Source organism: Enterococcus sulfureus ATCC 49903, from assembly GCF_000407605.1.
Taxonomy (GTDB): Bacteria; Bacillota; Bacilli; order Lactobacillales; family Enterococcaceae; genus Enterococcus_G; species Enterococcus_G sulfureus.
The window spans coordinates 57,672-288,357 of the sequence record NZ_ASWO01000003.1 but is presented as its reverse complement, the minus strand read 5'-3'; the positions used below and the strand labels follow the sequence as shown (position 1 = coordinate 288,357).

The 230,686-nt window shown below is 37.5% G+C and carries 250 protein-coding genes, 2 tRNA genes, 1 pseudogene and 1 other annotated feature (2 of these 254 only partly in view); of the genes and pseudogenes, 66 read left to right on the top strand and 187 right to left on the bottom strand.

Translation table 11 applies throughout. The features are described 5' to 3' along the window. The 4 genes in view from plsX to I573_RS05290 are tightly spaced (at most 57 nt apart) and all read right to left on the bottom strand, a layout consistent with a single transcriptional unit that may run on beyond the window. Positions 1-829, bottom strand: the 5' portion of a protein-coding gene (gene plsX / locus I573_RS05305) for a phosphate acyltransferase PlsX (protein WP_016185965.1). Its footprint begins 221 nt before the window's first position; only the first 829 of its 1,050 coding nucleotides appear in the window; its start codon is at positions 827-829; the stop codon falls past the left edge of the window. A gap of 48 nt (positions 830-877) precedes the next feature. After that, positions 878-2,905, bottom strand: coding sequence for an ATP-dependent DNA helicase RecG (gene recG, locus I573_RS05300; protein ID WP_016185966.1), 2,028 nt, complete (start codon positions 2,903-2,905; stop codon positions 878-880). A gap of 57 nt (positions 2,906-2,962) precedes the next feature. Further along, positions 2,963-4,630, bottom strand: a complete 1,668-nt coding sequence (locus I573_RS05295) for a DAK2 domain-containing protein (RefSeq protein ID WP_016185967.1) — start codon at positions 4,628-4,630, stop codon at positions 2,963-2,965. A gap of 36 nt (positions 4,631-4,666) precedes the next feature. Further along, a complete protein-coding gene (locus I573_RS05290) occupies positions 4,667-5,029 on the bottom strand; it encodes an Asp23/Gls24 family envelope stress response protein (RefSeq protein WP_016185968.1) in 363 nt (120 codons plus the stop codon). A gap of 263 nt (positions 5,030-5,292) precedes the next feature. Between I573_RS05290 and rpmB the strand changes: the two genes are divergently transcribed. The 3 genes from rpmB (at position 5,293) to glnA (ending at position 9,700) form a co-directional block, all read left to right on the top strand. After that, the gene (gene rpmB, locus I573_RS05285) at positions 5,293-5,481 is read left to right on the top strand and encodes a 50S ribosomal protein L28 (RefSeq protein WP_016185969.1); all 189 of its coding nucleotides are present in this window, start codon (positions 5,293-5,295) and stop codon (positions 5,479-5,481) included. A 127-nt stretch (positions 5,482-5,608) separates the two neighbouring features. Then, on the top strand, positions 5,609-8,197 hold the full coding sequence (locus I573_RS05280) for a YfhO family protein (protein ID WP_016185970.1): 2,589 nt from the start codon (positions 5,609-5,611) through the stop codon (positions 8,195-8,197). A gap of 162 nt (positions 8,198-8,359) precedes the next feature. Beyond that, entirely contained in the window at positions 8,360-9,700 is a 1,341-nt protein-coding gene (glnA, locus tag I573_RS05275; protein ID WP_016185971.1) for a type I glutamate--ammonia ligase, read from the top strand. 171 nt (positions 9,701-9,871) lie between these two features. Here glnA and truA read toward each other — a convergent pair whose 3' ends face one another. The 35 genes from truA to thiD all read right to left on the bottom strand — a co-directional run bounded on the left by truA (position 9,872) and on the right by thiD (position 29,002). Next, on the bottom strand, positions 9,872-10,615 hold the full coding sequence (gene truA, locus I573_RS05270; RefSeq protein ID WP_016185972.1) for a tRNA pseudouridine(38-40) synthase TruA: 744 nt from the start codon (positions 10,613-10,615) through the stop codon (positions 9,872-9,874). 61 nt (positions 10,616-10,676) lie between these two features. Then, on the bottom strand, positions 10,677-11,474 hold the full coding sequence (locus I573_RS05265) for an energy-coupling factor transporter transmembrane component T family protein (protein WP_016185973.1): 798 nt from the start codon (positions 11,472-11,474) through the stop codon (positions 10,677-10,679). After that, complete coding sequence (locus I573_RS05260) at positions 11,464-12,330, bottom strand: energy-coupling factor ABC transporter ATP-binding protein (RefSeq protein ID WP_035020581.1); 867 nt, start codon at positions 12,328-12,330, stop codon at positions 11,464-11,466. Before I573_RS05260 ends, I573_RS05265 begins: the two co-directional genes overlap by 11 nt. Then, a complete protein-coding gene (locus I573_RS05255; RefSeq protein WP_016185975.1) occupies positions 12,306-13,145 on the bottom strand; it encodes an energy-coupling factor ABC transporter ATP-binding protein in 840 nt (279 codons plus the stop codon). The genes I573_RS05260 and I573_RS05255 overlap by 25 nt, the downstream gene beginning before the upstream one ends. Positions 13,146-13,419: 274 nt before the next feature. After that, a complete protein-coding gene (rplQ, locus tag I573_RS05250; RefSeq protein ID WP_016185976.1) occupies positions 13,420-13,800 on the bottom strand; it encodes a 50S ribosomal protein L17 in 381 nt (126 codons plus the stop codon). Positions 13,801-13,825: 25 nt separating this feature from the next. Then, complete coding sequence (locus I573_RS05245) at positions 13,826-14,764, bottom strand: DNA-directed RNA polymerase subunit alpha (protein WP_016185977.1); 939 nt, start codon at positions 14,762-14,764, stop codon at positions 13,826-13,828. Positions 14,765-14,843: 79 nt separating this feature from the next. After that, on the bottom strand, positions 14,844-15,233 hold the full coding sequence (gene rpsK, locus I573_RS05240; RefSeq protein WP_016185978.1) for a 30S ribosomal protein S11: 390 nt from the start codon (positions 15,231-15,233) through the stop codon (positions 14,844-14,846). A gap of 27 nt (positions 15,234-15,260) precedes the next feature. Continuing rightward, on the bottom strand, positions 15,261-15,626 hold the full coding sequence (rpsM, locus tag I573_RS05235; protein WP_016185979.1) for a 30S ribosomal protein S13: 366 nt from the start codon (positions 15,624-15,626) through the stop codon (positions 15,261-15,263). A gap of 18 nt (positions 15,627-15,644) precedes the next feature. Next, on the bottom strand, positions 15,645-15,761 hold the full coding sequence (gene rpmJ / locus I573_RS05230) for a 50S ribosomal protein L36 (RefSeq protein ID WP_002288710.1): 117 nt from the start codon (positions 15,759-15,761) through the stop codon (positions 15,645-15,647). 32 nt (positions 15,762-15,793) lie between these two features. Then, complete coding sequence (gene infA / locus I573_RS05225; protein WP_002288695.1) at positions 15,794-16,012, bottom strand: translation initiation factor IF-1; 219 nt, start codon at positions 16,010-16,012, stop codon at positions 15,794-15,796. A 183-nt stretch (positions 16,013-16,195) separates the two neighbouring features. Beyond that, positions 16,196-16,840 (bottom strand): adenylate kinase, encoded by a 645-nt coding sequence (locus I573_RS05220; protein WP_016185980.1) that lies wholly within the window; start codon positions 16,838-16,840, stop codon positions 16,196-16,198. A 58-nt stretch (positions 16,841-16,898) separates the two neighbouring features. Then, entirely contained in the window at positions 16,899-18,194 is a 1,296-nt protein-coding gene (secY, locus tag I573_RS05215) for a preprotein translocase subunit SecY (protein WP_016185981.1), read from the bottom strand. Then, on the bottom strand, positions 18,194-18,634 hold the full coding sequence (gene rplO / locus I573_RS05210; protein WP_016185982.1) for a 50S ribosomal protein L15: 441 nt from the start codon (positions 18,632-18,634) through the stop codon (positions 18,194-18,196). The genes secY and rplO overlap by 1 nt, the downstream gene beginning before the upstream one ends. A gap of 46 nt (positions 18,635-18,680) precedes the next feature. After that, complete coding sequence (gene rpmD, locus I573_RS05205) at positions 18,681-18,860, bottom strand: 50S ribosomal protein L30 (protein WP_016185983.1); 180 nt, start codon at positions 18,858-18,860, stop codon at positions 18,681-18,683. A 14-nt stretch (positions 18,861-18,874) separates the two neighbouring features. After that, the gene (rpsE, locus tag I573_RS05200) at positions 18,875-19,375 is read right to left on the bottom strand and encodes a 30S ribosomal protein S5 (RefSeq protein ID WP_016185984.1); all 501 of its coding nucleotides are present in this window, start codon (positions 19,373-19,375) and stop codon (positions 18,875-18,877) included. A gap of 20 nt (positions 19,376-19,395) precedes the next feature. Next, the gene (gene rplR, locus I573_RS05195; RefSeq protein ID WP_016185985.1) at positions 19,396-19,752 is read right to left on the bottom strand and encodes a 50S ribosomal protein L18; all 357 of its coding nucleotides are present in this window, start codon (positions 19,750-19,752) and stop codon (positions 19,396-19,398) included. A 61-nt stretch (positions 19,753-19,813) separates the two neighbouring features. Next, positions 19,814-20,350: a 50S ribosomal protein L6 gene (gene rplF / locus I573_RS05190; protein ID WP_016185986.1), complete on the bottom strand. Its 537-nt coding sequence runs from the start codon at positions 20,348-20,350 to the stop codon at positions 19,814-19,816. A gap of 30 nt (positions 20,351-20,380) precedes the next feature. Beyond that, a complete protein-coding gene (rpsH, locus tag I573_RS05185; protein WP_016185987.1) occupies positions 20,381-20,779 on the bottom strand; it encodes a 30S ribosomal protein S8 in 399 nt (132 codons plus the stop codon). Positions 20,780-20,814: 35 nt separating this feature from the next. Continuing rightward, complete coding sequence (locus I573_RS05180; RefSeq protein ID WP_016185988.1) at positions 20,815-21,000, bottom strand: type Z 30S ribosomal protein S14; 186 nt, start codon at positions 20,998-21,000, stop codon at positions 20,815-20,817. A gap of 18 nt (positions 21,001-21,018) precedes the next feature. Beyond that, positions 21,019-21,558 carry a 50S ribosomal protein L5 gene (gene rplE / locus I573_RS05175; RefSeq protein WP_016185989.1) on the bottom strand — a complete coding sequence of 180 codons (540 nt, stop codon included), beginning with the start codon at positions 21,556-21,558 and terminating at the stop codon, positions 21,019-21,021. 28 nt (positions 21,559-21,586) lie between these two features. After that, complete coding sequence (gene rplX / locus I573_RS05170; protein WP_016185990.1) at positions 21,587-21,898, bottom strand: 50S ribosomal protein L24; 312 nt, start codon at positions 21,896-21,898, stop codon at positions 21,587-21,589. A 35-nt stretch (positions 21,899-21,933) separates the two neighbouring features. Beyond that, positions 21,934-22,302, bottom strand: a complete 369-nt coding sequence (gene rplN, locus I573_RS05165) for a 50S ribosomal protein L14 (RefSeq protein ID WP_016185991.1) — start codon at positions 22,300-22,302, stop codon at positions 21,934-21,936. Between the two features lie 58 nt (positions 22,303-22,360). Then, on the bottom strand, positions 22,361-22,627 hold the full coding sequence (gene rpsQ, locus I573_RS05160; protein ID WP_016185992.1) for a 30S ribosomal protein S17: 267 nt from the start codon (positions 22,625-22,627) through the stop codon (positions 22,361-22,363). A gap of 23 nt (positions 22,628-22,650) precedes the next feature. Continuing rightward, positions 22,651-22,839, bottom strand: a complete 189-nt coding sequence (gene rpmC / locus I573_RS05155; RefSeq protein ID WP_016185993.1) for a 50S ribosomal protein L29 — start codon at positions 22,837-22,839, stop codon at positions 22,651-22,653. Continuing rightward, positions 22,829-23,263 (bottom strand): 50S ribosomal protein L16, encoded by a 435-nt coding sequence (gene rplP, locus I573_RS05150; RefSeq protein WP_016185994.1) that lies wholly within the window; start codon positions 23,261-23,263, stop codon positions 22,829-22,831. Before rplP ends, rpmC begins: the two co-directional genes overlap by 11 nt. A 2-nt stretch (positions 23,264-23,265) precedes the next feature. Next, complete coding sequence (gene rpsC, locus I573_RS05145; protein ID WP_016185995.1) at positions 23,266-23,922, bottom strand: 30S ribosomal protein S3; 657 nt, start codon at positions 23,920-23,922, stop codon at positions 23,266-23,268. Positions 23,923-23,937: 15 nt separating this feature from the next. Then, positions 23,938-24,285 carry a 50S ribosomal protein L22 gene (rplV, locus tag I573_RS05140; protein WP_016185996.1) on the bottom strand — a complete coding sequence of 116 codons (348 nt, stop codon included), beginning with the start codon at positions 24,283-24,285 and terminating at the stop codon, positions 23,938-23,940. A 20-nt stretch (positions 24,286-24,305) separates the two neighbouring features. After that, positions 24,306-24,584: a 30S ribosomal protein S19 gene (rpsS, locus tag I573_RS05135; RefSeq protein ID WP_016185997.1), complete on the bottom strand. Its 279-nt coding sequence runs from the start codon at positions 24,582-24,584 to the stop codon at positions 24,306-24,308. A gap of 42 nt (positions 24,585-24,626) precedes the next feature. Next, positions 24,627-25,460: a 50S ribosomal protein L2 gene (gene rplB / locus I573_RS05130; RefSeq protein WP_016185998.1), complete on the bottom strand. Its 834-nt coding sequence runs from the start codon at positions 25,458-25,460 to the stop codon at positions 24,627-24,629. Positions 25,461-25,501: 41 nt separating this feature from the next. Continuing rightward, positions 25,502-25,789 carry a 50S ribosomal protein L23 gene (gene rplW / locus I573_RS05125; protein WP_016185999.1) on the bottom strand — a complete coding sequence of 96 codons (288 nt, stop codon included), beginning with the start codon at positions 25,787-25,789 and terminating at the stop codon, positions 25,502-25,504. After that, positions 25,789-26,412: a 50S ribosomal protein L4 gene (gene rplD, locus I573_RS05120; protein WP_016186000.1), complete on the bottom strand. Its 624-nt coding sequence runs from the start codon at positions 26,410-26,412 to the stop codon at positions 25,789-25,791. Before rplD ends, rplW begins: the two co-directional genes overlap by 1 nt. 29 nt (positions 26,413-26,441) lie before the next feature. Next, on the bottom strand, positions 26,442-27,071 hold the full coding sequence (rplC, locus tag I573_RS05115) for a 50S ribosomal protein L3 (protein ID WP_016186001.1): 630 nt from the start codon (positions 27,069-27,071) through the stop codon (positions 26,442-26,444). Between the two features lie 25 nt (positions 27,072-27,096). Then, positions 27,097-27,405, bottom strand: a complete 309-nt coding sequence (rpsJ, locus tag I573_RS05110) for a 30S ribosomal protein S10 (RefSeq protein ID WP_016186002.1) — start codon at positions 27,403-27,405, stop codon at positions 27,097-27,099. Between the two features lie 248 nt (positions 27,406-27,653). Next, positions 27,654-28,199 (bottom strand): ECF transporter S component, encoded by a 546-nt coding sequence (locus tag I573_RS05105; RefSeq protein ID WP_016186003.1) that lies wholly within the window; start codon positions 28,197-28,199, stop codon positions 27,654-27,656. Continuing rightward, complete coding sequence (gene thiD / locus I573_RS05100; RefSeq protein WP_016186004.1) at positions 28,196-29,002, bottom strand: bifunctional hydroxymethylpyrimidine kinase/phosphomethylpyrimidine kinase; 807 nt, start codon at positions 29,000-29,002, stop codon at positions 28,196-28,198. The genes I573_RS05105 and thiD overlap by 4 nt, the downstream gene beginning before the upstream one ends. A 102-nt stretch (positions 29,003-29,104) precedes the next feature. Here thiD and I573_RS05095 point away from each other — a divergent pair, with 102 nt between their 5' ends. Continuing rightward, complete coding sequence (locus I573_RS05095; protein WP_016186005.1) at positions 29,105-30,514, top strand: aminotransferase-like domain-containing protein; 1,410 nt, start codon at positions 29,105-29,107, stop codon at positions 30,512-30,514. Next, positions 30,511-31,248 carry a nitroreductase family protein gene (locus tag I573_RS05090; RefSeq protein WP_016186006.1) on the top strand — a complete coding sequence of 246 codons (738 nt, stop codon included), beginning with the start codon at positions 30,511-30,513 and terminating at the stop codon, positions 31,246-31,248. The genes I573_RS05095 and I573_RS05090 overlap by 4 nt, the downstream gene beginning before the upstream one ends. A gap of 32 nt (positions 31,249-31,280) precedes the next feature. Here I573_RS05090 and tuf read toward each other — a convergent pair whose 3' ends face one another. The 4 genes from tuf to rpsL form a co-directional block, all read right to left on the bottom strand. Continuing rightward, positions 31,281-32,468 carry an elongation factor Tu gene (gene tuf, locus I573_RS05085; RefSeq protein WP_016186007.1) on the bottom strand — a complete coding sequence of 396 codons (1,188 nt, stop codon included), beginning with the start codon at positions 32,466-32,468 and terminating at the stop codon, positions 31,281-31,283. A 150-nt stretch (positions 32,469-32,618) separates the two neighbouring features. Next, positions 32,619-34,703: an elongation factor G gene (gene fusA, locus I573_RS05080; protein WP_016186008.1), complete on the bottom strand. Its 2,085-nt coding sequence runs from the start codon at positions 34,701-34,703 to the stop codon at positions 32,619-32,621. 76 nt (positions 34,704-34,779) lie between these two features. Further along, positions 34,780-35,250 (bottom strand): 30S ribosomal protein S7, encoded by a 471-nt coding sequence (gene rpsG, locus I573_RS05075; protein WP_016186009.1) that lies wholly within the window; start codon positions 35,248-35,250, stop codon positions 34,780-34,782. 69 nt (positions 35,251-35,319) lie between these two features. After that, positions 35,320-35,733, bottom strand: coding sequence for a 30S ribosomal protein S12 (gene rpsL / locus I573_RS05070; RefSeq protein WP_016186010.1), 414 nt, complete (start codon positions 35,731-35,733; stop codon positions 35,320-35,322). A 319-nt stretch (positions 35,734-36,052) separates the two neighbouring features. On the opposite strand from rpsL, the gene rpiA (I573_RS05065) reads away from it, so the two are divergent. Then, the gene (rpiA, locus tag I573_RS05065) at positions 36,053-36,745 is read left to right on the top strand and encodes a ribose-5-phosphate isomerase RpiA (RefSeq protein ID WP_016186011.1); all 693 of its coding nucleotides are present in this window, start codon (positions 36,053-36,055) and stop codon (positions 36,743-36,745) included. An 86-nt stretch (positions 36,746-36,831) separates the two neighbouring features. Beyond that, positions 36,832-37,518, top strand: a complete 687-nt coding sequence (locus tag I573_RS05060; protein WP_016186012.1) for a 2,3-diphosphoglycerate-dependent phosphoglycerate mutase — start codon at positions 36,832-36,834, stop codon at positions 37,516-37,518. Between the two features lie 174 nt (positions 37,519-37,692). Here the strand turns inward: I573_RS05060 and I573_RS05055 are convergent, their stop codons facing one another. From I573_RS05055 to I573_RS04995, 13 genes are all read right to left on the bottom strand, one after another. Further along, a complete protein-coding gene (locus tag I573_RS05055; protein WP_016186013.1) occupies positions 37,693-38,880 on the bottom strand; it encodes an iron-containing alcohol dehydrogenase in 1,188 nt (395 codons plus the stop codon). A gap of 92 nt (positions 38,881-38,972) precedes the next feature. Continuing rightward, positions 38,973-39,677 carry a purine-nucleoside phosphorylase gene (deoD, locus tag I573_RS05050; protein WP_016186014.1) on the bottom strand — a complete coding sequence of 235 codons (705 nt, stop codon included), beginning with the start codon at positions 39,675-39,677 and terminating at the stop codon, positions 38,973-38,975. A gap of 13 nt (positions 39,678-39,690) precedes the next feature. Further along, entirely contained in the window at positions 39,691-40,509 is an 819-nt protein-coding gene (locus I573_RS05045) for a purine-nucleoside phosphorylase (protein ID WP_016186015.1), read from the bottom strand. Positions 40,510-40,519: 10 nt separating this feature from the next. Beyond that, complete coding sequence (gene deoB / locus I573_RS05040) at positions 40,520-41,686, bottom strand: phosphopentomutase (RefSeq protein WP_016186016.1); 1,167 nt, start codon at positions 41,684-41,686, stop codon at positions 40,520-40,522. A 92-nt stretch (positions 41,687-41,778) separates the two neighbouring features. Then, on the bottom strand, positions 41,779-42,732 hold the full coding sequence (locus tag I573_RS05035; protein ID WP_016186017.1) for an ABC transporter permease: 954 nt from the start codon (positions 42,730-42,732) through the stop codon (positions 41,779-41,781). Further along, positions 42,732-43,883: an ABC transporter permease gene (locus I573_RS05030; protein ID WP_035020569.1), complete on the bottom strand. Its 1,152-nt coding sequence runs from the start codon at positions 43,881-43,883 to the stop codon at positions 42,732-42,734. The genes I573_RS05035 and I573_RS05030 overlap by 1 nt, the downstream gene beginning before the upstream one ends. Next, entirely contained in the window at positions 43,876-45,411 is a 1,536-nt protein-coding gene (locus I573_RS05025) for an ABC transporter ATP-binding protein (RefSeq protein ID WP_155855538.1), read from the bottom strand. The genes I573_RS05030 and I573_RS05025 overlap by 8 nt, the downstream gene beginning before the upstream one ends. A gap of 178 nt (positions 45,412-45,589) precedes the next feature. Beyond that, positions 45,590-46,684 carry a BMP family lipoprotein gene (locus I573_RS05020; protein ID WP_016186020.1) on the bottom strand — a complete coding sequence of 365 codons (1,095 nt, stop codon included), beginning with the start codon at positions 46,682-46,684 and terminating at the stop codon, positions 45,590-45,592. Between the two features lie 74 nt (positions 46,685-46,758). Then, a complete protein-coding gene (locus I573_RS05015; protein WP_016186021.1) occupies positions 46,759-47,163 on the bottom strand; it encodes a cytidine deaminase in 405 nt (134 codons plus the stop codon). Positions 47,164-47,176: 13 nt separating this feature from the next. Continuing rightward, on the bottom strand, positions 47,177-47,839 hold the full coding sequence (gene deoC / locus I573_RS05010; protein ID WP_016186022.1) for a deoxyribose-phosphate aldolase: 663 nt from the start codon (positions 47,837-47,839) through the stop codon (positions 47,177-47,179). Positions 47,840-47,865: 26 nt separating this feature from the next. Beyond that, positions 47,866-49,167 (bottom strand): pyrimidine-nucleoside phosphorylase, encoded by a 1,302-nt coding sequence (locus tag I573_RS05005; protein ID WP_016186023.1) that lies wholly within the window; start codon positions 49,165-49,167, stop codon positions 47,866-47,868. Between the two features lie 134 nt (positions 49,168-49,301). After that, positions 49,302-50,318 (bottom strand): LacI family DNA-binding transcriptional regulator, encoded by a 1,017-nt coding sequence (locus tag I573_RS05000; RefSeq protein WP_016186024.1) that lies wholly within the window; start codon positions 50,316-50,318, stop codon positions 49,302-49,304. Between the two features lie 101 nt (positions 50,319-50,419). Next, positions 50,420-51,022, bottom strand: coding sequence for a class I SAM-dependent methyltransferase (locus tag I573_RS04995; protein WP_016186025.1), 603 nt, complete (start codon positions 51,020-51,022; stop codon positions 50,420-50,422). 140 nt (positions 51,023-51,162) lie between these two features. On the opposite strand from I573_RS04995, the gene coaA reads away from it, so the two are divergent. Together coaA and guaA are read left to right on the top strand one after the other, a co-directional pair. Further along, positions 51,163-52,086, top strand: a complete 924-nt coding sequence (coaA, locus tag I573_RS04990) for a type I pantothenate kinase (RefSeq protein ID WP_016186026.1) — start codon at positions 51,163-51,165, stop codon at positions 52,084-52,086. Between the two features lie 98 nt (positions 52,087-52,184). Beyond that, positions 52,185-53,750, top strand: a complete 1,566-nt coding sequence (gene guaA / locus I573_RS04985; RefSeq protein WP_016186027.1) for a glutamine-hydrolyzing GMP synthase — start codon at positions 52,185-52,187, stop codon at positions 53,748-53,750. A 147-nt stretch (positions 53,751-53,897) separates the two neighbouring features. Here guaA and I573_RS04980 read toward each other — a convergent pair whose 3' ends face one another. After that, positions 53,898-54,749, bottom strand: coding sequence for a helix-turn-helix domain-containing protein (locus I573_RS04980; protein WP_245555066.1), 852 nt, complete (start codon positions 54,747-54,749; stop codon positions 53,898-53,900). 270 nt (positions 54,750-55,019) lie between these two features. Between I573_RS04980 and I573_RS04975 the strand changes: the two genes are divergently transcribed. After that, positions 55,020-55,910: an aldo/keto reductase family protein gene (locus I573_RS04975; protein WP_016186029.1), complete on the top strand. Its 891-nt coding sequence runs from the start codon at positions 55,020-55,022 to the stop codon at positions 55,908-55,910. A gap of 39 nt (positions 55,911-55,949) precedes the next feature. On the opposite strand, the gene I573_RS04970 is transcribed toward I573_RS04975, so the two are convergent. The 3 genes from I573_RS04970 to I573_RS04960 form a co-directional block, all read right to left on the bottom strand. Beyond that, positions 55,950-56,906 (bottom strand): S41 family peptidase, encoded by a 957-nt coding sequence (locus I573_RS04970; protein WP_245555065.1) that lies wholly within the window; start codon positions 56,904-56,906, stop codon positions 55,950-55,952. 149 nt (positions 56,907-57,055) lie between these two features. After that, positions 57,056-58,504: a catalase gene (locus I573_RS04965; protein WP_016186031.1), complete on the bottom strand. Its 1,449-nt coding sequence runs from the start codon at positions 58,502-58,504 to the stop codon at positions 57,056-57,058. 147 nt (positions 58,505-58,651) lie between these two features. Beyond that, positions 58,652-59,161 carry a DUF4865 family protein gene (locus tag I573_RS04960; protein ID WP_016186032.1) on the bottom strand — a complete coding sequence of 170 codons (510 nt, stop codon included), beginning with the start codon at positions 59,159-59,161 and terminating at the stop codon, positions 58,652-58,654. Between the two features lie 107 nt (positions 59,162-59,268). Between I573_RS04960 and I573_RS04955 the strand changes: the two genes are divergently transcribed. After that, positions 59,269-60,042, top strand: a complete 774-nt coding sequence (locus I573_RS04955) for a LysR family transcriptional regulator (protein ID WP_016186033.1) — start codon at positions 59,269-59,271, stop codon at positions 60,040-60,042. Positions 60,043-60,071: 29 nt separating this feature from the next. Here the strand turns inward: I573_RS04955 and I573_RS04950 are convergent, their stop codons facing one another. The 4 genes from I573_RS04950 to I573_RS04935 are packed head-to-tail and all read right to left on the bottom strand — an operon-like array spanning position 60,072 to position 63,903. Further along, positions 60,072-61,271, bottom strand: a complete 1,200-nt coding sequence (locus I573_RS04950) for a M20 family metallopeptidase (protein ID WP_016186034.1) — start codon at positions 61,269-61,271, stop codon at positions 60,072-60,074. Positions 61,272-61,289: 18 nt separating this feature from the next. Next, positions 61,290-62,129, bottom strand: coding sequence for a MetQ/NlpA family ABC transporter substrate-binding protein (locus I573_RS04945; RefSeq protein ID WP_016186035.1), 840 nt, complete (start codon positions 62,127-62,129; stop codon positions 61,290-61,292). A gap of 15 nt (positions 62,130-62,144) precedes the next feature. Then, positions 62,145-62,828, bottom strand: a complete 684-nt coding sequence (locus tag I573_RS04940) for a methionine ABC transporter permease (RefSeq protein WP_016186036.1) — start codon at positions 62,826-62,828, stop codon at positions 62,145-62,147. A 1-nt stretch (position 62,829) separates the two neighbouring features. Continuing rightward, positions 62,830-63,903 (bottom strand): methionine ABC transporter ATP-binding protein, encoded by a 1,074-nt coding sequence (locus I573_RS04935; protein ID WP_016186037.1) that lies wholly within the window; start codon positions 63,901-63,903, stop codon positions 62,830-62,832. 636 nt (positions 63,904-64,539) lie between these two features. Here I573_RS04935 and I573_RS04930 point away from each other — a divergent pair. Both I573_RS04930 and I573_RS04925 read left to right on the top strand, forming a co-directional pair. Continuing rightward, positions 64,540-64,620: transfer RNA gene (locus I573_RS04930), tRNA-Tyr, on the top strand. Between the two features lie 6 nt (positions 64,621-64,626). Continuing rightward, positions 64,627-64,698: transfer RNA gene (locus tag I573_RS04925), tRNA-Gln, on the top strand. A gap of 56 nt (positions 64,699-64,754) precedes the next feature. Here I573_RS04925 and I573_RS04920 read toward each other — a convergent pair. The 4 genes from I573_RS04920 to I573_RS04905 form a co-directional block, all read right to left on the bottom strand. Then, positions 64,755-65,705, bottom strand: a complete 951-nt coding sequence (locus tag I573_RS04920) for a nucleoside hydrolase (protein WP_016186038.1) — start codon at positions 65,703-65,705, stop codon at positions 64,755-64,757. Between the two features lie 79 nt (positions 65,706-65,784). After that, positions 65,785-66,192: a hypothetical protein gene (locus I573_RS04915; protein WP_016186039.1), complete on the bottom strand. Its 408-nt coding sequence runs from the start codon at positions 66,190-66,192 to the stop codon at positions 65,785-65,787. A gap of 1 nt (position 66,193) precedes the next feature. After that, positions 66,194-66,655: a LytTR family DNA-binding domain-containing protein gene (locus I573_RS04910; protein WP_016186040.1), complete on the bottom strand. Its 462-nt coding sequence runs from the start codon at positions 66,653-66,655 to the stop codon at positions 66,194-66,196. A gap of 116 nt (positions 66,656-66,771) precedes the next feature. Further along, on the bottom strand, positions 66,772-67,554 hold the full coding sequence (locus I573_RS04905) for a TraX family protein (RefSeq protein ID WP_016186041.1): 783 nt from the start codon (positions 67,552-67,554) through the stop codon (positions 66,772-66,774). Positions 67,555-67,724: 170 nt separating this feature from the next. On the opposite strand from I573_RS04905, the gene I573_RS04900 reads away from it, so the two are divergent. Further along, entirely contained in the window at positions 67,725-68,762 is a 1,038-nt protein-coding gene (locus I573_RS04900; protein ID WP_016186042.1) for a M42 family metallopeptidase, read from the top strand. 42 nt (positions 68,763-68,804) lie between these two features. Here the strand turns inward: I573_RS04900 and I573_RS04895 are convergent, their stop codons facing one another. Genes I573_RS04895 through I573_RS04880 form a run of 4 tightly spaced genes read right to left on the bottom strand, consistent with a single transcriptional unit; the run spans position 68,805 to position 72,421 of the window. After that, a complete protein-coding gene (locus I573_RS04895; RefSeq protein WP_016186043.1) occupies positions 68,805-69,737 on the bottom strand; it encodes a siderophore ABC transporter substrate-binding protein in 933 nt (310 codons plus the stop codon). Positions 69,738-69,753: 16 nt separating this feature from the next. Continuing rightward, on the bottom strand, positions 69,754-70,512 hold the full coding sequence (locus I573_RS04890; protein WP_016186044.1) for an iron ABC transporter ATP-binding protein: 759 nt from the start codon (positions 70,510-70,512) through the stop codon (positions 69,754-69,756). Next, positions 70,509-71,462: an iron chelate uptake ABC transporter family permease subunit gene (locus tag I573_RS04885; RefSeq protein WP_016186045.1), complete on the bottom strand. Its 954-nt coding sequence runs from the start codon at positions 71,460-71,462 to the stop codon at positions 70,509-70,511. The genes I573_RS04890 and I573_RS04885 overlap by 4 nt, the downstream gene beginning before the upstream one ends. After that, positions 71,459-72,421, bottom strand: a complete 963-nt coding sequence (locus I573_RS04880) for an ABC transporter permease (RefSeq protein ID WP_016186046.1) — start codon at positions 72,419-72,421, stop codon at positions 71,459-71,461. The genes I573_RS04885 and I573_RS04880 overlap by 4 nt, the downstream gene beginning before the upstream one ends. Before the next feature lie 179 nt (positions 72,422-72,600). Here I573_RS04880 and I573_RS04875 point away from each other — a divergent pair, with 179 nt between their 5' ends. After that, entirely contained in the window at positions 72,601-73,473 is an 873-nt protein-coding gene (locus I573_RS04875) for an alpha/beta hydrolase (protein WP_016186047.1), read from the top strand. Between the two features lie 43 nt (positions 73,474-73,516). Here the strand turns inward: I573_RS04875 and fghA are convergent, their stop codons facing one another. Next, positions 73,517-74,341, bottom strand: coding sequence for an S-formylglutathione hydrolase (gene fghA / locus I573_RS04870; RefSeq protein ID WP_016186048.1), 825 nt, complete (start codon positions 74,339-74,341; stop codon positions 73,517-73,519). Beyond that, positions 74,331-75,470, bottom strand: a complete 1,140-nt coding sequence (locus tag I573_RS04865) for an S-(hydroxymethyl)glutathione dehydrogenase/class III alcohol dehydrogenase (RefSeq protein ID WP_016186049.1) — start codon at positions 75,468-75,470, stop codon at positions 74,331-74,333. The genes fghA and I573_RS04865 overlap by 11 nt, the downstream gene beginning before the upstream one ends. Positions 75,471-75,655: 185 nt before the next feature. Between I573_RS04865 and I573_RS04860 the strand changes: the two genes are divergently transcribed. Continuing rightward, positions 75,656-76,213 (top strand): hypothetical protein, encoded by a 558-nt coding sequence (locus I573_RS04860; protein ID WP_016186050.1) that lies wholly within the window; start codon positions 75,656-75,658, stop codon positions 76,211-76,213. A gap of 14 nt (positions 76,214-76,227) precedes the next feature. Here I573_RS04860 and I573_RS04855 read toward each other — a convergent pair whose 3' ends face one another. From I573_RS04855 to I573_RS04845, 3 genes are all read right to left on the bottom strand, one after another. Continuing rightward, positions 76,228-76,875, bottom strand: a complete 648-nt coding sequence (locus I573_RS04855) for a DUF998 domain-containing protein (protein ID WP_016186051.1) — start codon at positions 76,873-76,875, stop codon at positions 76,228-76,230. A 21-nt stretch (positions 76,876-76,896) separates the two neighbouring features. Then, a complete protein-coding gene (locus I573_RS04850) occupies positions 76,897-77,919 on the bottom strand; it encodes a helix-turn-helix transcriptional regulator (RefSeq protein WP_016186052.1) in 1,023 nt (340 codons plus the stop codon). Between the two features lie 158 nt (positions 77,920-78,077). Continuing rightward, positions 78,078-79,301 carry an L-lactate MFS transporter gene (locus I573_RS04845; RefSeq protein ID WP_016186053.1) on the bottom strand — a complete coding sequence of 408 codons (1,224 nt, stop codon included), beginning with the start codon at positions 79,299-79,301 and terminating at the stop codon, positions 78,078-78,080. A gap of 246 nt (positions 79,302-79,547) precedes the next feature. Between I573_RS04845 and I573_RS04840 the strand changes: the two genes are divergently transcribed. Both I573_RS04840 and I573_RS04835 read left to right on the top strand, forming a co-directional pair. Beyond that, on the top strand, positions 79,548-80,909 hold the full coding sequence (locus I573_RS04840) for a hypothetical protein (protein ID WP_016186054.1): 1,362 nt from the start codon (positions 79,548-79,550) through the stop codon (positions 80,907-80,909). 74 nt (positions 80,910-80,983) lie between these two features. Beyond that, entirely contained in the window at positions 80,984-81,937 is a 954-nt protein-coding gene (locus tag I573_RS04835; RefSeq protein WP_016186055.1) for a Gfo/Idh/MocA family protein, read from the top strand. Between the two features lie 34 nt (positions 81,938-81,971). Here I573_RS04835 and menC read toward each other — a convergent pair whose 3' ends face one another. From menC to menB, 6 genes are read right to left on the bottom strand one after another with little or no spacing between them, the layout of a single operon-like run. Beyond that, the gene (gene menC, locus I573_RS04830) at positions 81,972-83,063 is read right to left on the bottom strand and encodes an o-succinylbenzoate synthase (RefSeq protein WP_016186056.1); all 1,092 of its coding nucleotides are present in this window, start codon (positions 83,061-83,063) and stop codon (positions 81,972-81,974) included. A 4-nt stretch (positions 83,064-83,067) separates the two neighbouring features. Then, on the bottom strand, positions 83,068-83,862 hold the full coding sequence (gene menH, locus I573_RS04825; RefSeq protein ID WP_016186057.1) for a 2-succinyl-6-hydroxy-2,4-cyclohexadiene-1-carboxylate synthase: 795 nt from the start codon (positions 83,860-83,862) through the stop codon (positions 83,068-83,070). Then, positions 83,855-85,549, bottom strand: a complete 1,695-nt coding sequence (menD, locus tag I573_RS04820; RefSeq protein ID WP_016186058.1) for a 2-succinyl-5-enolpyruvyl-6-hydroxy-3-cyclohexene-1-carboxylic-acid synthase — start codon at positions 85,547-85,549, stop codon at positions 83,855-83,857. The genes menH and menD overlap by 8 nt, the downstream gene beginning before the upstream one ends. Further along, positions 85,524-86,867 (bottom strand): isochorismate synthase, encoded by a 1,344-nt coding sequence (locus tag I573_RS04815; RefSeq protein ID WP_016186059.1) that lies wholly within the window; start codon positions 86,865-86,867, stop codon positions 85,524-85,526. The genes menD and I573_RS04815 overlap by 26 nt, the downstream gene beginning before the upstream one ends. Continuing rightward, complete coding sequence (menE, locus tag I573_RS04810; protein WP_016186060.1) at positions 86,848-88,293, bottom strand: o-succinylbenzoate--CoA ligase; 1,446 nt, start codon at positions 88,291-88,293, stop codon at positions 86,848-86,850. Before menE ends, I573_RS04815 begins: the two co-directional genes overlap by 20 nt. Further along, the gene (gene menB, locus I573_RS04805) at positions 88,293-89,108 is read right to left on the bottom strand and encodes a 1,4-dihydroxy-2-naphthoyl-CoA synthase (protein ID WP_016186061.1); all 816 of its coding nucleotides are present in this window, start codon (positions 89,106-89,108) and stop codon (positions 88,293-88,295) included. Before menB ends, menE begins: the two co-directional genes overlap by 1 nt. A 110-nt stretch (positions 89,109-89,218) precedes the next feature. Here menB and I573_RS04800 point away from each other — a divergent pair, with 110 nt between their 5' ends. The 3 genes from I573_RS04800 to I573_RS04790 all read left to right on the top strand — a co-directional run bounded on the left by I573_RS04800 (position 89,219) and on the right by I573_RS04790 (position 90,471). Then, a complete protein-coding gene (locus I573_RS04800) occupies positions 89,219-89,581 on the top strand; it encodes a PaaI family thioesterase (RefSeq protein WP_016186062.1) in 363 nt (120 codons plus the stop codon). Positions 89,582-89,703: 122 nt separating this feature from the next. Beyond that, positions 89,704-90,282: a zeta toxin family protein gene (locus I573_RS04795; RefSeq protein WP_281168755.1), complete on the top strand. Its 579-nt coding sequence runs from the start codon at positions 89,704-89,706 to the stop codon at positions 90,280-90,282. Positions 90,283-90,285: 3 nt separating this feature from the next. Continuing rightward, a complete protein-coding gene (locus tag I573_RS04790) occupies positions 90,286-90,471 on the top strand; it encodes a hypothetical protein (protein ID WP_016186064.1) in 186 nt (61 codons plus the stop codon). A gap of 151 nt (positions 90,472-90,622) precedes the next feature. Here the strand turns inward: I573_RS04790 and I573_RS04785 are convergent, their stop codons facing one another. Then, positions 90,623-91,177: a cysteine hydrolase family protein gene (locus I573_RS04785; protein ID WP_016186065.1), complete on the bottom strand. Its 555-nt coding sequence runs from the start codon at positions 91,175-91,177 to the stop codon at positions 90,623-90,625. A gap of 26 nt (positions 91,178-91,203) precedes the next feature. After that, positions 91,204-91,596 (bottom strand): hypothetical protein, encoded by a 393-nt coding sequence (locus I573_RS04780; protein WP_016186066.1) that lies wholly within the window; start codon positions 91,594-91,596, stop codon positions 91,204-91,206. Positions 91,597-91,661: 65 nt separating this feature from the next. On the opposite strand from I573_RS04780, the gene I573_RS04775 reads away from it, so the two are divergent. Then, positions 91,662-92,261 (top strand): PhzF family phenazine biosynthesis protein, encoded by a 600-nt coding sequence (locus I573_RS04775; RefSeq protein WP_016186067.1) that lies wholly within the window; start codon positions 91,662-91,664, stop codon positions 92,259-92,261. Between the two features lie 262 nt (positions 92,262-92,523). Here the strand turns inward: I573_RS04775 and I573_RS04770 are convergent, their stop codons facing one another. The 3 genes from I573_RS04770 to I573_RS04760 all read right to left on the bottom strand — a co-directional run bounded on the left by I573_RS04770 (position 92,524) and on the right by I573_RS04760 (position 93,832). Next, the gene (locus I573_RS04770) at positions 92,524-92,706 is read right to left on the bottom strand and encodes a hypothetical protein (RefSeq protein ID WP_016186069.1); all 183 of its coding nucleotides are present in this window, start codon (positions 92,704-92,706) and stop codon (positions 92,524-92,526) included. A gap of 373 nt (positions 92,707-93,079) precedes the next feature. Next, positions 93,080-93,604: a helix-turn-helix domain-containing protein gene (locus I573_RS04765; RefSeq protein ID WP_016186070.1), complete on the bottom strand. Its 525-nt coding sequence runs from the start codon at positions 93,602-93,604 to the stop codon at positions 93,080-93,082. A 3-nt stretch (positions 93,605-93,607) separates the two neighbouring features. Continuing rightward, complete coding sequence (locus I573_RS04760) at positions 93,608-93,832, bottom strand: helix-turn-helix domain-containing protein (RefSeq protein WP_016186071.1); 225 nt, start codon at positions 93,830-93,832, stop codon at positions 93,608-93,610. 245 nt (positions 93,833-94,077) lie between these two features. On the opposite strand from I573_RS04760, the gene I573_RS04755 reads away from it, so the two are divergent. Both I573_RS04755 and I573_RS04745 read left to right on the top strand, forming a co-directional pair. Further along, positions 94,078-94,323, top strand: a complete 246-nt coding sequence (locus I573_RS04755; protein WP_016186072.1) for a hypothetical protein — start codon at positions 94,078-94,080, stop codon at positions 94,321-94,323. Between the two features lie 354 nt (positions 94,324-94,677). After that, positions 94,678-95,028 carry a hypothetical protein gene (locus I573_RS04745; RefSeq protein ID WP_016186073.1) on the top strand — a complete coding sequence of 117 codons (351 nt, stop codon included), beginning with the start codon at positions 94,678-94,680 and terminating at the stop codon, positions 95,026-95,028. Between the two features lie 325 nt (positions 95,029-95,353). Here the strand turns inward: I573_RS04745 and I573_RS11465 are convergent. The 5 genes and pseudogenes from I573_RS11465 to I573_RS04715 all read right to left on the bottom strand — a co-directional run. Beyond that, a pseudogene (locus tag I573_RS11465) lies at positions 95,354-95,431 on the bottom strand (IS6 family transposase); the annotation flags it as partial. 1,498 nt (positions 95,432-96,929) lie between these two features. After that, positions 96,930-97,229: a GNAT family N-acetyltransferase gene (locus tag I573_RS11595; protein ID WP_245555067.1), complete on the bottom strand. Its 300-nt coding sequence runs from the start codon at positions 97,227-97,229 to the stop codon at positions 96,930-96,932. Next, positions 97,222-97,452, bottom strand: a complete 231-nt coding sequence (locus tag I573_RS11590; RefSeq protein WP_016186078.1) for a GNAT family N-acetyltransferase — start codon at positions 97,450-97,452, stop codon at positions 97,222-97,224. The genes I573_RS11595 and I573_RS11590 overlap by 8 nt, the downstream gene beginning before the upstream one ends. A gap of 178 nt (positions 97,453-97,630) precedes the next feature. Beyond that, complete coding sequence (locus I573_RS04720; protein WP_016186079.1) at positions 97,631-98,440, bottom strand: hypothetical protein; 810 nt, start codon at positions 98,438-98,440, stop codon at positions 97,631-97,633. Between the two features lie 293 nt (positions 98,441-98,733). Further along, positions 98,734-99,162 (bottom strand): GNAT family N-acetyltransferase, encoded by a 429-nt coding sequence (locus I573_RS04715; RefSeq protein ID WP_016186080.1) that lies wholly within the window; start codon positions 99,160-99,162, stop codon positions 98,734-98,736. Between the two features lie 227 nt (positions 99,163-99,389). Here I573_RS04715 and I573_RS04710 point away from each other — a divergent pair, with 227 nt between their 5' ends. The 4 genes from I573_RS04710 (at position 99,390) to I573_RS04690 (ending at position 102,196) form a co-directional block, all read left to right on the top strand. After that, complete coding sequence (locus I573_RS04710) at positions 99,390-99,632, top strand: hypothetical protein (protein ID WP_016186081.1); 243 nt, start codon at positions 99,390-99,392, stop codon at positions 99,630-99,632. A 494-nt stretch (positions 99,633-100,126) separates the two neighbouring features. Beyond that, positions 100,127-100,291 carry a hypothetical protein gene (locus I573_RS11460; RefSeq protein ID WP_155855537.1) on the top strand — a complete coding sequence of 55 codons (165 nt, stop codon included), beginning with the start codon at positions 100,127-100,129 and terminating at the stop codon, positions 100,289-100,291. Between the two features lie 224 nt (positions 100,292-100,515). Beyond that, on the top strand, positions 100,516-101,037 hold the full coding sequence (locus I573_RS04695) for a sigma-70 family RNA polymerase sigma factor (RefSeq protein ID WP_016186084.1): 522 nt from the start codon (positions 100,516-100,518) through the stop codon (positions 101,035-101,037). Beyond that, positions 101,024-102,196, top strand: coding sequence for a hypothetical protein (locus I573_RS04690; protein ID WP_016186085.1), 1,173 nt, complete (start codon positions 101,024-101,026; stop codon positions 102,194-102,196). The genes I573_RS04695 and I573_RS04690 overlap by 14 nt, the downstream gene beginning before the upstream one ends. A gap of 71 nt (positions 102,197-102,267) precedes the next feature. Here I573_RS04690 and I573_RS04685 read toward each other — a convergent pair whose 3' ends face one another. Continuing rightward, complete coding sequence (locus tag I573_RS04685) at positions 102,268-102,558, bottom strand: bacteriocin immunity family protein (RefSeq protein WP_016186086.1); 291 nt, start codon at positions 102,556-102,558, stop codon at positions 102,268-102,270. Positions 102,559-102,896: 338 nt separating this feature from the next. After that, a complete protein-coding gene (locus I573_RS04680) occupies positions 102,897-103,271 on the bottom strand; it encodes a nuclear transport factor 2 family protein (protein ID WP_016186087.1) in 375 nt (124 codons plus the stop codon). A 229-nt stretch (positions 103,272-103,500) separates the two neighbouring features. Between I573_RS04680 and I573_RS04675 the strand changes: the two genes are divergently transcribed. From I573_RS04675 to I573_RS04645, 7 genes are all read left to right on the top strand, one after another. Beyond that, positions 103,501-104,211 carry an amino acid ABC transporter permease gene (locus I573_RS04675; RefSeq protein ID WP_016186088.1) on the top strand — a complete coding sequence of 237 codons (711 nt, stop codon included), beginning with the start codon at positions 103,501-103,503 and terminating at the stop codon, positions 104,209-104,211. Next, positions 104,204-104,938: an amino acid ABC transporter ATP-binding protein gene (locus I573_RS04670; RefSeq protein ID WP_016186089.1), complete on the top strand. Its 735-nt coding sequence runs from the start codon at positions 104,204-104,206 to the stop codon at positions 104,936-104,938. The genes I573_RS04675 and I573_RS04670 overlap by 8 nt, the downstream gene beginning before the upstream one ends. A gap of 27 nt (positions 104,939-104,965) precedes the next feature. After that, entirely contained in the window at positions 104,966-105,841 is an 876-nt protein-coding gene (locus I573_RS04665) for a transporter substrate-binding domain-containing protein (RefSeq protein WP_016186090.1), read from the top strand. A 30-nt stretch (positions 105,842-105,871) separates the two neighbouring features. After that, on the top strand, positions 105,872-107,053 hold the full coding sequence (locus I573_RS04660) for a M20 family metallopeptidase (protein WP_016186091.1): 1,182 nt from the start codon (positions 105,872-105,874) through the stop codon (positions 107,051-107,053). Between the two features lie 55 nt (positions 107,054-107,108). Next, complete coding sequence (locus I573_RS11645) at positions 107,109-107,441, top strand: hypothetical protein (RefSeq protein WP_016186092.1); 333 nt, start codon at positions 107,109-107,111, stop codon at positions 107,439-107,441. A 380-nt stretch (positions 107,442-107,821) separates the two neighbouring features. Beyond that, positions 107,822-108,370 (top strand): DUF3885 domain-containing protein, encoded by a 549-nt coding sequence (locus tag I573_RS04650; RefSeq protein WP_016186093.1) that lies wholly within the window; start codon positions 107,822-107,824, stop codon positions 108,368-108,370. Positions 108,371-108,390: 20 nt separating this feature from the next. Continuing rightward, positions 108,391-108,651 carry a hypothetical protein gene (locus tag I573_RS04645; protein WP_016186094.1) on the top strand — a complete coding sequence of 87 codons (261 nt, stop codon included), beginning with the start codon at positions 108,391-108,393 and terminating at the stop codon, positions 108,649-108,651. 119 nt (positions 108,652-108,770) lie between these two features. On the opposite strand, the gene I573_RS04640 is transcribed toward I573_RS04645, so the two are convergent. The 7 genes from I573_RS04640 to I573_RS04610 form a co-directional block, all read right to left on the bottom strand. Then, the gene (locus tag I573_RS04640; RefSeq protein ID WP_016186095.1) at positions 108,771-109,937 is read right to left on the bottom strand and encodes a pyridoxal phosphate-dependent aminotransferase; all 1,167 of its coding nucleotides are present in this window, start codon (positions 109,935-109,937) and stop codon (positions 108,771-108,773) included. Beyond that, a complete protein-coding gene (locus tag I573_RS04635) occupies positions 109,927-110,748 on the bottom strand; it encodes a carbon-nitrogen family hydrolase (RefSeq protein WP_016186096.1) in 822 nt (273 codons plus the stop codon). Before I573_RS04635 ends, I573_RS04640 begins: the two co-directional genes overlap by 11 nt. Before the next feature lie 285 nt (positions 110,749-111,033). Then, the gene (locus I573_RS04630; RefSeq protein WP_016186097.1) at positions 111,034-111,867 is read right to left on the bottom strand and encodes a dihydrodipicolinate synthase family protein; all 834 of its coding nucleotides are present in this window, start codon (positions 111,865-111,867) and stop codon (positions 111,034-111,036) included. A gap of 15 nt (positions 111,868-111,882) precedes the next feature. Continuing rightward, a complete protein-coding gene (locus I573_RS04625; protein WP_016186098.1) occupies positions 111,883-112,419 on the bottom strand; it encodes a dihydrofolate reductase family protein in 537 nt (178 codons plus the stop codon). Continuing rightward, positions 112,416-112,730, bottom strand: coding sequence for a hypothetical protein (locus I573_RS04620; protein WP_016186099.1), 315 nt, complete (start codon positions 112,728-112,730; stop codon positions 112,416-112,418). The genes I573_RS04625 and I573_RS04620 overlap by 4 nt, the downstream gene beginning before the upstream one ends. Positions 112,731-112,744: 14 nt before the next feature. Beyond that, on the bottom strand, positions 112,745-113,005 hold the full coding sequence (locus I573_RS04615) for a DUF2087 domain-containing protein (protein ID WP_016186100.1): 261 nt from the start codon (positions 113,003-113,005) through the stop codon (positions 112,745-112,747). 105 nt (positions 113,006-113,110) lie between these two features. After that, positions 113,111-113,647, bottom strand: coding sequence for a GNAT family N-acetyltransferase (locus tag I573_RS04610; protein WP_016186101.1), 537 nt, complete (start codon positions 113,645-113,647; stop codon positions 113,111-113,113). A gap of 105 nt (positions 113,648-113,752) precedes the next feature. Here I573_RS04610 and I573_RS04605 point away from each other — a divergent pair, with 105 nt between their 5' ends. Further along, entirely contained in the window at positions 113,753-114,748 is a 996-nt protein-coding gene (locus tag I573_RS04605; protein ID WP_016186102.1) for a YhdH/YhfP family quinone oxidoreductase, read from the top strand. An 80-nt stretch (positions 114,749-114,828) separates the two neighbouring features. After that, entirely contained in the window at positions 114,829-115,230 is a 402-nt protein-coding gene (locus I573_RS04600; protein WP_016186103.1) for a GNAT family N-acetyltransferase, read from the top strand. A gap of 174 nt (positions 115,231-115,404) precedes the next feature. On the opposite strand, the gene treC is transcribed toward I573_RS04600, so the two are convergent. Together treC and treP are read right to left on the bottom strand one after the other, a co-directional pair. Then, positions 115,405-117,024 (bottom strand): alpha,alpha-phosphotrehalase, encoded by a 1,620-nt coding sequence (gene treC, locus I573_RS04595; RefSeq protein WP_016186104.1) that lies wholly within the window; start codon positions 117,022-117,024, stop codon positions 115,405-115,407. A gap of 28 nt (positions 117,025-117,052) precedes the next feature. Then, positions 117,053-119,011 (bottom strand): PTS system trehalose-specific EIIBC component, encoded by a 1,959-nt coding sequence (treP, locus tag I573_RS04590; RefSeq protein WP_016186105.1) that lies wholly within the window; start codon positions 119,009-119,011, stop codon positions 117,053-117,055. Positions 119,012-119,321: 310 nt separating this feature from the next. Between treP and treR (I573_RS04585) the strand changes: the two genes are divergently transcribed. Further along, on the top strand, positions 119,322-120,044 hold the full coding sequence (gene treR, locus I573_RS04585) for a trehalose operon repressor (RefSeq protein ID WP_016186106.1): 723 nt from the start codon (positions 119,322-119,324) through the stop codon (positions 120,042-120,044). Positions 120,045-120,111: 67 nt separating this feature from the next. After that, positions 120,112-121,089, top strand: a complete 978-nt coding sequence (locus tag I573_RS04580; RefSeq protein WP_016186107.1) for a choloylglycine hydrolase family protein — start codon at positions 120,112-120,114, stop codon at positions 121,087-121,089. 45 nt (positions 121,090-121,134) lie between these two features. On the opposite strand, the gene I573_RS04575 is transcribed toward I573_RS04580, so the two are convergent. Next, positions 121,135-121,950 carry a Cof-type HAD-IIB family hydrolase gene (locus tag I573_RS04575; RefSeq protein ID WP_035020592.1) on the bottom strand — a complete coding sequence of 272 codons (816 nt, stop codon included), beginning with the start codon at positions 121,948-121,950 and terminating at the stop codon, positions 121,135-121,137. A 360-nt stretch (positions 121,951-122,310) separates the two neighbouring features. Between I573_RS04575 and I573_RS11455 the strand changes: the two genes are divergently transcribed. Beyond that, positions 122,311-122,478 carry a hypothetical protein gene (locus I573_RS11455; RefSeq protein ID WP_016186109.1) on the top strand — a complete coding sequence of 56 codons (168 nt, stop codon included), beginning with the start codon at positions 122,311-122,313 and terminating at the stop codon, positions 122,476-122,478. Between the two features lie 148 nt (positions 122,479-122,626). Here I573_RS11455 and I573_RS04570 read toward each other — a convergent pair whose 3' ends face one another. The 5 genes from I573_RS04570 to I573_RS04550 form a co-directional block, all read right to left on the bottom strand. Beyond that, positions 122,627-123,376, bottom strand: coding sequence for a glycerophosphodiester phosphodiesterase (locus I573_RS04570; protein ID WP_016186110.1), 750 nt, complete (start codon positions 123,374-123,376; stop codon positions 122,627-122,629). A gap of 109 nt (positions 123,377-123,485) precedes the next feature. Continuing rightward, positions 123,486-123,833: a P-II family nitrogen regulator gene (locus tag I573_RS04565; protein ID WP_016186111.1), complete on the bottom strand. Its 348-nt coding sequence runs from the start codon at positions 123,831-123,833 to the stop codon at positions 123,486-123,488. A gap of 17 nt (positions 123,834-123,850) precedes the next feature. After that, the gene (locus tag I573_RS04560; RefSeq protein WP_016186112.1) at positions 123,851-125,068 is read right to left on the bottom strand and encodes an ammonium transporter; all 1,218 of its coding nucleotides are present in this window, start codon (positions 125,066-125,068) and stop codon (positions 123,851-123,853) included. Positions 125,069-125,313: 245 nt separating this feature from the next. Continuing rightward, the gene (locus tag I573_RS04555) at positions 125,314-125,991 is read right to left on the bottom strand and encodes a DUF4956 domain-containing protein (protein WP_016186113.1); all 678 of its coding nucleotides are present in this window, start codon (positions 125,989-125,991) and stop codon (positions 125,314-125,316) included. Then, on the bottom strand, positions 125,981-126,703 hold the full coding sequence (locus tag I573_RS04550) for a polyphosphate polymerase domain-containing protein (RefSeq protein ID WP_016186114.1): 723 nt from the start codon (positions 126,701-126,703) through the stop codon (positions 125,981-125,983). The genes I573_RS04555 and I573_RS04550 overlap by 11 nt, the downstream gene beginning before the upstream one ends. A gap of 145 nt (positions 126,704-126,848) precedes the next feature. Here I573_RS04550 and I573_RS04545 point away from each other — a divergent pair, with 145 nt between their 5' ends. Genes I573_RS04545 through I573_RS04535 form a run of 3 tightly spaced genes read left to right on the top strand, consistent with a single transcriptional unit; the run spans position 126,849 to position 129,184 of the window. Further along, on the top strand, positions 126,849-127,892 hold the full coding sequence (locus tag I573_RS04545) for a GtrA family protein (protein WP_016186115.1): 1,044 nt from the start codon (positions 126,849-126,851) through the stop codon (positions 127,890-127,892). A 14-nt stretch (positions 127,893-127,906) separates the two neighbouring features. After that, positions 127,907-128,809, top strand: coding sequence for a phosphodiester glycosidase family protein (locus tag I573_RS04540; protein WP_016186116.1), 903 nt, complete (start codon positions 127,907-127,909; stop codon positions 128,807-128,809). Positions 128,810-128,824: 15 nt separating this feature from the next. Continuing rightward, on the top strand, positions 128,825-129,184 hold the full coding sequence (locus I573_RS04535; protein WP_016186117.1) for a hypothetical protein: 360 nt from the start codon (positions 128,825-128,827) through the stop codon (positions 129,182-129,184). 38 nt (positions 129,185-129,222) lie between these two features. On the opposite strand, the gene I573_RS04530 is transcribed toward I573_RS04535, so the two are convergent. Further along, on the bottom strand, positions 129,223-130,398 hold the full coding sequence (locus I573_RS04530) for an MFS transporter (protein WP_016186118.1): 1,176 nt from the start codon (positions 130,396-130,398) through the stop codon (positions 129,223-129,225). A 614-nt stretch (positions 130,399-131,012) separates the two neighbouring features. Here I573_RS04530 and I573_RS04525 point away from each other — a divergent pair. The 5 genes from I573_RS04525 (at position 131,013) to I573_RS04505 (ending at position 135,226) form a co-directional block, all read left to right on the top strand. Beyond that, complete coding sequence (locus I573_RS04525; RefSeq protein WP_016186119.1) at positions 131,013-131,642, top strand: SipW-dependent-type signal peptide-containing protein; 630 nt, start codon at positions 131,013-131,015, stop codon at positions 131,640-131,642. 29 nt (positions 131,643-131,671) lie between these two features. Continuing rightward, positions 131,672-133,426: a hypothetical protein gene (locus I573_RS04520; protein ID WP_016186120.1), complete on the top strand. Its 1,755-nt coding sequence runs from the start codon at positions 131,672-131,674 to the stop codon at positions 133,424-133,426. Between the two features lie 109 nt (positions 133,427-133,535). Beyond that, positions 133,536-134,186, top strand: coding sequence for a hypothetical protein (locus I573_RS04515; protein WP_016186121.1), 651 nt, complete (start codon positions 133,536-133,538; stop codon positions 134,184-134,186). Between the two features lie 12 nt (positions 134,187-134,198). Beyond that, the gene (locus I573_RS04510; protein WP_016252703.1) at positions 134,199-134,717 is read left to right on the top strand and encodes a signal peptidase I; all 519 of its coding nucleotides are present in this window, start codon (positions 134,199-134,201) and stop codon (positions 134,715-134,717) included. Positions 134,718-134,821: 104 nt separating this feature from the next. Continuing rightward, the gene (locus tag I573_RS04505) at positions 134,822-135,226 is read left to right on the top strand and encodes a hypothetical protein (RefSeq protein ID WP_016186123.1); all 405 of its coding nucleotides are present in this window, start codon (positions 134,822-134,824) and stop codon (positions 135,224-135,226) included. 32 nt (positions 135,227-135,258) lie between these two features. Here I573_RS04505 and I573_RS04500 read toward each other — a convergent pair whose 3' ends face one another. The 6 genes from I573_RS04500 to I573_RS04475 form a co-directional block, all read right to left on the bottom strand. Then, positions 135,259-135,735 (bottom strand): S-ribosylhomocysteine lyase, encoded by a 477-nt coding sequence (locus I573_RS04500; protein ID WP_016186124.1) that lies wholly within the window; start codon positions 135,733-135,735, stop codon positions 135,259-135,261. Between the two features lie 71 nt (positions 135,736-135,806). Continuing rightward, positions 135,807-136,118, bottom strand: coding sequence for a hypothetical protein (locus I573_RS04495; protein WP_016186125.1), 312 nt, complete (start codon positions 136,116-136,118; stop codon positions 135,807-135,809). A 21-nt stretch (positions 136,119-136,139) separates the two neighbouring features. Further along, positions 136,140-137,663, bottom strand: coding sequence for an ABC-F family ATP-binding cassette domain-containing protein (locus I573_RS04490; RefSeq protein WP_016186126.1), 1,524 nt, complete (start codon positions 137,661-137,663; stop codon positions 136,140-136,142). A gap of 145 nt (positions 137,664-137,808) precedes the next feature. After that, positions 137,809-138,774: a beta-galactosidase small subunit gene (locus tag I573_RS04485; protein ID WP_016186127.1), complete on the bottom strand. Its 966-nt coding sequence runs from the start codon at positions 138,772-138,774 to the stop codon at positions 137,809-137,811. Continuing rightward, positions 138,758-140,599 carry a glycoside hydrolase family 2 gene (locus I573_RS04480; protein ID WP_016186128.1) on the bottom strand — a complete coding sequence of 614 codons (1,842 nt, stop codon included), beginning with the start codon at positions 140,597-140,599 and terminating at the stop codon, positions 138,758-138,760. Before I573_RS04480 ends, I573_RS04485 begins: the two co-directional genes overlap by 17 nt. Before the next feature lie 21 nt (positions 140,600-140,620). Next, a complete protein-coding gene (locus tag I573_RS04475; protein WP_016186129.1) occupies positions 140,621-142,054 on the bottom strand; it encodes a glycoside-pentoside-hexuronide (GPH):cation symporter in 1,434 nt (477 codons plus the stop codon). 140 nt (positions 142,055-142,194) lie between these two features. On the opposite strand from I573_RS04475, the gene I573_RS04470 reads away from it, so the two are divergent. After that, entirely contained in the window at positions 142,195-143,097 is a 903-nt protein-coding gene (locus I573_RS04470; RefSeq protein WP_016186130.1) for an AraC family transcriptional regulator, read from the top strand. Between the two features lie 35 nt (positions 143,098-143,132). Here the strand turns inward: I573_RS04470 and rpoC are convergent, their stop codons facing one another. Both rpoC and rpoB read right to left on the bottom strand, forming a co-directional pair. Further along, positions 143,133-146,789, bottom strand: coding sequence for a DNA-directed RNA polymerase subunit beta' (gene rpoC, locus I573_RS04465; RefSeq protein WP_016186131.1), 3,657 nt, complete (start codon positions 146,787-146,789; stop codon positions 143,133-143,135). Positions 146,790-146,863: 74 nt separating this feature from the next. After that, positions 146,864-150,463 carry a DNA-directed RNA polymerase subunit beta gene (rpoB, locus tag I573_RS04460; protein WP_016186132.1) on the bottom strand — a complete coding sequence of 1,200 codons (3,600 nt, stop codon included), beginning with the start codon at positions 150,461-150,463 and terminating at the stop codon, positions 146,864-146,866. A gap of 363 nt (positions 150,464-150,826) precedes the next feature. Here rpoB and I573_RS04455 point away from each other — a divergent pair, with 363 nt between their 5' ends. Further along, positions 150,827-151,795 (top strand): biotin--[acetyl-CoA-carboxylase] ligase, encoded by a 969-nt coding sequence (locus I573_RS04455; RefSeq protein WP_016186133.1) that lies wholly within the window; start codon positions 150,827-150,829, stop codon positions 151,793-151,795. Between the two features lie 40 nt (positions 151,796-151,835). Here I573_RS04455 and menA read toward each other — a convergent pair whose 3' ends face one another. From menA to pplA, 3 genes are all read right to left on the bottom strand, one after another. Further along, a complete protein-coding gene (gene menA / locus I573_RS04450; protein ID WP_016186134.1) occupies positions 151,836-152,792 on the bottom strand; it encodes a 1,4-dihydroxy-2-naphthoate polyprenyltransferase in 957 nt (318 codons plus the stop codon). Positions 152,793-152,802: 10 nt separating this feature from the next. Then, positions 152,803-153,909: an FAD:protein FMN transferase gene (locus I573_RS04445; RefSeq protein WP_016186135.1), complete on the bottom strand. Its 1,107-nt coding sequence runs from the start codon at positions 153,907-153,909 to the stop codon at positions 152,803-152,805. A 120-nt stretch (positions 153,910-154,029) separates the two neighbouring features. Then, a complete protein-coding gene (pplA, locus tag I573_RS04440) occupies positions 154,030-154,977 on the bottom strand; it encodes an extracellular electron transfer flavoprotein PplA (protein ID WP_016186136.1) in 948 nt (315 codons plus the stop codon). Positions 154,978-155,217: 240 nt separating this feature from the next. Here pplA and I573_RS04435 point away from each other — a divergent pair, with 240 nt between their 5' ends. From I573_RS04435 to I573_RS04420, 4 genes are all read left to right on the top strand, one after another. After that, on the top strand, positions 155,218-157,161 hold the full coding sequence (locus I573_RS04435; protein WP_016186137.1) for an NAD(P)/FAD-dependent oxidoreductase: 1,944 nt from the start codon (positions 155,218-155,220) through the stop codon (positions 157,159-157,161). A gap of 85 nt (positions 157,162-157,246) precedes the next feature. Next, the gene (locus tag I573_RS04430; protein WP_016186138.1) at positions 157,247-157,672 is read left to right on the top strand and encodes a NusG domain II-containing protein; all 426 of its coding nucleotides are present in this window, start codon (positions 157,247-157,249) and stop codon (positions 157,670-157,672) included. Between the two features lie 13 nt (positions 157,673-157,685). Continuing rightward, complete coding sequence (locus tag I573_RS04425) at positions 157,686-158,246, top strand: Gx transporter family protein (RefSeq protein WP_211213395.1); 561 nt, start codon at positions 157,686-157,688, stop codon at positions 158,244-158,246. Between the two features lie 20 nt (positions 158,247-158,266). Next, positions 158,267-159,247 (top strand): polyprenyl synthetase family protein, encoded by a 981-nt coding sequence (locus tag I573_RS04420; protein WP_016186140.1) that lies wholly within the window; start codon positions 158,267-158,269, stop codon positions 159,245-159,247. A 31-nt stretch (positions 159,248-159,278) separates the two neighbouring features. Here I573_RS04420 and gor read toward each other — a convergent pair whose 3' ends face one another. The 16 genes from gor to I573_RS04340 form a co-directional block, all read right to left on the bottom strand. Then, entirely contained in the window at positions 159,279-160,628 is a 1,350-nt protein-coding gene (gene gor / locus I573_RS04415) for a glutathione-disulfide reductase (RefSeq protein ID WP_016186141.1), read from the bottom strand. Between the two features lie 117 nt (positions 160,629-160,745). Then, on the bottom strand, positions 160,746-161,987 hold the full coding sequence (locus I573_RS04410) for a peptidase U32 family protein (RefSeq protein ID WP_016186142.1): 1,242 nt from the start codon (positions 161,985-161,987) through the stop codon (positions 160,746-160,748). Between the two features lie 21 nt (positions 161,988-162,008). Next, on the bottom strand, positions 162,009-162,926 hold the full coding sequence (locus I573_RS04405) for a peptidase U32 family protein (protein ID WP_016186143.1): 918 nt from the start codon (positions 162,924-162,926) through the stop codon (positions 162,009-162,011). Between the two features lie 174 nt (positions 162,927-163,100). Next, positions 163,101-165,587: an ATP-dependent Clp protease ATP-binding subunit gene (locus I573_RS04400; RefSeq protein WP_016186144.1), complete on the bottom strand. Its 2,487-nt coding sequence runs from the start codon at positions 165,585-165,587 to the stop codon at positions 163,101-163,103. 5 nt (positions 165,588-165,592) lie between these two features. After that, the gene (locus I573_RS04395; RefSeq protein WP_016186145.1) at positions 165,593-166,060 is read right to left on the bottom strand and encodes a CtsR family transcriptional regulator; all 468 of its coding nucleotides are present in this window, start codon (positions 166,058-166,060) and stop codon (positions 165,593-165,595) included. A gap of 189 nt (positions 166,061-166,249) precedes the next feature. Beyond that, on the bottom strand, positions 166,250-168,427 hold the full coding sequence (gene pknB / locus I573_RS04390; protein ID WP_016186146.1) for a Stk1 family PASTA domain-containing Ser/Thr kinase: 2,178 nt from the start codon (positions 168,425-168,427) through the stop codon (positions 166,250-166,252). Further along, positions 168,420-169,163, bottom strand: a complete 744-nt coding sequence (locus I573_RS04385; protein WP_016186147.1) for a Stp1/IreP family PP2C-type Ser/Thr phosphatase — start codon at positions 169,161-169,163, stop codon at positions 168,420-168,422. Before I573_RS04385 ends, pknB begins: the two co-directional genes overlap by 8 nt. A 15-nt stretch (positions 169,164-169,178) precedes the next feature. Further along, positions 169,179-170,525 (bottom strand): 16S rRNA (cytosine(967)-C(5))-methyltransferase RsmB, encoded by a 1,347-nt coding sequence (rsmB, locus tag I573_RS04380; RefSeq protein ID WP_016186148.1) that lies wholly within the window; start codon positions 170,523-170,525, stop codon positions 169,179-169,181. Next, positions 170,522-171,466: a methionyl-tRNA formyltransferase gene (gene fmt / locus I573_RS04375; RefSeq protein ID WP_016186149.1), complete on the bottom strand. Its 945-nt coding sequence runs from the start codon at positions 171,464-171,466 to the stop codon at positions 170,522-170,524. The genes rsmB and fmt overlap by 4 nt, the downstream gene beginning before the upstream one ends. Beyond that, on the bottom strand, positions 171,459-171,950 hold the full coding sequence (gene def / locus I573_RS04370; protein ID WP_016186150.1) for a peptide deformylase: 492 nt from the start codon (positions 171,948-171,950) through the stop codon (positions 171,459-171,461). Before def ends, fmt begins: the two co-directional genes overlap by 8 nt. An 11-nt stretch (positions 171,951-171,961) precedes the next feature. After that, entirely contained in the window at positions 171,962-174,349 is a 2,388-nt protein-coding gene (priA, locus tag I573_RS04365; protein WP_016186151.1) for a primosomal protein N', read from the bottom strand. A 143-nt stretch (positions 174,350-174,492) separates the two neighbouring features. Further along, positions 174,493-174,798 (bottom strand): DNA-directed RNA polymerase subunit omega, encoded by a 306-nt coding sequence (rpoZ, locus tag I573_RS04360; protein WP_016186152.1) that lies wholly within the window; start codon positions 174,796-174,798, stop codon positions 174,493-174,495. A gap of 5 nt (positions 174,799-174,803) precedes the next feature. After that, complete coding sequence (gmk, locus tag I573_RS04355; RefSeq protein WP_016186153.1) at positions 174,804-175,418, bottom strand: guanylate kinase; 615 nt, start codon at positions 175,416-175,418, stop codon at positions 174,804-174,806. Positions 175,419-175,547: 129 nt separating this feature from the next. Then, positions 175,548-176,435, bottom strand: coding sequence for a YicC/YloC family endoribonuclease (locus tag I573_RS04350; RefSeq protein ID WP_245555064.1), 888 nt, complete (start codon positions 176,433-176,435; stop codon positions 175,548-175,550). A gap of 6 nt (positions 176,436-176,441) precedes the next feature. Next, a complete protein-coding gene (locus I573_RS04345) occupies positions 176,442-176,657 on the bottom strand; it encodes a YdbC family protein (protein ID WP_016186155.1) in 216 nt (71 codons plus the stop codon). Between the two features lie 18 nt (positions 176,658-176,675). Beyond that, positions 176,676-177,389, bottom strand: coding sequence for a class A sortase (locus tag I573_RS04340; RefSeq protein WP_016186156.1), 714 nt, complete (start codon positions 177,387-177,389; stop codon positions 176,676-176,678). 173 nt (positions 177,390-177,562) lie between these two features. Here I573_RS04340 and I573_RS04335 point away from each other — a divergent pair, with 173 nt between their 5' ends. After that, positions 177,563-178,333: a hypothetical protein gene (locus I573_RS04335; RefSeq protein WP_016186157.1), complete on the top strand. Its 771-nt coding sequence runs from the start codon at positions 177,563-177,565 to the stop codon at positions 178,331-178,333. A 27-nt stretch (positions 178,334-178,360) separates the two neighbouring features. Here the strand turns inward: I573_RS04335 and cydC are convergent, their stop codons facing one another. The 13 genes from cydC to I573_RS04270 all read right to left on the bottom strand — a co-directional run bounded on the left by cydC (position 178,361) and on the right by I573_RS04270 (position 191,246). Beyond that, positions 178,361-180,106: a thiol reductant ABC exporter subunit CydC gene (cydC, locus tag I573_RS04330; protein ID WP_016186158.1), complete on the bottom strand. Its 1,746-nt coding sequence runs from the start codon at positions 180,104-180,106 to the stop codon at positions 178,361-178,363. Continuing rightward, positions 180,099-181,820 (bottom strand): thiol reductant ABC exporter subunit CydD, encoded by a 1,722-nt coding sequence (gene cydD / locus I573_RS04325; protein ID WP_016186159.1) that lies wholly within the window; start codon positions 181,818-181,820, stop codon positions 180,099-180,101. Before cydD ends, cydC begins: the two co-directional genes overlap by 8 nt. Positions 181,821-181,822: 2 nt before the next feature. After that, entirely contained in the window at positions 181,823-182,833 is a 1,011-nt protein-coding gene (cydB, locus tag I573_RS04320) for a cytochrome d ubiquinol oxidase subunit II (protein ID WP_016186160.1), read from the bottom strand. After that, positions 182,833-184,254, bottom strand: coding sequence for a cytochrome ubiquinol oxidase subunit I (locus I573_RS04315; protein WP_016186161.1), 1,422 nt, complete (start codon positions 184,252-184,254; stop codon positions 182,833-182,835). The genes cydB and I573_RS04315 overlap by 1 nt, the downstream gene beginning before the upstream one ends. A 275-nt stretch (positions 184,255-184,529) precedes the next feature. Then, positions 184,530-185,237 (bottom strand): LutC/YkgG family protein, encoded by a 708-nt coding sequence (locus tag I573_RS04310; protein WP_016186162.1) that lies wholly within the window; start codon positions 185,235-185,237, stop codon positions 184,530-184,532. After that, on the bottom strand, positions 185,221-186,708 hold the full coding sequence (locus tag I573_RS04305; RefSeq protein ID WP_016186163.1) for a LutB/LldF family L-lactate oxidation iron-sulfur protein: 1,488 nt from the start codon (positions 186,706-186,708) through the stop codon (positions 185,221-185,223). The genes I573_RS04310 and I573_RS04305 overlap by 17 nt, the downstream gene beginning before the upstream one ends. A 12-nt stretch (positions 186,709-186,720) precedes the next feature. After that, complete coding sequence (locus I573_RS04300) at positions 186,721-187,479, bottom strand: (Fe-S)-binding protein (protein ID WP_016186164.1); 759 nt, start codon at positions 187,477-187,479, stop codon at positions 186,721-186,723. 242 nt (positions 187,480-187,721) lie between these two features. Continuing rightward, the gene (locus I573_RS04295) at positions 187,722-188,243 is read right to left on the bottom strand and encodes an NADPH-dependent FMN reductase (RefSeq protein WP_016186165.1); all 522 of its coding nucleotides are present in this window, start codon (positions 188,241-188,243) and stop codon (positions 187,722-187,724) included. A gap of 136 nt (positions 188,244-188,379) precedes the next feature. Then, a complete protein-coding gene (locus tag I573_RS04290; RefSeq protein ID WP_016186166.1) occupies positions 188,380-188,955 on the bottom strand; it encodes a Type 1 glutamine amidotransferase-like domain-containing protein in 576 nt (191 codons plus the stop codon). After that, the gene (locus tag I573_RS04285) at positions 188,945-189,367 is read right to left on the bottom strand and encodes a phosphate-starvation-inducible PsiE family protein (RefSeq protein ID WP_016186167.1); all 423 of its coding nucleotides are present in this window, start codon (positions 189,365-189,367) and stop codon (positions 188,945-188,947) included. Before I573_RS04285 ends, I573_RS04290 begins: the two co-directional genes overlap by 11 nt. Before the next feature lie 12 nt (positions 189,368-189,379). Then, positions 189,380-190,333 (bottom strand): cation diffusion facilitator family transporter, encoded by a 954-nt coding sequence (locus I573_RS04280; protein ID WP_016186168.1) that lies wholly within the window; start codon positions 190,331-190,333, stop codon positions 189,380-189,382. A 114-nt stretch (positions 190,334-190,447) separates the two neighbouring features. Then, the gene (locus tag I573_RS04275; RefSeq protein WP_016186169.1) at positions 190,448-190,915 is read right to left on the bottom strand and encodes an RpiB/LacA/LacB family sugar-phosphate isomerase; all 468 of its coding nucleotides are present in this window, start codon (positions 190,913-190,915) and stop codon (positions 190,448-190,450) included. 61 nt (positions 190,916-190,976) lie between these two features. Further along, positions 190,977-191,246, bottom strand: coding sequence for a hypothetical protein (locus I573_RS04270; protein WP_016186170.1), 270 nt, complete (start codon positions 191,244-191,246; stop codon positions 190,977-190,979). A gap of 245 nt (positions 191,247-191,491) precedes the next feature. On the opposite strand from I573_RS04270, the gene I573_RS04265 reads away from it, so the two are divergent. Beyond that, the gene (locus I573_RS04265) at positions 191,492-191,983 is read left to right on the top strand and encodes a methylated-DNA--[protein]-cysteine S-methyltransferase (RefSeq protein WP_016186171.1); all 492 of its coding nucleotides are present in this window, start codon (positions 191,492-191,494) and stop codon (positions 191,981-191,983) included. 61 nt (positions 191,984-192,044) lie between these two features. Here I573_RS04265 and I573_RS04260 read toward each other — a convergent pair whose 3' ends face one another. The 19 genes from I573_RS04260 to I573_RS04175 all read right to left on the bottom strand — a co-directional run bounded on the left by I573_RS04260 (position 192,045) and on the right by I573_RS04175 (position 205,890). After that, on the bottom strand, positions 192,045-192,482 hold the full coding sequence (locus I573_RS04260) for an NUDIX hydrolase (RefSeq protein ID WP_016186172.1): 438 nt from the start codon (positions 192,480-192,482) through the stop codon (positions 192,045-192,047). Further along, positions 192,475-193,620 carry a 5-methyltetrahydropteroyltriglutamate--homocysteine S-methyltransferase gene (locus I573_RS04255; RefSeq protein ID WP_016186173.1) on the bottom strand — a complete coding sequence of 382 codons (1,146 nt, stop codon included), beginning with the start codon at positions 193,618-193,620 and terminating at the stop codon, positions 192,475-192,477. Before I573_RS04255 ends, I573_RS04260 begins: the two co-directional genes overlap by 8 nt. 53 nt (positions 193,621-193,673) lie before the next feature. Then, positions 193,674-193,868 (bottom strand) — a binding site (T-box leader). Between the two features lie 39 nt (positions 193,869-193,907). Beyond that, complete coding sequence (locus I573_RS04250; protein WP_016186174.1) at positions 193,908-194,873, bottom strand: Gfo/Idh/MocA family protein; 966 nt, start codon at positions 194,871-194,873, stop codon at positions 193,908-193,910. Beyond that, positions 194,866-195,537, bottom strand: coding sequence for a ribose 5-phosphate isomerase A (rpiA, locus tag I573_RS04245; RefSeq protein ID WP_016186175.1), 672 nt, complete (start codon positions 195,535-195,537; stop codon positions 194,866-194,868). Before rpiA (I573_RS04245) ends, I573_RS04250 begins: the two co-directional genes overlap by 8 nt. A gap of 128 nt (positions 195,538-195,665) precedes the next feature. Beyond that, the gene (locus tag I573_RS04240; protein ID WP_016186176.1) at positions 195,666-196,490 is read right to left on the bottom strand and encodes a MurR/RpiR family transcriptional regulator; all 825 of its coding nucleotides are present in this window, start codon (positions 196,488-196,490) and stop codon (positions 195,666-195,668) included. A 45-nt stretch (positions 196,491-196,535) separates the two neighbouring features. After that, on the bottom strand, positions 196,536-198,062 hold the full coding sequence (locus tag I573_RS04235; protein ID WP_016186177.1) for a metal ABC transporter solute-binding protein, Zn/Mn family: 1,527 nt from the start codon (positions 198,060-198,062) through the stop codon (positions 196,536-196,538). A gap of 3 nt (positions 198,063-198,065) precedes the next feature. Beyond that, the gene (locus I573_RS11450) at positions 198,066-198,182 is read right to left on the bottom strand and encodes a putative metal homeostasis protein (RefSeq protein WP_016186178.1); all 117 of its coding nucleotides are present in this window, start codon (positions 198,180-198,182) and stop codon (positions 198,066-198,068) included. Between the two features lie 22 nt (positions 198,183-198,204). Beyond that, on the bottom strand, positions 198,205-198,354 hold the full coding sequence (gene rpmG / locus I573_RS04230; protein WP_016186179.1) for a 50S ribosomal protein L33: 150 nt from the start codon (positions 198,352-198,354) through the stop codon (positions 198,205-198,207). Position 198,355: 1 nt separating this feature from the next. Continuing rightward, positions 198,356-198,724, bottom strand: coding sequence for a hypothetical protein (locus I573_RS04225; protein ID WP_016186180.1), 369 nt, complete (start codon positions 198,722-198,724; stop codon positions 198,356-198,358). Continuing rightward, positions 198,721-198,888: a 50S ribosomal protein L32 gene (gene rpmF, locus I573_RS04220; protein ID WP_016186181.1), complete on the bottom strand. Its 168-nt coding sequence runs from the start codon at positions 198,886-198,888 to the stop codon at positions 198,721-198,723. Before rpmF ends, I573_RS04225 begins: the two co-directional genes overlap by 4 nt. Positions 198,889-198,900: 12 nt before the next feature. Continuing rightward, a complete protein-coding gene (rpsN, locus tag I573_RS04215; protein WP_016186182.1) occupies positions 198,901-199,170 on the bottom strand; it encodes a 30S ribosomal protein S14 in 270 nt (89 codons plus the stop codon). 147 nt (positions 199,171-199,317) lie between these two features. Further along, positions 199,318-200,673, bottom strand: coding sequence for a PTS cellobiose transporter subunit IIC (celB, locus tag I573_RS04210; RefSeq protein WP_016186183.1), 1,356 nt, complete (start codon positions 200,671-200,673; stop codon positions 199,318-199,320). A gap of 19 nt (positions 200,674-200,692) precedes the next feature. Then, complete coding sequence (locus tag I573_RS04205; RefSeq protein ID WP_016186184.1) at positions 200,693-201,190, bottom strand: hypothetical protein; 498 nt, start codon at positions 201,188-201,190, stop codon at positions 200,693-200,695. A 23-nt stretch (positions 201,191-201,213) separates the two neighbouring features. Further along, positions 201,214-201,564 (bottom strand): PTS cellobiose transporter subunit IIA, encoded by a 351-nt coding sequence (locus I573_RS04200; protein WP_016186185.1) that lies wholly within the window; start codon positions 201,562-201,564, stop codon positions 201,214-201,216. A gap of 3 nt (positions 201,565-201,567) precedes the next feature. Continuing rightward, on the bottom strand, positions 201,568-203,550 hold the full coding sequence (locus I573_RS04195) for a BglG family transcription antiterminator (RefSeq protein WP_016186186.1): 1,983 nt from the start codon (positions 203,548-203,550) through the stop codon (positions 201,568-201,570). 14 nt (positions 203,551-203,564) lie between these two features. Next, positions 203,565-203,879 carry a PTS cellobiose transporter subunit IIB gene (locus I573_RS04190; protein ID WP_016186187.1) on the bottom strand — a complete coding sequence of 105 codons (315 nt, stop codon included), beginning with the start codon at positions 203,877-203,879 and terminating at the stop codon, positions 203,565-203,567. A gap of 184 nt (positions 203,880-204,063) precedes the next feature. Continuing rightward, positions 204,064-204,708 (bottom strand): FusB/FusC family EF-G-binding protein, encoded by a 645-nt coding sequence (locus I573_RS04185; RefSeq protein WP_016186188.1) that lies wholly within the window; start codon positions 204,706-204,708, stop codon positions 204,064-204,066. Positions 204,709-204,721: 13 nt separating this feature from the next. Beyond that, a complete protein-coding gene (locus I573_RS04180) occupies positions 204,722-205,486 on the bottom strand; it encodes a DUF6681 family protein (RefSeq protein WP_016186189.1) in 765 nt (254 codons plus the stop codon). After that, entirely contained in the window at positions 205,483-205,890 is a 408-nt protein-coding gene (locus tag I573_RS04175; protein WP_016186190.1) for a hypothetical protein, read from the bottom strand. Before I573_RS04175 ends, I573_RS04180 begins: the two co-directional genes overlap by 4 nt. Before the next feature lie 201 nt (positions 205,891-206,091). Between I573_RS04175 and I573_RS04170 the strand changes: the two genes are divergently transcribed. Further along, entirely contained in the window at positions 206,092-206,472 is a 381-nt protein-coding gene (locus I573_RS04170; protein ID WP_016186191.1) for a hypothetical protein, read from the top strand. A 34-nt stretch (positions 206,473-206,506) separates the two neighbouring features. On the opposite strand, the gene I573_RS04165 is transcribed toward I573_RS04170, so the two are convergent. The 7 genes from I573_RS04165 to ispE form a co-directional block, all read right to left on the bottom strand. Beyond that, positions 206,507-207,487, bottom strand: coding sequence for a ribose-phosphate diphosphokinase (locus tag I573_RS04165; RefSeq protein ID WP_016186192.1), 981 nt, complete (start codon positions 207,485-207,487; stop codon positions 206,507-206,509). Between the two features lie 110 nt (positions 207,488-207,597). Then, on the bottom strand, positions 207,598-208,971 hold the full coding sequence (gene glmU / locus I573_RS04160) for a bifunctional UDP-N-acetylglucosamine diphosphorylase/glucosamine-1-phosphate N-acetyltransferase GlmU (protein ID WP_016186193.1): 1,374 nt from the start codon (positions 208,969-208,971) through the stop codon (positions 207,598-207,600). 114 nt (positions 208,972-209,085) lie between these two features. Next, on the bottom strand, positions 209,086-209,910 hold the full coding sequence (gene purR / locus I573_RS04155) for a pur operon repressor (protein WP_016186194.1): 825 nt from the start codon (positions 209,908-209,910) through the stop codon (positions 209,086-209,088). Between the two features lie 154 nt (positions 209,911-210,064). Then, the gene (locus I573_RS04150) at positions 210,065-210,910 is read right to left on the bottom strand and encodes a metal ABC transporter permease (RefSeq protein WP_016186195.1); all 846 of its coding nucleotides are present in this window, start codon (positions 210,908-210,910) and stop codon (positions 210,065-210,067) included. Beyond that, entirely contained in the window at positions 210,883-211,563 is a 681-nt protein-coding gene (locus I573_RS04145; RefSeq protein ID WP_016186196.1) for a metal ABC transporter ATP-binding protein, read from the bottom strand. The genes I573_RS04150 and I573_RS04145 overlap by 28 nt, the downstream gene beginning before the upstream one ends. A gap of 18 nt (positions 211,564-211,581) precedes the next feature. Further along, the gene (locus I573_RS04140; protein ID WP_016186197.1) at positions 211,582-212,517 is read right to left on the bottom strand and encodes a metal ABC transporter substrate-binding protein; all 936 of its coding nucleotides are present in this window, start codon (positions 212,515-212,517) and stop codon (positions 211,582-211,584) included. 200 nt (positions 212,518-212,717) lie between these two features. Then, on the bottom strand, positions 212,718-213,569 hold the full coding sequence (ispE, locus tag I573_RS04135; protein ID WP_016186198.1) for a 4-(cytidine 5'-diphospho)-2-C-methyl-D-erythritol kinase: 852 nt from the start codon (positions 213,567-213,569) through the stop codon (positions 212,718-212,720). A 273-nt stretch (positions 213,570-213,842) separates the two neighbouring features. Between ispE and treR (I573_RS04130) the strand changes: the two genes are divergently transcribed. Continuing rightward, a complete protein-coding gene (treR, locus tag I573_RS04130) occupies positions 213,843-214,556 on the top strand; it encodes a trehalose operon repressor (protein WP_016186199.1) in 714 nt (237 codons plus the stop codon). 35 nt (positions 214,557-214,591) lie between these two features. Here treR (I573_RS04130) and rny read toward each other — a convergent pair whose 3' ends face one another. The 7 genes from rny to yfmF all read right to left on the bottom strand — a co-directional run bounded on the left by rny (position 214,592) and on the right by yfmF (position 223,184). After that, positions 214,592-216,154, bottom strand: a complete 1,563-nt coding sequence (rny, locus tag I573_RS04125) for a ribonuclease Y (protein ID WP_425387043.1) — start codon at positions 216,152-216,154, stop codon at positions 214,592-214,594. A 321-nt stretch (positions 216,155-216,475) separates the two neighbouring features. After that, positions 216,476-217,510 (bottom strand): recombinase RecA, encoded by a 1,035-nt coding sequence (gene recA / locus I573_RS04120; protein ID WP_016186201.1) that lies wholly within the window; start codon positions 217,508-217,510, stop codon positions 216,476-216,478. 93 nt (positions 217,511-217,603) lie between these two features. Continuing rightward, positions 217,604-218,851 (bottom strand): competence/damage-inducible protein A, encoded by a 1,248-nt coding sequence (locus I573_RS04115; protein ID WP_016186202.1) that lies wholly within the window; start codon positions 218,849-218,851, stop codon positions 217,604-217,606. Positions 218,852-219,002: 151 nt separating this feature from the next. Continuing rightward, positions 219,003-219,581: a CDP-diacylglycerol--glycerol-3-phosphate 3-phosphatidyltransferase gene (gene pgsA / locus I573_RS04110; RefSeq protein ID WP_016186203.1), complete on the bottom strand. Its 579-nt coding sequence runs from the start codon at positions 219,579-219,581 to the stop codon at positions 219,003-219,005. Between the two features lie 19 nt (positions 219,582-219,600). Then, positions 219,601-220,500, bottom strand: a complete 900-nt coding sequence (locus I573_RS04105) for a helix-turn-helix domain-containing protein (RefSeq protein WP_016186204.1) — start codon at positions 220,498-220,500, stop codon at positions 219,601-219,603. A gap of 109 nt (positions 220,501-220,609) precedes the next feature. After that, entirely contained in the window at positions 220,610-221,926 is a 1,317-nt protein-coding gene (gene yfmH / locus I573_RS04100; RefSeq protein ID WP_016186205.1) for an EF-P 5-aminopentanol modification-associated protein YfmH, read from the bottom strand. Further along, a complete protein-coding gene (gene yfmF / locus I573_RS04095) occupies positions 221,913-223,184 on the bottom strand; it encodes an EF-P 5-aminopentanol modification-associated protein YfmF (RefSeq protein WP_016186206.1) in 1,272 nt (423 codons plus the stop codon). The genes yfmH and yfmF overlap by 14 nt, the downstream gene beginning before the upstream one ends. A 152-nt stretch (positions 223,185-223,336) precedes the next feature. Between yfmF and mscL the strand changes: the two genes are divergently transcribed. Beyond that, positions 223,337-223,789: a large conductance mechanosensitive channel protein MscL gene (mscL, locus tag I573_RS04090; RefSeq protein ID WP_035020590.1), complete on the top strand. Its 453-nt coding sequence runs from the start codon at positions 223,337-223,339 to the stop codon at positions 223,787-223,789. Positions 223,790-223,993: 204 nt separating this feature from the next. Here the strand turns inward: mscL and I573_RS04085 are convergent, their stop codons facing one another. Both I573_RS04085 and I573_RS04080 read right to left on the bottom strand, forming a co-directional pair. Continuing rightward, positions 223,994-224,239 (bottom strand): Veg family protein, encoded by a 246-nt coding sequence (locus I573_RS04085; RefSeq protein ID WP_035020532.1) that lies wholly within the window; start codon positions 224,237-224,239, stop codon positions 223,994-223,996. Between the two features lie 334 nt (positions 224,240-224,573). Further along, positions 224,574-224,903, bottom strand: a complete 330-nt coding sequence (locus I573_RS04080) for a sigma-70 family RNA polymerase sigma factor (RefSeq protein WP_016186209.1) — start codon at positions 224,901-224,903, stop codon at positions 224,574-224,576. Positions 224,904-225,071: 168 nt separating this feature from the next. On the opposite strand from I573_RS04080, the gene I573_RS04075 reads away from it, so the two are divergent. The 7 genes from I573_RS04075 (at position 225,072) to hxlB (ending at position 230,637) form a co-directional block, all read left to right on the top strand. Continuing rightward, complete coding sequence (locus I573_RS04075) at positions 225,072-226,055, top strand: LacI family DNA-binding transcriptional regulator (RefSeq protein WP_016186210.1); 984 nt, start codon at positions 225,072-225,074, stop codon at positions 226,053-226,055. Positions 226,056-226,227: 172 nt separating this feature from the next. After that, positions 226,228-226,986 carry a sugar phosphate isomerase/epimerase family protein gene (locus I573_RS04070; RefSeq protein ID WP_016186211.1) on the top strand — a complete coding sequence of 253 codons (759 nt, stop codon included), beginning with the start codon at positions 226,228-226,230 and terminating at the stop codon, positions 226,984-226,986. Then, a complete protein-coding gene (locus I573_RS04065) occupies positions 226,970-227,212 on the top strand; it encodes a hypothetical protein (RefSeq protein WP_016186212.1) in 243 nt (80 codons plus the stop codon). The genes I573_RS04070 and I573_RS04065 overlap by 17 nt, the downstream gene beginning before the upstream one ends. 14 nt (positions 227,213-227,226) lie before the next feature. Continuing rightward, complete coding sequence (locus tag I573_RS04060) at positions 227,227-228,498, top strand: hypothetical protein (RefSeq protein WP_016186213.1); 1,272 nt, start codon at positions 227,227-227,229, stop codon at positions 228,496-228,498. A 20-nt stretch (positions 228,499-228,518) separates the two neighbouring features. Next, entirely contained in the window at positions 228,519-229,481 is a 963-nt protein-coding gene (locus tag I573_RS04055) for a sugar kinase (protein WP_016186214.1), read from the top strand. Further along, positions 229,478-230,104, top strand: coding sequence for an orotidine 5'-phosphate decarboxylase / HUMPS family protein (locus I573_RS04050; protein ID WP_016186215.1), 627 nt, complete (start codon positions 229,478-229,480; stop codon positions 230,102-230,104). Before I573_RS04055 ends, I573_RS04050 begins: the two co-directional genes overlap by 4 nt. After that, complete coding sequence (gene hxlB, locus I573_RS04045) at positions 230,101-230,637, top strand: 6-phospho-3-hexuloisomerase (protein WP_016186216.1); 537 nt, start codon at positions 230,101-230,103, stop codon at positions 230,635-230,637. Before I573_RS04050 ends, hxlB begins: the two co-directional genes overlap by 4 nt. Before the next feature lie 34 nt (positions 230,638-230,671). Here hxlB and I573_RS04040 read toward each other — a convergent pair whose 3' ends face one another. After that, positions 230,672-230,686, bottom strand: partial view of an NYN domain-containing protein gene (locus I573_RS04040; RefSeq protein WP_016186217.1) — the final stretch only. Its footprint extends 513 nt past the window's final position; only the last 15 of its 528 coding nucleotides appear in the window; the start codon falls outside the window, past its right edge — the gene reads right to left on this strand; its stop codon occupies positions 230,672-230,674.

Here is a 230,686-nt window from a genome sequence, read left to right as displayed (position 1 = left end):
AGTCCATTTTGCCTTTTAAACCACGTAAACTATCTTTTAATAACAAAGCCCCTAGTTTACCTTTAAGGCCCGCATCTAAAATCGAGTCTTTCAAAACAGCCATTAAATTCAAAGCTGTTCCCTCGATTGTTTTCAATACTGCATTTCCCGTGAACCCGTCTGTTACAACAACGTCTGCTACGCCATTTAACAATTCACGTGCTTCAACATTTCCGATAAAATTGAGATCGGATTCAGCCTTTAATAGTTCATATGTTTTTTTCGTCAATTCGCTTCCTTTTGTTTCTTCGGTTCCATTATTTAATAGACCGATACGTGGATTTTTAATTCCACGAACATGAGAAGCATAAAATGAGCCTAAAATGGCATATTGTACTAAATGTTCTGGCTTGTTTTCAGCATTTGCACCAAGATCTAACATATCAAATCCAGCATCGCTTGTCATCACCGGTAACGTTGACATCAATCCAGGACGATCGACGCCTTTGATCCGACCAATGATAAATAGTCCCGCAGCAAGTAACGCACCTGTATTTCCTGCACTAAAGATGGCATCTGCTCGCCCTTCTTTTACTGCTTGAGCAGCTAAAACCATTGAAGCTTGTTTTTTCTTACGAATCGCTTTTACGGGTTCGTCTTCGCTATAAATTTTTTCATCAGTATGAATAATCTTCACATTGGTTTCATCTGTTACATATTTACGGATTTCCGATTCTTTACCATATAATTGGAATTCGATCATCGGAAAATCTTTTTTCGCTAGCATTACGCCTTCAACGATTGCTTGTGGCGCGTGATCGCCACCCATTGCATCGACAGCAATTCTCATGTCTGACGCACTCCTTTCTATAAACCTTATCTAGTATAGCATAATTTATTAATCAAATGACCCATTTTGCTGTTGATTTTGTACTAAATATGCATGAAGCATGGCGTATTCTGGCAAGACGTTCCAATTGCTCTGTTTAAAGATCGCACTAGCTTCTTGTTGTGCAACTTCGAGTATATGTGCATGTTCAACAAGATCTGCAATCATAAATTCGGGTATTCCAGATTGACGATTCCCAAATACTTCTCCTGGTCCACGTAAAGCTAAATCACGCTCACTGACGATAAATCCATTCGTAGTCTCGGTCATGATTTTCATCCGCTCTTTTCCAATATCATTTTTAGGCTGAGCCACTAAAATACAATAAGATGCTGTTTGACCTCGTCCAACACGTCCGCGTAATTGATGTAGTTGCGCTAAGCCAAAACGATCCGCATCCATAATGATCATGACAGAAGCATTTGGTATGTTTACCCCCACTTCGATCACGGTAGTCGAAACTAAGATTTGCGTTTCATTTTCTTTGAAAGCTTCCATGATTTGATCTTTTTCGCTTGGTCGCATTTTCCCATGCAATAATCCTACAGCAAAGTCAGGAAAAGCTTGCTGCAACTCTTCGTAAATCGCTTGAGCATTTTTGACATCTAAGGTTTCAGATTCTTCAATCAATGGACAAATCACATACATCTGATGGCCCTTTTTCAACTCACCTCGAGCAAATGCCAACGCATCAGACAACTGTGGCGGTTTGATCCATCTCGTCTCGATCGGAATACGTCCTTTAGGCAATTCATCAATAATCGACACATCCATCTCACCATAAGCCGTAATCGCCAGTGTTCTTGGAATCGGTGTCGCCGTCATAAACAAGACATCTGGCTTCAATCCTTTTTCACGTAAAATCTTACGTTGGTTGACACCAAAACGATGCTGTTCGTCTGTGATCACTAATCCTAGATGAGAAAAGGCGACGTCGTCTTGAATCAAAGCATGTGTCCCGACAACAACATCGATTGTACCATTTGCTAATCCAGCGAGAATCTCTTGACGTTCCCGTGTTTTAGTTGAACCGGTCAATAAGGCCACTGTCAGCGATGTTTGTTCAAATAAATGAGTTAAACTCTCCATATGCTGCTGTGCTAAGATTTCTGTCGGTACCATAAGTGCACCTTGAAACCCAGCTGTTTTAGTCGCATAAAGCGCAATCGCGGCAACGATCGTTTTTCCGCTTCCCACATCACCTTGCAACAAACGCTGCATATGTTTTGGGCTTTTAAGATCTGCACAAATTTCGTTGGTGACTTTTTTTTGTGCAGTCGTTAATTCGAATGGTAGTGTTTGGATAAACGCTTTTAATTCATTTGGTTCATAATGAATCGCAAGGCCTTCTTTTGCATCGCGTTCTTTTGCTTTTAATCCTTGGATATTCATCTGGAATAAAAAGAACTCTTCAAAAATCACTCGTCGCTTTGCTTGCTCATACTCTTGATGTGTTTTAGGTACATGCATGGCACGCACTGCTTGAGATCGAGGCAATAAACGGTATTTATCAATTAAGGATTGAGGTAAAATTTCTTCAATTTGTTGTTCATATAACTCAAGTGCCTTTACAATCAAGTCCTGTAAGGTTTTTTGACGAATCGTTTTGTTGACATGGTACACTGGGGCAAAATCTGATTGCTGGCCACTCCCTAAGATCTTCATTCCAGCTAATGAGGCACGTGCAGCATCCCATTTCCCATACACCACCAATTCCTCAAAGGGTACGACTTTATCTTTTAAATACGCTTGATTAAAAAAGGATACTTGAAACACTTCATCATTTTGTTTCATTTTAAATTGCAAACGATTTTTTTTATAGCCAAATCGGCTGACTACAGGTGGGGTCACTACAATGCCCTTTAATGTCACTTTTTCTTGATCCATAATTTCTGTAAGTTGTCGTTCTTGTACGTCTTCATACCGAAATGGATAATACGTGATCAAGTCTTCGACAGTAAAAATCCCTAGACTAGCCAGTGTTTCTGCTCGTTTTGCGCCTACACCCGATAGCGTCGTTACTGATTGCGTAAACATATACTCCTCCTAAACAAAAAAGCTTAGACGAGCCTATGACCAGTCTAAGCTTTTGTATTATTCAGCAGCAAACAAATACGGATAAACCGGTTGTTGCCCTTCATGGATTTCAACTTCTACATCTGCAAACTTCGCTTGCATCGCTTCAGCCATTTTTTCGGCTTCTTTCATTGAACCATCTTCACCGATGATCAAGGTTAAGATTTCTGTATCATCTGTGGCCATACGAGTCATCGTTTCAATACATGTCGTGTACATATCAGGATTAGATACTACGATTTTACCATCGATCATCCCTAATACGTCACCATCTGCAATCGTGATGCCATCGATTTGTGTATCACGAATCGCATGTGTCACAGATCCACTGATAATATCTTCTGCAGCTTGAGTCATCACTGCTTTATTTTCTTCTAATGAACTGGCTTCGTTAAACGCAAGCATCGCAGCCATCCCTTGAGGAATCGTGCGTGTTGGAACAACCACTACTGGAAGTTCAGCAACATCAGCTGCTTGATCCGCTGCCATAAAGATATTTTTATTATTTGGTAATAAAATTACTTTATCTGCGTTCACTTCATCGATCGCTTTTAAAATATCTTCTGTACTTGGATTCATGGTTTGACCGCCGCTAATTACATAGCGTACACCTAGACTAGTGAACAATTCTTTGACACCGTCTCCTGCTGCAATCGCGATCACGGCATACGGTGTGCGTGGCGCTTTTGGTTGTGGCGCTTCTTCTTGTTCTAGAATCGTTTCATGTTGGACACGCATATTGTCGACTTTGATTTTGATCAATGAACCAAATTTTTGCCCGTAATTCATGACCTCACCAGGATGTTCGGTATGCACGTGTACTTTAATGATTTCATCATCGTTTACAACTAATAATGAATCACCTAATTCATTTAAATAGCCGCGGAACGTATCGTAATCAAATTTATCCGTAACTGTTGGTCCTTCACCGATTTTCACCATGATCTCAGTACAATAACCAAACGTGATGTCCTCAGTTGCCATATGGCCTTGTACACTACGATGATGTTCGGCATTGACCATCTCATCCATAACTGCTGGTGATTTTTCAACTGCTTCTGCTTTAAATTCACCTGTCAAAGCGCCTAAAAATCCTTCATAGATAAAGAGTAAGCCTTGACCACCGCTATCGACAACTCCTACTTCTTTTAAAACAGGAAGTAAATCTGGAGTTTTTTCTAGTGCTCGTGTAGCTCCAGTAACGACCGCTTGCATTACCGCAACACAATCATCAGTTTCTTTGGCTTTTTTCTCACCAAATTCTGCTGCAATACGTGCGACAGTTAAAATCGTCCCTTCAACTGGTTTCATTACGGCTTTATACGCTGTTTCCACACCACGTGTAAACGCTTTTGCTAATTCTTCAGCAGATAATGTTTGAACAGTTGGGATTTCTTTTGCAAATCCACGGAACAATTGCGATAAAATGACACCAGAGTTCCCTCTAGCTCCCATTAATAGTCCTTTTGATAATCGTTTTGCTAGTTCTCCTACTTCTTCTGAAACAGAATCGCTAACGGCCTTCGCTCCGCTCGTCATTGATAAATTCATATTGGTTCCTGTATCTCCATCTGGTACGGGAAATACATTCAATGAATTGACATATTCTGCGTTTGCATGTAGACGATTGGCGCCGGCTTGTACCATTTCTTGGAACTGACCTGCGCTAATATTCGTTACTTTCACTGTACTAAATCCTCCTTAAGATCGACAACTACTCTACTAGTCGGGTAACACACGGACTCCTTGAACAAATACGTTCACCGAATTCGCACGCACTCCTAACATGGTTTCCAAATTATATTTCACTTTTTCTTGTACATTGCGTGACACTTCAGAAATTTTTGTGCCATAGCTGACGATCGTGTAGACGTCTACTGCAATCCCATTTTCTTGTTGGCGTACCACTACACCACGTGAATAGTTTTCTTTACGTAAAATTTCATTGATATTGTCTTTAATTTGATTTTTGCTTGCCATACCGACGATCCCAAAAACATCTGTTGCAGCTCCGCCGACAACTGTTGCGATCACCTCATTTGAGATTTCGATAATTCCTGATGCAGTTTTAATTTTAACAGCCATTAGATAGCCTCCTTAACAGGTTTTTCGCCTATTTCTACTATAGTATTTTACCATAGTTATAGGGTAAATAAAAGAACGATCCCGAAGTTCAAGTTCGACCGATTGTGACAAAAACAAACAACTGCTTAAATTTACAACGATTTCACAAAAAAGTCAATCTAGACTCAGTTTTTTCTTGCATTAGAGTGTAAAATGTGGTAAATTCATTTGGTATGAGCCGAATTATAGCGCTCCACATCAAGGCAAAAGGAGGAAATAAACACATGGCTAAAGTTTGCTACTTTACAGGACGTAAGACTAAAAGTGGAAACAACCGTTCTCACGCAATGAATGCGACTAAACGCACAGTAAAACCTAACTTACAAAAAGTTCGCGTGATGATCGACGGAACACCTAAAAAAGTTTGGGTGTCAACTCGTGCTTTGAAATCTGGAAAAGTTGAGCGCGTTTAATCTAATCCACATGAACTAACAACCGTTCGCTTATGGACGGTTTTTTTCTTTGTCCAAATATCCATATTCCCCCCTTTTTTCTTCTTATGGTACACTAATCTTATCGAATTTTCATTGGAGGTTTTTTATGTCTATAACCGCATATCTTCGCTACAATTGGCGTTATTTACTCGCAAGTTTTGCACTCCCTTTAGTTATTATGATGTTCATTTATTTAAGTATCGGGATCTATCCGGGAAGTGATCGCAGTATCTTAGCCAGTGATGCTTTTGCACAATTTTCGAATTTTCATGCAAGTTTCCGCAATATGCTTTTAGGAAAGCAAAGTCTTTTTTACACATGGAGTGGCTCTTTAGGATTAAATTATCTATCGTTGATTTCCTATTATTTAGGTGGTTTTTTCACCCCTCTTGTGATTTTCTTTCCAAATCAATACATGCCAGATGCACTCTATGTCATCACGCTATTAAAAATCGGTAGCGCAGGTCTTTGTTTTTGGTTATTTGCCAATCATACGTTCCAATTAAATCGTTGGAATCAATTGATCTTGTCGCTTTGCTATGCATTAATGTCTTTTGCTATTGCCCATTCTGAAATCATCATGTGGTTAGATACATTTACATTTTTACCATTAATCATCTGGGGGATTCATCGCCTGATCGAGCAACAAAAACCACGTCTTTTATTTTATAGTTATCTTTGTTTATTCATTAGCAATTTTTACATGGGATTTATGGTCGCGCTCTTTTCAGGAATGTATTATCTGGCACTTTTATTTACAGAATGGCCTCAAAGCAAGAAATCTATTCTTCCCTATACATTAAGTGCTCTGCTTGCCAGTGGTGCTTCATTGATCATGGTTTTACCTGCTATTTTAGATTTAAGAACCAATGGAGAAGAATTTACAAAAATCACATCATGGAAAACAGAAGCTACCGGGGTATTTGATTTCTTCATCAAAAATATGGTCGGTGTCTATGATACGACAAAATATGGATCGATCCCATTTATCTATGTCGGCTTGTTTCCGTTAACACTTGCGGTCTTCTTCTTTTTGACACGAGCAATCTCTAAACGTCAAAAACTTAGTTTCGGTGCCATCGCTTTACTACTCTTAATTAGTTTTTATTTCCAACCGTTTAATTTATTTTGGCAAGGAATGCACGCACCAAATATGTTTTTATTCCGTTTTGCTTACCTGTTATCATTTTTAGTCATTACACTAGCAGGTTTTGGTTGGGAACGTTTGACCAAACATGAGTTACCTACTTATCTATTTAGTATCTTGCTTTTACTATTAGGCTTCACATTTGCATATGGAGCCGTTGATAAAACAACACATGCATACTTAACGATCACTTCATTTGCATTGACGATCATTTTTTTACTCGTCTATTTTGTGTGCATGAGTGGGACCTCTTTAAAATTACTTTCACGTAAGCAATTGTCGATTCTATTGTTATTAACGATCGGTGTGGAAGTCAGTCTAAATGCAAATGCAATGGTCCATGGTATTTTGGAAGATTGGAACTACGCTTCACGTAGCTTGTATACCGATCCTCAACCTTCGATCCAATCGCTTGTCGATCAGACCAAACAAGCATCAGACACCTTTTACCGTTTAGAAAATCTTGACCCAGTTTCTTCAAATGATAGCTTTGCTTACAATTATGCTGGAATCAATATGTTTTCTTCTATTCGCAATCGTCATTCGTCAACCTATTTAAATGATTTAGGTTTTCGCTCGCGCGGCACTAATTTAAATATTCGCTACAATAATAACACGCTACTAATGGATGCCTTCACAGGAATCAAATACAATATCGCATCGAGTGGCTTTGACAAATTCGGCTTTAAAAAAATAGCGCAAAAAGGAGCGTATACGCTCTATCAAAATGAATACGCGCTACCATTAGGTTTTACAATACCTGAAACGCGTAAAGAACCAAAAATCATTGCCAACGATAATCTACAAAATCAAACGAATCTGATGAACTATCTTTCTGGCTTAGACCAAACATACTTTGCCTTTGAGCCAATCCAAATGATTCAATCGAATAATACGACAATCAGTACGGTTGGCGAACAAGTAACGTATAAAGAGATCACACCTAATGTGGCCAAAGAACTGACTTATGAAGTCACGATCCCTGCACATACACAAGCTTATTTAAGTCTATTTCCAACTGATTTTAATCAGCTGCAGAGCTCTTCAGCATCCATTACTGTCAACGGAAAACAACGAAAAACACAGATCAATATCAATGGACAATATTATGATCTAGGCTACTACGACCAAACACAGACTGTAACGTTCACTCTAAGTTTATATGGGACAGATCAAGTGACTTTCCAAACACCTAAAGTGATCACCTTAAATACCGATGCCTATACACAAGCAATCGAAGAGATCAAAACAGATGGTGTTGCGTTTAAAACAGGAAATCGTAGTGCAAAAGCAACCGTAACTGCCGATGAAGCAAAAACTTTAGTCACGACTATCCCCTACGATAAAGGATGGAGCGCTACATTGGATGGAAAAAAAGTAGCGGTGACAGAATTTGAAGATGGACTGATTAGTCTGAAAATCCCTAAAGGAGAACACAAAATTGTGTTACGTTATTTCCCACCAGGACTAAAAATGGGGATTTTCTTCTTTATCAGTTGTCTATTGCTTTTCTTTTTCTATCAGCGTTACCTTCAAAAAAACCACTAAATAAGCCAAACCGAGCGAGTTTTTTCATTCGCTCGGTTTTTTTCATGACTTTTTTCAAAAAAAGAGTTTACAAGACTAAAGTTCTCATGTTATATTTCTTTACATGAAAGATCGATTAAAATGAGCCATTAGAAAATTACGGAAAAAGGATGGGAAGTTATTATGCCAAAAGTAAATACGACAGCAGCAGAAATCAAAGAGATCGTGAAAAAAGAACATGTACGCTTTTTACGTTTAATGTTTACTGATATTATGGGAACAATCAAAAATGTAGAAGTTCCAGTTTCACAATTAGATAAAGTATTAGACAACAAAATGATGTTTGATGGTTCATCAATCGAAGGTTTCGTACGTATCGAAGAAAGTGATATGTACTTACGCCCTGACCTAGATACTTGGATGATCTTCCCATGGGAAAATGAACACGGCAAAGTCGCTCGTTTGATCTGTGATATTTACAATCCAGATGGTACTCCTTTTGCTGGAGATCCTCGTGGAAACTTAAAACGCGCCTTAGCTAAAATGGAAGAACTTGGCTTTACATCATTTAACTTAGGACCTGAACCTGAATTTTTCCTTTTCCGTTTAGATGAAAACCGTAATATTACAACTGAATTAAATGACCAAGGTGGTTATTTTGACTTTGCACCAACTGACTTAGGTGAAAACTGTCGCCGTGATATCGTATTAGAATTAGAAGATCTAGGCTTTGAAGTAGAAGCTTCTCACCATGAAGTGGCTCCTGGACAACATGAGATCGATTTTAAATATGCCAATGCAATCGAAGCATGTGACAATATCCAAACCTTCAAATTGGTCGTAAAAACGATTGCACGTAAACATGGCTTACATGCAACATTTATGCCAAAACCTTTATATGGAATCAACGGATCAGGAATGCATTGTAATATGTCTTTATTTAAAGGCAACGAGAATGCTTTCTTTGATCCAAAAGGCGAGATGCAATTAAGCGAAACAGCTTACCAATTTTTAGCTGGTTTAATGAAACATGCCAAAGCGTATACTGCAGTTTGTAACCCAACAGTTAACTCTTACAAACGTTTAGTTCCAGGTTTTGAAGCACCTGTATACATCGCTTGGTCTGGTCGCAACCGTTCACCATTGATTCGTGTACCAGAATCTCGTGGTCTATCTACTCGTTTAGAATTACGTTCAGTGGATCCAAGTGCGAATCCATACTTGGCACTAGCTGCATTATTAACAGCTGGTTTAGATGGAATCGAAAATAAATTAGAAGCTCCAGCACCAGTTGACCGTAACATCTATGTGATGACGGAAGAAGAACGTGAAGCAGTAAATATCTTTGACTTACCTGGTACACTACGTTCAGCCTTAAAAGCGCTACGTAAAGATGATGTCATTGTTGAAGCATTAGGAAGTCATATTTTTAACAACTTCTATGAAGCAAAAACGATCGAATGGCAATCCTTTAGACAAGCGGTTACTGAGTGGGAACGTGAGCAATACTTAGAATTATATTAATAAAAAAGGGGGTGTGACAGAATTCTGTCACACCCCCTAAAAACGAATGAACGGTGTTCCAAAAGTAGCTCCTAAGGAAACAAGCCGAATAATTACCGAAATAGATGATCCTATTACCGGAATTATTCGGCTTGTTTCTTGGAGCTGATCACTTCTGTCACAGCCTCTTTTTTAGTCGTATTTAACTTCTTTTAAATATAACCCTTCAGGATGAGCAGTCGGTCCTGCTAGATTACGATCTTTGGCGGCAATAATTGCTGGAATGCTCGTTTCATCCATTCGGTGGTTGCCAATTTTTAATAGTGTGCCCACCATAATGCGAATCATTTTATATAAAAATCCGTCCCCACGAAATGTAAAGACTAATTCCTGTGTTTCTTCTTTCCATGTCACACTTGCCTCATAGATTGTCCGCACTTTATCCTCGATCGAACTTCCCGAAGCACAAAATGAGGTAAAATCATGCGTTCCTAAAAAATCAGGTAATGCGCGTTCAATTTTTGCTAACTCGATATCATATGGGAAATAACTCGCATAAAAACGAGTGAACGGACTTCTTGGTTTTCCAAGTTGCACGCGAAATTGATACGTTTTTTCTTTGACTAAATAGCGGGCATGGAATGCTTCATCTACTTCTTCTACTTCAATCACCGCAATATCTTCTGGTGTTTGTGTATCTAATCCAAAACGCATTTTTTCTAATGGACGTGGATAAGGAAAATCAAAATGAATCACTTGACCTAATGCATGAACTCCTGCATCTGTTCGTCCAGAACCATGAATTTCAATTCGTTTACTAGCCATTTTGGTCAATGTTTTTTCGATCTCTTCTTGAACGGTACGTGCATTTTGTTGACGCTGAAATCCGTGGAAATTCGTACCATCATACGCGATAATTGCTTTATATCTTACCATAATTCTTCACTCCTACAAAAAAAGCAACTGCATCTAAGCTTGGCAGTTGCTTTCGTTTTTTCTAATTTTTTAACCAAACCAATCCGATTGTCACAAATACAAACACGATCACAGTGAGTGTATCTTTTACTTGCCAATGTAAAATACGATATTTCGTGCGACCATCGCCGCCTTGATATCCTCTTGCTTCCATTGCGGTGGCTAAGTCTTCCGCACGATTAAAACTACTTACAAATAGCGGAATCAATAAGGGTACGATGGCTTTCATTTTCTGCACGATACTACCTTCACCAAAATCGACCCCACGCGCACGTTGCGCATTCATGATTTTTTCTGTCTCATCCATTAATGTCGGAACAAACCGCAAGGCAATCGATAACATCAAAGAAATTTCATGCACAGGAAATTTAATTACTTTTAATGGACGTAAAATCGCTTCGATCGCATCAGATAAAGCGAGTGGCGGTGTACTTAATGTCAGTAAAGTTGAAATAAAAATAATCAACACGAAGCGACAAAAAATAAAAATCCCATTTATTACACCAAACTCCGTCAAACGAAAAATTCCCCATTGCCAATAGACTTCTCCACCGGAAGTAAAGAACATTTGAAGGGCTACTGTAAAAATAATCAGCCACAATAGCGGGCGAACTCCTCGTAAGAAAAAGCCCAAGTTGATCTTAGACAGTAAAATAGCAATAAATGTAAAGACGGCTAAAAATAAATAGCTTTGCCAGTTATTAGCTAAAAATATAATCCCGATAAAATAAAAACTCATCAGTAATTTTGTTCTAGGATCTAAACGGTGAATAATCGAATCGCCTGGAATATAGCGGCCAAAAATCAGTTTATTCATCATGGGCAAGCCCCTCCTTCGTCAAAATCACTTTAGCTAATGCTTCAGCAGTCAACGGAAGTTCATTAAATGTCCAACCTTTTTCTTGAAGACGTTTGGCAAATGCTGCCGCTGTCGGTACACCTAATTGCTTTTCTTCTAACCATGCAACGTCTTGAAAGACATCATTGGGTGTTCCTTGTTTGACAACGCGTCCTTTTTCTAAAACGGTCACATAATCCGCAAAATCTGCTACATCGTCCATCAAATGGGTTACCAGTACAATCGTCAACTGTTTTTCTTTTTGTAGATGGGCAAACATCGCCATCATCTCACGACGTCCTTGTGGATCAAGACCTGCCGTTGGTTCATCCAACACTAAGACTTCTGGTTCCATAGCGAGTACACCTGCAATGGCGACACGTCGCATTTGTCCGCCAGATAAATCAAACGGTGATTTTTTCAAGGTTTCAAGCGGCAAACCGACCAATTCGATATATTCTTCTGCTAACTTAGCTGCGTCTTCTTCGGATACACCAAAATTTTTAGGACCAAACATAATATCTTTTGCAACGGTCTCTTCAAATAACTGTGATTCAGGAAATTGAAATACGATCCCTACTTTTTTGCGTAATGGTTTTAAATTTTTATTATTTGTTGTAGGCGTAATGACACGATCACCAATCGTCACCGTACCTTTTGTTGGCTTTAACAATGCATTCAAATGCTGTAAGATCGTGGATTTTCCCGAACCGGTATGGCCAACAAGCGCGTGATAACTGCCGTCTTTGATTTGAAAATCTAAATCAAATAAAACGCGTTGTTCAAATGGACTATTCGGTTGATAGGTAAAATCTACTTGTTCAAAACGGATGTCCATAACCATTCCACCATCCCTTCTTCGGTCAAATACTGACTAGGTACTTCTAATCCTTGTGCTTTTAAAGCTAATTTTAGTTTTTCAGGAAACGGTAAATCTAACCCCAGTTCAATTAATTCTGGCCCAGCTGAAAAAATCTCTTCTGGTGTTCCTTCTTTGAACAAACGCCCTTGTTTCATGACCAATACTCGATTGGCATTTGCTGCTTCATCGATATCGTGGGTAATCGAAATTACGGTCAATTGATTTTTTTCTTTGATTTTTTTTACTGCTTCGATTACTTCAAAGCGACCTTCAGGATCTAACATACTCGTTGCTTCGTCCAAAATAATGACATCTGGCCGTAATGCTACGACACCTGCAATGGCCACACGTTGCTTTTGTCCACCAGAAAGACGTGCGGGTTCTTTAGTCGCAAAGGGTGTCATACGTACTTGTTCTAAAGCTTCTTGAACACGCGTGACCATATCCTCACGAGGGATCCCTTGATTTTCCATCCCAAAAGCAATATCATCTTCGACCGTAGCCCCAACAAATTGATTGTCAGGATTTTGAAAGACCATTCCAACCGCTCGGCGAATCGCCCAGATATTTTCTTCTGCTAATGTTTGTCCTTTAACACGGACTTCACCATTTTCTGGCAATAACAGGCCGTTGATTGTTTTTGCTAAGGTTGATTTTCCTGAACCATTATGCCCGATGATGGCCACCCATTCTCCTTCATTGATCGTCAAAGAAACTTGATCTAAAGCTGGTTTTTCATCATCTGGTTGATATCGAAACGTTAAGTCTTTTAATTCCACAATCGGTTCCATATTATTCCCCTCACTATTTGGTCTACTTTCAAACACTACCAAAAAAAGCGCTCAAACGCAATGATTCCCACACGTTTTGCGCTTTTAGTTTTTTTCACTTTCCAAAAGCTGTCAAGACAGCTACTCGAGAGTAAAAAAAAACACTTACACTTTATGATGAGTGCATACCCCCTAGTCAAACTAGGGGGTAGCGCTGAGCTAGACTCGGAAAGTCTGAACTTTCCAACATCATAACACTCTTGTATGCATCTCTAAAGTGATGATAAGTGTGATTTTAAACAAGTTCTAGGATAACCATTTTAGCAGCATCTCCGCGTCTTGGTTCTGTCTTCAAGATACGAGTATAGCCACCTTGGCGATCTGTGTAACGAGGTGCGATATCATTGAATAGCTTTTGTAAAGCTGATTCAACTACGATCCCTTCGTTTTCTTCACGAACACTTGCTACTTCATTACGAACGAATGCCGCAGCTTGGCGACGTGCGTGTAAATCACCACGTTTACCTAAAGTGATCATTTTTTCTGCAGTTGAGCGAACTTCTTTCGCACGAGCTTCAGTCGTCACGATACGTTCGTTAATGAATAAATCAGTTGTTAAATCACGCAACATCGCTTTACGTTGACTAGACGTGCGTCCTAATTTACGATAACTCACTTGGTTTCCCCTCCTTCAAAAAGGTTTAATCGTCTTTGCGTAACCCTAGACCAAGGTCATGTAATTTCGCTTTCACTTCTTCAAGTGATTTGCGTCCTAAATTACGTACTTTAATCATTTCAGGTTCAGACTTATTAGTTAATTCTTGTACAGTATTAATTCCTGCACGTTTTAAACAGTTATAAGAACGTACAGATAAATCTAGTTCTTCAATCGTCATTTCTAACATTTTTTCTTTTTGCGTTTCTTCTTTTTCTACCATGATTTCAGCATGTTTAGCCTCATCAGTAAGATTCACGAAAATGTCTAAATGTTCAGTCATGATTTTTGCAGCTAGACTCATTGCATCTAATGGTTCAATTGAGCCATCTGTCCAAATTTCCATTGTTAGTTTGTCAAAATCATCTCTATGACCGACACGAGTGTTTTCTACTTGGTAGTTTACACGACGTACTGGTGTATAGATAGAATCAACAGGTAACACACCGATTGGCATGTCTTCTTTTTTGTTTTCGTCTGCTTGAACATATCCACGTCCAGGTCTCACGGTTAAGCGAGCATTGAAAGTAGCACCTTCAGAAACAGTACAAATATACATATCTTTATTTAAGATCTCTACATCACTGTCAACAAGGATGTCGCCAGCAGTTACTGTAGCAGGACCTGCAATATCGATTTCAAGGGTTTTTTCATCTTCGCCATACATTTTTAATGCTAGGCCTTTGATATTCAAGATGATTTGCGCCACGTCTTCTCGAACACCTTTTACTGTGGAGAATTCGTGCAATACGCCATCAATTTGAATATTCGTGATTGCTGCCCCTGGCAAAGAAGACAATAAAATACGACGTAAAGAGTTACCTAATGTCGTACCGTATCCACGTTCTAACGGTTCAACGATAAACTTGCCATAATCTTTTTCTTCATCAATCTTTGCAATTCTTGGTTTTTCGAATTCGATCATTCTTATCTCTTACCCCTTTCAAAACGAAAAGTGTCTTGTTCAATGACGTAATACTTAAAACTCAAATGAGAAGCACTCATTAAACACGACGGCGTTTTGGAGGGCGGCACCCATTATGAGGAACTGGAGTCACGTCACGGATTGCAGTCACTTCTAAGCCTGCTGCTTGTAATGAACGGATTGCTGCTTCACGTCCTGAACCAGGACCTTTTACAGTTACCTCTAATGTTCTTAATCCATGTTCCATTGCTACTTTAGCTGCAGTTTCTGCTGCCATTTGAGCGGCAAAAGGAGTTGATTTTCTGCTTCCTCTAAATCCTAATGCACCAGCTGATGACCATGCTAACGCGTTACCATGAGTATCAGTGATCATTACGATTGTATTATTGAATGTTGAGTGGATATGTGCAATCCCAGCTTCAATATTCTTTTTGACACGGCGTTTACGATTCACTTTTTTTGCTACCATGAAGATTTAACCTCCTTCACTTAAAAATTATTTTTTCTTGCCTGCAACTGTTTTAGAAGGGCCTTTACGAGTACGTGCATTATTTTTCGTGTTTTGTCCACGAACTGGTAATCCACGACGGTGACGGATTCCACGGTAAGAACCGATTTCCATCAAACGTTTGATGTTTAAGTTAACTTCACGACGTAAGTCACCTTCAACTTTTAATTTATCGATTTCAGCACGGATAGCGTCAGTTTGTTCGTTTGTTAAATCACGTACACGAATTTCTTCTGAAACACCAACGTTAGCTAAAACTTTTTTCGCAGTCGTGTTACCAATACCATAAATATAAGTAAGAGAAACGACTACACGTTTATCACGAGGAATATCTACTCCTGCAATACGAGCCATAGTTTGTTACACCTCCGGTTATCCTTGACGTTGTTTATGTTTTGGATTTGCTGGGCAAATCACCATAACGCGTCCTTTACGACGAATTACTTTACAATGTTCACACATTGGTTTTACTGATGGTCTTACTTTCATGATAATACCTCCTGTGTTTTTACGGAGTACAATTATTTAAAGCGATAAGTAATACGGCCACGGTTCAAATCATACGGTGATAATTCAACCGTTACTTTGTCTCCAGGTAGAATACGAATGTAGTGCATTCTGATCTTACCAGAAACTGTTGCTAGAACTTGATGTCCATTTTCCAATTCGACTTTAAACATTGCATTCGGCAAAGTTTCGACGACTGTACCTTCGACTTCAATCATATCTTCTTTTGCCACGCACAGTACCTCCTTGTACTTTTTCGCATTTTCACACGATAAAACGGCGGAATGCAATGCTTCCACCTAATATTCTCAAAAACTTCTCGTTAAAGAAGTCGGACTGACACATTATAACATGCCAGGTTAATTATATCAAGAGAAAGTCACTCAGCCTTCAAGTCGGTTACGGGCAATCGATCGTTATTCGATGATCTTTTGTACATCTGCAAACACAGCATCGATTTCACGATTCCCATCAATAGACTGTAATAAACCTTCTTCTTTGTAATAATTCAATATTGGTTCACTACTTTTAATATTGACAGCTAGACGATTCTTGACCGTCTCAGGCTTATCATCTTCTCGTTGATAAAACTCGTGCGCTCCGCATTTATCACAAGTACCTTCCACTTTTGGAGGATTGAACTCACGATGATACGTTGCACCACAATTGCGGCACATAAAGCGACCAGTTAAGCGATCAACTAAAATTTCTTCAGGTACATGGATATCAATTACAGCATCTAGTTTCTTTCCAAGTTCTTTTAGCATCTCATCTAACGCTTTTGCTTGGTCTAACGTGCGAGGAAAGCCATCTAATAAGAAGCCATTCGCAGTGTCTGCTTCATCTAAACGTTCTTTAACGATCCCATTGGTTACTTCGTCAGGTACTAGATTTCCTTGATCCATGTAAGATTTTGCTTTTAAACCTAGCGCTGTTTCATTGGCCATAGCCGCACGAAACATATCGCCGGTTGAAATGTGAGGCAAGTTGTAAGCTGCAACGATACGTTCCGCTTGCGTTCCTTTACCTGCACCGGGAAGTCCCATTAAAACGAGGTTCATTCTGTTTCCTCCTAAGTCATTGAATAGTGTTGAGGAAATCCTCAACACCTCAAGAACCTTAATTCAAAAAACCAGTATATTGACGTTTTAGCATTAACCCTTCAAGCTGTTTTGCAGCTTCAAGTGCAACTCCGACAACGATCAACAAACTTGTTCCGCCTAAACCGATTGATTGTGGTAAGTTCCAGATCATTTGCGCTAAAATCGGTAGCAAGGCTACTAATCCTAGGAAAATGGCTCCGACAGTACTTAAACGCATCAATAATGAAGAGACGTATTCTTCTGTTCCTTTACCAGGTCGAACGCTTGGAATATAACTTCCTTGCTTTTGCAAGTTTTCGGATAACTTTTCAGGATTGACCTGAACAAAAGCATAGAAGAATGTAAAGGCCACGATCAACACGGTATAAATCGCTGCTCCAGGAACAGTGTTATAACTGAAGATCGTTTGGACGATAACAAACCAAGATTCATTTTGATAAGAACTGCCTAATGCTTGAATGATCGCACTAGGTGTTGTAATAAATGAACTAGCAAAAATTACAGGGATAACTCCGGCTGCATTTACTTTCAAAGGAAGGTAACTACTTGTTGGAGCACCAGTAATTCGTTTGGTATATTGGATTGGAATTTTACGCTCTGCTTGTTGGAAGAACGTCACTAGCGTTACGATTACCAATACAGCAATGATCAGTAAGACAACGAAGATCGTTGATTTCCATAAGTCAGATGAAGGCACATTGATGAAATAATCTTCGTAAAGACCTTTCACACTTACAGGTAAGCGTGAGATGATCCCAGCAAAGATAATCATCGATACCCCATTTCCGATTCCTTTTTCCGTGATTTGTTCCCCTAACCACGTCACAAACATTGTGCCGGCAGTTAAGATGATCCCAATGGTAACAAATGTTTGCCAACTAGGATTTGAGACAAAACCGAATTGAGTGTAGAAGTTAAACCCAGCAGTTAGTGTCATCGATTGTAGGAAACCTAGAACCAATGTCAGGTAACGTGTTGCTTGATTTAATTTTTTACGACCAACTTCACCCTGTTTCGACCATTCCACAAAACGTGGAACAATATCCATTTGCAACAATTGAACAATAATTGATGCGGTGATATAAGGAGAAACTCCCATCGAAAAGATCGAGAAGTTTTGAAGCGCACTACCACTCACCAAATTTAGCATGTTCAAGAATGGTAGATCGGCGATATCTTTTAACTTATTTGCATCGACACCGGGCACAACGACATGTGCACCGATACGAAAAACAAATAGGATAAATACTGTAAACAAAATTCTTGAGCGAATATCTTTTACTTTAAAAGCATCCTTCAAAAGTTTCAGCATTAGATCACCTCGATTGATCCACCAGCAGCTACGATAGCTTCTTCTGCTGTTTTAGAGAATTTAGCTGCTTTGACAGTTAATTTTTTCGTTAACTCTCCATTACCCAATACTTTAATTCCAGCTTTTGCGTTTTTCACGATTCCAGCTTCAACTAAAGCAACTGGTGTAACTTCAGCTCCATCTTCAAAACGATTTAAAAGATCTAAGTTCACAACTGCGTATTCTTTACGGTTCACGTTTGTGAATCCACGTTTTGGTAAACGACGGAATAAAGGAGTTTGTCCCCCTTCAAATCCTAAACGTACACCGCCACCTGAACGAGCTTTTTGACCTTTTTGTCCGCGTCCTGCTGTTTTACCGTTACCAGATGAAGTACCACGTCCTACGCGGTTGCGTACTTGGCGAGATCCTTCTGCAGGTTTTAATTCATGAAGTTTCATGGTTTGGCACCTCCTTAATCAAACTACTAACTCTAAATCTATATAATTAAACTTCTTCTACGTCCACTAAGTGAGAGATTGTGTTAACCATACCTTTGATTGCATCATTAGCTGGTTTAACGACAGTGCTGTTCACTTTACCAAGACCTAACGCTTTAACAGTTGCGCGTTGGTTTTGAGGACGTCCGATAACACTGCGTCTTAAAGTAATTTTTAATTCAGCCATTATTGTTGTCCTCCTTAACCGATAATTTCGTCAACTGATTTGCCGCGAAGTGCTGCCACTTCTTCGACACGTTTTAATTGTTTTAATCCATCAATTGTTGCGCGAACAACGTTGATAGGTGTGTTTGAACCTAATGATTTAGATGTGATATCAGCTACCCCAGCTAATTCTAATACGGCACGAACTGGTCCACCAGCAGCAACTCCAGAACCTTCTACTGCAGGTTTCATTAAGATGCGGCCACCACCAAATACGCCGATAGCTTCATGAGGGATAGTAGAACCAACCATTGGTACTTCAACTAAGTTTTTCTTAGCATCTTCAACAGCTTTACGGATCGCTTCTGGTACTTCTTGAGCTTTACCAGTACCGAAACCAACGTGGCCATTTTTATCACCGACAACAACTAAAGCTGCGAAACGTAAACGACGTCCACCTTTTACAACTTTTGTTACGCGGTTGATACCGACAACGCGGTCTTCTAATTCCAAGTGTTTTGGATCAATATAAACCATGAATGGTGTTCCTCCTTCTCCTAAAATTCTAGTCCATTTTCGCGAGCTGCTGTTGCTAATGCTGCTACGCGGCCATGGTAAAGGTATCCACCACGGTCAAAGACTACTACTTTGATACCTTTTGCTGCTGCACGTTCAGCGATTAATTTACCGACAGCTTGCGCTTGTTCAGTTTTTGTTCCACCTGAAATTTCTTTATCCAAGGCAGAGGCACTTGCTAGCGTTACACCCGCTACGTCATCAATTACTTGCGCGTAGATGTTCTTGTTAGAACGGAAAATGTTCAAGCGTGGGCACTCAGCAGTACCAGAGATTTTGTTACGTACACGACGATGTCTCTTTTGACGTGTTTTGTTTTTATCTGGTTTTGTAATCACAATTGTCACCTCTTAATTTTTATCGGCCTAAGCCGTGAATCGTAAACGCTGTGGTTTACGATTATTTACCAGTTTTACCTTCTTTACGGCGTACAAATTCACCAACATAGCGAATTCCTTTACCTTTGTAAGGTTCTGGAGGACGAACGCCACGGATGTTAGCTGCTAATTCACCAACAACTTCTTTGTTCGTACCTTTAACGATTACTGAAGTATTTGATGGTACTTCAATCGTGATGCCTTCTGGGGCAACGATTTCAACCGGATGAGAGTAACCAACGTTCAATACAAGTTTGCTTCCTTGTAATTGAGCACGGTATCCAACCCCGATTAATTCTAAAGCTTTTTGGAAACCTTCGCTTACACCAACAACCATGTTATTGAAGTTTGCACGAGTAGTTCCATGAATAGTTTTCATTTCTTTACTATCATTTGGACGAGTAAAAGTAACTTCGTTTCCTTCGATGTTCATTTGAATATCAGAAGAGAAAGTACGAGTTAATTCACCTTTAGGTCCTTTAACTGTAATGTCGTTACCTTCTTGCTTGATTTCAACACCAGCAGGAAGAACAACAATCTTATTACCGATACGACTCACTTAGAGACACCTCCTTGTGTATTATTTAAATTACCATACGTAAGCGACAACTTCGCCGCCAATGTTTTTAGCTCTTGCTTCTTTATCAGTGATAACACCTTCAGAAGTTGAGATAATTGCGATACCTAAACCGTTTAATACTTTTGGTACTTCGTCAGATTTAACGTAAGCACGTAGACCTGGTTTAGAGATACGTTTCAAGTTAGTGATAACACGTTCACCGTTTTTACCGTATTTCAAGAATACGCGGATCACGCCTTGTTTGTCATCTTCGATATATTCAACATCGCGGATGAAACCTTCTTTTTTCAAGATTTCAGCGATATCACGTTTGATTTTTGAAGCAGGTACTTCTAATACATCGTGTTTTACCATGTTGGCATTACGAATGCGTGTTAGAAAATCTGCAATTGGATCTGTCATGACCATTAGATGATTTACCTCCTTTATGCGAGTTTACTTGTTTACCAGCTAGCTTTCTTCACGCCGGGAATTTGACCTTTGTAGGCAAGTTCGCGGAAGCAAATACGGCAAAGTTTAAATTTACGATAAACTGAATGTGGACGTCCACAACGTTCACAACGTGTGTACTCTTGTACAGCATGTTTAGCCGGACGTTTGTTTTTAGCAATCATTGATTTTTTAGCCACGTAGTTCGCCTCCTTTTTTTATTTTTGGAATGGCATGCCTAATTGTGCTAACAACTCACGAGATTCTTCATCTGTGTTTGCTGTTGTTACAATAACGATATCCATTCCACGTACTTTATCTACCAAATCGTAATCTACTTCTGGGAAGATCAATTGTTCTTTAACTCCCAAAGTGTAGTTTCCGCGTCCGTCGAATGCTTTTTTGCTGACACCGTGGAAATCACGTACACGTGGTAAAGAAACAGATACTAATTTATCTAAAAATTCGTACATTCTTTCGCCGCGTAGCGTTACTTTCGCACCGATTGGCATTCCTTCACGTAGACGGAATCCAGCGATAGATTTTTTAGCTTTTGTAATTAAAGGTTTTTGACCTGAAATTAATTGTAATTCTTCTACAGCTTTATCTAAGCTTTTAGTGTTAGATACAGCATCACCCACACCCATGTTGATAACGATTTTATCAACTTTTGGTGTTTGCATGATTGAACTATAGTTAAATTTTTCCATCAATGATGGGACAACTTCTTTTGAATATTTTTCTTTAAGGCGGTTCATTTAGCAAGCTCCTCCTTCCTTGATTTGATTATTTATCTAAAACTTCACCGGTTTTTTTAGAAACACGGACTTTTTTACCGTCTACTTCTTTATAGCCGACACGTGTAGCTTCACCGTTAGAAGGATCAATGACCATCACATTAGAAACATGAATTGGTGCTTCGATTTCAACGATTCCGCCCTGAGGAGCAGCTTGAGAAGGTTTTTGGTGTTTTTTCACGATGTTAACACCTTCGACAATAACTTTATCTTTCTTAGGCATTGCAGCTAGTACTACGCCTTCTTTGTTTTTGTCTTTACCAGTGATAACTTTAACTTTATCGCCTTTTTTCACGAACATGAGTGTTTCGCACCTCCTTTGGGTATAAGTGACAATTATAATACTTCTGGTGCTAGTGAAACGATCTTCATGAAGTTGTTTTCGCGTAATTCACGAGCAACTGGGCCAAAGATACGTGTTCCACGTGGGCTCTTATCGTCACGGATAATAACCGCAGCATTTTCATCAAATTTAATGTAAGAACCGTCTGTACGACGAGCGCCTGATTTGGTACGAACGATAACGGCTTTAACGACGTCACCTTTTTTGACAACACCACCTGGCGTTGCTTGTTTAACCGTAGCAACGATGATATCGCCGATGTTCGCTGTTTTGCGACCTGAACCACCAAGGACCTTGATTGTCAAGATTTCGCGAGCACCAGAGTTATCAGCAACTTTTAAACGACTTTCTTGTTGGATCACGATGTGTATCCTCCTTTCAGATTTTGCAATTCAATCTATATAGGAAAACTTCGTGTGATTAGATAATCACTGCCTTTTCGACAACTTCTACTAGACGGAAACGTTTCGTAGCTGATAATGGACGAGTTTCCATAATTTTCACGATATCGCCAACTTTTGCTTCGTTGTTTTCATCGTGTGCTTTGTATTTCTTAGAATAGTTCATACGTTTACCGTAGATAGGGTGGTTTTTTTTCGTTTCAACTACTACTGTAATTGTTTTGTCCATTTTATCAGACACCACGCGACCTTGGTAAACTTTACGTTGATTTCTTTCTTCAGTCATACCTAGATGGCCTCCTTCCACAATTAATTAGCTTGTTGACGCACTACAGTTTTAATGCGTGCAATCGACTTACGAACTTCTTTAATACGTGCAGTGTTTTCTAGTTGGCCAGTAGCTAATTGGAATCTTAGATTAAACAATTCTTCTTTTAATTGTTTTTCTTGATCTAGCATTTCGGCAGTGGTTAATTCTCTGATTTCTTTAACCTTCATTCGATTCACCACCCATTTCTTCACGTTTTACGATTTTCGTTTTCATTGGTAATTTGTGAGAAGCAAGGCGTAGCGCTTCGCGTGCTACTTCTTCAGGTACACCAGCGATTTCAAACATGATTTTTCCACGTTTAACTGGAGATACCCAACCTTCAGGTGCCCCTTTACCAGAACCCATACGTACCCCAATCGCTTTGGCAGTATAAGATTTATGAGGGAAAATTTTGATCCATACTTTCCCACCACGTTTCATGTAACGAGTCATTGCAATACGAGCCGCTTCGATTTGGCGGTTAGTAATCCAATGAGAATCAACAGCTTGTAAGCCATATTCACCAAATGCAACTTCTTTGCCGCCTTTAGCTTCTCCGCGCATTTTTCCACGGAATTCACGACGGTGTTTTACACGTTTAGGTACTAACATGCTTATTTCCCTCCTTTCTCAGTGTTTTTTTTAGTTGGAAGAATTTCTCCACGATAGATCCACACTTTAACTCCTAGTTTTCCGTATGTTGTATCTGCTTCTTCCCATGCGTAATCAATATCCGCACGTAATGTGTGCAATGGAACTGTTCCTTCAGAGTAACCTTCGCTACGAGCGATATCCGCACCGTTTAAACGACCTGATACTTGAGTTTTGATTCCTTGCGCGCCAGCACGCATAGAGCGTTGGATGGCTTGTTTTTGAGCACGACGGAAAGCAACACGGCCTTCTAATTGACGTGCAATTCCTTCAGCTACTAATTTAGCATCTAGATCTGGTTTTTTGATTTCCACGATGTTGATGTGTACTTTTTTACCAGTTAATTTGTTTAATTCTTTTCTTAGGCTTTCAACTTCAGATCCGCCTTTACCAATAACCATACCTGGTCTAGCTGTGTGGATTGAAACGTTCACGCGGTTTGCAGCGCGTTCGATTTCAACCGTTGACACGGCAGCATCAGCAAGTTTAGACGCGATGAATTTACGAATTCTTAAATCTTCGTGTAGAAAATCAGCATACTCTTTTTCAGCATACCATTTTGCATCCCAGTCGCGGATGACGCCTACACGCATTCCAATTGGATGTACTTTTTGACCCACTGAATGTCCCTCCTCTTATTTTTCTGATACGACTACCGTAATATGACTAGTACGTTTGTTGATTGGTGAAGCTGAACCTTTTGCACGTGGACGGAAACGTTTCATAGTTGGTCCTTCGTTAACAAATCCTTCAGATACTACCAAGTTTTCAACATCTAAGTCGAAGTTGTTTTCTGCATTAGCAATTGCTGACATTAGAACTTTTTCAATAATTCCTGCAGCTTTGTTCGGTGTGAACTTTAAGATTGCGATGGCTTCAGCAACGTTTTTTCCTCGGATTAAATCCATCACTAAACGTGATTTGCGAGGAGAAACGCGAACTGTTTTCGCAACAGCTTTAGCTGATGTAATTTGTTCTGCCATTCTGATATCCTCCTCTCAAATTAGCGTTTAGTTTTCTTATCGTCACTTCCGTGTCCACGATAAGTTCTTGTAGGTGCAAATTCACCTAATTTATGTCCTACCATATCTTCTTGAATGTAAACTGGTACATGTTTACGTCCATCATAAACAGCAATCGTAAATCCGATGAAGCTTGGGAAGATTGTTGAACGACGAGACCAAGTTTTGATAACTTTTTTCTTTTCGGCACCTTGTTGTGCGTCGACTTTTTTCATCAAATGATCATCGACAAAAGGTCCTTTTTTTAAACTACGACCCATGGTGTACCTCCTCTCAAAATATGCGACACATGGTCAATAAAATTATTTAGCGTTACGACGACGAACGATAAGTTTGTCTGATTTCGCTTTTTTGTTACGAGTTTTGTATCCAAGAGCTGGTTGACCCCATGGAGATACTGGCGCTTTACGTCCGATTGGAGCTTTACCTTCACCACCACCGTGTGGGTGATCGTTAGGGTTCATTACGCTACCACGTACAGTTGGACGTTTACGCATCCAACGAGAGCGACCCGCTTTACCAATGTTGATTAATTCGTGTTGTTCGTTACCTACAGCACCGATTGTTGCACGACAAGTTGCTAAGATCATGCGCACTTCGCCTGAGTTCAAACGAATCAATACGTATTTACCTTCTTTACCAAGTACTTGAGCACTTGTACCAGCAGAACGGATTAATTGTCCGCCTTTACCTGGTTTCATTTCGATATTGTGGATAACAGTACCCACTGGAATGTTTGCTAATGGTAACGCGTTACCAACTTTGATATCTGCTTCTGGTCCAGAAACGACAGTCATGCCAACTTCTAGTCCTTTAGGTGCTAAGATATAAGCTTTCACTCCATCTTCGTAATGAACTAACGCAATGTTAGCAGAACGGTTTGGATCATATTCGATTGTTTTAACTGTAGCAACAACGTTATCTTTATTACGTTTGAAATCGATCAAACGGTATTGACGTTTGTGACCGCCACCTTGATGGCGAACAGTGATACGTCCGTTGTTGTTACGACCGGCATTATTTTTCAACGGCGCCAATAATGTTTTTTCTGGTTTTGAAGTTGTAATCTCTGCAAAATCAGAACTTGTCATATTACGACGACCATTTGAGGTAGGTTTGTACTTTTTAATAGCCACGTCTGTTTTCCCTCCTATTAAAGTTTAGTTAGTTTCTTTGCTTATTCAGCAGAGAATAATTCGATGTCTTTAGAAGCTTCTGTTAAAGTAACAACAGCTTTACGACGTTTTTTTGTGTATCCTGCATATTTACCCATACGTTTAAATTTAGGACGCACGTTGATGATGTTTACGTTTTTCACGTCAACACCAAATGCTGCTTCAACAGCTTGTTTTACTAAAGTCTTGTTTGCGCGTACGTCTACTTCGAAAGTGTATTTCTTTTCGTCCATCGCTAACATAGATTTTTCAGTAATTACTGGTTTTTTAATAATGTCTAGTAAGTTCATTATGCAAGCACCTCCTCAATTTGAGTAAGAGCAGTTTGAGTTGCTAACACTTTAGTGCTTGACACAACGTCTAATACACTTACGTTATCAGCAGATACTACAGAAACGTTTGGTAAGTTACGTGCAGCTAAAGCAGCGAAGTCATTACCATTTTCTAAAACTACTAATACTTTAGTGTCAATAGACAAGTTAGCAAGAACTTGTTTGAATTCTTTTGTTTTTGGAGCGTCAAAGCTTAATGCTTCGATTGCTACCAAGTTATTTGATGCAACTTTTTCTGATAATACAGATTTGATTGCTAAGCGACGAACTTTTTTAGGAAGTTTGTAGCTGTATGAACGTGGTGTTGGTCCAAAGACAACTCCACCTCCACGCCATTGTGGTGAACGGATTGAACCTTGACGGGCACGACCTGTTCCTTTTTGGCGCCATGGTTTACGGCCACCACCACGAACAGCGCTACGGTTTTTCACAGCGTGTGTTCCTTGTCTTAATGAAGCGCGTTGCATGATGATTGCATCAAAGACAACTGTTTCATTAGGTTCGATTCCGAAGATTTCTTCGTTTAAAGTAATTTCGCCATTTTGGCTTCCATCTTGTTTAAATAATGCTACATTCGGCATTCCTTAGTTCCTCCTTTCTTCCTATCTAATTATTTAGCTTTCACAGCTGATTTAATTGTAATCAATGATTTTTTCGCTCCAGGAATGTTACCTTTAATTAGGATAACGTTACGTTCAGCGTCAACACGTACAACTTCCAAGTTTTGGATAGTCACGCGGTTTCCACCCATACGTCCTGCAAGACGTTTGTTTTTGAACACACGGTTAGGTGCTACAGGACCCATTGATCCAGGACGACGGTGGTAACGAGAACCGTGAGACATAGGTCCGCGGCTTTGTCCGTGACGTTTGATAACGCCTTGGAATCCTTTACCTTTAGTTGTTCCTGTCACGTCAACAATATCTCCAGCTTGGAATACGTCAACTTTTACTTCTGATCCTACTTCTAAGCCCTCTAGCTCAACATCCTTGAATTCGCGAATGAAGCGCTTAGGAGCCGTGTTTGCTTTTGCAACATGACCTTTCGCAGGTTTGTTACTTAAAACTTCACGTAAATCTTGGTATCCTACTTGAACAGCTTCGTAGCCGTCATTTTCCATTGTTTTCAGTTGTAATACTACGTTAGGAGTAGCTTCTACAACAGTTACTGGAATAAGTTCACCAGATTCAGTAAAGATTTGAGTCATCCCCACTTTTTTCCCTAAGATTCCTTTGGTCATGATTACACCTCCATCTTATTTTTAATTATAGTTTAATTTCGATGTTTACGCCTGATGGTAAATCAAGTTTCATCAATGCATCAACAGTTTTTGGTGTTGGATTCACGATATCGATTAAACGTTTATGTGTACGCATTTCGAATTGTTCACGAGAATCTTTGTATTTATGAGTCGCACGGATTACAGTGTAAAGACTGCGTTCAGTTGGTAATGGAATTGGACCAGACACGTCAGCTCCAGTTCTTTTTGCAGTTTCTACGATCTTTTCCGCAGATTGATCTAAAATACGATGTTCATACGCTTTTAAGCGGATACGAATTTTTTGTTTTGCCATTGTTTTCCCTCCTTCGCCTATTTTGAAAAGTAGACATAGCTCCACGAAAATTTTCCGTCACGCTCGTCCATGGCAAAGCGTCCGGGCGTGTCGCAACCTCTCGTTTCTTAGCCGGCAGAACAAATTGTTCTACCAATATTACTAGCTCTACAGCTAAGCAACACCTCTACGATTATAGTATGGATGAACTTAAATAGCAAGTATTTTTTCATGAAAAACGGAACTTTTTCAAAAAAGTTCCGTTTTGCTTAAATTTTACGTTTTGTTATTCGAGAAAAGGCTTGAGATAAAGGAAAATAGACAATCCCAACAACTAAAATCGTCAAGCCGACATTCGTAAACGTCGCCGGCAGTTTCACAAGTGCTGTCTTAAAGGCAAGATCAAATGTTGGTACCCCCACCCATAATTGCACGATTGTATTTTTGATTTGGGTCATGATAATTTTCGCTACACCTGCACTTAATCCAATCACTACGATTTGCCACACACGAGTAGGATGCTTTTTAAAACTGTTAAATGCCAAATAAGTCGCACCTCCGACAATAAAGGCTTCAATCAAAAAATACGGTGCTTCAGTCGCATAACCATTCAGCAAGTCAAACAAGAAAAAACCGATCCCACCTGCTAAAGAACCGCTCGTGTATCCTAATAGCAAAATAGACAAAACAAGCACCGCATTACCTAAATGAACGAATGCTCCAGTTGGTAAGGGAATTTTTATAGTTGTAGCCACAAAGGTCAATGCAGCAAATAAGGCAATAAATACAATATTTTGCGTTGTTGGTTTAGTCATCTTGATACCTCACGAAAGTAAGCATGATGATCTAAATGCCCTACATGTTGATTGAAACGTTCACCATGTAAAATCCCTTGATAAACAACTTCTTTTGCTTTGACTACTGCATCGAAGTACTCCAACCCTTGTGCAACTCCGGCAGTGATTGCTGCTGAAAAAGTACAGCCAGCTCCATGATTGTTATTAGATGCTATTTTTTCATTCGCTAATTCTTCAAAAGAATCGCCATCATAATACAGATCGATCGCAGCGTTCCCCTTCAAACGTTTACCGCCTTTTACCACAACACGCGCAGCACCTTGATCAAGAATACGTTTTGCCGCTTCCTTCATTTGCGCTAACGTCTCTAACTCTCCAAGACCAGACAAGATACCTGCTTCAATCAAATTTGGTGTTACAATAGAAGCTTTGGGCAATAAATAGTGCTTGATCCCTGCTACACTCTTTGGTTGTAAGATTTGGGCAGTCCCTTTACACGCAATAACTGGATCAATCACGACATGTTCTGTATAGGTGGGAGTCAACTTGTGATGAATTTGTTCGATGATCGTTTCATTTCCCAACATCCCTGTTTTAATCGCCGCAACAGCTCCACCATTTAATGAAGAAAGCAATTGCTTTTCAACTAACGATACGGGCAGTTCTGTGACTTCATGTTGCCAAGTATCAGGATCCATCGTCACAATTGTCGTAATCGCCGCTTGTCCAAATAAACCATATTCTTCAAAAATTTTCAAATCTGCTTCTAAACCTGCTCCGCCAGTTGCATCTGAGCCTGCAATCGTTAATACTCGTTTCATACACTCACCCTTTCTGATAAAAAGCATACCGCAACATAACAGTTGACGAAAAGAGCCAATTGGCTTATTTTTAAACCAACCAATTGACAAAGGAGTGAAGACATGACAAAAAAGCCTTTATATCGAAACATCATGGAGTATTATATCCATGAGATCGAAACTGGTCAGTTACTGCCTGGCGAACGTTTATTACCTGAAAGAGCGATCGCAAAATATTTTTCTGTAAATCGTTCAACAGTCGTTCGTGCTTTAGATGAATTACAAAGTTTAGGTTGGATCACTAGAAAACAAGGAAGTGGAACAAAAGTCGCTGATGGCCAACTCGGAAATCGACGTTCACCTTTATCTTGGCTACAAAATACGCAATATGTGAAGCAAAAACAAGAAGATCCTTATTTGACCAAGCTAAAACAACAAAAAAATTTACCCGATACATTAGATTTATTTAGTGGTGATTTACCCGACACACTGATCCCCGATTTTTCTTTTCCTGCGATGTCTTGGGAGACGATCTTAAAACAAGAACAACAAACAACTACTGCCGGGTATGCTCCTTTACTAGATACTTTATTGACACATGTGCACCAACGTATTTCGCCTGCACTCAAGATAGACCAACTCATGATTACATCCGGCGCAACACAAGGATTATCCTTGATTTTACAAACTCTTCTAGCACCAGGATCTTGTGTGGCTACAGAGGATCCCTCATTTTTATTTGCGTTACCCTTTTTCGCCACATTGAATATCCATCTAAAAGGATTGCCACAAGATTCAGAAGGAATCTTACCCACAGCATTAGAAAATTTATGTCAACAACAAAAAATCGACTTGCTTTACCTTAATCCTACACATCAAAATCCAACTGGCCGTACGATGTCTTTAAATAGAAGGAAACAGATCGTGAAAATTTGTCAGATGTACCATATTCCTATTGTGGAAGATGATGTATTTGGGGAACTAAACTTTACTACACCACCGACAAAATTTATCGAACTTGCTCCAGAGCAAGTCATTTATCTAGGTTCTTTATCTAAATTATTTTCTCCATTGATTCATATCGGATGGATCATTGCACCAAAACGTTTGATCACCTCTTTTTTGCAAACAAAAGAAAAAACAGAGTTAACCACGGATATTTTTCCACAATTATTCGCAACTGTCGCATTAAATGATCCTTCTTATACACCAAAACAAATACAGTTACTTGAACAACTCGAAAAGAGAAGTCAGCAATTCACGCATTTTTTAGACACCTTCTCTGAGTGGGAGTATCAAAAAATCGAGGGCGGGATCTATTACTGGATCACGTATACAAAACGTAAACTGACCCGTAAAGATTGGCAACTTTTTTTGGACCAACAGATCTTACTTGCTCCCGCTTTTTTATTCAGTCATGATACAATAGCCTGTAGAATCAACTATACTCGAATGAACACTCAAGATTTCAAGATTTTTCAGACGCGTTTTTCTGATATCACTACCCAATTAGGAAAGGATGATCTTATATGAACGAAACAATCAAACTACTTACCTCACACCGAAGCTATCGACAATTTGACGAAACCTATACGTTATCGTCTGAAGAATTAGACCAAATCTTAGCTGCCGCTAGACAAGCACCAAGCTGGATGAACGGCCAATTTTATTCGATTATTGTACTAACTGATCCTAAGATACGCCAAGAATTCGTCCGTCTAAATCCAGGTAATCCACATATTGAAAAAAGTTCGGTCTTTTTATTGTTTGTAGCCGATCTTTATCGCACTGCTGAAGTAGCAAAACAAAAGCAAACAGCTTACAACATCGACGGCTTAGATCCATTGATTACAGCGACTACCGATGCCGCATTGGCGTTAGAAAATGCCTTAGTCGCAACGGAATCCCTTGGTCTCGGCGCGGTTCCTGTTGGAAGTGTACGCAATTATTTACCTGAGATCAAATCACTTCTTACGCTACCTGATTATGTCTTACCGATTGCAGGATTAAGTATTGGAAAACCGATCGTGGAGATGAAGGTCAAACCTCGACTTCCAAAAGAAACTGTAGTGCATTATAACCAATACACCCCATTAGATTACCAACATATCGAACATTATGATGACACGATGCGTAAATTCGGCGAAGCTCGCGAAACCAAGGATTGGACGCAGAAATTTGCTGACTATTTCGCAAAAGAACCAAATCGTGGTGTAGATGACTTCACTAAAACTCAAAAAATCGCACAAAAAAAGACTGATGAATAAATTCATCAGTCTTTTTGATTGTAAAGTTAGAATTAAGCGTGGATTGTAGAAACAACGCCTGAACCAACAGTACGTCCGCCTTCACGAATAGAGAAACGAGTTCCTTCTTCGATCGCGATTGGGTGGATTAATTCAACTTCGATAGTTACGTTATCACCAGGCATTACCATTTCAGTACCTTCTGGTAATTCGATAACACCAGTCACGTCAGTTGTACGGAAGTAGAACTGTGGACGGTAGTTAGTGAAGAATGGAGTATGACGTCCACCTTCTTCTTTGCTTAATACGTATACTTCAGCAGAGAATTTTGTATGTGGAGTGATTGAAGCTGGTTTAGCTAAAACTTGTCCACGTTGGATGTCTTCACGAGCAACACCACGTAATAAAGCACCGATGTTATCGCCTGCTTCAGCGTAGTCTAATAATTTACGGAACATTTCAACACCTGTTACAGTTGTTTGAGCAGTTTCGTCAGCGATACCAACGATATCTACAACGTCACCAACGCGAACTTGTCCACGTTCAACACGACCTGTAGCAACAGTACCACGTCCAGTGATTGAGAATACATCCTCAACTGGCATCATGAATGGTTTGTCAGTGTCACGAGTTGGAGTTGGGATGTACTCGTCAACTGCAGCCATTAATTCCATGATTTTTTCTTCGTAAGAAGCGTCGCCTTCTAAAGCTTTCAAAGCAGAACCTGCAACAACTGGAGTGTCATCGCCTGGGAAATCGTATTCTGATAATAAGTCACGAACTTCCATTTCTACTAATTCTAATAATTCTTCGTCATCAACCATATCCATTTTGTTTAAGAATACAACGATGTAAGGAACACCTACGTTACGAGATAACAAGATGTGTTCACGTGTTTGAGGCATAGGACCATCAGCAGCAGATACTACTAAGATCGCGCCGTCCATTTGAGCAGCACCAGTGATCATGTTTTTAACGTAATCCGCGTGACCTGGGCAGTCTACGTGAGCGTAGTGACGTGCTTCAGTTTCGTACTCAACGTGAGCAGTTGAGATAGTGATTCCGCGTTCGCGCTCTTCAGGAGCACCATCGATTTGGTCGTAAGCAGAAGCTTGTGCCAAACCTTTTTTAGATAAAACAGTTGTGATTGCAGCTGTTAAAGTAGTTTTACCATGGTCAACGTGTCCGATAGTACCGATGTTTACATGGGGTTTAGAACGGTCAAATTTTTCTTTTGCCATTTTATATGTTCCTCCTAAGTGTTTTAAAGTATTTTATCTGATAGGTAAGGAATCGAAAGATCGATCCCTTTCCCATATCATCGTTCATTATTGTACACGAAAGTTTCAAAAAAATATAGTTTTTTGAAGCATTTCAAGAATGATTAAAAATTATTCAGCTTTTCCGCCGTTTTTCTTAATAATTTCTTCTTGAATTGATTTCGGTACATCTTCATAGTGGTCAAATACCATCATGAATGTTCCGCGTCCTTGAGTTGAAGAACGTAGAGTTGTTGCATATCCAAACATTTCAGATAAAGGCACGATAGCATTTACGATTTGCGCATTACCATGTGCTTCCATACCTTCAACGCGTCCACGACGAGCAGTTACGTGTCCCATTACATCACCTAAGTAATCTTCTGGTACAGTTACAGTAACTTTCATCATTGGTTCAAGGATAGCTGGTTGTGCTTTCTTCGCAGCCGCACGTAGCGCCATAGAAGCAGCAACACGGAAGGCTGTTTCATTCGAATCGACATCATGGTAAGAACCATCATAAAGTTTCGCTTTGATATCTACTAATGGATATCCAGCCAACACACCATTTGCCATTGAGTCTTCAAGACCTTTTTCAACAGCTGGGATGTATTCACGAGGAACAACCCCACCGACGATCGCGTTTTCGAATTCGAAACCGCCACCTTCTTCGTTAGGTGTAAATTCGATCCATACGTGACCGTATTGACCTTTACCACCTGATTGACGTACAAATTTACCCTCTGCATTTGTCGCAGCACGGAAAGTTTCACGGTAAGATACTTGAGGAGCACCTACGTTTGCTTCCACTTTGAACTCACGACGCATACGGTCAACTAATACATCTAAATGCAACTCACCCATACCAGCGATTACAGTTTCACCAGTTTCAACGTTTGTTTCAACGCGGAATGATGGATCTTCTTCAGCTAGTTTTTGTAGAGCAAGACCCATTTTATCTTGGTCAGCTTTTGATTTAGGTTCAACAGCTACTTCGATAACTGGATCAGGGAATTCAATCGATTCAAGGATAACTGGTGAATTTTCAGCACATAATGTATCCCCAGTTGTTGTATCTTTCAATCCAACAGCTGCAGCGATATCTCCTGAGTATACTTTTTGGATTTCTTGACGTGTGTTCGCGTGCATTTGTAGAATACGTCCAATACGTTCACGTTTGCCTTTAGAAGCATTCAATACGTAAGAACCTGATTCTAATACACCTGAATACACACGGAAGAATGTTAGACGACCTACGAATGGGTCAGTCATAACTTTAAACGCTAATGATGCAAATGGAGCTTCATCGTCAGCTGGACGAGTAACTTCTTCGTCCGTTTTAGGGTCAATCCCATTGATTGCAGGGATATCTAGAGGTGATGGTAAGTAATCGATTACCGCATCTAGTAATAATTGAACCCCTTTATTTTTGAAGGCCGTACCACACATTACAGGGTAGAATTCTACCGCTACAGTCGCTTTACGGATTCCTTCTTTTAATTCTTCGACAGTGATTTCTTCACCTTCTAAGAATTTCATTGTTAAGTCTTCATCAGTTTCCGCTACAGCTTCCACTAATTTTTCATGCCATTCTTCAGCTAACTCACGGTATTCTTCTGGGATTTCAGTTTCTTGGATCTCAGTACCTAAGTCATTTGTGTAGATTTCAGCTTTCATTGTCACAAGGTCAATGATTCCTGTGAAATCATCTTCCGCACCAATTGGTAATTGGATTGGATGAGCGTTTGCTTGTAAACGGTCATGTAAAGTTGATACAGAGTATAAGAAATCTGCACCGATTTTGTCCATTTTGTTACAGAATACGATACGTGGAACGCCATATTCTGTTGCTTGACGCCAAACAGTTTCTGTTTGAGGTTCTACACCTGATTGTGAGTCTAAAACAGTTACTGCGCCATCAAGTACGCGTAATGAACGTTGTACTTCGATCGTGAAATCCACGTGTCCAGGAGTGTCAATGATGTTGACACGGTTCCCTTTCCATTGAGCAGTAGTTGCCGCAGATGTAATCGTGATCCCGCGTTCTTGTTCTTGTTCCATCCAGTCCATTTGTGAAGCTCCTTCATGAGTTTCACCAATTTTGTGGATACGACCAGTGTAGTACAAGATACGTTCTGTTGTTGTTGTTTTACCAGCATCAACGTGGGCCATGATTCCGATATTACGAGTGTTTTCTAAAGAAAATTCTCTTGCCATATTCGTTGTGTTCTCCTCTCATTACGAGTACATGGTTGTTAGAGCTAAATTCCGCATAAAATATGCGGAATAAATCTTACCAACGATAGTGTGCAAATGCACGGTTAGCATCAGCCATTTTGTGAGTGTCTTCGCGTTTTTTAACAGAAGCACCAGTGTTATTGGCAGCATCCATGATTTCTTTTGCTAGACGTTCTTCCATTGTGTGCTCTCCACGCAAACGAGCGTAGTTTACAACCCAACGAAGACCTAAAGTAGTACGACGTTCAGGGCGAACTTCAACTGGTACTTGATAGTTAGAACCCCCAACACGACGAGCTTTTACTTCTAATACAGGCATAATGTTTTTCATTGCTTGTTCGAAAACTTCCAATGGATCATTACCTGTAGATTCTTTGATAATATCAAATGAATTGTAGATGATATTTGCAGCAACTCCGCGTTTTCCGTCGATCATTACACGGTTGATTAAGCGAGTTACTAATTTTGAGTTATAAATAGGATCTGGTAAGACATCACGTTTTGCAACAGGACCTTTACGAGGCATCCGTAACTCCTCCTTCCGAAAAGTGGTTTTTTTATAGTATGTTTTGTTCTGTTTATCGTCTTAAAAGACTTAAGCTTTAGGACGTTTTGTTCCGTATTTAGAACGAGATTGTTTACGGTCAGTAACTCCAGCCGTATCTAACGCTCCACGAACGATATGGTAACGTACTCCAGGTAAATCTTTTACACGTCCACCACGTAGTAAAACCACGCTATGTTCTTGTAAGTTATGGCCAATACCTGGGATATAAGCAGTAACTTCGATTAAGTTAGATAAACGAACACGTGCATATTTACGTAAAGCCGAGTTCGGTTTTTTAGGAGTCATAGTTCCCACACGTGTAGCTACCCCACGTTTTTGAGGTGAACTCACATTTGTTTGAGTTTTTTTGAAGCTGTTGTATCCTTTATTAAGTGCAGGTGAATTTGATTTTTCAACCTTAGATTTACGAGGTTTACGTACTAATTGATTAATTGTAGGCATCCCTTGTCATCCTCCTTCCTGATTCTCTGATATAGACCCACACATCCAGGTGGTTCTTTTTTTTAGATAAAAAATAATGCAAACGACAGTTGCCTTGCATGAAAGTGTACTTTCACAGTCAGCACGTCTCAAAATGAGACCTGTATTTAAAGCACCTCTAATAGATTAACATGCATTTTCAAAGCTGTCAATAAATCTTGTAGAGTTTTTTTCATTTTTTTCGAATAAAATTTTTTCTCATCTTTTCGGTCTAGACTGTCTATTTTTGATCTTTCTTACTATAATAGAAGTAACAAATCTAAACATAAAGGTGATGGACATGAATTTAAAACAGCTCGTAGGAATTGAAGCAGCCTCTTATATTACAGACGGGATGATCGTAGGATTAGGAACCGGTTCAACTGCGTACTATTTTATTGAAGAACTTGGCCGACGCGTACGTGACGAACACTTGCAGATTACCGGTGTTCCCACTTCTTTTGCTTCTAAACAGCAAGCCATCGATTGTCAGATCCCAGTTGCCACGATCGATGAAGTCCCTTACGTGGATGTTGTAGTCGACGGCGCGGATGAAGTATCTGCAGAGTTTCATGGAATCAAAGGTGGCGGCGCAGCTTTACTATTTGAAAAAATCGTCGCGTCAAATTCCAAACAAGTCATTTGGATCGTAGATGAATCAAAATTAGTCGAACATTTAGGAAACTTCCCCCTCCCTATCGAAGTCATTCCGTACGGAGAAGAACAATTGTTTAGCTATTTTGAAAGCCAAGAGTACCATCCAACGTTTCGTTTAGATCAAGACGGCGAAAAATTAGTGACCGATTGTAAACACCATATTATCGATCTTCACTTAGAAGAAATCCGAGCGCCGCATGCACTTGCGGATGAATTGGATCATTTAGTTGGTGTTGTGGAGCATGGTTTATTTCTAGATATGGCGCATACGATCATCGTGGGTGCTGCAGACGGTGTGAAAACGATCCACGTACCAAGCAAAACAGATACCTTATAGATTTTCGTGGAAAAACTATGTAAAAAAGTGTACAATAAACACGGAATGAAAAATTTCGGAAAACCACACAAAAGGAGAGTTTTTTTATGCCAAAATTAGTTTTTTCTCGTCATGGATTAAGCGAATGGAACAAATTAAACCAATTCACTGGTTGGGCGGATGTTGATTTAGCCCCTGAAGGTGTTGAAGAAGCCAAAGAAGGCGGACGTAAAATCAAAGAAGCAGGGATCGAATTTGACGTTGCCTACACTTCTGTTTTAACACGTGCCATCAAAACTTGTAACTACATTTTAGAATACTCTGATCAATTATGGGTACCTCAAACAAAATCTTGGCGCTTAAACGAACGTCATTATGGTAAATTACAAGGATTAAACAAGCAAGAAACTGCTGAAAAATACGGAGATGACCAAGTGCACATTTGGCGTCGTTCATACGATGTATTGCCTCCATTAATGGAAGCAACTGATGAAGGTTCTGCAGCAAACGACCGTCGTTACGCTGACCTAGACCCTCGCGACGTACCTGGAGGAGAAAACTTAAAAGTAACTCTAGAACGTGCTTTACCTTTCTGGCAAGATGAAATCGCGCCTGCTTTATTAGACGGTAAAACTGTTTTAGTAGCAGCTCACGGTAACTCTTTACGTGCATTAGCAAAACACATCGAACAAATCTCTGATGAAGATATCATGGATCTAGAAATCCCTACTGGTCAACCTTTAGTTTACGAATTAAACGATGACTTATCAGTAGCGAAAAAATACTACTTATAATTAAAAAGAGGCTGTCAAAGAAGTGGGCAGCTCCAAAAAATAAGCCGTATCATTCCGATAATAGGTTCACCTATTTCGGTAATGACTCGGCTTATTTTTGACGGAGCTACTTCTGAAACGCCGTCTTTTTATTAAGGGGGTGTGACAAATTTCTATCACACCCTCTTTTTTTATTTAGATAAAGCTTGAAGGTGTCATACATGCTTCATAAATTGCGACAACATCTTCTTTTTTTAATGGTTGGAAACCAATAGTATCGATTTTGCTGTGCGCAACAGCTTGAGCAGCCATTTCTTCAAAAGCAGAATCATCTTCGATCCCTACTTCTGGTAATGTCATTGGGATACCACATGCTACAAAGTAATCGTATAATTTTTGGATTCCCATACGTGCTGCCATTTCTGGAACACTTTCTTGAACGTGGAAAACTTCACGTGCAAAACGAGCTAATTTATCCACTGTTTCATCGTTTAATACGTGTTCCATCCAACGTGGCGTTAAGATCGCAAGTCCAATACCATGAGTGATATCGTAAAAGGCACTTAATTCATGTTCCATTGGGTGAGTTGACCAAGTCCCTGCTTTACCGCTACCTGTTAAGCCATTTAATGCTAAACTACTTGCCCACATTAAGTTAGCACGTGCATCGTAGTTTTCTGGATCTTTTAACGCGATCGGTGCATTTTGGATCACTGTACGCATCAAACCTTCCGCTACACCATCTTGTACATCAGTTCCTGGCGTTAAGTCAAAATAATTTTCCATTAAGTGACTGAAGATATCTGCAGAACCAGCAGCTGTTTGATATTCACTTACAGTAAACGTCAACGTTGGATCTAAGAATGAAGCTTTTGGTAAGAAGCTTGGTCCACCAAAGCCTAATTTTTGTTTTGTTTTTAAGTTTGTGATTACTGAACCACGGTTCATTTCACTACCTGTAGCAGCTAAAGTCAAAATCGTTACTAATGGTACAGCATCGCCCATATAGCCACGTTTTTCTACCATTTCCCAAAGATCGCCTTCATAAAATGCGCCTCCAGCGATTGCTTTACTACAGTCAATAACAGAACCACCACCGACAGCTAAAATCACATCGATATCTTCTGCTTTACAAATTTCAGCACCTTGTTCTACTGTTTCAATACGTGGATTTGGATCAACACCTGAAACTTCAAAGACTTCGTTGCCGTTTTCTTTCATTAGGTCCATGATTTTACCATATAGGCCGCTGCGTTTAATGCTGCCTCCGCCATATACTAATAAAACGCGTTTTCCAAATTGATTTAAAACTTCAGGTAGTTCGCCTAAACGATCTTTCCCAAAACGAATATCTGTGCTTACATTAAATGTAAAATTTTCCATCTATGTTCATCCTCTCTATCTAATACATGGTCTACAATACTAAAAAATAAGCAGGTATACCACTAATTTGGCTTGTATACCTGCTTTTTTTCTTATGCGATTGCTGTTTCTAAGCCAATTTTAATCATGTCATTAAAGGTTGTTTGACGCTCTGCAGCGCTCGTTTCTTCACCAGTTACGATATGATCGCTCACGGTACAGATCGCTAACGTTTGTACGCCAAACTTTGCGCCTAGATAATAAAGGATCGCCGCTTCCATTTCTACACCCATTACATTATAATCAGCTAAACGTAACGTTGACGCCATATCATCTTTATAGAAGGTATCTTCTGATAAGATATTTCCGACATGTGTCGTTACACCATCTTTTGTTGCTAATTCATAAGCTGTTTTTAATAACTGAAAATCAGCGATCGGTGCAAAGTGGAATTCACCAAAATGTTTTTGAACCATTGAAGAACTCGTTACAGCTCCTTGAGCGATGATCAAATCACGCACGTGAACATCTTCTGAAATCGCGCCACATGTCCCCACACGAATCAGTTTTTTCACACCATAAGATTGGATCAACTCTTGCATGTAGATCCCTGCTGAAGGCATGCCCATACCAGTTCCTTGTACAGAAATGCGCTCTCCTTTATATGTTCCTGTAAATCCTAACATGCCACGAACGTTATTGTAGCAAACGACATCTTCTAAAAAGGTTTCAGCAATATATTTGGCACGTAGCGGATCACCAGGAAGTAAAATTTTATCTGCGATTTCGCCTTCTTTGGCTTCAATGTGTACACTCATGTAATTCTCTCCTTTATAACGCAGCTAGCGTATCTTTGATCAATGATTTAAACTCTTGTTTGACACGTTCTGTCGTTTCCACAACTTCTTCATGATTCAACTCTTTTTGCATCCCTGCTGCTAAGTTGGTAATACAAGATACACCCAATACACGTAAGCCACTGTGAACAGCTACGATAACTTCAGGAACGGTCGACATCCCAACAGCATCGGCTCCGATCGTACGGGCAAAGCGGATCTCAGCTGGTGTTTCATATGTTGGACCAGTGAATCCCATGTAGACGCCTTCTTTTAGATGCAAACCACTTTTCTCACCGATTTCTTTGGCTACTTTACGGTATTCAGGGTCAAAAGCTTGACTCATGTCTGGGAAGCGTGGACCCATGTCATCGATATTTTTTCCAATTAAAGGATTGGTGCCCATAAAGTTGATTTGATCAGTGATCAACATCAAATCTCCTGGTGTGAAGCTTTCATTGACTCCACCACAAGCATTCGTTACGATCAATGAATGTGCTTTTAATGCAGCCATCACACGTACCGGATAGGTTACAACGTCCATTGAATGACCTTCATAAAAATGGAAGCGTCCTTGCATCGCTAAGACTTTTTTACCTGCTAATTCACCATAAACCAATTGTCCAGCATGTCCTACGACTGTTGAAACTGGAAAATGTGGGATATCCCCATAAGGAATCACGATCGCATCAGTGATCTCATCAGCCAACTCACCTAATCCTGAACCTAAGATCAAACCAAAATCAATTTCTTTAACTCCTGCTTCTTTGATAAAAGTCGTGGTTTCTGTTAAACGTTCGTTAAATGTTGTCATCTCTACACTCCTAGTTTAATTGATTTAAGAAACTTTCGCCGTTTTCTGTTGCCGGAACACCAAAGTTTTCGGCAATCGTAGCAGAAATATCGGCATAATGACCTTGAGATAATTTCCCTTGTCCTTGTAATTTTTTACTAAATACAAGTAATGGTACATATTCTCTAGTGTGATCTGTTCCTGGGAACGTTGGATCATTTCCGTGATCGGCAGTGATCATCAATAGATCATCTTCTTGCATGGCCTCGATGATTTCTGGGATTCGCGCATCAAAGTCTTCGATCGCTTTTGCGTACCCTTGTACATCGCGACGATGACCAAACAACGCGTCAAAGTCTACTAAATTTGTAAAGCTTAGTCCTTCAAAGTCTTGTTCCATCACTTTAAGCAATTGATCGACTCCATCCATGTTGCTCTTTGTACGGACGTAATCCGTAATCCCTTGACCATTAAAGATATCATTGATTTTTCCAACAGCGATCACATCTTTACCATTGTCTTTTAATGAATCCAACACGGTATGACCAAATGGATCTAATGCATAGTCATGACGATTAGCAGTACGGGTAAAGTTACCTGGTTCACCCACATAAGGACGTGCGATGATACGACCGATCATATAAGGATCATCTTTTGTGATCTCACGTACGTATTCACAAATACGATACAACTCTTCTAATGGAATAATGTCTTCATGCGCGGCGATCTGTAACACCGGATCAGCTGAAGTATAGACGATCAAATCCCCTGTTTCCATTTGTCCTGGACCATAATCATCAATGACTTTTGTTCCAGAATATGGCAAGTTACACACGACTTTACGACCTGAGAACTCTTCGATTTTTTTCAATAATTCATCTGGGAATCCATCTGGAAAAACGCGGAAAGGCGTTTTAATATTTAAGCCCATGATCTCCCAGTGACCAGTCATCGTATCTTTTCCTACTGAGATCTCTTCTAATTTTGTAGCATAACCTTTATGATCAGCAACATCTTCGACACCATCTAAAGGTTTAATCGTACCTAATCCTAATTGTTCAAGATGAGGGATCGTTAATCCAGCTTCTTTGGCGATATGACCCAATGTATCTGAGCCCACATCGTTAAATTTATCCGCATCCGGAGCTTCACCAATTCCCACTGAATCCATGACGATCAAATGTACACGTTTAAACATATTATCCCTGCTTTCTTTTAATTATGATGCTTTATAAAAAAGGGGCAAGACAAAGTTGACTTCTCTCCTTCCTCTCACCCCTTTTAGATACCTTATTTAGATTTAATATAGTTACGACCATTCGCTTTTGGCCCTGAAGCTTTTCCAAGGAAAATCACTAGAACAATAATTGTTAATACGTATGGTGTAATTTGTAAGTACACATCTGGAATCGAATTGATGACTGGAATATTGCGTCCAGCGATACTCAAGTTTTGTGCGAAACCAAAGAAGATCGCAGCTCCCATTGCACCAAGTGGATTCCATTTACCAAAGATCAAGGCAGCTAATGAAATGAAACCTTGTCCTGAGATCGTTGTTACCGCAAAACGTCCTGAGATCGATTGAGCGAACAATGCTCCACCCATACCACCTAAAAATCCTGATAGCAATACACCTGAGTAACGCATCGCATATACGTTAATCCCTAAAGTGTCTGCCGCTTGTGGATGTTCACCCACAGAACGCAAGCGTAATCCAAATTTTGTTTTAAAGATAATAAACCAACCCAATACTGCTACTAAAATCGCAAAGTATGCAGGTAACGTCGTATTGGTGAAAAAGATTTTTCCGATTACCGGGATATCACTTAACACTGGGAACGTATAATATCCAAAGATTTGTGTAATATTATCCGTTTGCCCCTTACTATAGATTACTTTAACTAAAAAGACTGCTAAAGCTGGAGCCATCAAGTTCAATACAGTACCACTAATGATATGATCAGCACGGAAATTGATGGTCGCTACCGCATGTAACACTGAGAAAATCATTCCGACAAGTCCACCGCATAACATGGCTAACCACGGTGTCCAACTACCAAATTGATCCGCAAACGTTAAGTTAAAGACAATTGAGCTAAACGCACCCATTACCATAATTCCTTCAAGTCCTACGTTTACGATCCCGCTACGCTCTGAAAAGATTCCGCCCAATGCTGTTAAGATCAGCGGTGCGGCATAAATCAATGTCTGGGTTACAATTGATGCAATCTCATTGATACTCATCAGATCGTACCCCCTTCCTGTGATTCATCGTCTGGTTTGGTTTCAATTTCATTTACAACAACCACTTCTTTTTTACCTTGGAAGAATTTTGCTAAAACAAAACGGATTACATAGCTAATTCCGATAAAGAAGATAATGATCGCAATATCTACATCGACTAATTCTGATGGAATACCGGCAAATTGCATTCCTTGTCCACCAAGTTTTAAGATACTAAATAAAATAGCAGCTAAGAAAATCCCGATCGAACTACCGCCACCTAATAACGATACGGCCATTCCATCAAATCCAATACTTAATGATGATCCTTGAACAAAGAAGTTGTTGAATGTTCCAAGACCTTGAACCACTCCACCAAATCCTGCAAGTGCTCCTGAGATCACCATCGAAATAATAATCGTACGTTTACTGCTCATTCCTGCATATTCTGAAGCAAATGGATTCAACCCTACTGAACGGATTTCAAATCCTAATGTCGTTTTCTTCATTAAGAACCAAATCAATACTAGAAATAGGATAGCAAAGAAGATTCCTAAGTTTAGACGTGAACCATTAGTTAAATTAGATAAAAAACTTGTTTGCAAAGAGGCGCTACTTGAAATCGTCTTTGTTACCCCTTTAGTCGAGATAATATCTGGGCTCATCACGTTGTTTACGATATGTGTACTAACGTATAATAAAATATAGTTCATCATAATGGTTACGATTACTTCACTCGTGCCAAAGAATGCACGTAAGATCCCTGGAATCGCTGCAGCAATTGCTCCTGCTACCACCCCTGCGATTACCGCTGCTGGTAATACGACGATTGCTGATGCTTCTGGCATCGATAACGCTACCCAAATACTAGCAACCCATCCACAAAGCGCTTGGCCTGAAAGCCCGATATTGAAGAATCCAGCTGAGTTAGCTACGGCAAACCCAAGACCTGTAAAAATCAACGGCGCTGCGGTTACAAATACTTCTCCGATATTTCTGGCATTGATCCCACCAGACTGCATATCTACAAATACAGTTCGAAACATTGTTTGGTATCCAGTCACTGGATTATACCCAAAGATCAACATGATCAAGCCACCTAGAAGGAATCCCAAGATAACCGCAATGATCGGAACCGACAGATTTCTAATTTTTTCTGCTCGATTATTCAACAGTCTCACCTACCTCAGCTAGCTCTTTTCTGGCTTCTTCTAATGAATATCCTGCCATCAACAACCCTAATTCTTTTTCTGATGTTTCTTTTGGATCAACGATACCCACGATTTTACCAGCGTGGATCACGGCGATTCGATCCGAAACATTTAAGATCTCTTCTAGTTCAAAACTAACAAGTAAAACAGCTTTCATCTTATCACGTTGCTCGATCAAACGTTTGTGGATAAACTCGATTGCCCCTACGTCTAATCCACGTGTCGGATTGGCTACGATCAATAGATCAGGATTACGATCGACCTCACGTGCGATAATGGCTTTTTGTTGGTTCCCACCAGATAATGCACTGGCTGGGACAAGTTCACTTACTGTTCGCACGTCGAATTCTTGGATCAAATCACGCGCGTGTTCGTTGATCTCACCATAATTTAGCACACCCATTTTACTGTAAGGTTCTTGATAGTAAGTTTGGATCCCGATATTTTCGGCTAAAGACATCTCTAAAACCAAACCATATTTGTGGCGGTCTTCAGGGACGTTACCGACACCAGCTTCTGTAATTTTACGCGGAGATAAATTAGTAAGCGATTCTCCATTTAATTTGATCTCGCCACTTTCGACTTTGCGTAATCCAGTCAAAGCTTGAAGTAATTCAGATTGACCGTTACCATCGATTCCGGCGATCCCTAATACTTCTCCTGCACGAACTTCTAAACTTAAGTCTTTAACTGCTTCTAGTCCACGATTTTCTTTAACGACAAGATTTTCGACACTCAAAACAACTTCTTGTGGTCTTGCTTCTTTTTTCGCTGTTTTAAACGATACCGCACGTCCAACCATCATATCTGCTAGCTGTTGTGAGGTTACGTCTTTTACATCAACAGTTCCGATACTCTTACCACGACGGATAACTGAACAACGATCAGCTACTGCTTTGATCTCGTCTAATTTATGCGTAATGATAATAATCGATTTGCCTTCTTTAACTAATTCTTTCATGATCGCAATCAATTCTTCGATTTCTTGTGGTGTTAATACAGCAGTTGGTTCATCAAAGATCAACACATCGGCACCACGATACAATGTTTTTAAAATCTCAACCCGTTGTTGCATTCCGACTGAAATATCGCGAACTAACGCATCAGGATCAACAGAAAGACCATATTGTTTTGAAACTTGTTCGATTTCAGCACGTGCATCTTTTTTGTTTAACATACCAAAATGCGTTTTTTCACTACCTAAAATAATGTTTTCTGTTACTGTAAAAGCATCCACTAACATAAAATGCTGATACACCATCCCAATACCTAAGCGATTGGCTACTGTCGGACTTGAAATGTTCACTTCTTTTCCATTCAATAAAATTTCGCCTGAGGTTGGTTCCAAAATACCAGACAACATGTTCATCAGCGTCGATTTACCCGCACCATTTTCACCTAATAATGCGTGGATCTCTCCTTTTCGTAGCTGCAGATTAATGTCATCATTGGCTTTAAAGGTACCAAATTGCTTCGTAATGTGACGCATCTCAATGACATAATTTTGCTCTTGGGCCACTTTATTCACATCCTTACTTATTTTCTGCGGTTATTTGTGTCAACTAAAGGAAGGATTTCCTTACCAAAAGAGAAGACACGCTTCTCCTTTCGTAAAAAAACCAAGAACAGAGGCGATCTGATTCGCCTGACCACCTCTGAATGTTGAATTATTTTTCTGGAGCTTCTGGGATAGTGATTTTGCCATCGATGATTTCTTGTTTCGCTTCATCGATTGCTTTTTTCGCTGCATCTGATAAGTAACCATCAGTGATGCTTACACCACCGTCTTTAAGACCATATTCTAAGTGTTGTCCACCAGGGAATTTGTCATCTAAAGCACGAGTTGAAATATCTTCTACAGCAGCACCTACACCTTTAAGTGTTGATGTTAATGTAAAGTTAGCTTCTTTACCGTCTTTTGTTTTGAATTTACCTTCGTCTTGTTGATCGCTATCCACACCGATAACCCAAACTTGTTTTGTTGCAAGTTCTGATTCAGTTAATTGCTCATCGATTGCTTTCGCTTCTTGGAACACACCAGCACCAGTACCACCTGAAGCATGGTAAATGATGTCTGCGTTATTTTGATACATTGAAGCTGCTAATGCTTTTCCTTTAGCAGGGTCACCAAATGATCCAGCGTATTGTACGTCAACAGTTACTTCTTTACCTAATTTTTTCGCAGTATCTTCAACACCTTTTTCAAAACCAGCTTGGAAACGGTCGATTACGGCACCTTCTTCACCACCGATAAAACCAACTTTATTTGTTGTTGTTGTTTCAGCTGCTGCAACACCTGCTAAGTAAGCTGCTTCGTTATCTTTAAATGTGGCAGAAACCACGTTGTCTGCTTCTACAACGTCATCGATGATCGCAAAGTTAACATTTGCATTTTGTGCTGCTGCTTCTTTAATAGAAGGAGCTAATAAGTAACCAATACCAAAAATTGTTTTAAAGCCATTTTGTACAGCACTGTTTACGTTTGTTGTATACTGAGAAGCATCGTTTGATTGGATATAATCATAGCCTCCAGTACCTTTTTTCATATCGTGTTTTTTACCCCATTCTTGCAAGCCTTCCCAAGCAGATTGGTTAAACGAACGGTCATCTACCCCACCGATATCTGTTACTAACGCTACGCTGTGGTTATCTGTCTTGCTACTATCTTTTGATGAATCATCGCTTTTACTTCCACATGCTGCTAATAGTAGAGTACTTGAAAGTGCGACTACACCTAAACCAAATAATTTTGCTTTTTTCATTGCTGTAAAGCCCCCTATAAATAGTTTTTTTATTTTCACAAGTCGAAAACGACCGAATGAACATGGATTAAAAATTATACATTTAAATCTTTATCGGTAAAAAAGTATGGTAACAATTCTTCTACAGTCATTTCTTTTTTGACCCCATCATCGCCAATTAACGTAACTGGCATATCTGGTGCACAAAATTCAGAAATCACTTGGCGACATGCACCACATGGAGAAATCGGTTCTGGTGTATGTCCTGCAACGACCAAATGTTGAAATTCGCGTTCGCCTTCTGATACTGCTTTAAATATAGCGGTACGTTCCGCGCAATTTGTTAGCCCAAACGAAGCATTTTCAATATTTAACCCTTGATAGATGTGACCGTCTTTTGTTACTAAACACGCACCAACTGGAAAATGTGAATACGGTACATATGCTTTATCCAATGCCTCGATGGCAACATCGATCCATTCTTGTTTTGCTGTTGACATATATGTCACTCCTTTAGTAGCCAACTCCAGTTTGACCAGAGATAATAGCAATACTTGCACTAGTTCCTAGACGAGTTGCGCCTGCTTCAACTAACGCTAAAGCGTCTGCTTCGCTATGAATCCCACCTGAAGCTTTCACACCCATTTCAGGACCAACTGTCGTGCGCATCAAACGAACATGATCCACTTTTGCACCACCTGTTGAGAATCCGGTTGAAGTTTTAACAAAATCTGCTCCCGCTTTTTTCGCTAACTCACAAGCTGTTACGATTTCTTCATCTGTTAATAATGCTGTTTCGATGATTACTTTCACTAATGCGCGATCTTTAGCGGTATCTACTACTGCACGGATATCACGTTCTACAAGTTCTAGCATTCCGCTTTTTAAAGCACCGATATTAATTACCATATCGACTTCATCTGCACCATTTTGGATCGCATCGTTTGTTTCAAATGCTTTCGTTTCTGGTGTATTGGCTCCTAAAGGAAATCCAATTACGGTACATACTGCTACAGGTTCATTTTTTAATTGTTCTGCTGCAAAGGCTACCCAAGTTGGATTTACACAAACTGAGTAGAAACGATGTTTTTTCGCTTCATCAATAATTCGTTGTACCACTTCTTTAGTGGCATCTGCTTTTAAAATGGTGTGGTCGATCATACGATTTAGTTCCATAATTACTTGCTCCTCATTTCTGCTTGTTATTCCGTAATAATTTCGTGGATCAACGGAGGCTCTTCTCCCGTCTCACCGATCGTAATATTTGCTTGGATCAATTCGATTACTTCTTCAACGTCTTCTGTATTGCTAAAGATCGTTAGCAATACGTCTCCTTCTGAAACAGATTCGCCTACTTTTTTGTGAAGCTTCAATCCTACTGCATGGTCGATTTCGTCTTCTTTTGTTTTACGTCCAGCACCTAACATCATTGCTGCGATTCCTAACTCATTCGCGACCATTTGTTGGATCACACCACTTTTTTTCGCAGGAACTGCAATTTCATAACGTGCTGTCAGTAATTTTTCCGGTTCATCCACAATACTTGCGTCTCCACCTTGGTTGTGGATCATTTCTTTGAATTTTTCTAAGGCACGTCCACTTTCTAAAGCTTCTTTCAACAATTCACGAGCTTCTTCTAACGTGTCCGCTTTTTTAGCTAACACCACCATTTGACTACCTAGTGCATAGCACATTTCAGTCAAATCTTCTGGTCCGTTTCCTTGCAATGTTTCGATCGCTTCAACGACTTCTAAACTATTTCCGATCGCTTCACCTAATGGTTGCGACATATCTGAAATAACAGCCATCGTTTGGCGATTGGCTAACGCTCCGATTCGAACCATCGTATGTGCTAAGCGACGTGCATCGTCTAGATTTTTCATAAAAGCACCATCACCGGTCGTCACGTCTAAAACGATTGCATCAGCACCAGCTGCGATTTTTTTGCTCATAATTGAACTTGCAATCAAAGGGATCGAATCCACTGTCGCAGTCACATCACGCAAGGCATATAATTTTTTATCTGCCGGAGCTAAATCTCCTGATTGACCGATTACAGCGACTTTACTTTCATTTACCAAATCGACAAATTGTGATTCAGATACTTCGATTTTAAATCCAGGAATCGCTTCTAATTTATCTAAGGTACCTCCTGTGTAACCAAGACCACGACCAGACATTTTCGCAACCGGTACGTCCACACTTGCGACAAGTGGAGCTAAGATCAATGTCGTTGTATCGCCAACACCACCAGTAGAATGTTTATCTACTTTAATGCCCTCGATCGAAGTCAAATCCATTACTTCTCCTGAATGAGCCATTGCTAATGTCAAATGGGTGATTTCTTCATCCGTCATATCTTTAAAAAAGATCGCCATAAGAAGTGCACTCATTTGATAGTCAGGAATTTGATTGTTCGTGTATTCCGAAATAATAAATTCAATTTCTTGTTTCGATAAACTTTGTCCTTCACGTTTCTTCTCGATTAAATCGACCATGCGCATAGATAAGAACCTCGCTTCCTTAACTTAGCTTTATTATACATTAAAATCATCACTAGTAAACCACTTTAGTAAAACAGTTTACTAAAAACAACAAATATATTGAAAGCCTTTACATTGTTGATTATACAAGGCGATCAACCATTTGTCAATGGTCTTACGCTCTCACGAATAATTAATTTTGTATCAAAAATTTTATTTGGCACTCGATGCTTAGGAAATTCGATCGCGTCCACTAAAAACTTCGCTGCGGTAAAGCCAATGTCAAAAGTTGGTTGCGCTACCGTAGTTAGTGGCGGGCTCATATACTCCGTAAATTGAATTCCGTCAAAACCTATCACTGAGATGTCATCTGGTACTTTTCGTCCGGATTCGTGGATCGCCTTATAACAGCCCATTGCCATCAGATCATTCCCACAAAAAATCGCTGTGATCTCTTTACGGTACAACAATTCTTTTGCTGCTAAATAACCACCTAAGATCGTCAGTTCATTGCTTACGACATATTGTTTACGAAATGGAATATCTGCATCTTTTAAAGCTAAGCGATAGCCATTGAATCGTTCTTCCAATTGATAATAACCTGTATTTTCTTTTAAAATCCCGATATGACGATGCCCTTGTTGGATCAAATGTTTTACAGCTAAATAAGATCCCTCATATTCTTTGATGATCAAGCGCCCTGAATCACGTTGATTGATGCCGCGATCAATCAAAATCATCGGTGTTCGTTTGGCAAATGCACTGTTTAAATTATATTCTTCAGGCAGCATATGGGGGGTAGCAAGTAAGATTCCGTCCACAGCACGATGCGCTAAATCATCTAGACATTTCAATTCTTTTTGCAAACTTTGTCTAGAATTACACAAAATCAACATGTAGCCTAATGGGTTGATATATTGCTCGACCCCTTCAACAATCTTTGAAAAAAAAGAATCCGTTACATCAGGTACGATCATCCCAATCGTTTTTGAATGTCGTTTGATTAGATTCGATGCAAAAAAATCTGGCCGATAATGATATTCATCGACGATTGACAATACTTTGCGTCTCGTCTCTTCACTAAAGCGACTTCCCTTATTATTTAAAATTTGTGATACAGTCGTGACCGAAACTCCTGCAAGTTCCGCAATTTGACGAATCGTTAACTTCACAACGAGCCCCCCTTTAGTTTTTTCTTCAGTTTACCAAATTTAGTAAACGCTTTCTAGTAGTAAACGAAAAACAGGATCGCATCTTTGCGGTCCTGTACTTCTTATACTTTTGTACTTTGGATAATGAAATATCCTTTGTCTTTAGCGATGATCTCAGCATTGCCAAAGACTTCTTCCATCCGTTTTTTCGCACTCGGCGCTCCTTGTTTCTTTTGGATGACAACGGTTAAGGTTCCAGCAGCCTTTAATAAAGCATAGGCATCCGTTAAAATTTGGTGCACGACTTGTTTACCTGCACGGATCGGTGGATTACTGACGATCGCAGCATACTCTGTATCATTTAGCGTCTCATATAGATAAGAAGGATGGATATCGACCGTTGCGATCTGATTGTGTGCGGCATTTTTTTGCGCCAGTTCGACGGCACGCTCATTAATATCGACCATTTCAATGGTTCTGCTTGTTGTTTTAGCTAAGGCTAAGCCAATTGGTCCATAGCCACAGCCAACATCTAAGATTTTGCCTTCTGGTAAGTCTCGATCAGAAAAGGCATCGATCAAGACGCGGGAGCCAAAATCGATCGTTGATTTTGAAAACACGCCGCTGTCTGTTAGAAAACGAAAGGTGTGTCCTTTTAATTCAAATGTAAATTCCGAATAGTTGTGGTCTAGATCCGGATTTTTGGTGTAATAGTGATTGCTCATCTTCGTACTCCTTTAAGTCTTTGTCCTAATCATACTAAATTTTACTTACTTGTAAACTCCTAACTAAAAAATAACCCCACTTCTGCGAATTTAAGAAATTTTATGGTACACTACTTGAGACTAAACAAAGGAGCTTTCTCATGAAGGAAATGACCAATTATTATCAAATCCCTCGCTCTGAGTGGCAAGGATTTTATCGCAAAGGACACACCCCTTTGACCCAAGAAGAATTAGATAGCATCAAAAGTTTGAATGACCGCATCTCGATGCAAGATGTAGAAGATATCTACATCCCACTTTGTCATTTGATCCATTTATACATGAAAGAATTTGAATCGCTTACCTTGAGTAAAGGGCTCTTTTTACATCGCTATGAAAAAATGCCTCCTTTTATTATCGGGATCGCTGGTAGTGTGGCCGTCGGGAAAAGTACGACAGCTCGAGTTTTACAAACCCTACTCGACCGTTTATTTTCAAGACGTAAAGTCCAATTGATCACCACAGACGGCTTTTTACATCCGAATAAAGTGTTAGAAGAACGCGGCATCATGAATCGCAAAGGATTTCCTGAAAGTTATGATATGCAAAAACTGATCCACTTTTTAGATGAAGTCAAATCAGGTAAACCCAATATCGAGATCCCGATGTATTCGCATAGTGTGTATGACATTATCGACGATGAAGTTGAGATTATTGATCGACCAGATATTTTGATCGTAGAAGGAATCAATACCTTACAACTTCCAGCTAATGAACAAATCTATGTCAGTGACTTCTTTGATTTCTCGATTTTTGTCGATGCTGATCCAGAATTGATCGAAAAATGGTATTTAGAACGATTTGAATCCTTACTCGATACTGCTTTTCAAGATCCATCGAATTACTACTACAATCTCGCTACTGGTAATCGTAAAGATGCGCTTAAAGTGGCGAAAAATGTTTGGAAAACGATCAATTTAGTCAACCTAACCGAATATATCTTACCGACACGCAGTCGAGCAGATATTATCTTGCATAAAACGTTGAAGCATACAATAGATGAAGTTCATCTAAGAAAATATTAATAAATCGTAAATAGCTTTTGCAAAATCCAGCTTCCTCCCTTATGATAGAGGATAAAATATTGTACTACAAAATTTGTTAAAGAATAGGGGTAATAATCGTGACGAACGTTGACAACATGCCAAACGTTGAAAAAATCATCGTATTGGACTACGGTAGCCAATACAATCAATTGATCACTCGCCGTATCCGTGAATTTGGTGTTTTTTCTGAATTACTAAGCCACCGCATCACAGCTGAAGAAGTAAAAGCTATGAATCCAAAAGGAATCATCCTTTCTGGTGGACCAAACTCCGTTTATGATGACGGTTCTTTTGGAATCGATGAAAAAATCTTTGATCTAGGCATTCCCGTATTAGGTATTTGTTATGGAATGCAGTTGATGACGCACCGTTTAGGCGGAAGTGTTGAACCTGCAAAAAACAAAGAATATGGTAAAGCTCAACTTGAAGTCACTGATGCAAAAGCAGCTCTTTTTGCAAGTACTCCACAAACACAAACGGTTTGGATGAGTCATGGTGATTTAGTGACAAAAGCTCCGACTGATTTTGAAGTTGTTGCAACAAGTAACGATTGCCCAATCGCGTCAATCGAAAATGCAGCGCGTAAAATGTATGGCGTTCAATTCCATCCAGAAGTACGTCATTCAGAATATGGAAACGACTTACTTCGTCACTTTGCATTAGACGTTTGTCAATGTAGCGCAGACTGGAGCATGGAAAACTTTATCGACATGCAAGTTAAAGCGATCCGTGAAAAAGTTGGCGACAAAAAAGTCCTACTTGGCCTATCTGGCGGAGTGGATTCAAGTGTTGTCGGTGTCTTATTACAAAAAGCGATCGGTGATCAATTAACCTCGATCTTCGTAGACCATGGTCTATTACGTAAAGGCGAAGCAGAACAAGTAATGGAAAGTTTAGGCGGAAAATTCGGCTTGAACATCATTAAAGTTGATGCTAAAGATCGTTTCTTAGATAAATTAGCTGGTGTTTCTGATCCAGAACAAAAACGTAAAATCATCGGAAACGAATTTGTTTATCTATTTGATGATGAAGCCACAAAACTTGCTGGCGAAGAAGGCGTTTCTTTCTTAGCACAAGGAACGCTTTACACAGACGTGATCGAATCCGGTACTGAAACAGCCCAAACGATCAAATCGCACCATAACGTAGGTGGTCTTCCTGAAGACATGCAATTTGAATTGATCGAACCATTAAATACCCTATTCAAAGACGAAGTTCGTGCATTAGGAACTGAACTTGGCATGCCAGATAGCATCGTATGGCGCCAACCATTCCCTGGACCAGGTCTAGGAATTCGTGTCTTAGGTGAATTAACAGAAGAAAAATTAGAGATCGTTCGCGAATCAGATGCGATCTTACGCGAAGAAATCGTCAATGCTGGTTTAGACCGTGACATCTGGCAATACTTCACTGTTTTACCAGGTATCCGCAGTGTCGGCGTAATGGGCGATGGCCGTACGTATGATTACACTGTCGGTATCCGTGCTGTAACGTCGATCGATGGGATGACAGCAGACTTTGCGCGTATCCCTTGGGATGTGTTACAAAAAATCTCAGTACGCATCGTAAACGAAGTCGCACACGTAAACCGCATCGTGTACGATATTACAAGTAAACCACCAGCAACAGTAGAGTGGGAATAAAAATATCTAGAACATAATTTCTGACTTATCAGATTTACAATAAACAAAAACAGTCTCTATCAAAAGTTTGATAGAGACTGTTTTTACTATTTCAACACGTACTTTTATAGCAGCAATCAAGATTATTTAACTCATTACAAAGCCTATTTAAACATAGAGTGTATCGACTACAGATTTTCGCTCTTTGATTAAAGGCAGTACATGATGTGGATCGTGAATTGGGATTTGTTTACGTTTTAAAAATAATAAAATCGAGTACAGCAATTGACGATCTTTGGTATCTGTAAAATAGTATCCAGTTAAATCTAATTTATATGTGTCTCCTTGCTTAGTCATTATCGCTAACTCAAAAGCTTCATTCATTATCGAAATATTACGAACAAAATATCCGTTAAAACCAACGCCTACGTTAGGATCTATGCGGAAAGCATTAGTTTCTAAGCTCAAATACTCAATTTCATCAAAAGAGATAAATTTCGTTTGTCGATTTATCAACTCTTTGATGGGCAACCATAATTCAGTCCAGAAATTCATCTTGTAAATGGGTACATCAATTCCTTTTTTCGTCAGAGTCCAATGTGTATAAAGTCGACTTTTTCTCAATGGGAATAGATACACAAATACAGAATATAGGAGAATTTGCATCAAAAGAGCGATAGCTAAATAAAAATAGTTCTCACTAAAATTTGTAAAAGCATTTAAGGCAATCAAAATCGCAATAAATGTAGGAGAAAGTAAAAACAGATATAAGAGTTTCCGATGTTGGATCACTCCGTACTCCAATGGAAAATGAAGATAAGCTTCACCTGTAATGAGTTCATCTAAAGAAATATCCAAAAGACCACTCAATGTCACCAAGTTATCGATACTAGGCAAGGTTTCTTCATTTTCCCATTTTGAAACAGATTGTCGAGTAATTGATAATTTTTTAGCTAGTTCTTCTTGAGTTAAATGATTTTTTTTCCGATAGATCGCAATATTTTTACCTATATGCATCATGATCACCTCATTTTCTATTTGTGTTTATTTTCTCATAACATGCTTAAAAAGTACCGCACTTATTACGTGCATGTTGATAGATAAGTCTTTTTTGATGGTTTACAGCGTAAATATTTTAAACGAAAAAATATAAATTATCGCGTTTTTTAATTAGCTTTTCTCATAGAATAAAATTGACTAGCATTAAAAAAACAAATCAAGAACGTAAGAGTTAACGAAATCCAACACTCAAGTGTATAATAACTTTACTATCTATAAGGAGCGAATACTATGAATGAAAAACAACTGCCTCAAATCGGATTTGGTACTTGGTTATTAACAGATTTTCCGACGCTTGAAAAAGCGATTGAAACGGCTCTACATACTGGATACCGTCACATCGATACGGCCCAAGTATACAATAACGAATACGATATTGGTGAGATTTTAGCTAAACAATCGATTTCTAGAGATGAACTATTCTTAACGACAAAAGTTGCTCCTCAAAACTATTTGAACTTTACAAGACAATCTGTTGAAGAATCTTTAACTAGACTTCAAACCGATTATTTAGACCTAGTCTTATTGCATGCTGAATTAAGTCCAGAGCTAAATCTAACTGCTTATCAAGAATTGATCAACTTGCAAAAAGAAGGAAAAATCAAGCATATCGGCGTATCGAACTTCTCTATAGCAGGGATTGAACACCTCGTACAAAAAACAGGTGTCAAACCTTACTGTAATCAAATCGTCTGTTCACCAACAACTAGACCGATCGAATTAGAAGACTATTGTCTTGACCATGACATTCTTTTAGTCGGATATTCGATCATTAAACCTTATTTTTCACCAAATCCTTTCTATCCAGAATCGGCGTTAAGCACTGAGGAAAAAGCGAAATTGGATGAAATGTGTGCCAAATATGACATTAATATCGGACAATTGTTAAACTACTGGGCGGTCAGTCATAACTATCATATTATTCCAAAATCAAGTAACCCTGCTCGCGTAGAGGAAAACTTTGCTTTAGATTTTAGTATTGATCGTGAAGATCTTGAAACGATCGATCAAATGAATCGTTTTACAGCGAAAGAATACCAAGAACAAGTCGCTTCATGGGAAGACAGAATCACTCCCGAAGCGTTAGAAACAGGCTTGTTGTATAAAAAACATTTTAAATAAAAATAACCTAGCTTCCTTTTTTAGGAGGCTAGGTTATTTTTAATTTTTATGGTTTAACCAAGTCAATGCTGCTTGTTTACTTTCAGTAGTATGGATATCTGGACAAATTGGGACATTTTGATAAACACTTCCACTTCTATCTCTGATAAATGCTGTCGTCAATTGCATCCTCGCGCCGTCGTATAAATAGACTTCTTGATTAGCTGAAGTATATCCTGCGGAATTTGACCCAAAAAATTTCACATTCGGTAATCCTTTAAAACAGATTGCCGTCAGTTCACCTGAACTTCCAGTATTTTCATCGATTAAAATAGCAATCGACTTATTATTTATTTTATGCGTATTCTTTAGCTCAATTGCTGCACCACCACTATTTAACTTTCCGGCAGATAAATCTACAGATTTTGTATTTTGTTTTTTATCGATATATTCAAAAAGCTTTCCATCAGGTAAGAGTGCTGATAATCCAAGAATCATCGGTGTCATATTTCCTCCTCGGTTTCCACGTAAATCAATCATGATAGTTGTATAATTATCTTGATGTAAAGCTGATTCTAATATATTTGCATATTCATTTGCTTCAACTTGTGTACCTGTAAACTCTGGAACAGTTAAATATAAAGTTTCTTGTTCAACTTCTGCTTTAGGCTCAAATTTTTCAGAATGATCAAATTGAGTTTGCGATGTTTCAATAAACGAATGCTTGCCACCTGCCACTTTTATTGCCTCTTCAAGACTAGGTAATGCTTCAGAATAGGTAGACGCATCTTTTGTTTTTTCTAGAGTTTTTGTTTTGATTTCCTTCCAAGCTTTTGATTCGCTATAGATCCCTGATTCTTCCATTTTCTCTAAGGCAACGGCAACATACTTTTGAGGTGATGGTGGTATAAGATAAATATTTAATTTATAACCGTACAAATAAATAATTACCAGTAACGAAATAAATCCTATCCCGATTCCTATTAATAACCGCTTAAATAGTTTCACTTTGATCATCTCTCCTTTTATACCCTATCTGTATTAAAACATACTGCTTAATGAAAATAATCAGACTAATGGCTTAAGTTTAGACTAGTCGATACTTTTTTAACTAACAAAAAGAGAGCTGAATCATTATCGATTCAGCTCTCTTTTATCTTCTCTTTTTAAAACTCTTTGATCACATCTTCCATCCCTAAGCCTTGAGCAACTTTTGTACCATACTCTTTATCGGCTTGGTAGAAATGATAGATTTGACGTTTTTTGATTTCATCTTTTGATACGGGTGTCATCGCATCGACTACATTTTGGACTAGGCGTTCTTTTGCCTCATCAGATTGCAAACGATACAAATCTCCTGCTTGTGTGTAGAAGTTTTGATCATAGCTATAATGGCCAATCTCACCATGGACTTCGTAGCCAGCTGGTTTAACTGCTGGATTTTCTTTGACTTCATTGAAACTATTTGGTTCATAGTTGATCGAAGTCGAACCGTTGTCCATCCGCATAGCACCATCTTTTTGATTATTATTGACTGGACTAACTGGTTTATTGATCGGAACTTGTGAGTAGTTCGCTCCGACACGATAGCGATGTGCATCACCGTAAGCAAACAAGCGTCCTTGCAACAATTTATCGGGTGATGTTTCGATTCCAGGGACTAAATGACCAGGCGACATCGCCACTTGTTCCACTTCAGTAAAGTAGTTTTCAGGATTACGATTTAACGTCATCGTACCGACTTCGACTAATGGGAATTCTTTTTGTGAGACTGTTTTGGTCACATCAAATAATAATTCTGGTCGTTTTTGCGCTTCTTCAAAAGGAATCAATTGTACACATAAGGTCCAAGATGGATAATCTTCAGCTTCGATCGCGTTGTGTAAATCTTCGATATGATAATCTGGATTAGTTCCAGCAAGCTCTGCCGCTAAGTTCACATCAAGATTTTTCACGCCTTGATTGGTTCTAAAATGATATTTGACCCACGTTTTTTCACCAGCATCATTGACCCATAAGAACGTATGGCTACCATACCCATGCATATGACGCATCGTAGCTGGAATTCCACGATCACTCATTAAAATCGTCACTTGGTGTAAAGATTCTGGTGATAACGACCAAAAATCCCATACTGCATCTGGACTTTTTAGATGCGTTCTTGGATCACGTTTTTGTGTGTGAATGAAATCAGGGAATTTTAGTGGATCGCGGACGAAAAAGACCGGTGTATTGTTCCCTACGATATCGTAGTTGCCATCTTCAGTATAAAATTTTATTGCAAATCCACGTGGATCGCGTACCGTATCCGCAGAACCTAGTTCACCAGCTACAGTTGAAAAACGCGCAAATACTGTTGTTTCTTTTCCAACTTCAGATAAGAAACTTGCTTTCGTATATTTTGATACATCATTCGTGACTTTAAATACGCCATGCGCTCCTGCACCTTTTGCATGAACGACACGCTCAGGCACACGTTCACGATTAAAGTGTGCTAGTTTTTCTAATAAGTGAACATCTTGAATCAAAATGGGGCCGAATTCCCCCGCTGTTGCCGAATTTTGATTGTCATACACTGGAGCACCATCTGCTGTTGTTAACCATTCTTTTACCATGTACATTCCTCCTTTTCGTTATAATTTAACTGTACAATAAATCTGTTTTTTCATCAAAGATAAGCCTTTTTTAAATCAAATAATATTTTTAAAATGTTATTTTATACAAAAAAAAGAAACAAGCTAAGAGTTTAGCTTGTTTCTTCATTATTTCGAGATATGCAAGACCTCATATATATTACATTCTACTGCTTCTGGTTGCTCGTTTACAAAATAAAATTCAACATATTTCCATTTATCCGGATTGTACACTATTGTTTTACCCAAGCATTCCAAATGGGGTAGTGAGTAATGAGGTTTTTGCATACTATTTGTACGTTTGATATCCTGCTCGATCTCGATTACATAACGGGCTTCTTTGATTTTATCCGAAATCTCCGTCAATAATGGGATCGCGATGTTGATATGTTGCCAGCCAAATGAGGTCAAAATATTATCGTAGAATCCTTCAAAAATGAATCGATTCATCCCTCCTGTCTGCTCCCACAAATAAAATGGTGCGTACTCTTTACGATCTTTTTGTTCTATAATCAGATAGGCTTTTAGTGCTAACCCTTCAAATCCATCTGTTTTCATCCCATTCTCTGCTACTCTATTTCTGATGACCTCCATATCATAATCGTTTGGTAATGTGATGTTATATTGCATTGCATTCATACTACATCTCTCCTTTCAAATAAAATTATACGTGAGATAATTTCGTTGTATAATGGTTATAAATCATAACAAAATTCCAAAATGGAATAGCAAAGGAAGCTAAATCGATGGAGCTAAATGATATTAAAATTTTTTACGAAGTAGTACAACAGCAATCGACTATAAAAGCTGCTGAAAAGTTAGGCTACACCCAGTCAAATATCAGCAAACGGATTGCAAAATTAGAAGAGGAACTAGGTATCTTACTATTTCAACGGACCAATAAAGGAATGTCTTTAACCGTAAATGGAGAACAATTTATTCCATATACCGAAAAATTTTTAGCTCTTACTAATGAAGTAGATACGTTGTTTTCAAAAAATAATGTATTAAAAATCGGGACAACACAAACTCTTTCTCGGAATTATTTTGAACCGTATTATGTACGTCCCGAAGTTGATATTTTTATTTCACCGATTCATCAACTTATTGAAGATTTAAAAAAGCATACGCTTGATTTTATAGTAGTGAACACACCACTCACAGAACATGGATTGATCCAAGTCGATTCGTTTGAAGAATCCATTACATGTATTGGGACGACAACAGATATTCCAATGATATTTTTAGTTAGTCGCGATCCATATTGTCCTTATCGAAAAGCTACTCTTGAGTACCTTGAAACTCCTTCTTTAAAAGATGCACAGATTATTGAAATGGATACATTTGATAGCTTACTTCATGTGCTAAGTCACGAGAGTGTAGCCGCGATTTTACCACAAAAGGTATTATCGTATGCGACACATTTAACTCGTATTCCATTAGATTCACTTATCCCATCCATCACGATCTATACCTACGCTGCACGTCTCACTTCAAAAAAATTTCATTTAGCACACTAAAAAAGAACTTTCCGCAGAAAGTTCTTTTTTTAGTGAATCAACTTCGCATGTTCTTCTTTGATCTCATCGAGTAGTTCTGGATCTTCTAGTAGATCTAAAGCCGTTAACGCAAGTAAACTGGCCCCAATTGCGATGGAATTCAAGCCTTTTTCACTGCGTGCCGCTGCTTTAAATTCGATACTGTGTCCAGCGATATACTCTTCTGAAATCGAGACTACTGGTTGGATCGTTGGGATCACTTGACTAACGTTTCCTACATCTGATGAACCAAATGAAGTAGGCAGTTCGGTACGAATCTCACTTTGATCAATATTGGCTTGTGTTAAATGTTTGAAAAAGAGTTGGTCAAAGCTTGGTGTGATAATGATGTCATCCACTGAGTTTTGGAAAAGCCCAAATTCGTAAGTGGTTCCTGTTGCCAGTGCGGCTCCCTTTACGATATTTTCGACTTTTTCATAGACTTCATTGAGTGTTGAGCGACTTAAAGCACGTAAGTAAAAACGAGCTGAAGCAAATTCTGGTACGACATTGGCTGCAACACCACCATCTGTAATGATCCCATGAATGCGCACATCGCTTGGCACATGTTCTCTTAACGCATTGATGCTATTGAAGACTTGGATTACGGCATCTAGAGCATTGATACCTTTTTCAGGAGCAGCGGCTGCATGAGAAGCACGACCGTAAAATTTTATATCGACAGGATCGTTAGCCAATCCTGGTCCTGTGGTGCTGTATCCATATCCAGGGTGGCAGCAAAGTGCTGCATCCACATCTTTGAAAAAGCCTTCCCGTACGAAACTACCTTTTGCTGAACCATTTTCGCCACCTTCTTCCCCAGGTGTTCCGTACACCCGAATCTCTCCACCGACTTCATCGACAACTTGTTTTAACGAACTTGCTGCTAAAATCGAGGTGATTCCAAATAGATTATGACCACATGCATGTCCGATTCCGGGTAAAGCATCATATTCTGCTAAAAAGACTAAAGTTGGACCTGATTTTTTTCCTTTGTAACGTGCATCAAATCCAGTGCGATGTCCAGCTACGTCCGTTTCGACTTCGAATCCTTCTTCTGTGAGCAGTTGGACCAAGGTTTTTTGAGCAAAAAACTCATAATTACTCACTTCAGGTGTATCGTGGATAGCTAACGCTAATTCTTGGTAATGGGCTAAGCGTTTAGTAATGTATTCTTCAATAATCGTTGGTTCAGCTACTTTGACTGTCATATGATCAGACTCCCTTTTTTATAATGTAAAATCTTCCCATGCGGCTTTTGATGAGCCTTTTGAAGTTTCATCGATTACTTTTTTCGTTTGTTCAGTTTGATAGGCTTCGACGATTTTTTTGTATACTTCTTTGTCTTTATTTTCTTTCTTAACGGCAATTACGTTAACGTATGGTCGAGAGCCATCACTAACTGGTTCTAAGTAGATCGCATCTTTTGAAGGGGTCAATCCAGCATCGACAGCCATGCCACTATTGATGATCGCGACATCGACATCTGGTAATGAACGTGCAGTTTGTGCGGCATCGACTTCTTTGATGTTCAACTCTAATGGATTACTTGTGACGTCAGCTAAAGTTGGTGTTTGACCGGCTTTTTTATCGACTGTGAGTACACCAGCTGATTGAAGTAACAGTAATGCGCGACCATTGTTCGTTGCATCGTTTGGAATCGTGACAGTGTCGCCTTTTTTCAATTCAGAAACATCTTTGATTTTATCTGAGTAGATCCCAAGTGGCGCGATAACAGTCAATCCAATCGGTGTTAGATCAGTATTGGCTTCTTTATTGTACGCATCTAAAAAGATCTCAGTTTGAAAGGCATTTGCATCGATCGAGCCGTCTGCTAAAGCGGTATTTGGTGTTGTATAATCCGTGAATTTTACATATTTGATCGTGATTCCTTCCTCTTTTAATCGTTTGCTGACATCGTCCCAGACATCGGTATTGTCTCCTACGACACCTAATTTGACTGTAGTATCTTCTGCTGCAGCTGCTTCTTTTGACTCACTATTTTTTCCACAACCGACTAATACTGCTCCTGCAAATAAAACTGATAACCCTAATAAAATTTTCTTCATATGATTTCCCCCTAATTATGCGTGACTGATTTTTTTGATAATGACGTTGCTAACAAATTGACTGATAAAAACTAAAATTAAAATGAGTACTGTCGCGACGATCGTCACATCTGTTTGGAATCTGTTGTATCCTCTTGAGATGGCTAAGTTTCCTAGTCCACCTGCACCTACTGCACCGGCCATGGCCGTTAATCCAATCACATTGATCATCGTCAATGCTGAAACACGGACGATACTTGGCAAGCCTTCGATTAGATAAATGCGTACAATAATGCCAAACTTACTTGTCCCCATCGCTTGGGCGGCTTCGATCACTCCATGGTCCACTTCGAGTAAAGCATTCTCGATTTGTCGAGCATAAAAAGGAATGATCCCGATGATCAATGGGACTAATGCGGCTTGTTCTCCGATCGTTGTCCCGACGATAAATCTGGTCACAACAGCAAGTAAAGCAAGTAAAATAATAAATGGGATCGAGCGCACGACGTTGATGGCTTTATCCAACACTTGATAAATGACTTTGTTTTCTAAGATGCCATTTGGTCTGATCACGACAAGTAATACCCCTAAAATAATTCCTAAAATCCCTGCAATCAACGCAGTCCAAAAGACCATATATAACGTTTGAGTTGTAGCTATAATAAAATCATCTTTACTAGCGACAACGTTTGGGATGTAACGAGTGAGTAATGCGTCCATATCAAGCGCCTCCTACTAAAGTTAAATTTTGATGTTTGCTGTGTGCTTCTTTTAATAACGTGGCATTTACGCGATGTTTTTTCAAATAATCAAATACTTTTTGTTTTTGGTTATGGTTTCCAGTTAAGACTACAACTAATGTGCCCAGCGCGGTTCCTTGAATGATTTCAACATTGCCGTATAAAATATTGGTCGTCACTTGGAAACGACTAAATAATTGTGCAATCAACGGTTGATCCGTTTCATCTCCTACATAAGACAATTCGACTAACCATTCATTTGGTGATAGATTTGAAAACTGCGGATGTTCTAAGATCGTCGCCAATGCTTGATCGATATGGGTTGCTGTTCGAATAAAGTCTTTCGTTAACGCTTTTTGTGGTTGACTAAAAATATCGAGTGCACGTCCTTGCTCAATGATCTGTCCATCTTCCATTACCGCTACTTTATTGCAGATCTCTTTGACGACTTGCATTTCATGTGTGATCAAAACGATCGTCAAATCCAATTCACGATTTAATTTTTGCAATAATTCTAAAATCTGGATCGTTGTTTTCGGATCTAGTGCACTGGTGGCTTCATCACACAGTAAAATTTTAGGATCACTTGCTAAAGCTCGTGCAATGGCGACTCTCTGTTTTTGTCCACCGGATAATTGACTCGGATAGGCTTGTGCTTTATCTTCTAGTCCAACTAATTGAAGTAAGCTAGTTACTTTTTCAGTTCGCTCAGCTTTTTTTAATCCGGAATACTTTAACGCAAACGCGACATTATCAAATACGGTTCTCGCATTAAATAGATTGAAATGTTGAAAGATCATTCCGATTTGTTTGCGCTGTTGACGTAAGGTGCGATGAGAGATCTTCGTTAGATCGACTCCATCGATGATGACTTCCCCACTAGTTGGTCGTTGCAATAAATTGATCAAACGAACCAAGGTACTTTTTCCAGCTCCAGAATATCCGACGATACCAAAGATATCTTTTTTCTCCACAGATAAATTGACATTCGATACGGCGATCGTTGTTTTTTTCTTTTGTGTAAAGACCACATCGACTTGTTTTAACTCGATCATGTTGCGTTTCCCCCTTTTTTTGGCATAAAAAAAAGCCCCCAAACATTAAACCTAATGTTTGAGGACGAAAATTCGCGTTACCACCTCTAATTTAGAATCTGCTCGCGCACATTCCCTCTTCAAGTACTATCATACTCTAGCAAAATATCGGTTGCTCCCGTCGTTTACCCGCTTATCGCTTCAACGAATTGCTCCATGACCATTTTCCAAAATGCCTTCTTTGTCTGTTTTCAGCTACCCAGACTCTCTGATGAAAGATTCTTTTTTGTACTTATCATTTCCACGCAATGTAGATGTATTTAATTTGTGTTTCTTGTTGTTGCTAACAATAGCGTACTTTAAAGCAAGCGTCAATCGTCTTTTTCATTTAATAACATAAATTACGATTTAAATACATAAAATTCACCAATAAAAACGAAGGTTCAATTGCTTTCTATTTATAGGTTTCGCCTTGATTTTTATGATAAAAAAATTAAAATATAAAATAATTTTTTCATAATCTTATGTATAAATCATACTGTTGAATACGTTGACTATTATTTTTTCACAAATTTAAAAAAAGTAGTGAAATATGGTTGACGTTCTTTTATTGTTATTGTATTATAAGTAAGTCCTGTTATTCAGGTATTGATTTTTGGAGGAGTAGCGAAGTGGCTAAACGCGGCGGACTGTAAATCCGTTCCTTTTGGTTCAGTGGTTCGAATCCACTCTCCTCCATTTCATTGGGGTATAGCCAAGCGGTAAGGCAAGGGACTTTGACTCCCTCATGCGTTGGTTCGAATCCAGCTACCCCAGTACTGCAAAGCATCGTAGATTTTCTACGATGCTTTTTTTGTTATTTCAATTTTAGCTTATTTGTTATTAGCTCCACTAAACTTCGCCAAGGATTCAACAAAATGATCAACAAAACGTGTGGCATCAATTTGCAAACAAAAGCGCGTTCGTTTCGGAATCAATGTTAATTCATCTAGTTTTCCAATCATGCGCCCATACGTTTGATCCGTTTGCTCAACAGTTAGGTTTAATTCGATAAAAGAGGTACAAAATCCTTCTTCTAATGCAATCGCGACAGCCAATGGATCGTGTAAAGCACCACCATAGTCTTGCTCTGCATATTCATTTTGGTAATAATACTCCGCAATTGCGGCTAAAAAATCACCTTTTTTATTCTTCCGATCAAAACGAGCGATATCTTGTTTTGTGATCATCGTTTGTAGCGTCACATCGAGTCCTACGACCGTTACAAAAAGGTGTTCAAATACATAGTTTACTGCCGCAGCATCATTGTAGACATTCACTTCTGCAACAGAAGTAATATTACCAGGAATCGTCAGCGCTCCTGCCATACATACGATCTTGCCGATTTTTTTGATAGTTTCGGGTGCTTTTTTGAGTGCATCGGCTAAATTCGTTAACGGTCCTAACGTGACTACGATCAACTCATCTTGATGCTTATTTGCGGCTTCAATCAAAAAATCCACAGCAGTCAGTTCTTTAGGAGTGGCTCGTGGTATCGGCAAGTGATATTCACCGATTCCATTTCGACCATGCACACGTTCAAATGAATCCGGTACAGTATACGTTTGATTTCCCCAACTTGCAGCAGCACCTTGATAAACGGGTATATCTACTTCAAACAACTCCAATACTTGTAACGTATTTTTTGTGGCTTGCTGTACTAAAACATTGCCAAAGCTTGTGGTAATCCCAATTAATTCTACTTGCTCATACTGCGATAAAGCGTATAAGATCGCAAATGCATCGTCGATTCCCGTATCTACATCTAAAATCAGCTTTTTCATGTAGGTTCTCCTTTTTTTCTTTTAGTAGACCATATTTGAAAGCGTTTCGCAAATGATATAGACAAGACAGAAATTCTTCTTAGTCTTTCAATCGATTTAATTGACGAGCAATTTTTCGATTCTCATAACGACGATAAAACTGATACATAAATAGATGCAAAATTAAAGTGACAAGCAACACTGCCCACCAATAAGGCAAGATAAATGAAAACAATATATCTGAGAATAAATACAACGAAACATATCCTGCTACAACATTTACCCCAGTCATCACGATACTATTGAACAAAGCCGACCAAGTCAAATACTCCCACGTATAGGGATAAAGAAAGCCAAAAACACTCCCGATAATCCCTGAAATCGCCAATAACTTCCATACATAGAACAGCTCGATACGTGCATTACCACCAATAAGAGTACAAATGACAAGTAACCAAATAAATGAAAATAATATGATCTGTAAGACTTGATTTTTTAAGCGTTGCATTTTAGTTTCCTCCTTTTTGACCATCTAAGAATTGCTGACGAATCATTTTGACGTAATGGCGACTGACACGAAATACTTGTTTTTGAGTAGTGTACACACTCAAACATGCATTGCGTTCGGTTTGAAAACTTTCGATCTCGTTCAAATTGATAATGGTTGTATTATTAATACGGACTAACCCAACATCCGCCAAATAAGCAAAGTCTTTCAAACGCCCTTTTGCATAAACGACCTCTTCATGAAGTGGATAAACTTTTGAAAGATGGTCCATCGCTTCAATTGCTAAAATTTTCGTTACAGGCAAGTATTTTTTACGATGAGTTTGTGGCTCGATGACTTCTAGTATCGGTTCTTCTTGAAGTGTTTGCTCAAATCGCGAAACTAAATGACGCTGGCTTGGGTGTAGCGAAATATTCGCTTGATTACGATCTAGCTGCGGATCAAAAAACCATTTTATCTTCATCTTCTCCCTCCTTATCTTTACTGTAGCATGCTTTATACAAGATCACTCGCTATTTTTTGTTTGTTGCACATTTCTACTTTTTGTTGCAAAAAAAGCACCGCGAATATTCGCGATGCTTATCCAACAAAAGCTTTGATTATATAGATAACAACCAGATGTACTGGGTAAAAATAATAAAAAAATTGTTTATCAAAACGTGTGCCCCTACCGCCTAATTTGCCATTATATGCATATAAAAATGGCAATACAGTAGCGATCATATACTCGTTATCGAACGTGAAGACTTGGTAAAATGTTCCATTCCCACCTTGTGCATATGTGAGGTATGCATGAATAAATAAGAGCGCCGAAAATGTCAGGATCGCAAGACTGATACGCTTTAGATTGCCTCTAAAGCAGTAAAATACTAATGCTAAAATAAGTTCATATGGTCCTCCTTCACTAAATAAAATCAACGGAATCAATAGTAACGCTAAACTAGCAAACCCCAATTTTCGACTCCAAGTTGTTTGTTTTCGACACGTATCGATACTCCAAATAAATAAAAAAAGCCAAGCTAACGTTAAGAAAATATTGTTTCCTTGAATCACTAAAAATGGATCAAACTGTCCGGTGATCGGATGCGTAAACGTGCTATGGGTCAATAGATTATGTGCGATATTAATGCCTAACATCGCAAATCCACCAATCAATAAGCGACTAGCATATTTTTTTCGGTTTCTTGTGTAAAAGAAGCCTTCAACCATCATAAAAACAAACAGTGGTGCTACAAAACGTGCGAGTAATGATACCCAAAGTGGCCAATGAAGCTGTGCTCCGAAATTGGTATTGACATGATCGATCACCATAAAGATGATCCCAATCCATTTTAACTGATAATGCGTAAGTCCCTTTTGCATCTTCGTTCTCCCTTACTCTTTTTTCTCCACTGACTATACCAATACTAGACCAATCATACCTCCTACTCTGGTCTGAATTTGACAGAGTTTTTCGTTGTGCTATATTTTGACTAACGACACTTGTCGAAACAATAAGAAAGGCATGGAGTTTTTCCATGTAAGGACAGCATATGTTTAAACAAGAAACGACACTTGATTTTTTAACAGAATTATTGAGCATCAATAGTCCGACTGGCTATACAAAAAATGCGATCGATTTTTTACGCCACACAATCGAAGAAATCGGATTTGAGACAACGACGACACCAAAAGGAAATCTTCTTGTCTTTGTTACAGGTGAAGACCAAACAACCACTCGTGCATTAAGTGGCCACGTCGATACATTAGGATTAATGGTTCGTTCGATCACTCCAGAAGGTAAATTAGCATTAACGAAATTAGGCGGTCCATTGACACCTACTCTAGATGGTGAATATTGTGAAATCATCGCACGTGACGGCAAAGTCTATACAGGAACTATTTTATCTGATGCTCCTTCGATCCATGTCTTTCCTGATGCGGCTACTAAAGAGCGAGACATTGATCACCTATTTGTAAAACTAGATGAAAAAGTGAATACTAAAGAAGACGTTGACGCTTTAGGAATCCAAAATGGAGATATTGTCGCTTACGATCCAAAAGTCGTCGTGACAAAAAATGGCTTTGTAAAATCACGTTTCTTAGATGATAAAGCGTCTGTAGCACTGCTTGTAAGTCTTTTACGTGAACTAAAAAATGGAACATTGAGTGCCAAAACAAACTTGATCTTTATCTTTTCAACTTATGAAGAAGTTGGTCACGGTGCCTCTTGGATTCCTGAAGAGATCACAGAATTATTAGCCGTTGATATGGGCTGTATCGGTTTAGATCTCGCTTGTACCGAATACGATGTATCGATTTGTGCTAAAGATTCATCTGGACCTTACGACTATGAGTTGACAACACATTTGATCGAACTGGCAAAACAAAAAGAAGTCTCCTATGCAGTCGATATCTACCCAATGTATGGTAGTGACGGCTCAGCGGCTTTACGCGGTGGCGCCAATATTCGTGCCGCTTTGATCGGACCTGGCGTTGCAAGTAGCCACGGAATGGAACGCACACATGTAGATGCGCTTAAACACACGTTTGAGTTACTTTGTGCTTATATTGAACATCCATTACATTAAAAAACAAGACAGGATAGATTTTTTAATCTATCTTGTCTTGTTTTAATTTAGTCCCTTTGAAATTTCATCGATCATAATCGGCAATGATTCTAAACCAGATCCAGCTAAGTACCAAACTTGTGGATCAAGTGTAATCACATGGTTATTTTTGCCCGCATTCGTTTGTTTGACTAATTCGTTGTCTGCGAGGTTCGTCGTACTTTGATCACCACCGATAGCTTTCGTACGATCGACGACAAAAATGTAGTCTGGATTTTTTTCTAAAATATATTCATAAGAAATACTTGCACCATGTGTCGATGGTTCTAATGTCTCATCGACTGGCGTTAATCCAAATGTATCATACACAATACCATAACGTGAACCTGGACCAAAAGCCGACAAACTATTTTCATTTGTCATCACGACCAATGAACGTGCATTCAACGCTTGATCTTTAGTTTTTAAAGCATCGATACTCGTTTTTATCTTAGCAATTTTTGCTTTCGCTTCACTTTCTTTGCCAAACAAGGTCGCGACTGTTTCAATATTTTTTTGTGCAGAGCTCCAGCTATCTTTGATATCCGTTGCCAAATAAACAGTTGGTGCAATTTTTGCTAATTCGTCTTTAAAATCTGCTTGTCGAGATGATATCAAAATCAAATCAGGTTTTAATGCATTGATTTTTTCTAAATCGGGCTCTTTGACACCGCCAACAGATTCACGATCACCGTACTGTTTTAAATAAGTTGGTAGATTTTTGACAGGTACACCAATGACCTTGTCTCCTTCACCTAGTGCATCAACTGTATCCAACAAGCTGCTATCAAATACGACGATTTTTTTAGGCGTGGCAGGTACTGTGATTTTTTGGTTCGTACTGTCCAACACTTCAACTGTTTTTTCATTGCTCTCAGTCGTAGCACTCGTTTTCTGACAGCCTGCTACAACCATTCCTAAACTCATGATGATGATCAAACTCCATATTTTTTTCATACTCATTCTCCCTTTTTTATTTGAAATACGTACAGATAAGTTGTCCTTCTAGCTCATGTACGGTAACTGGTAAATCGTATAAATCAGATAAACAGGTCGAGGTGATGACTTTACTCGTCTCTCCTTCTGCCATGATCTTGCCCTCTTTCATTGCGATCACATAGTCCGCAAAACTGGCTGCAAAATTGATATCATGTAACACGATAATAATCGTCTTTTGATCAACTTCAACCAGTTCTTTTAAAACATGCATCAATTGATTGGCATGCTTCATGTCTAAATTGTTCAAAGGTTCATCGAGTAAAATATAATCCGTATCTTGTGCTAAAATCATCGCAATATATACTCGTTGTAGTTGTCCACCTGATAAGGTATGGATCGATCGTTGCTTGATTGCGGTTAATGTCATCTTCTCCATAGCCCAATCGATGATACGTTGATCTTCTTTTGTCAGACGTCCTCTCGTATAAGGGTAACGTCCAAAGCCGACAAGCTCTTCGATCGTAATATGCAACGCAATGTGATTACTTTGTTTTAAAAATGCAAGACGTTTGGCTAATTGTTTGGGTTTGACTCGCTGGATCATTTCTTCTTCTAGATAGATCTCGCCTGAATCATAATCTGTTAACCGACTGATCGTAGCTAAAAAAGTACTCTTTCCTGCTCCATTTGGACCCACAAAAGCAGTTAACTTGCCTTTTGGAATCGTAGTCGTCACATCCGTTAAAATTTCTTTTCGTTGAATCTGTTTTGATAAATGTTCGCTTTGAATCATGTGCGACTCCTTTCATGGATGATTTTTAGCAAGAACAACCCTCCACCTGTAAATTCAATCACGGTACTGATCGTCACATTAAACGCAAAAATTTGTTCTACTAAGATCTGTGCGGCAACTAATAAACAAATACTAATCAGTGTACTTCCCATAAATAACAGACGATGGTGATAGGTTTTAAATAACTGATAACTAAGTGTGGCAGCGATAAATCCTAAAAAGATAGTCGGGCCTACGAGTGCTGTTGCTGTCCCTGAAAGTATTGCGACACTGGCTAGCACAATGATTTGCAACCAGTTCATATCGATACCTAAAACCGTTGCATGATGTCTACCTAAGTGCGTTACATCTAATTCTGGAGCGAGTAAAAAAAGAATCGTACTGCCCACGACGATCAATAGCGTAGCCCAGAAAAAATGTTGCGTATCGATTTGACCAAAGCTAGCAAATAACTTACTTTGCAATAGATCATACTCATTTGGATCCATGACGACTTGTAACGCCGTACTGATACTCGAAAAAATCGTTCCAGACACGATTCCGACCATCAAGACTAAAAAAATATCTCCATTTGCTTTTTTTAATAATAAAAAACTGAGTATTGTACTCAAACAGACCATTAAAAAAATACTCCCTAAAAACTGAGGTAAAGAATGACTTTGTAAGACTGTACTTCCTCCTAGAAAAAAGAAAAATAACGTCTGAATCAATACATAGATTTGATCGAACCCTAAAATTCCAGGCGTCAACAAAGTATTATGCGTAATAGTCTGAAAGGCGATCGTACTGATACTTGTCGCACAGGCAACAAGTATAAAGGCCATCACTCGTTTACCACGAAGAGATAAAGCAAATGACCAATTGCCATACGTATGAAAAGATAAATAAAATAAAATAAGAAAAATAGCTAAACTTACTAGACCTATATACAGATAGAGGGTTTTCCTCATGAACGAACCCCCTTTTTAAATAACAAAAATAAAAATAATGTACCACAAACCAAGCCGACAACGACACTTACAGGCAATTCATAAGGGGCAATGACAAGTCGTGCAATCAAATCGCACACGATAAGTAAGCTGCTTCCACATACTGCAGTGATCCACATCGTATGCTTTACGTGATCACCAAAATATAATGCGACAAGATTTGGGACAACGATCCCTAAAAAAGGAACACTCCCAACTAGTAGCAATACAGAAGTATTTCCTAAAGCGACTAATGCCAAAACGATCCACAATAATCGTTGGTAAGATAAACCAAATGCAGTAGCGGCTTCTTCACCTAAACCGGCCACGGTAATTTGATAGCCTAAAAAATAAACAGCCAGTAATACAGGTATTGTGAGATAAATCAGTTCATATTGACCTTTGATTACCATCGAAAAATTCCCTTGTAACCAAGAGATGATGTTTTGAACAAGCTGGTATTGATAGGCAAAGAAAGATGCAATCGCTCCGATGACGTTGCCAAACATGATCCCTGTCAACGGTAAAATCAATGGATTTCCCCGTGGCAAAAAGCGACTTAAGCCCAAAAATAGCAACACGCCTGCATACGAAAATAAAAATGCGACACCGGTTCTCATAAAGATCGACGCATTTGGCAGACACAACATCACAATCAACATCCCTAAGCGGGCACTGTCCATCATGCCAATCGTATTGGCAGATACAAAACGATTTTGCATCAAATGTTGCAACACACGTCCGCCAATGCTGATCATTGCGCCAGCGAATACCAAACTAATCGTCCGTGGAATTCGAGTTTGAATCAAAATAAACCACTGATCATGATCGCTTAGGAACAATTCGTGCAGTGAAAGTTCCTTCGTACCAATAATTAGTGAGAGAAAACTTAAGCTGAGCAAGAGTATAATCGCTGCTAATTTTTTTATCGTATTCCTCACCTCCACCTCTTGTTGAGAATGATTCTCAATCTCATTGTTCTAAGTGTAGGAGAAATTGATTCGTTTGACAAGCGTTATTTTACATTTAATGAATTTTTTCACAGTATTTTTCGGCTTTTGTTCTTAAAACATTTCGAGTATACTAAAGATAACGTTTTCAAAAAGAAAGGAAGACTTTTATGAATCGAACTGAGATTGAAGCCTTTCGCACACAAGCTGCGAAACATGATGCTCTACGCGATGCTGGATTGATCGAACCTGAAACCTTAGTCATTCACCGTGATCTTGCTTATGGTCCTTATGGTGTAGACAATTTATGCGATATCTATTATCCAAAAGGCACTACAGCACCTCTGCCTACGATCATTAGTATCCATGGTGGTGGATTTTGTTACGGGGATAAAGAATTGTACCGTTTTTATACGATGTTTTTAGCTACACAAGGGTTTACTGTAGTGAATTTCAATTATCGTTTAGCCCCTGAGCATGCCTATCCTGCTCCTTTAGAAGACACCAATCAAGTCATGCACTTTATTTTAGATCATCAAAATGAGTATTTTATCGATCCAACACGTTTAGTTTTATTAGGAGATAGCGCTGGTGGACAGTTAACGGAGCAATACGCGACGATTGTGAGCAATCCTGAATATGCAGCTTTATTTGATTTCACTGTACCAAATCTGCAATTTCAAGCAGTTGGTTTAAACTGTGGGCACTATTTTATGGGGGAAGAAGACACTCCTCAAGAAGCCTTTGATTATTATTTTGAAGGCGTCGATCCAAAAAAGATCGTCCAACAATTCCCAGTAGAAGCACACTTAACAAGCAACTTTCCTCCAACATTTTTAATGACGGCCACAGATGATTTTCTAAAAGACCTTGCACCTCGTCTGCATGAACGCTTAGTCGCACTAGAAATCCCTACGCTCTATACGTGCTATGCTCAGCCAGATGGCTCGCCTTTAGGACATGTATTTCATGTGGATCAAAAATTAGCTATTGCAAAAGTATGCAACTTAGATGAACTGGCTTTTTTCAAACAATATGTCTAAAAAAGAGAGTGTGACAGAAATCTGTCACACCCTCTTTGTTTATTTAAATATACTGCTTGTGAAATTTCAAATGTTCTTCAATAAATGTCGCAATCGTATAGTAACTGTGATCATAGCCTGCTACTTTTTGATACGTTAAGTTCGCCTCTTTTGCTTTAGCTGCGCTCACAAAATTCGTTTCCTCTAATTGCACCTCGTAAAATTCATCAGCACTTCCTTGTGTGATCAACATCGGAGGAACAACTGTAGCTTGTGTTAAACAACTCGTCGCATCCCAAGACGTCCAATCTTTATCGCCTAAATAAGCCTCAAATGCTTTTTGGCCCCACGGTGTTTGACTAGGATTCGTGATTGGAGCAAATGCTGAAATCGCCATGAATCGTTCTGGATTTTTTAATCCTATCATCAACGCTCCATGTCCTCCCATCGAATGCCCCATGATACTTTCTTTTCCTGAGTAATTCGGGATCAATGGATAAACCAATTCAGGTAGTTCTTCAGTCAAATAGGTATACATTTGGTAATGTTCACGATAAGGGTCTTGTGTCGCATCGACATAAAAACTCGCACCTTGTGCTAGATCCCAGTCAGATACGTCGTGTGCCTCACCGCGCGGAGAAGTATCTGGCATGATGATGGCTACATTTTGTTCATTTGCATATCGTTGAAATTGTCCCTTTTGGCTAAAGTTCTGATCGGTACAGGTTAAGCCAGATAGCCACCAAATCAATGATATGACTTGATCATTAGGATTTTCTGGTAAAAATAAAGTGAAGGTCATCTCACTGTTTAGCGTGTTGGCATAGTGGCGATAACGCGTTTGTTTCGCACCAAATACTAGATGCTGTTCAATTTGCTCAAGATTCATCTGTGGCTTCAGCTCCCTCGTAAGTTAAAATCGTACGGATCGATTCACCTTGATGTAACCAGTCAAATGCACGATTGATTTCTTCAAAGTCTAATTGACCAGTGATAAAAGATTCCAAATCGATTTCACCATTCATAAAATCTTCAACCATACCTGGAAGTTCTGTACGTCCCTTTACACCGCCAAAAGCCGAACCACGCCATACGCGACCGGTTACTAATTGGAATGGACGTGTGCTGATTTCTTTTCCTGCACCTGCGACACCAATAATGATACTTTCACCCCAACCTTTATGACAAGCTTCAAGTGCTGAACGCATCACGTCGACATTTCCGATACATTCAAAACTATAATCGACCCCTCCGTCCGTCATTTCAACTAATACTTCTTGAATTGGACGATCAAATTCTTTCGGATTAACAAAATCAGTTGCGCCCATTTTCTTCGCTAATGCCCATTTACGAGGATTTGTATCCACAGCAATAATTCGTTTTGCGTTGGCTTTTTTTAATCCTTGAATAACTGCTAAACCGATCGCGCCTAGACCAAATACGGCAGTCACTGCGCCTTCTTCAACTTTAGCTGTATTTTTTACTGCACCTAGACCCGTCGTCACCCCACAACCAAATAAGGCAACTTTATCTAACGGTGCTTCTTCGTCAATTTTTACTAAATTGATTTCATTCACTACGGTGTATTCACTAAATGTACTTGTACCCATGTAATGATAAATCGGTTCGCCATTATAAGAAAAACGAGTCGTTCCATCTGGCATCACACCTTTTCCTTGTGTTTCACGAACTGCCGAGCATAGGTTCGTTTTTCCAGATAAACAGAATTTACATTCACCACATTCTGCAGTATATAAAGGAATCACATGGTCACCTGGTTTTACAGAAGTAACTTCTTCTCCTACTGAGACAACAACACCCGCTCCTTCATGTCCTAAAACGGCTGGAAAAACTCCTTCTGGATCATCTCCAGATAAGGTAAATGCATCGGTATGACAAACAGACGTGTATAAAATTTTGACCATGACTTCTTTTGCTTTTGGTTCTGCAACATCGATTTCTACGATTTCTAACGGTTTTCCTGGCGCAAAGGCGACAGCTGCTTTACTTTTTACCACTTCTATTCCTTCTTTCTACTTCTATATGTTCACGTATATAGTATAACGAATTTTATTTCAAAACTATAGCTATTCGCTTGAGGATAAAAAACTGACTTTAAATAAAATTGTACACTTTCTACTTTTCTTTTAAAAAAAATTTTGATATTATTTACACATCATGTCATTGTAGAGGAGTTTGTTGTTTGAATCAACGTACACAATTACGTCCACTGATTTTTTGTTCATTTGCAGTGTTATTTAACATCGTATTGAGTTTAACTGTTGTCACCTTTCAGTTGCCACTTGTATTTTTAGATTGTATCGGAACAGTATTTATTTCAGTCGTGTTCGGGATGCGCTATGGGATTTTAACTGGAGTAACGACCAATCTAGTTGCCGGGATTTTTTTTGGTCCAGCCGTGATTCCTTTTGCTTTATTTAGTGCTGTCATTGCAATCGTGATTTCATGGTTTGCAAAAAAAGAATTCACTTACCTACGAGCGATTATCGCTGGATTGACCTCCGCGATTTTAGCTTCCTTTGTCAGTACAATTTTACGCTTGATGATTTATGGGGGGTACTCATTTTCTCGTACAATGACCAATCTAGTCGTTTCAATACTCCATCGTTCTGGTGAAAATATGTTTATGGCAACTTACTGGTCTTCCGTTTTAGAAAATGGATTGGATAAAGTCATTTCTTGTTTATTAGTCGCTTGGCTGTTGCATCTACCTAGATTAAAACGTTATTTTCATCGTTAAAAACGCATGCTCAACTAAAGAGCATGCGTTTTTTTATGGATAAATGTTGTCCGTTTTGTATACGTATCAACTAAGACAAATACAATGGGTAAATACATCGCAATCATCGATAAACGCTGATAAACACCTTTATAAATCCAACCATGTGCTTGAGCATATCCATTCAATGAAGCCAAAGCAATCGAAAAAATAAATAATCCTAAAAACCAATAGGCACGTTTATGGTTAAATTTGTAAGCTACGATACTGACTAGTAAAGGAAAACCTAACATCCCGACATTGCCTAATGCAGAACCTACTTGATGAATGATCATCGAGTACTGTAATGTTTCCGCATCACGATCCACACTAAAAATACCAGATAATATACATTGACCCAGTGCAAAAATAGCCAAAGATACGCTAATCAATAGACTGATTTTTGTAGAGGCAAACTGTTTTAAGTAAGCTGTAAGACCCGGTAAACTTAGTAATAACAAAAAGCCTGACACTACAGACAACCAGCCAAATGTCGCTTCCACTGGACTTCCTTTTTCGCCTAAGTCACTAATGACTTGTCGTAATGGGTGATAACCTGGATAAAAAAAGGCTAAAACATATGGAGTTAAAAAATCAACGGCTACAAATCCTAAAAGCCAATACCAAAAATATCGTTTGATCATCTTTGTCCTCTTTTCTCCACTTTATAGCAAGCGTAAATTTTCTTGTGTTTGATGCTCGACAATCGCTCGATCATAATGTGCTAAAGCTGCTTTCATTTCATCTAAAAGATATTGCCGCATATAAAGCGGGCGAATAATTTTAACCATTTGTCCTTGACTCATCAACCACATCCGCATGCCATACCCATCGTTAACATTCATTTCAATGCGACACATACCCGGTTTTTTTTCAACGATTTTCGAATCAGGAAATCGATCCAAAACATAAGTTGGATCATGATAAAACTCGATGACCAGTTTGATTGGTTTTCCAAAAAAAGGATAATTGGTTTGCCGACGTAAAATACTTCCTTCAAAGCGCTCATTCCAATTTTCATAGCCTGGATATTGCGATTCTACGATCTGTGGATCAACCATATTATTGATGCGAAATTTATTTAACGCCAATAAATCATTATCGTCTTGTGCAGTTTCTTTAGCACTGATCATATAAAAATACAAATCAGAAAAATAAACCGCTTTAGGAATACGTCGCAAGGTTTCTGTTTGCCCATTTTTCGTATAAGTAAATTCGATTTCATTGCCTTCGATCACACAATCAGCAATAAATGCAATCCGATCTAAAACCGGATGATCGGGTACACCTTCATAAAAGATTTTTTCATTCTTTAATAGCTCTTCTAAACGTTTAGAATCATTTGCGGATTTGATCAGCTTATCCACGATTGGTTTCATCTCTTCGCGATCTAATGCACGACTAGATAGTAAAATGGCTAAAATCGCGAGTAATTCTGTATCAGTAAAGCATAATTTATGGAACTTGAGTCCTTCACTTAATTGATAACGCCCACGCTCTAGTTGCGTCACAGGGATGTCGTCTTCTTCTGTATAGGTTTGATCATTTAGCATCTCATTGATCAGACGAATATCACGCTGAATAGTCGAGTCCCCTGTTTCATAGGTTTCTTTTAACTCACTTTTAGTTAATGTTTTTCCTTCTAATAGATCGAAAAAAATCGTTAAAATCCGTTTTTGACTATTCATCGGCAATCGTCCTTTCATCAGAGTACTGGATCCCATAAGCTATTCTATCGTTATTTTATTAAAATAATCTATGTGATGAAACCCTTTTACTAGTTTTTATTTAAATTTACTCAAAAAAATACACATGACCTAGTGTACACTAAATCATGCGTATTTGCTTACAATTCGTTTGTAGAGACCATTTTTTCTGTAGATTTTGTAGTTGCTGCAGGTAAATAGCGACGAATAACGACAGAGAGCGTTACTGCGATCAAGTTCAATCCGATAAAAATAGCTAATGAACTTAAATAGCTGCCCGTTTTTTCATGCATATAAGATAATAAGATCGGACCTGCTAGTCCAGCCATTGCCCAAGCAGTTAAAATATAGCCATGAATCGCGCCTAATTCTCTTGTCCCAAAAACATCTCCTAGGTAAGCAGGAATCACAGAGAAGCCTGCTCCATAGCAAGAAAGTAGTAAACAAAAGGCTAAGACAAACAGATACATATTTCCTAATGTCAAAATACTAAAGAACATCGCGATATTGACGATGAACATCACAGTAAACGTCATTGGGCGCCCAATGTAGTCAGATAAGGTAGCCCAAATCAGACGGCCGAATCCGTTAAATAATCCTAAAATCCCTACCATAAATGCAGCAACACTTGGAGACATCGCGGTCATTTCTTGAGCCATAGGGGAAGCGGCAGATACTAAGCCGATTCCACAACTGATATTAATAAATAGCATCAACCATAAAAAAGCAAAAGCCGGTGTTTTTACTGCTTGATTGGCAGTCATCTCCTGTGTATCGATATGTTGTTTTATTGTTTTCGTTTGCGGTGGTTTAATAAATTGTGCTGCGGTCACGATTACGACTCCATATACGATCCCCAAGACATAAAAAGTATTCACAAGCCCGATACTTTCCATCAATTGTTGCGCGACTGGACCTGTTAGTAATGCAGCAAAACCAAACCCCATAATCGCCAGACCTGTTGCTAGACCACGTTTATCTGGGAACCATTTGATAATAGTGGAAACCGGCGTCACATATCCCGCACCTAACCCAAGTCCTCCGATAATGCCGTATCCTAAATACAATAACCATAATGCGTTAGTATAGATCGCCACACCCGTTAAAATCGTCCCTATTCCATAACAGATTCCAGATAATGTTCCAGTTGCTGTAGGACCAAAACGCTCGACTATTCTTCCCATAAACGCGGCAGACATTCCTAAAAAGAAAATCGCTAAACTAAACGTAAGTGAGATAGAAGATTCAGACCAGTTGGTTTTCATCGCGATTGGTACGGAAAAGACACTAAAGGCGTACACCGAACCGATCATCAAATGCAATAAGACTCCTGCTGTTGCGACAATATAGCGTTGTTGTTTCACTAAAACCCCTCCGATTCTTCTTTAAAATACTCTTTGTTATTCGCAAAATAAATAATTGCATCTTTAGCATACGGCAAAAAAATATAAATAAAAACAAAAATATGAACATTTTGCATTTTTATTTCACGAACGTTCAGATTTTAAAAAAAGAGAGCGTCTTCATGATCTCAATTTTTTTATAGAATACTTTTGCAAGTTTTTCATTTAGTGATAGACTAAGTTATACCATAATCAAGGAGTATTCGTATGAAAACTATCGCAACGCTTTTTAAAGGATTCGATCGTTCCATTCCCTTTTTACTCAGCAATACATTGATCATTGTGCCATTTATTTTATACCTTAGTTTAAGTGATGGTGAACATATCTATACGATTTTACCATTCGTCTTATTTTATACATTTCGGATGACTGCCATCTTTTTGATTCGGGGATTACAGACCACGTTAAATAATTATACGATCTTAGTCGTAGCACTAGGTTTAGGTGGATTTGGCTCTTTTTTAGGAATCTTAGGTAGTGTAAACCCACTCTTTTTCACTCTATCTGGTGCACTGTTAGGATTTAGTGCGGCATGGTTCACACCGGCTTATCTTACGATGAGTTACCAGCATAAAGAACAAAAACTCACCGGGTATTCTAATCCAAATTACTTATGGGTCTTGATCTTTCTTATTGCATTGATCCTTCCAATGAGTACTAGTGGTACATTAAAAATCCCACTGACACTAGGGATCTATACGTTACTGTTTTTATTTGCGTATCGTTCGATCAAAACTTATCCTCATCAAAAATTTCCGATGAAGAAACCAGAACACGCGCTGATCGCCAAAAAAGAACTCAGCTTATTTATAGGATTTTTCGTCTTGCTTTTGTTACTACGCAGCAGCCGCCTGTTGATCAATCAAGATGTATTATTGCTAACGTTGATTGGTGTGACGTTACTGTTTATGATCAGTATCTGGTCGCTTAGTCAATCAAAGAAATACTGGAAATTGCCTTTGTGGTTGAATCTTTTAACGTTTTTAAATGGAATGTTTGGAAATTTACTCTTTTTATTTTGTTCACTTTATATCAAAGCGGTTTATGGCGGCGGAAAAGTCACACTTTACCTTTATTTACCTTATGTTTTAGGCTTATTTTTAGCGATGTTTCTTACAAAAAAAGTGCATCGGCTATTTCCGAAAACAAATCCTTTATATATTCAACTAGCCGGACTTGGGTTAGGATTTGTAGCCTTTTTACTTCCGATCTATTTGCCGTTTACGCTGTTTATTTTAAGTTTTTTCCGTAACGGAACAAGTTCTTGGTTAAATCAAACCTACTACGATACGTCAGAGTTACCAAGTGATCGTCGAATCGCTATCAAATTTACGACACAAAACAAAGGCAGTATGACGCACCAGTTTTTATCGATGTTATTGATTTTGGCGTTTATTTTAATTTACCGTTTACCCCTTGATACTTTTTTTGGTTTAACGGACTACGACGCTACCGCAACTCAAACCATTTTATTGATGCAAACAGTTAAAAATTGTTTATGTGTGCTGTCCTTGATTTTAGTAGCCTACGTTGCTTATATCTTACCAAAGACCGATACCGATCAATGATCGTATCGGTTTTTTTATCGTGTAAACGGTTATTCTTTGTTATACTGAACAAAACGATAGAAATGAGGATGATTATGATTCGTTGGGGAATAATTGGTGCGGGAACGATCGCACATCGTTTTGCAGAAAGTTTAGCACATGTAGAACAAGCAAGTTTGTATGCAGTAGCGAATCGAACACAAGAAAAAGCAGAGGCTTTTAAAATAAAACACCACGCTCAAATTGCTTATTCAGACTATCAAGCATTACTAGATGATCCTAAAGTCGATTTCGTATATATCGCGTTACCACATCGTTATCATTTCGAGTGGATCTTGCAAGCGATTCACGCAAAAAAAGCGATCTTATGTGAAAAACCGCTCGTCTTATCAGCAGACGAATTAAAAGAACTCCATGCCGTATGGTCAAGAGAACCGGTTTTCTTTATGGAAGCGATGAAAAGTCGCTTTACACCGGCATATGAACAAGCTCGTCAACACATTCTAGCTGGGGAGATCGGTGAGTTGAAAAAAATCGAAACATCTTTACGCCGTCACATGCCACAAGAAGGTACGACCTATCATTATTTGCCTATCCAAGGTGGCTGTTTGCTTGATATGGGGATCTATAATGTCGGGATTATTGAAGATTTCGTTAAAACACCTTTGTCATTAGAAGAAATTCAAGCGACGTTACATGATAATGGAATTGAGATTGCTGTTGAGGCCAGACTTTCTTCAGACACTATTGCGGTCACTATCGAATCTGGATTTGATCAATTTAAAGAGGCGAAAGCTGTTTTTAAAGGGACGACTGGTACCATCACAATCCCAGATTTTCACCGTCCAACTCGTTTTATAATCGAACGCGATGGCGTAAGTGAAACAGTCGATTGTCCGTATACAATCGATGATTTTTATGGTGAGATCACCCATGCAATGACCTGTTATGAAAATGGACAGTATGAAAGTCCTATTATGCCACTTAGTGATTCTTTACGTTGTGCTGAGATCATTGATCAATTAAAAGCCGGAATAACTGCATTATAAAAAAAGCGATGACGAGCGTCATCGCTTTTTTAGTTTACGACTTGTAAATATTACTATCTAAGGTCACTCCAATTCCTACACCTTGAGGAATCGCTAATTTCCCACGATGAATCTCTGCTTTAGGTGTGACGATATCTTCTGCAAAATAACGATCAGAAGCAGAAAGATCTCCTGGATAAGTAAAGTTGGCAAAAGCCGAAAATTGTAGATTTACTGCTCGTCCTACTCCAGCTTCATACATTCCACCTAGCCAAACTAAACAATCTTGCTGCTGTAAATAAGCTAAAATCTCACGTGCTGGCTGAATCCCACCGACTCGGGGAATCTTTAAATTCACAGCACGACAACTTCCAAGTGCCATCGCGGTTTTTGCGTCATCAAGTGAACGAATATTTTCATCTAAACAAATCACAGTATTCAACTGTTGCTGTAACTGTGCATGACGAACAAAATCGTGTTTGGCAAAAGGTTGTTCGATCATCGCAAGATTCAAACGATCTAATTGATCAAACAGGTCCCAATCGTCAAGATTTTCATAAGCAGAATTAGCGTCTGCCATCAAAATCAGTCGTGGAAATGCTTGTCGCAATACACGTAATGGCTCAAGATCATAACCTGGTTTGATTTTTAGCTTCACACGTGAATACCCTTGATCTAAATAAGTCGCCACTTTTCGCACTAAGCTGTCGAGATCTAAAATAATACCTATGCTAACTCCCACTTCGATAGCTTCATCTAGAATAGGTGCTCCTTTTAGTACAGCGGCTAAACTAGACTGTTCTTTTTTGGCAAACAGATCCCAACAAGCTGTTTCCAACGCGGATTTCGCCATTAAAAATCCTTGTGTCGTCGCAAATAATTCGAACACTTCTTTTGGATGTTCCCATTCCTGACCAACTAGACTTGGAATCAACCAATTGTCTAACGCTAGTAAAGAGGTTTGAAAGGTTTCTTCAATATAATCCGGCGTCACAAGTGCATCAAGCTCTCCGATTCCGACCAAACCACTTTCGTCTTCAACCGTCACAATAGCAAACGACTTCGTTTTGGTGACACCGTAACTCGTTTGAAAGGGTTCTAAAAAAGGCAATTCACCAGTTTGATACTGTACCTTTACGATTTTCATAACGTCACCGACTTTCTAAAAAATTTTCAATCCTTTGGCAGAATGCATCAGGTTGTTCTAAATGAATACAATGACCTGCGTGAAGTTCTTGGTAGATGATGTTTGGCGCGATCGTACTCATTTCCTGGCCGATCTGACAAAATTTTTGGTCCTTTGTTCCTGCTAGGTATAATGTTGGAACTTGTAGTGTTTGAAGTGTGGACCAATATTCGATTTGGCTTCCCGTCCCCATATACAACAAACTATAGGCTAACATCAGCGGATCTTGCGTCAAACGTTCTTGACGGACTTTTTGTTGTGTCGCTTGCGGCAATGCTTTTTGCGTCTGAAACAAAGGGAGTTCCTGCCAAAAATCAATAAACTCTACTAGTGGTCTTGTCTGCAAGCGTTCCGCTAGTTTCGCATCATGCTTGCGACGAGTCTCTTGTTCCTCAACTGTTTTTAACCCTGGTGACCCACTTTCTAAAATCAATTTCTCTATCATTTCTGGATGGGACATCGCAAAAGCCAACGCAACACGCGCACCCATCGAGTACCCAAGCACAACGACTTTTTCTTCAGGAAGTAGGTGCTGTTTAAGTGCTACTAACTCTTTGACAACTTGAAGCATTGAATAGTCAGTAGGCTCTACACTCTGCGTTTTTCCATGACCGATGAGATCAATTCCTAAAATATTATAATCTGTGACGTCACGTAAACAGTCAAACGTATGAAGCGTCCCAGTAAACCCATGTAAGCACATCAAAGTCGGACGTGTTTTGTTCCAACCATTTAGCCACTCGTAATGATACTTATTCATTTGCAACAACTGCTTTAAAGCTAGCGACTAAGGTTTCCCATAACGTGACTGGTTCAGCAAACTGACCTTTTACTTCAATGATCCTAGGTCCAGATGATTGTTGATCAAGTAACTCGTTTAGTTCATCTAGATCACTAGGTACGTGATAGGGTATCTGGTATAATTTTGCCACTTGTTCAAATTCCAAATCAGTTGGCGTTGCAAATAAGGAATCAAAATCAGTTTTCTCCAAAGTACGTTGACTCAGAAAAGAAAAGATACCGCCACCATTATTGTTTAGTAAGACAATTGTTAAGGGTACCTGTAGGGATGTTGCCAATTGTAGGCCATTCATATCATGGAAAAATGCTAAATCCCCTGTAATCAAAGTTGTCGGATTTTCCATCGCCACACCAACTGCGGTCGACGTGATCCCATCGATTCCATTGACTCCACGATTTCCAAAAACTTTGGCTTCATTGGGCTTGTTTTGTATATAACGATCCAACAAACGAATCGCATTACTATTTGAAACGAAAAGTTGTGCGCTATTAGCGAGTCGCTGATGTGCGGCATAGACTGCACTGGTTTCATTTAACTCTTGAAGTTCGGCTGTTTCCTCCACCATAGTCGCAGCTTGCGCTTGACGCGTTTCCCACATCGTTGTCCACTTCGTATCGGACACAGTCGCTGTAGAAAGACTTGCTTGCACGAAATCAGATACACGATAAGGTAAAAAGACAGTGGCACATTGCAATTGGTCATGCCATTGTTGCCCTTCATCGACAAATAACCACTCTGTTGATAAAGGTAAGTTCATCAGCCACTGCATCACTGATTTTGTAACGGGCAAACGACCGAAACGCAACACGACTTCTGGTTGGAATTCAGCAGAAACACCTGCTGAAAAAATCAAATCGGCATGACGGATATATACCGAACTCGTTTTTCCTGCATTGGCTAAATTCGTCAATGGATCACCAATAATTGGCCAACCTAGAGCCTCTGCTAAACGTAACAACTGTAACGCTTCTTGTAGTGTTCGTTCTTCCCCCACAACAATCATCCCTTTTTTAGCTAAATATGTCGACCACTCTTTCGCATCCGTCACATCGATTTTCGGTTCGATCATGTGTTGCACGACAGAAGGTACTTGACGTGAAAAGTCAGGCAATAAAGGTTCACGTAATGGGATATTGATATGGACTGGTCCTTTTGGCGCGGCTATAGCTAAACGGGTTTGTTGGCTCGCTTGAAACTGGACATAACGTAACATATTGGGTGTGCTTTCTGGAACGGACAATTCAGTAAAGCCTTTCACTTGTTTGCCATATAAATCTTGTTGATTCATCGCTTGCGGAGCCCCAACATCGCGTAATTCTGGCGGTCGATCTGTTGTCAACACCACAAGAGGTACTTGGCTGGCTTTTGCTTCACAAATCGCTGGATAGTAATTGGCTGCCGCAGTACCGGACGTACATACAAGCAACACAGGTTCCAAGTCTACCTTGGCTTGACCTAGAGCAAAAAAGGCAGCTGAACGTTCATCGATCGCGATTTGTGTGTCTATACGTGGATCGCGATGCAAAAGCAACGCAACTGGTGTCGAACGTGAACCTGGGCTGATCACTGCTTTTTTGATTCCTGCAGCGGTAAATCCTTCAATCAACGACAAAATATAATCAGTCATGGTTTCTTGATGCGTCATCGCCTAAAATCCCCCTTAACATTGGTTGAAATTTAATTTGTGTTTCTTGGCGTTCTTCTTCTGGGATAGAATCCGCTACGATTCCACAACCAGCATATAAAATCGCTTGGTTTTTATGGCACACAGCTGAACGAATCCCAACAGCGAATTCTCCTTCGTCTGCTACTAATGAGACCCAACCAATCGGTGCACCGTAAAGTCCGCGATTGATTACTTCATGATCGCGAATCCATTTTACAGCTAAAGCTTTGGGTTCGCCTCCAAGTGCTGGTGTTGGATGAAGTTGTTTGATCATCTCTAGAAAAGATAACTGTGGCAAACGTTGTCCTTCGATAACCGCATAAAGATGCTGGATATCACGATTTTTAAGCAATGTTCGATCATAGATTTTAACTTCGTCTACAAAAGGTTGCAGCTCTCTTATGATTCGATCCACCACGATTTGATGCTCATGGGTATTTTTAGCTGAATCGAGTAAAGTTTGACCAAATTGCACATCTTCTTCTAAAGTCTTACCACGTGCGATCGATCCGGCCACAGCTGCTGTATAGACGACTTCTGTTGTTGCCGCAAGTAAACGTTCTGGCGTCGCTCCTAAGAAACTATAGTCCTTGCGTTCATAGAAAAATAGATACGTATTGGGTTGTTGTGCTTGCAAACGGGTGAGTACAGCTTGTGCTTGTAATGGTTCATACATCAAGATCTGCATCTGTCGAGCTAATACGATCTTTTTGATTGGTGAATGTTGTTTGACGATCGTATCGACGGCTTCTTGAACAGTTTCTTTCCAAGCACGTACTCCGATTTCTTGCTTCAACATCAATTTATTTTTTCCATCGACCGTAGCTCGACGATAGACATGCTTGGCCATTTGTTCAAATGTTTGCGTCAGCTCTTCAAAAGAATCACCAGCTGTAGTCGTTAAAATAACTGTCGTTTTCTCTGGTGTTTGTTCAATCAAATAACGAGGAATAAAAAATCCTCCTGTCGCTAGTGACCCAAACTCTTTAGATTCTCTAGCATCATCTAAATCAAATGGATAAGCTCCCATGACTTTTGTAGGAATATCATGAAACAAATACTGCTTTCGATACGTTGCAATGCGTGTTGGCAAAGAGTCATCGATCGGAAAGTCCACACAGCTTCCGCTTGCATAATACGTTATCGATTGATCAGGCGTTTGCCAAAAAAAGCGCGTGTCCTCTTTGGGCAAATAGGAAAATAAAGACGCACCTTCTTCAATCGTAATCGGGTAATCATAACTAATGATCTGTTGCGCTTTAATATTCTGATATACGCTAGGTAAGTTGATACTCAATAGTGTTCACTCTTTCTTTTGTCAAAAACAAGCGTTTTAATGGCTTGCCGTTTGCTGTTTTTGGAATCTCTTGTACAATGTAGTACGCTTTAGGTAATTTATACTTTGCTAATTGTTTCCTCAATATTGCTTCGATTTGTGCGACACTCGTGTGCTGATTTAATACGAGATAGGCTACTGGAACTTGCCCCCATGTTGCATCTGAAAGTCCGACTACGGCAGCTTCTGAAATTTCGGGAAGTTGGACTAATACATGCTCGATTTCTGCAGGATAAATATTTTCTCCACCAGAAATGATCAATTCGCTTAATCGACTAACCAAATACAAAGCGCCATCTTGATCTAAATAAGCTAAATCGCCCGTCTTTAATTCGCCCGTCTTCGTCCAGCTATCCTGAGCGCGACCATTTAAATATTCTTTGACTACGGAAGGACCATTGACATACAGTTCACCGATACCATTTTCATCCGGTTGATGGATCTGGATCGTCACATTTTCTAGAGGATAGCCTGCTGAACCAAGTTTTTTCGTCGCTTGATCAAATGGTAACGCGACGATTTGCGAACACGTTTCCGTCATACCAAACGATTGCAATACCGGAATATGTTTATCTTTAGCTTGTTCGAGTAAGTGCTTACTAACAGGTCCACCACCTAACAAAATCGCTTTTAATCCAGGGTATGCTTTTGTTGTATTTGTCACAAAATCTGTCAGCATCTTCGTGACAAACGATAAAATCGTAACCTTCTCTGTCTTCACATCAGCAATGACCGTATCGATAGCATAATCATCGTAAAAGCGTACCGTCAAACCTAAGGCTACAGAACGCAACAGTACCGAAAGTCCACTGATATGAAATAGTGGCAACACAAGCCCCCACGTATCGTGTGCATCCAAGTGCATATTTTTTTTCGTAGCGTTAGCACTTGCAAGATGGTTTGAAAATCGCTGCGGAACTCCCTTAGGATTGCCTGTTGTACCTGAAGTATACATGATCGAAGCGATTTGATCCTCACGATAGCCTAAATCAAAATGAGCCGTAGCTACTGGAAGGTCCACACAATTTGGAAATCCAAATGCTACGATCGATTCAAAACTCAAATGCGCATCATCTGTGATAACCACTTGAGTATTCGCATCTTGTAATTGATACAACATTTCTGATTTCGTTAAACGACGATTTAAAAATTGGATCTCGATCCCTAGTTCCCAAAGACCTAGAATCGTTAAATATAAATTCGTATGATTTTGGCTGTAAATCGCCACGCGCGTCGTATTTGCTGGCAATAGCTCGTAATAATAGGCAGCAGTGTTTTGAGCATATTGCGCTAACAAAGAAAACGACCAGCTTTCTTTTGAGGTCAAAAAAGCTAGTCGTTTTGGATGAAGCAACGCTTGACGTTGAAGCCAACTCGTTTTATTCATTACGGGAATTTAGGGAATTGATCGAAGTCAGGTTGACGTTTTTCTTTAAACGCATCACGACCTTCTTTGGCTTCATCCATTGTATAGTAAAGTAAAGTCGCATCCCCAGCTAATTGTTGGATCCCTGCTAATCCATCGGTATCTGCATTCAGTGCCGCTTTGATCATACGCAATGCAAGAGGACTCTTCGTTAACATTTCTGCTGCCCATTCCATCGTCACATCTTCCACTTGATCCAAAGGCACGACAGTATTAATCCAGTTCATATCCAAAGCTTCTTGAGCTGTGTATTGTTTTGTCATAAACCAAACTTCTTTAGCTTTTTTATGACCTACAACACGTGCTAAGTAACCAGAACCGTATCCACCATCGAAGCTTCCTACGTTCGGTCCTGTTTGACCAAATTTCGCATTGTCTGCTGCGATCGTAATATCACATACTAATTGTAAAATATTTCCGCCGCCGATTGACCATCCTTTTACCATCGCAATAACTGGTTTTGGAATCACACGAATCAAACGTTGTAAATCAAGCACATTTAAACGTGGCACTTCATCGGTACCTACATAACCACCATGTCCACGTACTTTTTGGTCTCCACCAGAACAAAAGGCTTTATCGCCTTGCCCAGTTAAGATAATTACGCCGACATCTTGTTTATCGCGACTAATTGAAAACGCGTCGATCATTTCAAAAACAGTCTTTGGTGTAAAGGCATTATGCACTTCCGGACGGTTGATTGTAATTTTTGCTACTTTACCATGTTGTTCAAATAAAATTTCATCATATTCTTTAATCGTTTGCCATTCTCTCACAGAATTGACCTCCTTTGATTGTTTACGTTACTATTATACACAATCACTAGGTTTTTCCAAAAAAACCCGTTTGTGAAGTAAGAAAATCTCAAGATTTAGGAGCAAATCAGATGAATTTATTAGAATTGTTTCATATTCAAACCAAAATCCTCACAAAAGAAGCCGTAGAATTAACTATGGAAATCAAAGAAGACCACCAGCAACCCTTTGGTATCATGCATGGTGGCATCAATGGTATTCTGATCGAGACAGCTTGCAGTATGGGAGCAAACGAACAATTAGATACTGGATTTGCCGTCGGTGTCGATCTGAATGTCAATCACTTAAGAAGTGTCACAACAGCTAACTTAACTGTATGTGCGACACCCGATCACATCGGACGTACGATGCAAGTTTGGCAAGCGGTCATTTATGATGAAAAACAACGTAAAATCGCCGTTGGTCGTTGTACACTGACGGTGAGGTATAACTAGATAAAAACCTTCAGGATGGTCCTGAAGGCTTTTATTCTTGCTTAGCACAAGCCATTATTTTTTTATTCGTGAGTTAACCAAAATATTTAAGATAAGGTATAATTATTGAAACGATTTGATTATTGCAGTGCGATAATCCATTACCAAAGGAGAAACGGGTTATGATTATACTGATTGCTGGAGCAACACACACTGGTAAAACAAATTTAGCTCAGAAATTATTAGAAAAATATTACTACCCTTATTTTTCTATGGATCATCTAAAAATGGGCTTGATTAGAAGCCAGCAAACAACTCTAACCCCAGAAGACGATGCGCTTTTGACTCCTTATCTGTGGAAAATCACGTCTGAAATGATCAAAACGGCGATTGAAAATAAACAAAATCTGATCGTTGAAGGTTGCTATATCCCATTTGATTGGAAAAAAGATTTTGACGAAAATACGCTAAAACAAATCAACTATCTTTGTTTGATTATGAGCGAAGCATATATTTCAACTCATTTCACTCAAATAAAAGATTGGGCGAATGTAATCGAAAACAGAGGGCATCATGATTCTTCTTTGTCGATGAATGCATTGATCAAAGAAAATGTAGAGAATCTTGAAAATTGTAAAAAAATGGATCTAGATTACTTGCTGATCGATGATGCTTATGATATTGATATTGAACATCTAAAATTAAGAAATTGGAGGCTCTAGTATATGAACCTATTTTTTGTGGTGTTGCAAACTATTTTAAATTTCATTGCCTTAAATGTGATATTCCAAAACGTTGCCAATGCAATCGTTCCAAATTCTCCATTAGGAGCTTTTATCGGCATCTTATACTGGTTGGTTTTATTACTGTTATCTTATGCGATTGCAGTTCGCTTTAAAAATAAAAAATAACAATTTACTCCATTAAATGATAAGGTACCGCTAAGTAATTCCATAAAAAAAGCCTCCTGTATTTTAGATAATCTATATTTTCATGAATAAACTAAACTTGTACTAATAAATTTCCCACTCATTTTAAGTGATATTTTCTCAACATTTTTTCTTACTCTAAGATAGCCAGTAACTCTTTAGTTGTCAGAACAGTAGCAAACTCATCGTGCAAAGTTGCCAATGAAACATTGTGGACCTGTTCAGCTGAGTAATGTACTCCATCAGCACCTTTTAATTCAAAAGCCGCAGTTGCATCCGAAACTAAATACGTATTAAATCCTAAGTTACCGCTCATACGAGTCGTTGTCGACACACAATGAGGCGTCGTCAAGCCAACGATCACGACTTCTTTTATGTGATGTCTTTTCAAATATTTCTCGAGATCTGTTCCGATAAATGCACTATTTACTGTCTTGTTAAAGACGATTTCGTCGTCGATCGGATTGGCGATTTCTTTAAACTTGAAGCTTTCCTTACTAGGATGAAAAAGAGAACTCTCCTTATCAGAGATATGTTGAATATGTATGACTGGAAATTGTTTTTTTCTCCAATTTTCTAAAAGAATTCGAATATTTTCTTCGGCGTTACGATTATTTCGTGTTCCCCACTTTTTATCTTCAAAAGCTTTTTGAACATCAATCACCATCAATGCGGTAGTATTAGTCATCTTTCTCATCCTTATCTTCTCAATATTTATACTCGTTTATATAATAAATAGTTCATCCTAATCAGATTTATAGTGGCCAATCCTAGTAATACAAACCAGAATAGGGGCATGAAAATCTCTACTTTTGACTGATATACATAAGGATTTTCAGCTACGATATATGGCTTATTTTTTAACAAATAAACAGTTACAATGTCCCCAGCTTCAAATGAAGATTTTGATGCATCTACACCATAATCATTTTCTTTGTAATTATATGTTTTTACACCATCTTCTACTTTTATCAAAGCCTTGGTCTTTAGTTTATCTCCATTTGAAAATTCTTGTTGCTGTTTCCAAGAAGTATAGGAAATGACCGGCATGAGTACGGTTACGCTACCTAAAAAGAGAATCGATAGTGCGATCAAAAATTTTTTCATTTGCTACCTCCCTTATACTTATAGGTTTCTTTAGTCCATTGTACAACACTATTGAGGCTGTTAATTTGAAAACTTTGAATAAACTAACAAAATCCAGTTATACGATTGAAACAAATGTCGGTATTCTTTCCATTACTGTTAACAACGATATAATATTTATGGAACAAACAGCTCCAGTATTTAAAGACGTGATCTCGAAAGAAACATTTGGATATTGTTTTGATACTTCAAAAATAGATAACCAGTATGACATCCAAATTGTTTCGACAGGATTGAAAGATATTTTGATTCCGATCGAAAGCCGATCTAGCTTAGATGCGCTACAACCAAACTTTGAGGAAATCAAAAAAGTTAGCTCAGACTATCATGTTGTAGGATTTCATTTGTATACTCAAACAGATGATCAGATTACATGCAGAAATTTTGCATCATTGTATGATATCGATGAAGAATCTGCAACAGGAACTTCAAATGGAGCGCTAGCTTGTTTTCTTTATAAAAATAGTGAAGTAAAAAAGCTTTCGTACGTATTCACGCAAGGTTATTCTTTAGATTTAGCATCTGAAATACTCGTCAAACTAGAAGCGAATGCTAATGATGAAATCGAAAAAGTATTTGTTGGTGGTGAAGGGTACTTTGTTTCTGAAAAGGAACTCGAAATTTAAAGCTCAATTTTAGCTTATACACGTATAAAAAAGATATCCTAGTCAGCTACCTAGGATATCTTTTTATGACTATTCTTATTTCTTCTTGATTTGTTCTTCCAACCATTTCGCGCGTAACGTAAATCCCCACAATCCAAAACCCGTCATGACTAGAATAAATAAAAGAAGTAACATTTATATCATCTCCTCATCTTTTAAACTCCTATTGTCCAAGGTATTTGTTGTATATCTTACACTTTTACGTTATACAATCTATCTTATTTCATTTACTTTTCTTAACAAAACGCGAAAATAAATACCAGTTGTAAAGTACAGCTGCAATCAATAGTACATTTCCGATAATAAATAATCGATCCTTATGATAGACAAAAACTGATAACAATAAAATTGCTGCAAGCAATACAACGAATATTGCAAAATGAATTATACCGACTAGTTTATTCATGTCCTCACCTCATACTAGTTTGACGCGACTGAGTTTATGTATATTTAAATTATACTCCTTACGTAATCGTTATCAAAATGATATCTGATAATAGTTATCAAGAGAATAAAAAAACTCACTAGCGGGGACTAGTGAGTTAGGGAGAAAGAAATGAAAATCATTGGTTTGTTTGGGTATGGCACTACTTTACCTCGATATCCTTAACTTAACCTTAACGATATCCTATTTATTTTATTAATCCAGATAACACCTCTTGAGTTTTGCTGTAAACAACTAATTACTTACTTTAGTTAACTAATTGGCATATATTTTGATTAATAAATAATTTTAAAAGAGTAAGATTATAATAAAAACTTTATCGTAGAATACGACTTTATTGAATATTTATCTGAGTTCCGATATCCAGACTACTTGTAATCCCTAAATATAAAATATAGAAATTATAAATAAAAATAAGAATAGATATACCAATAATTAATTTAGAAAACTGATTATTAGTTTTATTTCGCCATAATATAAGCGGAATTGAGATTAATCCAAATGGTGCAATAGCGATTGAAAAGACTGTAAACAGTAATAATATCCAACTTTCATCGTTATCCACTGAAAGTAACTGATTTAATTTCTTTTGTTTTCCTTCTATTTCTTCGATATTTTTATTCATTTGTTCCGTTTTTTCATTAATCTCTTGCTGAAGTTCCTTGGTTTCAATCAATAACTCATCGATTGAAACTTCATAATATTTACTTAGTTCTACTAAATTATCAATATCAGGATAAGATTTATCTGTTTCCCATCTAGAAATGGACTGTCGAGAAATATTTAAAAACGTTGCAACATCATTTTGAGAGTAGCCTTTATCGACACGTACTTTTTTTAAACGTTGACCCAGTGTCATGATCTATTCCTCCTTTTGATTAGAAGATTGGGGTAAATTTTTTAAAAATTCTTCAGCTGAAAGTTCTAGAAATTTAGATAATGGATATAAATGATTTACTGCAGGATAAGCCAGATTATTTTCCCATCTAGAAATAGCTTGTCGATTAATTCCTAAATGGGTAGCGAGATCTTGTTGGGAGTATCCTTTTATTATACGCTGTTTTTTCATAAATGTTCCAAAGTACATAGTAGTCTCCTTTTGTAAGTTTAATTTATATTGACTATAACTCCAAGCCAAAACATATATAAGCAATTATCCGTTTACATCGTGTCACTCATTGAGTGCGTGAGCTAAAATAATAACATTTGAAAACGTTGATATAAAAGGAATGCTCGCTTTGATTGCCCCTATGTAAACGAATGATTTCTAGTGTACACAAGAAAAATATAAGATAGTTAATTCATAAAAAAGAAGAAAGAAGGTTTTATTTTATGAAAAAGACATTATTTAAAACTAGTCTGGTTTTAATGAGTAGTTTAATATTGGATGCTACAACTATTTCTAATAGTTTTATTTTAGCCAATGAATTGGATTCTACAGCCATTATTTCTGACACTTCAAATATTTTATCAGAAAATGATAAACTTATTATCAACGGTAAAGAAATTACTGAATCAGAGTTTAATTCATTACTTGAAGATGCATCTGATATAACGTTTGAAGAGCAAAAATACTAATTATAAAAGTTTTGCTTTAGCTACAGGCTTAGTGTTCTTTGTTCCTAGCGTAGGAACTATCGCAGTCGCTGCTGGAGGTGCTATCATAATTGGTGGAGCAGTTGTAACAACTACATGGATAGTTAAAGCAGTTAAAAATTTTGTAAACAACGAAGATAACTGGACTACAGATTAAATTATTTCAAAAAAAGAAAAGATAGTATTCGAAGAGAATTTCCTGGAGAATACTTAGGCGAAAAATATAAAGATATTAAAAAGAAAGCAGACAATGGTAATGATAGAGCGAAGAAAGCAAAAAAATTATTAAATGATGGGAGATTTAAAAAATAATGAAAGTTAGTATTGTTTCTGTTTGTGTGCTTAAAGAAAGACTTATTAATAATCAACTTTCTAAGGAAAAAACCTTTATTTGAAGAATCTATTTACTTATTTGAAATTGATCTTCATAAAAAAGAAAAACAAGAGATACTGGTAGAAATAAAAAAACTCTTAGAAAAAGTAGAGCTAACTTATAAAAATGAGAATGGAGAAGATATTAGTTGGAAAATTTATAAAATTATAGATATGTTTGATAATATTTATGATTTAAAAGTTTTCGAATTTCCTAATGAAGTTTACAGTCAGCATTTAGAATTACCTTTAGGTTCTGATCATCAAGACATTCTTCAAAAATTTTATTCCGATTATGTTTGGAAAGATAATTAAAATATAGAAATTTTAACTCAGTATAAAAATTTACAAAAAAATAAATTTTATTTAATGTTAGAGGATGATTAGATGCGTAAAAGAAAAAAACGATTTATTTATTTGTTACCTATAGTACTTTATATATTCGTGAGAATTGTCATTTTGAAAATAGATAATAAACTAACAATTTCTTATTTTCTTAATTATGAATTGTCAGGTGTAATAGGCTTCGTTATTGGCTATGCGTTATTGTACTATTTAGTTTTAAGAAAGAATAAATAATATTTTTGGTTCCGTTGCAAACTTTATAAACGAACTACAAGTCTTTCTGTTTTGAATTAAATTAAGCTGGAATTCCCAATAATATCTTGATTGTAGTACAGACTGAAAAGCCGAAGAGAGCGACTTCTTCCCGACTTTTTTATATTCTATGAGGCACTTCTATGACTTTAATATTTGTTAAATTTGCTTAGGTAAAGTTCTAAATAAAATAAACTCTTGATTTATGAGGGGAGTCTTTAGGTGTAACGAAGAACAGAAAGAAAAATTTATTGATTAGAAGATTTTGGGTAGGTTTTTTATTACCAAAGAAAATATGATGATGCTGGGAGAGTTATTGTAACAAGATATAAAATATTATCAGAGAGTTTAAGGATCGAGGTGTTAAACATGTTCAATGAATATAATCATTTTAAAAAAGAGCATCCTTATTTTAATCTAATATTGATTTTTATAATTGCTAGTTTGATAGGAATGTTAGTTGAATATTTAATTAATAGAGACTTTATCGGTTCTGGGTTGTATACAACTTTATTTTTAATGATAGTATATCTAATAAAATTATGGTTAGAACAGAATAAAAAGTCTTAACTGGTTCTGTAACAAACTTTATAAATGGACTATAAGTCTGTCTACTTTAAATTAAATTACGTTGAAATTCTAAACAATATTAAAAACTTTACTAAAAAGTAAATTTTAATTAATATTGGGAATCGATTAAATGAGTAAAAAATGATTTATTTACTACCCGTAGCTTTTTATGTATTTGTCAAAATCGTCATTTTAAAAATAGATAATCAATTATTAATTTCTTATTTTCTTAATTATGAATTACAAAGTGTATTAGGTTTTCCTATTGGTTACACTTTATTTTACTATTTCGTGATAAAAAATCGTCCTTTATATATACTTATTTTAAGGAGTGCATAAATTTGGAAAAAAAATATTTGTATAGTCTCTTTCTAGGATTATTTTTGATATTTCAGTTACAAGTATTAAGTTATTTAAATTGGCTCATGGTAACCCAAGGTACAATCAATGGTGTTCAAGATAAGTATCTATTGCTAAAAACACCTCTTATAATGATACCAATTTTACTGATTATTTATTATATGTATGGTATCAAAACTATTATTAGTAAAAAATCAGCTGCAAATTAAAAAAAGTAAGTGATTAATTTGTTTAGTAAGACTAAATTAGTAATAGAGTCCATAGTTTTAAGAATCTTTGAATTTAGTTCTATGCCTTTATCTGTAATTAATAAAGGAAATAAAAAAAGGAGAACTTGAATTCAACCCTAATTACTACAATGGCTCTAAAGAATCATTTTTCAAAGACAAAGATCAGTAATCTGTTTAGACTGCTTTGCTCTAACTCTGTAGAACTATAATATTAAAATAAAGAGTAGATACTATTTTTTCATCGAAAAACAAAATTTGTGCAAATATTATTTCGGTATTAGTAAATTATCTTATCATACGTTTCAGCTATTCAACTGATCTATCTTACTATCAAAAAATTAGATTTTCATAGTATGATCTACGTTGACTACGAAAAAAGTAGCTCTAAAAAAAGAGCTACTTTTTTGATCGTGATTATATAATCTAAAGAATAAAATAATACATACACTAAGATATTCTTTAAGATTTTAAACTTAAATTCATAAAAACTCCATCATAATATTTACCATCTATTAGCATAAAATCTTTATACAAACCATATTCTTTGAATCCCAATTTTTTATATAGATGAATAGCACTAGTGTTATCTGAGCGAACATCTAATTCTAACATTTCCAAATCAATAGATTTAGCATATTTAATCAATTCAGTTAATAGTTTAAAACCAATTCCATTTCCCCAATATTCTTTTACAATAGATATTCCAATCGAGGCTCTATGCTGAACTCTTTTTTTAGGTAGTGTCCTTAAATTAGCAATCCCTAAAATTTTGGTTCCTTTTTACTGCAACTAAAAATATACTTTTTGGATTTTTTAACGTCATACTTAATATTTTTTCTTCATCTTCAATACTTATATTCATAATATCTTCATAAGTAAGTAATAAATTTTCAGTTTCCTTCGTTACTAATTTAAAAAATTCTATAATAGCTGAAGCATCTTCAACTTGAGCTTCTCTAATAATTATTTCTTCTAAAATCATTTTATTGCACTCCTTTTCATTTGACGCGAATGAGTTTATGTATATTCAAATTATACTCCTTACGTAATCGTTATCAAAATATTATCCAGTAGATATTATTAAAAGAATAAAAAAAACTCACTAGCTAGGACCAGTGAGTTAGCTTGCTGGTTTGGAAAGGCTATATGTCATTTTTACTCTATTGACCGTACCAAGAAATCCCTTCATAGCGCCATCCTAAGCTTGTTAGATTTTCACGTTCAACAGCATTGTTTGTATAATGATGCGCACCGGAACCAGTATCGTTTTTATTATACAAACGATAAATGGGTACACCATTAGTTATCGAATACCATCCTATCCCTTCGTAATGCCATCCTAGACTTTTTAAATTGTCACGCTCATAACTGTTTATTGTATAAAAATGTTCACCACTGTTAGGATTATACAAACGATAGACCGAAATACCATTATTTGGTGCATTCCAACCTATTCCTTCATAGTACCATCCTAAACTCTTTAAGTTGTTGCGTTCAAAATTATTAAGAGTATAAAAATGCTCACCACTGTTAGGATTATACAAATGATAAATTGCTTGATCATTTTGAGTGACAGTTACTGGGAATGATTGCAATACGTCTCTAGTGATCAAATCGTCATCAGGAAATTTAGCTTGCAAATCGTTTATAGATTTCTTAGATAAGACAACTACTGGAACAATTGATAGGTTACCTGAAGCAATTGCTTTCCAATGACCATCAGAAGTAACAGTTAGTATTGACGGATCCGAAGAGTGGTATTTAATTGTTCCTTCTACGCTTAGTCCTTGAATATCATTAATATTTCCTTGGAGATTTCCAGATTGTCCCGTAGTAACACTATTTGGTATGTTGTTAAGCGTTATACTCGGTGTAATGTCTACAGTATCTGACATAGTTTGTGTAGTGAAGAAAAATACAGAAAATATAAGCAGAATAGCTGAAATAATTAATAATAATTTCTTTTTCATTTTAAACGTTCCTCCTTAAAATATGAGTAGTATCCGTAGCGCTAGTTAATTTTTTCTAGACTATAAAATTGGTCAATCAAAAAAAGCGTAGATCAGACTTAAAATCCCAAAGAAATGCAAACTAATGATACATTGTATCTTTTTCAATCCTTCTATAACTACAATGGTTTACTATATTTAAACAAAATAAACTTGTAATTTAAAACTTTCGAATGATTATTTTTAACTTTTTGAATTCTTATTTTTTAGATAATTCAAAGTCCAAAGCATGATAATATTTCACCTGCTCATACTTATTTGACTAAGTGAGTGATTGGATAAGGTTTTCCAAAACCATCCACTGCATCTTCTGACTCGATTTCAAAACCATGATTTAAGTAAAATCTTTTTGCATGCTCATTTTGCGTATTCACATCGATTCTTTTGATAGATTCAGATGCTATCAATTCCATTAAAATCTCACTTCCATATTGTTTTCCTATAAAAATAGGATCTAGAAAGAGCATGACTAATTCTTCTTCACTAGTTCCACTAAAACCAATAATGCGCTGCTCATCTTTCCATAAAACTAAATCGACATTTTCTAGATATTCTGGAATCACGTTTTTATAAAATTGAATATCTTCTTCAGCTAAAAAATCGTGTGTATGTCTTACTGATTTTTCCCATATCTCTAGAATCAATACATACTCATCTTTAGTTGCTTTACTTCTGCTTAACATAGCAAGCGCTCCTTTACTTTAGAGTTTATATATTGTTTGCTTCTTGTTTAATTAGAAGATTGATGTTATCAAAAAAACACTTTAATTTTACATTTAAACTTACAACTATGTCACTAGGTTTCATTATACCATTAAGATATAATGAAATTAAAGAAAGCGTTTTCTTAAATTGATATTAAAGTCTTAAACGTTTTTTGCTGCGGTGCTCAAAGAAAAGGGATGATAGTATGATTATCTTTGCAACATGTATGGTGATTTTAGGAGTATATCTTCAAAAAGAATTTTGGCCAAAAATCCCTCAATCTATTTCAAAATATCGAGGCTTATTCGTTTCTGGTACTGTACTAGTTGCTTCTATCGTCTTAAAAGTACCGTTAAACACAGGAAGTTTATCTTTTTTTATTTTCCTGCTGTTTCTTTATGGCATGTTGACTTTTATTTTCGATAATAGGAAGGGTGATTCATTATGAATTTTAAGAATATCCTATTCAGAATCGCATTGGTCACTATTGTTATTGTAGGAACTTCTCTTATTGCTTCACTATTGTTCCCTGATCTATTTTCTTTTACTCGAGAAACAAAAATCAAAGAAATTCTAATCATTATGATATTTTCCCTAAGTTTAATTTTACATTCGGCGGATAGAAAAGGTAAGTCTTAATGCAAGATAGTAAATAAAATGTAGATATCTATATACATCTATTTTTAAAGGAGCTGAACTAATCATGTCTAAAAGGAGCTTAATACTAAAAGAGGCAGTAACATTTTCTTTAGGAAGTATCGGTGGTATAACTATTTTTTTTATTTTACTTTCACTCTTTACAAATTATCATTTTTTTAATGGAGAACGAGGACAATATATATTAATCATACTATTCATTGGTTTTACTTTAGGTAGATATGCACAACTGAGTAGACATACTAATTAACACCTGGATTAGGGTGGGCTAAAGGAGCAAAGATCATGAAGAACAATCAAAAAAATCAGAATACTCCTATCAAATTACAGTTTTTGATACTTAGCGTATTGGCTGCTATTTTGTTATACGGTACTACTAGAAGTTTGCTTCTTGCCCTGTCCTTCTTTATTTTAGGAATTTCTTTTTCAATTGCTTACAAAGGAGAATAATTGAAAGTTTTAATTTCAAATAATTCATTCGATGAAAATACAAAAAATACCCATGATAAACACTATCACGGGTATTTTTTTGTTTGAATCCAAAGAACTATAATTAATGCTAAATAAACCGTTGTAATGAATATAAATAAAAATTCACTCTAAAAATGATAAAAAGATGTAACCTTTTCGAAATTCATTCGTTATATTGATATAAAGGAAAGGAGGAAAGGAAATTGAATGACGATTTAAATAACGATATTGATAGTATTATGAAAAATGTATATCCTCCTTTACTTATTTATGCAACATCTTTAACAAAAAATCCTTTAGAAGCAGAAGACTTGGTTCAAGAAGCTTTATACCGTTTCTTAATTTACTACGATAAACTTGATATCGATGATGAAATAAACTATCAAGGGTGGTTATGCAAAGTAATTCGGAATTATTTTTTAGACACTAAACGAAAAGAAAAAAAGAAAAAGGATATCGACCACTATCTAACCTTTTTACAACGGCAAGAAAATCCCAATAATGTACTAACTCAATTCATCAAAAAAAATGAGTATACCCTTCTATACGAGAAAATCTTACAACTAAATTATCCCTACAAAGATGTACTTATATTCTATTATTTTTTTGATATGTCACTAAGTACTATCGCTTCCATTTTAGATCTTAAAACGAATAATGTAAAAATAATCTTATACCGAAGCAGAAAGATGTTAAAGGAGGAATTAGTAAATGAAAAACTATAAAGAACTAATAAAAAAATATAAAAACGATGAACTAACCATTCAAGAAAGAGAAGAATTTGAGGCTGAAATTGAAAGTTCTTCAGAGCTACTAGATTTTATTTTAGATAAAGAACAGCTCGATTTTTCTGAGTCTTCACCTCATATATCAGAAGATACTAACTCAAATGAACTTACTCTAAAAAGAAAAATACACAAGCGCATTATAAAATTAGCAGCACTCATCACAATAAGCGTATTATGTATCATCACCATTTTATATTATTCTGTTCCTAAATTAATCGACCTTGTTTTTTATAATCCATTACAAGGGCAAGAATTAGTAAAGGATACACATAAAATTCGAATCCCTAGTGACTATGAACTAGAAGAATATCTAAGCAATCAACTAAATCTAGATGAAGACCCACTAACTGGTCTTTTTATTGAAAAGACAGGTACAGCTAAATATTCTATTTCAAAAGAATATTATAACGATTTTCGTGGTGAAAAATATCTTGATAAAACAGTTTTAGACAAAAGTATTATCCAGTCTACTATTACTGATTCTATGAATCGATACTCACTGATCTACGGTGAATCTTCTGAAAATGGTGTAGATATCCCCGTCACAGAATTATCAGATCTCACTAAAAAAATAAATACTTTACCTGATTCTTCTTATTTGAATATAACAGCTACCTTCAGTCAAGAACAAAATTGGAACGATATCATTTCATTTATTGAATCTCATCCAAATATCAAGGTTTACTCTACAACACTAAGCTATAAACAATCTAGTCAAAATCTTGGTATACGATTCATACAAGAAAAGAATTTGAATACTACATTAACTACCTTTGAATTTGATCAGAACTTCAAAGATACATTGACCAAAACATACCCTGGATTATTTGATACACCTACGATTCACTCTTCTGAAACAGATGTATTCAATTTTATCCATTCAACAATTTCTTATCTAAATGACCATGTCACAAAATCGAATAAAAATCCTATATTAACTATGAATCGAAACGAAAAATTAGCTACTATTAAAAAAAATGAATTAACATTTTCGAAAATCACTCTAGCCATTCCTAAATCTGAATGGAATACTATAATAAGCGAAAATCAATTTAACTCTATCGCACTAACTGATCTATCTCTATTTTCTAATTAAGCAAACTCCCAATATGAATTCTTTTTAACGACTAAGAATTTGTATTGGGAGTAACTGTATATTCAGTTGTCTTATCTAAAAATCGATGACCATACACTAATCATTCCACCTAGATTTTTCGGCATAAATTTAGAATTATTGATTTCCATATAGAATTCCCCTACGTGTTTGGATAATTTTCCACCAATGGCCAATGGTGTCAACTCACTTCTCAATCCATTTAAAACTCTAGGGATATAGGCCGATGTGTCTAGTTCATTTCTTGCCTGTTGAAGAATCGTTCTTTCTTCATTACGGATTTCTTGGCTTAACAATACGTCGATAGTAGCTAATAACATTTCTTGATCATTTACTTTTTTCATTATGAATACGCCTCTATTCTTTAATTAATATCTGTTAGAATTAAAAAAATGATCCAAGCCAAAGTTACTGATTTTTTTCATAGATCAGGCTTTCTTTCTAAACAAAGCAAAATCAAATAGCTAGAAAATATTGTGTTTTGTAAAAAATTATCCACCAAAATATAAAAATAGAATAATGAACATCAAGTATTTATTCGCGACTTTTATTGATCTTCTATTGTTTATATTCAGTTTATACTAATTTTCTCTTAGATTGAATATCCTAAACAAAATAATGTAATAAAAAAAGCTGAACGCGTCTTATCGATTCGTTCAACTTTTTCATTTTATCCTTCATATCAGCTAAAAAAGGCTGTATTGTCTGGTACATTTTCTAAATACACAATTTTTCCTTGATCGTCTAAACGTGCAATATCCATGCCTTCTTCAGTATACACACCTGTTTCAAAACGTTTGCCACAAATGGCCCAACGTGTTTGATATGTACCATCTTCTTGTTGTTCCCATCCGTTATACATATGTACGAGTTGCTCGTTTGATTGGTACACTTTATCGATAAATGCGCGCCAATTAGATTTTCCTTTGATTTCTTGTCCATTCAACACAAAGACTAACTCTTCACTAAATAGTTCATGTAATGCTTCTTTTTGTGCTGCACCCTGTCTTGCGTCATCAAAACGTGCAAAATAATCGTCTAATATCAATTTATTCACTCTTTTCTCTATTTATTCCTTAGATATAGTATGTTATTTACAAAAAATATGCGACTAATCTGTTTGAACACTTTATTAAATTGCATATTTTATAAATAAAATACAGATATTTCTTCTAAAAACGTATTTTTATTCAAAATAACTCTTTACTTTCTATAAATAATTTCGTATCATTATGAATATAATTTGAATATTAATACAAAAAAAGATAAATATGTGGGGTTTTATTATGGAATATACAGTAGGAGTTGCGTTAGATTTTAGTAAAATCGTCAAATGGTTGCCAACTTTCTGGCAAGGTACACTGGTAACAATCGCTTTAGCTTTAATGACTGTTGTCTTGGGTTCGATCATCGGGTTGATTGCTACATTGATGAAACAATCTCGCTTTAAAATTTTACGCTTTATTGCAAAAGCGTATACCCAAGTCGTACGTGGTACCCCTCTACTTTTACAACTATTTTTATGGTTATACGGTTTTCCAATTATTGGAATCAGCTTACCCGCATTACCATTTTTAGGAGATATCCTTGGTTCACGTGAATTTTTAACCGCAGTCGTTGCGTTATCGATCAACTCAGGAGCCTACATCTGTGAATTACTTCGCGGTGGATTGCAATCGATCGATAAGGGACAAATGGAAGCTGGACGTTCACTTGGCTTAAGTCGAGCGCAAACGATGCGTGCCATTATTATCCCTCAAGCTGTTCGGGTCGTATTACCTGGACTTGGAAATGAATTTATCATGATGATCAAAGAATCTTCGATCGTATCAGTCGTAGGTGTCTTCGATGTCATGTATACCTATAATATCGTCAAAGCATCGACCTATTCGATTTTCGAACCACTGATCGTCGTAGGAATCATCTACTTTTTGCTGACTTCTGCTTTGACTGCTTTAATGAATCTATTGGAAAAGAGGATGCATGTTTATGATTAAAACAACGGAGCTAAAAAAAGCTTATGGTGAATTAGAAGTTTTAAAAGGCATTACGACTCAAATCGATAAAGGAGAAGTCGTTGCTGTGATTGGTCCTTCTGGATCTGGAAAATCGACATTTCTACGTTGTTTAAATTTAATGGAAACACCGACAAGTGGTGATGTTTTATTTAAGGATACACTTCTTACCGATCCAAAGTTAAAAGAAGCACAGATCGATACCATTCGCGAAGATATCGGCATGGTTTTCCAACATTTCAATCTTTTTCCAAATAAAACAGTATTGGAAAATATTTGTTTAGCTCCCGTAATGCGTAAAAAGGCGACTCCTGCTCAGGCTTTAGTAAAAGCAGAAGAGTTGCTAAAAAAAGTTGGTTTACTTGATAAAAAAAATGCCTATCCTAATCAATTATCTGGCGGACAAAAACAACGGGTCGCCATCGCACGCGCTTTAGCCATGGAACCTGAGATGATGTTGTTTGACGAACCTACTTCAGCACTTGATCCAGAAATGGTAAAAGAAGTCTTACTCGTTATTCAAGATTTAGCTAAAAGTCATATGACCACTGTTATTGTGACCCATGAAATGAATTTTGCTAAAAAAGTAGCCTCTCGTGTTCTATTTATCGATCAAGGAATGATTGTAGAAGAAGGAACACCTGAAGAATTATTCGATTTTCCTAAACAAGAACGAACAAAAATCTTTCTGGATAAAATTACATTCTAATCACTATACAAAAAAGGAGTCTTCATTATGAAAAAATCATTTAAACTAGCATTAACATTTGCTTTAGCTACCCTAACTACTCTTTCATTAGCTGCTTGTTCTTCTTCGAATTCGGCTAGTGCAACCGATAAAAATACTTTAGAAACAATCAAAGAAAATGGAAAATTAACAGTAGGTACTTCACCCGATTTTCCACCAGCAGAATTTTATATTTTAAATGATAAAGGTGAAAAAGAAATCGTCGGAAGTGACATTAGCTTAGCCAAAGCCATTGCCGATAAAATCGGTGTAAAATTGGAAATCAAAGCAACCGACTTTAACGGAGTATTGGCCAATATCCAAACTGGTAGTGTCGATCTTGGTATCTCAAGTTTTGTTGGCACAAAAGAAAGAGAAAAGATCATGGACTTTTCGGATGGATATGCCCAAGAAGTTTCAGACGGTTATCAAGGAATCTTAACGACGAAAAAAATCGCAGACAAATACAAGGATCTTGCTGAATTGAAAAAGGCTAATTTAAAAGTTGGCGCTCAATCAGGTGCGATCCAATTTGAACTCGCTAGTACAATAACGAAAGACGCAAACATCAAACAATATGGTACGATGGATGCAGCTGTACTGGCTTTAAATTCTGGTGATATCGACGCCGTAACGGTCTCTACTTCATCAGTTGAACCTTTACTTGCTTCATTCCCAGAGTTAACGATTTTGCCAAAAGACAACTTTAACTTAGATCCAGAAAATAAATATGCAACAAATGTAATCGGGATTCCTAAGAACGAAAATAATACTTCATTTGTAAAATTAATAAATGAAGTCATCAAAGAAAACAAAGACAACGGCAATTTAGAAAAATGGAAAAATGAAGCAACTGAACAAGCGAAAAAAGCCATTACAGAATAATTCATCATTCAGCAGAAAGAAGGAACTTAAATGACCGCAAAAGAAACCCTAACTCAGTCAATCGAATCCAATATCGAGGCATACATGGAATTAGTTCAAACGATGTATGATAATCCAGAAATTGGAAATGAAGAATTTGAAACGATGGCTTTACTCGTTGATTATTTGACAAAAGCTGGTTTTGAAACACAATCAGCCTACGTCGTCCCTACTGGATTTTTAGCCACTTATGATACGCATAAGCCCGGACCAACGATCGCTGTGATGTGTGAATACGATGCACTGCCTGAAGTCGGTCATGGTTGTGGACATAACTTGATTGCCGCAATCGGTGTTGCCACTGGTGAAGCAGTAAAAAAAGTCATCGATACTTATGGTGGAAAATTACTCGTTGTTGGAACTCCCGCAGAAGAAAACTTTGGTGGTAAAGTCAGTATGGCCGATGCTGGTGTCTTTGACGATGTCGATGTTGCCTTAATGGTTCATCCGGCAACCAATCATGGTGTTGGTAGTCGCTCAAGTGCCTTGTATCCATTAAAATTTGAATTCTTTGGTCAAACCGCGCATGGCTGTCATCCGGATCTAGGCCGTTCTGCTTTAGATGCTGCAGTTATGAGTTATGTCCAAATCAATTTGCTACGTCAATATGCAGCGCCAAATAGTTATATCCACGGTATCATTAAAGATGGTGGTGAAGCGGCGAATGTTATTCCAGGGTATGCTTCATTAGAATATTACTTTAGAGCACCGACGATGGCCTATGCGACTTACTTAAAAGATCGTGCGGTAAAAGCTGTCGAAGGAATTTGTTTAGCCAATGATGTGACGATGAAAACTTCTGTATACGAATGTCCCTATGACGATACAGTCATCAACTACGGTCTAGCGGAATTATTAACAGAGAAATATCAAGAAATTGGATTGACTGATATTGCTCCAGTTGATGAAATCGCAACAGGATCGACCGATGTTGGTGCTGTAAGTTATAAATGTCCAACGATTCAAGGATTTATCAAGATTGCCGGTGAAGAAGTTGGCGCTCATACAATCGAAATGGCAAATGCAACGATCTCACCTGAAGGTAAACAAGGATTGATCGATGCAGCCAAAGGATTATCTTTTACCATTTTAGAACTACTCGAAAAACCGGAAGTACTCGCTAAAATCCAAAAAGAACAAGAAGAAACTTTAGCGAAACTAGCAAAAGTATAAAAAAGACGCGCTTTTTCAGCGCGTCTTTTTGACTATATTTAAGGAGACATTGCCTATGCATGAGATTCAACTCAAAACCATTCAACAAACAGATCTAAACACGATTTTTGACATCAGCTACGGTCCAAAAGCTGATCTCGAATGGATGAAATTTAATGGACCTTACTTTAATGATCCTATCGAAACGTGGAATACCTTTAGTAACGGTTATGGAAAAAAATTAGTCGCTGATCCTATGAAAAAAGTGATTATATTCAATAATGAGATTATTGGACTAGTTGCAGCTTATTGGGAAGATGGTCCTTTAAAGCAATGGTTAGAAGTTGGCATCCTCCTCTATCAAAAAAAAGATTGGGGCAAAAGAATCGGCAGTCAAGTGCTCTCTTGATGGTTACATGACTTATTTGCTCAATTTGAATACTTACCCCATATTGGATTTACGACATGGTCCGGAAATCGTGGAATGCAAAAAATTGGCGAAAAATGCGGGATGACGAAAGAAGGAGTCATACGAAAAGTTCGCTATCTAGATGGTCACTATTATGATTCGGTAAAGTATGGCATTCTAAGAGAAGAACTGCACGCCTGTTTTAGCAAAAAGATATTCCTTTAAGTTAGAGTTAAGCTTTATCTTGTATTCTTTATCCATACCCAAACAAACCCAAACTAATTTTTTTCATCCTTTCTCCCTACCTCACTAGCCTCCACTAGTGAGGTATTTTTATTTTGATATAAGGAGTATACTGGTAAATAAAAGGAGTGATACGGTTGCCTTCATCCATACGTAACATTTATATGAACTACCATCATATTGCATCTCTAAATGACACTATAACTTATCAATTAGTCAATACTGAGATTGAAGATGAAGAGTTGCGAATTGCACATAGTAGTAAACGCGCAAAAAAATTAGTTGATGCTGCCTTTTGTAATGAGACGAACATACAACTAATTTTTATACTGCCAAATTATTTTAAAAAAAAGATATTACAAAGACTATTACTCCATCCTCAATTTAAAATCATCGATAGCTTTTGTACCGATTCATGGCAAGAATATTATGATAGACCAGTTACTGTATTTGTCATTGAAACCTTTATAAAAAATCTACGATTAACTAAATTGATCGAAGGTATCTGCTATCAAGACTTCCCGCAATATAGAAAATCAACTGTTGGGATTCCCATAATTTTTTATAATGGCCAAAAAAATCTCTTACTGACGATTTATGATGATCAAATTGCTGATAGTTGGTCATCTAATCCGAAAATTCAACAAAACCTAAAGAAAAAATTTTCATCTTGGATTTTACACTAAATATATTTGGAGGCATACGTATGAAACCATCGGAAACCACACTAACTTATCTACAGTCCCTAACACTTAGTTCAAGTACTGAGAAAGCTTTTCTTGACGAGACCTTGCGTCAACTAAAAGAAAAACAAAATGAAACTAGAGTACTTGCCGAATTACGTTCTAATTTGACATTACTTGCTTTAAAACAACAAATTTCCAAAGAAGGTCTTGACCTATTGACTGCTTTACAAAAACCAAATTTCGAAAATGATTTAGGTCGTACATTTAACCTTTGGATTTAAGTCTCATTTAAGCTCCACCTTGTATTCTTGATTCATACCCAAACAAACCAATGATTTTTCATTTCTTTCTCCCTACCTCACTAGTCCCCGCTAGTGAGGTTTTTGGTTTTATATCTTATTTAGAATAATCCTAAAGTCCCAATACGCTCTACTGCCTCGATCAATCGTTCTTTAGATACTGTTAGACCGATACGGACATACCCTTCACCTTGTACTCCAAAACCAATGCCTGGTGCTGTCGCCACCGCTACTTTATCTAATAATAGATCACTAAATTCCTGACTAGTCATCGTTTTAGGGACCGGCATCCAACAATAAAATGCTCCATCTGAAGGATAGGCATGCCAATTGATTTTTTCAGCGGCTTTGATAAATGCTTGGCGACGTGTGGCATACTGTTTAGCAATAGTCACTAATTGTACTTCGTCTTGTAAAGCGGCGATCCCAGCTTCTTGAAGTGCAGGGAAAATGCCGACAAATAAATGATCTTGTAAACGATTGATCGCTTCGATCATGGTTTTATTGCCTACTGCAAATCCTAAGCGCCATCCTGCCATATTGTAAGTTTTGGAAAAAGTATACAGTTCGATCCCTACCTCTTTTGCTCCTTTTGCTTGCATAAAACTGACGGGTTTTTTAGTTCCATCGCCTAATGCTCCATAAGCAAAATCGTGCACCACACCAAAATCAGCCTCTTTAGCCACGCGTACTGTTTCATCAAAAAATGCCGTCGTAGCTTGTGCCCCAGTCGGATTATTCGGATAGTTTAAATAAAGTAATTTTGCTTCTTGCTTTAAATCTTCTGACCATTTCGTATAATCTGGTAAATAGCCGTTTTCTGCTTCTAGCGCAACTAATGCTTGTTTAACATGTGCTAGCGCAACACCTGATAAATAATCAGGATAGCCTGGATCTGGTAAGACCAAGGTTTCTCCAGGATTTAATAACGCTAATGGTAATTCGACTAATCCGATTTTCGTGCCTGCTAATACTGCGATTTCGGTTTCAGGATCTAATACCACACCATATTGGGTTTGATAAAAGTCCGCAGCCGCTTGTTTAAAATTTTGATTCCCGCGAAAGCCAGAATATTTATGGGTCTCTGGGTTTTTCAATGCTGAGATCGTTGCCTCGATAACTGTATCTGGAGTGGGTTGATCGGGATTTCCTTGTCCTAAATTGATCACATCTGCTCCAGATGCGATCTTTTGATTGACTTTAGCGACTAAGGTTGCAAAAAATTGTGTCGGTAAAGCTGCGACAGTTTTTGAGAGTTTAATTGGCATCAGTGATTTCCCCTTTACGAATTTGTTCATATAATTCTGGACGACTGTCAGTAAGTACCGACATCTGATTACGAGCCGTTTGGATTTGTTCAAGTTCGATCACGCATCGCACGATTTCTTCTTTTGTGCCAAGTTCTTTAAGAATCTCTCCTGTTGGTGTGACCACTAAAGAGTGTCCGTTGTATTGATTTTCCGGATCTGCACCTACACGATTAACAGCTACGATATAGGACTGATTTTCAATGGCACGTGCAATCGCAAGTTGTTTCCACTGTTCAATTCTTGGCTCGGGCCACTGAGCAGAAAGAATAAATGTATTGATTCCCATACGCGCTTGGATACGAAACCATTCAGGAAATCTTAGATCGTAACAGATCACGGGTGCAAAATGAAATAATCCATCACGATATTCAGCACGTTTGGCACCAGCTGTTAAATATTGCTCTTCATGCATCAAACCAAATAAATGGACTTTATCATATTGTGCGAGTACTGTTCCTTCTGTTGAAATAATGTAGCTACGATTGAAAAAGGCTTCGTTTTCTTTGACTGCCACCGAACCGCCAAAAATCGTAACATGGTATTTTTTAGCTAGCGCTGAAAGAACACGGATCGTTTGTTGCCCCGCTGGATCTGCAATCTGTGCTAAACGTGTCAGATCATAGGCGGTATTCCACATTTCAGGCAACACGACAATTTCGTCTTCTTGTAAATCTGCCTGTTCAAATAATTCAATTACATGTTGATAATTTACTTCTGGTTGACCAAAGGCAATGTCCATTTGGATCAACACGAGTGTTTGTTTTGTCATCTCATTACTCCTTTTGGGTACAAAAAAGCCCTTTTCGCAGTTGCGAAAAGGGCGAATGACTTCACGGTACCACCTTTTATTTGGGCTCAGGCTGTTAACGTAGCAACACGTTTGAATCATTCAAAAAAACTCCTAGTTCATCTAATAAAGAAATAGCATCTAAGTTCCACCATCCTTAGACTCGCTATAGCTATTTTTCCTTCATCTCTACTGTTCATCGTTTTTTCATTTATTTTTAATGTTGATTTATTTTAACGAAACTTATTTTACTTGTCAACTTGTCGTTCACTCATTGAAGCTCCTGCCCAAGGGCGCACGACAAGGACCAAACTCGATCCCTTCTTTTTTGGAAATCGCTTGTTTCAAATAAGGTATCGCAGAGATCGCAAAAATTTCAGCGATTTCTTTCGCTAAAGGATCTGATTCAGCTCCTGTTTCATTCCAAAGAAGATCATCAAACCAAGCTTTGATCTCATTCGGATAAAGATTACCAGAAATCGTCGACAATGCATTGAAGCCAAGATCGATTTTTTCAGCCAGTGCTTTTTCACCACCTATGAAATATAACAACTCTCTAGTGACTCTTTTTTTGAGTTGAGGAATCTTATGAGGATCACCGGCTTCTTTGATTCCGATGATCTGCTCGTTCATTAGTAATTCTTGATAGGCATCAAGGGAAAGATCAAAACCTGTTCGTAATGGATTATTGTAAAGGATCGTGGGTTTATTGGCTTTCTCCATAATCATTTGCACGTACAACACCGCATCTCGTTGACTTGGGAGAATATACGGTGGAAACCCGATCATAATGGCTTTTATCTGTTTTGACTGACTGATATGAGTAGCTAATAGCTCAGCTTCACGTTGTCGAATGCTCGCCACGCCAAAAACGATCTCAAAATCTTCAGGAACATTCAATTCATTTAAACTATCTACCAATGCGATTTTTTCTGCTAAAGATAAGGAATGCTGCTCTCCGGTTGAACCACATAGCAATACCGAACGAACACCTTTTGTCGCTAAATACTCCACATGCTTCAGTGTCGCGTTTACATTGAGTTGTTCATTTGAATAAAAAGCAGTCGGCACAGCGGCTTGGTAATAATATATTGATTCCATCTGACACCTCCTAGTTTATAGTGAGTCGTGCATTTTATTTTTTTGATAATGCACTTCGACTAATTCACCCATCGTTTTCGTTTCTACTAATGTAAGACGTTGTGGCGTCGATTGTTCTTGAAACAATCGTTTCCCTTTTCCTAAAAAGACTGGTGCCAATTGAATAAACCATTCATCGATCAATTCTTGTTCCATCAACTCCGTCACAAGTTGTCCACCACCGACGATCCAGACCATCTGACCTTCTTGTCTTTTTAACGCTTGGACAAATGACACGATATCGTCTTGGATCACTATCGCATCATTTAGCTGATTTAGTGTATGCGAATAGACGTAATTCGTTTTATCTGGATAGACTGGTGCATCCTCGGTCATCTTTTTGACTTCTTCATACGTGACACGTCCCATGATCGTTGTATCGATTTGTTGTTCAAATGCTTCGTAAGTCGTTTCTTCTCCAGTTGGTGTATCAAATAGCCATTGCAAGCTATCGTGTTCATCAGCCAAATAACCATCTAGACTTATAGCGCCATAAAAACAAATTTTTCTCATGATTCATCCTCCATTTTGATTTGTAGTGTAATTCCGATATCTAAAAGTTCAGATAGTTCTGCTAAAGACAACAATCCCTTTACTTTCGTGACGTTGTAATCAACTTCTACAATCGGCAACTGATCTAACGTAAATGTTTCTAGTAGCTCAGTATCTTCTTTTACAAAAAATAGATTTGTACTCAAAACTTTTTCTTTTAATCGCTCATACTGTTTTTTAAAGGTAGTATCCTCATGAAGTAATTGAAATCCTAGAAATTCTTGGTCATGAATTGCATCACTATCAGCTTTTAAATAGTACGATAAGATCATATTGAAAACGCTCCTTACTTACTAATTTTTTCAGTATTTTTCTGGTAACTCTTCCCATAGGCATCACGGATCAAATAATGATGATCGACTAAGAAGCGTCGTAAAATCGCGTAGTCTGGATAAAATGCTTTTAAAATTTCATTTACTTCTTTTTCGGTATACGACTTCTCTTCTGAAAACTGTGTACTGAGATAGTCAAAAATCAATTCTTTATCTTTAGTTTTTCTAGGGATCGTCAGTAATTTCCCCTCTTTAAAAAAGCGGTCAATCGTCATTTCACTAGCTCCTTTTGTTTATCCTAGATATGATTTGATTCATCCTCGAGTTTTCTTAATCGTTTGCCCCCCCCTTAATTTTTATATATAAAACTGCTAGTGTGTTTAATGATGATTCATCCACTCACTTCTGAGTAGCGCATAATTTTCTAAATCTTGATAGGTCCCAAAACGAAAAATTTCTTCTTTCAGTGTTCCTTCGTGGGTAAATCCTAATTGTTGATATAAGTTAATTGCTGCTGTATTAAAAGAGAAAACTTGTAACTTGATTTTATTCATTGGTAAATAATTGAACACAAATTCAATGATTATTTTCATTGCCTCATCTCCATATCCTTGACGCTTGGCATCCTCTGCTACAATCAATCCAATTTCACAATTTGAATTTTGATAATTGATTCCATATACGGCAAGTGAACCTATCAACTCATCGTCTTTAATGCGACAAATCGCAAAATTTTTCATCGTCTCATTCGACTTGGTAAACTGTGACATGGTTTCAAGTGAAAAAGGATACGGTACATCGTCATCGCCCATAATACGAGTAATTGCCGTATTGTTGATTTTAGTTAATTGTGCGACGTCTCTCTCTTCAACTAGCCGCAAATAGATTCTTTCACCATTTAAATAAGGATACTCCATCAGTGTTGGCCCTCTTTTCTTAGTTGATTGCTAATTATATCCTAGCATGGTAAATTCGTTTTGAGAATGTTTTTATAACTATACTACTAAAGGAGAAATGATTGTATGAACTCATTTAAAGCACTCGTAGTAAACGAGCAACAAGATCAGATCCAATATACAGTTGAAGATACACTTACACTTGAAGATCTTTCTAATGGAGAGGTCGTGATCAAGGTCCACTACTCTTCTACTAACTATAAAGATATGCTCGCCGTCCAAAAAAATGGTGGCGTGATTCGCAACTATCCGATGATTCCTGGTATTGATCTTAGTGGTGAAATCGTTGAGTCGACCGATCCTCGTTTTGTGAAGGGGCAAGAAGTTTTAGTAACTGGATACAAAATGGGCATGAGCCATACCGGTGGTTTTTCAGAATACGCACGGGTTCCTGCTGATTGGGTGATTTCCTTACCAAAAGATCTCACCACTAAAGATGCGATGATTTTAGGGACTGCTGGGTTGACCGCTGCCTTATCGATTGCTGCTTTAGAAAAAAATGGTATGGATGCTACGAAAGAACAGACGATCCTCGTTACTGGTGCGACTGGGGGTGTTGGCAGTCTTGCTGTGCAAATGTTAGCAAAAGCTGGTTACAAACATATCGTGGCGCTTGTCCGCAAAGAACACCAACTCGAAGTTGCACAAACATTAGGGGCTACTGAAACGATTTTACTAAGCGAATTTGATTTTGAGAAAAAACCGTTAGCTAAACAACAATTTCACTATATTTTAGATACAGTTGGTGGCGATTTAGTTGCGTCATTACTGCCCTATGTATTTTACGAAGGTAGCGTCTCACTATGCGGAAATGCTGGTGGAGTAAAATTAACGACAACTGTTTTACCGTTTATTTTACGTGGCATCAATCTTTTGGGAATCGATTCAGTCAATATTTCGCACGAACGACGTGTGGCGATGTGGCAAAAAATGGCGACTGATTGGAAAGTGACGGATACGACCCTAGTCAACGAAACGTCTTTAGCAGGATTACCGACTGTCCTTGAACAACTAAAAGCCGGACAACATTTGGGACGTACGATCGTAAATATTTCAAAATAAAACGGACTTGGAAGAAATGAATACTCATCGAATTGAAAGTGTATACACCCTCATTTCAAGAACATATTGGGAACTACTACGTGGCAGACTTATCTTACACCGCTTCACCTCAAACTGTTTTAGCGAATTTAAAATCAAGTTATGCACCAATTCTTTGTTTTGATAAAGAGCAGCTAGTCTGCTTTTTCGTTCTAGATAACGGGGATGATCGACTGAACTATACCAAAAATCAGAATAGTTTACTGCTACGTGCTTTTTCGACTGACTCTAATCATTTGAAAAAAGGGTATGCGACGGCTTCATTACAGTTGCTATCTAATTTTGTGCGTGACTATTTCCCTGATACTACAGACGTCTATTTAGGTGTAAATCTAAAAAATAAATTCGCGATTCGTCTTTATGAAAAAGTTGGCTTCGTTGATACGACAAGGATTTTTACAGGTCCTAAAGGCCCACAAAAAATCCTTAAGTTAGCTATCTAAAAAAGATAAATGACTTAAGGCTGATTTAAGCTTTGCGATGTATAGTTTACGCATACCCAAACAAACCAATGATTTTCATTTCTTTCTCCCTAACTCACTAGTCCCCGCTAGTGAGTTTTTTTTATAATACAGTCTAAAAACTCCCCTCATCCATGTTCGATGAGGGGAGTTATTTTATCGTTTCACTAAAATCGCTAGTGTTTGATATGGAGCTAATATTTGTTTTCGTTCTACTGTAGTATCGTTGACGTTTGTCAGTAAGATCTCACCTGTTACGAATCGTTCTGGGATCTCAACTGTCGTTTCGGTGCCATAGTAATTATTTAAAACTAATAACTCCGCATCTTCTGTCTGACGTACGTAAGCGAATACTTGATCGTGCTCTTTCGCATACGCTTCATAGTTGCCTTCAGCAATCACGGGATATGTTTTACGCAAACGAATCAATTCTTGATAAAACCCAAAAATCTGCGGATCTTTTAGTTCATTTTCAACAGTGATATCTGCGTGATTCCCGACTTTCAACCAAGGCTTTCCTTTGCTAAATCCAGCATGTTTACTACTATCCCATTGCATCGGTGTTCGTGCATTGTCGCGTGATTTTAATTTAACGATATGCAACGCTTCGTCAGCCGTTTTGCCTTGATCCATTAGCATCTGATAAGCATTTTTAGATTCAATATCTTCAAAATCAGCAATCGAATCATAATCTGGATCCAACATGCCGATTTCTTCGCCCATATAAATAAAGGGTGTTCCGCGGTTTAAATGCATCGTGGCAGCTAGCATCTGTGCACCACGAATGCGATAATTTTCGACATCAACAAAACGATTTAATGCTCGTGGCTGATCATGATTATTCCAAAATAGAGCGTTCCAACCATCGCCTTCACTCATTCCTTGACCCCATTCATGCAAGATCGACGTCAATTGTTTAAAGTTAAACGGCTGATCCGTCCATTTTTGACCATTTTCATAATCGACTTTTAGATGATGAAAATTAAAGATCATCGCCAATTCTTCGCGGTCTGGTCGCGTGTATAAAATTCCGTTTGGTACGGTAGTCGAACTCATCTCACCGACTGTAACGATCGTTGGATCGACACCAAATGTTTCGCGATTTAACTCATGAATAAACTCATGAGCAATCGGACGATCGGTATATTCAAATTTACCTTCTTGATCGGCTGCGTCTTTTAATACGACATCTTTTCCGATTACATTGATCACATCAAAACGGAAGCCTTTCACTCCTTTTTCCATCCAAAAACGAACGACTTGAAATAGTTCTTCGCGTACTTCTGGATTATGCCAATTCAAATCGGCTTGCGTTGGATCAAACAGGTGTAAATAATAGCGGCCAGTATCGCCAAATGGTGCCCAAGCATTACCACCAAATTTTGATTGCCAGTTCGTTGGTGTATCACGTAAGATGAAATAATCTTGATATTTTTTATCACCAGCTAACGCTTTTTGGAACCATTCATGATCAGTTGAGACATGGTTTAATACCATGTCCAACATAATCTCGATATCGAGTGCTTTTGCGGCTTTGACCAGTTCTGTAAAGTCAGCCATCGTACCAAAACGAGGATCAATGGCACAATAATCTGAAATATCATACCCATTATCACGTTGTGGACTTGGGTAGAAAGGATTTAACCAAATCATATCGATGCCTAGTTCACGTAGATAAGGTAGTTTTTCTTTGACACCATTTAGATTGCCGACTCCATCACCTGTCGTATCGTAAAATGATTTAGGGTACGCTTGATAGATTACGGTATTTTTCATACGAAGCCTTCTTTCTTTGTTTCATTTATTAGAGCGAAGTCACATGGACGATCGCATCGTTCACTTTAACTGCGCCTTCTTGTATTAATGGATCTACTTGATAATTACTTGGATTCGTAATAATAATTGGTGTTTGTGTTTGATAACCAGCTTTTTCGATAGCGGCTTTATCAAATGTTAGCAATAACTGTCCTTTTTTCACACTATCGCCTTGTTTGACGTGGGCTGTAAAATGCTCGCCGTTCAATTGAACCGTATCGAGTCCAACGTGCATCAACAATTCGATGCCCATTTCATCGACTAAACCAATCGCATGTTTACTTGGGAACAATAAGCTGATCGTACCATCTAGTGGTGCGTAAAGTTTGCCTTCACTTGGTTCGATGACAACACCTTGACCCATTGCACCTTGTGCAAATACTGGATCAACGGAGTGACTAAGTGGGAATAATTGACCATTTAATGGTGAAAATAAAGTTGTTTCTTTTACGGTACTTACAGGTGTAACTGGTGTTTCTAAACTTGGATCGATTGGGTCAAGCGCTTCGCCGACACGATCGATTTTATTAAAGATTCCTGCTCTTCTAAAGAAAAGCGTTAAGAAGAATGGTACAGCAATCGCAATCAACATCGCGATCGCAAAGATTCCATAATAATTTCCTTTAATCGCTATGATCCCTGGTAGTCCACCTACACCAATACCTATTGCACGAACACCAAAAACCGTAACAAACATTCCCGCTAATCCACTACCAATCATCGCAGCCACAAATGGATACACATATTTTAAGTTGATCCCAAACATCGCCGGTTCAGTAACCCCTAGCCATGCAGAAATCACAGAAGGAACAGATACCTGTTCTTCTTTTTTATTGCCACGGTGAGCAACAACAACAGCTAATACCGCAGCACCTTGTGCGATATTTGATAGACAGATCATCGGCCATAAATTCGTTGAACCAAAATCAGCAACTAATTGATTATCGATTGCGAGTGTTGTATGGTGCAATCCAGTAATAACCAGTGGTGCATAAAGTGCTCCGAAAACACCACCAAATAACCAACTAAATGATGACGTTAACCCAGCATTTACAACAGTCGAGATCGCTGAACCGATTTTCCAACCGATTGGACCTAAGATCAAATGAGCAGCTAAAATTGTAGGTAGTAAAGAAAGTAATGGTACAAAAATCATAGATACTGCTTCTGGAATGCGTTTGCGGAAGAAGCGTTCCAAGTAAACCAATAGGAAACCGGCTAACATCGCTGGGATGACTTGTGCTTGGTATCCGATTTTTTCCATTGTGAAGAAACCAAAGTCCCACGTCCAATTTTGTGCAATATCTGCCGCACTAGTACTATTTACAGCATATGCATTTAACAACTGAGGTGATACTAAGGTGATCCCTAATACGATTCCCAAAATCTCAGTTGTTTTCATCTTACGTGTGATACTCCAGGTAATCCCTACTGGTAAGAAGTGGAAAATCGCTTCACCAGGAAGCCATAAGAAACTATTGACACCATTCCAAAAAACAGAACTTTCAGCGATTGTTTTATCCCCTAAAAATCCCATTGGCACAGCTTCTAAAATATTACGGAATCCTAAAATTAACCCTCCGACAATAATGGCAGGTAATAATGGTGTAAAAATTTCGGCTAATAAGGTTACCGCGCGTTGAAGTGGATTTTGATTCTGTTTGGCTGCCGCCTTCACATCATCTTTTGATCCACCCTCTAATTTAGCGATCGACACAAATTCTTGATAAAACGTCGGGACTTCATTACCAATAATGACTTGGAATTGTCCCGCATTGGTAAAGATTCCACGAACGGAATCGAGATCCTCAATTTTGGCTTCGTCTGCTTTTTTCGGATCGACCAATACAAAACGCATGCGTGTAGCACAATGTGTAATGGCTGAAATATTGTCACGACCACCAACGTACTCCAGTAACTTTGTTGCATCTTTTTCAAATTTTCCCATGATCTGTTCTCCTTTCACTTGTAGGTACAAGTTATCTTAAGTCCACTATACGAAAATAAAAATAGTTTGTAAAGCGCTTGCATAATAAAAACAATGCTTATTTTTCTTATTTACTAGATTTTTCTCATTTTACCGTCTATTTCTTAAGAAAATCAACTAATAAACAGTTTGTTGTTGGTAATTCATCCCACAAGTAATCTATATTCCGTTGATTTCATTAAATTTCTCTAATCTTTTTATTCGTTGTAGATTTTTTTGATTTATTTTATACTTGTATTGAGGAAATACGTACAAGTTAGGAGTGCTACTAATGAAAGTTTATGAAATGATCTATCAAGTATTAGAAAATCATATTTTGAAAGAAGAATTCGCACCGGGTGAATATTTACCTAGTGAGCATCAACTAAGCCAACAGTATAACGTATCTCGTGATACAGTACGCAAGGCTTTAGCTCGTTTGATGGCAAATGGATATATCCAAAAAATCCAAGGAAAAGGATCAATTGTTTTAAAACGTGAACAACTTCGCTTCCCAATTTCTGGATTAACTAGTTATAAAGAACTTCAAAATTCTTATGGCTACAGTGGCCATACTAAAGTCGTGTTACTGGCTGAAGATACGATCAATGAAGCAACTAGTCTTACAACTGGCTTTGAAATCGGTGAAAAGGTTTGGATTTTACTGCGTACACGTGAAATCGATCATCAAAAAGTAATTTTAGATAAAGATTATATCGCCTGTCGTTATGTGCCAAATTTAGATGAATCGATTGCGAGTGATTCGATTTATAAATATTTCGAGCAAACATTGCATCTTAATATTTCATTTGCTGAAAAAGAAATTCGAATTGACCACTTGCAAGAAGCTGATCGACTGTATCTTGATTTAAATCATAATGATGTCAATATCGTGTCAATCCAAAGTAGGGTATTTTTAGCCAATGCTCAACAATTTCAATATACAGAAAGTCGTCATCGAGTCGATAAATTTCGTTTTTACGATTTTGCTAGAAGACATCCTACTACATTTTGATCGGTAATTTTCAAAAAAAGTGGTACACTTACGTTGAAATGAATTGAATAGAAATGAGGAATGCTACATGTGTACAAGTTTTACTTTACAAGATGCTGATACAACAATTGTTGCACGTACAATGGACTTTGGCTTTGAACTAGATGGTCGACCTGTTGTATTTCCGAGAAACTATCTTTTTCATACACAACTTGGTCGTGAGATCTCGTTTCCTTACGGCTTTATGGGAACAGGAAACCCTAAAATGGGCGATTTGCTCGCAGATGGGATCAATGAAAAAGGTGTAACCGTGATGGAACTTTATTTTCCAAATGAAGCTGTGTACCAAGAACAATCAGATGCTACCAAATTAAACCTTGCACCACATGAATTGTTGATGTGGATTTTAGGCACGATTGATTCTGTAGCTTCACTAAAACAAAACATTACAACGATTCAACTAGTCGCAGCTAAAAATCCAATTTTGCAAGTCGTGTTACCTTTACACTTTATTGTATCTGATGAAACTGGTGAAACAATCGTCTTGGAAAGCTCTGCAAAAGGACTTGAACTAAAAGAAAATCCAGTAAATGTTATGACAAATAGTCCTGAACTAGAATGGCATTTAAAAAATTTAAACAACTATATTGGTTTACAAACGCAAAACTTTGCAACAAAAAATTTCCAAGAACTAACAGCGCATCCTTTTGGGCAAGGATCAGGTACATTTGGTCTACCAGGAGGATTTACCGGCCCTGAACGTTTTGTCCGTATGGCTTTTTTACGTGCCAATATCCAAACAGAACAAGGATATGATGCGTTACTAGCAAATACGCTCTCTTTGTTAGAAACGGTCACGATTCCTAAGGGTGTAAATATCAAAAATGACGGTAGCATCGACTACACTCAATACAAAGCGTTCTACGATACGAAAAAAAGAAGTTATTTCTTTAGACCGTACACACAGTCTGAAACCTATCAATTAACGCTCACAGAAGAACTATTATCATTAGAAGAGCCAAAAGATTTTCCGATTACACAAGATTTTGTTACGCATATCCTTTAAAAAAATACCGCTATTGCTTTCTTTATAGAAAACAATAGCGGTATTTTATGCATATACTGGGACTAAATTGATCAAGGTTTCCATTTTCTCTAAGACTGCTTGTTGTTCATTTGATCCAATAATCTCTTTTGCTAATATTTTGATGTCTCGTACTGCATTTGAAGGGGCGTAGCTATGCGGAGTTAATTTGAACATCCCAATATCATTATAGTTGTCGCCAAAGACTGCGATTTCTTGAGGTTCTAATTCAAAAAACTCAAGCATTTTTTGAATACCAACTTCTTTTCCAGCATCTTTTGACACGACATCGATCGCTCCATGACCACTTGCTACGATTTGTACTTTATCTCCAAAGACTGATTTTAATTCAGCAACAGCTTCGTGAACGATCGACACCGGAAAATTCAAACCAAATTTAAAAATCTCATCGTTGATCGGCGCTGAAAAATCAATTAAATCAATTTTAGGATAAAAGAAATTTGCCATTTCCAAAAATTGAGCATTTTCTTGTTCAGAAGCATATACACCTTTTTTACCAGTCAAAATCATATGTGCTTGTTTAAAATGTGTTTGGATGTAATCAATTAAGACAGGATAAAGCGCTTGTGGCAATGTCTGACTTGCGAGTACGTCTCCATGATAACGAACATCAGCACCATTATCGGCAATATAAAATAAGTTTTCTCCAAAATCTGGAAAATACTCGATCAATCGATCATATTGATTACCAGATGCAACTACAAAATGCATACCACGTTCATTCATCATCTCTTTTAAACGTAAAAAACGCTCACGATCATACGCTTTTTCCTCGTTTAAAAAAGTACCATCCATATCTACTACAATTGCTTTTATTGTCAAAATTGTCAACCTCTCTTTTTGTGTTGCCTCTAGTATAACAAAAATTCCTAATAAATGAGACATGATATGCATAACACCTGTATTTATTGATTTTTTTAATAAATCCTTTACCTCTGCTCCGATTTATTATTTATTTCCCACATAATTTGATTTTAATTTCACAAATAATAATTAGTTTCAGGAAATATATATTTATTTCTGAAAACACTTGAAAACTTTACATACCGTGTTATAATCATTTTAATCTAATCAATGTTCTCAATTAATTCTTAATTTCAGTTGTTTAGTAACGTAAATTAGTGAATACATGAACTTTTTATCGTTGCTTGTTTGACTATCATCTTATTAGGGGGAATTTTTTTGACTATTGCGACGAACCAAACCTACCAAACAAAAATCATTGGCTTGAAAGGTCGGTATAAAGTAAAAATTGTCACTGTACTTACCAATACTGCCGTCGTTGAAATCGTACATGGAGATCATCTAGAACATAAATTATTTTTAGCTCGTTTGACTGATTTAACTTAATACATAAAAACCCCCATCTTACAAAGAAGGGGGCCTTTTTTATTCTGCAGCTAGTTCAATGTATTTTACTAAATTGACAATTACGTATTATTCTTTTAAAACTTTGTTTCAAATCGATCACTTATTTATACTCTCAAATTCGCCATAATTAGTACGTAACAACTTGGTTTTGTACGTAAAGCTGTTTAAGTGCTAGTGCTTTTTCAGGATAATCAGTATGAAACCCAGAAAATTTCTTTTCAAAACACATCCACATTTCAGACTCTTGATTGACCGTCCAAGGACGAATTGATTTGGTAAACCCAGACAACTCTTCTTGTGCAGTCACGACCCATTCAAAGTTTGGATGGATACTATCGATCGCTTGAAAGTAATTTGCAAAATCAATCGTACTATCAGTTCCTTCCATGATCCATGCCTTTTTGATAATAGGATCTAGTTTATGCAATCGATCTAAAGTCAGCAAATTAAAGCTAGAATACATTGGGATAAAGGTTTTTTCTTGTTGTAAGAGAGAAACAAGTCGTTCTTCGATCATCGGATAGTCGATTTGATCTGTCTTGACTTCAATATTTACGATTCCAGTAAATCCTAAATGGTTGCACAGTGTCAACACTTCTTCTAGTGTTGGGATTTGTTGGACATCATCATAAAGAGAAAACCAACTGCTTGCATTGAGTTCTTTTAGCTCGGCAAGTGTATGTTCATAAACAAATCCTGAGCCATTCGTTGTACGCTCAAGTGTTTCATCATGAATGACCACAAGTTCTTGATCCTTTGACAGATGAACATCTAATTCAATACCATCTACACCTAGTTCAATACTATGTCGAAATGCCGCTAATGTATTTTCAGGATGTGTCCCTTTACTCCCCCGATGGGCAAATATTTTTGTCATCTCATCTAACCTCCTAAACCGATTTTATACGTTTAGGGTATCATCTCAATATTAATTCTCGATGAAGATTACGTAAAAAAACGAACAGGATGCATGCATCCTGTTCGTTTCAAATAGCAGCTGCTCCGCGTTCCCCTGTTCGAATGCGAATCGCTTCTTCTACTGGATAAATAAAGATTTTGCCATCACCCACTGCCCCCGTCTGACAAATGTCTACAATCAATTGGCAAATAGGATCGACTTGTTGATCTTCTACTAAAAAACTGATCATTACTTTTGAGACAAAAGCCGGAATAACTGCCTGTCCACGAACATAATCTTTCATGCCTTTTTGATGTCCAAAACCTAAAACCTGACTGACCGTCATTCCTGTCGGTTGCTCTTCAAATTTTTGTTGAATCGCTTCTTTGATGTCTTCTAATTTTTCTTGTCGAATAATCGCTTCAATCTTTTTCATGTATTCCAGGCTCCTTTTTAAGAATCTAAACCAACAAAAGTTGGATAAGCATTTTCTGAATGTTCACTATGATCTAGTCCTAGTGCTTCATTTTTAGCAGATACGCGAATTGGCATAATGGCTTTGACAATATAAATGATAACGAGACTGGCAAGGCCCGCAAATACAATCGTGATCACTGTAGCTTCGATTTGTGCCCAGAAAAGATCAAAACCGCCATATAATAATCCAGCACTCCCGTTTACTGCTGGATCGGCGAAAATCCCGGTAACAATTGATCCAAAGATCCCACCCATACCATGACAACCAAAAGCATCTAATGAATCATCAAAACCAAATTTTTGTTTGATAATCGAAATACTGTAATAACAGAATGGACTAACCAATGCACCAATAACAATCGAGGCCCAGATCGACACGAATCCTGCTCCTGGAGTGATGGCAACTAGACCAACAACCGCTCCGGTACATGCACCGACAACAGTAGGTTTCCCTGTCGATAATCGTTCAACTAACATCCAAGACAACATTCCGGCACTGGCAGCTGTATTAGTCGTTAAAAATGCTTGAATTGCCAAACCATCAGCGGCTAATGCTGATCCAGCATTAAACCCGAACCATCCAAACCATAGTAACCCCATGCCTAATACAACAAAAGGGATGTTATGTGGACGGTATTCTGCTTGTTTGAATTCACGACGTTGTCCTAAGACAATACATAAAATCAAACCTGAGATTCCTGAACTAATATGGACTACTGTTCCTCCAGCAAAATCGATAGCTCCTAAACTAGCGATAAATCCACCACCCCAAACCATGTGAGCCATCGGTGCATATACGATTACTAGCCAAAAAGCTAAAAACAATAAAATAGCAGGAAATCGCATTCTTCCAACTACCGATCCAGTTAAGATCGCTGCTGTAATCAAAGAAAACATCATTTGAAATAAAGCAAATAGTCCTTCTGGAATACCATCACCTTTTGTCATTGAAACACCCTGAAAGAAAATATGATTTAAGTTTCCAACAAATGAACCATCTCCACTAAAAGATAAGCTATATCCGACTGCGATCCAAATAATTGACGCTAATCCCATCGTCCCAATCGACATCATCATCGTGTTTAAAATATTTTTACGACGCTCTAATCCTCCGTAAAAAAAGGCTAATGCTGGTGTCATTAAAAACACCATTGCGGTACAAATCATAATAAATGCGATATTTCCTGCTTCCATATTTCATTCCCCTCTCTAACGTTTCTCTTTCATGTAAGATATCCTAACATTAAAAATGAGAAAAAACTAGCTATTTTTTCATAATTATACTAAAAATAGAACGCTTCCATAAAAACAAACACGAAAATAAACTGTTTTTGTAGTTTCACCATAATTTATTAGGCTAATTCCGATATCCATGTTACTTTTTTTAACAAACAACGAAAGAAAACGTCGGTGATTACTCAGCCGACGTTTTTGATTGATTATAATTCATCTTTATTGCTGGTTACTTTCCCTAATACTACGGGTAGATTCCCATTTCGAATACGAACTTCATCGATTAACGCTTTTTCACTTTCTTCTTCTTTTAGTAAAACAACGTAACGTAATTCATACAAACTTCCCATCGTGGTCGTGCGAACAGATTGTAGACGGTTTTGATACGCATATTTTTGAAATAAATCATCAAATAATCCTGGATAATCTAAATCTTCTGGGATCGTCACTTTCAATTCCCGTTCCGCTACAACTGGTTTTGAGCCAAAATTCGTTGTATAAAGCAAGACCAAAAAGGCTGCCACGATCACGGAAAATACAATACTATAAATAGCATAGCCCATACCAGTCGCTAATCCGATCCCCATCGACCAAAAGACACTAGCGATTTCTCGTGATCCTCCTGCAACAGAACGAAAACGAATCAAGCTAAATGCGCCTAAGATGGCGACACCTGTCCCTAAATTTCCATTGACTAATAAAATCACCGATTGAACAAGTACAGGAAGTACAGCTAGTGTAATAACGAAATTTTTCGTATACACATTACGTACCATATGGATCCTAGCGACTAGCATCCCTAAACCTAATGAAACAAGTAAACAAATAAAAATTCCTGAAATCGAAACAGCTGGTTGCGTATCTGTTAATAAACTAGACAACATGTGCTGCATCCTCCTTTACAAATAAATGTCGTTGGTACGTTTGAGCATATTTTGAAAAACTACTTTTGCGGATGCTATGGCGGTTCAATAATTCAACAAACCACAATGGAAAGGCTCCCATCGCTTTAACTTCCATCAAGATTCCCATCTCTGGTGCGACTAATTGTTCGTTTTGCGGCGCATGTAGACACATACCTTCTGTTGAAAACCGAATATTTTGATCAAATGTCACACGAAACTGGTCATCTTCTTCATAAAATAGTGAATAGCGATCATAGACGATACATACTCTCGGCGTAAGATCTGGATGTTTTTTAAATAACCATTGAATCTCTAAGCCAATTTGTGAGTTCAAAATGGATTCTGGTAAGACGTTTGTTTGTTGCCACATTAAAAACTCAGCGTATGTCAAAGGCAATCTTCTTTTATACACGATACCTTTTACTTTCTTTTTGATTTCTAAAAACACTAACCCTTCTTTTGTTGCAATTCCATAACTACGTACGCGAAATTTTTCTTTATAATCTGGTTTTTGGATCGAGTGTCGAATGAAATCATCTTGGTTTGTATCAAAATAAAGGGACTGAATCGTATGTAAGCCATACTGATCGATTTCCATATATTGTTGTAATTCACTAAAAAATGCAGGAAATTGTTGTGCTGTCAAAATATATTTTGTTTCTTTTCGTTCAAATACTTTTTTGATTCCCATCTCTATTCTTCCTTTCTGTTTTGTCGTTGGTCTTATCTTAAAAAAACAAACTTAAATCAAACTTAAGAGACGTCATTTTGTCGTTAAGTTTGATTTAAGTCGAATCTTTTATAGTAAAGCCAACAACTAAATCGAGGTGAACGAGATGAATTCAATTTTATTAATTCCTATTTATGAACCATCTGATAAAACAGTCCGTTTTATGAAACAACTTATCGCTACCCTCCCTGTCCCCATCGTAATCGTCGATGATGGCAGCGGATCAGAATATCATGATACGTTTCAACAATTCGTCCAAGAACAACATGTACATTTTTTAAGTTATCCAATCAATCAAGGAAAAGGGTTTGCTTTACGCTACGGTATGCGTTATATCGAAAAACATTTTCCAGAAAAAAATGGATTTGTGACAGCTGACAGCGATGGACAACATACGATCCAAGATATTACGCGTGCATTAGAAAAAGCACAATTTATCCAATCCAATCAAATTATTTTAGGAATACGGTCATTTAGTAAAGAAGCGACTCCAACAAAAAGTTATTATGGCAATCGACTTACCAGCCAACTTTTCAGATTCGCGACTAAAATAAAATTAGAAGATACACAAACAGGATTACGTGTCTTTGCTACCATCCAAATCCCAAACTTAGTAGCGATCAAAGGCAATCGCTTTGAATACGAAATGAATGTCTTACTCGCGTTAAAAGAATTTGAATGGGATCTAGAAACTTTTACGATCGAAACTATTTATGAAAACAACAATGAACAAACGCATTTTCGACCAATCAAAGATTCTCTATTAGTCTATTTTCCTTTTTTACGATTCTTACTGTCATCACTGACTTCTTCCTTTGTCGATATCGGATTTTTTATGTTACTGTCTTTAGTTTTAGGCAAAGCTGGCGAGATGATCTTTCTAGCTACATTGTTGGCACGCGTGACTGCAGGAATTTGCAATTACTACTTAAATAAACAATTTGTCTTTTCAGATGAAGCACCTGTGCAAAAATCAAGTTGGAAATATTTAGTTTTATTTATCGCACAACTTGTGATCAGCGGGGTGAGTGTTTCAGCCTTATCCACTATCTTTTCATCATTACTGATCATTAAATTGTTCGTCGATTTAAGCTTATTTTTCTTTAGTTTCCAAATCCAAAAATATTTTATTTTTAACCATACAACTTAGGGAGGATTTTGTTTATGAAAAAATTTTTAGCACGACCATTTCGTTGGGCCATTATCTACGGCGTCTTTTTACTCGCTAGTAGTGGATTTATCTTATTGAAAGCTTTTGTTTTACCAGATCGCCAAATCGTGGCGACGACACAAACCACAACAACGACGGATACTTCAACTACTGCAACAACTGAAAATACAGAAGTCGTTCAAACAGATACTAGTTATAGCGGCAATGGATTAACTATTTCACTTACAGAACAGCGGATCGATGACACGACCGTCTATTTAGTCGATGTCCAAACAGATGATCCAAGTCACTTGCTTACAGCTTTGGCGGACAATAGTTATGGCCGCAATATCAAGGAAACCACTTCGACGATCGCTGCAGCAAACGATGCGATTTTAGCGATCAACGGTGATTTTTATGGGTTTAGAAGTACAGGTTTTGTCGTTCGAAACGGCACTCTTTATCGCGATAGTGCAAATGGCGATACCGATGCTTTAGTGATCGATAAAAATGGTGATTTTTCAATCGTTAATGAAGCGACCACTGATGCTTCGACACTAAATGCTCAACAAGTACTCTCATTCGGACCGGCATTAGTTGAAAATAGTGCCATCGTAGTAGACGAATCGACAGAAGTCGGTCAATCTGCTGCAAGTAACCCTCGAACGGCAATTGGTCAGATCGGAACAAACCATTATTTGATCGTCGTTTCAGAAGGACGAACAGATGATAGCCAAGGGTTATCCTTATATCAACTTGCACAAGTTATGAAAGATAATGGTGTCCAAACTGGCTATAACTTAGATGGCGGTGGTTCAACAACACTTTACTTTAATGGCAAAGTCGTCAATCAAACCGTTGGCGGTAGCGGTCAAAGTTCAGAGCGCGCGGTCAGCGATATCGTATATTTTAAATAATCAGGAGGTTTTTATATGCAGACACATCGATCGATTCCTTATTTCTTAAGCGCACTAGGCTTATATGTATTCCAATTACTTTACAATTATTTTGGTCACGGCGTCACATCGGTTTACTTATCTTTTGCTTGGACGATTCCATTTTTTAGTGGATTACTTTTTCTATTATCCCATCATTTTCGAGTACGCCCGCTCACTCGTTTCGGGTTTCTAAGTTTTAATACCGGTCTTGCTTCTTTGATTTTTTACGCTGTATTGACGGGTATACTCACTATTGCAGGCAGTGATTCACCTTATCTTGTTGTCTACTTGTACCTTGCCGGTAGTAGTTTTCTCTTCACTATTTTGAGTTATTCACGAGTCTTAAAAACTTAAAAAAAAGAACTTGTACGTGAAAACGTACAAGTTCTTTTTTATTCTGTAACCGTAGCAGAACGACGGCTTAGACTTAATGATACGATACCAGTGACCAACAAAATGATTCCAGCTACAAAATAAGGAGAAAATGGATTGATGTCAAATAGCATGCCCGCTAAGACCGGACCTAAAATATTCCCAACACTTGTAAACGTAGAGTTCAACCCATTGATCACACCTTGACGACTACCTGCATGATGCGATAAGTAAGTAGTAACAGCTGGTCTAAATAGATCAAAAGATAGAAAGACAATAAATGTAGACACAACGACTAACCAACGTTGACTCGTCATTGCAATCACCAAGACAAAAATACCACTTGTAAAGAATGTTAATTGCATCAAGCGAATTTCTCCCATCAATTGCACGATACGGTGGAAGAAGAAAATCTGAATTACCAACGCCAAACTTCCACTAATCATGATCATCAATGAAATTTCTGTTGTCGTAAATGCAAAATTTTGAGTAGCCATAATACTATACATCGACTCAAACGCTTGAAGTCCAAATGATGAAATTAAAATGACGATAAAAAATGCTCGAAATAGCGGATGCATTAAAACTTCTAAAAAAACCGACATCCCTGGTTTATGTTCACGGGTCGCTTTTTCTTCAGCTACAACACTTGGGGTATCTTTTAAAAAGAACAATGAGCAAAAGAAACCCAGTAACGCCATGAGCGCAGCAGCATAAAAAGGGACTCTAGTTCCAAATACTGCTAGTAAACCACCAATACCAGGTCCAATAATAAATCCTCCACTAATAGCGGCTGAAACATATCCCATAGCCTTAGGACGTTCTTCTAAAGTCGTTAAATCTGCTACAAATGCAGTTACCGAAGGCATAATACAAGCAGCCGATGCTCCACCAATCACGCGTGACAGATAAAACCATTCTACAGATTGTGCCCAACCAAACATTAACTCAGATAGCGAAAACAGTAACATCCCTAGCACGATCATTTTTTTACGACCAAATACATCAGATAAATGACCTGCAATCGGTGAGATGATCAATTGTGCAAAGGCAAAAATAGCCACCATCATCCCCATTGTCGTTCCAGAGAAATTCATCTCATTTTTTAACAATGGTAGAACAGGGATAACCAAACCGACTCCTAAAAAGACTAAAAACAAATTGACATATGCAACAATCAACATTCGATTCTTCATAACAAACCTCCTAATGCCACAAAAAAAAGCACCCACTTCACGTGAGCTCTTTCAAAATTTCCGTTTTTTAGGCGCTTTCACCTAATTTTATTTCATTATACGATGAAATTTTAGAAATTACACGTCGCAATACTAAAAATTCATTATTTCTTAGCAATTGCTCATTTGGATTTTTTACGCTTGCGTTATTCATAAATATTTTATTTTAAAAATAGATATGTCTTTACACCTTTAATCCGCATATCCAAATGCAACAAGAAGAAAAAACAGTTGATATTATATTGGAATAAACGTTATTTTATCATTATAAAGCTTACTAAAAGTATATACAGTATTATTTGTGAAAAAAAAGATATGAATACTCAAGATATTTTGATGTCAAAAAGTATCAAAACTAAAGAATACTGTTAAAACAAATTATATAATACTTTTTTTTATTTATTTTTCTCACCCTTAAATCCATTTAATTCACATCTTTTTACATTTTTTTATTTTTATACAAAAAACATCTCTGTTATTTGAGTGTTTTTAAGTTGTTTATACTATATAAAACTGTTATGATTCTACTCGTTGGCAATTTAAAAACAGGAAAAACATTTATGGAGGAAAAGAAAATGGACCAAGGAAGTAAGAAAAAACATGGACGAAAAAGATATTCGATTTTATTAGTTGCTTTGTTGCTGATTGGGGTTGCAACATATGGAACATATGCTTATTTTACCGATAGTAAAAAGGTAGATAGCGGTTTGAATCTGAAAAAAGGTAGCGTCACACTAGGCGAATTTAAAGATGCGAATTGGACATATAAAGGAAATACTAAAGAAGATGATCAAAGTTTTACAAATGAAAAATTAACCTTTACGAATCCAAATATCGAACCAAAAAATACTGCGACTACATTTACTAATGTACTACCAGGAGACACGTTTACAAAAACAATTACGATCCCTTATACTGGAACAGCTAAAGCTGATATTACTGTTACAATGTCATCTCAACTTCCTGAAGGTATCGCTCATTCGTTTACTGTTACCCAGAATAATACTGTTACAACAATTGATAAAAATGAAATGGTGCTAGATACAATCTCACCTAATGAAACGCTAAGTTTTAATCTTACGATCCATATTCCTTATGGAGCTGAAAATGATGCTCGAAATACGGCACAATCAGAAGATCTATTGTCTTCTATTCCAGACTTAATTCAAGTAACTGCTACGCAACATCTAGAAACGACTAAATAATTTATACCAATGAGTAAAGGAGCGATCATATGAAAAGTAAACTGGTTTACCTTTTGCTTTTTACTACATGTACGCTTCTTTTTCTCTCTTTTTTACCTAAAACTTATGCATATTTTAATGATACAAAAACGATCAATTCTACGCTGACCTTACACAAACCAACTTTAAAACTAAATGATCTGTTCGTTTCGTTAAAGACACTCAATGAAACAAAAACCGTGGATATCCAACTTGAAAGCCAAACCACTTTAACGTCTGATGTCTATCTAGGTAAAGAGTCTAATCCATGGTCTGACTACATTACACTCAAATTTCCTAAAAGACTAACAGTGAATCAAGATCGTACGAAATTCACTGGACAAATCGAGATAAAAAAAATCAAAGAATTACCTGAAAATCACCCTAAAGAGCTTAAAATTACAATTCCAATATTTTTAGATCATACGCTGTCTGTTCCAATCGCTACAGCGTCAATAAACATCACGAATCAAGAAGACGAGCTAGCCCAGTGGCCTGACGAGACACTATTTAAAGGCGAACCTTATTATCTTACAAATACGTTGTACTATGTCTCAGATCCCAATTTCATTTTGTTGAATCAACCAACACTCTATCTATCAAGCGATATCGATTCTCCTTTAGATCAAACTACGGTCGATAAGTTATTTGCACATAAAATTAAAACAAATAATGGAACTTATTTTAATGTATCGACTAGTTTTGTGCCTAAAAAAGGCTTTAAAGTCACGTTATTGGGTGTAGAAAAGTCTACAAACGATCAACCTTCGCAGGTACATATCGAGCAAACTATGTATACGAAATATATGGTGATTGGATCAGATAAACTATCCATTCGTCAGTTTGCTTTTGCTTCTGATTTAGCAATTAACAATCTCGCGATGAAAACAGATACTACGATTCAAACCAATCCTGATCGTACTACGTTGTCTTTTTCGTCAATCGTCAACAATTCATCGCTAACGGCAGCTAATATATCTGATATGAATCCTGACTTAAGCTGGGCTTTAACGAACTCACATGATTTTTCACTGTCTATCCATACCACAAATATTGCGATTCAACAGCTGACTACACGTTCTGGGAATACTGGTTCTTTACAATTGATCAATACGAAAACAAATCAAGTGTTATTGACACGTGCTTTGGTATCGACTCAACTAGATGAAACATTGCCTACTCGTTTTACTCAGGCACGCTTACAAAAAAAATATACGATTCAAAAAGCAGGTATTGAAACAGTCGAGTTGCGTACACCATCAGAAATAAGCTACAAAGCACCCTACTACGAAGTACCTTTATATTTTAACATCAGTCAAAATGATCCTTTAAATCAAAGTTCTAGTTTTTCGTTACAGTTAGATGGTGAATTTAGCACTGTTCCGATTAAAGAAAGTCGCTCAAATAACGGGACACTATTGAATTTCACATTATACTTCACACCGCAACAACTACAAAAAGAGGGGTTTAATTTTTCTTTGCAAAGAGCAGCAACTGCTAAAGACGACAGTCGATTCATTTATAGCGATTATATTTCGCTCTCATCGATTCGACCTAAAAATACTAAATCAGTTCGTGTTGAGCCTGTTCAAGAAACGAAACAGACAGAAACATCCACATCTAGTTCAAAAGAAAACGAAACAAGTCCAACACAGACTGAACCTACCCCATCAACTACAGATGCTATGACAGCTACATCACAAGTCACATCTACTCAGGAAGAAACGACTTCAGAGACTATACAAACCTCGCTTGAAATACCTTAAGGACTAGTTCGAGGTGAGAACTCTCAAAAAAACGGACTTGTGTTCTTTTTGTATTTTCGATAAGGTAAAAGAAACTGTATCGAAATCTGAATGTTAGTAGGTTAAAGCGATGAACTCATTTTCTAATCGTCAAAAATTCCTTTTGATACTTTGCTTTACTTGTCTTATAGCTATTGGAAGCTATATCTTTAAAGATAAGATCAATCAATCTCACTATAAAAATGAACATTATCTTGCGACAAATATTCGTAAAAAAGAAACGGATTCCTTTAGTTACCGACTTGTAAATGTTACCTCCCCTCTATCGAGATCAGAATTAATTACTTATGGGCAGCAACTATATCAACAAGAACATTCGCCCGTACTTTTACAATTACAACATACAAATTTTTTTGACCCGACTATTGCTTTACCAAATAGCATTTATTATACGATCGATCCTTTAGGTTCACATTTATTTATCGGGTATATTTATCAGCAAACAACAAAACAGCATTCTCCTAGCATTGATTTTTCACTACAATCTAGTCGACAAGTCTATTATTTAGAGAAAAGCCAAATGCTCTATACAATCGTTTTAGACCGTCCCTATACAGTTGAAGAATGGTTTCCTTTTTTAGCAAGTTATGTACAAGAAGTTCGCCAAGCCTATCACGATAAAACCATTCAAAGCTTGGTGTATATCAAAATAAATCAGCAAGCGTACTTGTATCTTAGTGATCAACCAACCCAGTTATTTACAGTTGAACGAATCATCTAAAGAATAGGAGGAATGATTATCACTTTGTTAACAACGATCTTCCGTATCTTTACTACAATCTTCGTGATCTTCGTTTTGATTATCGGCTTGCTAAATATTTTTTCGAATCCTAATAGTAGGGGTCTCTTCGGATTCAAAGGCTATACAGTAGTGAGCGAAAGCATGTCACCTACATTAAATACGGGTGATTACATACTTATAAAACAGATCGACAAACAAGCACTAGCTCCTGATCAAATCATTACATTCAAAGATGAGCAGATGCTTGTTACACATCGAATCTTAACTTTAGATCAAGAGTGGATTACCACTAAAGGCGATCACAATCCCATCCAAGATATGAAGCAAATCAAGCGGGACGATGTCGTTGGCCAATATGTATTTCGCATTCCATTACTTGGCAAAGTGATGATTTTATTACAAAATCCACTCTGGTTTAGCTTCATCATTGGAATTTTAGTGTTTCGACTAATATATTTAATCGTGTATCACAAACAAAATGTTGAAGAAAACCCTAAGAAAGTTAAGTAAAATATTTCATTTCCACAACAGTTGTAAAGGACTGCTTGTGGAAAAAGAAACAAATATGCTAGAATGATTGAGTCATTGACTAAATCATTGAAGGAGCGATCATTTTGACTCGATTTCGACCAGTTACACTAAGTGTTGTTGCGCTCTTCGTAGCCTTTGCTTTAGGTGTGCAGCCTGTAGCAGCAGATACGATCGGATTTCAAACACTAGAAGTAGGTACAATTTTAGATATTGGACGAGATATTTTATCGACTGTTACAATTAATTACAATTTGATTTATGGTGTCGGCGCAACATTAAATGGAATTTTATTTTTATTAATTGCCTTAGTATTACCTAGAAAAACTACTCCAGTAGTTGATGTGCAATCTGATCCACTTGCAGCATTGCCCAAAAAACGCAATCCGAAAAAACAATCCACTTTTCCTTGGAAAAAATGTTTCACTTTAGTTGGATTAGTGTTGTTAGTCATTGGGATTTCGTTGATTTCTTTAGCAGCTTTAGCATAAAAAAAGGATGAGAATCTCTTCTCATCCTTTTTTTATTTTACGATACGACGCTCAAATGCATCTTCACTGATTCCTTCGTCGATCACTAATTTAGCATATTCTTTAGCTCCAAATAATGAATGATCACGATAATTTCCGCAACTTTCGATTGAAACGCCTTGGACATCTTCCCAAACTGTTTCATTCGCGATGATCGTTAAGACTTCTGTCAACGCTTTAGCTACTTCTGCTGGGCTATGTACACCCCAAGTGATCAAGTGGAAACCTGTACGGCAGCCAAATGGTGAAATATCAATAATTCCGTCTAAACGATCACGCATCAAATCAGCTAATAAGTGCTCTAATGTGTGCACTGCGCCAGTTGGCATTTCTTTTTCATTTGGTTGTAAGAAACGTAAATCATAATTTGCGATCACATCGCCCTTTGGTCCATTTTCTTCTGCAATCAAACGAACATAAGGTGCTTTTACCTTTGTGTGATCTAATGTAAAACTTTCAACTTCTGCCATGTGTTTTCCTCCTTTAAGTACCTTGGATTACAGTGTCAGTGTAGTAGACCTTTTTTTATTTGTCAAATACCTTATTTATCTTGAGTAAAATCATAAGAAAAACCATCAAATGTTTCTCCATCATAATATTTCATCAAATCAGACACAGAGAGAAGCGCTGAAGTCATTTCTTCTTCTTGCTCTTCCTTTTGCGCTTCACGCTGAGTCTCTACATAAATTTGGTACTTTTCCATTAAACGGCGATACATGACTTGTTTAGAGTTGCCTTCACCCGCTAAAAAAGGCAATTCTTTTAAGTACGCGCGATATAATGGGCGTTCTTCTTCAAATTCAATGGGCAATTCAACTACCGTCAACTGCAATGCCTTAAAATGTTCAATCATTTTTCTTCACTCACTTCTGTATTATCCTGCAATATCCACGATACGGTCGACAAAGTCTTCATAAAATTCTTGTTCATGGGATACGACAATCACCGTTCCTGGATAGTTACGTAGACTTTCTCGCAGACTTTCTTTCGTTTCTTGATCGATATGGTTCGTTGGTTCATCTAAAATCAAAAAGTTTCCTGGCGTCATGGTCATTTGTGCTAGTTTTACTTTAGTTTGTTCCCCACCACTTAATTGATTCAATGGTTCTTGAGCCAACTGATTGACTAAGCCTGCTTGTGACAAATGACGACGGATTTCTTTGACTGTTGCTTTTTCAAACATACGACCTAAATATTGAATCGGTGTTTCTAAAGGTGCTTCCCAAACCAGATCCTGTGAAAAATAATTGACTTTCGTATTGGCTGGAAATTGAAAATCTCCGCCTAATGCTTCTAATTGACCAATCAGTGTTTTTAACAACGTCGATTTTCCGATCCCATTGAATCCTCTAATGGCAATCAATTCACCATAACGAATCGTCAATTGGATTGGATCAAGAAGTGGCCGTTCATACCCAATGACTAATTGATCTGTTGTCAATGCTAACGTACTCACGATTGGTTGATATGGAAATTGGAAATTAGGTTTTGGCGCATCAGAAGGTGGTGTCAATCGTTCTACTTTAGCGAGCTGTTTCTCCCGACTTTTCGCCATTGTTGAACGTGATCCAGCTTTATATTTACGGATATACGCTTCTGTTTTTTCAATTTGTTTCTTTTGTGACTCATATTGACGTAGATACGATTCACGATTGGCTTCTTTTTGCTTTAAGGCTTTGGTTAAATTTCCTGTATATTTCGTCAATTGACCAAATTCAATATCCGCAATATGTGTGGTAATCTCATCTAAAAATGTACGATCATGCGAGATCACTAAAAACGTACCCTCGAAATTTTGTAAAAAGTTTTTTAACCATTCCACATGTGTATCGTCTAAATGGTTGGTTGGTTCATCTAAAACGAGCATGTCTGGTTTCTCTAATAATAGTTTGGCTAAAATTACTTTTGAGCGCTGGCCACCACTTAAGTCTTTTAATACAGAATCTAAACCTAAAACTTGTAGTCCCAGACCACTTGCCATCTCTTGAATCAAGGTATCCATTTGATAAAAATCACCTTGATCAAGCTGTGTTTGTAATTTTCCAGCGCGTTCTAATAATTTATCGTCCATTGTTTCCGCGTACTCTGTATAAGCTGCGGTAATTTGCGCTTCCATATCCAATTCTTTTTGGAAAGCTGTTTTTAAAAACTCAAAAATCGTCAACGACTCATCGACCTCAACATATTGATCCAGATAGCCCATATGGCAATTTTTAGGCATAGTGACTTGACCATTATCTGGTAAAAGTTCCCCGGTGATGATTTTGATCAAAGTTGATTTTCCAGCACCATTTTGACCAATGAGTCCAACATGTTCTCCCTTATTGACTTGTAAATTTAGTTGTTCATATAAAATTTTATCTCCAAATTGTTGCGTAATATCGATTAAACTAAGCATATTTCTTTCCCTTCTTCGTGTACAGAACCAAAAACGCTGTAGACAATTTGTCTACAGCGTGACGCTATTTGATTCATCTCACACTGATTTACACGGATAATCCTCAAATCAGTCTAACACGTGAGAAACGAAAAGTCTAGGTAAGCTACTTTTCAGGAAAAGACAATTCGACTTCTAAAATATGATCCTCTTGTGCGGATACACGATAGTCCGGCAATACATCACTTCCCCAACTATCGATTCCTCCAACTCCACGAACTGCACGATAAAGCGATAATACTGTACGTCTTGCAAGCGGTAATTCTTCTTGATGAGTGGCACTTTCTAATTCTAGTGGTGTATACGGTACACATGAAAAATGAAATGGTGTGTCGATTGCTTGTACACGTAAACTTGTTGCTGTACGTTGGATTGCTTTATTGTCTAATTGTGTATCACGTACCACTTCGACCCAGTTGGTCTCCATATGCATTCCTGAATCTTGAGGTACAAGATAAGGAGCTACTGGCAAACCTGTGACATGATATTGACCAGGTTTGCCACCTTGTTTACGGTCGGGATACGTCTCACCAGAAAGTCCATCATACGTAAAGCCCGTTGCTAAAGTGGGCATAACCAGTCGAATTCCAAAAACAGGCAATTCAGGTAAACTTGGTTGACCATGGTAATGTGCAGTGACTTTGATTTTTCCATCTGGACGAACTGTATAGGTAATCTCTGTTGTAGTTTTAGGTACTGTAATCGTTTCATACGTATACGTAATCGCTAGTGTGTCTACAGCTTGTGTTTCTTGAAATTGATTATTAGCTGGAGCAGTCGCCACAGCTGTTTGATCTTGATCATCTGCTACTACTTTAATCGCTACACATTGAGTAAACTGATCTGCACCTAACCACATCCCTGACTTCAAGTGAAATTGGCTCCCACGATCATTGTCTGTTAATGCACGCCAAAATGTGGGTTTGATTGGGCGATAGATCCATTCACGTTGGTTTACTTTTACGGATTCTAATCCGCCTGAGGCATAAGAAAATAAGTAACTAAAGTTTTCGCCATGTACACCTAAAACGACATCGCCGTATACGACTGATAATTTAGCGGTATTTTTCATAATAATAAGCTACCTCCTGAATTGATGGTTTTGCTTGACGTGTCGCAAATAATAAGCCATTGCCCGAAAACTCATAGTCTGATGGACGATCATCAAAATCGCCACCATAACGCAAGACTTCTTGTCCTGTTAATGGGTCTTTTCTTAAAATCGCTTGATCGATATAATCCCAGATAAATCCACCTTGATACGATTCAAACTCGTCATATAATTCCATATACTCTTTTAATCCACCCATTGAATTCCCCATATTATGCATGAATTCACACAAGATAAATGGTTTTTGAGGATCCTCACTAAGATACGTACGAATATCTGTTGGAGAAGCATACATGCGACTTTCCATATCAGAGATAAACGGTTTCATTGCATCGTCATAAAATACCCCTTCATAATGAACAAGACGTGAATCATCTATTTGCTTATAATAGGCATTCATTTCTTTGAGAGTTTCACCCACAAAAGATTCATTCCCTAATGACCAGAATAAAATCGATGGATGATTTTTCAACCACTCGTAATTTGAAACTGCACGATCTAAAGTCACGTCACGCCAAATTGGATAATCGCCAGGGACGTTCCAAGAAGGTTCGATCGCTCCCATTTTTTGCCATGAACCATGGGTTTCCAAATTCGTTTCCGCCATCATATAAATTCCAGCCTCATCGCAACGCTCATAAAACGATAAACGATTTGGATAATGTGAAGTACGTACTGCGTTAATGGAATTGTCCTTCATAAACTCAATGTCAAAACGCTCATCTTCATCTGTGATCACACGACCACTTGCGGCATTCCATTCATGACGATTGACACCATTTAATTTCAAACGATTTCCATTTAAATACATGACTCTCTCTTTTACCACCAACTCACGAAATCCAAAAGCAACTGGCGTATACGAAACCACTTCTTCATCTTGTAAAATTTCGACGATGACATGGTACAATTCTGGCGTGTCAATATCCCATAACAAAATGTCTTCTACTTTGAAGTCAACTTCTGTCGCTTGAGTCGTTTTTTGTAAAAGCTGTTGTCCATTTTTTCCCAATGTATAGCGATACGTTGCCTCTTCGCCGCGCAACACTTTAAGCGCTACGTGAACTTGACCACTTTTTTGTTGACTATCGACAATGGTTTTGATCGTCACATCTTCCAAATGTATAGCTTGTTCTCCAATTAATTCTACAGAACGGAAAATTCCGAAGAAACGGAAAAAATCTTGATCTTCTAAAAACGCTGCAGTACTACGTTTATACACTTCAACTGCTAAAAGATTATCTTTATTTTTAATAAATGGTGTTAAATCAAATTCTGAAGGTGTAAAACTATCTTCAGCATATCCAACAAATTCTCCATTCAACCAAATGTACATCGCTTGTTCGACACCATTAAAACGAATACGAACAGGATGGTCTTTTAAAGCATCATCTAGATCGAAAGTCATTCGATATGAACCAACTGGATTTTCGGGATCTTGGCTAAACATCCCTTTTGTTTGGTCTGGACGACGATATCGTTTTCCTTCCCAAGGATACATCGTATTGATATAGTGTAGTGTATCGTAATCTGAAAACTCGATATGCTGAGGAACATGAATCGTATCAAACGATGTACCATCAAAGTCTACTTCATAAAAATTTTGTGGGCGAACTTGTGGATTTTGACTATAGCAAAAATCCCAAACACCATCTAGATTTTGTACCAACGCCTCTTTTCGTTCACAAGTTTCCTTTGAACTATAATTGACGTGGTCACTATGCGCATCTAAACGTCCGACACGAAACACCTCTGGTTGATCTAGCCATTCAATCGATGGATTCATTACACTACCTACTTTCTTTTTTTATTGTACAGAAGAGACGGCTTGCTGCGCTGTAAATTCAGCTTCCAATTCTTCAACAATTTTTTTATGTTTTTTCTCAGTTAGCGTTACCTTAAAAGCAAATACTAATCCTGAGACAATCATTAAAGCTGCGGGTAAATAAAATGCATAAATTTTAAAGATAGATACATCTTTAGTAGTAATTTCTTGGAACGTTGCATTTCCAGTCATTCCAGCGGCAATCGCTACGACACCGACAATACCATTTGAAAGTGCACCAGCAATTTTATCTAATAACGGACGAATAGAAAGGGTTACGGCTTCATTTCGTACACCATTTTTCCATTGACCATACTCAACCGCATCTGTAATCGTCATCAGTGCTGAAAGAAAAATCAATTGTTGTGGAAAGTAGAATAAAATCAATCCTACTAGAATCATCCATAAATTTTGACCAGCTAAACTAAAAAAGATATATGATGAAGCCATTACTGCTAATCCGATCAAATAAACATATCGTCTAGAAATCAAACGAGTCAACGTCGGGAACAATGGTACAGCAATAATCCCTAGAGCTGCTGCAACAAAACCAACTAGCCAAAAAGCAGAAGCATCGCCATACACAAATTTAAAGTACAATAACAATACAGCTGTTGTCGCTACATTCGCAATAGCATATGCAATATAGGATAAAGAAAGCCACATCAATTGGTCATTTTGTGCAATCGCTTTAAATACTGTGCGCATTGTGACTTTCTCAGTTTGTTTTCGGATAACGCTATCATTTTCTTTAGTATTCAATGCTGTAACGATAGCACTCCCTGCTGCGACAATGGCAACGATCATGCCAAACCAAAACCATCCAGATGCTCCTTGTTCTCCTTTTTGTCCTGTCATCAAATATGTGAAGAAGATTGTAATCGGAACGACTACTAAAGTCGTTCCATTTGCACCCAATGATGAACCAAAACGAGCAAAGGTAGCTAGATTTTCACGTTCTTTCGTTTCGGTACTCAAAGCAGGAATCATTGACCAAAATGCGATGTCTTTAAACGAATAGAATGAATCCAATAAAATAAAACAAATTCCGAATAAAATAATAAATAAAACAGGATTTGTTTCAGGTAAACCAAAGAAATTGGTAAATAAAGGAATCAATAATAGCGAACTCATAATACCACCAACAACTAACCACGGTTTAAATTTCCCATATTTAGTACGTGTATTGTCAATAATCCCCCCGATTATTGGATCAAATAAAATTTCGACTAAGCGAATCCCTACGACTAAACTTGTGACGATCCCAATTAATTTCGCTGCGGTTGCCTTATCTGTGTTGGCAAACATCGAGCTTGTTACAAATAACATAAAATACGTACTTAGCGTTACATAAAATACATCATGACCAAAAGCACCAAAAGCATAACTAATTCGTTGACCTAGTTTTTTCCCCATTGTCCATCATCCCTCTTAAAAAATTTTAACGCTTTCATAACCATAGTATAGCAGTAAATAAAACGTTTTCCTTATGTTTTTGTCGCACTTATTTAACAAAATGTTGCATATTGTGCTAAAGTAATAAGAGAGGTGAGTTTATGGAACAAGCGATTTTTTCAGTTTTACCCCAACGAATGATTCAATCTTCTTTACAATTTGAGTTCTGTGGTTTTTCTAAAACACTCGATCATCATTCTTTTGGCCCAGCTGTACGTGATCTGTATATTTTACACTTAGTATTAGATGGAGAAGGAATGTATACCGTCAAAAACAAACAATATTTTCTTAAAAAAGGGGATTTCTTTTTGATTCGCCCAAATGATACAACTTTTTATAGTTCTTCTGTTAAGCATCCTTGGAGTTACATTTGGATCGCATTTAGTGGAGTGACAGCAGATCAAATTATTACTAAAAGTTGTTTAGAACAAACTTATTATGTGGCATCGACTAAAAATATCACACCATATATCAGTACGATCCAAAACTGTTTGGAAACAAAGAGTAGTGAGTTGACGCAAGAACTAAAATTAACTGAATTAACTTATCGTTTTTTAGCGCTTTTTGTTCAAGATGCCGTCAATTCTGAACCAAATATTGCCCAAAAAGTATCCCCGCTTATTTTACAAGTGATCCAGTTAATCAAAGAAGAATATCAAACGATTTCGATCCAACGTCTTGCTACTCAGCTTGCGGTGAATAGAAGTCATCTTTCACGTCAATTCAAAAAAGAAATGAACATGACGATTCAACAATGGTTAATGAGTATCCGAATCAATCAAGCTGCCTTTTTACTCATTAATACCGATCAAAGTGTAGAAACAATCAGTGAAGCGGTTGGGTTTTCAAGCTTAGTTTCATTTAGTCGCGCTTTTCATCGCTATACAAATGAAGCACCGACTACTTATCGTAAGCGCGTTCATCAACCAGAAGGCTCCATCGATTCATTTGAAACCTTGATTAATCGTATCGAAAAACAATCCCCAACCACTCGCTCTACATAAAAAAAGGTATCCCATCAACTGGGATACCTTTTTGATTATACTTCTTGATTGTTTGCTAATGCATCTTCGACAGCCATTTGTGCTTCGATATCAGAGATACTGTACACATTTTCGCTAACGACTGATACTTCTTTAGGCTCCATGTTACGGTAACGAGCCATACCAGTACCAGCAGGAATAATTTTCCCGATGATAACATTTTCTTTCAATCCAAGTAATGGATCTTTTTTACCACGAATCGCAGCATCTGTTAACACACGTGTTGTTTCTTGGAATGATGCAGCAGATAAGAAACTATTTGTTTCTAATGATGCTTTAGTAATTCCTAGTAACACTGGACGTGCAGTGGCAGGTACACCACCAGCTACTAATGTTTCGTAGTTACGGTCTTTAAAGTCTGCAATGTCTAGTAATGTTCCTGGTAAGATATCAGTGTCACCTGGATCCATTACGCGTACTTTGCGTAACATTTGACGAACCATTACTTCGATATGTTTATCGCCGATTTCTACCCCTTGCATACGGTATACGCGTTGTACTTCGCGCAATAGATAGTTTTCAACTGATAATACATCACGAACTTGTAACAATTGTTTTGGATCAATCGAACCTTCTGTAAGTGGTGCACCACGATGGATGATATCGCCTTCCACTACTTTCATACGTGCAGTAAATGGTACTGTGTACGTACGTGTATCTGTTTGTCCTTTGATCGTTACTTCTTTTGTACGTGTAGCCGCATCTTCAGAGATATCGATAACATCACCAGTTACTTCAGTAATGACCGCTTGCCCTTTAGGATTACGTGCTTCAAAGATTTCTTGGACACGAGGAAGACCTTGAGTGATATCATCTCCGGCAACCCCACCGGTATGGAACGTACGCATAGTTAACTGTGTACCAGGTTCTCCGATTGATTGGGCAGCAATTGTACCAACAGCTTCTCCAACTTCAACTTGAGCTCCTGTAGCCAAGTTACGGCCATAACAGTGTTTACATACACCATGTTTTGTATTACATGTGAAGACTGAACGGATCGATACTTCTTCGATTCCTGCTTCAATAATTTGTTTCGCAAGATCTTCAGTGATCAATTCATTTGTTCCAACAATAATCGCACCTGTTTCAGGATCTAGAACAGCCTTACGAGTGTAACGGCCAATCAAGCGTTCTTCTAGAGATTCGATGATTTCATTACCTTCAGTAATTGCTTTAATATCTAATCCACGGTCTGTACCACAATCGTCTTCACGAATGATGACATCTTGAGCCACGTCTACTAGACGACGAGTCAAGTAACCTGAATCGGCTGTCTTCAAGGCGGTATCGGTCATTCCTTTACGCGCTCCATGGGTAGAGATAAACATCTCTAAGACAGTTAATCCTTCACGGAAGTTTGAGATGATCGGTAATTCCATGATTCGACCATTCGGAGCGGCCATCAGTCCACGCATCCCAGCAAGCTGAGTAAAGTTGGAGATATTACCACGGGCTCCAGAATCTGACATCATGAAGATTGGGTTTTTCGCATCTAAAGATTCCATCAGTTTTTGTTGGATTTGATCTTTAGCGCTATTCCAAACTGCGATTACGCGTTCATAACGTTCATCATCTGTAATCAATCCACGACGGAATTGTTTTGTAATGACTTCTACTTGATGATGGGCTTTTTCAATAATTTCTTGCTTCTCATGTAAGACCATGATATCAGCAATCCCTACTGTAATCCCAGCAGTTGTAGAATGTTTGTAACCTAAGTCTTTCATACGGTCAAGCATATGAGACGTTTCAGTAACTTTGAAACGTTTGAATACTTCTGCGATGATATTTCCTAAGTTTTTCTTTTTAAATGGCAATACTAATTCTTGTTCTTTGATAAATGTCGGAATATCAGAACCCGCACCAACAAAGTATTTATCAGGAGTTTGTACTGTCAAGTTAAAATCAGTTGGTTCATTTAAATAAGGGAACTCTGGTGGCATAATTGAGTTAAAGATAATTTTACCAACAGTTGTGACCATTAATTTATTGCGTTGCTCTTCAGTAAATGGTTTATCACCTAATGTTTTAGGATTAACGGCAATACGTGAATGTAAATGCACGTATCCATTACGCCAAGCTGTTACTGCTTCATCCATATCACGGAAGATCATGCCTTCGCCTTCACGATCAGATTCTTCCATGGTTAAGTAATAGTTTCCTAATACCATATCTTGAGAAGGTGTTACTACTGGTTTACCATCTTTAGGGTTCAAGATGTTTTGAGCAGCTAGCATTAACATACGTGCTTCTGCTTGAGCTTCTTCATTTAATGGTACATGGACGGCCATTTGGTCTCCATCGAAATCGGCATTGTACGCTTCACATACAAGTGGATGCAAACGAATCGCGCGGCCTTCAACTAAAACAGGTTCAAAAGCTTGGATACCTAAACGGTGAAGTGTAGGTGCCCGGTTCAATAGAACTGGATGCTCTCTGATTACGTCTTCTAAAACATCCCAGACTTCATCTTCTTGGCGTTCGATCTTACGTTTTGCATTTTTGATGTTTGACGCAAGTTCACGTTGAACTAATTCACGCATAACGAATGGTTTAAATAGTTCGATCGCCATTTCTTTAGGCAATCCACATTGATACATTTTTAAGAACGGTCCTACTACGATAACTGAACGTCCAGAGTAGTCGACACGTTTACCAAGTAAGTTTTGACGGAAACGACCTTGTTTCCCTTTCAACATATGAGAAAGAGATTTTAATGGACGGTTACCTGGTCCAGTAACTGGACGGCCACGACGACCATTATCGATCAACGCATCAACAGCTTCTTGTAGCATACGTTTTTCATTTTGAACAATGATGTTTGGCGCATTTAAATCTAATAAACGTTTCAAACGATTGTTACGGTTGATCACACGACGGTATAGATCATTCAAGTCAGAAGTCGCAAAACGACCACCTTCTAATTGAACCATCGGACGTAGATCTGGAGGGATAACTGGAATAACATCCATGACCATCCAGCTTGGTTTGTTGCCAGAAGCACGGAACGCTTCTAAGATATCTAAACGACGGATCGCGCGTGTACGTTTTTGACCTGAAGCTGTTTTTAATTCTTCTTTTAATTCAACAACTTCACCGTCAAGATCAACAGTTTCTAACAATTGACGGATTGCTTCAGCACCCATCGCAGCATTGAACTCTTGACCATATTGTGCACGTTTTTCGCGGTATTCGCGTTCGGTTAACAATTGTTTTTTCTCTAAGCTAGTATTTCCAGCATCGATTACAACATAAGAGGCAAAATAAATGACTTCTTCTAAGGCACGAGGGCTCATGTCTAATACAAGACCCATACGTGAAGGAATACCTTTAAAATACCAAATATGTGAAACAGGTGCTGCTAGTTCGATGTGGCCCATGCGCTCACGACGAACTTTTGAACGAGTGACTTCAACGCCACAACGGTCACAAACAATTCCTTTATAGCGGATACGTTTGTATTTTCCACAAGCACATTCCCAGTCTTTTGTAGGACCAAAAATACGCTCATCGAATAGACCTTCACGTTCAGGTTTTAAAGTACGATAGTTAATAGTCTCAGGTTTTTTAACTTCACCATAAGACCAGCTTCTGATTTTTTCTGGAGAAGCTAAACCGATTTGCATACTTTCGAATTTATTTACATCGATCAAAAGGGGTTCCCTCCATTTCATTTCACGGCTGAATCAAATAAGTAGGTCACTTTGCTAAGCAAAGTGACTACTTCTTAATCTAACGGGTTTTTTACTGCTTCTTCATCACGAGGTAAGACAGTTGGTTTTTGATGTTGTGCATCTTTAGCACTTTGTTGTTCAGCGTATTTTGTCAACGCGTCAACAGTTAGTAAATCATCATCTTCATCGTCCATATCGCGTAATTCGATTTCTTGATCTTCGATATCTAATACACGCATATCTAATCCTAATGATTGTAATTCTTTTACTAATACGCGGAATGATTCTGGAACACCTGGTTTTGGAATTGGTTCACCTTTAACGATCGCTTCGTATGTTTTCACACGTCCAACCACGTCATCAGATTTGTACGTTAAGATTTCTTGTAAAGTATATGCCGCACCATAAGCTTCAAGTGCCCATACCTCCATCTCACCAAAACGTTGTCCACCAAATTGAGCTTTACCTCCGAGTGGTTGTTGCGTTACTAATGAGTAAGGTCCAATTGAACGCGCATGTAATTTATCATCAACCATGTGGGCCAATTTAATCATGTACATAACCCCAACTGAGATACGTCCATCAAATGGTTCACCTGAACGTCCATCGTAAAGGATCGTTTTCGCATCACGAGCCATACCCGCTTCACGAACAGTTTCCCATACATCTTCATCTGAAGCTCCATCAAATACTGGTGTTGCAACATGGATGCCAAGTTGACGAGCAGCCATTCCTAAATGCAACTCTAATACTTGTCCGATATTCATACGTGATGGTACCCCAAGTGGATTCAACATGATATCGACTGGTGTACCGTCTGGTAAGAAAGGCATATCTTCTTCAGGCATAATGCGAGAAACTACCCCTTTATTTCCGTGACGTCCGGCCATTTTATCTCCTTCGTGGATTTTACGTTTTTGCACGATATATACACGAACAAGCATGTTGACACCTGGTGATAATTCATCGCCAGCTTCACGAGTAAAGATCTTCACATCATGAATAATTCCACCACCACCGTGAGGAACACGTAATGACGTATCGCGTACTTCACGCGCTTTTTCACCAAAGATCGCATGCAATAAGCGTTCTTCTGCTGAAAGCTCCGTTACCCCTTTAGGTGTTACTTTACCGACTAATAGATCGCCATCTTTAACTTCAGCACCAATGCGGATAATCCCCATTTCGTCTAAGTTTTTCAATGCATCTTCACCGACGTTTGGAATTTCACGAGTGATTTCTTCAGGTCCTAATTTTGTATCACGTGCTTCTGATTCGTATTCTTCAATATGAACAGAAGTATAGACATCATCTTTAACCAGACGACGACTCATGATAACCGCATCCTCATAGTTGTATCCTTCCCAAGTCATGAAGGCAACAAGAACGTTTTGACCTAAAGCCATTTCGCCGTTTTCCATTGAAGGACCATCAGCTAAAGTATCGCCAGCTTCCACTTTTTCATTTAATGAAACCAATGGACGTTGGTTGTAACTTGTACCTGAGTTTGAACGACGGAATTTTGTTACTGTATACGTATCTAATGTACCGTTGTCACGACGAACGCGGATTTCTTTTGCGTCTACATATTCAACGATTCCATCATGTTTACATAGTAAGGCAGCACCTGAGTCATGGGCTGATTTGTATTCCATACCCGTTCCGACCCAAGGAGATTTAGGATTGATCAATGGAACAGCTTGACGCTGCATGTTGGCACCCATCAAGGCACGGTTGGAGTCATCGTTTTCCAAGAAAGGAATACATGCTGTCGCAACGGCAACTACTTGTTTAGGTGATACGTCCATGTAATCAATTTTATCGATTGAAATTTCCAAGTTTTCACTTGTTGCACGTGCCATTACTACGTCATTTGTAAATGTACCATCTTCATTTAATGGACTATTCGCTTGGGCTACAACATAGTGATCCTCGATATCGGCTGTTAAATAATCGATTTGATCGGTTACACGACCAGTTTCACGATCCACACGACGATAAGGTGTTTCGATAAAGCCATATTTATTGACTTTCGCATAAGAAGCCAAGCTGTTGATCAACCCGATATTTGGTCCCTCAGGTGTTTCGATCGGACACATACGGCCATAATGGGAATAATGCACATCTCGGACTTCATATCCGGCACGGTCACGAGTCAATCCACCAGGACCTAAGGCAGATAGACGACGTTTATGCGTCAACTCACCTAATGGGTTGGTTTGATCCATGAACTGTGACAACTGAGAAGAACCAAAGAATTCTTTGATACTTGCTACAACAGGACGGATATTGATCAATTGTTGTGGTGTTAGTGTTTCAGTGTCTTGAATCGACATACGCTCACGAACTACACGTTCCATACGCGCTAATCCAATACGGAATTGGTTTTGTAGTAATTCACCAACTGAACGGATACGACGGTTTCCTAAATGATCGATATCATCTACGTTACCGATGTTTTCCATTAAGTTAAAGAAATAACTCATTGAAGCAATGATATCTGCAGGACGTACTGTACGTACTTCATCTGTTGGATAGCCATTTCCGATAACCGTTACTTCACGTTCAGGATCTAATGGTGAAAATACTTTGATCACTTGAACGGTCATTGGATCTGTTACGACACCATCTTCTGAAGGATAGTACGTCACTGAGTTTAAGCCATTTACTAGATGTTCACCTAAGAATTCATCCATAATTTGATGCGTGATGACAGTGCCTTTTTCAACTAAAATTTCACCTGTTTCAGGATCAACTAAAGTTTCCGCTAATGTTAAGTTTAATAGACGTGTGCGCAAGTCTAGTTTTTTGTTGACTTTGTAACGACCAACAGCAGCTAGGTCATAACGACGTGGGTCAAAGAAACGAGCATTTAATAAGTTACGAGAACTATCAGCAGTTTTCGGCTCACCTGGACGAAGACGTTCGTAAACATCTTTTAATCCTTCTTCAGTACGAGAATCGCTTGCGTTTTTGTGTAAATCTTTTTCAATCGTATTGCGTAAAGATTCACTTTCACCAAAGATTTCAAAAATCGTATCATCAGAACCAAATCCTAATGCACGAACCAATACTGTCAATGGAATTTTACGTGTACGGTCGATACGAACATAAGAAATATCTTTTGCATCGGTTTCCATTTCCAACCATGCGCCACGGTTAGGGATCACAGTTGATCCAAAACCTTCTTTACCATTTTTATCTACTTTTCCGTGGAAATAAACTCCCGGAGAACGAACCAATTGAGAAACGATAACACGTTCTGCACCATTGATAATGAATGTACCTTGTTCTGTCATTAATGGGAAATCACCAAAGAAAACTTCTTGTGCTTTAATTTCGCCAGTTTCGCGGTTTGTTAAACGCAAGGTTACGTGCAAAGGTGCAGAGTAGTTTGCATCATGTGCGCGTGCTTCTTCCACCGTATATTTCGGTGTTTTTAATTCATAATCCACAAATTCAAGTGACAAGTTTCCATTAAAATCATCAATCGGTAAAATGTCTTCAAACATTTCTCTTAATCCTTCATCTAAGAACCATTGATAAGAGTCAGTTTGAATCTCAATCAAATTCGGTAATTCCAATACTTCACTGATACGTGCGAAACTTCTACGTTCGCGGTGCTTTCCGTATTTTACTACGTGTCCAGCCAAGCTCTTCACCCCTCTAAAATTTCTTTCAAAATAGCTATCATAAACTTTACAATTTCATGACAAAAGTTAAAGTTTAGTGACAAAGAACATTTTTTACGGGTTTAGGACAAAAAAAAACCAAAAATAGATTCCCTTCGTTAAATGAAGTTTTCTACTTTTGCTCCTTATCCTACGGCCGAAACGGACAATAGATCGTTTCTGCTCCCTGCACTTGCGATAGTTTTTGCTCTATTAACTATACAGATATTTTCAGAAAAAGTCAAGGAAAAACTATTTCTTTCTATAAAAGAATCAGTTGTTCATAGACACTTGTCTGCGAGTTCTTTATACTATGAAACAACGAATTAAAAAAGGATGGATCAAGTGAGTACAAAAGCAAAAATCTTAGACGTGATGAAACAAGCACCAGATACTGTTTTTTCAGGGGAAAAACTCGCTCAATTACTCGATATCTCACGGACTTCGATTTGGAAAGCGATTCGTGAGCTTGAAAAAGAAGGGTATCGATTTGAACATTTAAAAACGGGGTATCTCTATAAACAATCAGATGTCTTAGCAACTACTGATATGACTTGTTTAAGTTTACCTAAAGAACAAATCTACTTAAAAAAACGGACTGACTCCACAATGAACGATGCGAAAAACGGATTACTCGCTCATGTCAAAACGCCTGCACTGTTTGTTTCAGAGGCTCAAGATGGGGGTCATGGTCGCTTTAATCGTCCATTTTTTTCACCAGAAGGCCAAATTTATATGAGTTTGATTCTTGAACCTAATCAAACGTTTGAAGAGTTACCGCAGTATACGCTACTCGCTGCTGTGGCACTCTCTTTAGCCATCGATGAATTGACCGGACTTTCAACTGAAATCAAGTGGGTCAACGATATCTATCTAAATGGGAAAAAAATCTGCGGCATTTTATCTGAAGCGACGAGTGATATTGAAACTGGTCAAATCAGTAGTGTCACGATCGGGATTGGCATTAATTTTTCGATTGACCCTGCATTGTTTCCTGAACCTCTACAAAAAAAAGCCACTTCCCTGTTCAAAGGACAAGCGACTTCAGTTACGAGAAACCAGTTGATTCAGTTAGTCTGGCAGAATTTTTTCGACTTGATTGCCGGTTTGCCTGATCAAAGTTATATGAAAATTTATCGTCAAAAATCACTCGTCTTAAACCGAGAAGTCTCCTTTGTTAAACAACAAGTGACTTACACCGGAATCGCACGCGATATTACCAATCAAGGCGAACTGATCGTCGATACACCGCAGCAAACTTTTTCGTTGTCATCTGGCGAAATTAGCTTAACGCATATCGACAACTATTTTTAACCAAAAAAAGCTGTGACAGAAATCTGCCACAGCTTTTTTGTTAAGAAAAAATCAAAGTCACTATAAAACTAAGTGCGTAAACTGTATTAAACAAAATCATATTTTTAATTGCATAGCCAAAACTTTCAGGTTGCTCTACATATTTTTTATGCTGCATCAATTGTTTATGAACCAGTGGCAAGGTTAGAAAGACTAAAAGCTGTTCCCAAGAAAACACACCAAATGGCCAGCCTATCAAAATGACTAAATAACAACTATACATTAATAATTGAAACAATCTTAGTGCTGATTTTTTGCCAATATGATAGACCAATGTATAACGTTCATTTTCGATGTCCGTTTCAAAATCGCGTAGATTGTTTGCTAACATAATATCTGCGATCGTAAACATTAAAGGTAACGCTGCCCATACCATCGCTAAAATTTGCCAAATATTTCCATTCAGTGAAAATACTCCCGTAGAAAATTGAAACGCTAAATAGAAAACAGGATCATTTACGGTATTTAAGTAAACCACCAATGCAAAAATACCTAGTCCCATCGTCACACCACTAAATAATTCTCCTAATGGCATTCTGGATAAAGGAAGCGGTCCAAATGTATAGAAGATGCCAATCAAGCACATCAAGCCACCAAATACGAATACAAACCATCCAGTCAAAATACTTAAGCTAAATCCTACGATAGCCGATAATCCCATCATCAGAAAAATCAAATGGCGAATTGCTACAGGATCAAGTTTTTCACGACCAATCACGTTTTGTTCATACTTGTATGTAGCTGATGTTGCTTTAGTATAGTCCATATAATTATTGATTGCCGTCGTTGTCATATCAAAAAGCAACATCCCAATAAAAAAGAATAGTGTATAGCCAAAATGAAATTGATGAAAATAAGTACTCGTGAATAAAACTCCAATAATAAACGGGAAAAAACTAGCGATTTTCGTTTGGATCTCGACGACTTCTAAAAAGGTTTTTAAGGTTAAACGTTGCATCTTAATCCTCCTATTTTAGATCAGCGCGGTTGCCCATAGTAAATCCTGAGTCACCACCTAATTCAAAGTTATCTTTGATGCCGTCTGTGATATACACGACACCTTCTTTCGTTACAAAAATTGCATCTGTGCCTTTTGGAGTTTGTTCTTCGATATATTTTAAGCCTTCTTTAACGCCTTTATCAAACGCTACAGTCGTTAGACCATCGCCATCGATCGATTTGTCTGTGATGACCGATACACTCGCAACATCATTATCGTAAGGATAACCAGTTTTTGTATCAAAAATATGGTGGTAACGTTGACCGTCCACGTCTAAATAACGTTCATAAATACCTGAAGTCACAACCGTTTTATTTGATTCTTTTACGGTTCCTAAAACATTTCCACGCGCAGTATTTGGATCTTGGATCCCAATCGTCCAAGGTTGGTCTTCTCCTCTAGGACTATTTCCTAACACAAATACGTTCCCACCTAAATCCACGATGGCTGTCGTTACGCCATTATCCTTTAATACTTTCACGACTTCATCTGTAATGTAACCTTTAGCGATCGCGCCAAGATCCATGATCATGCCTTTTTCTTCGAGATACACAGTCTTGTCTTGATCATTTAATTTCACTTTATGGTAATCAACTAATTTTAACGCTTGATCGATTTCAGATTGTGCTGGTTTTCGTGCATCGTCAAATCCAATTCGCCATAATTGTGTGATTGCACCAATGACTAAATTAAATCCACCATCCGATTTCACGCTGTACTCATACGCTTGCTTCACTAGATCATAAATATCATCGGATACTTTTACCGGCTCGATGCCAGCTTTTTCGTTGATGGCATCGATCTCTGATCCGCTTTGATTGATCGTGATCTGATCGCCAAGTTTTTCAACTCGCGCAAATGCCGGTTTCAAGACATCTTCTTTGCCCTCATCATAGATTCTAATTTTCACGTACGTTCCTAGCAGAAATTTTTCTTGCATATAGGGTTCTGATCGTAAGTTGCGACTTTCTGATGTAGTCGTTTGTGTCGTTGATGATGTTTGATCTGTAGCATTACACGCGCTTAATCCCAATGTTATTAGTGCTAATCCTAAAATAAGCCAAGATTTTCTCATCGTTATCGTTTCCTTTCTATTGTCTTGTGTTCTATTATACTAAAGCTATCCCAAAACAGAAGAAAAACTTGACGCAGTTGCCCACATCAAGTTTTTTTCATTTGCTATTTAAAAGAATACTTATTTGCTTTCTACGTAGTTGTCTACTTCAATTGTTTTTGTGTCGCCTTTTTGAGCAGCATTGATCAATTGTTCAGCATACAATACGAATGAATGGAAGCTGTGAGTTGCTCCAGTAACAACATCGATGTTACCTGGATTTCCATCTTCTTTGCCCATTTCAGCAACTAATTCTTCATTGAATTTTTCGATATATTCTTTTGGTCCAATGCCTGATTTAGCTTTCATTTTTTCATTGTACTCTGTGTCATCTTTCTTAGACTTACCGTCTTTGTCCACATAGTCAAAGTTTGATTCAGTAATTTTTCCATCTTTTACAACGATTGAGAAGTCAGCATGGTATCCATTGCTGTCATTTTTTTCTTTCAAGGTATACGTACCATCTTTAAGAGGTGCTCCGTTGTCGATTTCGATTGTATCCGTATCGCCAATACGCGCAGCTTGAATCAATTGTTGTGCATAGTTTTGGAAATCATGGAAGCTATGTGTTGCTCCAGTAACTACATCAATTGAACTTGGATCTTGTTTAGAAACCAATGCTGAATTAAATTGTTCTAAATATTCTTTTGGTCCAATTCCTGATTTAGCAGTCATTTTTTCATTGTATTCTGTATCATCTTTCTTAGACTTTCCGTCTTTATCTAGATAATCCATATCAGATTCAGTAATTTTTCCATCTTTTACAACGATTTTAAATTCTGCATGATACCCATTGCTATCATTTTTTTCTTTCAATGTATACGTTCCATCTTTAAGATCCATTCCTTTTGCTTCTTCAGTAGTAGAAGATGCAGTTGAAGAACTTGTAGACGTTGACGATGAAGTCATGGACGAACTTGCTGTACTGCTTGCTTTTGTGTCGTCATTTTTGTCTGCGGTACAAGCACCTAATGCGATGGTAGATAGTGCTAACATCGTGAGACCTGTAACAATTTTCTTTGTTTTCATTCTTTCCCCACCCTTTATTTGGTTATTTTTTATAGTTTGTGATTACTTTAACATTATAATACGGTTACATCGTCCTGTCAATCGTTTCCACAAACCAATATTCACAAATAAACTTTTTCTCATATTTGTGAAAAAATTATAAAAGTTGTTAGACAAATACAAAAAAACAATTTATACTATAGAAAAATAGCAATTATACTGCATATTTTACTAATTGAATACTTAAGGAGAGAGAAAATTATGACTAAGACGAACATCGTTGTCGTCGGTGCAGGATACGCCGGAGTAGCTGCCACTAAATTCATGGCTAAAAAATTCAAAAAAGATCCAAATGTAGCCATCACATTAATCGATCGTCATTCTTATCATACAATGATGACTGAACTTCATGAAGTTGCCGGTGGACGCGTAGAGCCCGATGCAATCCAATATGATTTACAGCGTTTATTTGCGCGTAAAAAAAATGTGCAACTAGTTACTGACACAGTAACGGCAATCGACAAAGAAAAAAAAGTCGTAAAAACAAAGTTAGGGAATTATCCTTTTGATTATGTCGTTTTAGGTATGGGTGGCGAACCAAATGATTTTGGCACACCTGGAGTTAAAGAAAATGGCTTTACATTATGGTCGTTCGAAAATGCTGTCAAAATTCGTGAGCATATCGAAAAAACAGTTGCGAAAGCGGCAATCGAACCAGATGCTGCTGTTCGTAAAGCGATGTTAACATTCGTTGTTTGTGGTTCTGGATTTACAGGAATCGAAATGATTGGAGAATTAATCGATTGGAAAGATCGCTTAGCAAAAGACTATAAACTAGATTCAAGTGAATTTAGTCTAAAAGTGGTTGAAGCTATGCCAACCATTTTGAACATGTTAGATCGTAACGATGCAGCCAAAGCAGAACGTTATTTGAAAAAGAAAAATGTTGATCTTGTACTAAATGCACCAATCGTTGAAGTGGCTAAAGATCATATCCAACTAAAAGATGGTTCAGTAATTCCAACGCATACTTTAATTTGGACTGCTGGTGTTAAAGCAACTTCAGATGCTGCTGACTTTGGTTTAGAAGCTGCTCGAGGCAATCGCTTGATCGCCAATGAATATATGGAAGCAAAAGGTTACGAAGATAAAAACATCTATGTCATTGGTGACTTAGTGTATTATGAAGAATTTCCAAATACACCTACTCCACAAATCGTACAAGCAGCTGAACAAACTGGACATACTGCTGCGGCGAATATTGTTGCTTCCGTTAAAGGAAGTGAAAAACATAAATTTAAAGGAAATTATCAAGGGTTTATGGTTTCGGTCGGCTCTAAATGGGGCGTTGCGAACTTATTTGATAAAATCCACTTAAGTGGTTTCTTAGCAATCATCATGAAACATGTGGTGAACTTGAAATATTTCTTTGATATCCGCTCTGGTTATTATATGTTCCAATATTTAATGCATGAATTCTTCCATATTAAAGATGACCGCAATGTAACACGTGGACATTCTTCACGTTATGGAAATGTATTATGGTCTGTCCCTCTCCGTGTGTTTTATGGATTGGTTTGGTTCATTGAAGCGTTCAAAAAAATCGTTGGCGATGGTCAGTGGCTAAAACCAGGTACTTGGTTTGGTGAAGGATCATGGTTTACTGGTAATAGTGTTTTCCCTTGGACATGGGATTACCAATCTGTAGCGGATGTAGCAAGTGGTGCTTCTCAAGCAACTGAAGCAACCAGTGGAGCAAGTGGTGCGGGCGCAACGGCAACAGCTGAAACTGCAACACAAGTCGCGCACTTTGGATTGAGCTATGCTTACGGTGAACAACCAATGGCTGTAATTGAAAAGTCACCGGATTGGTTCATGAGCATTATGAAATTCATCATGCCAAATATGGAAGTTGCGATGTTCTTCCAAAAAATGATGGTCTTTGTTGAAATCGGTATTGCGTTAGCTCTAATGGCTGGATTATTTACTTGGTTATTTAGCGCTACAACAATTGTACTCGTTTTGACATTCTGTATGTCAGGAATGTTTTATTGGACAAACATCTGGTTCTTGCCAGTAGCTTTTGCGCTAATGAATGGTTCAGGACGTGCAGTCGGTTTAGACCGTTGGGTAATTCCATGGTTACAAAATACATTGGGTAGATGGTGGTACGGAAAACCAAAATCCATGTACGGACAAAAATAAACGTAAAGGCTGGGGAGGAAAATCTTCTCCAGCCTTTTTCTAAAGATATGATATGATAAAGAAAATATGAAGAAAGGAGTTTATCATGAAACTGCGAGCCTTGATTAAACAAAGTCGGATGAAGCCTTTTGATCTTGTCATCATTTTGTTATTGATTTTACTTTCTTTTTTACCATTAGTGATTTTTGGATACCAACAAGGACAAGTTGCAGCAAATGAAAACGAAACGCTTGCTGTGTTGCGCGTCAATGGCAAAGAACTAAAAACATTCGATCTTTCGGATACAAAGAAAACCTATACGTATAAGTACGTCGATGAAGACGGTGATTATAATTTGATTGAAGTATCCGATGGTAAAATTCGTGTTAAAGATACCAATTGTGGTGATTTAATTTGTGTCAGACGTGGATGGATCTCAAAAAAAGGTGAATCGATCGTTTGTTTGCCACATAAACTGGTGATTGATATCCAATCTTCTGCAGGAGGTGACGATGGCGAGTTGATTTATTGATTTCGCCCAGCCTATGTTCCCTTCTCGTTTAAGGAAATTAATGTTCATCTCACTCCTCGTAGCACAAGGTGTCGTATTGGGGATTTTAGAAAATATGATCCCTTATCCCTTTGGATTTGCTCCAGGAGCTAAATTGGGTCTAGCCAATTTGATTACAATTATTGCCATTTTTACAATGCCTAAACGAGATAGTTTTCTCTTATTGTGGTTACGTTTATTTTTAACAACCTTACTAGGAGGGACACTTTCAACTTTTCTTTATAGTATGAGTGGTGCTTTATTAAGTTATTTTGGAATGCTACTTGTAAAACAGTTAGGTCCAAAACGTGTCAGTATTGTCGGCATTAGTGCAACGGGTGGATTTATGCATAATGTAGGGCAACTCGTTACCGCTTCATTGATCGCTAAATCTTGGACAGTCATGTTGTATCTCCCTATTCTTTCATTTTTAGGCATTTTATCAGGGATCGCGATTGGGATCGCTGCAAATTTCTTACTACAACGTGTAGATACATTGAAAAAATTTCGACAAGACTACGAACGGCAAACCAATACCCATTGGTTTACTGATTAAACGTAACAAAGGAGAAGACCATGAAACTTCACCCCTTGTGGGCAGACTATCCCACACTTCAAAAAGAATTAATCGAAACACGAACACTAATGGAATCTTCTGTTCGTTTAAAAAATAAAGAAGTTGAGCAAGCTATTTTAACAATGATTGAGTCTGGAGGTAAGCTTTTACGTCCAGCTTATCAATTATTGTTTTCACGATTTGGAGTTGAGAATGACCGCAAAAAAGCCATTGCCATCGCGGCCTCGATCGAACTGTTGCATACCGCTACCTTGATTCATGACGATATCGTAGATGAAGCAGATACTAGACGTGGCGTCGCAAGTATTCGATCGAAGTTTGGAAATTCGACTGCAGTTTATGCCGGAGATTATCTATTCGTTTCTTGCTTTAAACTCATGTCTGATTACGCTTCTTCATTAAAAAGTTTGCAACTTCATTCAAAAAGTATGGAAAAAATCCTCAATGGTGAACTAGGACAAATGGATCATCGTTATCAGTATACGATTACCATTGAAGACTATTTAGATACCATTTCAGGAAAAACTGCCGAACTATTTGCTTTAAGTTGTGGAATCGGAGCACTTGAAAGCGGAACAAGTGAACGGTTTGCCAAAAAAGCGAGCGATATCGGGATGGCGATTGGGATGGCATTTCAAATCATTGACGATGTATTGGATTATTCTCAAACTGATCAGAGTTTAGGAAAGCCTGTTTTAAATGATGTGAAACAAGGCGTCTATTCCTTACCTCTTATTATTTCATTATCGGAACAATCGCCGGAATTGCTTGCTCTTATAAAAAAACAAACTTCCATGACGATAGAAGATCAGCAACGTATCTGGGAAATCGTCCACGAAACAAAAGGAGTCGAAAAAGCCTATCAATATGCTATCGACTATACTCAAAAAGCCTTAAAACTTATCAGTAGTTTACCTGATAGTCCACAAAAAAAAGAGTTGGTCCAATTAACAAAAACGATTTTAGATCGAATTAATTAAAAAAAGATGAGACAATTTGTCTCATCTTTTTTTAACGCATCGTAACGAATTCTTCTGCTCCCGTTGGATGAATAGCCACTGTATTATCAAAATCAGCTTTGGTTGCTCCCATTTTGATCGCTACAGCAAATCCTTGTAACATTTCATCTACTCCACGTCCGATCGCATGCAAGCCAATAATTTTTTCTTCTTTTCCAAGACAAACCAATTTCATTTCGCAAGGTTGACGATATTCTCCTAGCGCAAAATACATTGGCGTAAATTTTGAATGATAAATTTTAATTGCTTCTTGTCCATATTGCGCGATAGCTTCTTTTTCTGAGAATCCAATCGTAGCAATCGTTGGGTGCGTAAAGACAACCGTTGGAATAAATTCATATTCTAAATGCATCAATGTTTGACCATTGAATAAGCGCTCAGATAATCGACGACCAGCTGCGATTGCTACAGGAGTTAGCTCTACTGCACCCGTTACATCACCGACTGAATAAATAGTTGGTGCTGTAGTCGCTTGAAACTTATCAACTTTAATGTAGCCTTTTTGATCCAATGCTACACTCGTATGTTCCAATCCAAGATGTTTTGTATTAGGATTACGGCCACCAGCAAATAAAACAGTGTGTGCCGAAATATGGGCACCATTTTCAAAACTTGTCGTATAGCCAATATCTGTTTTTTCGATTTTTGTTGGTACGTGGTATGCCTTTGTATCGATTCCCATTCCTTGATAGATATCAATCAATTGCGTAGAGAGCATATCGTCGAAGGTTCTTAACGGACGTTCTTTACGATACGCCCAAGTTACTTTACTACCCAATCCATGTAACACACCCGCAAGTTCAGCCGCAATATAGCCTCCACCAATGACCAATACTGATTCAGGCAGTTCTTCTAGAGCAAAAAAACCATTTGAATCAATGGCAAATTCGCCACCAGGTACATCAAGTGTACTCGCATGACCTCCAGTTGCAATTAAAATGTGTTTTCCTTCGTAAATTTGATTATCCACAGAAATATGTGAGTTATCCACAAACTGTGCATAACCTTTTAATAAAGTGACTTTATTTTGATCTAAACCACGTTGATATGAACCATGTATACGTTCAATATAGGCTTCACGGTTTTTAACAAGTTGTTTAAAATCAAAATTTGCAACCGTTGCGTCGATTCCGTAGTCGATTGCGTCACGCTTGATCGTTTCAAGGATATCACTTGCTTGCCACATTACTTTTTTAGGTACGCAGCCCACATTGACACACGTTCCACCTAGCTCATTTGGTTCTATTAATAATACTTTTGCTCCATGCATCGCTGCACGATTTGCCGAAGCGATTCCTCCGCTTCCGCCTCCAATGACGATATAATCATACACTTGACTCATTTGGCCACTTCCTTTGTCTTGTTTATGCTTAACGCTATCACGTTCCAATTTTTCCGTCAAGAAACCTCTCTTGTAAAAAAACCTGTTTAGTATTTCCATCTACTAAACAGGTTGTGCTTATTTTTTCTTACGAATCATATCTCCAATAGCTACCGCTTCTTGAACTTCCATTGTTACAATCATCATTGGATTTGGTGCACGATCGATTTGTTCACCTTCTTCATTTCGCATACTTGTAACAGTTTGCTCAAAATGATGAAAACCAGGCCCATAAAACTCAATCTCATCGCCAACTTCAAATACATTACGTTGACGAATCGTGGCAATTTTTGTTGTTTCATCATAGGCAATTACTTCCCCGATAAACTTATATTGTGGAATTTTACGACGCTCGCCAAATAATTGTTCATTTTCTGAAGGCGTTTGATAGTAAAATCCAGTAGCCAATTCACGCTGAGCTACTTTCCATAATTCATCAATCCATTCTTGCTTACAAACATAATGCTCAGGATCGGCCATATAACTATCCACGGCAGCTTTATAGACATTAGCTACCGTCGATACATAATGGATTGACTTCATTCTTCCTTCGATCTTAAAGCTATCTACTCCATTTTGGATCAAATCTGGAATATGCTCGATCATTGACATGTCTACTGCACTCATTGAAAACTCTTCTGCTACTGCCCCATTTTTAGTTAAGCTGCGACGCTCTTGTCCAAAAGGTAGGTCATATAACTCGTACTTCCAACGACAAGATTGGGAGCATCCACCACGATTCGCATCACGCATTGACATGTGATTAGACAACGTACATCTACCCGAATACGAAATACACATTGCTCCATGAATAAATGCTTCGATCTCAACATCGGTTTGTTGACGAATCTGCTCTACTTCTGCCATCGAAACTTCGCGAGCTAATACGATTCGCTCCAATCCTTCTTCTTTCCAAAATTCAAGTGTTTCTGCATTTGTCGCAGAAGCCTGTGTAGATAGATGAATCGGCAATCCTGGTGCTTCTGTTGCACAGATTTCAATCAATGCCGGATCAGATACAATCACGGCTGAAATTCCAATATCACGCAATTGTCTAAAAAATTCTCCCGCACCTTCTTGATTTCCTTCGTGTGTTACCATATTTGCAGCAACGTACACTTTTGCATTGTGTGCTTTTGCAAATGCAACGCCTTCTTGCATTTGTTCATACGTAAAATTTCCTGCTCGGCTTCTTAATCCATAAGCATTCCCACCAATATAGACTGCATCTGCTCCATAATGAATAGCCGTTTTTAATTTTTCTAAAGTTCCTGCTGGTGCCAAAATTTCTGGTCGTTTAAGTGGTGTTTTGACTTGCATGGTCAAGTTCCCCTTTACTAGTTATTTAATTGCATCTGGTTCCAAATGAAAAAATCCTGTATCGATTGTTCGCTCTACCGGGTGAAATAGTCGAATCTCTTCACCTAATCGTTTGGCTTCTTCACTTGAAAACTCATGGTTCAAAATCTGTTGACGAGCTTGATCATATCGTTTTACAATCTCAATAAATTCTTTTTCAGGTGTATAAATCCCGTCTAATTTCCAAGTACAAAAACCTGCATTCGCTAAATCCAAAAGTTCTTGAGTCAGCGCTAAATCATGGTTAGCAAAAATATGTGTACCATGTTGATCTTCAAAAATAGAATAATGTGTTTCAGGTTTTTTAGGCTCAGATAAAAATAAGCCTTGGTCTTTACTGATTCCTTCATCTTGTTGCGTGAATCGATAATAATTTTGTAACAATGGTCGCTTGGACTGGTGAATGCAAGTAGCACCATAAATGAGAACTTCCACTGGAATCGCCAATTCTTCCATATTTTTCATTTCTTTAAATGGCACTTCACGAGCTAATACAGCACCACTTGCACCTTTTCTAGCCCAAAAATTGATTTGACGAGCACTCGTCACCATCGTTTCGCCATCATAAACAAACGGCAAAGCATATTCAGGGTGTTTATTCATGAGATGAATGATTCCTGGATCTCCAAGTGCAATAGCATCTGCTTGATGTTGTTTTAAAAATGTTAAATACTCCGGAATCTGTTTCATTTTTTCTGGATGGATAATTCCATTTACTGCGATAAGGACTTCTTTTTTATGCTGGTGCGCCATCGCGATTAATTCTTTTTGTTCTTTTCTAGTAAATGAGTGTGGCAAACGTAATCCAAAAGCTTCTTCGCCAAAATAAATACAGTCGACAACGGGCAAGAGTGCTTCTGCTTGCTCCAAGGACTCGACTGTAGCAATAAGTCTGATCATGAATAAATCCTCCTTTTTAACAAATTCATAATATCACAAAGTATACTAAAAAAAAAGATTGATTTTCCAAAAATTAAGGAAAAACCTTTATTCAAAAGAATTTAAGATCAAACAAAATTTGTGATTTTTATATAATAAAAACGTGAGTATGCACAAACATACTCACGTTTTCGTTTATACTTCTTGTAATGTTTTCTTTTCTTTTGCTTTAGCATTACGAACACTTAGTGTAATTTTCCCTTGTTTTGCACCTATCGTCACATGATCGGTTAGCTTAATTTGACCAGACAATAAAGCTTCACTTAAACGATCTTCAACCTCTTTTTGTAGTGCACGACGGATTGGTCTTGCTCCGTATTCAGGATCAAATCCAGCTTTACCAATCACTTCATAAGCAGCTGGTGTAATTTTTAAGGTTACACCTTGTTGCGCAAGGCGTGTAATGACAGGTCGTGCCATAATTTTAACGATATCTTGAATTTCTTCTTTCGTTAGCGAACGGAATACGACCGTTTCATCGATTCGATTTAAAAATTCAGGTCGATAAGCTACTTTTAATTCTTGCATGATTCGTTTTTGCATCGCTTCATGATTTTTTGTAGCATCTACTACATTAAAGCCCACATTTTTTTCTTCGCGTAATTGAGTTGCTCCAATATTTGAGGTCATAATCAAAATCGTATTTCGGAAATCAACTTTTCGACCTTTAGAGTCCGTTAAATGCCCATCATCTAACACTTGTAATAAGATATTAAAGACATCCGGATGCGCTTTTTCAATTTCGTCTAATAAAATGACAGAATACGGTTTTGTGCGGACCTTTTCTGTTAATTGACCACCCTCATCATAGCCTACATAACCTGGAGGGGAACCAATTAAACGTGACGTACTATATTTTTCCATATACTCAGACATGTCGACACGAATCATCGCTTCTTCGCTTCCAAAAACTGCGGCTGCAAGGGCCTTAGCGAGTTCAGTTTTCCCGACACCTGTTGGCCCTAAAAACATGAAAGAGCCAATCGGGCGATTTGGATCTTTTAAGCCACTTCGAGCACGGCGAATCGAACGAGAAACCGCAGCCACGGCTTCATCTTGACCTATAACACGTTCATGAAGCACTTTTTCTAATTCAAGTAAGCGTTCGCTTTCTTTTTTCTCTAATTGTTTCAACGGAATCCCTGTCCACTGTGATACAACGTCGGCAACATCTTCTTCTGTTACTTTTTCAGCGTGTTGTGTTGCATCTTGAGCTTCTTTTAATGTCCATTCTGCAAGTTCTTGACTTAAGCGTTTTTCTTCCTTGCGGATAGAAGCTGCAAAATCAAAATCTTGATCGCGCACGGCTTGCTCTTTTTGTTCCATTAATTCAACTAATTTTGTTTGTAAAATAGCTGTTTTTGAGGCTTCTTTAGCTTCATCTAAACGAACTTTTGCAGCACTCTCATCCATCAAATCGATTGCTTTATCCGGTAGTTGACGCGAATTCAAATAACGTACAGACAATTCAACTGCCGCTTTTAAAGCTTCGTCTGTAATCATGACGCCGTGATGGTCTTCATAACGTGGTCGTAATCCTTTTAAGATTTCAACTGCTTCATCAGCCGTTGGTTCATCCACTTGGACACGCGCAAAACGTCGTTCTAATGCAGCATCTTTTTCAATATATTTTTGATATTCATCTAATGTTGTGGCACCGATTGTTTGAAGTTCACCTCGTGCTAAAGCTGGTTTTAAAATATTCGATGCATCAATGGCGCCTTCTGCTCCACCAGCTCCGATCAAAGTATGAAGTTCATCAATAAATAAGATAACTTGGCCATCTTGATAGATTTCATCAATAATTTTTTTCATTCGATCTTCAAATTCACCACGATATTTTGTACCCGCTACGAGCGCGCCCATATCTAGCATCATCAAACGTTTGTGTTGCATATCTTGTGGGACTTCACCATTGATAATTTTCTGAGCCAAGCCTTCAGCAATCGCCGTTTTACCAACACCTGGTTCGCCGACTAAGACAGGGTTATTTTTCGTACGACGACTCAAGATTTGAATCAATCGCTTCACTTCCATTTGACGACCAACAACAGGATCAAGTTTTTGTTCACGCGCCAATTTAGTTAGGTCACGGGCCAATGTATCCAGTGTTGGTGTTCCTTCAGTTGCTTGTGTATTTCGTTGACGTCGACGATTATTCGTAGTCTTACTCGTTTCTGAAACACCCATTTTTTTCTTCAATAATTGGCGCATCTTAGCCAAACTAAATCCAAGATTCAATACGATACGTGAAGCTAAAATCTCTTCATCTCGTAATAAGCCTAGCAATAAATGTTCAGTTCCGATTTGAGTAGATCCTAAGCGTTTGGCTTCGTCACCTGCATAAGCAAAAATTTGTCTTGCTCTTGGTGAATAAGGTAAAAATCCATTTTCAGGATATAATTTCATTAATCCATAACCAGTTAAGTGTTCGATTTCTTCACGGATATCTTGCTCAGTAACATTCATCTCACGTAGCACTTTTCCAGCGATTCCATCTTGTTCAATAATCAAAGCTAAAAGTAAATGCTCTGAACCTACCGATTGATGTTTAAAATATTTTGCTTCTTCTTGTGCGATTTCTAGCACGATGCGTGCTTTTGGGGTGAATAATTCATCCATCACATTCACTTCCTATCTTCATAACTTAAGCGTTCCAACACAGCCATTAGCATGGACGCCCGTAGTTGATTTTCTGTTTCAAGTGATCCTAACGCTTGCTTTGAAAAGGAAGACAATAATAAATTACCTTCGCGTTTGGTTAAGATCCCTTCTTCATATAATTTTTGTAAAATAGCTTGGGCATCTTTTTCTGTTAACTCTTCACCAATCAAATCGGCTACATGTTCTAAAAATTGATGGTATGTCGCAAGCTGGACTTTCTCAATCCGAATATAGCCACCACCGCCACGTTTACTTTCCACAATATACCCTCGATGGACTGTGAATCTAGTGTTGATTACATAATTGATTTGAGAGGGTACACAATTGAATAAACTGGCCATTTCAGCACGTCGGATCTCAATTGTTTCACTTGTTTCTAATATCTGTTTGATATAAGCTTCAATCAAATCAGATGTATTTTTTTGAGCCATCCTCCGTTCCTCCCTTGACTAATACTGACCTTAATTATAACGAATTTTTTTCTCAATGAAAAGGAGAAGGCCTTTGTTGTGTGTTCCCTTAATAGTTCTTTAGGTTTCTACTACTATACTTCAAAGTGTACGATTAAACAAATAATTACATATAAAAAAACTCACTAGTCGAAACTAGCGAGTTTTTGCTTAATCTGGTATTGAAATCGGGCCATCTGAAGCCTGAGAAACTTCTTTTGATACGACTTCTTTTCCATCTCGAGTAATCGTAATTCGTGCCTTTTGTCCTTCTTTAACCGTAATAGTCAATGCACGACTATAGATTGGATTATCCTTTGTAAGAACATATTGATCGATTTGACGTCCACTTGTCGCATTAGCATCTGCTACTGAAACGGTAATGGTTTGACTTGCTTCGCCTTTAGAGTCAAATTGTCCTTTTACATCAATCGTAAATGTTTTATCGGCAGGTTCTTTTCCTTTAGAAATCGTCAATGTAATCTGACTTCCTTTCGTCACATCACCTGTCGGAGTCATACTAATGACTTTACCTTCTGCAACACTGTCACTAAATTCTTCCGTTGTTGTGCTCGTCAATCCAGCATCTTTCAACGTTTTTTCAGCATCAGACTTCGATTTACCGGTAACATCAGGTACAGTAAAGGTTTCAACTCCTTTACTTAGCACATATGTGACACTAGTATCGCCAGGCAATACCTCTTCTCCATATGTTGGAGTTTGTGAAATGATTGTCCCTTTTGGTTGATCACTAAATACTTCATCAGACATTGTTAAACTATTTGCAGAAAGACCATTTGCGACCATTCGTTGATAGGCTTGAGTTTCGGTCAAACCGGTTAAATCAGGCATCATAACTGGCTCTACACCTTTACTAACGACAAACTCTACTTGCGTTTCATCTGCTACTACTTCTTCATCAGCATCTGGGGTTTGCGAAATGATTTTCCCTTTTTCTACCGTATCACTATATTCTTCAGTCGTGGTAATGTTTTTCTTTTTAAAACCTGAATCTAATAACATTTTTTTAGCATCTTCTACTGTTTTGTTTTCATAATCTTCCATTTTCACGGTCTTTTTCCCAGTGGAAATATACAGCGTGATCGGAGTTGATTTTTTGACTTGTACGCCTACTTCAGGATCCGTCTTCACGACTTTTCCAGCTTCGATAGTTTCACTTGCGATTTCTTTGGTTGAATCTGAAACCGTTAGTCCTTCTTGTGTTAATTTTCGAATCGCAGCTGTTTCATCTAGTTTTTCTACGTTTGGGATGGCAATCGATTGATTGGCTCCTGCTACGACCCAATAAACACCACCGACCAATAGTAAAATCAAGACAACAATCGGAATACTTAACCACCAACGTTTTTTCTTGGTAGGTTTCGCAGGTTTTTCCTCTACTTTATTCTCAGGTTCAACTTGTGCGACTTGTTCTACTTCCGGGCGTACGGGTTCGACTGGAGCCAATTCTTTCGTCTCTTCTAGCGGAGCTTGAATCGGAGACCATTTTGCCTCATTTGCGCGTTCGGAAGATAACGCTGTATTTAAATCCAATTGCATTTCTTGTGTTGTTTTGTATCGATCTTCAGGATTTTTAGCAGTTGCTTTTAACACCACATTTTCTAATGCTTGAGGAATCGCTCCATCGAAATCATGTACTGAAGGAATCTCATCTTGAAAATGTTTTAAAGCAATCGTCACAGCCGATTCCCCGTCAAACGGCACTTTACCTGTCAACATTTCATACAAAATGATCCCCATTGCATAAATATCAGACTGACTTGTCGCCATCGAACCTCTAGCCTGTTCCGGAGATAGATAATGGACAGAGCCGAGCATCGAGTTCGTCTGAGTGATCGAGGTTTCAGATAAGGCAATCGCGATCCCAAAATCAGTAATCTTCACGACACCTTCCTCATTGATCAAAATATTCTGTGGCTTTAAATCGCGATGAATAATACGATGTTCATGCGCTAACGTAACGGCTGATAAAATCTGATCCATAATATCGACGACTTTTTCATACGAAATTGGCGATTGAGTTTGAATATAACGTTTAAGATCCATTCCCCTAACGTATTCCATCACTAAATATTGTTGATTGTTTTCCTCGCCAACATCATAAACTGAAACAATATTTGGATGGACCAATTCTGTAGCAGCAAGTGCTTCTCGTTGGAAGCGACGAATGGCATTTTGATCGTTTTGAAAATCAAAACGTAAGACTTTAACCGCTACTTCGCGATCTAAGATCAAATCTTTCGCTAAGAAGACGTTTGCCATCCCACCGCTACCGATATTGCCAATGATTTGGTAGCGTTCATCAAATGTTTTTCCAATATCAAACATTGGCTTCACCTCCATAATGAATCAAGATCGCTGTGATATTATCTAAACCGCCTCTAAAGTTTGCGCCTTCGACTAAAGTTGCCACACGCTCTTTCATTGTGGGGTAATCTTCGATGATTTGTTTGATCTCTGCATCAGATAGCATGTTGGTCAACCCATCTGAACATAACAGTAGATAATCATGAGCGCTTAAAAAGTGACTTGTGACATCCACTTCGACTAGTCCGGGCATACCAATCGAGCGAGTTAAGATATTTTTTCGAGGATGATTGATCGCCATTTCCGGAGTGATCTCCCCAGTTTTCACTAATTCGTTGACTAAAGAATGATCTTCAGTCAATTGGATCAACTCTCCTTCACGCAATAAATACATCCGACTATCTCCGACATGTGCTAGCGCAAATTGATCACCAATAACACAAACTGCAACAATCGTAGTACCCATACCGCTCAATTCAGGAGTTGATTTCCCAAGATCATGGATGCGTTGATTCTCGTTTTGGATTTGTTTGATCAACCAGCGAGTAGCTAGTTCACAGTCAGAAATATCAGATACTTCCCAAGCTTTACCAATATCTTCAACTGTTTGACGACTCGCGACGTCTCCTGCTTTATGTCCTCCCATGCCGTCTGCTAATAATGCCAATAGATATCCTTTTTGATTTAGGAAGGTCTGGGCATAATCTTGATTGCTATTTCGTTTTTGACCGACGTCACTTAAAAAAGAAACTTCCATATCTCCTTCACCTCATTACTTTTTTCGTAAACAGCTTATGAAAAAGCCATCTGTATGGAATGTATGTGGATAAATCGTAAGTACATCCTCTTTAATGGCAGATTGTACATAATGATTTACTTCTGGTGTTACTTTTTCGAATTCTGGATGTTTGGCCAAAAAGGCATCGACTACTTCATTGTTTTCTTGATCTAAAATCGTACAAGTACTATAGACTAATAGTCCCTCTGATTTCAATGTAGGCGCAACACTTTCTAAAATGGCCAATTGAATCTTAGGCAGATTTGCAAAATCTTTTTCTGTCTTACTAAATTTAATATCTGGTTTACGACGAATCAATCCTAATCCAGAACATGGTGCATCGACTAATATTCGATCAAACGTTTCAGAAGCAAACTGTTCTCCGGCTTCTCTAGCATCCATTTTTTCTGCCCAAACGACTTCTTCGACATGCAAACGAGTTGCATTTTCTTCGATCAATTTCACTTTATGCGCATGAATATCTAATGCGGTCACGCGTCCACCTTTTTCTTGATCTAAGAAAGTCGCAATATGAGTCGTTTTTCCGCCTGGAGCCGCACAAGCATCTAACACATGATGCTCCGGTTGAATCTGCATAACAGGAGCGACAAGCATAGAACTTTCATCTTGAATCGTCATCTTTCCAGATTTAAATAAATTACTTTTTGCTAAAAAGCCTTTTTCTGCTACTACACCATACTTGGATAGATAACTTTCACGTACTTCTAGCTCTTCTTCATGTAAAAAATCGATTGCTTTTTTGCGTGAAATCTGACGTGTATCCACTCGAGCACTCACATGACTAGGGCGCATCAAAGATTCTCCTAGTAACTGTGTTTGCGTATGACCGATTTGGGCAACGAGACGTTTAACGAACCACATTGGCAAACTAAATTCGACTGATAATCGCTCATCTTCTTGTAATGTTTCTAGAGTAGGTGCTCCTTGCCGTTGGAATGTACGCAATACACCATTCACAAATTTTCCGATACCAGGATTTCCACGATGTTTTGCAATCTCAACTGCTTCGTTGAAAATCGCATGAGTCGGTATCTTATCTAAAAACTCCATTTGATAAACGGAAAGACGTAATAATTGTTGTACCCACGGATGAACTTTCTTGGCTTTTTTTAAAAATGGTGCTAAATAAAAATCTAAACGAATTTGATTGCTGATCGTTCCATAAACCAGTTCCGTTAATAATCTAGCATCTTTTTCATTTAATTGATTGCGCTCGATTTCTTCTTTGATCAACAAATTAGAATAGGCGCCTCCTTTTTCGACACGTTCAATTAATGAAAGTGCGACAAAACGGACTGTTTTTTCAATCGATTGTTTCATGCATTCCCTACCTTATCTGCTTGCTGAATAGTTTGACCCGCACCATTTAAAAAGGCTTGGATATTTTGAACACTTTTACCTGCTGGTTGTAACTCCTCGATTGCAAGGACAGTTTGGTTACCGCAAGCAATCCATAGTTCTTTTTTTGTACACTTGATGATTGTTCCCGGAACTTGATCGGTCACTTCTTCCACAACACGTACGCTGCGAATCTTCCAACGCGTATCTTGATAAGTCGTAAAGGCAATCGGCCAAGGAAACATCCCACGAACTTGGCAATCGATTTGATCCGCCGTTTTTGTCCAATCAATCGCTTCTTGTTCGCGTGTAATATTTGGTGAAAAAGTCACTTGACTCTCATCTTGAGGCGTTGGTGTTTGCCCTTCAATAATAGCCGGTAGTGCTTTTAAGAGCAACTCACGTCCAACAAGGCTTAATTTATCAAACATGATCCCCACATTGTCTTCTTTTGTGATTGGAATTTCTTTTTGCGCGTAAATACCACCTGCATCCATTTTCTTGATCATTTCCATGATCGTCACACCGGTCTTATCCTCGCCTTCCATAATAGCGTAATGAACTGGTGCGCCGCCACGATATTTAGGAAGTAAAGAAGCATGCACGTTGATTGCTGCAATTTTAGGAATAGACAATACGCTTTCTGGTAAAAATTGACCGAAGGCAGCGGTAACGATCAAATCAGGAGCTAACTCTTGGATGATTGCGACCTCAGGTGAACCAGAGATTTTTTCTGGCTGTAATACAGGAATTTCTAATGCCAGAGCAGCTTCTTTAACTGGTGTAGCTTGAATGATTTTTTTACGCCCAACTGGACGATCAGGTTGCGTCACGACTGCAACTACTTCATATCCTGATTCTACTAATCCTTGTAAAATCGGAACAGAAAATACAGGTGTACCCATAAATACAATTTTAGTCATCTAAATGCTCCTCGTAATAAGATTCTAAGTCTTCTTCAGCAATTCGTTCAATTACTTTATCTGTAAACAAAACGCCATGCAAATGGTCGATTTCATGTTGGATCGCACGAGCAAGATATCCAAATGCTGTCACTTCGATTTCGTCCCCATCACGATCAAAATAGCGTACCGTAATTTCTTCAGCTCGTTCTACTGTACCAAAAACATGAGGCATACTTAAACAGCCTTCGATATCGATATCTTTACCTTTACGATCGATAATGCGTGGGTTGATCAATTCAAATCGATCATTTTCTTCGACTTCAACTACTGCAACTTGGATATTTTTTCCAATTTGTGGTGCTGCAATACCAACACCATCGTGAGCGACCATTGTTTCATACATATCTTCTAATAGTACAACCAATTCATCAGTGATTTGATCGATGGGTTCACATGGTTTTCTTAATTGTTCATCTGGATGGATCAAAATAGGATAGCGCATAGCTACCTCCTTTAAATAAATGATAATGGCTCATTGTCAATCGAAAGAAACAAGCCACTTTTTTGGTCTAATTGACTAGATTGCATAATTTCTTGCAACAATGGAAATAAGTTTGGTTCTTGTTTATACTTAATGATCAACTGATAATAATAGCGATTTTTAATCCGTAAAATTGCACTTGGGGTTGGTCCGAGCATGCGTGCCTGAGGACTTAACACTTGTTGCAAACGTTGATGGATTTGATACATTTTTTTTGCTGCCACTTCTTCTTTTTCATGACTTGCGACCACTTTGACAGTGAAAAAATAAGGTGGATAACCTGTTTCATGTCGAATAAACATCTCTTGTTGATAAAACCGTTCATAGTTTTGCTGTTGCGCTAAGAGGATCGCATGATGATCTGGATTAAAGGTTTGAATCACGACTTCACCCAACTTATCTGCTCGTCCTGCCCGACCACTCACTTGGGTCAGCAATTGAAAGGTTCGCTCTCCAGAACGAAAATCAGGAAGATTTAAGGAGGTGTCTGCATTTAATACACCTACTAATGTGATATCTGGAAAATCTAATCCTTTAGCGATCATCTGTGTACCTAACAAGATCGATGCTTTCTTTTCACCAAAGTCGCGCAAAATTTTTTCATGCGCACCCTTTTTACGTGTCGTATCTACATCCATACGTAAAACTGCTGCTTCTGGAAAAAGTTGGGTCAATTCTTCTTCGACCTTTTGTGTTCCTGTACCATAATATCGAATTTTATTGCTTTGGCAATTTGGACAACGATGTGGAATCTTCTCCTCGTGACCACAATAATGACATCTCATTGTTTTAGTATCCATATGTAATGTTAGCGAAATATCACAATTGGGACAAGGCAAAACAAATCCACAGTCACGACACATGACAAATGAAGAATATCCACGACGGTTTAATAACAATACGATCTGCTCGTTTTTTAGCAAGCGATCACGGATTTTTTCCTGTAACACTCTCGAGAAGGTCTCACTACCTTGATGGATCATCTCTTCACGCATGTCCACCACTTCAACTTGTGGTAAGAGCGCTGCTTTGTTTCCGCGTTTGGTCAGTTTTAAAAAGTGATATACGCCTTTTTGTGCTCGAGCGCGTGACTCTAATGAAGGTGTCGCACTTCCTAACACTACCGGACAATTATGGTAGTTTCCACGCCAAATCGCCAAATCTCTTGCATGATAACGTGGACTTTCTTCTTGCTTATAGCTTGCTTCATGCTCTTCATCTACGACGATTAGACCGATATTTTCTAGAGGAGCAAATACTGCTGAACGAGCCCCAACTACAACCTTAGCTTCTTTACGCTCGATTTTACGCCACTCATCATATTTTTCTCCTTTGGATAAGCCACTGTGGAGCACAGCAACAGCTTCACCGAAACGACCTTTGAACCGTTCGACCATTTGTGGTGTTAATGCAATTTCTGGAACGAGCATCATAGCCGTTTTGCCTTGTGCTAATACTGCGGCAATAGACTGTAAGTATACTTCTGTCTTTCCACTACCCGTGATACCTTCTAATAAAAACACTTCATGCTGAGGTTTAGCTAAAATTGTTTCCACAGCAATCTCTTGTTCGTCATTTAAAGTCAGCGCTTCAGTTTGTGCAAATTGTCGGTCTGCATAAGGATCACGATACATTTCTACTTCTTCAAATGCTAGCCAACCATCTTTTTGTGCCTGTCGCAAAACTGTGGCACTGATTCCTTGCTCAGTATAAAATGTAGTGGGTTGAAATTCAGTTCGTGTCAATACGTCCAATAACTGAACTTTGCGTTTTGCTCCTTTACGAATCTGATCTGTAAATTGGTCAAAATTATGCCGAGTCACTAAGGAACGAACATACCGAATCGTACGTGCGCGATTTTGTTGCTTGACCAAGTACTGGATGTCGATAATTTCTTGGTCACGCCATTGTTTAATCTGCTTTAAGGACACAGTCGCATCTTCAAACAATACAGAATCAGCCCCTTTAAACAACTGTTGATCGCACTGTTCATGGTCTTTTAGACGTACGATTATTTTCTCATATTTTGCCTTCATCACACTTGGTAACATCGTTTGTAGGCAAGTGATTTTAAATGAAAAAGTTTTCTCTTTCATATAGTCTGCCAAATCCAATAGTTCTGAATTCAAAACAGGTGCTAAATCGATACAACGTGTGATTTCTTTTAACTCCATATTCAGTTCTTTTTGTGAAAATCCTACTACAAATCCTTGAATATGACGATTACCATTTCCAAATGGCACTTCAACACGCATACCTATTTCAAGGATGTCTTTTAAGGATTCGGATACTCTATAAGTAAATGGTTGATCTGTTTGTCTAGTCGGTACGTCCACAATGACTTCTGCTACTTTCTCCATCGAACGACCTCCTTATCTGGCCCTATTTTACTAAACTTCGAAGCATTTGTCTGTAATTGATACGAAGAACTTCACTAAGTTTCTCTAAAGAAAAAGAATAGACAGAGCATGGTTAGCTACCAAACTCTGTCCCCAAAAAATAATTATAATTTTTGTTCTTGACGAATGCGTTGTTCTAATTCTTTTTGTTCTTGTTCTTTTTTCGCTTTGCGTTCTTCTTCTTCTAAACGAATACGAGCACGTTTGACTTCTGGATGTGGATCTACGATAACTGTTTCCGCATCGATTTCTTCTAGTGCTTGTCCAACACTTTTTACTGACTCGAAATTTTCTAATGTTGCATTCGCTCCAGCATCTAACTCATGCGCACGTTTGCTCGCTAAAATAACTAATGAATACTTCGAATTCACACGATCCAACAATGAATCGATAGATGGTTTTAACATCATATGGGTTACAACTCCTCTAACATTTTTCTATATTTACCAATCACGCGATCGACTCTGACGTGTTCGGTATCAATGATTTTTTTAATTCGTTCAACAGCTAAAGGGACTTGATCGTTGACGACTGCATAATCGTAAAGAGCCATCATTTCGATCTCTTCACGCGCAATTTTCATTCTAGCATCGATCACTTCTAAATCATCTGTTCCACGTCCAACAATACGTGAGCGTAATTCACTTAAGTCTGGTGGTGTTAAAAAGATAAATACACCGTCTGGCATTTTCTCTTTTACTTGCTTGGCACCTTGTACTTCGATTTCTAAAAAGACATCTTTACCTTCATCTAAAGTTTTACGCACATAAGACAATGGTGTTCCATAATAATTTCCAACGTACTCGGCATACTCCAACATCTCACCAGCTTCAATCAACGCTTCAAATTCTTCGCGACTACGAAAATAATAATCGACCCCTTCAACTTCTCCTACTCGTTTATTACGTGTAGTCATTGAGATAGAGTATTGAAAATCATTTCCTTCGCTATCAAATATCGCTTTACGCACCGTTCCTTTACCTACACCAGAAGGCCCAGATAGCACGATCAATAATCCTCGTTCTGTCATAACGACGTCCTTTCACACTAAAATATACTTATCGTCTATTGTGCACTTTTTTTCATTAAGTTTCAAGAACTACTTCATTATAACGAGAATTTGATTAAAAAACTACTTTAATCCTTCTCATAATCAATGTTATTCTATATTTTGAACTTGCTCTCGCATTTTTTCAATCGTTGTCTTTAATGCCACTACACTATTTTTAATCTCGATACTAGCCGTTTTAGATCCGATCGTATTGACTTCACGATTGAATTCTTGAATTAAAAAGTCTAATTCCCGACCGATTGGATGTGGTTTTGCAATTAAATTCGTCAATTGTTGTAAGTGGACACGCAAACGATCCAATTCTTCATGGATATCTCCGCGTTCTAATAGTAAAGCCACTTCTGTCAAGATTCTTGTGTCGTCGATGGCTTCCCCTACACGCAAGCGCACAGCTTGAAGTAATTTTTCTTCTTGTTCTTGCTCGATCGTTTCAGTATGCATCATAATATTTTCATACTCGGCTTGAATAAGTGCTTGCTGTTCGACTAAAATCGCATGAAGATATTGTCCTTCAGTACTACGAGTATCGATCAAATGTGCCACTGCAAGATCAAGTGCTTTAAATATAAGTTCTTGATAATGATCTAAAGCAATCGATTTTTCTGAAATCGTCATAAATTCTTCTTGCTGTAATAATTGTGTGACTAAACGTGCTCTATCTGGTACAAAACCAAATCGTTTCTGGCTTTCTTTACTAGTTTCTTCCAGAACCTGTTCAATTGCTTCCCAGTCGATATGCGTTGTTTTTGGAGTAGCTACTTTAAATTCTATTGTGACATAAATATCGATGCGCCCTCGCGCAACTTCTTTTTTTATCACTTGACGCAGCGCATTTTCCCATTCGCTCAGTTGCCTTGGCATATGAAACTGACAATCTAAAAAACGATGATTCACGCTTTTAAGCTCGATTACAACACTCATTTGGTCATTTTCTACTTCTCCACGACCAAAACCTGTCATACTTTTCACTGTCATTCTCCTCTACATACGGGTAATAATTTCTTTTAAAGCCGCAAATTCTTCATTGGTTAATGTGACACCTTTCCCCATTTTCTCATGATTTGGTCCCCAATCACGTAAATCGAATTTCGGTGGTCGTCCGTTCCAGCTAACTAGATTTAGCTCTTTTTGCCATCCTTTAGCATTACTAGACAATACACTGATTTCTTCAACGATTTCATAGCTAAATTCACTCATGTTGTTCCTCCTTAAATACTAATAAGTTTTTTGCTCCATTTGGAACGCTGCCATCATTTCATCTGTTGCTTCCTTGATGGGTGTGATCGCTGTTAGTTCTCCTTGTACAATAATTCGCGTAGTGGCCGATAAATCACCACAAGTGACTAACGTGACGACTTTTTTATTTGGCACATCATTCAATACTTCCGTTTGAGTAGGCGCAACCCTTTGTTTGTCATAAGCTTTATAGGAATAAATCTTTTCTAGATCTGTTAAATAGATAATATTTCCTACTTCAAATTCCTCAAGTGGTGTAAATAATAAATCCGCTCGATCAGTCCGATGGCTTGCAAGCGCGTAGTTGCCTTCACCCATTTTTTGCGTTTCACTAAATGTACCCGCTCCAAATAAAAGAGCTTCGTTTGCTAATCCTTTAAAAATAGGTAAATTGATTCCCACACTAGGGATCGCAATCCCTCCAATAACGGGTAAACGTTTATTGCTAAACTGTGCTTCCAGTACCGCTTGTGTACTCAATGGTTGTACACCATCAAAATCAAATGTAGCAGGCTTTTTTTCATTTTCTTTGATTTCAGATGCCGTTACAGCTGTTACATCATATTTTGATGTATTCCAAGACATTAATAAATATTTGATTTGATTATTAAATACAAGCGCTAATCCGATGAGTAATAGCACAACTAAAAACAAATTTGTGACCCAATTTAGGACTCCTTTTTTCTTTTTCATCGTATCCTCCTCATGTTTTTCTCTCTCTAGTTTACCATGATTTTTAAGTGAACGTTTTATTCTTACCTGAATATAAGAATGATTCTTATCTTGTAATCAAATCTTAAAATAAAACTCTGAGATTTTATTGTAGAATAGAGACTGAAGAAATCTGTAAAAAGGGGGGATCATCTGTGAAACAATCAATCTATATCCATATCGATACAACTAGTAATATCGTCATGACCAGAGGACTGCAAGCTGCTGATTTTCATACAGGCATCATACATCCCCCAAAAAATCTGCTTTTATTAAATCCTGCCTCGACTTATGGCGACTATGAATCGCATACAGGTTTAAAAATCGTACGCGGCGTAGATGCCGTCGAACAGTATGCTCAAATCGTAACCAAACAACGTCTTGGAGAAGAAAATAAATGGATCGATTTTTCTGACTTATCTATGTTACGCGAATTATCACCATTAGAGGTCTCTGAGTTACTCTATTTCGGCCATATGCGTACACATTTACGTTCTCCTTTTTTTTACAAATTGCAAAATAATTTCGTTTATTTTGATTTACCACAGCGCGTCTCTCGAATTTATTATCGCTATTTAGATGAATTCTATCGTGTATTGGCTGGAAAAATCAAACGTCAAACATTAGAAAGAGTGAACGATAAACGAACGTTTTTCAAGCGACCGATTCCGGTTGCGGATGTCCCACTAGAAATCATTAAACAATTACATGAGTACACCAAAGAAGGATTAGTTCTCTCATTTGACCAAGCGACTACCGACACACATGAATTTCATTTACCACTTTACTTAGCTGATCAAGAATTGGTATCCAATAAAGAGATCTCACTGGAACGCTATGCAGGTGAATTGATCTATCAACTTCAAGATCGATCATGGACGCTTCATTTAAGTGACGCGCCAGCCTCATTTATGTCTTTTATTTAAAAAAACACCGCTATAAGCGGTGTTTTTTTAACGTCCTTCATCAATCGATTTCAACTTACGATAACGCGAACTCGTTTCAAATAATTCTTGTGGTGAACCAGAAAGTTCTAATTTTCCATTCTCAATAAAAATAACCCGTTGCATTTGGTCAATCCCTTGTAAATGATGTGTAATCCAAATTACTGTTTTATCAGATAACTGACTAAAAAAGGTATCGATCAAGGCTTGCTCGGTAATCGGATCAAGTCCGACAGTAGGTTCATCTAGTAGCACGATTGGAGTATCTTTTAATAAAATACGCGCTAGTGCCATTCGATGACGTTCTCCACCAGAAAAACGTAAACCCGCTTCATCCACCATCGTTTGCAATCCTTCAGGTAATTGCTCAACTAAAGTTTTTAATCCTACCCGATCTAAGACATCCCAAACTTCAGCTTCAGAGGCTGCTTCATTTCCTAAACGTACATTATTTAATATCGTGGTTCTAAATAAATAAGGTGTCTGCTGGATCACACCGATTGTATCTGAGATCGAATCGCCTAGTTGATTGGTTGGAATACCTGCTAGTTCTACTGAACCTTTCGTTGGTGTTAAATCACCGCGGATCAACGAAGCTAACGTACTTTTTCCCGACCCACTACGTCCAAGTATCGCCATTTTTTCACCTTGAGGAATCACTAGATCTAATTGATCTAACACGTTTTTCGTTTCATTAGGATAAGAAAAACTTACTTGCTTGATACGCAAATCCAAAGCCGCAGCTTCCGGTAAAGTCGTAGGGGAAACTTCTGCTTTTTCGGCTAATCCATTTAGACGTTCCAAAGAGTCTTTATAAATATTTGTTTCTTGTGCTGCATCAGGTAAAACAGCAAATGCATCGATTAAAGGAAACAGACTAAGAACAAATGCTGCAATCCAATTGGCTGCCCCACCATGATCCCCAACAAAACGTTGACTCGTCCATAAAATCAGACTAATGGCAATTAATCCAAAATAAAGTTGCAATAAGAAATTACGGATACGGTTAAACTTACGCAATTCATTTTGAATATCATAAAGTTGTTGCTCATTTGCAACATAACTTGTCACATAATCTGTCCCACGTTGACTGAAAATCCAATCTGAAACACCCATGACATTATCTGTTAAATCAGTATATAGAGCATTTTTTAGTTGTTTTTCTTTTTCTTGACGTGCACCATTTAGTAGTACGGAATAAAGTGGAAAAACAAAGACCACGACAAATAATAAAAGGGCCATCACTAGAGCAAACCAAAGCGAATAAAAACCTAGTCCAATCACCACAAAAGCATATAATATCCAGGCAATGATCGTCGGAAAAACGGTTCTTAAATAAAGATTTTCGATATGGTTGATATCTTCAGCTAACAACCCTAAGATATCTCCGATTTTAAAATTCCGTTTGAAAAAAATGGCATCTTTTTCTAATACTGTATAAAGTTTCAAGCGTAACGTCGAGGTCAGACGTAACACCCAATTGTGACTTGTTAGTCTTTCAATATAACGAAAAACAGGTCGACCGATCCCAAATGCACGTGTAAGCACAATTGGAATATAGATCAGCAAAATATTTTCAGGAATTGAGGCTGCGCGACTAATTAAATAACCCGAGACAAACATCAATGCTCCAGCACAAAAGAATGTCATGAAGCCTAAAAATAGCGCTAAATAAAGAGAACGTTTATATTGCTTTAAAAACGGTTTGATCCATGTATCCTTTTCAAATGCTTTAAATAGAGGAATTTTAAACATTATCATCCCTCCTCATTTGTTTAGTCAATTCATAAAAATGACCTTTTTTAGCAGCTAACTCGGCAAAGCTTCCTTGTTCTACAACTCTCCCTTGTTCTAATACTAAGATATGGTCCATTTGATGCATCCAATGCAAGCGATGGGTCGCAAAAAAGACTAAGCGGTTTTCCATCAAAGGAAGCATTCTTTCTTTGATCTCAATTTCCGTTTCGATATCTAAATGCGCTGTTGGTTCATCCAGTAACAGAATGCGGCGTTCTTTATCCAGAAAAGCGCGAGCAAGTGCAATACGTTGTGCTTGTCCTCCACTCAACGCTCGAGCGCCATCACCGATTTGAGTCGCTAGACCATCTGGCAATTCGGCAACTAATTCGGTTAATCCGGCAACTTCAACGGCCTCATCGATTGCTTCTTTTGAGGCATCTGGAGTATAAAATGTAATATTTTCAACTAAAGATAATTGAAAAATATACGGGTTCTGTGGAATATACAGCATTTGTTTCTGCCAATCTGGTTGTGCTAAGCTATCCACTGATGTACCGTTTAAACGAATCGTTCCGGCATTTGGTGATAAAAATCCACTCAATACATCAATCAACGTCGATTTACCAGAACCGCTCATTCCAATAATTCCGACTTTTTTCGTCCCATGTAAATTCAAATCAAAAGGATATAAAGTTGGAGTTGTTTCATATCCAAATTCGATATCACGAAGTTCTAAAACCGTTTGATTTGTCATTTCTGGTAACGATTTGATTTCTGGGTCATGTTCTGGTAATTCCAAGACTTCACGGATCGCTGTCATCGCATTTTTTCCATCTAGTGTTGCATGATAATCGCTTGAAAAATCACGAACAGGTAAGAAATATTCCGGTGATAAAATCAAGACTGTCAAAGCAGGGAATAATAAGATTCCTTCATTTATCAAACGTAGTCCTAACAACACCGCAACGATCGCTACAGATAACGTTGTGAAAAAGTCTAAAGCAAATGTCGATAAGATCCCAATACGTAAGGTGCTCATTGTCGCTTTACGAAATTCTTCACTCGTATTGTAGATACTTCTACCATAACGTTTACTTAGGCCAAAGATTTTTAGTGTATCGATCCCTCTAAGTGAATCAATAAAGTGATTCGATAACAACTGAAATGCATGGTACTGACGGTCTGCTTTGGCTTGAGCAGCGTAGCCTAAAATAATCATAAAGACAATGATTAGAGGAAATACTAAAATCAATACCACGCCTGATTCCCAATCCAATAAAAAGACTACCGCTAAAATCAACCAAGGAATAATCATCATATTCATGACTTTGGCTAAAATCAAATGAATATAATTTTCGACTTTTGAAATTCCTTCTAAAGCCATCGTAATCATATTTCCAGTTCCTTGATCTTGTACGAGTGTCGGTCCAACTCGAAATATTTTTTGTAACAACTCATGTCGTAATGTTTTTGCTTGTTCCTGTGCAAAATGATCTAGTAACTTATCTCGTAGATACGTAATGACATGACGTAAGGCATAGCATATAAAAAATGCCGCCACCATCCCAAGTTGTTCTGTTAACTTTTGCCCTTCCCACAAATGAGTGATCACAGTTGCAAGCGTGTAAGCTTGTCCAATTATAAAGAGAGCTTGCAAGATAGCATATCCTGCAAGCACTCCCATGATCTTTCGAATGTTAGGCAAGCGCATAATCGCTTTATCAATCATTCTTAGTATCCTTTCATATTGACCGTTACTCGTTTTCTAAACACATAGTAAGCCCAAGCTGTGTAGGCTAAAACAAATGGTAACAACGTAAACGACATGTACGTCATGATTTTCAATGTATAAGGTGAAGATGATGCTGTTTTAATCAACAAGTCATAATCACTACTAATTGAACTAACCATTACGCGTGGGAATAATCCCGTAAATAATAACGCAACTAAAGCAATCATTGTAAATCCACTTGCTAAAAAGGCAAGTAGTTCTTTTTCTTTAAAGACTGAGATATTTGCAATAACTGTTAACACTACGATTACAAGAGTCAAACCTAATGTTGTTGCAAAATGTTTTTCATAAAAATCAGTTTGGAAATACATTAAAACAGCAAATGCTACCAATCCAACGTAAAGGACAGCGTATAATGCTTTGGCATAGTTACGCGCACGTTCACGTACAGGACCTTCTGTTTTCAATGAAATATAATTTAATCCATGTAAGTAAGAAAGTAACGTTAAAGCTACTCCTCCTACGACTGAGAAGACGTTAATGTAATCTGTGAATGTCGCAGAAAGATTTCCACTAGCATCAATTGGCATTCCTTGAATCATACTAATAAATAAGATTCCAAAGAAAAATGGTACGATCGTACTTCCGATTGTCAGTGTCCAGTTCCAAAAGTTTTTATTTTTTTCTGGAACTTTATGACGGAATTCAAATGACACCCCACGGATAATTAATCCAAATAAAATAATAAATAAAATTAAGTAATATCCACTAAATAATGAAGCATACCAATATGGGAACGATGCAAACATCGCGCCACCAGCTGTTAATAACCATACTTCATTTCCATCCCAAACAGGTCCGATCGTATTGATGACTTGATCTTGCTCTTCATCGTTATGTGCTAACGTTTGAACAGCCATCCCAACACCAAAGTCAAATCCTTCTAGGAAAAAGAAACCTGAAAATAATACACCAATCAATGTAAACCAAACTAACTGTAATGTTGACATTAGAATGCACCTCCATCAAATGGATCAATGGCTGGTTTTGCATCTGCTGCATGTTGATGATCCACATATTCAGGACCTTTTTTCAATTCGCGAATAACTAAGTACACCATTGTTGCACCAAGTCCTGCAAATAATAAGAAGTATACTGTATTTGAGAACATCAAGGAAGCCACAGATACATTAGGTGATACACTTTGTTCAATTGTAAATAGTCCATAAACGGTCCAAGGATAACGACCTAATTCGGTTACTAACCAACCTGAAGTATTGGCTAAGAAAGGTGCAAATGTCATTAATCCTAGAACCCATAGCAACCATTTTTTCTCGTACAATACCGGTTTTTTCTTACGTGTTAAGAACAAGCCTAGAGCAGAGACCACAAACATCAAAGCACCAAAACCTGCCATGATACGGAATGTCCAAAATAGTGTGTTTACTGGAGGATAGTAGTTACGATCCCCATATTCTGCTACTAATTTTTTGTTAATTTCGTTCATTCCTTCTACCGAACCAGAAAGTTTATGATAAGAAAGAATACTTAGCATATAAGGAACTTCGATTCCAAATACACGTTCTTTTTTCGCTTCATTTGCCCAAGCGATCAATGTCCATGATGCTGGATCACCCGAAGTTTCATATAATCCTTCAGTTGCGGCAAATTTCATTGGTTGATCTTCAACTAGAGCTTTCATTTGGAAGTCTCCAGCTGCTAAAACAGAAATCGAACCCACTAGTGATACGACTAAACCAACACGTAATGATTTTTTATAAATCTTCTCAGATACAGCGGATAAGTCTTTTTTCTTTAAAATTCTAAATGCTGAAAGTCCTGCTACTACGATACCACCGGTTAAGATCGCTGCGGCAATAACGTGAGAAAATTCATACCATAATTGTGGATTTTTCAATAGTGCACTAAAATCTGTCATGACCGCACGTCCATTTTCAATTTGGTATCCTTTTGGATGCTGCATAAACGCATTTGCCACGATAATCCAAAAAGCTGACATTAATGAGCCAAAACCAACTAACCAGATAAATAAAGCATGTACTCCCGGTTTTACTCGGTCCCATGTAAACATCCATAATCCTAAGAATGTTGATTCCAAGAAAAAGGCAAGCAATGCTTCAACTGCAAGTGGTGCACCAAAAATATCTCCAACAAAACGTGAGTAGTCAGACCAGTTCATTCCAAATTGAAACTCTTGAATGATCCCAGTTACAACTCCTACCGCGAAACTAAGCAACATGATTTGAGCCCAAAATTTTGCCATTTTTTTATAGGTTTCATCTTTTGTTCGCACATAAAGTGTTTCCATAATTGCAACAATAAACACAGTACCAATAGATAGTGGTACAAAGAAAAAGTGAAAAATTGTCGTCATGGCAAATTGGATTCGAGCCAATGTAACGATATCCATTTCTATTCCTCCAATTCATTTTTTGTACGATGTGTACAGTATAATTCCTAGATACTCCCAAACAACTAATTTGTTCCACAAGTGGTCTTTTTCACGAACTAATCTGTGAAAAACTACACCAAACAAAAACAGATGGATCGAGCATTATCCACTATCAATATTAGGGAAATTCTCGATTATTGCAACCGATTCGTTCAAAATAAACCGTTTTCCACATAAATTTCTCATAAATCATAAATTTATTCTTACCTATATATAGATTAAAACTTCGTTGATTAATCGTCTTCGATTACTAAATAGGTTACGCTTAGTGGACCATGGACTCCTTCTACCAATACCATCTCGATGTCACCAGAATTTGACGGTCCTGAAATAAAATGAATCGCTGATCCAATCGCTTCACCATGCGCAATTTTTTTCGCATAAATATCTGTAACTTTCGTCATACGACTAACTAAACAACTTTTAGGGACAATCGCAATATAATGTTTAGGGAGAAAGTGAATAGATCGGCCTTGTCCTGGACTGGTTTCCACAACAACAGTACCAGACTCAGCTAATAGATATTCACCAAAAACAATCCCAATATTGGCTTGCTGTGCATTCACTATATTTATATCACGTTGATCTGCACCTTTTTGCCAAATTTTTGCGTTTTCATCCTTTAAAAAATCTTGCAATTCATATTTAATAAAACGAGGATCATCAGAATATAATAGCGATCCACCTTGATAGCGTTCAATTTGATCTGTCAGTGCTTGAGCTAAATATTTTTTTGGTGTAGAAACTACATGGCAATGCAACGTTTCACATTGTGCTAAAAAAACATCGAACAACGCTGCTTGATCTAAGTGATCTAAAGTTTCATGTGGCAAGTCATTACGATAAGTCAACGGCTGGACGGAGTGTCTCGTATAGTCTAAACGTTCCGCTAAGTGATTTAAAAATTTTTCTTTCTTGGCTTTTTTAGCGTTTATGTCCATTAGTTGCCACTCCTTTTTGTGCTTGGTGTTCTTTAAACCATTTTCTAAAATTATCTTTGCTCTTTGGTGGACGAGGAAAATCGCGATAAGTCGTCCAATTTTTTGCCATAGCTGGTGCCTTATCTAGATAACCACCAAATTGATACAGATTTTTTACGCTTGGTTCTGTTTTTTTCGCTAATACGCCGGCACCTAGATGATCAACTTTTTGTACCATATTAAATACAATCGGTGAAGCTGTTACACGACCAATCATCTTCATCGTCGCATCATCCATCCCATGTTGCATATTTAGTTCATTGGTCATGACCGTCCGATGTTCAATCAACAGTTGGTGTAATGGGATTTTTACTGGACAAGTATCTGTACAAGCACCACACAGACTAGACGCGTAAGGCAATTCACCAAACTCCTCATAACCACCTAAGATCGGTGATAACACAGCACCCATTGGCCCTGGATAAATCGATCCATAGCCATGTCCTCCAATATGTCGATAAACTGGGCAAACATTTAAACAAGCACCACAACGAATACATTGCAACATTTCTTGAAATTGCGTACCTAAAGCTTTTGAGCGGCCGTTGTCGACAATGATCACATAAAAATCTTCAGGTCCATCTGCCTCTTCAGCTTTTTTTCGTCCCGCAAAGGTCACATAACTCGTCAATTTTTGACCCACAGCACTACGACAAAGAAGATTGTCCAGCACATCCGCTTCTTTCAAAGTCGGTACAATGCGTTCCATTCCCATTAATACAATTTGCGTTTTTGGAATACTAATCGCTAAATCGGCATTTCCTTCATTGGTTACCAAATTGATCATACCACTATCAGCAATCGCAAAATTACAACCGGATATCCCTAAATCAGCTTTCAAAAATCGATCACGTAGAACTTCACGCGCAAACTTTGCGAGCATTTCTGGATCATCGCTTCCTACATACCCTAGCTTTTCGAAAATCATTTTAACTTGTTGTCGATTTTTATGAACGGCCGGAAAGACAATATGAGAGGGCTCATCCCAGTTATCCATTTGTAAAATAAATTCTGCTAAATCCGTTTCAACAACATCGACACCTTCCATCGCTTCAAACATTGGATCCAATCCAACTTCAGTCGTCACCATCGATTTTGATTTCACAATATTATGAATCTTTTTTTCTTCTACGATTTGACGTACATATTCTTGTGCTTGTGCTTCGGTTTGAGCAAACAGAACCGTTCCACCATTTTTTTCAACGTTATCGCTAAATTGTTCTAAATAGTCAGGTAAATAGGCTAAAGTATGTTGACGAATCTGTTGGCCTAATTCACGCCATTGTTCCCAATTCCCTAATTGATCACGTGCTGCTTCTCGTTTGATCCATTGTGCATCTTGTGCTTTTTTTAGCGCGGCTTGCATCTGTTCGTCTTGAATATTTTCCTCACAACGCTCATCGAAAGTTTTTGAACTTGTCTTTAATCCCATTTTCGCTTCCCCCTACACTTGAACCAAATTAGGCTGTGTGATTCTTGATTCATCAACCTCATGATTGAGTACTTCTGCAATGTGCATAATCGTAATTGGATGTCCTTCACGATTTAGTTTGCCTCCAATATTCATAAGACAAGCCATATCGGCACTAATCAGCACTTCAGCCTCGGTTGCGAGTACATCTTGAACTTTTTCCGTTACCATCGCGTTAGAGATAATCGGTTCTTTGACCGAAAATGTCCCGCCAAATCCACAACAATTTTCTAAATGAGGCAGTTCTACGTACTCTAACCCTTTGACATAGTTCATTAAAGCGAAAGGAGATTCTTTTTCTCCAAGTAAGCGTGTCATGTGACAAGATCGATGATAGGTCACTTTAGCATTTAACGTAGCGCCTAAATCTCGCATCCCTAACACATGATATAAAAATTGTGTAAACTCATACGTCTTATCATGCAATTTGACCGCTTCTTCATAGTATTCCGGATCATCTTTGAAAAACGTTGCATATTCACGCATCGAGGCCGTACAACTCCCAGCAGCTCCTACCACATAATCAGCGTCTTTAAAGGCATTTAATTGGTTGATCAATACTTTTCGTGATTCTTCTTTGTAGCCGCTATTTAAGGTTGGTTGGCCACAACACACTTGCGACTCTGGATAAAGCACTTCGACTCCTAAACGTTCTAATACCTCAACGATTGCAATCGATACATTTGGAAATAAAGCATCTACTACACAGCTCGTGAACAAACTGACTTTCATCACCGTCATCTCCTACACTAGAATAATTCCATTATACTCCCTTTTTTCACAAAAAACAAAAGTTAAATATTTTTTTCACAAATAAACACAACGTAAAAAAAATCCTAAAAAAACAGACAAAGAATCACTCTCTGTCCGCTTTAATGGATATTTATTTCTTTTATTTTTAGATTATTTCATTGAAAAATTTAAAAATGTAATGATTCTAAACTGATTCATTTTCACATAGTAAAAAGGAATGATTAACGAATTGTTTTTAGTGCTTTAGCCCATGTAATCAATTCTTCAAACATGTCTAAAACACCTTGTGCCATATGTTCACCTGGTTTAAATTCAGAGAAGTTTTCAAAATCTGTAAATAGATTAAAAGCAGGATTTGTTCTGACACCTGCCACTTTTTGTTCTGCTAAGACTAAACGTAATTGTTCCGCTGCACGAATTCCACCACCTGAACCGTAGCTGACGATTCCAGCAGCTTTATTGAACCATTCTTCACGCGCACTATCGATTGCATTTTTTAATGCTCCACTCATACCATGATTATATTCTTGAGTAATAAAGATGTAGCCATCCAGTGAATCGATTTTTTCATTCCAAGCTTGATTCGGTGTACCTGTTCCCAAAAATGGTAAGTTGTAATCTAAGATATCAATGATTTCAAATTCATGACCTTCTTGTGTTGCTGCCAAATTTTTTACATATTCTCCTACTTGTGGACTCACACGTCCTTCACGAGTACTTCCTAAAATGATTCCAAATTTCATAATGCTTTCCTACTTTCTTTTTGTAAGTGATTTGATACACTTATCATAACACTTACAAAAAATAAGTAAAGAGATATGCTTACTTTTAGTAACAAAAAAAGACTCCCACGACACGAGAGTCTTTTTAATTATTCAATTAAAAAAATAGCGCATCTTGATCAGTTAAGGCATAAAAAGGCTGATGTTCATACGTATTTAAAATTTCTGCAGCTGCTTGACCCAAATACTCACTTTCTACGTGTGGAATAATCGGACGGTCTACAAGACCTAATCCCTTAGTAACTTTCGATTCAACGACACGATCATCATCCATTACATGAATATAAGAAATATCAGGTGTCATGATCACAGCGCCTGCAGATTCTCCAATAAGATAATTTCCCTTTGCTAAATAATCGGTCATTAATCGATCAAAACCTGAATTGTAGACAGCTTGCAACAAATAAAAAGTATTCCCCCCACTAATATATAAAATATCCACTGTTGATAGGAGATCTTTAAGTTCGCAAAATTCAACTTGATCAAGATTGATCGTGAGGACATGCTTAGCTCGTTCTTTTAAAAATTGGTAGGCTTCTAGCACATAACTGTCATACTCCTCTACAACACTGGCTGTTGGAATAAATCCTATACGCTTATCACTCAAAGAAACCTCTTTAGTAAATAAGGACTCGCTTCCTAAAAAGGAGGAACATAAAAATTTAGTTTTCATGTTGTTCTCCCTTTTCTTGTTTCAAGACCAACGTCATTCCAAATAGTAATAAAACAATCGAAATGGCAATAACGACCAATCCAAAGACTTGATCGTGATAGGTCAATAAAAGTCGAATCAAAGCGGTCAAACCTAGTGTCAATAAAAAGCTCAATGAAACATGACCTTGATTTTTAATTGAAGTAATAATCAGTGTCAAAAATTCAAAAAATAAGAAAAAAGATAGAATACTTTCCAAAGCGTCGTAATAAATTGTATTTGTATCGATTGCTAAGGCAAACGTAAACAAATGATAGACTTCTTTGAACAAGAAAAAAGTAATGATAATTCCAACCAATACTAATGCGATCGAACTTAATGCCATCAAAAAAGCCAGAATTTTTTTTTCAATTTGTAACAACCATTGTCCCATAACTATATCCTCCTATACTGTTTCTTCTTCTGTATGGCTTTGATAATTCGGATCATACTTATCGGTTTCAATGTAGATATATAAAGTCTTATCTGGAAATTCTGCACGAATGTCCGCTTCAATCTCATTAATGATTGCGTATCCTTGATCTTCCTTGGTATCTAATAAATCAACTTTCGCAGCGATCATAACTTCATCAGGTCCCATATGGATCGTTTTGATATCAATCAAGCGTTCGATATCTTTGCGTTTAAACTCATTGACGATGATCTTTAGATCACTAGCTGTTACACTTTCACCGATGATCAAACTATAAAACTCTTTTGCTAAAAATATGGCTGCACCAGTTAATAATAATCCGATAAATAGACCACTTAATGCATCATAAAAAGGATTCCCTGTAACCATTGCTAAAACTGTTCCGACAACTGCTAAAAATAATCCGATCACTGCACAAAAATCTTCAGTAAAAATAATTAAAATCTCGCTATGTCGACTTTCGCGTAAAAATTTAGGAATTGATAATTTTTCCGTATTTAGTTCACGAATTTCTTTCATTGCGACACGTAGTGAAGCACCTTCGACTACGATACCAAATGCTAAAATACCTAAAACGATCCATGGATTATTTACCTCATGGCTTGGATGCAATAATTTTTCAATAGCTTCCATGATTCCCAAGACACCACCACCAAAGAATAGCATCGTTGCGACAATCGTACTAAAAAAATACTTCGCTCGTGCTTCACCAAATTGATGTAAGTCACTGCGTCCCAGTTTTGAACGACGATCTCCAAATATCAATAAGATTTGATTGCTACAATCGACGACACTATGAATACTTTCATTTAGCATCGCTGCACTTCCACTCACAAAAAATCCAACAAATTTACTAATGGCTACTAAGATATTTGCAGCTAATGCGGCTAATACTGATCCCATTCCATTTTTCTGCTTTACTTCCAAACAGACTCACTCCTATTCTATTTATGTTTTCAGTATACTGGAATTCTAATTCTTTGCCTAATTTTGCTTACTTGAATGAAAAAAGCATTCGAATCATGACGATTCGAATACTTTTTAAAGTTCAGCTAAAGGGCGTAAATGCTTCTCAGAGATAGCTTGTACTTTTTTAACACGACGTTGGTATTTTTCTTCTTCTAAAAAGTCTGTTGTCATCCAAGTATGCACGATTTCTGCAGCAATCGCTGAACCAATGATTTTCCCACCTAAGCACAATACATTGCTATCTGTGTGTTCACGTGCTAGTTTTGCACAAAATGGATCTTGACAAACCACTGCATCGATTCCTAAAATTCGATTGGCGATCAATGCACTACCATATCCTACACCATCGACAAAAATTCCACGATCAAATTCACCCTTTGCAACTTCTAAAGCTGCTGGATAAATAAAATCAGAAAGATCGACTGCCTCTTCGCTATATGGACCAAAGTCATGAACCGTATGCCCCATTGCTTCTAGTTGTTTGATAATTTCTTTTTTTAATACCACTCCTGCGTGATCACTTGCTAAACTAATTTTCATGTTTTTCCTCCTAAATAAAAAACGAAGAGAACCTTTAAAAAAGATTTTCTTCGTATATGTTTTATTGTGCGATAAAACCAGTCACTGCAGCTAATAAACCAAAAATTACTCCAGGTAAGTTAGCAAGCACTACCGGCCAATCTTTTTGTGGTTTTCCATATCCATATACGACCCATAATGAACAGTTTACAGCGGCTGCCAAAGGTTGTAAATAGCCAGTCGGATTCCCCGTTAAATTTCCATAAATTTGAGGACCATATGAAACGTACATAATGATCGCGGTTACAGTTGCAATTTTCCCTAAATGGGCATGCCATTTTGCTTCTTCCATTTTACAAAACTCCTTAGGACATACTTTAATTTTACTTTTTATATAAAATTAAGCTTACACCAATTTTCCGAAAATTGTAAGTGCTCTCTCATGTTTTTTTCTATTATTTACTGAATTTTTCTTGATTCTTTATATTTCTGAAAACTATCATGAAACAAAAACGAATATTCAACTATTTTTCAATACATTCATACTCGCATTCTAAGACATTTTTTTGTACACTACAATTAAAAGGAGTGAACACGATGTATCGCTTTGATTATCAAACACCTATAGGAATATTATCACTTGTCAGAGAAGAAGAAAATTTAATTGGCGCTTGGTTTGAAGGGCAAGCACATTATTTTCAAAAAATAGATCCCACCGCTTGTCTAGTTGCGAAAGAAGACGATCCTTTATTCCAACCATTTATTTTATTTCTAGATGCTTATTTTGCACATGAACAACCGAATATCAAGGAAATACGGAAACGGTTAAAACCCACGGGCACAGCGTATCAGCAAGCGATTTGGCAAGTATTATTACAGATTCCATATGGTCAAACTATTTCTTATCTAGATGTCGCGACTCGTTACACTCAACCTACAAGTGCTCGTGCTGTTGGTGGAGCTGTGGGTAAGAATCCTCTATCGATTTTTATTCCCTGTCACCGAGTCATTGCGAAAAATGGAAAATTGACTGGATATGCGGGTGGGTTAGATCGAAAAACAGCTTTATTGCGTTTAGAGACGATTTAATTTCTACTTGTTTACAAATCTACTTGTTTACAAAATAGGTGAAAAAGAAAGCTCGTTCGAATCAGAACGAGCTTTCTTTATTGATCATATGCGTCTTTGGTGTCTTTTTCAAGTGCACAAGAGCTTGCGGTACGAGTTGATCTTGGATCTTTGTGAGAGGAATCCAAGCAAATTCTTCAGTTTGTGTTTGCTTGAATCGATTTTTTTCAGCCAATTCAACAGTATATACAAATAATAATTCATGATACGCTACTTTTTGCTCGAATAAATTCTCAATAACACCAAGATAGTCTATCGATATGCATGTCGTATCTAACTCTTCTTTTATTTCACGTGTTAATGCTTCAACAGTCGATTCACCAAATTTTACTCGCCCACCTGGTAACGTGATCGTTTGATCTTGATAGTGACAAACTAATAACTTGCCTTCTACTTCACACCAAGCTGCAACACGAATATTTAGTTTCCCTTCTGCTAAAGCAACGCTTAAATCAGACATGAGTTCCCCAAATATCTTCTGCAATCGTTTGAAGATGCTGAATCTTATCCCATTGTTCTGCAATCGTTAAGCGATTTCCTTCTTCCGTTGAAGCAAAGCCACACTGAGGACTAATACTCAAGTAATCTAATGGGATGTATTGCGTTGCTTCTTGAACACGAGCTTTAATCTGTGCTGGATCTTCCAATTCAGGTGTTTTTGAGGTAACCAATCCCAAAACAACTTGACTATTTTTCCCAGATTCTTTCCAATAACGCAAAGGTTTAAAATCACCTGCTCGATCAGAATCGTATTCTAGAAAGAACCCATCGTAATCTGTTGCAAATAATTCTTTCGCTATCGGCTCGTATCCTCCAGAAAACAACCAAGAAGACGCATGATTCCCACGGCAAATATGTGTTGTGATCACCATATCATCAGGTTTTACTGATAATGCATCATTAATGATCTTTGTACAAATCGCAGCAATATATTCTGGATCAATACCTTTTTCTTCAATTTCTTCACGTTTTGTCGCATCTGCTAAAAAGGCCCAATTGGTGTCATCAAATTGAAGATAGCGGCATCCTGCGTCATAAAAAGCTAGGATCGCTTTTTTATAAGCATCTGCTAAATCACGATAAAATTCATTGATATCAGGATAAATTTCTGCTAATTTTGATGATCCATCATTGGCTAACAATTCTTGTCGAAGTAACATTGTTGGACTTGGAATCGTAGCTTTTGTTTGAACATCTTCGTATTGATCCACAACGTGCTTTAATTGTCGAAAATCTTCGATAAACGGATGCGTGTCAGAAAAATCTACCTGACCGACTAACCGCACGTTATACGCTGGTGCTGCTTTTCCGCTAAATACTTGATTGTATTGTTCAGGAACATATCCTTCTACACCATCTAAGTTTTCTAGAAAATCCAAATGCCACCAACCACGACGGAATTCACCATCCGTAATGCCTTTAAGACCTGATTTCACTTGTTCTAAAACAAGCGCTTCTATTTCTTCAGACTCGATTGCTTTTCTTTCTGATAATGAAATTTGTCCATCTTTTTCTTCTGCTTTTGCTGTTTTCAAACGATCTGTTCTCAAAAAACTACCAACATGATCTACTCGATAAGGTGCTTGCTGTTTTCCCATTTTCACCATTCCTTTTCCTTTTTAACTAAATAAAAAACGTCCTTTGTCAACAGACAAAGGACGTTTGAATACGTGGTACCACCTTAATTTGGGAACTATCTCCCCTCAAATTTTCCGTAACGTGGAAACTTCCGCAAGATCACTCTCGTCCTCCAAGACCATCTTCTGCATTATACTCGGATTTTTTACACCAACCAAAATCTCTCTACTAACCATATAATACATACTCTTCTTTTCATCGGATCTAGATGTTTTTGCTATCATACCATGAAGAAAAAAATTGTCAACTATTCAAAAGGATATACCATTCCCCATTGTGTTCGAATACTGGTCAAGGTCGACATCACATCACGAATCAACTGTAAATTTTGTTCTCCAGATTGCGTCGTAATATAGTCTTCCATATCTAAGATCTCATACTCCAAAGCACGTGTGGTCTCCCCTTCAATAATCGTCACCGTTTCACCTGTTTCAGTATACGTAATGGTTGCTTCTTGAGCACGAGGATAATTATTGACTTCGATAAATCCTTTTTCACATGCAACGACACCTCTCTTTGGTTGTTTTGCACGCATAGTCAATGCCATAACCGACATTTCACCATCTTGATTTTTTAATAAAATACCTGAAGTTTCATCCACTCCGGTTTCAAAAAAGCTTCCAGTAGTTAAGACGACATTTGGTTGACTAGACATAAAATAACGTGCAAATGACGTTGCATATACACCAATATCTAATAATGCTCCACCAGCTAATTCTTTAGAAAAAAAGCGATTATTGACATCATATTCCTTGCAACTACCAAAATTTACTTGAACCATTTTGACTGGACCTAATTCTCCACTCGATACGATTTGTCGCAGTTTTTTATAAAGAGGCATATGAAATAGCGTCACACCATCAGAGATCGTTAAATTTCGTTCTTTTGCTAATGCCACACATTCTTCTAGTTGACGATCATTTACTGTAATCGCTTTTTCGCAAAAGACATGCTTATTTTGTAATAGTGCGGCTTTAATTTGTTCGTAGTGAAGATTATGTGGTGTTGCGATGTATACGACATCGATTGCCTCATCCTGTAACAAGTCCGTTACGCTTTGATATACGTGTTCTACTTGATATGTTTTTGCAAAAGATTCTGCTCGCTCAAAGCGTGCACTCGTGACTCCATAAATTTTGCGATCAAGTGCCTGAAATGCTTCTGCCATCTCTCTTGCAATAACACCAGTCCCAATAATTCCCCAATTATACATGTTTTCTTCCTCCTGTTAATTCATAGTCTGACGCTTTAGTCACGACAATCGCACGAGTCGCAATATTGTAAAATAATGACGTATCTACAATTCCAGGTAGCATCAATAAGTAAGTATTCCACTCTTTTAATGAGTGTTTATCATTTGGGGTAAATTCTACTAAAATGGTCCCTCGACTCGTAAAGGTATACGCATCGCTCGTTTGGCTCATACGAGGTGTCACATCACCTTTTGCACTTAAATTTGACAATACTGAAGTCAACGCTTCACGGACGACTTCAAGTGTGATGGGTACACGAAAACTCAACGTAGACGATACTTTACTTTCATCTACTAAGACAATATATTCTTTAGCCATTTTAGCAATGATCTTTTCTTCAGTATGGATTCCACCCATAGATTTTAGAACTTGGAGATCTTGGTCAACTTCATCACACCCATCAAATGCTAAATCGATCGTCGCAACAAAGGATGGATCTAGTACCGTCAAACCTGCTTCTAAACAGTGTTGCTTTGTTTTTTCAGAAGGTGTCACGATTTGAATATCTAATTGAGCTTCTTTGATCATGTCGACCAAAAATCCAATCGTACTTCCTCCACCTAGTCCGATAACCATATGTGGATGGATTTTCTTAAACGCTATCGCCGCACATCTCTTTTTCATCTTGATACCCCTTTATGAAATTTAATTTTACAAAATAATTAAATATGAAATTTACTTTCTTAAGTATACTCAGACTGCACTGATTTCGTCAAGCACAAAAAAGAAGATACCCTCGAGATATCTTCTTTTTAAATTTTATGATCTGAAATCAACTGCTCGTGTCGTTTAATAAATTCTAAACGTTCAGGTTCTTCAAAGGCTAACAATAGGAATAACGTCTCTGTTAACAACATTGCCGACACACGAGAAAAATAATAATCTTTTTGAAATAGTCGTTCTCTTGTAGCCGTCGTCAAATGAATCGTTGCTAACTTTGCCAAAGGGGACTGTTGGTTATTTGTCATCGCGATGACTGTAAGTTGTTGTGTACGACACCACTCGATCGCTTTGATCAAATCTTTCGTTTCTCCTGAATTTGAAATCACAATGACCAAGTCTTCTGTAGTAAATGTCAGTAACGAAGCTAAAGCTGTATCCCAAATCTCGTAGGCACTTGATGCAATCCCGATTTGGTTAAACCGGTAAGCTGCATCCATCGCAACTGGAATCGTATTGCCATAGGCTAAAAAAATAACCCGCTTCGCTTTGACGATCTGGTCTAATGACTCTTGTAGTACGTCTTCGTCTAATTGCATCAATGTCTGTTCGATTTCTTTGATTTTATTTTGTTGAATATGCGCGATACGCTGACCTAAACGTGACTGTTCTGGATGATCATCTAATTTGGGAATCGTTACTTGTGCCAATTCGATTTTCAATGCATGAAACCCTACTACTTCGATTTTCCGACAAAACCGGCTGATCGATGCCTCACTTACTTCGCTTTGCGAAGCCAGATCAGCGATCGTCATATTAGGGATTTCTTGTGGATGTGACAAAATGTAATCTGCTACTTTTTTTTCAGTTATCGAAAATGTGGTATACATCGCATGTAATTTATCAAGAATATTCACGTACTTGCTCCTTTTTCCATCATTTTCTTATTGTAGCATATTCAATTAATGAGCGAGCATTTCTTGTGCGATTTGTGTAGCGGATAAATCAGCAGGATAATACGTTGGCCAATGATCCATTTCCGTTAATAAGGCTTGCTGACTCTCACCACCAAAGTAGATATGAAAATGAACAGCTGCTTCATCCTTGATTCCATGATCGCTAAATTGTACATAACGATAATTTCCAGCATTTGGATCGTTTGTCTCAAATAAATAACGAACGCCTTTATTTCCTTTGGCATAGGTTAAAATTTCTTTACCTGCATAAGTATACGTATACGTTTTGGTGCCAGCTGGATCGCTAAAACTGATTGTATCATCTGTGATTTTGATCTGATCCACATCTGTTTTATATCCTGTTTCATAATAGGCTTTATATTCCGCTTCCGTTTTCTCTGGATTCAACTTTGCTTTATATGCAAAAACTTGATCTAACGTGCCATCTTGTAGATAAGGATAGACCGATTGCCAATTTCCTGCATAATTGGCTAACGTTCGATCTTCGACTTGACTATCTTCAAAGTAGCCATTTGCGACAGTTTTTTCAGTTTGCGTTGCTGTTTCAGTAGTTACTTCTTTACTAGCGGATTGTGTCGTTTTTTCTAATGCTTTAAGATTTTCTTCCATCACCGAAATATACGTTTCACCAGCTTTTAATTGTTGATTTGTTAAACTTTCTAATGGATTTAAGACTAATAAATCCACTCCGGTTTCATTCGCTAACGTTTTAGCTACTTTGTCACTGGCATTTTCTTCAAAATAAATATACTGGATATCATTGTCTTTTACATACGTTTTCAATTCAGCTAAGCGTTTAGGACTTGGTTCGATATCTGGTGACAGACCAGCGATCGGGACTTGGGTCAATCCATATTCTAACGCTAGATAACCAAATGCCGCATGTTGTGTGACGAAACTTTTTTGGGGCGCATTCGTTAAACTCTTTTGGTACAGTTGATCCAATGCATTTAGTTTTTCTAAATAGGCTTCACTATTGGTTTTAAATACTTTTGCCTTATCTGGATAAGCTTTAGCAAGTTGTTGTTCGATCGACTCGACTTCTTTTTTCGCTAAACTTGGCGCTAACCACGTATGCGGATCAAGTTCATGATGATGGCCTTCTTCTCCATGATCGTGGTCCTCTTCTTCTGATCCTGGTAGTAACAACATTCCCTTAGTTCCTTCAATAACGTTGACCTGATCATCCTCTAGTGTTTTTTGGACTTTTTCGACCCAGCCTTCCATATTCGGATTATGATATACAAATACATCTGCTGATTGGATCTTTGCCATATCTTTAGCGCTCGGTTCATAGTCATGTGGTTCCGAACCTGCTGGAACTAGTAATTCGACTTTCGCTTCATCGCCAACGATTTCTTTGGTGAATTCATACATCGGATAAAAAGTTGTCACGATCGACAACTGGTCTTCTTTCGTTTCAGCAGTACCATTTGAACTGCAAGCCGCAAGTAGACCCAAACTAGCTATTCCCAATACCCCTAAACTCAATTTTAATTTCTTTTTCTTCACGTTCTAAATCCCCTTTTGCTTTCGTTTTGCAGCTTGAATCAATTTTAATGCCCGTTTTTTCGTTTTGATATTTGGACTTTTTAAACGACGATAGGCACTTGATAAATCAGTTTTTTCCATTTTTTCTCCCTTAATAGCTAATTTATTTTACTTCTTGAAATACAACTCGCTTACGTAATTTTGGTGAATATTTTTTTAACATTAATTTTTCTGGTGTATTACGCTTATTTTTACTTGTTAAATACAAACGTTCTTTTGTCTCCTTGCATTCTAAAATAATCGTTTGACGCATCTTATATTCCTCCTCTTTCATCAAAATACATCATGAGTTGTTGTTTTTGATCGTAGGGCAACTTACAAATCACTTGCTGGATTTTTTGTTTGTCTCGAATAGCCATTTCCCAAAAACCCTCAATTTTTTTAAACTCGATTTCAGACCATAATCTAAAAATGGGATATAGATCTAAAAATTTTTCGAACGATAAATCGACCGCTTCATAAAAATCTTTTACCCAACCTTTTTTTAATGCTTCTTTGGTCGGTGCGCCAGTTTCATCAATAATATTTTGTGCGACAAGTTTTTGATAGAGCAACGATTTAGGTTTTTTTTCTTGAAAATAAGAATAGCTATCTTCTACTAATGGTGGATAAATAATCTTCATCGTACAGCTGCCTTTCTTACTTTTACTTCGGCTCTTGAAATGTGATGTGCGCGTTTATACTCTCCACTTACTTGATCATATGAAATTGTAGGTGCTAAAAGGTTATGGTGTGTACGACGTTTATTCTTTTTTGATTTAGATGTTTTACGTGCTGGAACAGCCATCTGTTTTCCTCCTTACCAACTGGCTTTTTTGACGCCAGGAATTTTTCCTTCTAGAGCGAATTGACGAAATGTTACACGAGATAGACCAAATTTACGCATATAGCCTCGTGGTCTCCCATCAAGTCGATCTCGATTACGTAATCGTACTGGACTCGCATTTTTTGGCAAAGCAGCTAACCCTTGATAATCTTTTGCTGCTTTGAGTGCTTCACGACGTTCACGATATCGTTCAATTTGTATTTGCTGTTTTTGTGCTTTGACAAGTTTAGATTTTTTTGCCATCTATTTTCCTTCTTCCTATTTGAAGATCTTAAACCGTAATGAATACGATTTGAACGAAAGTAATTTAACAGAACTTCTATATCGTGTCAATCTTTTTCATAAAAAAAACGTCTCGTACTAAAAAGTACGAGACATTTTTTATGATGATTATGCTTGAGCAGCTAATTCTGCTGCTTTGATTTTTTCTTCTTTTAGTAATTTTCCATCGTAGAATTTCACAAATGGGAACCAAATGACAAAGGCTAAGATCGCACAAATGATCGCCACAAGTGCTGCCATCAAGTCACCACCAGTTCCGATGAAGGCACCTAAACCAACTGGAGAAGGCCATGGAACTTGTGCTACTAAAGGTTTGATAAATTCTGTTTTGATTGCAAAGTAACCAACTGATGCTGAAACCATTGGTGCTAAGAAGAATGGAATCGCTAAGTATGGGTTATACACAATCGGCATACCGAAGATGATCGGCTCATTGATGTTGAAGATCGCTGGTGCTAAAGAAGCACGACCTAAAATTTTCAATTGATCTGATTTAGCTAAGAAAGCAATAAAGAATGTCATTAATAATGTCGCTCCAGAACCACCCATGATTGCAAATGAGTTATTGAACTCACCAGCAAATGGAATATGTGCTCCAGCAGCATTTTCAGCCATATTTGCTAATAAAATTGGTGTTAAGAACGCACCGATGATATTGGCACCATGAATCCCTACAACCCATAATGCATGGATCAAGAAGATAATGACCATAACACCTAACCAACTATTTGTTAATCCAGTTACGAAGGCAAATGGGATCGCAATAATTTTATAAATATCTGTTCCTAAAGCAACTAATACACCGTTGATGATCAGTACAGCAAATGCAATAACAAAAGCTGGAATCAATGCTGTAAATGAGCGAGAAACTCCTAAGGGAACAGTTTCTGGCATTTTAACGACCCAGTTTTTGCGTACACATAGGAAATACAGTTGAGTAGCTAACACAGCCATAATAATTGCAGTAAAAATTCCTGATGTTCCTAAACGATCAACAGTAGCTCCCATACGAAATCCGTTGATTACATTTTCTGTTTCTGAAGTCACATTTACTAACTTCATCGCGCCGTCTTTCATCACTAATTCAGGTAATGTCATGAAGAATGCAAATACAGATAACATTGCACCGTTCAAAGCGTTTACATTTAATCCATTTTCTTCTGCTTCAATTTTCGTTAATTCATATCCGATAACAAAGTTAAAATAAAGTGCTAAAATCCCCATTGTTGCTGTATTGGCTACCATGTATAAGTCACTAACTTTGAAAAATGTGCTGTCAAACAATCCTTGTAGCCCGGTAAATGTTGTTGGTAAAATGTTAAATACTAAAAACATTGATCCTACGATCGTGAAAGGAATCGATGCCATACCAGCTGCCATTACTGCACGGACCAACTTAAACTGAGCAATTTTTCCCATCGGTTGCATTAGATATTTCTGTAAAATCGTAAACCCTTTGTTCATCTTCTTCTCTCCTTATCTTTTAACTAACTGTTTTTTCATATGCTTTCACTAATTTCAAGTGTTTATCTTGACCTAGACGAATTTTGTGTAATTTTCTTAACACGATTAAACTGATAAGCACGCCTAATAATAAAGTAATCGTCAAAATATTTTTTGTTTCTGAAGTATTCGTCAGGAAGGGGAAGAAACGATCATACATTGGTGTATAGACGAGTACTATCATCACACTGTTTACAATGCCTTGAAGGATATAAAATCCTTTAGCATAAGGTAACTGTTCGCTATGATTACGATATAATTTTACTTGTTCAATCGCAACGATTGCTGAACCGATAAATAATAGCAATGGAACAAGTGCCAATAACGGTTGACTAAATAGTAGAAATACAAACCAATACAGATTGAAAAATAAAAATAAAGCCGTTGTATAACGAATCAATAAAAATCGATTAAAATACATATTCGTAATGCTTGTTTTTTTTCTTCGTTCCTCAAGCTTTTTCATTTCTGCATTCATTGTATCCACTCCTCAGCTCATCATTAATTGGCTATTTTTTTTAATATTTGTTGGTTTTGTTGATATAAATAAGACATTTCTTCAGCCACTTCTTGTAAAGTCATCGTCGTCATTAAATGATCTTGTGCATGGACCATAATAATCTCCATATCGATTTTTGTGCCCCCTGCATACGCATGCAATAAGTCTGTTTGTGAATTATGGGCTTTTACTACTTCTTCTTTGGCTTCTTCAAGCTTAGCTGCAGATTGCTCAAAATCACCCTCACGCATTGCTTTAAATGCTTGATGAATATTTGTTCGTGCATTTCCACTATGCAAAATAATCGTAAAAGCGACTACTTGGATTTCTTCACTCGTCATTTGTTCACTCATGTTCTACACCTCTTCAATCAATTTAATAAATTCAGTAGTAAATTTTTCAAAAGTAACTGCCTCAAGTAATCGATGCTGAATATCCTTACGCTCGATCAGGGATACAATCGCTTTTGTTACTACAGTTAATCCATAGTTTTCATAAATGGAAGGGGATACCATAAAAACGAAATGAATCTTGGGATACTCTTCGTTCCAGTACACGCCTTCTTTCGAAATTGCGACACCAACTTTTGCAATCCTCCCAACAGGAATCGCTGGATGGGGAACTGCAATCGTAGAACTAAATAAAATCGTTCCTAATTTCGTTCGTTGGTTGATCTGACTTCTCATCTGCTCGATATAATGAGTCGATTCGTTTAATGACAATCGAGTCAACAATTCATTCATGATCTCCTCTTTAGTTTGAACTTGTGGACTATAATAAAAGTAATCTGCTGCAAGTTCGGTCAAGGAAGTTTCAATCGAATTCGTCATGCGATTGGTTTTTCGATCATAAATCGACGTATTTGATTTTTGTTTTCTGAGATACTGACGAATCATTTGGACTTCTTTATCAGGCAAAAATACACTGACATGAAAAACTGGAACTTTAAAGACCATAGTCGAAAGATCGATTGACGAAATAATCAGATCCACTTCTTCTAGCAATTGCTCGTCAATTTCATAGTAGCCTTTGACTGCTACGATATTCAGACGTTCTCCAAATTCTTTTTCCACTCGTGTTTTTAATAACTGGGCACTCCCGTATCCGGTTGCACAAATAATTAATACACGTGCTTTTTGATCATGTTTGATTTTTTCAAGTGAGGCTAAAAAATGTAAGGTGATATACGCCCACTCATCTTCACTGATCGTATAACTCGATAATGCAGGTAATTGCCCCATATAGTATTTAGTTAAATCAAATACTTCGGCATAATTTTCTTTGATTTCGTGTAACAAAGGATTTTCTTGGGCGATTTTTCGTTCTAGACGGATGAGCATCGGTTTAATATGCTCTAACAAACCATTAAACAGTTGATGGTCGGTTGCAAATGAATATCCAGTTTCGATCTGCATTTTGAATAACAAATCTTTTAGTGTATGCACTAATTCTGAATCTTCGTCCAAATTGGTATGATTAGATTTAGCCATTAAATGCAATGTCAGATAAGCACGTTCTTCGATTGGAAAATGAATTGGAACAATCGTTTCGATCCGTTCAATAATACGACCTGCCACTTCATATTCAATTCGTGTAGCAATCGATTCATCTAATCCTAAATTTTGGATATCTAGACCAGCTTGAATTCGTTTAATACTTAAAGAAAGATGCAACACAAGATTTTGAATAATAAAGTCAGACAATTTTAAGTGGGCTTCACGACATTCATCTAAAATAATGATTGTAAGTAGATCAAATCCAATCGCATCGCTCAATCCATTTTTAACTGAAATTGGTTGTAACACATTCATCGCATCTTTAGTAAAAAAATAATTCATCATAAAATGACGCTTTGCTCGTTCTTTTCCTTCAATAAAAAATCCTTGTTTATCTTTTTTTACCGTCAAATCATATGGTATAAGCTGCTGTTTGATTTCAGAGATATCTTTTAGCAATTGTGAGGTACTGATAAACAAAGACTCAGATAATTCATCTGGATCGATTTTTTGATCTTCTAACAGCATTAGATTTAATAAATATCGTTTCCGATCAGCGACTTCATTAATAGGATGGTTTAGTTCATTTATACCACCCAAATGGCAATCAGCCAAAAAGAGATCGAATGATTGTCGATCACTGATTTTTAGCTGATAGCCTAGACCTTGTTTTGCTATAATATTTGCACCATTGTGTTCAATTGTTGGTTTTAATTCACGAATATAATTGCGAATCGTGCGATCAGATAATGATAATTCTGTTGCTAATTCCTCACTCGTTTTAAACGTTCCTTTAGCGGTGATTAATAAGTTAATTAGATCACGTTGTTTTTGTTTCATCATTATCCTCGCTCCCATTAAATGTTCGCGCTAATCAAATCTCCTAATTGTTGTACACCAGTTGGAATCGGAATATAAGCTGGGAATGGAATACCTACTACAGGTTTTCCTACAGAATCGCCCACTTTTTTGAATTTATCCAAATACATAGTCGTTTGAGGACTGATCAAGAATAGATCGAAATCACTATCTTTAATCATTTTGTCGCCTTCTGTTGCTGGAACAGCATCGACTTCGATTTCTTGTCCTTTACTTTGGAAATATTCCGTTGCTTTTTTTGCCATTAATGATGATGACATTCCTGCTGCACAAATGATTAACGCTTTTTTCATAATGATTCTCTCCTTTTATTATACATAATTTTTAATAACCGATATTTTTTTCGTTCATTAGCTTTAACTTATCTACAGTATAAAAAGAAAGCGTTTTTATTTCAATTCAACTTTTTCCGTATCGATACGGAAAAAAATAAAAACACATCACGTTCCTTATTTAAATAGACACGTGATGTGTTGATTATTTACCTTTAGTCATTTCAAAAAAATGATTCAATGCTACTTTTTGTTCGATTTGCTGATTGCAACTCATGCTATCTACACAAATATAGTTTCCTTTTTTTGTGTACGTGCCGTCACCGGCTGTTTTGGTTTTTGCCAAAAACAAAGAGACATACTCGGTTTGCTGGCAGATAGCACACATATTTTTGATTCCCTTAGAAGATTGGACACCAGATACTCCTCTTAAGGTCCCCTCAATTTCTGTAATCAAAAATTTCCGTTGGGTGGCACTATCTTGCCACCCAATATACGTTGCTTCAGACAAATCCAATTTCTCCCAATCAGGTAACGACAATTTTTTTACTTTTTTAAATAAGCCTTGAATCGCTTGATCACTTGGCTGAGTAAAAGGCATAACTATTTGTTTAATCTCAGCTAATGCAAACTCTAATTGCTTGAATGTCATTTTTTTATCCATTAATTGAAGTGAAAAATGCTTGATCGCATCGTTCATCACTGGAAAAAGTTGATCCATCTTATCTAAGGTCATCATTTGTATTGCTGCGATCGTTTGGTCATCACTTACGGTTTTATACGTATTGATCAACTGTTTGCTTATCCGTTTAAGCGTCACAAACTGATAAGGCTCGATAGTCGCTGTCATTGCGCACCCTCTTTTATGTTTTTTTACGACGCTGTGTCCGAGACATCGTCATCGTGTGGCTTTCTAGTGGGGTTTCACTTTTAGCTAGTAGTGTCAGATGATAGGGCTCATGATAACGAAAACCATCTTTTACAAAATCACCACCAGTTACATATAAGCCCACTGGTTCTAATTTTTCTGCTGATTTATGCTCGATTCGACCGATTGGAACTAGCGACTGATAGCTTGTTCCAATTTGTAACTCATACTGATTCTGATGGATCCGTTTTACAAAATAGTAAGGATAGATCGTATTCCATTCGATCAAATAGCCTTCTGTTTGATTTAGATCATTTACCGAAATAACTTTTTTATCGATCAATTCTTGCATATTCATCGCTAAAATCAATTCATAATCATCATAAAAATCGACTTCGATCTCTTTTGTATCTACAGCTTTCATCGTTTTGGTATTGGATTTAGCCTCTTGCTGAATATTAAATACTTCATCTGGTAGATATTTAACAAATAGCTGTGTGACATCTGCTTTTAAATTTTTATCAAAAAAGTAATAAAAGATATTCAATACAATAAAATAAATCAACACGATAAAGACAATACTATACAATACAAATTGAAGATAATTTTCATTTTGCAACAATCCATACACAATACGCAAAATATAAAGTGTTGGAAAAATACTTAATATCGTATAACTACGGTTCAAGTATTTTGGACTAATATCTAAATAACCTAAAAATTTATTGATTCCATTGATAATATCTAATAAAAAACTCATTGACTTGCACCTGCCTCGTCACTTGGTGTACTTGCATTAAAGTTATTTACGTTTTCTTCAACCGATGAAGATGGAAGTGTTTCAGATTCTGAAGTAACCGTACTTTCCTCGCTTGATATACTGCTTTCTTCGCTAGTGATTGTACTTGTTTCTTGATCTTGCGATTCATATACTTTTGGTGTTTGTGTTTGTTCCACACTCGATTCTACAGTTTGCTGTGTTCGTGTATCTGATGTGGTCGACTCATTTGAGCGATTTGTGTCACTGATCGTCGTAGTCGTTGACGAGCTGTTCGTGCTAGGGGCACGATAACTTGAACTGTTGACGACCGTCGTAGCAGTAGCCACCAAAACAGAAATTGTTAGTAATGCAATTGGTTTTAAAATAGGCGGAACTTTTCTCATTGGACTCATGCTCCTTTTATAGTATCGAAAATATCCTACCACAATTTCTTTCAAAAAAAATGTTTATTTTCTGAAATTTGCTGTTAAATTAAGATTTATTTAACTCTTTTTAAATCGTAGTACTTTGCTAACATGGTATTTGACTGTAGAATATGTTAAACTTTCAACTAGATATCATGAACTTGTGAAAAGGAGAACGCTATGAAAACATTCGATCGTGTTGAAAGCATAATTTATTTTTTACTCTCTGCCGGACTGATCGGTTTTTCTGCGTACGCTTTAATGGGCGCATTGACTCACCATTTGTGGGAATCGATCGCGTTATTATTTTTTTTATTTCTACTTGGATTAACATTTGCTTCCTACGGTTTTGTTCGTTGGATGAAACTTCGTGAAACGTATCGTTATCTTTCTTATTATCGTACGTATTTATTGATTCAATTTATAACCTTTGCCTATTTAACCTTTTTAGGAAGTATCGCACATTTTGTCTTTGATGAACCACTTGGCATTAGTTGTGCCTTGATTGGTTTAAGTATTACGATTCTATCTGTGATCCCAATTTATTTTTCGTTTAAATAAAAAGACATCCCTAAGATGAAGGATGTCTTTTTGCTTACCCTTTTAAAGGTGTTTTTGTTTCAAAAAGTGGACTTACAGGCTTGTTCTCATGAATACGTTTAATTGCTTCTGCTACTAATTTTCCAACACTAACTTCATCGATTTTTTCAATTTTACGTTCTTCTGGTAAATTGATTGAATCGGTTACCACTAGACGTTCGATTGCAGAATCTTGAATACGTTCTAATGCTGGTCCAGATAAAACTGGATGCGTACAAGAAGCGTAGACTGTTTTAGCACCAGCTTCTTTTAGCGCATTAGCAGCTAACGTAATTGTTCCTGCTGTATCAATAATATCATCGATCAAGACACATACTTTACCATCTACACGACCAATAATATTCATGACTTCCGCAACATTTGCACGTGGGCGACGTTTATCGATAATCGCAATTGGTGCTTTTAAAAATTCAGCTAATTTACGTGCTCTTGTTACACCACCATGGTCTGGTGAAACAACCACTACATCATCGCCTTGAATACCTTTTTCTAAGAAATAATTTGCAATCAATGGTGCTCCCATTAAATGATCCACCGGGATATCAAAGAATCCTTGGATTTGTGCTGCATGTAGATCTAATGTGACCATACGTGTTGCACCAGCTTTTTGAATCATATTGGCAACTAATTTTGCCGTAATCGGTTCACGAGAACGCGCTTTACGATCTTGTCTTGCATATCCATAATAAGGCATTACAATGTTGATTGTTTTTGCACTTGCACGTTTCAATGCATCGATCATGATCAATAGTTCCATTAAGTTATCGTTGACTGGGCTACTAGTAGATTGAATGATGTATACGTGCGAACCACGAATACTTTCTTCGATATTTACTTGGATTTCGCCATCACTAAATTGTTTAACAGAACATTTTCCTAATTCTACACCGACCGCAGCTGCAATTTTTTCAGCTAAAGGACGATTAGAATTTAAGGCAAAAATCTTTAACTTTGGATCAAAATACTGGTTTAACATGAGAACCTCCACTTTCTATACCTAAAACTAGAATCCGACACGTTTCTAGAAATCTCTTACTCATAAATAGTAGTCATTTTTGTTTGATAAATCAAGTGATTCCGTTATTCTTATTGATTATAAGGAAGTTTTTTTGCGAAATCGACTTTATTTTCTTGGCGTGTGCGCGCAATTCCCATTCCATTTTCTGGAATATCGTTAGTAATTGTCGATCCAGCAGCAACAACCGCATTGTCTCCCAAACTTACTGGTCCAACCAAATTAGAAGCAGAACCAATAAACGCATGATCGCCAACTGTTGTATGGTGTTTATGCTTGCCATCGTAATTTACAAAAACAACTCCACATCCTACATTGATCTCTTTTCCTAAAGTAGCATCTCCTACATACGTTAGATGTCCCACTTTTGTATGTTCTCCAATCACTGCTTTTTTCACTTCAACAAAGTTCCCAATATGTGCATGTTCATGGATTTCTGCTTGTGGACGTAGATGAGCAAAAGGCCCCACATCAACATGGTCACGGATCGTACTTTCTTCGATGACAGATGAGTAAATGCTTACGTCATTTCCAATCGTACTGTCGATAATTTGTGTTTGACCAGAAATAAAGCAATTTTCACCGATTGTCGTATTTCCTTTTAAAAATACGCCAGGCTCAATAACCGTTTCAGCACCGATTGTAATTCCTGCTTCGATATAGGTACTTTCTGGATCCACAAAAGATACGCCATTACGCATGTGTTCAGTATTGATACGTTGGCGCATAATACGATTCGCTTCTGCTAAAGCAACACGATCATTTACACCGATCGATTCTTCAAAATTTTCTGTTTGATAAGCAGCTACAGTGTGATCCGCTTTTTTCAAGATTTCAATAATATCTGTTAAGTAATATTCACCTTGCGCATTATTGGTATCGACTTGATTTAACGCCTCAAACAATAATTCGTTATCAAAGCAATAGGTCCCTGTATTAATTTCTTGAACTTGTGCTTCACTAACTGAAGCATCTTTTTGTTCGACGATTTTTTCAACGATCCCCACGCGATCCCGAATAATCCGTCCATAACCTGTTGGATCTTCAGCATGCGCCGTTAAAATAGTTGCCGATGCATGTTTTCCTTCATGGTATTCAAATAAGCGCTCTAATGTTTCACTAGTTAATAAAGGAGTATCCCCACTAATAACTAAAGTTGTGCCTTTTTTTCCTTGTAAAAATGGAGTTGCTTGTAATACGGCATGTCCAGTACCTAATTGTTCAGCTTGCAATGCATATGCACTACGTTCACCTAGTTGTGCTTTCACTAAATCTGCCCCATGACCTACTATTGTGACGATTTCAGTTGGTGAAAGTTCTGTAACTCGATTCATAATATGTTCGACCATTGGTTTTCCACATACTGGGTGTAGTACTTTATATAACTTTGACTTCATACGAGTACCTTTACCCGCAGCCAAAATAATTGCATAACGTGATTCCACACGATTCACTCCAATTCTGTATTTTCTCGTTTAAGTGTAGCCTACTTCATCGACTTTTTCAAACTCTTTTACCACACAAAAACTAACCCTAGTCAACGACTAAGGCTAGTGATTTTAATCTAGTTCATTGAAATAGTTTCCTGGTACAACAGAAATCGATTTAGTTTGTGTGTCGACATCTTCTACGTATAGTAATGATGTATAATCTGTAACTGCTCGTTTTCCTTTAAAATTCGCTTCGGCAAAAACGGTAACCCCGACTAATTCTGCTTCAAATTCTTCGATCAAGCCTTGCATACCATTGATTGTGCCGCCGCCTTTCATGAAGTCATCTACGACTAATACACGTGATCCACGTTTTAAGCTGCGTTTTGACAATTCCATTTTTTCAATACGTTCAGAAGAACCTGACACATAATTGACACTGACAGTGGAACCTTCTGTGATTTTTGAATCACGACGTACGATAACAAAAGGCACATTTAAATAATACGATACGGCTTGAGCAATCGGCACACCTTTAGTGGCAACTGTCATCACGGCATCGATTTCTTGTCCTAAATATTTTGATGCAATAATACGTCCGACCTGACGTAATAATTCTGGTTCTCCTAATAGGTCAGATAGATAGACATATCCTCCTGGAAGTAAACGCGTTTGGTCCGATAGGCGATTGGCTAGTTCTTGCAGGTAACCTTTTGTTTCTTCTGACGTAATCGTTGGAATAAATTTTACGCCGCCAGCTGCACCAGGAATGGTCTCTAAAATTCCAGTTCCTCTTTGGTTAAATGTTTTTTTCACGATGGCTAAATCTTCACTGATAGAAGATTTGGCTGAGTCGTACCGTTTTGCGAAAAATGTTAATGAGATTAATTCATGTGGATGATCCAATAAATAATGAGTCATATCGATCAATCGCTCACTTCGACGCACTTTCATTTGTTTTTTGCCCCTTTTTATTTTCTATTTTTCCTCATTATATAGTCTTTTACTAATTTTTACGAGTATTTTCTAATAATATCAAAAAAACGTTCGTAAATAATGAAATAAAGATAAAAAAATAGCGAGAAATTTTCGTTTCTCGCTCATAAACCTATGATTTTTCATGAAAGTTTCGTTGCTTTTGAATCTGGATTCTCACAATAAGACTGCGAATGACTTGTACTACTAAAAATAATCCAATAAAGACTAGCGTGATCGTTGCGCCTGGTGGGGTATCCAAATAAAACGAGCCGGTTAAACCACTCAACATACCTATCAATCCTACTCCCACGCTGATCAATAATACCGCAGAAAAACTTTTTCCAATCTTCATACTGATTGCAGCAGGTAATACCATGATCGCTGAGATCAACAAGGCACCTGCGATTGGAATCATCACTGCAATCGCAATACCGGTTAAAATATTAAAACACATCGACATCAAACGCACAGGTAAGCCATCGACTTCTGCTGTATCTTCATCAAACGTCAGGACATACATCGGACGTCTAAAGAATAAAAACATGAGAATCAATAGCGCACATAATCCACCTAAAAAATACAATTGTGAAGTTGTAATGGTCACAATCGAACCAAATAGATAGGATTGAACGCTAACTGCGGAATTCCCACCGTTTAGATTCATCAAAACTAGCGCCAATGCTAGACCACCTGCCATCAAAATAGCAATCGAGATTTCAGAATATGTACGATAAATCGTACGTAAATATTCTAAAAGAATTGCTGCAACAACGACTACAATCAACGTAGTAAATGTTGGATTCAGATTTAAAACAAACCCTAAGGCCACACCTGCTAACGAAACATGTGATAAGGTATCGGCCATCAAAGATTGTCGACGCAAGACTAAAAACACACCTAGCATAGGGGCAATCCCGGCAATAAAAATCGCTGCTAAGAAGGCTTTTCTCATGAATTCAAGTGAAAGCAACGCCATGGAGTTCCCTCCTTTCGAACTAAATGGATGTGACGATCAGCGTAGGCTTGAATATCCTCGTGATCATGTGTAATCATTAAAATTGATTTTTGATGTTGATGCGCACTGTGACGCAATAATCGATAAAACTCTTGTCTGGATTGATCATCCATTCCGGTAGTCGGCTCATCTAAGACAAATAAGTCAGGATCTGTTGCGAACATTCTAGCTAAACTAATTCGTTGTTTCTGACCACCAGATAACGCACCCACACGTTTATGGCGCATCTCCCACATCCCTACTGATTCTAAAGCTTTTTGCACATGTTGGTGATCTCGTTTAGTCAAGCGCTTGAACCAGCGTCCTCTTGGGTAACGTCCAGATTGAACGAGTTCCAAAACCGTACTTGGAAACCCAACATTATAAGAAGCAATCTGCTGGGGGATGTAGCCGATGCTCAGTTTATTTCCTGCAACATTTTCTTTAGCAATCGTTACTTTCCCTTGCGCGGGTTTTAATAAACCAAGCGTAGAACGGACTAAAGTTGATTTTGCTGCTCCATTTTCTCCTGTTAAAATTACAAATTCTCCACTGTCTACATGATAGCTGATATCAGAAAGAACTGGTTCATCGTCATAATAAAAGGTTAAGTTTTGCACGTCAATATAACGCATATCACACTCTCCTTATCCTTAATAAATGCTTTTTTTCAAAGCTTCCAAATTCTGTTCCATAATACTAATATAGGTTTCACCAGCATCCATTTGTTTTTTCGTCAGGCTTTCCAAAGGATTCAACACTGCTAATTCAACTCCTGTTTCATTCGACAGAGTCTCTGCAACTTTAGAAGAAGCATTTTCTTCAAAATAAATCACACGTACATCATGTTCTTTAACATAAGTTTTTAATTCAGCTAATCGACTTGGTGAAGGTTCCTGTTCAGCAGAAATCCCGGTAATTGATTCTTGTGTTAAATCATACTGGTGTGCTAAATAGCTAAACGCAGCATGTTGTGTAACAAAGGTACGATGAGTTGCGCCTTTGAATGCTTCTTGATACTTAGTATTTAACTGTTCTAATTCTTTAATATAGGCATCCGCGTTTTTTTCAAAAATTGCTTTTTTAGCAGGATACTGCGCAGCTAAACGCGTTTCGATTTCTTGTACTTCTTTTACTGCAAGCACAGGATCCGTCCAAACATGAGGATCTTCAGAATGATTATGTCCATCCTCTTCTGTCTCATGATCACCAGATTCCTCTAAAGCAATCGTTGATGCTGCTTCGATAACTAAAGTATGTTTCGGATCGAGATTTTTTTGGGCGCTAGTTACCCAACTTTCCAACTCTTGGCTGTTATAAACAAAGACATCGGATTTTGCTATTTTCGCCATATCTTTTGCACTAGGTTCATAATCATGTGGTTCAGTACCAGCAGGGATTAACAAGCTGACTTCACCTTCATCTCCTAGTACTTCTTTAGTAAATTCATACATCGGATAAAAAGTCGCGATTGCTTGAATCTTATCTGTTGTGGATTCTTTTTTATTACTAGAGTTAGATTGACCACATCCAGTTAAAACTAAGCCTAATCCTACAATAATAAACGGAATTAATTTCTTATATGTCATTTGATTTCCTCACTTTTATTTTATAAATCGGAATTTTTACGATTTAATGCAAAGAATAATTTATCAGAGGAATTCATTTTCGTCAATGATTACGCTATAATTTCCGATTTATCACGTTATTTTTGCTTTAAATCGTAAGACATCGGAATTATCATACATATCAAAAAAACTATCCTGATATATCAGGATAGTTTTTTTGATCAATGTAATGTTCGTACTAGATAGACTTCATCACAAAAACCTTTGAGTCCATTTACGATACGTTGTGCTCGCGATTGTTTTTGGCATAAGGCAAATACAGTCGGACCACTTCCACTCATCAGTGCAATATCTGCACCATATTTCATCATTCGATCTTTGATTTGTTGTACCACAGGGTAGCGCGGAATGGTTGTACTTTCCAAACTATTTCCCATAGACGCAATCATTTCAGCATAATCGTGTTGACAGATAGCTTCTTTAAGACGTGGCATATCTGGATGATGCAGTTGATCTACTTCTACTTGTTGAAAAATTTTACGTGTAGACACACTAATTTTAGGTTTTACCAACACTACCCAACTGGCAGGCATTGGTGGCAGCGTTTGTACAATTTCACCTTTTCCTAAAATATGCGCCGTGGAGCCATGTAAACAAAAAGGGACATCTGTTCCAATTTCAACACCGATTTGAATCATTTCTTCCATTGAAAGGTTCAACTCGAATAATCGATTTAAGCCACGTAATGTAGCTGCGCAATCAGAACTTCCTCCACCAAGGCCAGCTGAAACAGGAATCGATTTTTCTACAGTGATTTTTACCCCTTTGGTAATCCCATAACGTTGTTTGATTTTTTCAGCTGCTTGATAAACATTATTTCGTTTATCTAGTGGTAAAAAAGCCTTATTAGTTTCTAAGATAATCTTATCTTCTAAAAGTAGTTCAAAAGTTAATCGATCTGCCAAATCTACGCTTGCCATTACCATTTCTAATTCGTGGTATCCATCCGTTCGCTTATATAATACATCTAATCCGAGATTAATCTTCGCTGGTGCTTTTTCGAAAATCTCCATATTCCTCACCTTATCATAGTTTCTATTTTTTCTATCATATCAGATTTTTTGAAAACTATCTCAATTTAAGGTGCATTTCTTCTTCAAACTAGTATATTCTTATTTTTTGAAACCCTTCCCATTTTTTGTTATAATCTTTATACATGTCTAGACAAGTATAAAAACTTAGCCTAAAATCAATATAAGTAGTCAATCAACTATCCACTATACATATTTTTTCGATACCATTCTATATTGGTTCATTAATCAACTAAATAAAAAAGGAGACTTTACGTGAATAAGTTCAAGGAAATTTTTTTAGATTTAGAACAAAAAATATTAGCTAATGAATATCCCGCACATACACTACTGCCTAGCGAGAATCAATTGATCACTATTTATGGAGTTTCCCGCGAGACCGTTCGTAAAGCATTACAGCTTTTGTTAAATGCTGGATACATCCAAAAAAAACAAGGTAAGGGATCGATTGTACTAGATACAAATCGAATGGACTTTCCAATTTCAGGATTGGCGAGTTACAAAGAGTTGCAAGACGCACAAAGTATTCCGAGTGAAACGAGTGTGGTAGAAATTTCGCTGACAAAAGTATCAAAACGTATCCACGAAGCGACTAATTGGCCTATTGATGCTCCAGTTTGGAAATTAGTCCGACAACGGCGAATCAATAAAGAAGTCGTGATTTTAGATAAAGATTACTTACTTCAAAGTATTATTCCAGAAATTTCACCTGAGCATGCTGAAGGATCGATTTATGATTATTTTGAAAATGATTTAAATTTATCCATTGCATTTGCACGCCGTGAAATTACAGTAGATCCTGTAAGCAAAGAATTCCGCTCCTTAATGAGTCTTCATCCAGAAGATCAAAATGTGATCACGATTCGTAGTTCAGTCTATCTAGATGACTCTCGCTGTTTTGAATATACTGAGTCAATCCATCGACTAGATCGTTTTAAATTTATCAATTATGTCTATCGTAAAAAATAAAAAAGTGCGAGAAGAATGTTCTTCTCACACTTTTTTTATTTAGCGTAATCTGTTGCTCGTGTCTCACGAATAACGGTAATTTTGATATGACCTGGATAATCCAAGTCATCTTCAATTTTTTTACGGATATCTCGAACTAAACGAACCGCTTCTAAATCAGAAATTTCTTCTGGTTTCACCATAACACGTACTTCACGCCCTGCTTGTACCGCAAAACTTGAGGCAACACCGGCAAATCCATTTGAAATATTTTCAAGATTTTCTAAACGACGGATATAGTTTTCTAATGATTCACTACGTGCACCTGGTCGTGCAGCGGATAGTGCATCGGCTGCTGCAACCAAAACTGAAATTACTGAAGTCGCTTCTGTATCGCCATGATGCGATGCAATTGCATTGATAACTACAGGGTTTTCTTTATACTTCGCAGCTAATTCTGCTCCAATTTCCACATGGGAGCCTTCAACTTCATGATCAAGTGCTTTCCCAATATCATGTAAGAAACCAGCACGCTTCGCTAATTGAACATCTTCACCAATCTCAGCGGCTAAAACACCAGCTAAACGAGCTACCTCGATCGAATGGTTTAAAACATTTTGACCATAACTTGTTCTAAAGCGTAAGCGACCCATGATTTTAATTAAATCAGGATGTAAAGTATGCGCACCTACTTCAAATGCGGCTTGTTCACCGTATTCACGAATCCGTTCGTCCATTTCTTTTCGTGATTTTTCAACCATTTCTTCGATACGAGCTGGATGGATACGACCATCTTGAATTAGTTTTTCCAAGGTCATTCTAGCGATCTCACGACGAATTGGATCAAATCCTGATAAAACGACCGCTTCTGGTGTATCATCAATAATCAAATCGATTCCAGTCAGTGTTTCTAAGGTACGAATATTACGTCCTTCACGACCAATGATCCGACCTTTCATTTCATCATTTGGTAATGTGACTACCGACACCGTTGTTTCAGATACTTGATCTGCTGCACAGCGTTGCAATGCTAATGAAAGTAAGTTCTTCGCTTTACGATCTGCTTCTTCTTTTGCTCGTTGTTCTGATTCTTTGACCATTATAGTTAATTCATGTGTCAACTCTTCTTCAGTTGATTTCATGATGACATCTTTTGCCGCTTCTTTTGTTAATCCAGCAATACGTTCTAACTCTGTTTGCTGAGTGGCAATTAATTCTTCAACCTTCTGTTCTCGCTCATCAATTTGAGATTGTCGCTCACTCACTCGTTGCTCTTTCGCCTCTAATGAATGCTCTCGTTTTTCTAAAGAATCGTCTTTTCGATCAAGAAGTTGTTCTCTTTGTAGTAAGCGATTTTCTTGTGATTTTAATTCAAGTTTGCTTTCTTTCAACTCTCTTTCAATCTCTGATCGGTGCTGTTGATTCTCTTCTTTTGCTTCTAGTAACATTTCTTTTTTCAAGGTATCTGCTTCTTTTCTTGCTTGTGCAAGAATAGCGGATGCCGACTGTTGTGCATCGTCTAATTCTTTTTGTCGACGCGCATTAGACTTCACCATCGCTAGTAACCCTAAACCAAGACCGACAAATAAACTGAGGATAGCGAGGAGAAGTATCAGCATTGTGCTCATCGAATCACCTCCAACTATCTTATTTTTTACTATGTTTGTAGTTTTTTGATAAACTATTTTTGATTTATCTTATCAATATGCCTACTTGCATATGTGCTTGTCACACAATTTCATTCTAAAGGCTTACGGAAAGAGTGTCAACTTAAAAAGGAGGAAACCCTTGTTTATCATTTAAAATAATAAAGCGATTTCTAAAAAAACATTGTTTCCTATTTTATCGTCCACTAATTCTTTTTTATTCTCTAAACTTAAACTATTTTTGGTATAAAAAAAGAAGCCCGATCAAATTTGATCGAGACAACTTTATAATATTTATTCTACAGTTTCTTCAACTGTCTCTTCTACTATTGTTTCACCTGTACCAATACCATAAGCATCACGTACACGGGCAGATACTTCTTCTACCATCTCTGGATGTTCTTTCATATACTGCTTGACATTCTCACGGCCTTGTCCAATACGATCGCCTTTATATGAATACCAAGCTCCACTCTTATCGATAATATCCATTTCTGCAGCCATATCAAGCAATTCTCCAACTTGAGAAATTCCTTCTCCATACATAATATCGACTTCGGCAATACGGAAAGGTGGTGCAACTTTATTTTTGACAATTTTTATTTTGGTACGGTTTCCGATGATATCTGTACCAGATTTCAATTGCTCTGCACGACGAACTTCTAAACGAATCGTAGCATAAAACTTCAATGCACGTCCTCCAGGAGTCGTCTCTGGATTTCCAAACATCACGCCCACTTTTTCACGGATTTGATTGATAAAAATTGCAATTGTTTTTGTTTTATTGATTGATCCTGAAAGTTTACGTAGAGCTTGAGACATCAAACGTGCTTGTAACCCCACGTGTGAAGCACCCATTTCACCGTCGATTTCAGCACGTGGAACTAATGCTGCAACAGAATCGACAACAACCATATCTACAGCACCACTTGAAACTAAAGCATCCGCAATCTCAAGTCCTTGTTCTCCTGTATCTGGTTGTGATAAAAGTAAATCATCAATATTTACACCAAGATTAGAAGCATATTTAGGATCTAAAGCATGTTCCGCATCAATAAAAGCTGCTGTTCCACCATTTTTTTGAACTTCAGCTATAGCATGTAATGCAACTGTTGTTTTACCAGAACTTTCTGGTCCATATACTTCAATTATACGGCCTCTTGGGTAACCACCTACACCTAACGCAACATCTAAGGCTAACGAGCCACTCGGGATAGTTGAAATTTGTTGATCAACTTTTTCACCAAGCTTCATAACGGCACCTTTACCGAAATTTTTCTCAATTTTTTTCAACGCAGCATCTAAGGCTGCTTTACGATCATCTGCCACTAGACAATCCTCCTTTTCCGTTCACTTCTATATAATATGATAGCCTTTATATTAGTAAAAAGCAAGAAAAAGCGAACAAATATTCGCCTATTTCTACTTTCTTAACAATTCTTTTCGAACCAAATCAAAAGCTGCCATGACGGCATTTTGACGAATAGATTGGCGATCTCTAGGAAAGTAAAATTCTTGGACGAGCGTTCTAGATGGAGTTGAAAGTCCAATATATACTGTCCCCACTTCTTTTCCTTCAAGTTTATCTGGTCCTGCAACTCCGGTCAGAGATAATCCATAGTCTGAATTAGAACGTATACGAATGTTTCGTGCCATTTCACGAGCACAAATTTCTGATACAGTACCTTCTTTTTCTAGCAATTCTTTAGGAATATCCAATAAATCTTGTTTCATTTTTGCATCGTAGACAACGACACCACCTTTAAAGATTTCAGAAACACCTGGAATTTCTCCAAAAGTCGCTTGAACTAAGCCTGAAGTTAGACTCTCTGCGACAGCTATCGTTTGCTGCGTATGTTTTAACTGCTCTACAACTACTTTTGCTAACGAATTTTGGTCACCGTAGCCATAGAAGTAGTCGCCTACTTGATCTAAAATCTTCTGTTCTAATTGATCTAACTGTGTATTTCCCCATTCTTTAGAATCTGTTTTTACCGTCAAACGCAATGTCACTTCATTTGGTTTTGCATAAGGGGCTACTGTAGGATTGGTTTGATTTTCAATCAAATCTGCAAGTTCCGTTACTAAACGTGATTCTCCGATACCATAAAAACGCAATACACGAGAAATCAAATGATCTTTTTGTAGAAACTGTTTTGCAATAAGTGGTAGTGCATGATGATAGACCATAGGCTTCAACTCGTTTGGTGGACCTGGAAATAGTAGATAGTTTGTTTGAGTTTCCTCATCAACATATAACATACCCACAGCTAAGCCCGTCTCATTTTCTAAAGGAACTGCCCCTTCAATGATCAATGCCTGTAGCAAATTATTTTCTGTCATTTCTTGATTTCTCTTCGCAAAAAAATCAACTAACTTTTGATAACCTTTTGGATCTTGTACTAATGATTTCCCTACATGTTTTGCAACAACTTGTTTCGTTAAATCATCTTTTGTCGGACCTAAACCACCACATAATATCACTAGATCGCTACGACTTTCTGCTAATGAGAGCAACTCTTCTAAACGTGCTTCATTGTCTCCCACCACACTTTGGTAATACATATCAATTCCTACATTTGCAAATTCTTCAGCTAAAAATGTAGCATTCGTATTCACAATCTGTCCCAATAATAATTCTGTCCCTACCGCGATGATTTCTGCTTTCATTTTAACTCCCCTATCTTTTATATACGCATTTTTTATAAAATCGACACTAAAATAGACTATGCGCTCATCTTCCTGACTACATTATAGCTCAAATAGAATACTTTCTTATTTGAAATGCTCTGTCAGATAAATGAACAGCATAGTCTATTTTTTACATAGATCCTTTGAATACCGCTGTATTTTTCATAAAATAATCGACACCTGAATAGATCGTAAAAATTAAACAAGCATATAGCATAATTTGATCTACTGGGATCCCCATATAGGCAAATGGCCAGTTATTGATCAATAATAAAATAATTGCAACCATCTGCGTTGCTGTTTTTACTTTTCCTGGCCAAGCCGCCGCCATGACCTCGCCGCCTTCTACTAGTAAAAGGCGCAGACCAGTTACTGCTAATTCACGACATACGATAATTGCGACGACCCAAGCTGGTGCTTTTCCAAGTGCCACTAACATGATAAAGGCTGTCATGACTAGCATTTTATCGGCCAAAGGATCGGCAAACTTCCCAAAATTTGTCACAAGGTTTTTAGCACGAGCAATGTACCCATCTAGCCAATCCGTTATACTTGCAATCGCAAATAAAATCGCCGCAACTAAATGTGTAACGGGCAATTGAATAGATTGTGCAGCTAAGGTTCCCCAATCAAATGGAACAGCAAGTACTATAATAAAAATAGGAATCATAAAAATTCGTAATACGGTTAATTTATTTGGTAAATTCACAGATTTTCTCCTTCTTTACTTATGAATAAGAGATATTTAAAACAACATTTTTTTGCAATGCTTCAAATTTAGGATCATTGAATTCAATGGCTTTTTTATTAGCCTGAACATCAATATATTCGCTAGCACCTAAAATCAACGTTGCATTCGTTGTTCCCTCAGGTAAGGCAAAGCTTTGTGTCACACCATCTTCAAACGTATACTGATATGCATAATCATTATTGATCATGACGCCAACCCAGCAACGACCGCCCTTTCCTTTAAATGTCAACGTAAGTGGTGCTTTAGCTTGTGTAATATTCATAGTAGCTTGAGCTTGAGTTGAAGTTACTCGCTCGATTTTCATAGTATTTGTTTCTTTTTTAGTACTTTCTTTGGTACTCTCTTTGGTACTTTCTTTTGTGCTCTCTTTGGTACTTTCTTTGGTTTCACTCGAAACAGAAGAGACCTGATTATCTACCGCTACTGAAGAACTTGTAGGGGTAATTGCTGGATTTGCTTTACGATCAGACCATGTCATATAAAATACAACAGAAAGTACGGTCATTGCGACCAATCCCAACAAAATCATAGGTAAAAAATCCATCCACGTCTTTTTTTGACGCTCTGCAACATGCTGTGCCTTACGAGACCCTTGAACAGTTGTCGGTTGTTCTCGTTCTGGCATTACCGTTTCTGGAGGCAATTGTCCTTCGTATAAGTGGACAAAATGTTCTCCATCTAAATCTACAGCAGCGGCATATTGTTTAATGAATGAGCGAATATAGAACTCACCCGGTAGTGCTGCAAAATTTCCTTCTTCTAATGCTTCAAGATATCTTTTTTGAATCTTTGTTTTTTGCTGTAACCCATCGATTGTTAAGTTTTTATTTAAACGGGCTGCCCGCAATTGTTCACCAATCAAAATCTCATTGCTCACTCGTTCATCTACTCCAGTCTACATATACGATTTTTTCTGATTGTTTCCCTATTAAAGATACCACAAATCAATTCTATCTTGGGAATAAAAACTAGAGTTTACAAATTTTTTAAAGGCTATCTTCATTTCCTTTATTTAACTGTGGAATGACATCGAATCGACTAAAGGCTTCTTCTTGAATAAAGGAATGGCCTGCTTTTAAAACGTCTGCCAATTCAACACTTTGAATGACTTCAGGAATATCAAATAAAGTAACAGTATCATACAGATCCTGAGTAAATTGGTTGGCAATAAATTCTAATGAATTTAATGATTGAAAGAACTTACCTAGCATTTTTTTCTTCAATAAAGCTAATGATTCTTCATTAATCGCTTCACTAGTATCAAACGTTAATAAAATTTGTTTTATTGCATGCTCAAATTCATCAGCCTGATCTGTATCACTTGAAAAGTCTGCAAAGTAAAATCCACGATCAATCGTCAATTCAAAACCAAATGTATCATCGATGATCCCTTTTTGATACAGCTCCAAATAATTATCAGAAGTATTTCCTAATAATAATTGAAATAACAATTGAAGAGATAATCTAAATTTGACTTTTTCCATTTCTTCTTCAGGTAAATGATGGAGTAATCCTTTAATCCCGACGACTGATTTAGTGCGTGTAACAGGCATTTCTAGTTGCGCATAGGGAGTAATATCTTCATATGTTTCATTCGGAAGTTCCCGAACGATTGGTCGAATCGGCTCAAACGATTTCTTCGCTTGATTTTGTTCAATCATATCCAACAGTTCATTCGGTTCAAAATCTCCTACAACGAATAATGTCATATTACTTGGATGATAAAACGTGTTGTAACAAAGATAAAGATCTTCTGCAGTAATTTCTGCAATGCTCGCAACAGTTCCAGCGATATCGATATGAACAGGATGATTTGGGAACAGATTACCAATAATACCAAAAAATTGACGCCAATTCGCATCGTCTTCATACATTTGAATTTCTTGTCCGATAATCCCTTTTTCTTTTTCTACTGTTTCTTTTGTAAAGTAAGGCTCTTGTACAAAATCTAATAGTGTCGTTAGATTTTCTTTGACACGATTGCTAGCAGAAAAAAGATAGCTAGTACGCGTGAAACTGGTAAACGCATTCGCGGAAGCTCCCTGTTCTCCAAAAACGTGAAAGACATCACCATCTTCTTTTTCAAATAATTTATGTTCCAAGAAATGCGCAATCCCATCTGGAACATGTTGGATCGTCTCATCCGTATGACCAAATGTATTGTCGATTGAACCATAGTTTGTACTAAACAAGCCATACGTCTTATGAAAACCTGGTTTTGGCAGTAGAAATATTTTTAATCCATTGTCTAAAATTTCTTTATATAACGTTTCATTGATTTGCTTGTATTCAATTTTCTCCATTGCGACTTTCTCCTTCTAAGCAAAATACTGCCTGTAACACTAAATCTTTAGCAACTTGTTGCACCTCTTGTTTAGTAACTGCCATAATTTCATGGATCATTTGTTCTTCAGTCCGTTTCATATGAGGGAGCCAATTTGTTAAAAATTGTTGTTCGATCAATGTTTGGACATAATCTTGAGAGAGTAAAAACTGATTTTTCAACATCTCTTTTGTCTGATTTAATTCTTTTTCACTGATATTTCCTTGTTGAATCGATAAGAGTTGTTCATGAATCAACTTCATTACACGTTCACGATTTTGACTATCGATTCCTGTTTGTACTGTGACCATCCCACGAAATGTATCGATACTACTTGATGCGTAATAGGCTAAGCTCGCTTTTTCTCGAACGTTAGTAAATAATTTAGAATGAGGGAACCCACCAAATAATCCATTGAATACAGTAAGTGCCATACGTTTTGAAGACTCATAATAAATACCAGAGCGATAAGCTAGATTCAGTTTGGCTTGTGTCACCGGCTCACGTAATATCTCTTCTTTTACAATATTGTTTTGGGCTACGTCTACATATAATTCAGGATGTACTCTTGGCGTATCTGAGAATTTCCACTGTGTGAAGCGTTGACGAACAGTTTCAACATCCACATCTCCTACAACAAATATATCAATTTGATCCTGTTGTAGCATTTGTTTATGTGTTTGATACAAGTCTTTTGCTGTTAGTTTAGCTAGGCGTTTTGCATCACCAAAACTAGGAACTTTTTGATCTTCATTTGCGTTAAAATACAATTCCTGTAACTTAAGCGAAGCATACGTTTGTTTGTCTTCTGAAATGCTCTCTAGATAAGCCAGCAAATTTTCTTTTTCAAGTACGAATGTCTCTTCATCAAAAGCATCTTGTGTAGTATTCGGCTCAAATAAAATCGTTTCTAAAAAATCAATTCCTTGTGTAAGTAAGGATTCGTCCGCGATATATTTTCCATTTACAATAGTCATTCCCACATTGACTTGATGCAAATTCCCTTTTTTCGCCACATTGATCCCAAAACTTGCCCCGTATAGTTCAGCTAGTTTCTTGCTTAGTGCCGTTTGCGTAGGATAAAGCTTGCTATTTGTTTCTAATAAACTAGTCAACAAGGTACGTTTTGTTGCTTCATCGGCTGTATGACGCCCTGTAAAGCGAATAAATAAACGTGTTGTTTTATATTTTTTAGTGGGAATAACCTGTAGTGTAATTCCTGCTTGTATAAGTTCCATTCGCTTGCCTCTTTTCTATTTTTCTTGCTCTTCAGTATAACATAACAAATAAAGCGAGAAAATTCAGAGGGATTTAAATGATTTCCTAATTCTTAAATTTTCGTTATACTAATTTTATTCATGAAATAAAAGGGGGAACTCAATTGAAAAAAATGTTAAGTGAATTTAAAGAGTTTATTGTAAAAGGAAATGTACTAGATTTAGCAGTTGGGGTTGTGATTGGGAGCGCGTTTACTGCAATTGTTAAACAAGTCGTAGATGGCCTTATCACTCCATTAGTCGGATTAATTGTTTCTTTAATTCCAGGAACAAAAAATGGTAGTTTAGAAGATTCACTAACGGTATTAGATGTACGTATAAATGGTGTAGTATTTCAATTTGGAGATGTCATTAGTGCTATTGTTACCTTTATTATCACAGGATTTGTCCTTTTCCTAGTTGTACGTGCTGCAAATAGAGCAAAAGAATTGCGAAAACCTGCAGAAGAAGAACTTGTTGAAGATGCACCTACTGCTGAAGAGTACTTAGCGGAAATCCGTGACCTTTTAAAGGCACAACAAAATGGTCAACTGTATGATCCAAATCATCCATACGATAAAGATTAATAAAAAAACGTTCGCAGAGGATTCTCATGCGAACGTTTTTTTGTATAACAAGTCAGTAAACACTGAAACTATACTCTATAAAATAAAAAAAGATAAGTCAGCTTAATTTATCCTTTAATAATTTTTTTATTATTTTTTTCATCGGATAATGATACGCAATAAAAAAAGCAAAAAGAATTTTTCTTTTTGCTCAAAAATTCACGATTACACTACTTGATCCAAAAATTCAATCTCGACCGTTTTTGTTAAAATATCTGAATAACTATACGATACTCGTTCAAATGAATTTTCTTCGGGATCTAAATCTACTACAAATACTGCAGGATATGTTTCAGTTAACACACCGCGACGTTCTGTGTGACGCTTTCTACCTGTTTGGGCAACGAGCATCAATTCATAACCGATCTTACCTTCTAAATCTTGCTTGATTGTTGCTAAAGTCATTGGCATCATCTTCACCTCACTAAACAGTGTAGCACAGATGTCCTAAATATTCAAATTTATCATAAATTTTATTTATTTTCAACTAATATTTATTTTTCACCTTATTTTCTTAAGAAAGAAACAATTCTATTTTTATTTTTATTTTATTTACTTGATATCTGATTGTTTTCGCTGGAACATATAATTCGTTGGCTATTTCATGTACTTCCTTGCCTTCAAGAATTTTAATCAATATTTGTTGGCTAAAAAATGGTAACTGATTGATGCAGTCATTAATAGCTTCTATCGCTACTAATCGGTTTAATGAATCATCGCGAGTAGGAATATGGTATAAAGATGTCTATTCGCTTGTCGCATATTGAGTGTAATCTTCCCACGAAACACTTAAAGAATCTATTTGTCGCTTATACGCATTTTGTTTTCTTAAATGACTTTTGATATTATTTTCAAAAGTTCGTTTAAAAAAAGAACCAAAACTAGCTCCCATATTCGGTTTATACGCATTTTTTGCTTTATATAGTGAAATATAGCCCTCTTGTGACCAATCATCTTCATCAAATCCTTTAATGTAATATTTTTTTTGTAAAGCACGGACTATAGGAAAATATTGTTGAAACAGTTGAAGAAGTTGATCATTTTCTGCTTGATTCAAAGTTTCTAAATTGGCCATATTATTCACTCCCTTAGTATAGTTTTTAGAGTATAGCAAAAGAAAGATTGCTTGTTTCTCATAAAACTAGTCAAAAATTTAGATTTTTATGACGATTTATTCTACTAAATTTGGTGCTCGCTCTCATCTTTGAGTATAATAAGTAAGAATAAAGAAAGGAGTGAGTCGATGAAGAAAATAACGATTAATGATGTTGCACGTGAAGCTGGTGTTTCTAAGACAACCATTTCTAGATTTTTAAATCAAAATTATAACAATATGTCTGAACAAACAAAGAATCGAATTGAAAAAGTTATTCAAGATTTGAACTATCGCCCGAATAAACAAGCTCAGTCGCTTAAGTCAAAACATAGTTTCTTGATTGGTGTTGTAGTTGCTGATATCTCAAATATGTTTTCATCATTACTTCTAAAAGGAATCGGAACAATTCTTGAACAAAAAGGGTATCAGATGATTATTATGGATGCAGCGAATTCGATATCTAAAGAAAAAGTATTACTAGAACGGTTACTTGATCAAAATGTTGATGCGATTATTTTACAGCCTTCGTCTAGTTATACTTCTACATATCAATTTTTAGTCGATCGATCTCTCCCCGTACTTTTAGTTGATCGTGATACAATTCCAAAGCAATGGTCTAGTATTTTAACAAATAATGAAGACGCAACCTATACACTTGCTGAAGAAATCGAACGTAAAGGTTATGAACATATTATTGTAGTTAGTGAGCCATTAAATGAAGTTCGTACTCGAGCGAGCCGTTATCGTGTTTTTGAAGAATATACCAAACAGTCAGAACAAACGTTATCCTTAGTAGAGTTGACTAGACAATCTGAAGTCGATTCTTATTTGAATGGATTACTTCCACTAAATAAAAAAACAGTTCTATTTGCTTCAAATGGACGAATGTTGATGCAGTGTCTCCAATGGCTGATTCAAAATAACGTTTCACTTCCGACTACTATCGGAATTACTGGATTTGATGACTGGAATATCACAGAATTAATCGGGCCAGGAATAACTAGTATCGAGCAACCTTCCTATGAACTGGGGAAAACTGCTGCTCAACTATTACTTGAAGAAATAAACGAAAAAGAAAAAATGCAACAAGTCATTGTTCCTTCTAACATTCGTTGGCGACATTCTCTATAAAAAATAAGTTATTTAATAAAAAAGAAAAAAGGAATTATCTTCTCATAAGAGAATAGATCATTTCTTTTTTTCTTTTTTATTTTTGTTTTTTTAAAATGAAAGCGTTGACACGATCAGGAAACCGGTTTACTATTTGTTTATAGAAACCGGTTTCCTAAAGGAGGAATTTTTCATGTCTACAGCGCAGCGACCTATTTTTTTAAATTTACTCGTATTCGATTCAGATTTTCAATCTGGTAGTTCTCAAGTAGATCTGGTACAAAAAGCAATTGACCTAGGATTTACGCATATCGAAATTCGTCGTGAGTATTTCCGTAATGTTGACACAGAACTTCAGCAAATAAGAGAGCTTGTAAATAAATTTGATCTAACGTTATTTTATAGTGTTCCTGATCAACTTTATATCGAAGGTAAACTAAACCCAAAATTAACTACGTATTTAGATGAATCTCTTTTTTTAGGAGTAACACAAATCAAATGGACTATTGGTGATTTTGATACTGAACTTCAGCAAAACGAATTGAAAGTGCTATTAAAAAAAGGGGTTAAGATTACAGTCGAAAATGATCAGACACAAGAATCTGGTAGAATTGCTGCAGTTGAATCTTTTATGAAACAAATAAATACTACTTCATTACCAATTGGATATGTATTAGATTTAGGGAACTTTCGCTTCGTAGGAGAAAATGAAATGGATGCTTTAGATAAATTAGCTCCGTACGTTACCTACTTGCACTTAAAAGATGTAACCTATCAAAATGAGCAACCTCTAGCAATTGATTTAGACTCGGGTGTTATCGACTGGCAATCAGTACTTCATTTATTGCCAAGTATTCCAGTAGCCATTGAATATCCTACTAGCTCGACAAACGCTATTTTACAAGCAAAAGAAAAAATTCAGGAGGCTTTATCTTATGGACAAACAAACTAAAATCGATCCCGAAATATTTGCTTATAATTTTATGAAGACAATTCATCGACCTGAAATCGAAAAAAAGGATATGGAAGTAGCGGCTAAAGAAGCATTAGCTGCTTATCTCTCAGCGTACTATCTTATCCAGAACTTTAATAAAATTGAAAATGAATTTTTTAGTGAAGAAGATACCCGACATAAATCCAATTATCAACGAATTTTAAGTGAATTAAACAACTATTAAGGAGGCACGAACTCATGGGTGGTGCGATTACTGGTATTTTACTTGCAATTACATTCGTCATCTTCGTTATTTATGCAATGAAGGGCGGAAATTTGACCGTTGGCTTTTTCGCAATGGCTGTACTGTGGGCGATCATTGGGATGGTTCCTTTTCAAACAGCCATTAAAGAAATTTTTACAGATCCTGTTCTCAACTATGGCAAAACTGCTGCTTATATTATTTTTGGTTCTTGGTTCGGACGAGTGCTTGTTGATACAGGTATTGCAGGAAGTATCAGTAGACGAACCGAAAAAGTGGGGAAAAAACGTCCAGTTTTAGCTACTATTTTAATTGCTATTGTTGTCGTGTTAATCTTTACAAGCTCTTATGGTGTAGGATCTGCCATTGCAGTTGGGGTTATTTTATTTCCGATCATGTTCTCCATCGGTGTTCCAAAACCAATCGCTGTTTCAGTATTTACAATTGCAATCGGTGCAGCAATGTATGTAAATAATGTATTGTTTGTCCAATTTCAAGTTTTCTTCCCAGAAGTTGCGTGGGGCCCGCACTATCAACGATTTGGGTTTGTCGCAATGTTTGTTCAATTAGCCGTTTTAATTGCATTTATTCTATTTAATGCAAAAAAAATTCGTAATGGAAAACCGATCATCGTTGAAAGTGATTTTAAGGATACAACATTAGATGTTCCAATTTGGACCTATATTTTACCAATATTACCTGTAGCATTAAGTATTTTTGCGAAATGGGATGCGATTCCAGCTTTATTATTTTCCACACTCCTTGCATTTTTAGCTACTGGAAATATGAAAAGCTATACTCGTTTTGTTACGATGATGAACGATACAGCCAAATTAGCAATTAGTGATATTGCTGGATTATTGATTATGCTATTTGTTTTGACTATGTTTCAGTCAGCAGCTATTCATGCAACTTCTAGTTTTACCGAATTGTTCCAACAAATCATTCCAAACAACAAATTATTATTGATCGTTATCGTAGCTATCATTGCCCCACTATCCTACTTTAGAGGACCACTAATGTTGTATGGAGCTGGAGCTGCTACCGCGGCAATTTTAGTGAGTACTGGTTTGTTTAATCAATACTTCTTATATGGACTACTAGTTGTTCCATCCATGATGGGTGTGTCTGCATGTATCACTCAATCTTGGAATCTATGGTCCGTTCAATATGCCAAACTAGATACAAAAACATTTTTACTTACTGGACTTCCTTGGGCTTGGGGAGCAACCGTAATTAATTTATTTGTAGCCTACATCTTATTATAAGTAGAAAAGGGGAATTTCAAATGACAGAATTTTTAACGATTGGTGAACCGATTGCCTTATTTGGCTCAAAAGAAGTAGATTTATCCTTGAAAGATGCCACTCAATTTCAAAAATTTTTAGCAGGTGCTGAAGTCAATGTTGCAGTCGGAGTCTCACGATTAGGGCACTCAAGTACGTATATTTCGCAAGTTGGGAAAGACCCTTTTGGTGATTTTATTATCGACGCGTTAAAGAAAAATAAAATTGAAACCGCTCTCGTTGGGCAGACTCCAGATTATTGGACCGCTTTTCAACTAAAAGATCGAGTGAGTACCGGCGATCCGAGTATTTTCTATTTCAGAAAAGGTTCGGCTGCAGCACACTTTGATCCAAATATCCTACGAAATATTGATTTTTCAACTTTAAAATTTGCACATTTATCTGGGATTTTTCCAGCAATTTCACAACAAGCGTGCCAAGCATTCACTCAGTTGATCGAGCTATTGGCACATCATCATATTCCAACTACGTTTGATCCAAACTTGCGTCCACAACTTTGGGAAAGCACAGAAAAAATGCGTGATACATTAAATCATTTCGCTTCTTTTGCAACAATTGTTTTACCAGGAATCAATGAAGGTGAGATTTTAGTCGGTAGCCGTGATCCAAATGAAATTGCTGATTTTTATTTACAAAATGGAACAGCGACACAAATCGTGATTGTAAAACTCGGTGAAGAAGGCGCATTTATCAAAACGAAACAAGGTGAAGCTTATACAGTCCCTGGTTTTCATGTAACAAAAGTTGTAGATACAGTAGGCGCTGGAGATGGCTTTGCCGTTGGTCTTCTAACTGGATTAATGGAAAATCTATCTTTAAAAGAAGCAGTGATACGTGCCAATGCAGTAGGTGCACTTGCTGTACAGTCTGCAGGTGATAGTGATGGCTATCCTACAAAAGAAGAATTGGATACTTTTTTAAAAGCACAAGAGGTCGTATTATGAAATTACAAGTCGCAATCGATCGAGTTCCTTTAGATGTTGCTAAAGAATTGGCCCAGATACTTGATTCGTACGCTGATGTGATTGAAATTGGCACGTCATTAGTAAAAGATTATGGTAATTTGGCGATTACCACAATCAAACAAGCAACCAAACATGCCCAACTCCTTGTCGATAGCAAAACAATCGATGAAGGTCATTATGAATTTACGCAAGGGTTTAAACACGGTGCAGATTATATTACCGTAATGGGCGCAGCTTCTCTTGATACATTAAAAACTTGCTATCAAGTCAGTGAAGCACTACAGAAAACTATGGTGATCGATCTACTAGAAGTTCAAGATGAAAAAATCGCCCAAATCAGCGGATTTGATAATGCACTCTATGCACTACATCATTCTATCGATCGAGAAGATGAATTTGATGCTGTTGCTACAGTAACTAAGTTTCATCAAAAATTTCCTACTATTTCACGCTTAGCGATTGCTGGTGGAATCGATTTACTCACAGCTCAAGATTTAGCTAAACAAGGGATCATTGAGCAAATTATTGTCGGTTCAGCGATTACAAAAGCAGAAGATCCTATAAAAGCAATCAAACAATTTAAGGAGGCACTTTTATCATGATTCAAAAAGTAATGGACGAAATCAATACTGTCATGCAACAAGTAGATGAAACGCAATTAGAACAAGCACTCGCTTTATTTGATAAACAAACGAGAATTTTTATTACCGGTGCAGGTAGAAGTGGATTTCAAGCCAAAAGTTTTGCCATGCGTCTGATGCATATCGGATACACTGACTTCGTGATTGGCGAAACAATTACACCTTCTATTCAACAAGGAGATCTTTGGATCGCTATTTCAGGATCTGGAACGACCTCAGGTATTTTAAAAGAAACTGAAACAGCTAAAAAAATGGGATTGACAATTTTAGCTATCACAAGTGATCCTACTTCTCCTTTAGCTATATTAGCAGATACTGTTCTAATCGTTCCAGGCGCGACAAAAACTGGCTCAGGTATCGCTTCAATTCAATTATTATCGACATTATTTGATCAAACCGTTCATATCACACTAGATGTTTTAGCCTTAATGATCGCCCAAAAGGATCAGACTTCTAACGAACAAGCACTCCATGAACATGTGAACATCGAATAAACGAGTTGGACTTGACCTAACAAGTCCAACTCGTTTATTTTTTTTTACT

Excerpts from the sequence above, each read along its gene's own strand:
- recG (WP_016185966.1), bottom strand. The coding sequence starts at position 2,905 with ATGTTTACGCAATCAGTAACGACGCTATCGGGTGTAGGCGCAAAACGA.
- I573_RS05290 (WP_016185968.1), bottom strand. The coding sequence starts at position 5,029 with ATGGCTGTTAAAATTAAAACTGCATCAGGAATTATCGAAATCTCAAAT.
- rpmB (WP_016185969.1), top strand. The coding sequence starts at position 5,293 with ATGGCTAAAGTTTGCTACTTTACAGGACGTAAGACTAAAAGTGGAAAC.
- I573_RS05280 (WP_016185970.1), top strand. The coding sequence starts at position 5,609 with ATGTCTATAACCGCATATCTTCGCTACAATTGGCGTTATTTACTCGCA.
- glnA (WP_016185971.1), top strand. The coding sequence starts at position 8,360 with ATGCCAAAAGTAAATACGACAGCAGCAGAAATCAAAGAGATCGTGAAA.
- truA (WP_016185972.1), bottom strand. The coding sequence starts at position 10,615 with ATGGTAAGATATAAAGCAATTATCGCGTATGATGGTACGAATTTCCAC.
- I573_RS05265 (WP_016185973.1), bottom strand. The coding sequence starts at position 11,474 with ATGATGAATAAACTGATTTTTGGCCGCTATATTCCAGGCGATTCGATT.
- I573_RS05260 (WP_035020581.1), bottom strand. The coding sequence starts at position 12,330 with ATGGACATCCGTTTTGAACAAGTAGATTTTACCTATCAACCGAATAGT.
- I573_RS05255 (WP_016185975.1), bottom strand. The coding sequence starts at position 13,145 with ATGGAACCGATTGTGGAATTAAAAGACTTAACGTTTCGATATCAACCA.
- I573_RS05245 (WP_016185977.1), bottom strand. The coding sequence starts at position 14,764 with ATGATCGAATTCGAAAAACCAAGAATTGCAAAGATTGATGAAGAAAAA.
- rpsK (WP_016185978.1), bottom strand. The coding sequence starts at position 15,233 with ATGGTAGCAAAAAAAGTGAATCGTAAACGCCGTGTCAAAAAGAATATT.
- rpsM (WP_016185979.1), bottom strand. The coding sequence starts at position 15,626 with ATGGCTCGTATTGCAGGAGTAGATATTCCTCGTGATAAACGTGTAGTC.
- rpmJ (WP_002288710.1), bottom strand. The coding sequence starts at position 15,761 with ATGAAAGTAAGACCATCAGTAAAACCAATGTGTGAACATTGTAAAGTA.
- I573_RS05220 (WP_016185980.1), bottom strand. The coding sequence starts at position 16,840 with ATGAACCTCGTTTTAATGGGACTTCCCGGTGCAGGTAAAGGAACGCAA.
- secY (WP_016185981.1), bottom strand. The coding sequence starts at position 18,194 with ATGCTGAAACTTTTGAAGGATGCTTTTAAAGTAAAAGATATTCGCTCA.
- rplO (WP_016185982.1), bottom strand. The coding sequence starts at position 18,634 with ATGAAACTTCATGAATTAAAACCTGCAGAAGGATCTCGCCAAGTACGC.
- rpmD (WP_016185983.1), bottom strand. The coding sequence starts at position 18,860 with ATGGCTGAATTAAAAATTACTTTAAGACGCAGTGTTATCGGACGTCCT.
- rpsE (WP_016185984.1), bottom strand. The coding sequence starts at position 19,375 with ATGGTTTATATTGATCCAAAACACTTGGAATTAGAAGACCGCGTTGTC.
- rpsH (WP_016185987.1), bottom strand. The coding sequence starts at position 20,779 with ATGGTCATGACAGATCCAATTGCAGATTTTCTAACACGCATTCGTAAT.
- rplE (WP_016185989.1), bottom strand. The coding sequence starts at position 21,558 with ATGAACCGCCTTAAAGAAAAATATTCAAAAGAAGTTGTCCCATCATTG.
- rplX (WP_016185990.1), bottom strand. The coding sequence starts at position 21,898 with ATGTTCGTGAAAAAAGGCGATAAAGTTAAAGTTATCACTGGTAAAGAC.
- rpsQ (WP_016185992.1), bottom strand. The coding sequence starts at position 22,627 with ATGACTGAAGAAAGAAATCAACGTAAAGTTTACCAAGGTCGCGTGGTG.
- rpmC (WP_016185993.1), bottom strand. The coding sequence starts at position 22,839 with ATGAAGGTTAAAGAAATCAGAGAATTAACCACTGCCGAAATGCTAGAT.
- rplP (WP_016185994.1), bottom strand. The coding sequence starts at position 23,263 with ATGTTAGTACCTAAACGTGTAAAACACCGTCGTGAATTCCGTGGAAAA.
- rplV (WP_016185996.1), bottom strand. The coding sequence starts at position 24,285 with ATGGCAGAACAAATTACATCAGCTAAAGCTGTTGCGAAAACAGTTCGC.
- rpsS (WP_016185997.1), bottom strand. The coding sequence starts at position 24,584 with ATGGGTCGTAGTTTAAAAAAAGGACCTTTTGTCGATGATCATTTGATG.
- rplW (WP_016185999.1), bottom strand. The coding sequence starts at position 25,789 with ATGAACTTACTAGACATTATTAAAAAACCAGTAATTACTGAAAAATCT.
- rplD (WP_016186000.1), bottom strand. The coding sequence starts at position 26,412 with ATGCCGAATGTAGCATTATTTAAACAAGATGGAAGCCAAAATGGCGAA.
- rplC (WP_016186001.1), bottom strand. The coding sequence starts at position 27,071 with ATGACCAAAGGAATCTTAGGGAAAAAAGTGGGGATGACTCAAATCTTT.
- rpsJ (WP_016186002.1), bottom strand. The coding sequence starts at position 27,405 with ATGGCAAAACAAAAAATTCGTATCCGCTTAAAAGCGTATGAACATCGT.
- I573_RS05105 (WP_016186003.1), bottom strand. The coding sequence starts at position 28,199 with ATGACTAAACCAACAACGCAAAATATTGTATTTATTGCCTTATTTGCT.
- thiD (WP_016186004.1), bottom strand. The coding sequence starts at position 29,002 with ATGAAACGAGTATTAACGATTGCAGGCTCAGATGCAACTGGCGGAGCA.
- I573_RS05095 (WP_016186005.1), top strand. The coding sequence starts at position 29,105 with ATGACAAAAAAGCCTTTATATCGAAACATCATGGAGTATTATATCCAT.
- I573_RS05090 (WP_016186006.1), top strand. The coding sequence starts at position 30,511 with ATGAACGAAACAATCAAACTACTTACCTCACACCGAAGCTATCGACAA.
- tuf (WP_016186007.1), bottom strand. The coding sequence starts at position 32,468 with ATGGCAAAAGAAAAATTTGACCGTTCTAAACCCCATGTAAACATCGGT.
- fusA (WP_016186008.1), bottom strand. The coding sequence starts at position 34,703 with ATGGCAAGAGAATTTTCTTTAGAAAACACTCGTAATATCGGAATCATG.
- rpsG (WP_016186009.1), bottom strand. The coding sequence starts at position 35,250 with ATGCCTCGTAAAGGTCCTGTTGCAAAACGTGATGTCTTACCAGATCCT.
- rpsL (WP_016186010.1), bottom strand. The coding sequence starts at position 35,733 with ATGCCTACAATTAATCAATTAGTACGTAAACCTCGTAAATCTAAGGTT.
- rpiA (WP_016186011.1), top strand. The coding sequence starts at position 36,053 with ATGAATTTAAAACAGCTCGTAGGAATTGAAGCAGCCTCTTATATTACA.
- I573_RS05060 (WP_016186012.1), top strand. The coding sequence starts at position 36,832 with ATGCCAAAATTAGTTTTTTCTCGTCATGGATTAAGCGAATGGAACAAA.
- I573_RS05055 (WP_016186013.1), bottom strand. The coding sequence starts at position 38,880 with ATGGAAAATTTTACATTTAATGTAAGCACAGATATTCGTTTTGGGAAA.
- deoD (WP_016186014.1), bottom strand. The coding sequence starts at position 39,677 with ATGAGTGTACACATTGAAGCCAAAGAAGGCGAAATCGCAGATAAAATT.
- I573_RS05045 (WP_016186015.1), bottom strand. The coding sequence starts at position 40,509 with ATGACAACATTTAACGAACGTTTAACAGAAACCACGACTTTTATCAAA.
- deoB (WP_016186016.1), bottom strand. The coding sequence starts at position 41,686 with ATGTTTAAACGTGTACATTTGATCGTCATGGATTCAGTGGGAATTGGT.
- I573_RS05035 (WP_016186017.1), bottom strand. The coding sequence starts at position 42,732 with ATGAGTATCAATGAGATTGCATCAATTGTAACCCAGACATTGATTTAT.
- I573_RS05025 (WP_155855538.1), bottom strand. The coding sequence starts at position 45,411 with ATGCGTCACATTACGAAGCAATTTGGTACCTTTAAAGCCAATGATGAC.
- I573_RS05020 (WP_016186020.1), bottom strand. The coding sequence starts at position 46,684 with ATGAAAAAAGCAAAATTATTTGGTTTAGGTGTAGTCGCACTTTCAAGT.
- I573_RS05015 (WP_016186021.1), bottom strand. The coding sequence starts at position 47,163 with ATGTCAACAGCAAAACAAGAATGGATCGATGTTGCCATCGAGGCATTG.
- deoC (WP_016186022.1), bottom strand. The coding sequence starts at position 47,839 with ATGGAACTAAATCGTATGATCGACCACACCATTTTAAAAGCAGATGCC.
- I573_RS05005 (WP_016186023.1), bottom strand. The coding sequence starts at position 49,167 with ATGCGCATGGTCGATTTAATCGAGAAGAAACGTGAAGGACAAAGTTTA.
- I573_RS04995 (WP_016186025.1), bottom strand. The coding sequence starts at position 51,022 with ATGAGCAATCACTATTACACCAAAAATCCGGATCTAGACCACAACTAT.
- coaA (WP_016186026.1), top strand. The coding sequence starts at position 51,163 with ATGAAGGAAATGACCAATTATTATCAAATCCCTCGCTCTGAGTGGCAA.
- I573_RS04980 (WP_245555066.1), bottom strand. The coding sequence starts at position 54,749 with ATGATGCATATAGGTAAAAATATTGCGATCTATCGGAAAAAAAATCAT.
- I573_RS04975 (WP_016186029.1), top strand. The coding sequence starts at position 55,020 with ATGAATGAAAAACAACTGCCTCAAATCGGATTTGGTACTTGGTTATTA.
- I573_RS04970 (WP_245555065.1), bottom strand. The coding sequence starts at position 56,906 with ATGATCAAAGTGAAACTATTTAAGCGGTTATTAATAGGAATCGGGATA.
- I573_RS04965 (WP_016186031.1), bottom strand. The coding sequence starts at position 58,504 with ATGGTAAAAGAATGGTTAACAACAGCAGATGGTGCTCCAGTGTATGAC.
- I573_RS04960 (WP_016186032.1), bottom strand. The coding sequence starts at position 59,161 with ATGAATGCAATGCAATATAACATCACATTACCAAACGATTATGATATG.
- I573_RS04955 (WP_016186033.1), top strand. The coding sequence starts at position 59,269 with ATGGAGCTAAATGATATTAAAATTTTTTACGAAGTAGTACAACAGCAA.
- I573_RS04950 (WP_016186034.1), bottom strand. The coding sequence starts at position 61,271 with ATGACAGTCAAAGTAGCTGAACCAACGATTATTGAAGAATACATTACT.
- I573_RS04945 (WP_016186035.1), bottom strand. The coding sequence starts at position 62,129 with ATGAAGAAAATTTTATTAGGGTTATCAGTTTTATTTGCAGGAGCAGTA.
- I573_RS04940 (WP_016186036.1), bottom strand. The coding sequence starts at position 62,828 with ATGGACGCATTACTCACTCGTTACATCCCAAACGTTGTCGCTAGTAAA.
- I573_RS04935 (WP_016186037.1), bottom strand. The coding sequence starts at position 63,903 with ATGATCGAGTTAAAACAAGTCGATGTGGTCTTTACACAAAAGAAAAAA.
- I573_RS04920 (WP_016186038.1), bottom strand. The coding sequence starts at position 65,705 with ATGAAAAAGCTGATTTTAGATGTAGATACGGGAATCGACGATGCATTT.
- I573_RS04915 (WP_016186039.1), bottom strand. The coding sequence starts at position 66,192 with ATGCAACGCTTAAAAAATCAAGTCTTACAGATCATATTATTTTCATTT.
- I573_RS04910 (WP_016186040.1), bottom strand. The coding sequence starts at position 66,655 with ATGAAGATAAAATGGTTTTTTGATCCGCAGCTAGATCGTAATCAAGCG.
- I573_RS04905 (WP_016186041.1), bottom strand. The coding sequence starts at position 67,554 with ATGCAAAAGGGACTTACGCATTATCAGTTAAAATGGATTGGGATCATC.
- I573_RS04900 (WP_016186042.1), top strand. The coding sequence starts at position 67,725 with ATGTTTAAACAAGAAACGACACTTGATTTTTTAACAGAATTATTGAGC.
- I573_RS04895 (WP_016186043.1), bottom strand. The coding sequence starts at position 69,737 with ATGAAAAAAATATGGAGTTTGATCATCATCATGAGTTTAGGAATGGTT.
- I573_RS04890 (WP_016186044.1), bottom strand. The coding sequence starts at position 70,512 with ATGATTCAAAGCGAACATTTATCAAAACAGATTCAACGAAAAGAAATT.
- I573_RS04885 (WP_016186045.1), bottom strand. The coding sequence starts at position 71,462 with ATGAGGAAAACCCTCTATCTGTATATAGGTCTAGTAAGTTTAGCTATT.
- I573_RS04875 (WP_016186047.1), top strand. The coding sequence starts at position 72,601 with ATGAATCGAACTGAGATTGAAGCCTTTCGCACACAAGCTGCGAAACAT.
- fghA (WP_016186048.1), bottom strand. The coding sequence starts at position 74,341 with ATGAATCTTGAGCAAATTGAACAGCATCTAGTATTTGGTGCGAAACAA.
- I573_RS04855 (WP_016186051.1), bottom strand. The coding sequence starts at position 76,875 with ATGATCAAACGATATTTTTGGTATTGGCTTTTAGGATTTGTAGCCGTT.
- I573_RS04850 (WP_016186052.1), bottom strand. The coding sequence starts at position 77,919 with ATGAATAGTCAAAAACGGATTTTAACGATTTTTTTCGATCTATTAGAA.
- I573_RS04840 (WP_016186054.1), top strand. The coding sequence starts at position 79,548 with ATGAAAACTATCGCAACGCTTTTTAAAGGATTCGATCGTTCCATTCCC.
- I573_RS04835 (WP_016186055.1), top strand. The coding sequence starts at position 80,984 with ATGATTCGTTGGGGAATAATTGGTGCGGGAACGATCGCACATCGTTTT.
- menC (WP_016186056.1), bottom strand. The coding sequence starts at position 83,063 with ATGAAAATCGTAAAGGTACAGTATCAAACTGGTGAATTGCCTTTTTTA.
- menH (WP_016186057.1), bottom strand. The coding sequence starts at position 83,862 with ATGAATAAGTATCATTACGAGTGGCTAAATGGTTGGAACAAAACACGT.
- menD (WP_016186058.1), bottom strand. The coding sequence starts at position 85,549 with ATGACGCATCAAGAAACCATGACTGATTATATTTTGTCGTTGATTGAA.
- menE (WP_016186060.1), bottom strand. The coding sequence starts at position 88,293 with ATGAATAAAACGAGTTGGCTTCAACGTCAAGCGTTGCTTCATCCAAAA.
- I573_RS04800 (WP_016186062.1), top strand. The coding sequence starts at position 89,219 with ATGAATTTATTAGAATTGTTTCATATTCAAACCAAAATCCTCACAAAA.
- I573_RS04790 (WP_016186064.1), top strand. The coding sequence starts at position 90,286 with ATGAACCTATTTTTTGTGGTGTTGCAAACTATTTTAAATTTCATTGCC.
- I573_RS04785 (WP_016186065.1), bottom strand. The coding sequence starts at position 91,177 with ATGACTAATACTACCGCATTGATGGTGATTGATGTTCAAAAAGCTTTT.
- I573_RS04780 (WP_016186066.1), bottom strand. The coding sequence starts at position 91,596 with ATGAAAAAATTTTTGATCGCACTATCGATTCTCTTTTTAGGTAGCGTA.
- I573_RS04770 (WP_016186069.1), bottom strand. The coding sequence starts at position 92,706 with ATGAATAAACTAGTCGGTATAATTCATTTTGCAATATTCGTTGTATTG.
- I573_RS04765 (WP_016186070.1), bottom strand. The coding sequence starts at position 93,604 with ATGACACTGGGTCAACGTTTAAAAAAAGTACGTGTCGATAAAGGCTAC.
- I573_RS04760 (WP_016186071.1), bottom strand. The coding sequence starts at position 93,832 with ATGTACTTTGGAACATTTATGAAAAAACAGCGTATAATAAAAGGATAC.
- I573_RS04755 (WP_016186072.1), top strand. The coding sequence starts at position 94,078 with ATGAAAAAGACATTATTTAAAACTAGTCTGGTTTTAATGAGTAGTTTA.
- I573_RS11590 (WP_016186078.1), bottom strand. The coding sequence starts at position 97,452 with ATGATTTTAGAAGAAATAATTATTAGAGAAGCTCAAGTTGAAGATGCT.
- I573_RS04720 (WP_016186079.1), bottom strand. The coding sequence starts at position 98,440 with ATGAAAAAGAAATTATTATTAATTATTTCAGCTATTCTGCTTATATTT.
- I573_RS04715 (WP_016186080.1), bottom strand. The coding sequence starts at position 99,162 with ATGTTAAGCAGAAGTAAAGCAACTAAAGATGAGTATGTATTGATTCTA.
- I573_RS04710 (WP_016186081.1), top strand. The coding sequence starts at position 99,390 with ATGATTATCTTTGCAACATGTATGGTGATTTTAGGAGTATATCTTCAA.
- I573_RS11460 (WP_155855537.1), top strand. The coding sequence starts at position 100,127 with ATGAAGAACAATCAAAAAAATCAGAATACTCCTATCAAATTACAGTTT.
- I573_RS04690 (WP_016186085.1), top strand. The coding sequence starts at position 101,024 with ATGAAAAACTATAAAGAACTAATAAAAAAATATAAAAACGATGAACTA.
- I573_RS04685 (WP_016186086.1), bottom strand. The coding sequence starts at position 102,558 with ATGAAAAAAGTAAATGATCAAGAAATGTTATTAGCTACTATCGACGTA.
- I573_RS04675 (WP_016186088.1), top strand. The coding sequence starts at position 103,501 with ATGGAATATACAGTAGGAGTTGCGTTAGATTTTAGTAAAATCGTCAAA.
- I573_RS04670 (WP_016186089.1), top strand. The coding sequence starts at position 104,204 with ATGATTAAAACAACGGAGCTAAAAAAAGCTTATGGTGAATTAGAAGTT.
- I573_RS04665 (WP_016186090.1), top strand. The coding sequence starts at position 104,966 with ATGAAAAAATCATTTAAACTAGCATTAACATTTGCTTTAGCTACCCTA.
- I573_RS04660 (WP_016186091.1), top strand. The coding sequence starts at position 105,872 with ATGACCGCAAAAGAAACCCTAACTCAGTCAATCGAATCCAATATCGAG.
- I573_RS11645 (WP_016186092.1), top strand. The coding sequence starts at position 107,109 with ATGCATGAGATTCAACTCAAAACCATTCAACAAACAGATCTAAACACG.
- I573_RS04645 (WP_016186094.1), top strand. The coding sequence starts at position 108,391 with ATGAAACCATCGGAAACCACACTAACTTATCTACAGTCCCTAACACTT.
- I573_RS04640 (WP_016186095.1), bottom strand. The coding sequence starts at position 109,937 with ATGCCAATTAAACTCTCAAAAACTGTCGCAGCTTTACCGACACAATTT.
- I573_RS04635 (WP_016186096.1), bottom strand. The coding sequence starts at position 110,748 with ATGACAAAACAAACACTCGTGTTGATCCAAATGGACATTGCCTTTGGT.
- I573_RS04630 (WP_016186097.1), bottom strand. The coding sequence starts at position 111,867 with ATGGAATCAATATATTATTACCAAGCCGCTGTGCCGACTGCTTTTTAT.
- I573_RS04625 (WP_016186098.1), bottom strand. The coding sequence starts at position 112,419 with ATGAGAAAAATTTGTTTTTATGGCGCTATAAGTCTAGATGGTTATTTG.
- I573_RS04620 (WP_016186099.1), bottom strand. The coding sequence starts at position 112,730 with ATGATCTTATCGTACTATTTAAAAGCTGATAGTGATGCAATTCATGAC.
- I573_RS04615 (WP_016186100.1), bottom strand. The coding sequence starts at position 113,005 with ATGACGATTGACCGCTTTTTTAAAGAGGGGAAATTACTGACGATCCCT.
- I573_RS04610 (WP_016186101.1), bottom strand. The coding sequence starts at position 113,647 with ATGGAGTATCCTTATTTAAATGGTGAAAGAATCTATTTGCGGCTAGTT.
- I573_RS04605 (WP_016186102.1), top strand. The coding sequence starts at position 113,753 with ATGAACTCATTTAAAGCACTCGTAGTAAACGAGCAACAAGATCAGATC.
- treC (WP_016186104.1), bottom strand. The coding sequence starts at position 117,024 with ATGAAAAATACCGTAATCTATCAAGCGTACCCTAAATCATTTTACGAT.
- treP (WP_016186105.1), bottom strand. The coding sequence starts at position 119,011 with ATGGGAAAATTTGAAAAAGATGCAACAAAGTTACTGGAGTACGTTGGT.
- treR (WP_016186106.1), top strand. The coding sequence starts at position 119,322 with ATGAAAGTTTATGAAATGATCTATCAAGTATTAGAAAATCATATTTTG.
- I573_RS04580 (WP_016186107.1), top strand. The coding sequence starts at position 120,112 with ATGTGTACAAGTTTTACTTTACAAGATGCTGATACAACAATTGTTGCA.
- I573_RS04570 (WP_016186110.1), bottom strand. The coding sequence starts at position 123,376 with ATGACAAAAATATTTGCCCATCGGGGGAGTAAAGGGACACATCCTGAA.
- I573_RS04565 (WP_016186111.1), bottom strand. The coding sequence starts at position 123,833 with ATGAAAAAGATTGAAGCGATTATTCGACAAGAAAAATTAGAAGACATC.
- I573_RS04560 (WP_016186112.1), bottom strand. The coding sequence starts at position 125,068 with ATGGAAGCAGGAAATATCGCATTTATTATGATTTGTACCGCAATGGTG.
- I573_RS04555 (WP_016186113.1), bottom strand. The coding sequence starts at position 125,991 with ATGTTGTCTAGTTTATTAACAGATACGCAACCAGCTGTTTCGATTTCA.
- I573_RS04550 (WP_016186114.1), bottom strand. The coding sequence starts at position 126,703 with ATGGGAATCAAAAAAGTATTTGAACGAAAAGAAACAAAATATATTTTG.
- I573_RS04545 (WP_016186115.1), top strand. The coding sequence starts at position 126,849 with ATGAATTCAATTTTATTAATTCCTATTTATGAACCATCTGATAAAACA.
- I573_RS04540 (WP_016186116.1), top strand. The coding sequence starts at position 127,907 with ATGAAAAAATTTTTAGCACGACCATTTCGTTGGGCCATTATCTACGGC.
- I573_RS04535 (WP_016186117.1), top strand. The coding sequence starts at position 128,825 with ATGCAGACACATCGATCGATTCCTTATTTCTTAAGCGCACTAGGCTTA.
- I573_RS04530 (WP_016186118.1), bottom strand. The coding sequence starts at position 130,398 with ATGAAGAATCGAATGTTGATTGTTGCATATGTCAATTTGTTTTTAGTC.
- I573_RS04525 (WP_016186119.1), top strand. The coding sequence starts at position 131,013 with ATGGACCAAGGAAGTAAGAAAAAACATGGACGAAAAAGATATTCGATT.
- I573_RS04520 (WP_016186120.1), top strand. The coding sequence starts at position 131,672 with ATGAAAAGTAAACTGGTTTACCTTTTGCTTTTTACTACATGTACGCTT.
- I573_RS04515 (WP_016186121.1), top strand. The coding sequence starts at position 133,536 with ATGAACTCATTTTCTAATCGTCAAAAATTCCTTTTGATACTTTGCTTT.
- I573_RS04510 (WP_016252703.1), top strand. The coding sequence starts at position 134,199 with ATGATTATCACTTTGTTAACAACGATCTTCCGTATCTTTACTACAATC.
- I573_RS04500 (WP_016186124.1), bottom strand. The coding sequence starts at position 135,735 with ATGGCAGAAGTTGAAAGTTTTACATTAGATCACACAAAGGTAAAAGCA.
- I573_RS04495 (WP_016186125.1), bottom strand. The coding sequence starts at position 136,118 with ATGATTGAACATTTTAAGGCATTGCAGTTGACGGTAGTTGAATTGCCC.
- I573_RS04490 (WP_016186126.1), bottom strand. The coding sequence starts at position 137,663 with ATGCTTAGTTTAATCGATATTACGCAACAATTTGGAGATAAAATTTTA.
- I573_RS04485 (WP_016186127.1), bottom strand. The coding sequence starts at position 138,774 with ATGAAAAATACCGCTAAATTATCAGTCGTATACGGCGATGTCGTTTTA.
- I573_RS04480 (WP_016186128.1), bottom strand. The coding sequence starts at position 140,599 with ATGAATCCATCGATTGAATGGCTAGATCAACCAGAGGTGTTTCGTGTC.
- I573_RS04475 (WP_016186129.1), bottom strand. The coding sequence starts at position 142,054 with ATGGGGAAAAAACTAGGTCAACGAATTAGTTATGCTTTTGGTGCTTTT.
- I573_RS04470 (WP_016186130.1), top strand. The coding sequence starts at position 142,195 with ATGGAACAAGCGATTTTTTCAGTTTTACCCCAACGAATGATTCAATCT.
- menA (WP_016186134.1), bottom strand. The coding sequence starts at position 152,792 with ATGCAACGTTTAACCTTAAAAACCTTTTTAGAAGTCGTCGAGATCCAA.
- I573_RS04445 (WP_016186135.1), bottom strand. The coding sequence starts at position 153,909 with ATGAGAAAATCTTGGCTTATTTTAGGATTAGCACTAATAACATTGGGA.
- pplA (WP_016186136.1), bottom strand. The coding sequence starts at position 154,977 with ATGAAAACAAAGAAAATTGTTACAGGTCTCACGATGTTAGCACTATCT.
- I573_RS04435 (WP_016186137.1), top strand. The coding sequence starts at position 155,218 with ATGACTAAGACGAACATCGTTGTCGTCGGTGCAGGATACGCCGGAGTA.
- I573_RS04430 (WP_016186138.1), top strand. The coding sequence starts at position 157,247 with ATGAAACTGCGAGCCTTGATTAAACAAAGTCGGATGAAGCCTTTTGAT.
- I573_RS04425 (WP_211213395.1), top strand. The coding sequence starts at position 157,686 with ATGTTCCCTTCTCGTTTAAGGAAATTAATGTTCATCTCACTCCTCGTA.
- I573_RS04420 (WP_016186140.1), top strand. The coding sequence starts at position 158,267 with ATGAAACTTCACCCCTTGTGGGCAGACTATCCCACACTTCAAAAAGAA.
- gor (WP_016186141.1), bottom strand. The coding sequence starts at position 160,628 with ATGAGTCAAGTGTATGATTATATCGTCATTGGAGGCGGAAGCGGAGGA.
- I573_RS04410 (WP_016186142.1), bottom strand. The coding sequence starts at position 161,987 with ATGCAAGTCAAAACACCACTTAAACGACCAGAAATTTTGGCACCAGCA.
- I573_RS04405 (WP_016186143.1), bottom strand. The coding sequence starts at position 162,926 with ATGATCAGACTTATTGCTACAGTCGAGTCCTTGGAGCAAGCAGAAGCA.
- I573_RS04400 (WP_016186144.1), bottom strand. The coding sequence starts at position 165,587 with ATGGATGAATTATTCACCCCAAAAGCACGCATCGTGCTAGAAATCGCA.
- I573_RS04395 (WP_016186145.1), bottom strand. The coding sequence starts at position 166,060 with ATGGCTCAAAAAAATACATCTGATTTGATTGAAGCTTATATCAAACAG.
- pknB (WP_016186146.1), bottom strand. The coding sequence starts at position 168,427 with ATGTTTGATATTGGAAAAACATTTGATGAACGCTACCAAATCATTGGC.
- I573_RS04385 (WP_016186147.1), bottom strand. The coding sequence starts at position 169,163 with ATGGAAGTTTCTTTTTTAAGTGACGTCGGTCAAAAACGAAATAGCAAT.
- rsmB (WP_016186148.1), bottom strand. The coding sequence starts at position 170,525 with ATGAAACAATCGATTGAAAAAACAGTCCGTTTTGTCGCACTTTCATTA.
- fmt (WP_016186149.1), bottom strand. The coding sequence starts at position 171,466 with ATGACTAAAATTGTATTTATGGGTACACCTGTATTTTCTGTTCCGATT.
- def (WP_016186150.1), bottom strand. The coding sequence starts at position 171,950 with ATGCGCTATCCTATTTTGATCCATCCAGATGAACAATTAAGAAAACCA.
- priA (WP_016186151.1), bottom strand. The coding sequence starts at position 174,349 with ATGGAGAAAGTAGCAGAAGTCATTGTGGACGTACCGACTAGACAAACA.
- rpoZ (WP_016186152.1), bottom strand. The coding sequence starts at position 174,798 with ATGATGTTAAAACCATCTATCGATTCATTGTTGGATCGTGTGAATTCG.
- gmk (WP_016186153.1), bottom strand. The coding sequence starts at position 175,418 with ATGACAGAACGAGGATTATTGATCGTGCTATCTGGGCCTTCTGGTGTA.
- I573_RS04350 (WP_245555064.1), bottom strand. The coding sequence starts at position 176,435 with ATGACAGTGAAAAGTATGACAGGTTTTGGTCGTGGAGAAGTAGAAAAT.
- I573_RS04345 (WP_016186155.1), bottom strand. The coding sequence starts at position 176,657 with ATGAGTGAATTTAGCTATGAAATCGTTGAAGAAATCAGTGTATTGTCT.
- I573_RS04340 (WP_016186156.1), bottom strand. The coding sequence starts at position 177,389 with ATGAAAAAGAAAAAAGGAGTCCTAAATTGGGTCACAAATTTGTTTTTA.
- cydC (WP_016186158.1), bottom strand. The coding sequence starts at position 180,106 with ATGTTTAAAATTCCTCTATTTAAAGCATTTGAAAAGGATACATGGATC.
- cydD (WP_016186159.1), bottom strand. The coding sequence starts at position 181,820 with ATGATTGATAAAGCGATTATGCGCTTGCCTAACATTCGAAAGATCATG.
- cydB (WP_016186160.1), bottom strand. The coding sequence starts at position 182,833 with ATGTCAACATTACAGTTAGTTTGGTTTACATTGATTGGTGTATTATTT.
- I573_RS04315 (WP_016186161.1), bottom strand. The coding sequence starts at position 184,254 with ATGGATATCGTTACATTGGCTCGAATCCAATTTGCCATGACGACAATT.
- I573_RS04310 (WP_016186162.1), bottom strand. The coding sequence starts at position 185,237 with ATGGACATAAACGCTAAAAAAGCCAAGAAAGAAAAATTTTTAAATCAC.
- I573_RS04305 (WP_016186163.1), bottom strand. The coding sequence starts at position 186,708 with ATGGGATTAAAGACAAGTTCAAAAACTTTCGATGAGCGTTGTGAGGAA.
- I573_RS04300 (WP_016186164.1), bottom strand. The coding sequence starts at position 187,479 with ATGAAAGTCAGTTTGTTCACGAGCTGTGTAGTAGATGCTTTATTTCCA.
- I573_RS04295 (WP_016186165.1), bottom strand. The coding sequence starts at position 188,243 with ATGAAATTTGGAATCATTTTAGGAAGTACTCGTGAAGGACGTGTGAGT.
- I573_RS04290 (WP_016186166.1), bottom strand. The coding sequence starts at position 188,955 with ATGAAAACTAAATTTTTATGTTCCTCCTTTTTAGGAAGCGAGTCCTTA.
- I573_RS04285 (WP_016186167.1), bottom strand. The coding sequence starts at position 189,367 with ATGGGACAATGGTTGTTACAAATTGAAAAAAAAATTCTGGCTTTTTTG.
- I573_RS04275 (WP_016186169.1), bottom strand. The coding sequence starts at position 190,915 with ATGAAAATTAGTTTAGCAAGTGATCACGCAGGAGTGGTATTAAAAAAA.
- I573_RS04270 (WP_016186170.1), bottom strand. The coding sequence starts at position 191,246 with ATGGAAGAAGCAAAATGGCATGCCCATTTAGGGAAAATTGCAACTGTA.
- I573_RS04265 (WP_016186171.1), top strand. The coding sequence starts at position 191,492 with ATGTATCGCTTTGATTATCAAACACCTATAGGAATATTATCACTTGTC.
- I573_RS04260 (WP_016186172.1), bottom strand. The coding sequence starts at position 192,482 with ATGTCTGATTTAAGCGTTGCTTTAGCAGAAGGGAAACTAAATATTCGT.
- I573_RS04255 (WP_016186173.1), bottom strand. The coding sequence starts at position 193,620 with ATGGGAAAACAGCAAGCACCTTATCGAGTAGATCATGTTGGTAGTTTT.
- I573_RS04250 (WP_016186174.1), bottom strand. The coding sequence starts at position 194,873 with ATGTATAATTGGGGAATTATTGGGACTGGTGTTATTGCAAGAGAGATG.
- rpiA (WP_016186175.1), bottom strand. The coding sequence starts at position 195,537 with ATGAAAAAGAGATGTGCGGCGATAGCGTTTAAGAAAATCCATCCACAT.
- I573_RS11450 (WP_016186178.1), bottom strand. The coding sequence starts at position 198,182 with ATGGAAAAAACTGATTTATCAAGTGCCTATCGTCGTTTAAAAAGTCCA.
- rpmG (WP_016186179.1), bottom strand. The coding sequence starts at position 198,354 with ATGCGTCAAACGATTATTTTAGAATGCAAGGAGACAAAAGAACGTTTG.
- I573_RS04225 (WP_016186180.1), bottom strand. The coding sequence starts at position 198,724 with ATGAAGATTATTTATCCACCATTAGTAGAAGATAGCTATTCTTATTTT.
- rpmF (WP_016186181.1), bottom strand. The coding sequence starts at position 198,888 with ATGGCTGTTCCAGCACGTAAAACATCTAAATCAAAAAAGAATAAACGT.
- rpsN (WP_016186182.1), bottom strand. The coding sequence starts at position 199,170 with ATGGCAAAAAAATCTAAACTTGTCAAAGCACAAAAACAGCAAATACAA.
- celB (WP_016186183.1), bottom strand. The coding sequence starts at position 200,673 with ATGAACAAAGGGTTTACGATTTTACAGAAATATCTAATGCAACCGATG.
- I573_RS04205 (WP_016186184.1), bottom strand. The coding sequence starts at position 201,190 with ATGAATGCAGAAATGAAAAAGCTTGAGGAACGAAGAAAAAAAACAAGC.
- I573_RS04200 (WP_016186185.1), bottom strand. The coding sequence starts at position 201,564 with ATGAGTGAACAAATGACGAGTGAAGAAATCCAAGTAGTCGCTTTTACG.
- I573_RS04195 (WP_016186186.1), bottom strand. The coding sequence starts at position 203,550 with ATGATGAAACAAAAACAACGTGATCTAATTAACTTATTAATCACCGCT.
- I573_RS04190 (WP_016186187.1), bottom strand. The coding sequence starts at position 203,879 with ATGAAAAAAGCGTTAATCATTTGTGCAGCAGGAATGTCATCATCATTA.
- I573_RS04185 (WP_016186188.1), bottom strand. The coding sequence starts at position 204,708 with ATGACAGCGACTATCGAGCCTTATCAGTTTGTGACGCTTAAACGGATA.
- I573_RS04180 (WP_016186189.1), bottom strand. The coding sequence starts at position 205,486 with ATGAGTTTTTTATTAGATATTATCAATGGAATCAATAAATTTTTAGGT.
- I573_RS04175 (WP_016186190.1), bottom strand. The coding sequence starts at position 205,890 with ATGAGAAAAGTTCCGCCTATTTTAAAACCAATTGCATTACTAACAATT.
- I573_RS04170 (WP_016186191.1), top strand. The coding sequence starts at position 206,092 with ATGAAAACATTCGATCGTGTTGAAAGCATAATTTATTTTTTACTCTCT.
- I573_RS04165 (WP_016186192.1), bottom strand. The coding sequence starts at position 207,487 with ATGTTAAACCAGTATTTTGATCCAAAGTTAAAGATTTTTGCCTTAAAT.
- purR (WP_016186194.1), bottom strand. The coding sequence starts at position 209,910 with ATGAAAGTGCGTCGAAGTGAGCGATTGATCGATATGACTCATTATTTA.
- I573_RS04150 (WP_016186195.1), bottom strand. The coding sequence starts at position 210,910 with ATGGCGTTGCTTTCACTTGAATTCATGAGAAAAGCCTTCTTAGCAGCG.
- I573_RS04145 (WP_016186196.1), bottom strand. The coding sequence starts at position 211,563 with ATGCGTTATATTGACGTGCAAAACTTAACCTTTTATTATGACGATGAA.
- I573_RS04140 (WP_016186197.1), bottom strand. The coding sequence starts at position 212,517 with ATGACATATAAGAAATTAATTCCGTTTATTATTGTAGGATTAGGCTTA.
- ispE (WP_016186198.1), bottom strand. The coding sequence starts at position 213,569 with ATGGAGATTTTCGAAAAAGCACCAGCGAAGATTAATCTCGGATTAGAT.
- rny (WP_425387043.1), bottom strand. The coding sequence starts at position 216,154 with ATGCTGATACTTCTCCTCGCTATCCTCAGTTTATTTGTCGGTCTTGGT.
- I573_RS04115 (WP_016186202.1), bottom strand. The coding sequence starts at position 218,851 with ATGAAAGCAGAAATCATCGCGGTAGGGACAGAATTATTATTGGGACAG.
- yfmH (WP_016186205.1), bottom strand. The coding sequence starts at position 221,926 with ATGGAGAAAATTGAATACAAGCAAATCAATGAAACGTTATATAAAGAA.
- yfmF (WP_016186206.1), bottom strand. The coding sequence starts at position 223,184 with ATGGAACTTATACAAGCAGGAATTACACTACAGGTTATTCCCACTAAA.
- mscL (WP_035020590.1), top strand. The coding sequence starts at position 223,337 with ATGTTAAGTGAATTTAAAGAGTTTATTGTAAAAGGAAATGTACTAGAT.
- I573_RS04085 (WP_035020532.1), bottom strand. The coding sequence starts at position 224,239 with ATGCCAATGACTTTAGCAACAATCAAGCAAGATTTAGAAGGTAAGATC.
- I573_RS04080 (WP_016186209.1), bottom strand. The coding sequence starts at position 224,903 with ATGGCCAATTTAGAAACTTTGAATCAAGCAGAAAATGATCAACTTCTT.
- I573_RS04075 (WP_016186210.1), top strand. The coding sequence starts at position 225,072 with ATGAAGAAAATAACGATTAATGATGTTGCACGTGAAGCTGGTGTTTCT.
- I573_RS04070 (WP_016186211.1), top strand. The coding sequence starts at position 226,228 with ATGTCTACAGCGCAGCGACCTATTTTTTTAAATTTACTCGTATTCGAT.
- I573_RS04065 (WP_016186212.1), top strand. The coding sequence starts at position 226,970 with ATGGACAAACAAACTAAAATCGATCCCGAAATATTTGCTTATAATTTT.
- I573_RS04060 (WP_016186213.1), top strand. The coding sequence starts at position 227,227 with ATGGGTGGTGCGATTACTGGTATTTTACTTGCAATTACATTCGTCATC.
- I573_RS04055 (WP_016186214.1), top strand. The coding sequence starts at position 228,519 with ATGACAGAATTTTTAACGATTGGTGAACCGATTGCCTTATTTGGCTCA.
- I573_RS04050 (WP_016186215.1), top strand. The coding sequence starts at position 229,478 with ATGAAATTACAAGTCGCAATCGATCGAGTTCCTTTAGATGTTGCTAAA.
- hxlB (WP_016186216.1), top strand. The coding sequence starts at position 230,101 with ATGATTCAAAAAGTAATGGACGAAATCAATACTGTCATGCAACAAGTA.